Origin of the sequence: Thermosynechococcus sp. B1, from assembly GCF_030322985.1 — a bacterium.
In the GTDB taxonomy this organism is placed as follows: domain Bacteria; phylum Cyanobacteriota; class Cyanobacteriia; order Thermosynechococcales; family Thermosynechococcaceae; genus Thermosynechococcus.
In genome coordinates this window covers 1,819,839-2,048,907 of the sequence record NZ_CP096573.1, presented here as the reverse complement: position 1 = coordinate 2,048,907, position 229,069 = coordinate 1,819,839, and the positions used below count along the sequence as shown (strand labels likewise).

Below are 229,069 nucleotides of genomic sequence, written 5' to 3'. Positions count from 1 at the left end.
GCTGAAACTGAAACTGCCCCTGTTGGGCTTGGCCAAAGAGATACCAGTAGAGTGCCGCGCTCCCACAAAACGGCTCAGCATAACAGCGACATTGATGGGGTAAATAGGGAGCCATTTGGCTCAACAATTGCGACTTGCCCCCCGCCCACTTGAGAAATGGTTTCGGGCTGAGGATTGTTGCTGTCCCCACTAGGCCGGTGGAAACAGGATGAACAACAGTCCCTGCTGCCCCACGAGCAATTCCCGTAGGAGCGTGACAATACCCACCCAGATAATGGGACTAATATCCACTCCCCCAAGGGGCGGCACGACGCGGCGAGTTGGTGCCAGCACAGGCTCTGAAAGCCAGTAAATCACTTTCAATGGCCCTTGGGTGAGGTTGATCTGGGGGTACCATGTGAGGACAATCCGCACCAGAAAGATCAGGGTAAAAAGGGCGAGGATGATTCCCAGTACCCAATTGATGACAACGACAGGCATTGGCATTGCTTACACTATCCCAAATCATTATCCCAAAAAATGATCAAGGGCAGCTTTAAGTTCTGCCAGTTCCTGATCAATGCGTCCCTCTTGAGCGGCACGAGTCACACATTCATTCAAATGCTCATCGAGAATCAGCCGTGCCACCCGATCCAACGCTCCCCGCACTGCGGCAATTTGAATCAGTACCTCTGGGCAAGGGCGACTATCCTGGACCATCGTTTTGATACCACGCACGTGCCCTTCAATGCGCGAGAGCCGATTGACGATCGCCCGCAGCGATTCCTCACTGTGATGATGGGGATGGGAATGTAGGGAAGGGGAAGAATGGGAATGAGATTCAGTGCCCACGGCAAACAGTCCTAAACAATAACAATCAGTACAACAATCAACCTATTGAACAGAATATTCAACAGATTAGGAACTAGGTGTTGTGTTGCTCCCTGTTGAAAATAATTTCTTAAATTCACTAAGCGTTGGCGATTCATAGCTGCCAGTTGTTGGCGCTGAGCAGGGCTGAGAACTTCTTGGACTTCTAAAGCAGCCGCAAAACGTGTTCGTTGCAGCATCTCCCGTAAGCTCATCACCAATGCCGCCGCTCAAACGCTTGATCTAGCCGCTTCAAGTCTTGCTGCAATGCTTGGGCGTTAACCGACGCTAAATCAGGGTTGGTCTGCTTTGCTTCAGTCAATCGTTGGCACTGCACGTTGAAGCTGGGGTAAGGGGCATCCGCTGGGATGATGTACTCGCTAACCAAAGAGCAGGCATTGACTGGACATTTGCGCGAAGCAATCCAGTTTTTGCGCTCCCTCAGCGCGTGATTCCAAACCCTGCGGCACACCTCTAGATCGTGGTCGATCTGCTTGGCCTGCTGCTGGGTTAGTTTTAGTTTGTACTCGTACGTCAGGGTGAGCATGAGTGGATTATAGCTATTAGTCGCGCCCGATGTTCGGTGCTAGCTCAATATATCCAGCAACAAGCTGAGATTGAGTGACTACTCCCTGCGGTCGCCCGCTGCCTCACCACCACCTAACCGCTTTGCGGTATAGACGGAGCACTGCGGCGAATTTTGGTAGCAAACTTGCTAGCTGCGCTTGGTTTTGGCCATGAATGTTACGGCTCTTTCCTAAATTTTCGAATGGGCGTTTGCCTTGGGCGTCACTCCCGTAACTGTTGTCCCTAGGGAAGTCGTGATAGTATCGGGACACATCCCCCGCAGGATTCAGTGGACGAACCAACGTGACAGAACCAATTTTTTGGTTGGCGGTGTCACTGGTATTAGTGGCCGTATGCTTGGCAGCCGTTCTGGTTGCTGCGATTCCGGCATTTATGGAATTGGCACGGGCGGCGCGCAGTGCCGAAAAGCTCTTTGATACCTTGGGGCGTGAACTGCCGCCTACCCTAGAAGCAATTCGCTTGACGGGTCTGGAGATTAGCGATCTCACCGATGACATTAGCCAAGGGGTAGAAAGTGCGGGCAATGTCGTCAAGCAGGTGGATCAAGGAATTGCAGCGGCAAAACGCCAAGTTCAAGAGGCGAAAGTGACCACCCGTAGTGTTTTTGCCGGGGTAAAAGCCGCATGGCAAACGTGGAATCGTCCCAGTCGCAAACCTTCGCGGTTGCCGCCGAGTCAATTCTCACCGCCGCCAGAGCGATCGCCCCAAGAACGCCGTGAGCAGGCCAAGGAAAGCTGAATCATCCCTTGGCGTAGAGTCGCCACTGGCTCAGCCCCTAGCTTGAGTTGATACTCCGTGGTTAAGAGAATCTGCAAACAGGCTTGAAGGGCCGGCAAAGCAACAGCGTTCACTTCTTTTTGCAGGAAATAGACCCGTTTCGGATTTCCCACTTCGGCGAGCTTGGCAATGCGTTGATTGTCGCGCTCATGGCTGAGCAACTTGACCCACAACCACGTGCGAAATTGTTTCGTCAGGGTGGCCAAAAGGCGCAAGGGGGGTTCATTTTGGAGTAGCAAGTCCTCCAGTTGGCTCAGGGCAGTGGCTGTGTCTCCCCGCAGCAGGGTACTGGCAAGGGTGAGGCTACTTTGTTGGGTGGCATGAACAAGGGTGGTGATGTCTTCAGCGGTAAGGGGGCGATCGCCCGCAAACAAGGCCAATTTTTCTAATTCATTGTGGAGTTGGCGACTGTCATTGCCCACGGCTTCGGCAAGCAGTTGTATTCCTTCTGGGGGCAGGCGGACTGGATAGCGTTGAGCCGCCTCACGGATCTGCTGTTCAATCTCAGGGGTTTTCCAAGCGGCAATCGGACTAAATTCCTGAATCGTGCCATGCTGTTGCAGCAGCTTGACGGCTTTACTGCGGCTGTCGGGTTTTTGGCTACTGGTGAGCAGTAAATGACAGTTCGGAGGAACTTGCGGCAAGGTGAGTTCTAAATCTGCGAGTAGTTCCGCACTACAGCGTTGACCCAAGGTCGTATTCACCAGCCACACCAAGCGATCGCCTTCTCCAAAGGGCGGCGTCATCACCTGCGCCAACGCGGCTTGAACGGCCTCAGCATCCTCCCCAGCAAATTTTTCGAAGTTAAAACTCTCCCACAGGGGATCAACCACCCGCTGCCGTAGGTCTTTGACGGCCTGCTCGAGTCGAAATTGATCTTCTCCCCAGTAGAAGTAAACGGGCATGATGCGGAAATTTTCCCTTATCCACTAGGATAAAGACATTGTGGCGGAGACTTTAAGGAAATGTTGCAATCTTGTTCCCGATGGCCATCCCGCCTTTTGGCGCTGGGTACACTGGGGGTAGGGTTAGCAATCGCTCCCCTCCTCTGGCAGCCCGCAGACTCCCAAGAAACGCCTTCCCAAGCCCTCACCATCTTGGCGGATGTGCAGCAGGCAAATGCCGTCACAGGCGTGATCACGGCACGGGGCAATGTGCAACTGCGCTATCCCGCCCGCCAAATTCAGGCCACGGCGGCACAAGCACAATACTTTAGCCGGGAGGGGCGCATTGTCCTCAGTGGGAATGTGTATGTTTTGCAACAGGGGAACAGTCTCCGCGCTGACACCATCACATATCTTATTGAGGAAGCAAAATTTGTCGCTCTGCCCGCCCCCAGCCGCCAAGTCGAATCTATTTTAATGATCCCCGATGACCCTAACCAACAAATTCTTACACCTGTGCAGCCCTAATGGGCGGTTTGCGCTACCGACCACGCTTCGCCTAGAGGGGGTATGTAAACGGTATGGCAGTCGTTGGGTGGTGGATCACGTCAGTCTCTCGGTGGCACGGGGAGAAGTGGTGGGTCTGCTGGGGCCCAATGGTGCAGGGAAAACGACGACCTTTTACATGGCCACGGGGATTGAACGACCGGATGATGGCCGAGTATGGCTGGATGATGAGGATATTACCCAAGCTCCCTTGCATCAGCGGGCACGGCGGGGCATTGGCTATCTGCCCCAAGAACCGAGTATCTTTCGCCAGTTGACGGTTGCTGAAAATATTCTCTTGGTTTTAGAGGAGACGGGAGTGCCGCGGCGACAGTGGCGCGATCGCTTGGATCAACTGCTGACGGAATTTCGCTTGACCCACATTGCCCACACCCTCGGTCGGCGAGTCTCAGGGGGAGAACGGCGGCGCACCGAATTAGCCCGTGCCTTAGCAGCAGGAACCCAAGGACCCAGTTTTTTACTGCTCGATGAACCCTTTGCGGGTGTGGATCCCATTGCTGTGCATGACCTCCAGGACATGATTGCCAAGCTGCGCGATCGCCAAATGGGCATTCTCATTACCGATCACAATGTGCGGGAAACGCTGGAAATTATTGACCGCGCCTACATTTTACGGGAAGGGCAGATTTTAGCCGCAGGGAATAGCTGGGAATTGGCACAGGATGCCAAAGTGCGGCAATACTACCTCGGTGAGGATTTTCGCTTCTAGACATGATCAGAGCACTGCGGCGGATCTGGCTGCCGACCCTCCCCAAGTTAGATCAGTATCTTCTCTCGCTACTGCTGCCGGGGTTTGTTTTTGGCGTTACAATCTTTACCACTTTGGCGCTGACCGTCGGCACGATTTTTGATCTGGTGCGACAAATTGCCGATGCTCAACTGCCCCTAACGATTTTGCTGCAATTGATTGGCTATCAACTGCCTACCGTCTTGGTCTTGGTGTTTCCGATGGCCGTGTTGCTCGCGGTTGTGGGGGCGATGAGTCGGCTCTCAGAGGAGGGGGAGTGGGTTGCGCTGCGCAGTGTGGGGATTTGTCTGCGCCGTGTCCTCGTCCCTGTGGTGGTTTTTGCATTGTTTGTGAGTGGGTTGACCCTTGCGCTCAATGAAATCGCCGTACCCATCGCCAAGTATGAATCGCAAAAACTCATGCGGGAGTTACTGCAACAGCAGCGTACCCTCGGCTCAGGCACCGATATTTTCTACCCTGAGTACGATCGCCAAGGAGATGTGCGGCGACTGTATTATGGGCATCGCTTTGATGGCAGCCGCATTCAGGGAATCACGGTTTTGGACTTTTCGCAACCGCAGGTGACTCAGGTCATTAGCGCTGAATCCGCGGAGTGGAATGTGCGTGAGAGTCGCTGGTTACTCTCTCAGGGGATAGCCTATTTGATTAGCCACACGGGGGTCAGCCGCAATCTGTTGCAATTTGACCAACAGGAGATCCGCTTGCCGCGGCCTGCCCAATCTCAACAACTGCGGCCAACGGATGTGGATGAACTCTCGATCACCCAAGCACGCCGTGCGCTGCAACGTCTCGATCCCAATCAAGAGCCAGAACTGGTGCGTGCCCTCAAGGTTCACTTGGCTCAGGCCTATGCCCAACCCTTTTTGGCGGTGGTCTTTGCCCTTTTAGGGGTGGGGTTTGGCCTCAGTCCCTCCCAACGGCGGGGGCGGCAGGGATTTGGCATTAGTGTGGCGGTGGTGTTTGGTCAGTACGTGCTCACGTTTTTTCTCGGTGCACTGGGGACAATTGGCACCCTCTCCCCCCTTGCAGCAGCGTGGTTGCCCCACGGCATTGGCTTGGTGGTGGCGATCGCCCTACTGTGGCGTGCGGATCGCAGCTAGAGAGGTATGATGAAAAAAGTGCTGATTGCTGATCCATGCCGCAAACGTTTGATCTTCACGTTGTTGAGACGCGACCCTTGTTGACGCCTGCTACCCTGCTGGCGGATTTGCCGCTGACCGAATCCCAAGCCACCCTTGTGGCCACAACCCGCGATCGCATTCGTGATATTTTCAAGGGGCGCGATCGCCGACTGCTGGTCATTGTGGGGCCTTGTTCAATTCACGATGTCAAGGCGGCCTTGGAATATGGGGAAAAGTTGGCGCGGCTGCGCGATCGCCTGCGGGATAGTCTTGAAATCGTCATGCGGGTTTATTTTGAAAAACCACGCACTTCTGTAGGCTGGAAAGGGCTGATCAACGATCCGCACCTCGATGGCAGCTATGATATCAACACTGGGTTACGCCTCGCACGCAAGCTGCTGCTGGATTTGGCCAACTTGGGGATGCCCGCCGCTACAGAATTGCTCGATCCAATCATTCCCCAGTACATTGCTGACGTTGTGAGTTGGACCGCCATTGGTGCTCGTACGACGGAAAGCCAAACCCACCGTCAAATGGCGTCGGGTCTCTCGATGCCCGTAGGCTTCAAAAATGGCACTGATGGTCACTTAGATTCGGCAATTAATGCCATGATCGCGGCACAGCAGTCGCACCATTTTCTGGGAATTAATGCTGAAGGCCGTGCCAGTATTGTTGCCACCACTGGGAATCCCGATACTCACCTTGTACTGCGCGGCGGCAAAGAGGGCCCTAACTATTCTGCCGCTCACATCGAAATGGCGGCTGCCCTCCTAGAGCGTAAGGGACTCACCCCCCGCCTGATGGTGGATTGTAGCCATGCCAACGCTGCCAAAGATGCCCAACGCCAAGTGCTAGTGTGTGAAAATCTTGCCCAGCAGGTACAGCAAGGTTCCCGTTATTTGGCGGGTGTGATGATCGAGAGCCATCTCAAGGCGGGTAATCAACCGATTCCCAAGGATCTTTCGCAGTTGGTCTATGGTCAAAGTATTACCGATCCCTGCGTGGACTTTGCGACAACAGTAACGATGCTCGAAGAATTGGCTAGTGCGGTGGGGTCACAACTGGTTGCCAGATAACTGAATCGCCTATTGTAGCAGGGGAAGCTAGTTACTTGCCCCTTGGGAAGGTAGATTCAATGAAAAGAATTCTTCCTCATTTTTGAGGATGTGAAAGACCTTATCCATGCTCGTGAGTTCAAAGAGCATCATCATCTGCTTGGGAATATTGCATAGGTAAAGCTGTCCCCCACCTGCCCGGACCGTTTTTAGGGCAACAACAAGAGCGCCTAAGCCAGAACTATCAATGAAGGTGACCTCACCACAATCCAGCAATAGGGCTTGAGTCCCCCCTTGAACCAGCTCACTAATGGTTTGACGAAATTCCTGAGCTTGGGGGCCACCAAAGACCCCAGACAGCTTAATCACTTCGACAGTATTGGCCATAACAGGATGATGGAAAGGAGTTCCCCGCTAGTATACAGCCTTTTTTTACCGAGATTCGTCACGCGACCAACCCATAACCGCCCTTTGCTGGGTTCCAGAGATGGGGTGCTCTGTGAAATTTTGTGGAGCGAGCGTAACAAGCCGTAGTAGTCATAGTAGGCTTAACTCTAGCCGTTGAGAAATTTTTAGGACGATAACTCATGGTGCAACGTGGTTCTAAAGTCAAGATTCTCCGCCCTGAATCCTACTGGTACAACGAAGTGGGTACCGTCGCCTCTGTGGATCAAACCCCCGGCGTCAAATATCCTGTGATTGTGCGCTTCGACAAAGTCAATTACACCGGCTACAGCGGCAGTGCCAGCGGTGTGAATACCAATAACTTTGCGCTGCACGAAGTGCAAGAAGTGGCTCCGCCCAAAAAAGGGAAATAGTTTCTGAGACCGTGCCGGAATTACCGGAAGTTGAAACCGTACGTCGTGGGCTAGAGGTGGTCACCCTTGGGCAACCCATTGTGGGGGTCGAGGTGCTTCTAGCCCGTTCTATTGCGCTTCCGGAAGAGCCGCAAGCGTTTATTGATCACCTGTGCGATCGCTCTATTCAACAGTGGCATCGGCGGGGCAAGTACCTTTTGGCCGCCCTCAATGACGGCAGTCGCCTCGTGATTCATCTGCGCATGAGCGGCCAGTTGTTGTGGCTGACGACTCCCCAGCCTCCCTGCCCCCATACCCGTGTACGCTGGTTTTTCGCAACGGGGGCGGAACTCCGCTTTGTGGATCAACGGACGTTTGGTCGCTGTTGGTGGATTCCTGCACACTGCCGCCCCGAAACGGCGATTCCCACACTGGCCAGCTTGGCACCAGAACCCCTGAGTGAGGCCTTTACAGTTTGGTTCTTGGCGGAGCGGTTGGTGCATTATCGTCGCGCGCTAAAAACGGCGCTCTTAGATCAAACCGTTGTTGCGGGCATGGGGAATATCTATGCCGATGAAAGTCTTTTCTTGAGTGGTCTGCACCCCGCCCTACCCACCTACACCCTAACGATTGAGCAGATCGTTCACCTCCATCAGGTGATTCGCCAAGTGCTGAGGGAAGCGATTGCAGCGGGCGGTACGACAATTCGTAGCTTTGTCACTCCGACGGGGGTGAATGGTCGCTATGGGGGGCAGGCATGGGTTTATGGTCGCAAGGGGGAAGCCTGCCGCGTCTGTGGCACAACGATTGAACGGCTGCGCTTGGCAGGACGCTCCAGTCACTATTGTCCTCGCTGTCAGCCACTCTCTTCCGCAATGGGCAAATAAAGGGTGAGAATTTCGCCCGCTTGGCGATCGCGCCGTTGAATGACCTTAGCGCCGACCGCTTCTATTAAGAGTTTTGCCGCCTGAAAGTTGAGACTCAGTTGCCCGGTTGCGGGATGCCACAGGAGCAGGTGCCCCAAGGCGGCCAGATCGCTGCGGTGTTTGTACTGGGGCGATCGCAATTCTAGCTTCACGTGCTGCCCTGCCCGCTGCACCACCAATTGCAGTTCACTCTCTGGGGCAAGGGTTTGGCTATAGTATTCCACTAACCCGGTCAAGACCTGATCTAAAGACGTTGGATCACTGAGAACAAGGGGTAAATTGGGCGGATAATCAAGAACCAATTTGACCTGACGACGCGCCGCCTGCTTTTGCCAGCGAGCCAAGTTGGTTGTGAAGAGTTCCGTCAAGTGGGTCCGCCCAAACGCAAGGGGGGGTTTGGGGCTAGGACTGGTGAAGATTTCGGCGGCATCACTCAGGAGATTAAAGCGGGTGATTTGATCTTGAATCTCTTGACCAATCTTTTGCAGATACTGGTACGTGCGCTGCGGTAGATTCTCTTGCCGTTGTAGCAATTGGATAAAGGTATTGATGGTGGTGAGGGGAGTGCGCACCTCGTGGGAAAGGGCTTGCAGCAGGCTAATGTCCGCAGCCATGGGGGTAGAAGTCACAGTCAGGGGCGTGGCCGCCGGTTGACTATAGTCCAGCAGCCATTGACCAAACTGACTCACCAAACGATAGCTGGGGGGCACCATCTCCACACTGGCCAGCCACTGATCAATGGGGTCGAGATCGGCTAAGGGAAGTTGCTGCCGCAACTGCTGCCAAAAAGCATGAATTTCCTCAGGAGCAAAGGAAAAGTGCAGTCCGCGCTCCCCTTGATAGATCAGTAAAAGATTAACCTCTGGACTCAGTAGTAGGCAAAAGGGATTCATGCCTTCTCGCGCTGCGGGCAAAAGGGTCATTGCCGGCAAAGCAGGATGGGTGTCTGTGGGGGGCAGGTAGGGCAGCGATCGCCCCTGGGGCATGAGGACATAGGTTTTTAGGGGACAATCTTGAAGAATGAGGCTGGGGAAGGAGACTAAAAAGCCCTCAATGGGATGCGTAACTGCCAATAATCTTTCTAAGGCAGCAACCCCCGCTTGCCACTGCCAAAAGCGATCGCCAGCACGGGTATCATACCGATCAATGGTGGAATGCGAGCGTCCCATAGCAGCCGATGCAACGTCCCCAACTGCCTCGACCATAGCCCCAATGATTCCAATCTGCCTAGGAGTAAAACCGAACTTAGGTGGGGATGATGCCGTACAGATCGTAAATATCAGCAGCGGTGATTTCTACGGGGACAATTGTGCCCAAGGTGGCAGCTCCCTTGACATAAACCACGCCATCCACATCCGGGGCAAAGCGGGGCGATCGTCCAATCAGTTCCCCAGTTTGCGGGTTTTCCTGCTCAATGAGGACAGGCATGGTTTTGCCCACTTCAGCGGCATTTTTGCGCTGGGCAATGGGTTGTTGCAGTTGCATCAGGCGATCGCGCCGCGCCATTTTGATTTCCTCTGGAACCTGATCCGGCAGATCATAGGCGGCAGTCCCTTCCTCGGCGGAGTAGGTAAAGACCCCCACATGGTCAAATTCATGGCGCTGCACAAACTGGCAAAGATGCTCAAAGTGGTGCTCAGTCTCACCGGGGAAGCCAACAATAAACGTCGTCCGCATCACTGCTTCGGGTAAGTCCTGCCGTAACCGTTCAATCAGGCGATCGTTCACCCCCGCTTGCCACGGCCGATTCATAGCGCGCAGCACCTCTGGGTGGGAATGTTGCAACGGCAAATCAAGATAGGGCAAGATGTTAGGAGTTTCCCGCATCGCTGCAATCACCTCAGGCGTTAGCCCCGTGGGATAGGCGTAGTGCAAGCGAATCCAAGGCACATCCACTTTGCCAAGGGCACGAATCAGCGCCGCGAGTTGGGGTTGACCATAGAGATCAATGCCATAGTTGGTGGTAATTTGGGAAACAATAATGATTTCTTGGACGCCCTCGCTGGCGAGTTGATGGGCTTCACTGACAATGGACTCAATGGGGCGCGATCGCTGGTTGCCCCGCAGATGGGGAATGATACAAAAGGCACAGCGATAGTCACAGCCCTCAGCAATCCGCAGATAGGCCACCGGTTCCGGCGTGGTGCGGTAGCGAGGAACGGTTTCATCGGCAATGTAGGTGGGCACAGCACTAATTTGTTGCACCCGCTCACCCGTTTCTACCCGCTCAATCACCTCAACAATGTGCTGGTAATCGCCACTGCCAACGACGGCCACCGCCTCAGGAAGCTCCGCCAAGAGTTCCCCTTGAAAATGCTGCGCTAAGCAGCCTGTGATCACAATCTTCTTATTGGCTTCTGCCAGTTCTACCAGTGTGCGCACCGACTCTTCGCGGGCGGCTTGGATAAAGCTACAGGTATTGACAATAACGTAGTCGGCTTCGGTTTCATCGGTACCCACCCCATAGCCCGCTGCCGCAAGGAGACCAATCATGTGCTCCGTATCCACGCGGTTCTTATCACAGCCAAGGTGGGCAAAGGCAATTTTCGGTTTAGTTGGGTTTGGCATCTAAACGGGTCAGCAGCATCTAACAGTAGGGGGTAATATCTTCACCACACTCGTCGGCCAAATAGCTGAGCGAGCGGAAGCGCAACCCCACTAATTGATCATAAAGGGGATTGAGTTTACAGAGGGGGGGAATATGGACAATCTTGCGACCAAAAAGGGTAATGTCGCGCTCAAAGGGGCATTGGGGGGGAATCAGGCGGCAGAGAAAGCGAGCCACCTTGGCATCTTTGACCTCTAAACCATCCAGCCAGTGGCGCACGGGATCCAATAGGCGCAGGGTTTGTTCATTGCTCTCGTGCTGACCATCAAGGGTGTGCTTCAGGGACTCAAGGGCAGTAATTTCCAGTCCCAAGGCGTTGCAGAAGCGTTGCAGTTCGGCATCCTCCGATTGGGAGTAAATGCCATTGGCAAGCGCCACCATTACGGCTGTGCGCACGAAATTTTCCGCAAGGGCGCGATCGCCGCCAAAGGTGGCCACCAGCTCTTCATCGGTGACTGGAGCAAAATGTTCAAGATCAATTTCTGGGGCAATTTCCTCGCGAATCAGGCTCGCAATCAGTTGCTTCTCTTCGGGATCAAAGTGACCATCGGCGCCGGCAATGCTCAAGAGACCCTTAATCCAAATGGCCGTTTGTTCCGGTGTCAGTTCAAGGGTAGATGCTGCGGTGGTTGCCATAGAGATTGCCCCAAGATTGCTGCTCACTACGACTGTACTCTAGGTCTGGGTCTTTCGTGCCATCCTGAAGGACGGATAAAATCCTTGCTACAATTGACGAAGTTTTGTTAAGCACTGTGTCACATCCTTGACTGTTTCGCTGTTGCCCTCCACTTGCTCAACCCCTTGGTATGCCCTTGATCCCATTTGGCAGGGGGACGCGGCGGCGATCGCCCAAGGATTGCCCCATGATCTTTTAGCGCCGGCGTGGCAAATCCTGATTCTCGGGGATGGCTCCCCCACCCGCCACTTGCAACTGCTGACGGGTGAAACCACGGAAGTGGACGTGATAGATATGTCGGCCATTGGCCATGCCAGCGATCGCGCCCCGGCGCAACTGCAACTCATTCCCGGCCCGCGGCTGCGGCGTCAAGTGTGGCTACGCACCGCTTCAGGTCAACGTTTGGCCTACGCCACCTCTTGGTGGGAAGCTGCCCATGTGGATGAGTATTTGCAAAACCGTGCCATGCCCATTTGGACGAACCTCGCCCAACGCAAGGTGGAGCTTTACCGCGACATTCAGGCGGTGTATCTCGGGCACTCTGGAACCTTGGCGGCAGCCTTTGGCGAAGCGGGGCCTTTTTGGGGGCGGCATTATCTCTTTTGGCACGATCGCCGTCCCATTACGCTGATTTATGAAGTCTTTTCGCCCTACCTCTGCCGGTACCTTGGTCCGATGGGAAGTACAGCCTATTTGGCAAATTCAGCCCCAACATTAGGCTAAAGCGGGTGTCTCCGTAACGTTTTGTAAATATAATATGAACAGCTTTTTGTTCCCCTAGGGGGTTGCGTTCATCTTCGTCAGTTAGGGTAGCGTCATTCATGCGAGTTGCAATTGCCGGTGGTGGCTTAGCGGGCTTAGCTTGCGCCAAGTATCTAGTGGATGCAGGACATACCCCCATGGTGTTTGAGCGTGCCAATGTCCTTGGTGGCTTGGTGGCGGCATGGCAGGATACCGATGGGGATTGGGTGGAAACGGGCTTGCACGCCTTTTTTGGTGCCTACCCCAATATGCTGCAACTCCTAGCGGAATTGGGGATTAGCGATCGCCTGCAATGGAAACGCCATGCCCTGATTTTTAACCAACCCGAAAAGCCGGGGGTGCTCTCGTGGTTTGATGTTCCCGATATTCCTTCGCCTTTTAATGTACTGCTCTCCATTTTGCGCAACAACGATATGCTGACGTGGGAGCAGAAATTCCGCTTTGCCTTGGGGCTGTGGCCAGCGATCGTGCGCGGCCAAAAATACGTCGAGGCAATGGACAAGTACACCCTCCTCGAATGGCTGCAACGCCAAGGGATTGATGAGCGGGTAAACTCCGACATTTTTATTGCGGCCTCAAAGGCACTGACCTTCCTGAACCCCGATGAGGTCTCGGCCACGATTCCCCTGACGGCGATGAACCGCTTTCTGCGGGAACGCTATGGCTCAAAAATTGCCTTCTTGGATGGGGCACCCCCCGAACGGTTGTGTCAGCCCATTGTGGATTATGTGACCGCACGGGGCGGTGAAGTGCACACCAATGTGGCTCTGCGGGAGATTGTCCTCAATGAAGATCTCTCGGTGCAGTCCTTTGTCATGGCCGATCGCGAGGGGCAACAGCGCTTTGAAGTCACAGCGGATGCCTATGTCTCAGCGATGTCGGTGGATGCCATTAAACTGCTGCTGCCGCAGCCGTGGCAAGACCTACCCTTTTTCCAGAAACTCAATGGCCTCGAAGGCGTCCCTGTGATTAATGTCCAAATCTGGTTTGATCGCAAATTGCCGACGGTAGATCACCTGCTCTTCTCGCGATCGCCCCTGTTGAGTGTTTATGCCGATATGAGCGAAACCTGCAAGGGCTATGCCGATCCCGACAAGTCAATGTTAGAGCTGGTATTGGCGCCTGCTGCGGAGTGGATTGGCCGCAGTGATGAGGAGATTGTTGAGGCGACCCTTGCGGAACTGGCCAAACTCTTCCCCAATCACCTACCGGAACCTGCTAAAGTGCTGAAAACGGCGGTGGTGAAAACCCCCCGCTCAGTCTATAAAGCCACCCCCGGTCGCCAAGCCTTTCGTCCGGATCAGGCCACGCCCATTCCCAACTTCTTCCTTGCGGGGAGCTACACGATGCAGCCCTACCTAGGGAGTATGGAAGGGGCGGTACTTTCTGGTAAGCTGACAGCGCAGGCGATCGCGAAGCGGCTCGCAGAGAGCAACGCCCCACAGCCCCCCAAACCCTCTACTCAGACTGTCGCCAATGCTGCAACTGCCTAGAGCCGAGTACGTCCCTCCCCTGATTTCCCTCGACGAAGCCTACGAGCTGTGTCGTCAGGTCACTGCCGCCTATGCCAAGACGTTTTACCTCGGCACGCTGTTGATGCCCCCCGCCAAGCGCCGTGCCATTTGGGCGATTTACGTCTGGTGTCGGCGCACCGATGAACTGGTGGATGGCCCCCAAGCCGCAACGACAACAATGGCCACCCTCGACGAGTGGGAAGCCCGCCTTGAGGATATTTTTGCTGGACATCCCCACGATGGTATGGACTTGGCATTGACGGCGACGCTGGAACAGTACCCCCTCGACATCCAGCCCTTTCGGGACATGATTGCTGGCCAGCGGATGGACTTGCATCGCAGTCGCTATGAAACTTTTGCTGAACTAGAACTCTATTGCTATCGCGTGGCCGGTACCGTCGGCCTCATGTCCCTTGAGGTGATGGGGGGAAACCCCTACAGCGATCGCCTGTGTTCCCCCTGGGTGGATCCCTATCAGGCCAAAGGCACCCTCAAGGATCAAGCGATCGCCCTTGGCATTGCCAATCAACTCACCAATATCCTGCGGGATGTGGGCGAAGATATGCGGCGGGGGCGTATCTATCTGCCCCTAGAGGACTTGGCTGCCTTTAACTACACCGAAGAAGACTTGCAGCGGGGGGTGATTGACGATCGCTGGCGGGCACTGATGCGCTTTCAAATTCAGCGGGCACGGCAATTTTATCGGGAAGCCGAAGTGGGGGTGGCTTACCTAGAGCGGGATGCCCGTTGGCCCGTGTGGTCGGCGTTGATGCTCTATCGCCAGATTCTTGATGTCATCGAAGCCAACGATTACGATGTCTTTAATCGGCGCGCCTTTGTCTCTGACTGGCGCAAGCTGCTGTTTATCCCCATTTCTTGGTTCAAGGCCAGCTTTTAGGCACCATGGCAGATCTCTACGTGGATTGGGACGAGTACCATCGCACCATTGAACAGTTGGCGATCGCTATCTATGAATCGGGATGGCAGTTCAATCAAATCCTCTGCTTGGCCAAGGGGGGGCTGCGGGTAGGGGACATTCTCAGCCGCTTGTTTAATCAACCCCTCGCGATTCTGGCGGTGTCCTCCTATGGCGGTGTCAATAACCAAGAGCGGGGTCGCATCACCTTTGCGCGGGACTTGACCATGACGACTGCTACCCTTGGCAGTCATGTCCTCTTAGTGGATGATTTGGTGGATTCCGGCCTTTCTTTGCAGAAAACCCTGCGCTGGCTAGAGGTCAAATATGGCTTTGCGGTGGAGGAAGTGCGCACTGCCGTTCTCTGGTATAAAGCGGCCTCTTGTATTCGTCCGGACTACTATGTTCATTACCTGCCTGAAAATCCTTGGATCCATCAACCCTTTGAACGCTACGAACAACTGACAGCGGCTGATCTTGCTCAAACCCTAACCCCCTGTCCATGACGCCTACCCTCACTCCCCCCCTCCAATGGCAGCGTCGCCACGTCCTCTCCCTGCAAGACTTTACGGTGGCGGAGCTAGATATTGTGCTGCAAACAGCGCTCAGTTTTCAGGAAGTCCTGAATCGTCGCACTAAGAAAGTCCCCACCCTGCAAGCGCGGGTGGTTGCTAATCTTTTCTTTGAAAGCTCGACGCGCACCCGCAATAGCTTTGAACTGGCGGCCAAACGTCTTTCTGCGGATATTCTCAACTTTTCCCCCGGTACCTCGGCCCTGAGTAAAGGGGAAACGATCCTCGATACGGCTAAGACCCTGTGGGCGATGGGGGCAGAATTCATGGTGATTCGCCATCAGCAGTCGGGGGTGCCCCATACAATTGCGGCGGAAATGGATCGCCTTGGCGGTCAGGTGGCGGTTCTCAATGCCGGTGATGGCCTGCACGAGCATCCCTCCCAAGCGCTGCTGGATCTGTTTACCCTTTGTCAACTCTACGATTCACGTCAACCCCGCTGTGCCCTATTGCAGGGAAAGAAAGTGGCCATTATTGGCGATATTCGCCATTCCCGTGTGGCGCGATCGAACCTCTATAGCCTGAAAACGGCCGGTGCTGACGTGCATTTGGCTGGCCCCCCCACCCTGTTACCCGCCGAATTTGCAGAGTACGGCGCAACGCTCCACTGGACACTGGAACCTGCCCTTGCTGATGCCGATATTGTGATGACGCTGCGCCTGCAACGGGAACGCATGGATCAGCACCTGATTCCCAGTTTGCGGGAGTACCATCAGCAGTTTGGTATCACCCATGAACGGCTGCACCTGTGCCGACCGGAGGTGCGGGTTTTGCATCCAGGACCGGTGAATCGCGGTGTGGAATTGAGTTCGGCATTGCTGGATGATCCGCAGTTCAGTTTAGTGAATCAGCAGGTGACCAGTGGTGTGGCGGTACGGATGGCGTTACTGTATTTGATGGGAACGTACCATGAGGTCAAGGCATGATTAGGGTGACGTTTCTGCCGGATCAGGTCTGCGTCGAGGCCGAAGTGGGTGAAAGTTGGTTGAGCGTCGCTGAGCGTGCCGGGATTGAAATTCCCACCGGCTGTCGTATGGGGACGTGTGGCGCCTGCACTCTGGAACTCGAGGACGGTGAAGAAATTCGCGCTTGTATCTCTACGATCGCGGGCGATGGCGAGGATGGCACCCAGATTACTGCCTATGTCTTTCGAGATCCCACGTGGTGATCACAGGAATCAAACCCTTAGCGCCAAATGAGAAAGCGCACAGTTAGAAAGAGTGCTGAAACCCCCAACTGCAACGCCGTAATCGGCACCCCATAGCGCAGAAAGGTTTTGAAGCTAATGCGGCGGCCATGGAGTTCCGCAATTCCGGCACCAACAATGTTGGCAGAGGCGCCGACCAGCGTGGCATTGCCGCCCAACGTTGCCCCTAGCATCATGGCATAGAACAGGGGCAGCACCTGGGGGGGCAAATCACCCCCATAACCAGGGTGGAGAATTTCTGAACCTGCTAGACCCACATCGACAAGGTATTTTTTCAGCAGTGGCACCATCGCCACCACAAGGGGGATATTGGGAATGACGCTAGAGAGAATGCCAATCGCAAATAAGAGCAGCAGGGAGCCAAAAAAGATATTTTGGCCAATGAGAATGGCGAGGAGGTGGGAGAGTTGACCAATGATGCCGGTTTTTTCTAGGCCACCGATCAAGACAAAAATGCTCATAAAAAAGATCAGGGTGGCCCAGTCCACATCCCGCAGAATGTGGGTGACCGTATCGATTTTGCTTTGATGGGATAAAAGGAGTGCAAGGGCAGCCCCCATTAAAGCGACCGCAGGGGGAGACACTTTGACGACCATGCCATCGCCAATAACAAAGAAGGTCAAGACAAAGACGATGATCACACAACCCACCGCTAGGGTGCGGGGATGATTAATTTTGGGGTGGGGCAAGTGATCAAGGGAGTTGAGTTCTTTGCGCCAAATGCGGCGAAAGAGAACCGGCAGACAAAAAACAATGACAGCGATTGCCAGTACCCCCCCTAAGCTGAGACGCAGGAGATAATCGGCAAAGCTGAGATTAATGGCATCCCCGACAATATAAGTCGCTGGATCCCCGACAAGGGTCAGCAAGCCAGCGCTATTGGAGACAATCACCATCAAGATAATCAGGGGGACAAAGTCCACCCCCACTTCAGCCGCCATGGGGGGCAACAGGGGGGCAAGGAGCATCACTGTTGTGGCATTGGGCAGTACGGCACAGATGGGGGTTGTCAGAGCCACGATCCCCAGCAGCAGGCGTTTTCCCTGACCTCGGGCAAGGATCACCATTTGGGTGGCCAGATACTCAAATACCTTGGTCGGTTCAAAGGCGCGGACCAGAACCATGACACCGAAAAAGAGAGCGAGAGTACCGTGACTGCGGCCAATGTAGCTAATGGCCTCCCCAAGGGTCATAATGTTGAGAAAGACGAGGAGAATCGCGCCCAAAAAGGCTGCAATGGTAATGTTGATCCACTCGGTCATGATCAGGAGGATCACGCCTAGGAAGATCGTGCCAGCAGCGAATGTATGCCAGTGTTCAATCAGCATTGGGCTTCCTAAAAGTTTCTAAGGTAACAAATTCGGTCAACCCCACGAAACCGAATCACTGGAACACTGAGCAGTTGTGAAAAACAGCCAGTCTCCAACTGAATGCCGACGAAGTTAGCTGACGGGCTAGGATTCAGTGGTATCCTTTCTCGGTGGAGAATGCGCCCCTGATTCGTTGGTTCCTCCGCTCCAAGCTGCCAAGGCTCAGATTAGGCATAAAAAGATAAATTGCTACTCAACGTAGCATAGGCCTCTTGGGGGATTCAAGAGAAGTTCTTCTATGACGTGAATAGAAAATCTTAATAAAAACTTTCCCAGACTGTTGCGCCGCGGTTAAATGTGTCAAAATGTTTCCTGTGTCAATTGAATAGCGGCCTACCCTTGCAAACTCCTACGGCGATCGCCCTTGGCAATTTTGACGGTGTCCATCGAGGGCACCAAGAGGTTATCCGTACGCTTGTTGAAGCAGCGCCTCCCGACTGTTACCGGTCAGTGATTACGTTTTCGCCCCACCCGCAGGCATTTTTTACGGGAGAAGAGCGCCTGCTGCTGACCCCAGAGGCGGAAAAACGTGCCCTTTTGAACCACTATGGCATTGAGCAGGTGATTGTCCTGCCCTTTACCCATGCTCTTGCCCAACTGTCGCCCTTGGAGTTTGTTGAGCAGATTTTGGTACAGCAGTTGCAGGCCAAGGTATTGAGTGTGGGTTTTAATTTTGGCTTTGGCCGTGGGCGATCGGGGACGGCGGCGGATTTGCGCACCCTCTGTGCTGCCTTTGGTATTCCAGTGCATATTGTGCCCCCCTATTGTCGGGGGAGCGATCGCGTCAGTAGCTCAGCAGTAAGGGCCGCCCTCGCCGAGGGAGATGTGGCTTTGGCACGGGAGCTTTTGGGACGCCCCTACCAATTGACCGGCACCGTGATTCAAGGGGAACAGTTGGGACGGCAGTTGGGATTTCCCACCGCCAATCTAGCCCTCCCCCCAGACAAATTATTGCCTCGCCACGGCGTTTATGCTTGCCGCGTTACGGGGGCAGCGTTTGCCACTGAGCAATTGGGGGTGGTGAATATTGGGATGCGACCGACGGTGACGGGTCGGCAAGTGACAACAGAGGTGCATCTATTCAACTGGCAGGGAAATCTTTACAATCAAGAGATCACACTTCATTTAGAGGCCTTTATTCGCCCAGAGGTACGGTTTCCCAGTTTGGCTGCCCTACAGGCGCAAATTGCTGCCGATTGCCAAGTAGCGGCTGATCTTCTTGAACGAGTGGTCTCCTATGCGTGAACCCCTACAGCGACTGGTCAATAACCTTGGACAGGTCATGGTGGGCAAAAAAGCTGCCATTGAACTCATGCTAGTGGGGTTGCTGGCGGGGGGACACGTTTTGCTGGAGGATGTACCGGGGGTGGGAAAAACCCTCTTGGCCAAGGCCTTGGCGCGATCGCTGGCGGGTACCTTTCAGCGCATCCAGGCCACACCCGATCTCCTGCCCACGGACTTATCGGGCACCAATATCTGGAATCCCAAAACAGCGGAGTTTGAGTTTCGCCCAGGTCCTGTCTTCTGCAATATCCTGCTGGCGGATGAAATTAACCGCGCCACACCCCGCACCCAATCGGCACTCCTAGAGGTCATGGAGGAGTACCAAGTCACCATTGATGGCGTCACCTACCCCCTGCCCCAGCCCTTTTTTGTCATTGCCACCCAGAACCCCGTGGAATACCAAGGCACCTTTCCGCTGCCCGAAGCCCAGTTGGATCGCTTTGCCCTGTGTTTTAGCTTGGGCTACCCCACCGAGGAAGAGGAACTACAAATGCTGCAACGGGTGCAGGGGGGCTTAGATGTCAATCAACTGGAACCGTGCCTCAGCTTGGCGGAGATCCAACAGTTGCGGCAGCAGGTGCTACAGGTGCGGGTAGATTCAGTCTTGCAAAAGTACATTCTTGCCCTTGTGCGGGCGAGCCGCGAGAGCGATCGCATTACCTTGGGGGTGAGTCCTCGCGGTACCGTGATGCTCCAGCGCACAGCTCAGGCCTTGGCCTTGCTCAATGGCCGTGACTATGTCCTCCCCGATGATGTGAAGCAATTGGCCCCCCATGTTCTAGCTCATCGTTTGATTACAGCAGCAGGGCGCTCAGGGCGAGCCTGTGTGGCAGAATTGTTGGAAATGGTAGTCGTTCCCTAGGGAGAGTTGGCGCGACTGTTCTCTATGAACATCTCTGCGATCGCCAACCTGTCATTGTAGTGTTAAGTCTTTTTAACATCGCGATCGCCCTCGCAACCGTCGAAGGATTTAGGCATTGATGACAACGATACTCATGACACACGCCCTCCAACAGCAGGGAGAAATTTGGCACAACATCCTCAGCAGCACCCACGCCGCCACCTCTGGCTACTCCACCCGCCACACCCAATACCCAATATCGGGACATTAGCACCGTTGCCGACACAGCTCCAACCCCAAAGGGAGAGGATGATGGGCAGCGCCGCCGTCGCTATCGTGGCTCAAGTTATTAAACTCCCCAGGCTGGATTCGAACCAGCGACCAATCGGTTAACAGCCGACCGCTCTACCGCTGAGCTACTGAGGAATATTGACGATTTTCTAATGTAGCGTAGTTCACTACTCTTGGCAAGTCTCAACCGCCCTGAAGTTTTGGCCAGCGCTGCCGCAGTTCATTCACTACGCGATCCAAGGCAACGGCATGGGAGGCCTTAAAGAGGAGGCGATCGCCCGCTTGCAACTCCCGCAATAGGTACTCCACCAATTCTTCATGGGAAGCAAATTGCTGACTGGGAACGCGCCCTGCCCCCCGTGCAAGGGCTGCTCCTTCATCGCCTTTATCGAGAATTAAGAGGCCATCGAGGTCTAATTGGGCAACCGTGGCTCCCACCTGCTCATGGAAGGAGAGAGAAAACGTGCCTAGTTCCCGCATGGAGCCAAGAACTGCCAGATGCCGCTGACCGGGGAGCGATCGCAACAGATGCAAGGCGGCGACCATGGATTCCAGACCCGCATTGTAGGTTTCATCGAGTAGCAGAATATCCGGCTCTAGGAGATAGCGGCCACTCCGACCACTGGGCAATTCTAACGTCAACTGTCGGGGTAGGCGATCGCTCTTTAAGTTCAAGGCTTGCAACACCCCAAGGGCAGCCAGAAAGTTCAAGGCATGGTGTGCCCCCGCAAGGGGAACGGTGTAGGTGCGTTGATCCACGTGGAGGGTTTGGGGCGGTTGATAGATTCCCCGTAGGGTGCCCCCCTCAAGGCCATAGGTAATCGTGGGCCCTGACCAGACCTGCGCCGCTGTCGGCAAAAGTAGGGGACTATCGGCATTGAGCACGGCTGTTCCCCCTTGGGGCATTTCGGCAAGCAGTTCGCATTTGGCTTGGGCAATGGCTTCGCGGGAACCGAGGCGGCCAATATGGGCAGTACCCACATTGGTAATCACGGCAACATCCGGTTGGGCAATCTGGCTCAAAAGGGCAATTTCACCGCGCGCCCGCATCCCCATTTCAATCACGGCAAATTGGTGGTGGGGTTCCAGTTGTAAAAGGGTTTTGGGCACGCCAATCTCGTTATTGAAGTTGGCTTCGGTTTTGAGGACGGCGCCATAGTGACTCAGGACAGCGGCAATCATTTCCTTGGTGGTGGTTTTGCCCACGGAGCCAGTGACGGCAATGACTTTGGCTGGACATTGCTGCCGCCACCACTGTCCCAAGCGTTGATAGGCAGCTAGGGTATTGGCTACCTGAAGTTGTGGCAGAGCAGAAGACACCGGCACCTCGACAATTAGGGCGATCGCGCCGGCGGCGGCGGCCAGATCGACAAATTGATGGCCATCAAAGGTTTCCCCCCGCAGAGCAACAAAGAGATTGCCAGTTGCGATTTGGCGGGAGTCAGTGCAAATGCCTGTGATTGGCAGATCTGGATGAGTTGTATCTAACCCCAAAGCTTGGGCGATCGCCCCGAGGGTGGTGTTCACGATGTTGCCCCGCCAATGTGGCTGCACTTCAAGTAAGGTTGCAGCACCGCCGGTACCCGCACCGTCCCATCGGGTTGTTGGTAGTTTTCAAGAATAGCTGCCATGGTTCGTCCAACGGCTAGGCCAGAGCCATTAAGGGTGTGGACAAACTGTGTCCCTTTTTGCTTGGCTTCTTTGAAGCGAATCTTGGCACGCCGCGCTTGGAAATCGCCAAAATTGGAGCAACTGGAAATTTCGCGGTAACAGCCGGCAGCGGGCAGCCACACCTCTAAGTCGTAGCACTTCATGGCGCCAAAGCCCAAATCGCCAGTACACAGTTCAATCACTCGATAGGGCAACTGCAGGGCTTGGAGAATAAACTCGGCATCGGCCACAAGGGCTTCATGTTCAGCGGCAGAGGTTTCCGGGTGAACAAACTTGACCAACTCCACTTTGTTGAATTGGTGTAGGCGAATCAGGCCGCGTGTATCTTTGCCATAACTGCCCGCTTCACGGCGAAAACAGGGGGTGTAGGCACAGTGGTAAATGGGCAATTGATCGGCAGCTAAAATTTCATCGCGGTAGAGATTCGTCACCGGCACTTCCGCTGTCGGAATCAGCCAGAGATCATCATCGGCACAGCGAAAACTTTCCTCGGCAAATTTGGGTAACTGCCCCGTTCCCGTCAGCGAGGCACTATTGACCAACAAGGGCGGCAAGACCTCCACATAGCCGCGATCGCGGTGGGTATCAAGCATAAATTGGATCAAGGCTCGCTCAAGGGCAGCCCCCATGCCCACTAGGGTAACAAAGCGACTCTGCGCTACTTTCACCGATCGCTCCACATCCCAGAGTCCCAATTGAGTGGCAATGTCCCAGTGGGGCTGACAAGGCTGGCTCGGTTTATACTCCTCACCCCAGCGGCGTACCTCAACGTTTTCGGTTTCATCGCGGCCAATGGGGGTGGTCTCACTGGGGGGGTTGGGAATCGTTAGCAGCAGGCGTTCCAATTCTTCCTTAAGTTGCCGTTCTTGGGGTTCAAGATCACTGAGTTGCTGCTTGAGATCGTTGGCCTCGGCCTTGAGGGCTTGAATTTCGGGGTCAGTGGCGGCAACGCCGGATTTGATCTTTTTGCCGACGAGGGCACCAATTTCGTTACTGCGGGCTTGGAGGCGCGATCGCTGTTGTTCCAGCTGTCGCTGCTGCGCATCCAACTCTAAAATGCGGTCGAGGTCAAAGTCACCGCCGCGCCGCCGCAGGCGATCGCCAAAGGCTTGGGGATTTTCTCGCAGTTGTTTGAGATCAATCACAGGTGGACGAAAACCAGTGCAAACCGCATTGATCCTATCACCAAGGGAGCAGATTGGCTCTAGGGGGCTGTCTTGCTGTGGTTTGCCATCGACACCGCTAAATTCCTCTATCAACCGTCGAGATTTTGATCAGGAGTGGCGTCAACAAGGGGTCGCCGTCCTCTAAAATGAGGGATGTATTAAGCGGTGTTAGCAATATGAGTGTCATTAGTCAGGTTCTTCTTAAAGCGGACGATGAATTGCGCTACCCCACCACGGGCGAACTCCAGACGATTAGTGACTTTTTCCAAACGGGTGAGCAACGCCTCCGCATTGCCACGACACTGGCCGAAAATGAGAAACGCATTGTTGAGCAAGCCAGCAAACAACTGTGGCAGAAGCGGCCTGACTTCATCTCACCGGGGGGCAATGCCTACGGCCAGAAACAGCGTGCCCTCTGTCTGCGCGACTATGGCTGGTACATGCGCCTGATTACCTATGGCATCCTCGCGGGTGACAAAGACCCCATTGAGCGCACGGGTATTATTGGGGTGCGGGAAATGTATAACTCCCTTGGTGTGCCGATGACAGGGATGGCAGAAGCCATTCGTTGCCTCAAGGACGCCTCCTTGGCACTGCTAAGCACTGAAGATGCTGAAGTGGCGGCACCCTACTTTGACTACATTATTCAAGAAATGTCCTAGGGAGACTGACGGCAGCCAATTCTGCATTCAAGGGGAACACAACCCATGACATCTCCCCTTGAAATTGTAGTTGTCAGCAATGGCCCCGGTGAACTGGCCACTTGGGTGTATCCCTTTGTAACAACGCTGCGGCAACAGGTCAGAGAGGGGCTGCGGGTTTCAGTGGTCATTGTTCCCTGTCCCCATGCCAGTGGTCAAGAAGCGGAGATTGCGCGCCGCTATGCGGAGGTGGATCGGGTGCTGCCGGCCACAGAGTTTTGGCACCTCCTGCGCACAAAGACCACCTGTAGTAATTGGGATTGGTTTGCCGAAGGGGTTGTGGTTTTCTTGGGGGGCGATCAGCTCTTTGCGGTGCTGTTGGCCAAGCGTCTGGGCTATCGCTGTGTGCTCTATTGTGAGTGGCAGGCACGCTGGCAAGGGTGGGTGGATGGCATTGGGTTGCGGCGTCCGCTCCCCGTGGGCAAAACAAGAGCCAAGGTGGCGGTGGTGGGGGATCTGATGACTGATGTGCAAGCCCTTGCCCTCGATTCTCTGCCTGATGTGCGCCAACAGTTAGGCGTTGCTTCAGATGCTTCCCTTGTGGGTCTGATGGTGGGTTCCAAGCCCAATAAGCTCAAGCTGGGGGTGCCCCTTTCGCTGGCGATCGCCGACCATTTAGCTGCTGCTCATCCCCCGATTCAGTGTGTGATTCCCGTGGCACCCACCCTGACGCTCAAGACCCTCAGTTGCTACGCCGATCCCCGCTTTAACCCTGAACTCAAGCACGTTGAGGGCACGACGGCGACACTCATCCAACCCAGTGAAGGGCTACCCTATCTGGAGACGCCGAGGGGTACGAAGGTCTATCTCTGGCAGCAGTTACCCAACTATCCCCTGCTGCGGCAGGTTGCCCTCTGTGTGACAACCGTTGGCGCCAATACCGCTGAACTGGCCGCCTTGAATGTGCCGATGATTGTTCTTTTGCCGGCCCAACAACTGCGGGTACAGCGGGCACACCCTTGGGATGGGTTAGCCGGGTTGCTGGTGGGCTTGCCAGCGATCGGGCGACAGTGGACGGTGCTGGTGTTTTGGGCACTGGTGGCCAAGGGATTGGGCTGGCGGCGGTTTTGGCAGTTGTGGCGATCGCCAGAGATAGATTGGGACTTAGTGAAACAGGGTCTCGGCTACAAGGCGTGGCCGAATATCTGGGCGGGCAGAGAAATTGTACCGGAACTGGTGGGTCCGATTGAGCCGGCGGTGGTTGCTGATCAGATTAAGTCTCTATTGAGCCATCCTCAGAAATTGCATCAGATGCGGCAGGATTTGCGGCAGCAGGTGGGGGCGGCGGGGGCAGCGGCAAAATTGGTGGATTTGACCCTGCAGGTGGCGGGCTGGGCTGCCAGCGATCGAGAATGTCCTTGAGCACAATTTCTGTAAACCAAATTTGACCCACAATCACCAGAGGCAGTGCCAGCAGTAAGCCCAGAAAGCCAAAGAAAATGGCAAAAACAATTTGTGACACCAGCGTCACAGCGGGCAGTAGAGCCACCTGTTTGGCCATGACGACAGGCACCAGCAGGTATTGCTCCAACTGTTGAATCACAATGTAGGCAATGAGAACGGCCACCGCCCGCCACGGATTGTCAATAAAAGCAATGATCATCGGCGGAATCACACTCAGGGCAGGGCCAATATTGGGAATCGCCTCCAGCAGACCGGCCAAGAAAGCATTGGCCAAGACCAACCGCACCCCCAGTAGCGCAAGAGCAATGCCACTGACCACACCAATGACCAGCATATTCAAGCCTGTGCCCGCCAGCCATGCCAAGAGCGCCTGTTCACTTTCGGTGAGAATCGTGTCAATGCGAGACCGATAAAACGCTGGAAAGAGGCGAATGAATCCCCGACGGTAGGGTTGAGGATCAATCACTAGCATCACCGTCAGCACCAAGACCAACAGCGTATTTAGTAGGACCGCCAGTGTATTGGAAAAGAGGGCAAGGAAGTTATTAAAGATTTGCTCAAGGAATGGCTCTAACTGGGTAATCAGCCGATTAATGAAAGGGGTATCATCAAAGCCGCTACTTGGTAAAAGGTAAGCCATCTCATCCAGCCATGCTTCCACCCGTCCTAACCCCTTGGGAATCAATACACCCAGTTGCTGTGCTTCCTGCAAAAAGGGGGGAATGATCATCCAAAAGAAACCAAAGATGATCAGGAAAGTCAAGCTAATACTGATGGCGATCGCCCGGCCTCGTTGTAGTCCCCAGCTCTGGAGTCGCAGTTGCAGCCAGTTGAGTGCCGTTGCCAAGACCACCGCCAAAAAGACCAAGAGTAACACTTGGCGAATTTCCCAGAGGATGTAGAGACACACCCCCAGTACCAGCAAGCCAATCCACTGACCAAACGTCACTACTTTGCGTCCAATTCGTGCCTCAACCCCCTATTAGAGCAGGTTTTGGGACTCTACCATCCCAACCAAAGGAATTGCGAGGTGCTAAATGACAAAGACCGTATTGTTGTCCCGCAGCTGGGGATACTCCGCTGGTGCTCTGTGGTTAAACTGGGCAAAGTAGGCAGCCAAGGGTTCGGGTAGGGTCGGTAGTGTGACTTGGGTATCTCCTTGGGCAATTTCTGGCCAGAGGGACGATAGGGCTTGGGCGAGGGGCTGGGCCTCAGTTTCCGATAAATTAAAGGGCGGTAAGGTGAGAAAGCGCACCATAAACCCCGCACCCCGCTGCAGCATCCATTGGCGGGAGAGATCACTCAAGGTGGGATGGGTCTTCAGGGATTCAATGCGGTAGGATTCCACATCCACTTGCCAGCCCCCTTGGGGATGTTGCTGCAAAATGAGCCGGCGATAGGGATGGGGATAGCTGACGAGGGAACCCGTCGTTAGATCAAACAGCCCCTGCTCATAGGCAATATCTTGGACATGGAGATGTCCGGTTAAGACCAAGGCCACCCCCGCTGATCGCAAGAGGTTCAATAAATCCGCTCGATTCTCCAAGAGGTAGCGCTGCCCCATCGGACTTTGGCTCTGTTGTGGCCAATGCTCAAGGACATTGTGGTGAATCATTACAAGGCGCAGTCCGGCAAAAGGTTTTGCCAATAGAGCCGCCAACCATGCCAGTTGTCCTTGATCGACAGCCCCCATCTGCTGACCCGTTGGACTAAATTGGTTGGAATTCAGGGCAATCAGTTGCAGGTTGTCTGCGAGCAGGGCTTGATAGTAATGCTTGGTGCCCTTGCCATAGCCCGCATGGGGATACCACTGGGGAAAGTCAGCCCAGCCAATACGCTTGTGATCTCCTAGCGGCAGAGGCACATCGTGATTCCCCGGAATCACATAGCAGGGAATGGGCAGGGTTTGCAGATAGGTGCTAAGCCAGCGATGGTTAAGGATTTCGCCATCCCGCGTCAGGTCACCGGGAATCAATAGGGCGTCAATGCCTAACTCTAGGAGATGGGCAACGGCAGCTTCAAAGGCAGGGATACTGACTTCGTAGAGAAAAATGGGGGGATAATCTGTCGGAATTGTCTCCGGCAGGGCGATGTGGGGATCACTGATAATGCCGAGTCGCACCGCCATCGCTATTTCCTAGTGGCGGAAGTGTCGCCGGTTGGTAAAGACCATGGCAATTCCCGCTTCATTGGCTGCTTGGATAGACTCATTATCCCGCAAACTGCCCCCCGGTTGAATAATGGCGGCAATACCAGCAAGGGCAGCGGCTTGCACGGAATCGGCAAAGGGGAAAAAGCCATCACTGGCCAGCACAGCGCCGCGGGCAGCCTCACCGGCCTCCCTGAGGGCAATGTGTACAGCACCCACCCGATTCATTTGACCGGCGCCAATGCCGCGGGTCTGGCGATCGCGACTGACCACAATGGCATTGGACTTAACGTGTTTCACCACTTTCCAAGCAAAGATCAGTTCCGCCATCAACTCTGGACGAGGGGCGGTGGCGGTGACCACTTGCCACGCCTCTGGATCAATGGGGACGGGGTGAATATCTTGGACAAGAAAGCCGCCAGCAATGGTTTGAATCGCCGTGGTGGGAGCCGTCTGCAACTCAGGTAAGGTGAGAACCCGCATCTTGGGCTTGGTTTTCAGGATCGGTAGCGCTGCTTCCTCACAGGCGGGAGCCACCACACACTCTAAAAAGGTACGGGTCAGGGCTTCAGCGGTGGCCACATCCAAGGGGCGATTGAGAGCAACAATGCCGCCAAAGGCAGAAACACTGTCGGCTGCAAAGGCACGTTCGTAGGCTTCCACAAGGGTTTTGCCCTCAGCCACGCCACAGGGATTGGTGTGTTTAATAATGACGGCAGCGGGGGCACCCTCCCCTAAAAATTCACTGATCACTGCCCGTGCCGCTTCTAGATCTAGCAGGTTGTTGTAGCTAAGTTCTTTGCCCTGAAGCAGGTCGGCGGCTGCCCAACCACTGGGGTGTGCCCCACTCATGTACCAAGCAGCCCGTTGATGGGGATTTTCGCCATAGCGCAGGACTTGTTTTTGCTGCCCCGTTAGGTGGAAGACCGGCGGCAGAATTTCTGGTTCAGTACCAGGGGACGTGATTTCTTGGAGATACTCGGCGATCGCCTGATCGTAACTGGCCGTCAGCGCAAACGCCCGCTGGGCACAGGCAAGGCGAAAAGCAGGTTGAGCTTCCCCGTGTAATCGTAATTCCTGAAGGTAAGTTTCATACTGGCTGGGATCCACCAATACTGTCACATGGGCATGGTTTTTGGCAGCAGCGCGAATCAGCGTCGGCCCACCAATATCAATTTGCTCGATCGCCTGGGCAAGAGTCACGTTGGGCTGGGCAATTGTTTCGGCAAAGGGATAGAGATTGACAACCACCAGATCAATCGGATTAATCCCTTGGGCTTGCAGATCAGCCTCGTCTTCGGGGCGATCGCGCCGTGCCAAAATACCGCCGTGAATTTTGGGATGCAGGGTCTTGACCCGCCCACCAAGGATTTCCGGTGCCCCTGTGTACTCCGAGACCGTTGTCACGGGAATCCCCGCTGCCTGTAAGGTCTTTGCGGTGCCACCACTACTCAGGAGCGTAAAGCCAAACTCCTGCACCAAGGCCGTAGCCAACGCCACCAGTCCCTGCTTATTGCTGGTGCTGAGTAAGGCAATTCGCCCCATGCCTGCAATCCTCCTAGGCGACTAAGAACACCTATTTTAGCGGTTTTAGCGGAACATACTGCTCACAGAGCTATCTTCATGGATGCGCCAAATGGTTTCGCCGAGAATACTCGCCACCGACAGCACCGTGAGTTGGGGAAAACGTTGCGTCTCCGGTACAGGAATCGTGTTGGTGACAATCACCTCTTCAAAATCGCCCCCTTGGAGTCGCTCGATCGCTGGCGGTGAAAAAACCGCATGGGTGGCACAGGCATAGACTTCCTTGGCACCTTCCCGCCGCAGTAACCGTGCTCCTTCTAAAATCGTGCCGGCTGTATCAATCATGTCATCCACGAGCACCGCTGTCTTGCCCTTAACATCCCCCACCACGTTCATCACTTCGGCCACATTGTGGGCTTGGCGTCGTTTATCAATAATGGCGAGGGGCGCATCATCAAGCTTATTGGCAAAGGCACGGGCACGAGCCACCCCACCCACGTCGGGGGACACCACCACAATATCCTCAAGATTTTTGCTGCGCAGGTAGTCAAGGAGTACGGGTGAACCATAGACATGATCCACGGGAATGTCAAAGTAGCCTTGAATTTGCGCTGAGTGCAGATCCATGGCCAAAACGCGACTCGCTCCCGCTTGCGTAATCAGGTTGGCTACTAGTTTGGCGGTAATGGACTCGCGGCCAGCGGTCTTGCGATCGGCACGGGCATAGCCATAGTAGGGAATCACCGCAGTCACTTGGCGGGCTGAAGCGCGGCGGCAGGCATCCACCATGATCAGCAGTTCCATCAGGTGGTCATTGACGGGTCGGCAACAGGGCTGGATCAGATAGACATCACAACCGCGAATGGATTCTTGAATCTGCACGTACAGCTCGCCATCAGCAAATCGCTTGCGCACCATTGGGCCGAGATCAATACCGAGGTAGCGGGCAATTTCCTGAGCAAGGGCAGTGTTGGCAGAACCCGAAAACAGCTTTAGACGACTATGATCAGAAATGTGAGAGGGGGTAGTCGTGGGCAATGGCGCAGTGTGAATCACAGCATCTCCCCAAGATGGCGTGCATTTTGACTTTGATCTTATCATTTCCAATTTTGGGAGCCACTACCCTAGGATTGAATTTATAGAAAGATGAATTTTGAGGTCATCAGCTTTGCCAATGGCGCGATCGCAATTCCCACGATTGGGGGATGTTTTTTTGTCACCGATAGGGGTCGCTTGGTTATTCCTTTTACCTGCACTTTTGTTTCTGACAATTTTTGTTTTTTTGCCGATTTTGTACCTTGTCTATCTTAGTTTTACGACGGGGAGTTTTAGTCAAGAAGGGGTGCGTTGGGTTGGCCTGCAAAATTATCAGCAATTGCTCCTGAGTCCAGACTTTTGGCAAGTGATTGGCAATACCCTCTATTTCACAGGGGCAACGGTGCTACCGACGATTGTGCTGCCCTTACTCTTGGCGGTGGGTCTCAACCAAGGGATCAGGGGACGGGATCTGCTGCGCACGGCCTACTTTTTACCAACAATGACCTCGATTGTGGCGGCGGGTTTAGGGTTTCGTTGGCTGTTTCAAACCGATGGCCCGGTGAATCAACTGGTGCAAACCTTGGGGGGACAACCGATTGCTTGGCTGAGTGATCCCACCTGGGCAATGCCAGTGCTGATTTTGCTCAGTAGCTGGAAGCAGTTGGGGTTTAATTTAGTGGTCTTTTTAGCGGGGTTGCAAACGATTCCCCGCGATCGCTATGAGGCGGCACTTCTCGATGGTGCCAATGCTTGGCAACAGTTTCGCTACATTACGCTGCCGGGGTTGCGACCCACCTTAATTTTGGTGTTTGTCACAACAACGATTTTCACATTGCGCAGTTTTGAACAGGTCTATGTGGTGACCGGTGGCGGCCCCTTAGATACAACAAACCTGCTGGTATTTTATATTTACCAACAGGCCTTCGCGTTATTTGACTTTGGCTATGCCGCTGCGGCAGCAACGGTTCTTTTGGGAGTCACCTTTGGACTGATCTGGCTACAATTGCGTACGCGCCAAGACCCCAATCTCTAGAGAGAGGAGCCAAGACCAGCGTAGGCACCGTAGAAAAACAGCCCGACAATGACAATCACTCCCATGCCGGCCACCGTGGCCACAACCCAGAGGGGAATGCGTCCGCCTTCAGACAACATGATCAATTCCTCCTAAGCAGATTCAGTTATAGAGAAGAAATTTAGTTAAAGAAGTAGCTTGAAAAGAGCAACGCAAGGACGAAGATCAGCAGCAACCCTAGGTACAGGGATGTGCGATTCAGTTCGACCGGCTGACGGTTGGGATTCGGTTCCATGGCTGCACCTTCCTAACGTTGGATAAACTGCATTGCCGCGATCGCCCCGAGGAAGAAAATCGTGGGCACAGCAAGGGTGTGAACGGCCAACCAGCGGACCGTAAAAATTGGGTAAGAAACGGGTTCTTGATTGGGGGTATTACTGGTCATGGCAATCCTACTTCACCTGTTCTAAGAAGGTTTCAACTTGTTGTTTAGCTTGAAAGCGATCGGTCACCAGAGGAATCGACCGCTGTTCCTGAGCATAGTAGCTATCGGGGCGTGGTGTGCCAAACACATCATAGGCCAAACCGGTGCTGACAAAGAGCCAGCCAGCAATGAACAACGCCGGAATGGTGATGCTATGAATCACCCAATAACGGACACTGGTAATAATGTCGGAAAATGGTCGTTCTCCTGTCGTTCCAGCCACGTTGCGATGCCTCCAAAGTGTCTAATGTTAAAAAAAGGAAACGGTACTATCTATCATACAGCCTTTTTTCACAACGATTGAGCCGCCTAAATAAGAACTGCAAGTCCCCTGTACAGCGCTAAAACTTTGGTCTATAGGCCTAAAGTCCAGCCTTGGCCAAATCGGTGAGCACATCTGCAGCACTCTGGTAGCGATCGCGAAAGTTATACTTGATCATTTTATTGATAATGGCAACAAACTGCGGCGAAAGATGCCGTCCCGGCTGCCAAATCATATCACCCGTGTTGCGATCAGAGGGCAAATCCATCGGGGCGAGTCCCGTCAGACCTTCAACAATAACCATGCCCAAAGAGTAAATATCACTGGCAATCACCGGTCGTCCTGCCATTTGCTCGCTAGGGGCATAGCCACGGGTACCAATGGAGATCGTATATTTGCCGTGCTGGAGCAAATCCTCGGGCTGGACATGGCGTACCGCCCCAAAGTCAATCAAAAACAGTTGTTGATCACTGCGGCGGCGCATGATATTAGCAGGCTTAATGTCGCGATGCACCACCCCAAACTGATGCACATACTGCAAAATTTCCAGAATACTCTTGAGAATGGTGAGGGCTTCGGCTTGGGAGAGGGTAATTTTCTTTGCAAACTCCTCCTTGAGGGATTCCCCATCCACATACTCTTGGGTGAGATAGAAATATCCCCCCTCTTCAAAGTAAGCCAGTAATCGAGGGATACGCTCGTGTTGACCCAATTGGGCTAAGGTTTCTGCTTCCCGCTGAAAGAGGCGACGGGCAATGGCCAAAAAACGTTCATCCTTGCGGGAGGGCACCAACTGCTTGACCACGCAGATCGGATGATCCGGCAGGTGTAAATCCGCAGCCAAGAACGTGCGCCCAAATCCCCCTTCGCCTAGTTGACTCAGGACACGGTAGCGTCCCCCCACAGTTTGTGGTAAGGGTTCACTGGCTTCTTCGCTGATGTCAGAAATGACGGTGGTTTTGGGTTGGGTGCCGCTCGGTGTTTGTGTCTCTGTGGTTGGGGGGGGCGGCGAGGGGACTGTCGTGGTGGGAATCACCTCTGGCCGCTGGGTGGCATCCACAGGCGCCGCGGTTAAGGGGTCAGGGTTGGATCGCTGGGTTGCTGGTAGGTCTCCCTTGGGGGTGGCTGGGATTGACAATTGGGTTTCGGGCAAATCTGCGCTGGTTGTAAATTGGGTGGGTGGAGTTGAGGTGATGTCCAGTGGTGTTTCAGGGGTCTCCCCATCGGGAGTTGAGGTGACTTCTGCTAGACTCACGGTCTCAGGTACTGATAGTTGGGTTTCAGGCAAGTCCACACTGGTTGCAAATTGGGTTGAGGGCGTCGAGGTCAGTTCTGGGGTAGTTAGTGGCTCAGGTAGGGTGAGTTGCGTTTCGGGTAAGTCAGGGCGCAGTGTCGAGGGGATCTCTGAGGGAACTGTTGGCTGCGGGGTAGGAACCACCCTCTGGGTTTCAGGAAGCTCAACATGGGTAGGTTCAGGAGCAGTTGTGGGAGTTTCTGGCAATTCGGTGGCGGCAGTGGCAGCGTCCTCAGGGTGAACCACTAAGAAGGTTTCCCTCTCAGTGATGGATTGTGGTGGTGTCTCGCGGATCTCTGTGGGGGGAATTTGATCAACGACGGAGGTGAGGAGGGTAGGTGCGGTGTGGGGTTTATCTCCAGGGGGTGGGGTGGGTTCGATGGGGGTAAAGGAAATTGCTGTTTCCGGTTGCAGCACCGTTGCATTGGCATCCGTCTCTAGGCGAGAGACTTCTGTTGGCGAGGTTTCAGGGATTTCCAGAATGGGGGCTGATTCAGGTGTGGTTGATTGACTGATGCCTTCAGTCATTAACTCCAAGGGAGTTGCTGAGCGGCCACTGGGGACAGCCGTCGGTGTAGAGGGGGTGGGGGTGGATTCTCCAGGACTGAAGGCACGATAGCCCAGCATCAAAACCGCCGCACTGCCAAAGCCAACCAGAGGTGCCACCAGCGGAAGCCAACTCCCCTGTAAAAAGAGGAGGAATGTCAGGCCACTGAGACCCAGTCCCCCAGCAACCAACAGCGGCACAATCACCCAGCGCTGTCCCTTGGCGATGATCAGGGCACCAAGGCCAGACCAAGCCAGAATCCAAAGGGCGATCGCCTCCTGTGGCCATGTACCAATTGGAAAACGGTTATCCAGAGCCGCTGCTAGCAAATCTTCAAGGATCGCTGCTTGAACCACAACACCGGGGGTGAGGCGGTTGGTTTGCCCCGGCAGGGTAATCGGAATCAAAAACTTATCGTTACTACTACTGCCAGTGAGGCCAATGAGGACGGCGCGATCGCGCACCTTAGAGGGCAGCACTTGACCTGTCAGCACTTCGCTCAGGGTGACGGTTTCATAGGGCTGGGTTGGGTGGGCGTAGTTGATGAGGATTTGAAACCCCGCGGCATCTAGGTTGTTGTAGCCCCCCCAGTTGCTGGTTAAGGCCTGAAAGCGAGCCGTTCCTAAGTCAAGGCGGTTCTCAGTCACAGCTTGGGGATGAGTCCCCAGAAAAACACGCGCCAAGGCAAGGGCAAAGGATTGAGGGGTGGAGCAGCGATCGCTGGCTTCGGGTTGAGTTGCCAAAATCGCCCGCCGCACCACGCCATCCTCATCAATGGGAATGTCCGCAAATCCCACCTGATCATTTAGCAGTCCAGCGGGAGGGGCAATTCCGGCATCCGTTTCGCCCCCCACTTTACAGACAATAACGGTGTTGGGCTGGGTCATCATCACCCGTCCGAGGGAGGGCAGCACATCGGTTGGCGGCTTGAAGCGATCGGACACCGGAAAATCGCGAAAAATGTCAATGCCAATGACCTTGGGTTGGTACTCCTGCAATTCGTTGACGGCCTGAATGAGCACTTCGTCAGGAATTGGGTACTGCTTGAGGGTTTGAATATCAGCCTCGGTAATCTCAACAATCAGCAGTCGCTGGGACGTGGCCGGTGTCGATCGCCAGCGCAGCCATTGGTCATAGACTCTTAATTCCAACGGTTCCAGCAGGCCACCCACTCGCAGCGCAAGGACACCCACGGTGGCGATCGCCGTGGCAATGGCCGCCGGTAGAGCGCGTTTAAGATAATCAGGGATGGAGACAGGGATCATGGCACAAATTGGGGCTGTTCTGCTGAGGCTGAAAGATGCTAAGAGCAGTTTCGCTTCTATCCTGACCTACACCACGGGCGATCGGCAAATTTACGAGGACAACTTTTAACATCCTGCCCACTCCAGAGGGCAACATGATCCCCCTAGGTGGCGGAAGGTGAAACGACTATAATCATTGAGGTGATTGCTGAGCACAACAAGCGCTATGACGGAAACCCCCGATTCAACGACGACTTCAACATTCCCAGAAAGTACAACGGCAGCCGCACGGCAACTGCTGGGCATGAAGGGTGCCAAAAGCGGCGAGACCAATATCTGGAAAATTCGCCTGCAACTAATGAAGCCGATTACATGGATCCCCCTCCTTTGGGGCGTGGTCTGTGGTGCAGCCTCGTCGGGGGGATTTACCTGGAGTCTGGAGGATGTGCTCAAGGCAGCGACCTGTATGCTGCTGTCGGGGCCTTTGATGGCGGGCTATACGCAAACGCTCAACGATTACTACGATCGCGAGATTGATGCGATTAACGAACCCTACCGTCCCATTCCTTCAGGGGCGATTTCCCTTAACCAAGTGCGGGCGCAGATTATCTTCCTCGTTGTCGCAGGTTTGGGTCTAGCTGTTCTACTCGATCTATGGGCTGGCCATCCCACGTTCCCTGTGACCAAAATTGCTTTGCTGGGAGGCTTTTTGGCGTATATTTATTCCGCACCGCCCCTGAAGCTGAAAAAGAATGGTTGGCTGGGGAATTATGCCCTAGGGGCCAGCTACATTGCTTTACCGTGGTGGGCAGGTCACGCCCTTTTTGGCGAATTGACACCGACGATTGTGATCTTGACGTTGATTTACAGTTTGGCGGGCTTGGGTATTGCCATTGTCAATGACTTCAAAAGCGTTGAGGGCGATCGCCAACTCGGCTTGGCTTCCTTGCCGGTGATGTTTGGCGTTACTACCGCCGCATGGATTTGTGTTCTGATGATTGACATTTTCCAGTTGGCAATAGCTGGTTACCTGATGGCGATCCATGCCAATCTTTATGCAGTGCTGCTGATTTTGCTGATTATTCCCCAAATTGTCTTTCAGGATATGTACTTCCTGCGAGATCCCTTGAAAAACGATGTGAAGTACCAAGCCAGTGCTCAGCCCTTTCTCGTCTTAGGGATGCTAGTGGTGGGTCTAGCCCTTGGACATACGCTGGGGTAGTTGAGGGGCATGGCGACATCCCTAATCTTCAAGGTAGAACAGGGGGGCGATCGCCTCGATACGTTTCTTGCACAGCAGCATCCTGAACTCTCGCGATCGCGCTGGCAGCAGCTGATCCAACAGGGACATGTGCGTATGAATGGCCAAGTGTGCGATCGCAAAAATCAGCCCCTCAGTGGTGGGGAGGTACTAGAGGTGGTGCTCCCTGAGCCAGAGCCATTGGATTTAATCCCTGAATCCCTACCCCTGAGTATTCTCTATGAGGATGATGAGTTACTAATTCTCAATAAACCCGTGGATCTAGTGGTGCATCCTGCCCCCGGTCATCGCCACGGCACCTTGGTTCATGGTCTGTTAGCCCATTGCCCTGAGTTGACAGGCATTGGCGGTGTCCAGCGACCGGGGATTGTGCATCGCCTAGACAAAGACACCTCCGGGGTGATGGTTGTTGCCAAAACGGAGTTTGCCCTACACCATCTGCAACAGCAATTGAAAGCACGGCAAATGCAGCGCCACTACCTTGGTGTTGTCTATGGTCAACCCCCTGAGGACACTGGAACCGTCATTGCGCCCATTGGTCGTCACCCGGTAGATCGCAAAAAGATGGCGGTGGTGCCCCCTGAAAAAGGCCGCACAGCAATTACCCACTGGTACGTGCAGGAGCGCTTTCGCCACTGTGCCCTTGTGGAGTTTCGCCTTGAAACCGGTCGCACCCATCAAATCCGCGTTCATGCTGCTCACCTTGGTTGGCCGCTGTTGGGGGATCCTGTCTATGGCCGCGGTGCACCGCTAAAAGTAAAACTGCCCGGCCAAGCGCTCCATGCCTATCGCTTACAGTTGCAGCATCCACGTACAGGTGAGGAGATCGTGGCGATCGCCCCTCTGCCAGAGCATTGGCAAAAACTACTGCGACTACTGCGCCAGAATAACACTTCGTGACCCGCTGCTTTCACCACTGCCTGAATCGCCCTTTTCGGATGAATTGGTGCATTATCCATCATCAACAACGATCCCTAACGCCGGCAAACAGTATTGACTCAGCCGAATACTGTGATGGCAAACGTGGTCATGGTGTCTGACCACCTTGCTGTGTGATTACGGAAAGGTTGGGTATATTCTGGAAGTCTTTCTCGTTATGAGTAACGAGCGGCACCTAATAGCACAGCGCACAAGCAGCGATCCAAGCATCGGCAAAGGAAATCGGCTTACCGATACGCTTTCGTCCTGCAACAATCTCGCCGTACCTTTTTGCGATTTCGTAGTCATAAGGAATCACCACAAAGTTACGGAGCACGCTCTCAAGCTTCTTTCGCTTCTGCTCTCCCCACCCAGCGTATTCTGCCCCTGCCCAAAGTTCGCCAACAGTGATGAAGGAAATCGCCAAGGTTGTGCCGAAGAGATGATTCTCATAAAGCCTCGCCTCTGGCGCACCTTTCATGATGTACGAGAGAATGTTAGTATCCAAGAGCAGATAGGCGGATGTCACGAGCCATGCCTCCCGATGACATTGCCTTGTCGCAATTCTTGAATGAACTCCTCAAAGCCATCGTTGCGTTCGCCGGGCCAAGTGCCATATAAAGTAGCAAGATTAGCTACAGGCTGGACGCCCTGCATTTGGGCAAGTTCTTCCAGTGTCCTTGAAGTCCAGAAATCATAAACTTCTGCTGGAGCGAGCGGAATTTCCTCTATCGCCTCCGTGAGTTCCTCTAAAGGTTCGATGTCGTGGATACGCACTCGGTTAATCTTGCCGGTCTCAGGATCGCTGAGTGCTTCACCGATTATGCGGACGCGACGCAGAAGATTCTCAAGTACCTCTTCCTTTTGCTCCTCGTCGAACACGCATACGACTGGATCACCAACAGGAGGATGAACCCGTAACCGCATACCTTCTTCTTTGAAGTCCGCCATAAGCAAGCGGTCTTCAATGGTGGTGAGGTGAGTTTTGGGTCCCTGAATCCGCTGCTGGATTACCTGGAACGCTTGGGGGGTGTACTGAACCCGTAGCGGACTTGGACGATGATTGAGTTCAAAAGTTATTGAATATACTTCTTTCTGGAAAAGCCTGCCGACATCACGCCATGCAAGTAAGACTCCCCGATCAAATCCACGAGGAAGGACATCAGCCGGCTCTTGGACTTCGCGTATGCCTGTAAGAGCAGTCTCTAAGATGTGAAGTAAAAAATCCTCTTCGGGGAACAAGCTTGGTTCAGCTCGCCTGTCGAAGCGGAGTAGGGTTGATGGGCTTCCGTGGTTAATCTCAATAAGGTCTAATTCCAGAAGCTGCTTGAGCTGTTTCGACTTGGGTCCTTTGCGAATACTATCGGTTTCGCCTAAGAGCACTTGGCCGGTGCGGTAAAAGACTTTTTGAAGGCTCGACAAAAGCTCTGAAAGCTGTGAAACAGCTATTCGACCTGAGCGGACAAACCTGCCTTCTAAAATCAGGGTCAATAGTGAAGTTTTCCCGTTCATGGTGCGCACCTCCTCATGACTAGGCTAATTTATTAAGCATTTATCATTAAGCATTTATCGAGCGTTGTGAACTGCTGACAAAATTATTTCCCGATACCATCGCCAGAAGCTGGCGCAGGTCTTCAGTATATTTCCTCCTCTAGCTCCAGCAGGCGATTGATGAGCACCTCCGGCTTTTCGTGCTCGACGGCCTCGGCTTGGTGCCGGCAGTAGCGGCGTGCGGTCAGGTTGTCGTCGACGCGCGAATCTGGTCTATCGTTGCCCACGACGCCGTTGGGCAGGCTGATGACCGCTAGGATCTCGAACTGTTCCACAAGCTTGCAGCAGATATGGCGCAGCATCTTCTTGGAGTCAAATGGAGTCAAACAGCAGCCCTTCCTTGAGTACCACAGCGGCGCGCTCAGCGGGGCGCAGGGCATTCATCATGTGCTGGATAAAGAGCGTCTCATAGAGCTTGATGTGGTATTCGAACTGCGCCAGCAAGCGCTCAATTCTGAATCAATCCCTCTAAATGCTTACTTCGGGCAGGGATGAGGGGCAGTTTCCGCGACGGAGGACGGTATCATACAAGCCGATGCCTTCCCCTTCATGCTTATTGATCCCTGTATAGGCCAAGCTCGGGTCTTCATATCTTTTGAACTTATACACCGCATCGTTCATCAGAGCACTGTTGAATACCCCCAAGCTGACGAGCAGTTCAAAGTCTTTGACCGTCAACCCTGTGACCTTCTTGAACAACCCAGGCTCCAGTTGCGTGATCACATCCCGCAGGGTTCGTTCTCGGTAATCGGTCAGGTACATGAAAATGGGGATGCGGGTGGCAAGTTTGATAAGTTTTTCCTGAATTTGCTTGCGCTTGCTCTTGAATTCCTTTTCTTCTTCCGTGAGCTGCTTTTTCTCTTGAGAGGAAAGTTTCTGGTCATTTGCCTCTTTCTTCGCCTTCTTGACCGCTTCAGATTTGTTGATGATGGTTTCGATCTCCTGATTGAGATTGCGAAACCCCTCGATGCGCATGAGAGCCTGCATCGCCTCTTTATTGTTCATCAACCGCCGCAGGGTGTCGTCGTCCACGTTCACCAGTAGCGCGCTTTCCCAGCGGCGGGCCAACAGGGTTGCCGTGGTACCGGCCATCGCCATATCGAGCACACCGGCGGCGTCAATCTGCCTCATGGAACTGCCGTCGTAGGCCAACACCGGCAAAAATTGGATAAATTCTGCCACCTTCTTTTCTGGGTCTTCCCCGTTGACGTTGAGGCGGCAACTGTAGTCGGCAATCTGGCGCAAGGCCCGATCCGGTGCAAAATCGAAGACGTAGCACTCCTCTTTGAGGATCAGCTCCTCATTGGGCGAAACACCGTCGGGATTATTGAGGGTCCAAGGGCTTTGCACGCGAAAGGCGGCCTGAAAGTAGGTCTCCGGGCTGGAGGTGTTGCGCAGCATGAAAATACCCGTCCAGGGGCGCACCGTCACGCCGGTGGTGAGCTTGCCGCAGGTGAGGGTGATGGTTTTGCTCTTCAGCGGATCGTCCATTGCCTCCAGAACTGGCCGTAACGCATTGACCCCAATACCCGCGGCTGCACCGGCAGCAACGATGACTTTGTAATCTTGGTAGAATTTATTTTGGCTCTTTGCCAGCAGATTTTGCATAGCGTAGCAAGAGGCAACGCTGGGCAAGAACCACAGGGTATGCGAGAGCACATTCAACAGCCGCACATCCGAGAAAGGCAGCGGCGGTTTCTGCGCACCCAGTTTTAAGTTGTCTCCACTCGTGGGGAGATAGGCGCCCCGAATCAGATCGAGCCACTTCTGGACTTCCTCTTCATACTTGAACCGCGCCTGCTCGCCGACGCCTTCTGCCGAGAAGAAGACATTTAGGTCGAACTCGTTAAACTCGCCCTTCATCGCCACGTCGCGGATGGCATCTGGCAGTTGATAGGTCAAAAGCACCATACGTGGCAAAGCGCGATAGGGGTTGTCTTCGGAAGACCCTTGCCATTCGGCTTTGGCTCGCTGTTCGTCGGAATAGGTCCAGTTGTAGATCTGCTCTTCGATGAATTCGCCGGTGGCAATGGCTCGGAACGGTGTGCCGGAAAGATACAGATAGTGATCCGCGGTGATGGGCAAAATGTCTTCATCAAAGTAGTCGATGGCTTCACCTTCCGCCGCTTTTCTTTCCTGTTCGTCTTCGGATTCAAAAAGGTCTTTAGCTTTCTCCCGCCAAGCGCCGAAGTGATATTCATCGAACATCACGCAGTCCCAGTGTGTGGTATGCACCCATTCATTCTTGGTTTTAATCCCGCCGGTGCTCGGATTGCGACCCAGATAATCCTGAAAGGAACCGAAGCAGACGATGGGTCTGTTCTTGTCCGCCTGTTCGTAGGTGAGGCCGCCGGGTTTGATGAATTGCCAGCCCTGAAAATCCACGTGACAGCGCAAGTCTTCTTCCCAAGCGCTTTGCACTGCCGGCTTGAAGGTGAGCACCAGCATCTTTTTCCAGCCCATGCGCTTGGCCAGTTGGTAGGCGGCAAAGGTCTTGCCAAAGCGCATCTTGCAGTTCCAGAGGAAATGGGGCGGCTTGTCGCTTTCCCGGCGGCAGGTCTGGAAATAGGCGACGGTTTTTTGAATCGCGGCTTCCTGCTCGGGACGCAAGCCGAAACTCAGCGATCGCTGCTCCTCAAAGAGTTGCCCATGCCGTACGGCGTTGATGGCCGCTTTGACCTGCTCCACGGTGCAGCGGAACCACTCGCCGCCGGCCTGCTGAACGCCATTGATGCGCAACATGCGGTGCACATCGTGGTCGGTGAACCCCGTGCCGTCGTTGCGAATGGCCGGCTCCTCCAGCACGATGCGATAGGGCTTCTCGCCAGGACGGAGCGTGGGATACTGCTGCGCCACCCGCTCCTGCACGCTCTTCGTGGTGTAGCCGATCTTGAGCAGACCCGCATACTGCGGGTTGGTGTCCTCGTAGGCGTAGATTTTCGGCTCGATTTTGGGTCGGGGCGGGAAAAAATCTTTTGTCATGGTTTCATCTTAGCAATTCTCATTCCAAGCACAGCGTACGTCATTTCGACCGAAGCGAGAAATCCTCACACTCTAGGCAAGATTTCTCAGTCGCTGCGCTCCTTCGAAATGACAAGGTCGCCTCGCTCCTTCGAAATGACATGGTCGCTGCGCTCCTGCGCAATGACAAGGGTGTGTTGCGCCATTCGGGCCGTGCGTGCGTCATTTCGAGCGAAGCGAGAAATCGTCATGCCATGATGGGTAGGATTTCTCAGTCGCTGCGCTCCTTCGAAATGACAAGGTTGCTGTGCTCTTTCGAAATGACAAGGTTGCTGTGCTCCTGCGCAATGACAAGGGTGTGTTGCGCCATTCGAGCCGTGCGTGCGTCATTTCGAGCGAAGCGAGAAATCGTCATGCCATGATGGGTAGGATTTCTCAGTCGCTGCGCTCCTTCGAAATGACAAGGTCGCTGCGCTCTTTCGGAATGACATGGTTGCTATTGCTCTTTCGAAATAGCGGTGTTGCCTTGCTCCTTCGGTGTTGCTTCCCATTCCAAACTCAAGTCCTTCCACTCGGGGTTCGTGGTCATAACCAATTGGTTCTTTTTTTCTCGCCGCCATTTTTTGATTTGTTTTTCTCTGGCGATCGCGGCGTAGACGTCAGTTGTGTGCTCGTAATACACAAGTTTGCTCACGTTGTATTTTTTGGTAAAGCCATCCACCAGTTTGTTTTTGTGTTCGTATATTCGGCGTTCAAGGTTGTTTGTCATACCAACATACATGACTTTGTTATTCCAGTTAGTAAGGATGTAGACGTAGAAGTGATAGTCTCTTTTCATGAGCGCTCCTTACTTTGTGATTTCAAGAGAGGTTCATCCTTGTGGGTTCGATCGCAGTGTGCGCATTCGCGCGCCGCAAGTGTCACTTCGAGCGAAGCGAGAAATCGTCATGCCATAATGGGTAGGATTTCTCAGTCGCTGCGCTCCTTCGAAATGACAAGGTCGCCTCGCTCCTTCGAAATGACATAGTCGCTGTGCTCCTGCGCAATGATAAGGGTGTGTTGCGCCATTCGAGCCGTGCGTGCGTCATTTCGAGCGAAGCGAGAAATCGTCATGCCATGATGGGTAGGATTTCTCAGTCGCTTCGCTCCTTCGAAATGACAGCGTCGCTGCGCTCCTGCGAAACGGCGATGTTCCATTCGAGCCGTGCGTGCGTCATTTCGAGCGTAGCAAGTGTCATTTCGAGCGAAGCGAGAAATCCTCATCCCACAATGGGGAGAAGGATTTCTCAGTCGCTCCGCTCCTTCGAAATGACAAGGTCGCTGCGCTCCTGCGAAATGACATGTTCTATTCCTTCCGGCGCAACGGGAAGCAGCTGTCAGGCATCACCAGCCTCCATCGGGCGAATTTTCGACTCGATAAAGGCAATTTCTTCTTCCGTAAGCCCGTATCGCTCGTAGAGCTTTTCGTCGGTCCACTCGGTGTCCATGTCTAGGATGGGGACGAAGGCGTAGGCATCCTTTGTAATGTGATGCGAATACATGAACTGGGATACCAAGAAACGAAAGAGCCGGGTCTTCATATAAGCCACCAAATTTTCAGCCTGCTTTTGAGAATCATAAGCCCCAATCACCAAATACGTTTCTGTGCAGATGGTTCTCGGAGGTAGTATGTCTATTTTGGAGAAAACCCTTCTCCTTCCGTCTGTTCCGGGATTTCCGGCGTGGTCATAGCCCACGTAAGATGTAATAACTTTCCATTTGTCGATCATTTCCACGCCAACGGTTATATCCTCCCTTTTGTACGGTCCTTCGCCATTTTGCCAGCGTAGGGTGATATCGCCAGCTTTTTGTGGTCGAGCATTGGTAGGTAATCCGAAAGGTTTCCTGCTGGACACCTGTTCGCTCATCCTTCTTTCTTTCTTAGCGAGTACTTTTCTCACAATGGACACGGCCTGACTATGGCGGATGAAGGTGGGGAATTCACCGAGTTTCCGTATCGAAACGACCTTCTCCCCTTTATGCACATTGGTCACTTCGCAAGGCCCACGCGCGTCCCGCTCCCAGAGGAAATAACACACACCACCGGCAATATCTACGCCGGGGAAGACCTCTGACGCATCCTCGAAATCCACAAGTTTTCGAATGCAATCATCGCCAAGCATCTCAGCTCGGAAGGAATCCAAGCCCTTGCCGCCTGCAAACCACCTTGAAGGGATAATCATCACAAGGAAACGCGGATTGAGTTTTTTCGCCTGTTTAACAAAGTGGTGATAAATAGGTGAAGCGCTTCTGCCAAATCCTCCATCACTCAACTGATACGGCGGATTGCCGATGATGACATCGAATTTCATGTTAAAAATCTCCTCTGGGTTTTCGGTGTGAATGAATTCATAGGCGTGGGTTTCCAGTTCCTCGCTGCGGGCGTAATTTTCTTCATTGGCGCCGCAAAAGATGCAGCGGCCGTTTCGCCATGTGTGTTCCGTGCGTTGGAAGCGGATGTTGCCTTCTTCGGTGTTAAAGGCGGTGCAAATGGAGTATTTGCCGTTGGCGGTCTTGGAGCAGTAGAGCGTGCGGCGCGCGATGAGCGCCGTCAATTCGGTGATGGCAATCCCATAAAGCTGGCGGGTCATGATGTGGTTGATGCGCTCTTGGCGATCGGGAATCTGTGATTCCAAGCCTTTATCCAGCCGTTTGGCAATTTCGCGCAAGAACACCCCAGACTTGCAGGCCGGGTCGAGAAAACGGGCGTCGGGGTTGCTCCAGAGATCAGCCGGCAGCAAATCCAGCATCTGGTTGGCCAGCGCCGGCGGGGTGAAGACCTCGTCGCTGGAGAGGTTGGCTAGGCACAAGAGCACGTCTGGGTTGTGGCTAGTCATCGTAGGCATAAGCGACCTCCAGAAAATGCACCGGCGGGTAGTCTTTGACCGGTTCAGGGATGAACACCTCCTCGCCGGCATCCGAAAAGAGCGGTAACTCCCGCATCGCTCCCTGGTTCACCAGTTCATGGAAGGCAAAGTCCCGCCGCTTGAGCAGGCTGCCACTCACCAGTGACCACTCTGGGAAAATAATCGGCTGGGGGTTGGCCCCTGCGGTTTTCAAGGTCAGCGCGTCGCCGTGGACGATGTTTTTGCTGAGGATATAGCGCACCGTTTCCCGGCAGGACGCTTTGATCTTGTCTTTGAAAAGCCGCGTGTAGGCTTCGTCAAACACGGCAAACAGGCGTTGCCGGCATTCCGCAGCGTTGTCTTCCAGAATGTCAATCCCGTAGAGCGACGACACGGCCAGGACAGCATAACGCTCGTATTCTAATTGACCCTTGGCGTAGCGCGCTTCGACAACACGAAGTTTCCGGTGCAAAATCTCGATGAGAAAGTTCCCCGTGCCGCAGGCTGGCTCCAGGAAACGCGAGTCAATGCGCTCGGTCTCCTGCTTGACCAGATCGAGCATGGCGTTGACGATGGGCGGCGGTGTCAGAACCTCACCGTAATCCACCACCCGCTGTCTGGATTTTGTCATTGTTCTCATCGCTCGCCAACATGGAAGTCAAACCTCAATTTCGCCCCATGGACAACTGGTCGGCCGGTGGGTCGGTCTGGAAGGGAGGATTAAACGCTCCTTGTTTCGGAAGGATGCGATCGCCCGTTCGGTTTCCTTTGCGAGTGCCATGGTTCATTGCGGTGCTGATTTGGAGTGACAGCCTATACTGACTGCACCCCTCGGTCTAACAAAAAGCATGGTTTGCGTTTCCACTGGAGCTAAGCGGACTCGAACCGCTGACCCCTTCAATGCCATTGAAGTGCTCTACCAACTGAGCTATAGCCCCAAATCAGCAGAATTTTATCATTGCGCAAAATGCTGCCCTTTGTCAACTCCTGCCCCCAAAGTAAGGCTCTGCCTAGGATGGACAGCCATGGTTTCCCCTCGCATCGCCCCTTTGCGCAAAGGCGGTCTCAAGTCCTCAGTGTATAGTGGGTGTGAGTGCTAAGTGGCTAGGACTTTGGGAGTCTCATCGTCCCCCTTGCAGTTGATACGGGTACCAATGAATCGCGATCGCTCCCCCCTCCATCCAACGCTGAAGTATGCGGGCGTACTGCGGCAAGTTTCCCCTGAAGTGGGGCAGTTTTGGCTGTCGCAGGAGGATGTGACCATTATTGGCCGTGATCCCGATACTTGCCATATTGTCCTTGACGCTCACATTTATACGTCTGTTTCCCGCCACCATGCCCAACTCACCTGTCAAAAGCGTGGCAGTATTCCCGTGTGGGCGATCGCTGACCTCGGCAGTGTCAATGGCACCTATGTCAATCAACAGCGAGTGGAAACATCAACTGTGCTCAAGGCGGGCGATCGCATTCAATTGGGGCGCCAAGGGCCTGAATTTGTCCTAGAATATCTTCCCCTCACTGAAGTCGTAAGCACCCAGCCCGATCAACCCCTCACCCTCACCCAACTCCTACCCATTTTTGCCATTCATCCCGACTGGGTACGCAAAGCCTATCTGGTACCGGGGATTGTCACGGTTGTTGCGGTTATCCTCCTTTTTGCCACTGCTGGCTCCCCCGATGCCTTCAAAGTCATCTTGGCGCTCTATTTGGGCAGTGCTGCCTATTACTTCATCTATCAACTCTGTGGCAAACGCAAACCTGCATGGGTTCTACTGGGCACGTTGACGCTGGAAATTTTGATTCTGCAAAGCCCAATTTTGCCAGCGATGATCTATGTCTTTCGCACCGTTTTACCCGGCCAACTGCATCCGCCCCATCCCTCATTTTGGGTGTTATTCAGCCGCAACTTCATTGGTGCCGGGTTAATGGAAGAGCTACTCAAGGCGTTACCCATTATCGTAGCCTATGGCTTAGGGCGATGGCTGCCGAGTCCGTGGAAACAAAAGGTGGGCGTATGGGAACCCCTCGATGGTATTCTCTTGGGAGCGGCTGCCGGCCTCGGTTTTACGTGGACAGAAACCCTTGGGCAGTATGTCCCTAGTATTGCCGGTCAATTTGGTAATTTAGCTGGTCTGCAAGTGCTGATTCCCCGGGTCTTGGGATCCCTAACGGGGCACATGGCCTACACGGGCTACTTGGGCTATTGTGTGGGATTGAGTGTATTGCGCCCCCATCGAGCGCCCTTGATTTTAATGGTTGGCCTAGGTCTAGCGGCCTTTCTGCATGCCCTTTGGAATACGGCTGCCGCCCGTTTTGGTCCGATGGGTTTGGCAGTGGTGGGGATTTTGGCCTATGTATTTCTCACCGCCGCGATTTTGAAAGCGCGTCAACTGTCCCCGACGCGATCGCAAAACTTTGCCACCCGGTTCTATGGTTATCGCTAGGCAGGTGTATAAAATATACTCATTTTGATTCCTTCATCCACTGGCGCGATCGCAACAGCGCAGCGCAACTGTCTCGCCCTTAACTTCGATGATCTAAATGGTTGGCTATCTCATTTCCCTTGGTATCTTTACTGCCACCTTTGCCCTTTTTAGCTTGGGGCTGAATTTGCACTGGGGCTATACGGGGCTAATTAACTTTGGCCATGTTGGCTTTTTGGCCATTGGTTCCTACACCACGATTTTGTTGGGGATTGCTGGCGTCCCCATGTTCTTTGCTGTCCTTGCTGGCGTGGTGCTGGCGATGGGACTGGGCTTTTTAATGGGGATTGCGACGCTGCGGCTGCGGGAAGATTACCTCGCGATTGTGACGATCGGCATGGCGGAAATTGTCCGCTTGATTGCCCTCAATGAGGATTGGCTAACCCGAGGCGGTCGGGGGGTGTATGGGTTTCCGCTGCCCCTTGCTCAGTTCAATCCCAATCTGCTGACCAAACTGGGGATGATTGCTCTTTTTTGGGCTGTGGTGGGGGCGGCTGCATGGCAGTGGTGGCAATGGCTACAGCGGCAGTATGGGCGATCGCATCCCCGCTGGTTACTCCCTAGCTATGCGGCCCTGCTGATAACCGGTACCCTCAACCTTTGGGCAACGTTGCTCCCCTTGAGCTTAGGCCGGGGAATTGCCCTTTTTCCTCTTGGGTTGACACTGGTGACGCTGGGTGGGGCGATCGCCCTTGTGAGCTATTATTGCCATCCAGAAAAACGAGCCGTGGTTCCCATTGTCCTGAATACCTTGGCCGCTGCTTTGGTGGGTCTGGTGGTCAAAGCTCTAACCCTTGGTCTGTGGGCCTTTAGCTACCGCGCTGGGTTGTTGTGGCTGCTGGTATTGGTGCTTGCTTTGGTGGTGTGGCAGTTGGAGCGTTTGATCCGTTCTCCTTGGGGACGGGTGCTCAAAGCCATCCGTGAGGATGAAGAAGTGGCCAAGGCCTTGGGTAAAAATGTCTTTGCCTACAAAATGCAATCCTTCCTTCTGGGGGGGGCGATCGCGGCAGTGGCCGGGTCGTTTTATGCGTGGCAGCTGACCTTTATTAACCCCGACGGCTTTGTATCCCTGATTACATTTCAGGCGTGGACCATTGTGGTTTTGGGGGGCGCAGGCAATAACATGGGTACCCTCCTCGGCGCTGCCCTCTTTTGGGCCTACACTGCCCTGACCCGCTTTATTCCCCTTGATGGCGGTCGCCTAGAGGCCTTGCGGATGATGCTCATTGGCCTTGTCCTCATTATCTTGATGATGTGGCGACCCCAAGGTATTTTGGGCAAAAAGGAGGAACTCAGCCTTGGTCGATGAATCTTCTCTTGCGCCCGTCTCTAGTGGTGTCAGTCAAGTCTTGCCTTCGGATCTCCTAGTGGCCACGGGGCTGTGCAAAAGTTTTGGTGGTATTCGCGCTGTCGATCATGTGGAAATTCGGGTTGCCCGCGGCAGCATCACCGGTCTCATTGGCCCCAATGGTGCGGGCAAAACCACCCTATTCAACCTGTTGTGCAATTTCCTCACCCCCGACCAAGGCCGCGTGATTTTTGATGGTGCCCCCATTAGCCATCTGCCCACCCACCAAGTTGCTCTCCAAGGACTCCTGCGCACCTTCCAAGTGCCCCGTGTGCTCTCGCGCCTCTCGGTTCTCGAAAATATGCTCTTGGCGGCGCCGCTGCAAACAGGGGAGAAATTCTGGAATAGTTGGCTACAACCGCTGCGCATTCGTCAAGAGGAACAAAAGCTGCGGCAACGGGCGTGGGAGATTTTGGAGTCTGTGGGGTTAACCGCTAAGGCCAATGACTACGCTGGCGCCTTGTCGGGAGGGCAACGCAAACTTTTAGAAATGGCACGGGTGATGATGCACCATCCCCGCATGGTGCTCCTCGATGAGCCAGCAGCAGGTGTTAACCCCACCTTGATCCATCAAATTTGTGAGCACATTGTGCGGTGGAACCAACAGGGCGTGACATTTTTGATTATTGAACACAATATGGACGTAGTCATGTCCCTGTGTCAGCACATCTGGGTCTTAGCAGAGGGGAAAAATCTGGCGGATGGTTCCCCCAGTGAGATTCAAACCAATCCTGAGGTTCTGACCGCTTACCTCGGACAGTAGTTCCTACTCCCATTAAGGGCTAAAGCTTTGGGGATTGTTGGCATGGCTCTCCACAGCTTTGAATCCTCCCCCTGCGACGCGCATTGGGCCAAAACCGCTAAAAAAGCTAAGGTCGAGGCAAATGGGCAGGCAATAGCGCCGCAAGGATCAGGCTGAGAAATAAAAATGCTGAGCCTGTTTCCAGCAAGGCAACGTTTTTTATGGCTGTGTTTCTGTACCAGTTGGCTTGCCAAACAATGAGACCAAACTTGAGCAGTGCAATGGCAAAGGCCGCCGCTGCCAAGGGGGGCAACCACCTTAGCCACCACAAAAGACCAATGAGGAGAGCGGCAACGCTGTGATAAACCACACCAGGAAGCCAAAAGGCGGTTTTGTGCTTACGCAGCTTCACAGCAAAAATCGCACTGCCAAAGAAAAGGGTATTCAACAGCCATAATCCAACAGACAGGAAAGAGGCCTCTTCAGTGGTGGCCATCTCCGTTAGGGGAGCCACCAAGCAGACCCCTGCAAAGGTGAGTAACTCGTTCCAGATGGCTTTACGCTGACGATAAAACACAGCAATACTATCAATCACAAAAATGGCGATCGCCCCTAGGTAAATCCAAAGTAACCGTGGCACCGCAAGGTAAAGATAAAAAGCAAGGCCAAGGGCAAGGGCACTGTAGACACCTCCCCACACCAGGCAACGGGGTTTCCAACTTCGCCGCTGCTTGATTTGTAGTGTTAAGGGATGCTCCGCCTGAAAGGCACTAAAGGCAGTCACCAGAGCCAGCGTAGTTCTCCAACTCCAGTGCTGCGCTGCTGCTGCCCCCGTGAGAAACGCCACAATCAACATCACATAAACCCCATGTTCTGGGGAGAAGGTGGGCACGTACCAAGGTGTTCCCCTCCTTGCTGCTGATGCAGTTTCCGCAACCGCTGATGACTCTGAGATGGTCATGATTGCATCCTCCACTAAACCAATCCCCCTAGACGAATACCAACACCAAAAATAGTCAACAGAACAGCCAAAACGGTGACCCCCATAATGTGAAACCCCAGCCGGGGCAGTGTTTCTGCTGTCAGCTTGGGCAAAATGAACCAGCGGGCCTGTACAGCGAGGGCAAGGGTTGCCAGCAACAGTCCCAACTTCACGAGAACATATTGGGAGACCACAGACTGCGGTGGCCAAAATCCCACCCCGCCGGGAAAATAAATGAGGGTTAGGGCAATACCCGTCAGCACCTGCAGCAATAATGCCCCCAGACCCAACCTTTCAAAAGGCTGCTCAAACTGCTGGATGGGCGTTGCATCCTGCTGCCTGAGGGCCTTGGGTAGAACGGTTAGGGCAAGAACAAGGTGCCCGCCCACCCATACAGTTGCGCCGAGGGTATGGAGAATCACCAGGAGTTTGAATAACATCACGACGCACAGGCTAGACGCTTGGCTTCAAGGAGGGCGATCGCCTTGGGAAACAGGAGATTGTTTTCCTTGTGGATATGCTGGTGCAAGTCTTTCTCAAGGCTCAACAACCCTGCCAAAAGCACGCGGTACGTATTGCAGGCCCACTCAGGCGGCGTAAAACCATCGCTAAGGCGACGCAACTGGCTGAGGGCTACGCCCGTCTCTTCATGCTCCCGTTGCATACAATCAATCGCAGCTGGGATCAAGACATCGACTGCCCGATCATAGCTTTTCTCCAGCTGCCGCAGCCTGGGGAACAGAACTTGCTCCTCTTTTTGGAGGTGGGGTTTTAGCTCTGCGGCCAAGGCCACGACGGTTGCGTGCAGTTGCTGGAGACGGGCATCCCGCGAGCCGTGAACGGCTGCCACCTTCTCCGCCTGCGCCTCGAGGCGGGGGAGTTCCCGCTGCAAGTAGGCATGGTGCACTGTTTCAATGTGGTCAACGAGGGCGGTCAGTGAAAGGTCAGCGATCGCCGGCTCAGGAGCAGTTTCTATGGCAGCTTCTAGCTCCTTAAGGAAGGTTTGGGCATCGATGCCCCGCTGGGCACAGGCTTCAGCAAGGGTTTGCCGACCGCCACAACAGTAATCAATCTCTGCCGTCTCAAACAAGGCCGCTAAGGAAGGGTAATCCCGCACAAGGGCACCCACCGTATCCGTCAGTTGTAAAGATGTCATGGTCAGGCCTCCAAATGCAAGGTGGAGAGAGAATCTAGGAGCTAAGGTCGAGGGAGACCGCAACAGTGGGCTGCCGCCAAATCCCCCAGAGGGCGCGTCCTACGCCATAGATGAGCAGTCCGGCACCAACGGCAAAGATGACATCCCCAGGAATCCGCAGCCAGACGGTCCATTCCATCCAGGGGGAGTGAATGACGGCTCCACTGCGGGCATACCAAGTACCGTGGTTAATGGATTGCACCAGCTGATAGAAGCCATTGGGAATCAGACCGAGCACCAGCATGCCCACCAAGCCACCGTTGAGCCACCAAAATGCCCAGTTGAAGGTCTTTTCATCCCAAGCAGTTTCCGGGGTGATTTCCCGCAGCACAAAGAGCATTAAGGCGATCGCCAGCGAGCCGTATACGCCGTAGAGGGCGGCATGGGCATGAATTGGCGTCGTATTCAGTCCTTGGGAATAGTAGAGAACTATCGGTGGATTGATTAGAAAACCAAAAACCCCTGCCCCCAGCAAATTCCAAAAGCAGGTAGCAATGAAAAATCGCAGGGGTAGCCGATAGAACCCTTGGGCTTCTTGGGAAAGCTGCAGCGACTTCAGAACCTCAAACCCAATCAGGGTCAAGGGAACCACTTCCAACGCTGAGGCCACAGCGCCCAAAGCAGTGATCAGAACCGGTGTACCCGCAAAATAGAGGTGATGGAGTGTGCCAATGACACCACTGCCGAGGTAGAGAATGGTGGTCAAGTAAGTGGCCCGCAGAGCTGCGGAGCGCCTTAGGAATCCCAGTTCACTGCACAAGTAGGCGATCGCCACCGTGGCAAAGACCTCAAAGAAGCCCTCTACCCACAGATGAACCACCCACCAGCGCCAATACTCAGCCACACTGAGAGGGGTATGGTTGGTGTACATCAGCCCTGCCCCATAAAAGAGGGGAATGGTAATGGCGCTGTAAAGGAAAAAGTGGTTGAGGCCTGTCTTGCTCCCTTCTGCCTGAAGGGCAGGTCGCAGCGCCCGAAACATCAACCATAACCAAAATACCATGCCACCAATCAGCAAGAGTTGCCAAAGTCGCCCTAGCTCCACATACTCATAGCCCTGATGGCCCAACCAAAAACTCCGGGCACCCAGATAGCCCTGAACGGCTGCCCAAGCTCCCCCAAGGGAACCAAGAACCACTACGGTGAGGGCAATCAGAAGCCCCATGTTTCCCCAAGCCTGAAACTTCGGTTCATGGCGCGCAAAGCGAGGACCAAAGTATAGACCGGCCGCCAGCCAGCAGGTGGCAATCCAAAAGACCGCCAGTTGCACGTGCCATGTCCGTGAGGCAGCGTAGGGGAGATACTGCTGAATTGGCACACCATAAAATCCATCTCCTTCCACGGCATAGTGGGCAGTGACCATGCCCATGAGGATCTGCAGGAGAAACAGACCCATGGCCACCCCAAAGAAAAGGGTAGTCACTTTTTGGCTGGGGGTGGCAAGGCGGATGGCGGGGCGCTCTGTTACCGCTTGAACCGCATCCTCCCCTTGGAGCAGATAGACAACGAGAAAGCCGGCGATCGCAGCAATTAACACGACGACTGAGACAATCGACCAAATGACAAACTGCCCTGGGGGTTGGTTGCCCACCAGTGGATCATGGGGAAAATTCGCCGTGTAGGAAAAGGGCGCCAAAGGACGAGTGGCGACTGCTGCCCAAGCGGTCCAGGCAAAAAAAGCAGTCACATCGCGGATTTGCGCGGGATCAGTAAACCAGTTGCGCGGAATAGAGTGCGCCGCAGCACCTTGGGATAGCAGTGTTTTGTACTGCTCAAAGACGTGGCGCAGTCCTTGGGTTTGAGCACGGGTGAGCGTCAGCACTCCTGTTTCAGGATTGTAACGGTTGGGCTTAAATTGCTCTTGCACTTGCACCTGTAGTTGAGCCCGCTCAGAGGCAGAGAGTGCCTCCCAATCTGCTTGGCTAAAGCTCGCATCGCCGCGGTAGAGAATTCCAGCCGTGGCTAGACCCCAGCGGTGCAGCACATCCGCTGTCCAGTCTGGAGCCAGATAACTGCCATGACCCCAGATGCTGCCAATGTGCTGGCCGCCCCGTGCCAAATACAGTTCTTGACCTCGCTGTATGTTCTCACGGCTAAAAAGCACCTCCTGTTGGGGCGAGACAATCGTTGTCGGTATCGGCGGGGCATGCCGGTAAATAACGGCGCCTGCTGTCAGCAGCACACTAAAGGTAATGACACAGACCAGCACTAACCAAGCGGGCAGCCGCAAGTGCCACCCTCGCTCTAGGTGAGCTGCTTGAGTAATATTGAAGGGGACGTTTGCCATAGACACTTCCTCTCGGCAGCTATTGAGACTTAAGGTAGCTGCGGCTTGGGGGGTAGCGCCTTGACTTAGGTCAAAAGGAACCTTGAGAAATATTTAACTTTTACGGTGGGTCATGAAAGCGGGTATTGAGGAATGTCTGCGCCAGTCACCAATGTTTAGTGAACTTTCGCCACCCCAGCTAGGGCGGTTGGTTGCAATTGCACAGTTACAGATTTGGCAACGGCAGCAAATCATTTTTAGAAAAGGCGATGCCGCTGCGGGGTTTTTTGTTGTGAAAACCGGGCGGGTCAAGGTCTTTAATCTTTCAGCGGCAGGGAAGGAGCAAATCCTAAATATCTTTGAACCGGGCGACAGCTTTGCGGAGGTGGTGGCCTTCGATAACCAGCCCTATCCTGCCTCGGCAGAAGCAATTGAATACGTTGAACTGATCTTTTTGCCGCGGTTCGCCTTTTTGAATTTACTCCACCAAGATGCGGATCTAACTGTTCGTTTGCTAGCTAGCTTTGCTAAGCATCTGCGTCATTTGGTGAGTCTTATAGAAGACCTTTCCTTTAGACAGGTGCCCCAACGCCTAGCAGCCTATTTGTTGCAACGATTGGCCACTAGCGATCGCCCAGATAGCATTACCCTAGATTTGAAAAAAACAGAGCTGGCCGCTTTGCTAGGCACTATTCCTGCAACGCTGTCGCGGGCGTTTTACGACCTGAATACCCAAGGCATTCTGAGGGTAGAGGGCAATGAGATTACCATCTGCGATCGCCAGCGGCTACAAAGATTGAGTGAAGAATAGTCCAGCTTTTTCCCCAAGGCTCAACAGGCTCAAAACTTTCAGAAACAATTTTGGGGAGCGATGAAGGGGCTCAGTATTGAACAGCACCAGAACTAGACCTAGGTATAGCTGCGAATTGCGGCCAACGGCGGACAGCGCTGCTGATCCAATTGCTGCAGGTATTGGCGATGCTGGTAGTAGTCACGGCGCAGTTGGGCAAGCACTTGCAGTCGCTCTGGCGCCACACCGGGGATGTCGTCAATCGCAGGTTCGTTGTCGGTGAGCAGGCGATCCAAATACTGGCGCAGGGCTTCGCTGGCAAGGGATTCACTTAAAATCAGCGCGACAGTTTCCTGCCAAGCCCGGAGAATATAGCGACATCGCTTTTCAACAGCAATGCGCTCAAGGGCTGCTGCCGCTGCTTGGATCACGAGTTCAGGACGATCCAGACTCACGGCAGTCGTTTCATCCAAATGGAGTAGTGGAGTAATGAGGGCGGCCTCCTCTGCCTCATCGAGGCGATCAAAAAGGTGCGTGACCAAATCTAAATCCGTGAGTTGGGTTCCTGTTTCCGTGGGCGAATGAAGGAGCCACTCAGTGGTATAGGGATCATCGGGCGCTGGCAGACCGGCACAGTACGCTTCTTCAATGGCCAAGATCTGCCGCCACAGCCAACGATGGTGGGAGAGGCTAAATTCAATGTCCCGCGCTTGCAGGGCTTGGCGAATCAGGGGACGATAGTCGCCGCAGTGGAGGTAGAGGCGTAGCAGTTGTTCTTCCGCCGCTTGACGGAGGTTATAGTCCGCCGGACGTTGCCATTTTTGCGATCGCCCCTGCCAACGTTGACCCCGCACCTGTTGCCGCAGGGATTCTTCTAAACGGAGAACGAAGCGACTATCATGGCCTCCCAATAGCTCAGCACAGTGGTGAATGTAGTGGCTGCGCAGTGTGGCATTGGGCAGTTTTCCCAACAGTTGGCTCAGGGCTTGGCTGGCTTGCTGAAATTGATCACTTTGCTTGAGATCGTACTGCTGCACAATGGTTTGAATTTGCCAATCCAGCCACAGGGGCGCTTGATCTAGGAGGGCTTGGTAGTGTTCACGCTGTGCTTCACCCGCACTGAAAAAGTCAGCGGCATCTTTGCCCGCTGGTAATGTGAGAATTCGCAGTCGCAGATCACCCCGATAGGCCAAATCGGCAGCCTTACCAATGGCGCGATCGGCCGCCCGTTCTCCCGCTGGGTCGGCATCAAAGTTGAGAATAATTTGCTTCGACTCGGTGTAGCGCAGCAGTAATTTAATTTGAGCTTGGCTGAGGGCCGTTCCTAGACTGGCCACCGCCTGGGAAAACCCCGCTTGGTGCAGCGCCATCACGTCAAAGTAACCCTCGACAACAATTGCTTGATCTTTACGGGCGATCGCTTGCCGCGCCTTATCCAGCCCAAAGAGCAACTGACCCTTGTTAAAAATCGGAGTTTCTGGGGAGTTGAGATACTTTGGCTCTTCGTTGCTGAGGGTACGACCGCCAAACCCCACCACCCGTCCTTGGGCATCCATAATCGGGATCATCAGGCGATCGCGAAAGCGGTCGTAATAGCCATCCCCCGTCCGCTGCGGCATAATCAAACCGGCCTGTTCTACCAGCTGAGGGGGATACCCTTTTTGCTCCACAAGGTAGGTGTAGAGCACTTGCCAACCCGCAGGGGCATAGCCCAAGCGAAATTGCTGAATCGTGTCCTCTTTGAGATGGCGTTGTCGCTGCAAATAGTCTTGGGCGGCTTGGCCAATGGGTTGCCGCAGGGCATGTTCATAGAAACTGGTGGCGATCGCCAGAATCTCGTAGAGTTGCTCTTGAAGGGAGAGCCGCGCTTGTAGGGCCTGTTTTTGCTCACTATCGAGGGTGCGCACTGGAATCTGATGGCGTTGGGCAAGGTCGAGTACCACCTCGGCAAAGGAGCGTTTTTGCAGTTCCATCAGGAACTTAATGGCATTGCCCCCGGCACCGCAGCCAAAACAGTAATAAAAGCCCTTCAGGGGACTCACCGTAAAACTGGGGGTTTTCTCCTCATGAAAAGGACAACAACCCACGTATTCTTGCCCACGCTTGCGTAGGACAACGTGCTCGGCCACCACATCGACAATGTTGACCGCTTGGCGCACTGCCTCAATCGTATCGGGGTGTAGGCGAGGAATTTCCATAGATCACTAGTCTAAGCGATCCCCCTAATCAGATATTCCCCGCTGCAAAATTCAACGATTCCTAAGGATGTTGCAAGCTCTTAACTCAAGCAGTCAAGGGCGATTGACCTTCGCTAGGATGTTGACGGTGCCGTTGTTAGGCGCAGAGGCAGGCTTTGAGGCCATAACCGTTCACATAGGAAGCAAGGATTCATGAGTACCAGCCGCAAACGACTTGGTGTGTTCACCAGTGGCGGAGATTGTCCGGGTCTAAATACGGCCATCCGTGCCATTGTTGCCCATGCTACTCTAAGTTACGGTTGGGAGGTGCTTGGCATTCTCCACGCCACTCAGGGGTTAATTGAGCGGAAGGCGATCCCCCTCAATGCCGAGGGTCTCGGGGGAATGGATGTATTGCTCAACATGGGGGGAACCATTCTCGGAGCAATTAATAAGGGCGATACCCTTGGTCATGCCGATGAAGTCATTGCTGGGTACTATGAATTGGGCTTGGATGCGCTTATTGCCATTTGTGGCGATGGCAGCCTGAAAATTTTGCATCAACTGGCGCAAAAGGGAAACTGGAATTTCCTTGCCGTGCCGAAAACCATTGATAACGATGTCGCCTTGACCGATCGCGCCCTTGGCTTTGATACCGCCGTCAACATTGTGGTGGAAGCCCTGAGTCGGATTACCTCCACCGCCGCTAGCCATGATCGCGTCTTTGTGGTGGAAGTGATGGGGCGCACTGCCGGTCACTTGGCTCTGTATTCGGGGATTGCTGGGGGTGCCGATATGATCCTCATCCCAGAAATTCCTTACTCCATTGAAGGCATTTGCCAGCATCTGCAAAAGTTGCGCGATCGCTGGGGACGTAAGTTTGCCCTCATCGTCGTTGCCGAGGGTGTCAAAGAACTGGAGCAGGACGCCCACCAGCGCCGCCATTGCAGTATTGGTCAGTACATTGCCGATAAAATTGCCCAGCACAGTCCCATCCCCATTGAGCTGCGGGTTTCAGTCCTAGGTCACATTCAACGGGGCGGTGCCCCCATGGCCATGGATCGGCTGCTGGCAGCGGGCATGGGCAATACCGCTGTGGATTTGGCCGCTCAAGGAACCTTTGGCCGCATGGTAGCCTGGCAGGCAGGACAGGTGGTCACTGTTCCCATTGCCGATGTGGTGGCTCAATGCCCACGCCATGTGGATCCCAATAGCTTCTTGATTCGCACGGCTCAAGGCTTGGGAATTTACGTTGGCGATAAGCCGATGCTGCCCTACGTGGATCCCACCCTCTGCCGCGATGAAGTGATTTGTGCGATCTAGCCCCCCTAAATCAGCCAACCAAGGAATGAGCTGTCAGAGGCATGCCACTGAGGCTAAAGGCTCGCGCCTCGGTAATGCGGACCCGCACCAGTTGTCCCCGTAGGGTCTCAATCTCACCGGGTAAGTAGGTCAGGCGGTTGCCATCGGTGCGGCCATAGACTTGTTGCGGATCCTTGGGATTGACCCCCTCCACCAGCACCACCTCTTCCCGGCCAAGATAGCGTTGGGAGCGATCGCCAGCGATCGTGGCCACTAAATGATTCAGCCGTTGCAGACGGTCTTCTTTAATTTCTTCCGGTACTTGATTGTCCCAAGTGGCCGCTGGCGTATTCGGGCGCGGCGAATAGGCTGCTGTATTCAGTTGGTCAAAGCCCACCTCCGCCACCAGATCTAGGGTGCGTTGGAATTGGGCTTCTGTTTCGCCCGGAAAACCAACAATGGCATCGGCACTAATGGCAGCATCCGGCATATAGCGGCGAATCGTTTCAATGATTTGTAGGTAACGCTCGCGAGTATAGCCCCGTGCCATCGCCTTGAGAACTTCATTATCCCCCGACTGAAAGGGAATGTGAAAATGCTTACACACCTTGGGAAGTTCAGCACAGGCGCGAATTAAGCGTTCTGTAAAATAACGGGGATGGCTGGTGGCAAAGCGAATCCGCTCAATCCCAGCAACATCATGAATGTAGTAAAGCAAATCAGTAAACGTGTGCTGTCGCCGCCCCTCTGGGGTAATTCCCGGCAAATCACGACCGTAGGCATCAATGTTTTGCCCAAGGAGCGTCACTTCCTTGTAGCCTTGAGCCGCCAGTTCCTCAATTTCAGCGCGGATTGCCTCGGGGCGGCGGGATTGCTCTTGCCCCCGTACCCCCGGCACCACACAGTAGGTACAGCGTTCATTACAGCCATAGATCACATTGACCCAAGCAGTGACCCTACTATCGCGGCGGGGTTTGGTAATGTCCTCAACAATGTGCAGTGGCTCCGTTGCCACCACTTGGCTGCCATTCCACACCTGCTCCAGCAGCTCACCAAGGCGATTGGCATACTGCGGCCCCATCACCAGATCCACTTCAGGAACTCGCCGCAGCAATTGTTCCCCCTCCTGTTGAGCCACACAACCGGCCACAATCAGCGTTAGGTTGGGTTCTTGATGCTTGCGCTTGGCTTGCCGCCCTAGGTAAGAATAGAGTTTCTGCTCGGCGTTGTCGCGAATCGTGCAGGTGTTATAGAGCAAGACATCGGCCTCATCCGGCTCGGCCACCGGTTCTAAGCCCATTGCTTCTAGAACCCCGGCCATGCGCTCGGAGTCGGCCTTGTTCATTTGGCAGCCAAAGGTGGTGATGTAGTAGCGGCGTGGCATTCCCTTGAAGTGCCCCTATACGTCCGTCACATCATTGGTGGGATTCGTGTCACTGGCACTACCCTCTTCAGGAGGAGCGGCCACTTTGACCATGGCATGGCGCAACACGCGATCGCCCAGCATATACCCCCGCTTGAGTTCTTCAATCACCGTGCCTTCAGGGTGCTCATTCGTTGCTTCCCGCAGCACAGCCTCATGGAGATTGGGATCAAAGGGCTTGCCTTTGGCCTGCATCGCCGAAACACCAATGCGCTTGAGGCACTCCACCAGTTGCTTGTAAACCCCCTGATAGCTGCGGTGAATTTTTTCTTCCGCCTCTGTTTCGGTTTGAATGTGGGTGCGGGCTAGCTCAAAGCTATCCACCACCGGCAGTAAATCAGCAATGACGCTGCACTTAATCTGTAGCTCTAGTTCCTCTTTTTCTCGCTGGGTGCGTTTGCGGAAGTTTTCAAAGTCAGCGGCAAGGCGCATATATTGGCTATTGCGCTCCTCCACCACCTGCGAAAGACTAGCCTTGGCAGCTTCAAGGGCAGCAATTTTCTCTAGCAAGTCCGCTGCATCCGCAGGAGTATCCGTAGAGGTCGCCTCAGATGCTTGACCCTCTTCGCTCGTGGTGGCCTCTGCATGATTCTCAACGACATCGGGGGTAATTTCGCCTTCTTGGGCTTCAGCAGCGGGGTTGGTTACGGTTTCATCACTCATAGGTTGACTCAGGTTTATGCCCTCTAGACTGTGGATTGCGCACCGCAGTGCGTTTAACTCATGCAATCGTTTTAGCCTATCACTTTACCCATTGTATCAATAGGGGCGAGGCATCCGTCTATTACGGACTTCTCTACTACGGCTCTTTTCCCAAGGCTGGCACGCAGCCAAAAACCTGAGGGGCACTATTGAAGAGAATTGCCTCCCCTTTATGGATCCCCTATTTTAGGACAAGGTTCATATTGGGTTTGGAACTGAAAGATTCAGTTGCTCGTCACTTAAGGGGTACATGACTGCCAAAGCAAAGTTTAGGAGTGGGAGTTTGCGTTGATGTCCTTTCGCCCTATGGCATTCAGCCTGATTCTAACGTGCGCGTTGACAGGTATCAGTCCAGTGCTGGCACAGACAGAGCCACCACCACGGGAAAACTTTAATCCCTTTGGGGTAGATAATCCAGTCCTCCAGCGGGCACGGAATTGGGCACGACAGGCAGCAGAGCGGGCGAATGGCGGGTTGAGTCGTTACCGCGCTGAAGCATCCATGTTTGGGCCTGCGAGTCAATCTCCCTACGTGGACAATGGTGATGGTACGTTTACCTTTCGCTTTCTAGGGGGGGCACCTGCGGAACCACCAACTATTGAAAGTATTGTCACGGTCAACCCCGACCCCAGCAATCCGATGATTCGCATTGACTACAATGGCCCTATTCAGTCAGTCGCTCCTCCCCCTCAGCCGTTGCCAGAAGTGCCACCCCCAAGCAATATGGGCAGTTTCTAGTGCTATCGGTGCATAGAGATTCGCCTATTCAGGAACTCGAAAATCTCTGGCACGTTGCCCCTCGTCAGGGGATCGCTGCTGCGCTATGATAACGGAAGCCCTGCTACCTCATAACTTCCAATAAATTTGTGTTTAGGAGAGTTCGCAATGACAACGGCTACCGCTACCCCTGAGTTGGACTACCATAGCGATCGCTACAAGGATGCCTACAGCCGCATCAACGCCATTGTCATTGAAGGTGAACAGGAAGCTCACGACAATTACATTGACCTAGCCAAGCTGCTGCCTGAGCACCAAGAAGAACTCACCCGCCTGGCCAAGATGGAAGCCCGCCACAGAAAGGGGTTTGAGGCCTGTGGTCGCAACCTGAGCGTGACCCCAGATATGGAATTTGCCAAGGCCTTCTTTGAAAAACTGCACGGTAACTTTCAAGCGGCACTGGCAGAGGGGAAAATTGCGACTTGCTTGCTGATTCAAGCTTTAATCATCGAGTGCTTCGCGATCGCGGCCTACAACATCTACATCCCGATGGCAGATCCCTTTGCCCGCAAAATTACTGAGGGTGTGGTCAAAGATGAGTACAGCCACCTCAACTTTGGCGAAATCTGGTTAAAGGAAAACTTTGAGAGCGTCAAAGCGGAAGTTGAAGAAGCCAATCGCGCCAACCTGCCCTTGGTCTGGAAAATGCTCAACCAAGTGGAAGCAGACGCCAAAGTGCTTGGCATGGAAAAAGACGCCCTTGTGGAAGACTTCATGATTCAGTACAGTGGTGCCCTAGAAAATATCGGCTTTACCACCCGCGAAATTATGAAGATGTCGGTTTATGGCCTAACTGCGGCATAAGGGTGGCTTAACATATCGTTACATTTTAGTCACCGCACGCTTGTATGTTTGGATTAATTGGTCATCTGACGAATCTGGAGCACGCCCAAGCCGTTGCCCACCAGTTAGGGTATCCCGAATACGCCGATCAAGGCTTGGAATTTTGGTGTATGGCACCGCCGCAGATCGTCGATGAGATTACGGTGACAAGCGTCACGGGCAAAACTATCTATGGCAAATACGTCGAGTCCTGCTTCTTACCGGAAATGCTGGCCAACCAGCGGGTGAAGGCGGCCACTCGCAAAATCATTAACGCCATGGCCCACGCCCAAAAGCATGATATTGACATTACGGCGCTGGGGGGCTTCTCCTCGATCATTTTTGAGAATTTTGATCTGGAGAAAATGTCCCACGTTCGCAATATCGAGCTAGACTTTCGCCGCTTTACCACGGGGAATACCCACACCGCCTATATCATCTGCCAACAAATTGAGCAGGCGGCGCCCCAAGTGGGGATTGATTTGCGTCAGGCAACTGTGGCTGTCTGTGGGGCTACTGGGGATATTGGCAGTGCCGTCTGCCGTTGGTTGAATACCTGCTTGGATGTGCAGGATCTCTTACTGGTGGCACGGAATCGCGATCGCCTGCTAGACCTACAGGCGGAATTGGGACGGGGGAAAATTCTAGACCTAATGGATGCCCTACCCCTTGCCGATATTGTGGTTTGGGTGGCCAGTATGCCCAAGGGAGTCGAGCTGAGCGTTGAGCAGTTGAAGCGCCCCTCGCTGATGATTGATGGCGGCTACCCCAAAAATATGGGCACCAAAATTCAGCACCCCGAGATTCATGTTCTCAATGGTGGCATTGTCGAGCACGCCCTCGATATTGACTGGAAAATTATGGAAATTGTGAATATGGATGTGCCCTCACGGCAGATGTTTGCTTGTTTTGCGGAAGCCATGCTTTTAGAGTTTGAGGGCTGGCACACCAATTTCTCTTGGGGTCGCAATCAAATCACGGTGGAAAAGATGCAGCAAATTGGTGAAGTCTCCCGTAAACACGGATTTCAGCCCCTACTGTTGAACACCCAGTAACACCAAAAGGAACCCAATCGCCTATGGCAAACGAACGTCGCACGCTTCTGTTGGAGTTTGAAAAGCCCCTCGTGGAGCTAGAAGCCCAAATTCAGCAGGTGCGGGATAAGTCCTCGGAGTTTGGCGTTGATGTCTCGGAGCAAATCCGTGAATTGGAAGAGCGCGCCAAGCAACTGCGCTATGAAATTTTCAGTAAGCTGACGCCGGGGCAAACCCTGCAGGTGGCTCGTCATCCGCGCCGTCCCAGCACGCTGGATTACATCCAAGCCATTAGCGAAGAGTGGATTGAACTCCATGGCGATCGCCGAGGCAGCGATGATCCAGCGATTGTCGGTGGTATTGGTCGCCTCAATGGTCAACCCGTCGTGATGCTGGGGCAGCAAAAGGGTCGCGATACCAAGGATAATGTGGCTCGCAATTTTGGTATGGCCTCACCAGGGGGCTATCGCAAAGCCCTGCGTCTGATGGAGCACGCGAACCGTTTTCAGATGCCCATCCTCACCTTTATTGATACACCAGCGGCTTGGGCTGGGGTAGAGGCGGAGAAGTTTGGCCAAGGGGAAGCGATTGCCTACAATCTGCGGGAGATGTTTCGCTTTGAGGTGCCGATCATCTGCACCGTGATTGGTGAAGGTGGCTCAGGGGGAGCCTTGGCCATTGGTGTCGGCGATCGCCTGCTGATGTTTGAGCATGCCGTCTATAGTGTGGCGCCCCCAGAAGCCTGTGCCGCGATTCTCTGGCGCGATGCCCAAAAGGCGCCCCAAGCGGCGGAAGCCCTGAAAATTACGGCTCGCGACCTGCTGAAGCTGGGAATTATTGATGAAATTGTGCCCGAGCCTGTCGGCGCTGCCCATAGCAACCCCGTAGAAGCGGCGGAAAATCTCAAGGGGGCTCTCCTGCGAAATTTGGCGGAAGTGCAAGCCCTCAGCAGTAGTGAACGGCGGGAGTTGCGCTATCAAAAGTTCCGGCGCATGGGCGTCTTTAGTGAAGCAGTATGACCCAACAAGTCTTAATCACGGGCGCCAGTAGTGGCATTGGGGCCGCCACGGCCATTGCCTTTGCCCAAGCGGGGTTTAATGTCGTGCTGTTGGGGCGATCGCCCGCTAAACTTGCTGCCGTTCATGCCCAAGTGGTGGCCTGTGGGGTTGAAGCCCATACCTTTAGCGTGGACTTTAGCGATCCTGAACCCCTGCGATCGCGCCTTGATGAGATTCTCGCTCGTGTTGGCGATGTCCATGTACTGGTGAATAATGCCGGTATGGCAAGAACCGTGCCCCTGATTGATCAACCCTTGGCGGACTGGCAGCAAATTCTTAACGTCAACCTCACCAGTGCCCTCATTTGCTCGCAAGCGGTACTGCCGCAACTGCGATCCCGCCAGTGCGGTACGATAGTAAATGTTGTTTCAATTGCTGGACGCCAAGTTTTTCCCGACTGGGGCGCCTACTGTGTCTCGAAGTTTGCCCTCATGGCCTTGACCAAAACGATGGCGGCTGAAGAACGCGCCCACGGTATCCGCGTGATTGCCATCTGTCCCGGCGCCGTTGATACCCCCATTTGGGAAGACGTAGCAGGAGACTTTGACCGCACGGGGATGTTAACCCCTGAACACGTTGCTAACACGATTTTGTACACGACTCAATTGCCGCAAACGGCTTTTGTGGAAGAGCTAGTGGTGATGCCCCTTGGCGGAACCCTCTAGGCTCCCTTTGTCCTTCACTTGTCACTCTTTCTATGACAACGTTCAATATGCCCGATTCGATCATTAACGGTAAAGCGACCACTCCGGCAATTCTGCCCGATCGCAACACCCACCAAGGCAAAGAAGCGATTCCCCACCCACCCCCCCCAGATGTTGCCAAAGAAGAAATGATGGCCGCAGTGCGCACCATTCTGCTGAATGTGGGTGAGGATCCCGATCGCGAGGGGTTACTGAAAACCCCCAAGCGGGTTGCTGAAGCGATGCAATTTCTCACCAGTGGCTATAGTCAATCCCTTGAAACCCTTGTCAACGGCGCGATTTTCGATGAAGGCCACGATGAAATGGTCTTAGTGCGCGACATTAACTTCTTTAGCCTCTGTGAGCATCACATGTTGCCTTTCATTGGCAAAGCCCATGTGGCCTATATCCCCAACCAGCGGGTGATCGGCCTCAGCAAACTGGCACGGGTTGTCGAAATGTATGCGCGGCGGCTGCAAGTGCAGGAGCGCCTGACCCGTCAAGTGGCCGAAGCCATTGAAACCGTTCTCGATCCGCAGGGGGTGGCTGTGGTCATGGAAGCCAGCCATATGTGCATGGTGATGCGCGGTGTCCAAAAACCCGGCTCGTGGACGGTGACCAGTTCAATGTTGGGGGTCTTCCGTGAAGATCAAAAGACCCGTGAGGAGTTTCTGAATCTGATTCGTCATCAGCCGAATTTCTAGGACGTATTCTTGGGGGGCGATCGCTAGCCCCCGCAGTGGTTCTCAGAAACTTAGGTTAGGATGAGAAGTAGCGGAATCCTCCTGAGATCATGGTGCAAACATTCCACTTTTCCACTCATCGCCAGCGCTGGCAAACGCAGCCAAAATTCCTCAGGGTGGGGGTTGCCTATCTGCTGTGGTGCTTGAGCTTTGTGGGTTTCTGTGGCCTGCAACGCTTCTATGTCGGCCAGCCGATGATTGGCTTTTTATACCTGATCACCTTTGGCTTTTGTGGCATTGGTCAATTCATTGATCTCTTTCTAATTCCGGGGATGGTGGATCACCGCAATACCTACCTGCGGGGGCGCTATCTGACCGCATGGGAACAAGCCGACCTCAACCCCGCGACGCCCATGCACCGCTTACTGCAAGTGGCTAAGGAACACGGTGGCGTCCTTTCTGCCGCCCAAGCCGCACTTTATACCCATTTTGATGCCCAAACCGTTGAGGAACTGCTCTTTGAAGCCCAACGCCTCGGCTACGCCACAGTATTTAACGATCCAGAAACGGGCGCAGTGCGCTATCGCTTTGATGTCTAGTTCATGCCACGGTTAGACCAGTTTCAACCCATTGGGGCGATCGCCACCACTGCCCAAGGGCTGGCTCAACTGCAACGCCTTGTGGACACGGGGATTCCCCTGAGCATCTGGGTACCCAGCCATTTAGCATCCACTCACCCTAGGGTACAAAGCTACGATCGCCCCCTTGCCGCGCATCTCGAAAACCACTGGTGCCACTATCAGGCTTGGATTTTTGCCCTAGCCTGCGGTGCTGTGGTGCGGTTAATCGCGCCCCTGTTGACCCACAAAAGACAGGATCCGGCGGTCTGCGTTCTGTCTGAGGATGGTCAATGGATCGTGAGTTTGCTAGGTAGTCATGGGGCTGGGGGCGATCGCCTGTGTCAAGCGCTCAGCGCCGCCATTGGGGCGACACCCATTCTCACGGGAGCAAGTCATGCCCAAGGCTACTTTGCTGTGGATACCTGGGGAACGGCCTTGGGGTGGCAACGGGGGGCAGGAGACTGGAATGCGATCGCTAGCCAACAGGCTCAAGGAAAACCGCTGCAAGTGTATCAAACCTGCGGTAGCTCTTTGTGGCGCACGGCTCTTAGTTCAGATCACCCCCTTGAGTTTGTCAGCACCCCACCCCTAGAAAATGCGGTTTGGATTACCGAAAAAGCGTTGCCCTCCTCTTTGACCTCAGGTGTGGCTTGGCATCCACGGGTACTGTGGCTCGGCATTGGCTGTGAACGGGGAACATCGGCAGCCCTGATCCAGCAGGCCATTGATCATACCCTTGCCCAAGCCGGGTTAAGCCCGCTGGCGATCGCCGGCCTTGCTAGTATTGATCGCAAAGCCGATGAAGGGGGGTTATGTCAGGTGGCTGAGGCGCACGATTGGCCAAGCCGCTGGTTTTCCGCTCAAGAATTGGCGCCTGTTAGCGTACCCACCCCCTCAACCATTGTCGCCGCAGAAATGGGAACGCCCAGTGTGGCTGAAGCCGCAGCAGTGTTAGCCAGTGAGGGGGGGCGTTTAATTGTTCCTAAGCAGATTTACCGTCAAGGGGGTGAACCCGGTGCGGTGACGATCGCCATTGCCCAGTCTGAACGGGAATTCATTCCCCGCCAAGGTGCCTTGAGCCTGATTGGCACTGGTCCGGGAGCCTTGGATCAACTCACCCTCGCAGCCCGTTCTGCCCTTTTGGCCGCCGATATTCTCGTGGGCTATGGGCTTTACTTAGAATTGCTGGCTCCCCTGCGGCGACCGGGACAGATGGTTGCTGCCTATACCATTACCCAAGAGCGACAACGTGCCCAAGCAGCGATTGATCTGGCTCAGTGGGGACTCAATGTCGCTGTGGTCTCTTCGGGCGACTGTGGCATCTATGGCATGGCGGGTCTGGTGCTGGAGCTATTGGCAGAAGCGGGTATCAGTGATTTACCCGTAGAGGTGTTGCCGGGGGTGAGTGCTGTTAATGCGGCGGCAGCTCGTTTGGGAGCACCCCTGATGCACGATTTTTGTACGATTAGCCTCAGCGATCGCCTGACCCCTTGGCCAGTGATTGAGAAGCGCTTACGGGCAGCGGCAGAAGCGGATTTTGTAACTGCCCTTTACAATCCCCGTTCGCGCGATCGCCAGCAGCAATTGGTGGATGCCAAAGCCATTTTCTTAAAATATCGTTCACCACAAACACCCGTAGCGATCGTCCGTGCCGCCTATCGCCCTGAGGAGCAGATCACCCTCACCACCCTTGGCGCCTTGAAACCGGAAACGGTGGATATGTTCAGCTTGGTGCTGATCGGCAATGCCAGTACCCACCGCTTCCATGATTGGCTGATTACCCCTCGTGGCTATCTAGGAAAGGCATCCTAGAGCAAGCCGGCCTGACCCAGCAGACTAAAGCAAGCCCAGTTGACAATACTGAGGGCGATCGAGCCAAAAAAGGCGCTCCAAAAGCCATTGCGTAGTCTAAAGCCATCCACAAGGGCTGCTGCAAGGGCAAAAATAGCGGCATTGATAATCAGCGCAACCAAGCCAAACGTCAGAAAAATAAAGGGGAAGGCAAAGAATTTCAGGATAGCCCCCAACGTGGCATTCAAAAAGCCGAAGACAATCGCCGACCACAGCGCGGTTGTGAATTTATCAATTTCCACGCCCAAAAATGAGAGGCGCGACACAATAAACAAACTAATACTGGTCACAATCCAAGTAATGAGTAAACCCCACATACGCAGCTCCTCACAAGTTAAACAACAATCAAAAAGAAGGGCAGTACGGGTATCCCAAAAGTCACGCTAAGCCAGTAGCTGATCAGACTGAGGAGAAGGCTCAGGAGCAGTGAGAGACACAATGACCACAGCAAATGGGAGCCAAACTCCTGCAACCCTTGCCAAAAGGAATCAAAGGGCACGTCTAGGACATGGCCATTGGCAGAGACCAGTACAGGGGCTTGAGACATCGCACCATCCTCTAGCAGCGTTGCCTTTATTTTAGGCCAGAGATGGGAAGGTCACGTTTTGAGACGCAAATTTTTGTAAATCATGTGTATTCAGAATCTGGGGCGATAATGGAGATAGAGCGCGATGCACTGAGGTGGGCATGGGACAAGGTTGGCAAGTGGGGCGTGTCTTTGGCATTCCCCTCTACATTGATCGGTCGTGGTTTCTGGTGATTCTGCTGTTTACCTTTCTCAATGGCAGTGACTGGCAGACCACGTACCCGCAGTGGGGAGCACTGGCATGGGGAATGGGATTTGTCGTTTCCCTGCTGTTGTTTGCCTCAGTCTTGCTCCATGAATTGGGGCACAGCTTGGTGGCTCGTTCCCAAGGGATTACGGTGCGCTCGATTACCCTCTTTCTCTTTGGTGGTATGGCGGCTATTGAACGGGAATCCAATACCCCCGGTCAAGCTTTTCAGGTGGCGATCGCGGGGCCTTTGGTGAGTTTTGCCCTTTTTGCCCTGTTGCAAGGGGCAGCCGTGGTACTGCCGGCGGATCATCCCCTCCATGAACTGTTGCTCTATCTGGCCAATATCAACTTTGTCTTGGGGGTTTTTAACCTTCTGCCGGGACTTCCCCTCGATGGGGGTCAAGTGCTCAAGGCAGCCGTTTGGAAATTGACAGGCAATCGCTTTCAGGGGATGCGCTGGGCGGCGCGATCGGGGCAGATGTTGGGATGGTTAGCTATTAGTTTTGGGCTATTGCTGACCCTCCTTGGCAGTGGTAACGGTCTGTGGTTGGGACTGTTGGGTTGGTTTGCCCTGCAAAATGCGATACTCTACCACCGTCTCAGCCAGCTCCAAGAAACGCTGCTCACTCTAACGGCTGCCGAGGCCATGACACGGGATTTTCGCGTCATTGAGGGGACGCTCTCTCTGCGGGAGTTTGCCGATCGCTATCTCCTCCTAGCTGATCGCCAGCCCACAGCCTACTTTGTCGCCACCGCTGGTCGCTACCGCGGCTATTTGGATCCCCAAGCCTTGAACCATATGGAGCGCAGCCGCTGGGAAGTGACGCCAGTCGAAGAGTTAGCCGTCCCCCTGCGGGCGATCGCCACCGTCAAAGAATCAGACTCTCTCGCCAAGACGGTTTGCACCCTAGAGGAGCAGCAACAACGCTTTGTTACGGTTTTAACCCCTGCCGATGCTGTGGCGGGCGTCATTGATCGCAGCGATGTCCTACTGGCTCTAGCCAAACGGTTGCACTGGCAACTGGGGAAACAGGACATTCAACGCCTCAAGCAAGAAAGGCACTATCCCCCTGAACTGCAATTATTGGAACTGGCAAAAACAGCGCTACAATTTCAGGGGAGCGATCGCGGCACACCCCTCGTCTCTGAAGTTCGCTAGGTATCGTTTTTAATGGGTAATAATGGCTACTGCAACCCGATCGCTCGAGCAATCATCACCTTTCGGGATTTAGAGACCAAACTAGGTCTCGTTAAATCCACCAACCCTAACTTTTTCCCTGAGTGGCAATCCGCAACATCACAGCTCAGCGATAGGGAAATAGAGGCATTAAACCGCTTATCCCAACGGTATTTACTCTACTTAGAAGAAAGTGAAGTGAGCGAGGGAACGCTAAACATTATCTTGCTATCCCCCTTACTAGACGCATTAGGCTTGTGTGACCCCCCCTATCGCATTCGCGGCGAAACATGGGTAGAAATCCAAACAACAGTTGATAGTGAAGAGGGCAGAATCAGCCTAGAGGGACGGATAGATGCGCTGACCATTCGGGACAACTTCTGGCTAGTCGTGATTGAAGGTAAACGGAGTGGCTTTAGTGTCTTACGCGCTGTGCCCCAAGCCCTTGCCTATATGTCTGCCCGTCCCGACCGCAATATCCCCATTTTTGGCTTGGTGACCAATGGCTATGACTATCTTTTTGTGAAACTGCTCGGTAATGAATTTGCGCTATCCCACAACTTTAGTTTGCTTGGCGATAGCGATCGCAATCTCATCCGCGTCGCCCAGATACTCAAGCATTTAGTCCAGTACATCCCTGTTGCAAAGGACTTTAAGACGCCAAAACCTTCAGATCAGACTAACTAACGCGCCCTGGAGGACTCGAACCCCCGACATCCGGTTTTGGAGACCGACGTTCTACCAACTGAACTAAGGACGCAAGGCTGTTTACAGAGGGCGATCGAACCGTGCTTTGATGCGCGAGGCTTTACCCACGAGGTTGCGCAGGTAGTAGAGTTTGGCACGGCGGACCTTACCCCGCTGGATTACTTTTATACTATCAATTCGTGGCGAATGTAGCAAAAAGACGCGCTCAACGCCCACTCCTTGGAAGACACGGCGCACGGTAATGGTGCGGTTAATGCCCGTGTTGCGCATGGCAATCACATCCCCTTCGTAGGGTTGGACGCGCTCTTTACCGCCTTCTTGAATTTTGACTCCGACCCGAACGCGATCGCCCACATGAATCACGGGCAAGTCAGTCTTCATTTGCTCCGCTTCAATCGAGCGAATAATCTCTTGGGCGTTCATGACAGTTCCTTAACTCGCAATCTCTTAGCATACCCTAAGCATTTAGACTTGTCTAGGCTAGTTTTTCATTTCTTGCCTTGCACATCGCCAAGGGTGTATCCCAAGCTCAGCAGCATCCGCCGCAGTAGGGGCAAGCTCAAGCCAATGACATTACTAGGAGTCCCGACAATTTTCTCGACAAAGGCACCACCTTGGCCATCGAGGGCAAAACAACCAGCACAGGCAAGGGGTTCACCAGAAGCGACATAGGCAGCGATTTCGGCATCGCTAATATCGGCAAAAATAACTTGGGTGGACTCCACCTCAACACAGGTGCGCCCCTGTGCCAAGTCAATCAAGGCATGGCCTGTCAGCAATTCTCCCGTTTGACTGCGCATTTGTTGCCAGCGGGCGATCGCCACCTCCGGTGAGGCTGGTTTACCATAAATTTCTCCCCCTAGAACCAGCACAGAATCACAGCCCAAAATGAGGGCGGGGGGTGGGTAGGTTTGAGCCACTGTTTCTGCCTTACACCGTGCCAGTAATCGCACCAGTTCCGTGGGAGTAGTTGCCTGAATCACGGATTCATCAAAGTGACTGGGTTGAATAATGGGATCAATGCCAACCTGTCGCAGCAGTTGGCGGCGCGCCGGCGAAGCAGAGGCAAGAACAAAGGGCACCATAGGACTGCTTGCTAAGTAACCGATTCTTATGATCTCACATTGAAATTGTTAAACCTGCATGAGGTGTCCCATTGAGGGTTTATTATCTAGGTGTTGCGTCTGGAGCCAAACCAATGACCAGTGCGGCCTACACCTACACTCCCCCCGGCGGCCTACCCCAAGATGCCTCGTTACCCGATCACTTTTTGGCCTACAAAACCCTCCAGTCGCTGCCGGAAATTTGGCCTCTCCTAGCGCAACGCCATGGGGAGGTGGTGGCTGTTGATGCGCCCTACGAAGAGCCGGCCACTCGCATTACCTACAGTGAACTCTATCAACGCATTCAACGCTTTGCGGCTGGCCTACAAGCGCTGGGTGTCGCTGCCGGCGATCGCGTGGCCTTATTTGCTGACAATAGTCCCCGCTGGCTGATTGCCGATCAAGGCAGTATGATGGCCGGTGCCATTAATGTGGTGCGCAGTGGTACCGCAGAGGCCCAAGAACTTCTCTACATTTTGCGTGACAGTGGTTCAACCCTGCTGCTGATTGAAAACTTGGCCACCTTGCGCAAACTTCAAGAGGGTTTAGCAGAGACAGGGGTGGAAACTGTTGTGCTCTTAAGTGCAGAATCCCCAAAACTTGAGCATTTTCCCCTGCGGCTTTTGAATTTTGGTCAAGTCTTTACGGAAGGACAATATGGCACAGTGCGGGCAGTCGCCATTACCCCCGATGACTTGGCAACGCTGATGTACACCTCCGGTACCACAGGTCAACCCAAGGGCGTGATGGTCACCCATGGGGGGCTACTGAGTCAAATTGTCAATCTCTGGGCAATTGTGCAACCGCAGGTGGGCGATCGCATTCTCAGTATCTTGCCCATTTGGCATGCCTACGAACGGGTGGCCGAGTACTTTCTCTTTGCCTGTGGCTGTAGCCAAACCTATACTAACCTCCGTCACTTCAAGAATGACTTAAAACGGTGTAAGCCCCACTACATGATTGCCGTACCTCGTATCTGGGAAGGCTTTTATGAAGGGGTGCAAAAGCAACTGCGCGATGCCCCGGCCACAAAGCGGCGTCTTGCCCAGTTTTTCCTCAGTGTGGGCCAGCAATATGTCCTGCAACGGCGACTGCTCACCGGCCTCAGCCTGACCAACCCCCATCCCAGCGGTTGGCAAAAATTGGTTGCCCGTCTGCAAACCTTTTTCCTCAAGCCTCTCTACGAACTGGGGGAGAAGCGTGTCTATAGCAAAATTCGTGAAGCCACAGGCGGTGAAATTAAACAGGTGATTAGTGGTGGCGGTGCCCTTGCCCCCCATTTGGACACATTCTATGAAGTCATCAACCTAGAAGTGCTAGTGGGCTATGGCCTCACAGAAACGGCTGTGGTACTGACCGCTCGCCGCTCTTGGGCAAATCTACGCGGCTCCACCGGCCGTCCCATTCCCGATACCGCCATTAAGATTGTGGATCCCGAAACTAAAGCCCCCGTCGAGTTTGGCCAAAAAGGACTGGTGATGGCCAAAGGGCCACAGGTGATGCGCGGCTACTACAACAAACCGGAGGCCACTGCCAAGGTGCTGGATGCTGAGGGCTGGTTTGACACGGGCGACTTGGGCTACCTCACCCCCAATGGCGATTTGGTGCTGACGGGGCGGCAGAAGGACACGATTGTTCTCAGCAACGGCGAAAATATTGAACCGCAGCCCATTGAGGATGCCTGTATCCGCAGCGCCTACATTGACCAGATTATGCTGGTGGGTCAAGATCAAAAAGCCTTGGGTGCCTTGATTGTGCCTAATTTGGAAGCGCTGGAGCAGTGGGTGGCTGCCAAGGGGTACCGGCTAGAGTTGCCGAACCGACCGGCACCAGCGGGCACGGGTGAACTGGTGACGCTGGAGAGCAAAGTGATTATTGATCTCTACCGCCAAGAACTGCTGCGGGAAGTGCAAAATCGCCCCGGCTATCGCCCAGATGATCGCATTGCCACATTTCGCTTTGTCCTCGAACCCTTTACGATAGAGAATGGTCTTTTGACCCAAACCCTAAAAATTCGTCGTCATGTCGTGAGCGATCGCTACCGCGATATGATTAACGCCATGTTTGAGTAATCTCCATGACAGACCCTATGGATACTAAACTGCTCCTGCGGCGCCAGATTATGGTGAAAGCAATCGTCACTCCCGAGTGGAAAGACGATGCCCAAAGGCAGCTTCAGGCACAACTAAATCAAGTGGATGGCCAAATTCAGCAGTTGGATTTTCAATTGCAGCAAGTGATTGACGAACTGCGCAAAAGTAATGAAGCAGCGGATGTGGTCAATGCCCGTATTCAAGAGGTTCAAGGACAAGCCAACAACCAAAAGGCGCAACTGTTGCAGCAAAAAAATCTGATTCTGCAGCAACTCGATCAGGTACAGCGCCTCCAAATGGGTCAGGAAGTCGATCAAGGTCAAGTGGATAACTTCTTCTATGTCACTAAAGGAGACAACTTGATCCAAAAAATGCAGGTGGAGATTCTCCTGCGCAATGGCGTCATCGAAGAAATTCGCGGCACGCTCTAGGTTTTTTCATTTTTAGTGAATCTGACTCCCTCTCGATTGCCAACCAAGGATAGCAGCCTCTATGATTCGTGAACTGTTCATGCCCGCCCTCAGCTCCACCATGACCGAAGGGAAAATTGTCTCTTGGGTGAAATCTCCCGGGGATAAGGTGGCCAAGGGGGAAACCGTGCTGATTGTGGAATCCGACAAGGCCGATATGGATGTGGAGTCCTTCTACGACGGCTATTTGGCGGTGATTACCGTGCCTGCTGGCGAAGTGGCACCCGTCGGTTCCACCATTGGCCTCGTGGCAGAAACAGAAGCAGAAATTGCGGAAGCAGAGGCAAAGGCGAAGTCCCTTGGGGCGGCGACCAGTTCTACGACGAGTTCTGCGGCAACGGCTTCGACTCCCGCTGTGGCCGCTACGAATGGCTCAAGAACAACACCCGTAGCCGTGGCTGCTCCCACCAGTGCTGTCGCTGCAACTACTGGGCGAGTGGTTGCTTCCCCCCGTGCCCGCAAATTGGCCAAGGAACACAAAATTGATTTGCAGACGCTCAAGGGAACGGGTCCCAATGGTCGGATTACCGCCGCTGATGTGGAAGCCTTGATTGGTGCGCCTGCAACTCCCGTTACACCAGTAGCGACACCCCCTGTCCCCACAGCCCCCCCTGCGACTGCCCCGGTCGTCGTCAAAGAGGATCTGGTGCCCCTGACAACGCTACAAAATGCCGTGGTGCGGAATATGGTGGCCAGCCTTGGCATTCCCGATTTCCACGTGGCCTACACGATTACAACGGATGCGTTGGATCGGCTGTACCAGCAAATCAAGTCAAAAGGGGTGACAATGACGGCGCTCCTTGCCAAGGCGATCGCCCTGACGCTGCAAAAACACCCGATCATGAATGCCTATTACACGGAGCAAGGGATTCAATACCGTCGCGACATTAACATTGCTGTGGCTGTAGCGATGCCGGGGGGTGGCCTGATTACACCGGTGCTGAAGAACGCCGACCAAGTTGACATCTACAGCCTCTCGCGCACTTGGAAAGAATTGGTGGAGCGGGCGCGCGCCAAGCAACTGCAACCTGAGGAGTACAGCACGGGTACCTTTAGTCTCTCCAATTTAGGAATGTTCGGGGTTGACTTCTTCGACGCCATTCTCACCCCCGGTCAAGGAGCCATTATGGCGGTGGGGGCGTCGCGTCCGACGGTGGTTGCCACCGAGGATGGCCTGCTGGGGGTGAAACGGCAGATGAAGGTGAATATCACCTGTGATCACCGTGTGATCTATGGTGCCGATGCTGCCGCTTTCCTTCAGGATTTGGCGAAACTGATTGAAACCAATCCCCAAGCCTTGACGCTCTAAGACGCTCTAAACTGTGACTGCCCTGCTGGAAATCAGGGATCTCCATTTTGGCTATGGGGCAACCCCCTCACTACTCCAAGGGATTGATCTCACGGTGCAGGGGAGCGATCGCCTAGGCATCATGGGGGACAATGGTTCTGGCAAAACCACACTTCTGCTGCTCTGTGCTGCTGTTCTCAAGCCACAGCGGGGAACGATCACCTGCTTGGGACAGTCGGTGGTGGCTGGACAGTTTCAACCGGCGGTGGGGGTCGTGCTGCAACATCCAGCGGATCAGTTAATTGGGGCTACCGTGGCCGAGGATGTCGCCTTTGGCCCAGAAAACTTGGGCTGTCCGACCGCAGAAGTGCAGCAGCGAGTTGACCAAGCCTTGGCCAAGACAGGAACCAGTCACTTGGCCGATCGCATGCCCCATCAACTGTCGGGAGGCGAACAACGCATGGTGGCGATCGCGGGCATTTTAGCCATGCAGCCCCAGTTGATTCTCTATGATGAACCCACGGCCTTTTTGGATCAGCGAAGTTGTGGCACGTTGATCGAGTTTTTGCAGGCGGATACCACCCCCGGTCTCATCGTCAGTCATGACCCTGCATTTTTACGCAGAGTCTGTACTCAGATTTTTCTCCTAGAGTCAGGACATCTCCGTCCACTGGCGCTGTAACCTATGCTGCATCGTCGCGTTTGGCTGTTGTTCGTGCTCTTCTGTTGGAGTTTGTGTTGGACGATTTGGCCAGTACAGGCACAAAACTCAACGCTGATTCGCGGCGTCTGGCTGACAACCAATGATTTACCGATCCTGCGCGATCGCCCTCGGTTGGAGGCAACCCTCAATGATTTACAGCGGTTGAACTTCAACACTCTCTATCCCGTTGTTTGGAACTCTGGCTATGTCAGTTTCCCCAGTGCCACGGCCAGGAATCTGGGCATCCAACCCTTTGTCCTGCGGGGAATCCAAGACTACGACATTCTCGGAGAACTCACCCAGCAGGCGCACTGCCGTAATCTCCTAGTCATTCCTTGGTTTGAATTTGGCTTCATGGTGCCAGAAACCTCAGAACTCGCCCTTGGCCATCCAGACTGGCTCACCCAAGGGGTCAATGGTCAAACCACTCGCTTAACGGCGGCTGGTGAAGTAGCTTGGATGAATCCCTTTCATCCTGAGGTGCAGGCTTTCTTGACCAACATTGTCCTAGAGGTGCTGCGGCAGTATCCCGTGGATGGGGTGCAGTTTGATGACCACCTCAGCCTGCCCGTGGAGTTTGGCTACGATGACTACACCCGTGCCCTCTATCAGCAGGAAACCCAAAAGCCCGTTCCCGACAATCCCCGTGATCCAGACTGGATGCGCTGGCGTGCCGACAAACTCACCGCCTTTGTGCAAACGTTGCGGCAGCGGGTCAAGCAAGAATTTCCCAATGCCATTTTTTCCGTCTCACCGACCACATTGCCCACCGCCTACCAGACATTTCTCCAAGATTGGCCGCAGTGGGTCGCCCTCGGCCTCCTCGATGAAGTGATTGTGCAAGTCTATCGCTACAATCTCCCCAGCTTTGTGCAGCAGTTAACTCAGCCAGAGATGCTCCACGCCCAAGCGAAAATTCCCACTGCCGTTGGTGTCCTCACGGGGCTACGCACCAACCCTGTGCCCATTGAACTGGTGGATGCCAAGGTAGAAGCCGCGCTGCGATCAGGGTTAGGGGTGTCCTTTTTCTCCTTTGAAACGTTATGGGGGCGTGGTCCCGAACCGCGCGATCGCCGCCAAAATACGATCCTCTTTCATTTTCGCCAGCCCCTGCCAAGGCGGTTGTTTGCTCAAGCCTGTCCAACTCCCTAGAGCTTACTGCCGCACTCTGGACAAAAGCGATGGGTCGAAATTGTCTTTGCCCCACAGTTGGCGCAGTAGATTAATTCGGCAGCCTTTTCCAGCACCTTGCGTTCCGGCAGCCCTAGCATTTGGGAGTTGGCTTTGCCGGGAGCCACCATCGGATAGCAATTTTCCTCACGAGTGACATGGGCATCTAGGAGCACGGGGCCATCGTAAGCTAAGACCTCTTGGACAATGGCATCCAAATCGTGGCGATCGCTCACCCGCAACCCCTTAACCCCGTAGGCCTCCGCCAATTTCACAAAATCGGGCATCCCCTTGGCCATATTGGAATGGGAATAACGCTCCTCGTAAAAGGCTTGCTGCCACTGGCGCACCATTCCCTGCCAAAAATTGTTAATAATCACCGTCTTGACAGCAATACCGTACTGCGCCAATGTGGCCAACTCTTGGGAATTCATTTGAAAACTGGCATCGCCACTAATACAGATCACCTGTTGATCGGGTAGTGCCACCTTCACCCCCATTGCTGCGGGCATGCCAAAGCCCATCGTGCCCAAGCCAGCACTGGAGATCCAACGCCGCGGGCCATTTTTCAGGAATTGCGCTGCCCACATCTGGTGCTGACCCACATCAGTCGTGTAGTAGGCATCAGGCGCATGGCGGCCAAAGGCAACAATCACCTCTTGGGGCGAGAGTTCACCACTGGGTTGCGGCACGACAAGGGGATAGTCCTCTTTCCAGACCTTGATGCGCTCGAGCCACGCCTGGGTGGCGGGTTCAACGGCTTCACCACTGTCTTCAATGTGCTTGAGAAGTTGCTGGAGCACGGGTTTAACGCTGCCAACAATCGGCACATCCGGCACGCGGTTTTTGCCCACCTCAGCAGGATCAATGTCAATGTGAATCACTTTAGCGCGGGAGGCAAATTCATCCAGCTTACCGGTCACGCGATCGTCAAACCGCGCCCCCACGGCAATCAATAGATCACACTCACTGACGGCAAAGTTGGCATAGGCAGTGCCATGCATCCCCAACATACCCACGGAGAGGGGATGGGACTCAGGAAACGCCCCCTTACCCATGAGCGTTGTTGTCACCGGAATCTGGAATAGCTCGGCTAACCTGAGCACCTCCTCGTGAGCACCCGCTGTAATTGCGCCGCCTCCCACATAGAGCAAGGGTCGCTTGGCCTCACGAATCAGTTGAACCGCTTGGGCAATTTGACGGGCATTGCCGCGAATCGTGGGACGATAGCCCCTTAGCTTGACTTGCCCCGGCTCGATCGGTTCATACTCACAGACTTCTAGGCCGACATCCTTGGGAATATCCACAAGCACAGGCCCTGGCCGACCGGTGGTGGCAATGTAAATGGCTTCAGCAACAATCCGTGCCATGTCCTTGGCTTCGCGCACGACGTAGGAGTGCTTGACAATCGGCAGCGTAATGCCAAAGATATCCGTTTCCTGAAAGGCATCGGTGCCAATGGCGGAGCGAGGCACCTGACCGGTGATCACCAGCAGGGGAATGGAATCCATGTGGGCTGTGGCAATGCCTGTCACTAAGTTCGTCGCCCCTGGCCCTGAAGTACCAAAACACACCCCCACTTGACCTGTGGCACGAGCGTAGCCGTCAGCGGCATGGGCTGCCCCCTGTTCGTGGCGTACCAGAATGTGCTGAATGATTCCCTTTGACTCAGCACGGTACAGTTCATCATAAATCGGTAAAATTGCGCCACCAGGATAGCCAAAAATATGCTTAACGCCGTGACGGCATAGGGTATCAATAAGAATGTATGCTCCAGTTGCTTGCACAGGCCAACCTCGTCAGGCAGTGGTGGTAGATGTTTCTAAATTCTAATTTTTCAATTAGGGTCTCGGCAAGAGCGCAAAGGCTTGAAAGCATTGAATTCTTGGCCTTAAACCCCTCAATGCTTAACATATCTTTGCAATTAGTACCTGCCTCTCCTTGCTGAAAGAAGGCTGTTGATTTAGTTAGGTAAAATGCGCATTAAGGTTTGGCCATACTCAATTGGTTCAGCATTTTGCACCAAAATTTCCACCACCTGGCCATTAACTTCGGCTTCAATTTCATTCATCAGCTTCATGGCTTCAATGATGCAAACCACTTGGCCTTTTTTCACTGTGTCCCCCACTTCGACAAAGGGGGGTTCATCGGGAGCGGGGGCACGATAAAAGGTTCCTACCATTGGCGCCACAATATCCACGGTTTTACGGTTGGCGGGAGGTGGCGTTGGTTCTGGATCGGGGGTAACGGCTGGAGGGGGCACAGGGGTGGGCGTGACGGTTGATGCAGGAGCTGGAGCCACAACCACAGGGGCGCTGCCACTGAGCTGCTCACGCTTGCGGAGTTGAAGTTCCAGTTCGCCACTCTTAAGGTTGAGTTCGGTGACGCTGGTTTGGTCGAACATTAGTAGCAGTTCGCGTACTTGGTTGAGGTCAAGCTCCACACCCATTACTCCTATTCGCGGCCAAGATATGTATCTGAGCGAGTATCAATGCGAATCCGCTCGCCTACGGAGATAAATAACGGTACCATGACTTGGGCACCGGTTTCGACAATGGCGGGTTTCGATCCACCAGTGGCAGTATCCCCTTTAACCCCCGGATCGGTTTGCACCACTTCTAAAACAACGGAGTTGGGTAGCTCCACCTCAAGGACTTGCTCACCCCATTTGACAATATTGACTTCCATTCCTTCTTTGAGATACTTGGCGCGATCGCCCATTTGTGCGGGCGTGAGGCGAGCCTCTTCATAGCTTTCCATGTCCATAAAGACATAGTCTTCGCCATCTTTGTAGGTATGCTGCATGGTGCGTTTTTCAAGGGTGGCTTGGGGAACGGTCTCGCCGGCGCGGAAGGTGCGCTCGATCACGTTGCCCGTTTGCACATTCTTTAGCTTTGTTCGCACAAAAGCTGAGCCTTTACCGGGTTTGACGTGCAAAAATTCGACGACTCGCCAGACGGCACCATCCAGCTCAATACTTACACCGGGGCGAAAATCATTACTGGAAATCATGTCCTACCGTGCAGTTCACCAAGCTATTATTGTATCCTTGAGCGTTGCCCTTCCTAAACATTGTTCAGCAGATTTCCCTAGAGCCAGATCCATTGCCATCCCTTGCAATTCCCAAAGGGCGATCGCCCCTGCAAATGCTAGACTAAGGAAATGTGAACAATACGCCAAGGACAGTAACCATGGCTGCAACCCTTGAACTAAGTCAAGAAAACGTCGAAAAAGTCCTTGATGAACTCCGCCCCTATTTGATGGCTGATGGCGGTAATGTCGAACTTGTGGAAATTGAAGGACCTGTGGTACGACTGCGCTTACAGGGTGCCTGTGGCTCTTGTCCTAGTTCGACGATGACGCTGCGCATGGGGATTGAGCGCAAGTTGAAGGAAGCCATTCCAGAGATTGCTGAAGTCCAGCAGGTTCCCTAGGTTGCTGGCTGCTAGGGAGAGATAGAGCGTGGCGATCGCGATCCAGTTAACGCCAGATCAAATTGATCGTCTTGATGTATCTCCCCTGCAACAAGTCCTTGCTCCCCTGATTGCAGAGCAGCGACTTTTGGATCATCACCAAGCACTGCGTTTTGTCATTGACTACCCGCGGCCAGCTGATGAGCCTGATCTAGAGCTTTCGGAATTGCCAGCTGTGCGCCTTTGGTTCATTCGTGCTGATGTCTGCTACCCATGGTTGCCCTATTTACTGGATTGGTCAGCGGGTGAACTGGTGCGGTATGGGGCAATGCTGGTGCCCCACGAATTTCATCCGCAGCAGGGTATTATCTTCAACCCCCAAGCCCTTGATATTTTTGTGATGGCCAAGGTCTTTACCCTTTGGCAATGGCTTCAGGGACAGGGCTATCCTGCTGCTGAAAAAATTAAAGGCATGGCAGCGATGTTTGGCTATGAGCTAGATACGGCTCTTTTTGACCTCCTTGAGTTTTGAAGGCTCCCTAGCGCTATGGCGGTCATCGCACTGGGGATTGATTTTGGTACCTCGGGGGCGCGGGCGATCGCCATCGATCCTGAAGGCAAGATTCTCGCCACTGCCCGTCGTCCGTTGCACCAGCCCGATCGCCCCCAAGAATGGGCGGCAACCCTGCGGGCGTTGATTTTAGATATTCCAAGCGCTATCCGTCAGCAAATTCAGCGGATTGCCATTGATGCCACCTCTAGCACCGTTTTCCTCTGTGATGCTCAGGGGCAGCCCTGCTCACCCGTTCTCCTCTACAACGACGATCGCGCCCAGAATCACGTTCAAACCCTGCGGCAGATTTTAACCACGGATCACCTTGTCCTGAGTGCCACCAGTAGTCTCGTTAAGCTGTTGTGGCTCCAGACCCACTACCCCACGGTCAACGCTGTTTTGGTACACCAAGCGGATTGGCTGGCCTTTTTGCTCCATGGTCAACTGGGCATTTCCGACTGGCACAATGCCCTGAAGTTGGGCTATGACCCGGCACAGGAAGCTTACCCCGACTGGTTCAGCCACCCCACGCTTGCGTCCTTGCAGCCCCTGCTCCCTAAGGTCATTCCCCCCGGTACAGTTCTGGGAAAGGTCACAGCCACCGATTTAGGCTTGTCTCCAAAGTGTGAGGTGTGTGCCGGTACCACCGATAGCATTGCCGCCTTCTTGGCTAGTGGTGCCTCGGAGGTGGGTGAAGCGGTAACATCCTTGGGGTCAACTCTTGTACTGAAGCTTTTGAGTACCTCTAGGGTAGAGGATGTGACAGCAGGCATCTATAGTCATCGCTTGGGCGATCGCAGCTCGCGCGCCGTAGGCGATCGCTGGCTGGTGGGGGGTGCCTCCAACTGTGGCGCCGCAATTTTAGCCCAGTTTTTTACCCCAGAGGAACTAGAGCGCCTCAGCGCCCAAATCGATGTCAATCAACCCACGGGGTTGGACTACTATCCTCTGCTCAAGCGGGGTGAGCGCTTTCCCATCAACGATCCGCATCTTGAACCGCGCCTAGAACCCCGACCCGACGACCCTCGCCTCTTTTTGCAGGGACTTCTCGAAAGTCTCAGCCGCATTGAAGCCCAAGGCTATCAACAATTACAACGTCTGGGTGCCTCGCCCTTGAAACGGGTCTGGACGGCGGGGGGCGGTGCCCGTAATCCCGCATGGTTAGCCCTCCGCCAGCAATACCTAGGGGTTCCCGTGACCGTTTCACCTCAAACAGAGGCCGCCTATGGCGCCGCCCGTCTGGCTCAAGCAGGCCTGAATTTTAACTAGGGTAGAGTTGGGCTTGAATTTCTGACTTCAGCCGATTGAGAATATGGCGCTGATCCAGTTGACTGAGGATTTGTTGCACTACGGTTTTCGGCCCAGCAGTTCCCCAGCCTGCGCCGTTGGCAAAGTAGGTTTTGGCTACTTGTCCCATCGTATAGGAGGCAAAGCCAGCAATCCCCGCTTGGGTCATGGCGACTGAGAGGTAAGGGCCAAGGGCAATGCCGCCACTCATGGGCGTAGCTAATCCCAACAGTCCCTTGAGGGAACTGAGTCCCAAATTGACGGCAAATTCCCCTAAGCTAATGCTGCCCATGGCAAGGGCAATGGTTTGCAGCAGTTCCTTGGCGCCTGCTTCTGTGAGTTCAATGCTGTAGAGGCGCGAGAGCAGTTGAATTGTGGTCAAGTCAATGACGGCACTGCTGACCATATCGAGCACGGTGACGGGGTTGAGGGCGATCGCCAGCGCCTTGGCGACAGCTCCTTTCCAAATCAGTTGGTTGGCCTCCTGATCCCGCAGTTCCAGCTTATAGCGGGCTAATTCTTCACTGACTTTATTGGCAAAAAGCATTGAGTTCAGGGCAATCAGGGCCTTCCCTTCGCGATTGAGCACCTCCAAGATCTTTTGCTTCAGGGGTTCCACTTGGGGGGCACCGACGGTCATTTTCACCTGTACTCGGCCTTGGCGATCGCGATTCACTTGGGGGACAAGGGGCGCTGCTGCTACCATGACAATCTCTTCGGGGGAGAGGAGTTCTTTGACGCGCTCATCGCGGATTTTGTTATAGATGGCCTCGCGATCCGCCTCTGGATACTGATCCACTTTGTTAAAGACCAGAATCATTGGCTTGCCCGCCTGCCGCAACTCACTGAGGGCTTGGTATTCCAGACGGGTCAAGTCGCCAGCAATGACAAAGAGAATCAAATCCGCTTGAGCCGCTACCTCTCGTGCTAGTTGCTCCCGTGCGGCGCCATTGACTTCGTCTAACCCCGGTGTATCAATGAGGCGGATGGGATTACCCCGCTGGGCTTCCGAAATTTGCCACAGGGCACTGGCTTCTTCTTGAGTGACGCCATGAATCGGCCCAGTCGCAAAGTAGGGTTCCCCTAGCAGCGCATTTAGTAGGGAGGACTTTCCCCGCCCCACCATACCAAAGACGGCAATTTGCACGACACCATAGTGGAGCTTGGCGAGCATTGCTTCGAGGTCAGCGATCGCGCGGGCGAGGGAGGCTTTTTCGCTGCCAGTGGCTTTGCACTCGAACAGTAATTTTTCAAGGGCACTCTTGGCCGCTTCGTAGCTACGGGCGCTTTGGTAGTCCTCAAGGTCATCAATCGTGCCTTGAAGTTCCTTTAGGAGGGAATTCGCTGGCGATCGCTCTATCACAGATGCAACACTGACGTTACAAAGATTTGCTTTTTATTCTAAGGGCAAGAACGGGACTGGTGCGATTTGAACGCACGGCCTAGCGCTTAGGAGGCGCTCGCTCTATCCGACTGAGCTACAGCCCCAAAGAGATACCTTCTATCCTAGCGAGTTTTGATCGCCCCTAAGCTGCTGTTGCCACTGTTGCCCTCAGGGCGTCAATTTCCTGAAACAAGCGCTCTAGGGGAGCATTGGGTTCTAAAAACGAGAAGAGATGCTTGTAGCGCAGCTTGCCTTCCTGATCAATGAGAAACTGCGCCGGTAGCGGTGCCCCCAAGGCTTGACCCGTGCGGTATTTGCGAAAGACTTGGCAACTGGGGTCATAGAGCAGGGGCATCTTTAGAGCCATATCCGCCTTGACCTTTTCACTTTGCTGGGCATCGGTACTAGTGACCACAAGAACGGCCACTCCCTTGCCTTGAAATGCTTCATAGTTTGCATTCAAGGCCTTGAGATAGGGGTAGCACAGCGGACAGTACTGATGCTCCGTAAAGATACGGGTAAACACCAGTAGGAGCGGCTGCTCTTTCCACACCGTTGAAAGGCGCACGGGCACGGTTAGTCCTACGCCGGGTAGTTCCACATCAGGCACTAGTTCACCCCGCTGCAGTTGATTTTGGGGCGGTAGTGGCCACGCATTCTGCCAAAACCGCTCATTAAAGAGGCCACTGAAGTTGGTGGAGGTAAAAAACGGTAATTGAACAGCCATGGCTCCCTCGCTGGTGGCTCAACACTTTCCTAGCGATCGACGGACCCCATAATCACATCGATACTGCCAAGGATAGCAACAATATCCGCCACTTTCATCCCCTTCAGCAACTGGGGCAGCACTTGCAGATTATTGAAATCCGGTGGCCGAATCTTCCAGCGCCAAGGGAAGACATTATCATCCCCAATCAGGTAAATCCCTAGCTCCCCTTTCCCCGATTCAACCCGCACATAGTGTTCGCCTTTGGGAATTTTGAAGGTGGGAGCCAGCTTCTTGCCAATGTACTGATAGTCAAAGCCATTCCATTCCGACTTGGCACCCTCCAACATCCGCTTGGCTTCGAGGTTTTCATAAGGACCACCGGGCAAACCATCCAAGGCTTGGCGAATGATCTTCACCGACTCGCGCATTTCTTGAATACGGACAATGTAGCGGGCAAGGCAATCACCTTCGGTGGCCACGGGTACATCCCAGTCAAAGTCGTCATAGCACTCGTAGTGATCCACCTTGCGCAGATCCCACTTCACCCCAGAGGCACGGAGCATCGGCCCCGATAGCCCCCAGTTGATGGCATCCTCACGGCTAATTTTGCCCACCCCCTGTAAGCGGCGCACAAAGATGGGGTTGTTGGTGATCAGGCGCTCGTACTCATCCACTTTGGGCAGGAAGTAATCGCAAAAGTCGCGGCACTTGGTTACCCAGCCATAGGTGAGGTCGGCGGCCACTCCCCCCATGCGGAAGTAGTTGTTGTTGATGAAGCGCATGCCTGTGGCGGCTTCAAAGAGATCGTAGATGTATTCCCGCTCACGGAAGATGTAGAAAAAGGGCGTCTGGGCACCGACATCCGCCAAGAAGGGGCCTAACCACAGCAGGTGATTGGCAATGCGGTTCAACTCCAACATGATCACGCGGATATAGCTGGCGCGTTTGGGCACAGGAATACCAGCCAACTTTTCGGGAGCGTTGACGGTGACCGCTTCGTTAAACATCCCGGCGGCGTAGTCCCAACGACTCACGTAGGGGATGAACATAATGTTGGTGCGGTTTTCAGCAATTTTCTCCATGCCGCGATGGAGGTAGCCAATCACCGGCTCACAGTCAATGACATCTTCGCCATCAAGGGTCACCATTAACCGCAAAACCCCGTGCATTGAGGGATGGTGCGGCCCCATGTTGATGACCATGGGTTCTGTGCGAGTCTCTATCGTGGGCATAGATGGCAGTTCCGCTAGAGGGTTGGACGCTTACTGTTGATATGCTACACAGGTTTTCCGCGCTTGCCAATTCAAATTTGCTTATGGCTTAGATAACCATACCATCGGGAATCGCGGCATTTTTGATAATCACCACCACCCCGCTGCGGATATAAAATCCTTGATCCTCACGGTTGGATTCTTCAACATGGTCTTTGTTGATGATTTTGACATCGCGGCCAATGCAGGCATTTTTATCGACAATTGCCCCGCGAATGACACTGTTGGCACCAATGCCGATGGGAATTTTATGTTGCAACAGGAGCTGGCTGCGCTGCGCCGAGTCTTGGTAGTAGTCGGCGCCCATCAGCAGGGAATGATCAATGACACAACCGGATTCTACGCGCGATCGCACCCCCAAGACGGAATGGTGGACTTGACATTCCTTGAGGATACAGCCCTCACTAATAATGGACTCGGTGATGGTGCAACTGAGAATCTTGCTGGGGGGCAAGTAGCGGGGACGGGTGTAGATAGGGGCGTTTTCGTCGTAGAAGCTAAAGGGCGGTTGGGGTTGTTGGGTAAGCGCAAGGTTGGCTTCGTAGAAGGAGCCGATTGTGCCAATATCTTCCCAGTAGCCATTAAAGACGTAGGTTTGGACAAGATGAGAACGGGCCGCGGCGGGAATGATTTCCTTGCCAAAGTCCGTGGCATCGGCCATCTGTTGCAGCAGATCAATCAGCACTTGCCGCTTAAAGACATAAATCCCCATTGAGGCAATGTAGGGTTTGCGATGGGCTTCCTCGGCACTAAGGCCATAGCGGGTTGTGTCCACGCGCATATCCCGTAGGGCATCACCGCTGGGTTTTTCGCGGAATTCAATGACTCGCCCTGTGCCATCTACCTTAATCAAGCCAAAGCCAGAGGCGGCTTTTTCATCGACGGGCAAGACGGAGAGGGTAATATCGGCGCCCGTTTCGCGATGGCGCTGCACAAACAGGCGATAGTCCATGCGGTAGAGGTGATCTCCTGAAAGAATCAGGTATTCATCCACGTCCCAATCGGCCAACAGCCACAGGTATTGACGCACCGCATCAGCAGTGCCTTGAAACCAGTTGGGATTTTCTGGGGTTTGTTGGGCTGCTAGGACTTCGACAAAGCCGCCCGTCAAGCCGGGGAAGGTATAGGTACGAGCAATATGACGGTTGAGGGAGGCCGAGTTGAATTGGGTAAGGACGTAAATGTTATTAATTTCGGAGTTGATGCAATTGCTCACAGGAATATCAATGAGGCGATATTTTCCAGCAAGGGGAACCGCAGGCTTGGCTCGACGCTTGGTCAAGGGATAGAGACGTGTGCCGGCACCGCCCCCAAGGATAATCGCCAAGACTCGTTTCATTGCAAACTCCATCTGAACGGCCACATCAACAGTGTACGCTGTGGCGGCACTTCTCTTTGCGAAGGGGACGCTTTTTGGTAAAGAAGCCGCACAATGGCATGATAATGATACTTGGTCGTTGATCCCAAGCGGAGAGTAGCAGCATGGGATTTGTGGATATGGCGATCGCTGATTTGGCAGCGGACTACGGCGTCTCGGTCGAAACCGTCTGTGGGTTGTGCGATCGCTTGGGTATTCGCTATACCAGTCCGCAAACGCGCCTGCCCCTTGAAGATGCCAAAGCAATCATTTTGGCTTTGACGGACTCTGCTACACCGACCGATCAACGGGACACGTCACCGCACTCGTAAGACCTGCTTATTGGGAGAACTATGTTAAAAAAATGCATTTGGCTTGCGGTCGCCCTTTGCCTCTGCCTCTGGCAACTGACCCTAGGTACAGCACTGGCCGCTGAACTGACCCCTGACGTCCTGACCGTTCCCCTCAACAGTGAAGGAAAAACCATTACCCTGACGGAAAAGCAATACTTTGAGGGTAAGCGTCTCTTCCAGTATGCTTGCGCCTCCTGCCATGTGGGGGGGATCACCAAAACCAACCCCAATTTGGATTTGCGCACTGAAACCCTGGCTTTGGCCACACCGCCACGGGATAACATCGAAGGCTTGGTGGACTATATGAAAAACCCCACCACCTACGATGGCGAGCAGGAAATTGCTGAGGTGCACCCCAGTTTGCGCAGTGCCGACATTTTCCCGAAAATGCGCAATCTGACGGAGAAAGATTTGGTGGCGATTGCCGGTCACATCCTCGTCGAACCCAAGATTCTTGGGGATAAATGGGGAGGCGGTAAAATTTACTACTAGTCACAACTCAAGAAGGATCTTCCCAACTCATGCACCAACCTCACTCTCGGCTTCGGCCTGTTGTCTGGCTCTGCAGTGGCCTACTGTTCTTGCTGCTGGGCTGGGCGATCGCCCCGGCAACGGCGCTGGCGGCCTCTGGGGTCGATAACTATGTGATCCAATACCTGAAGGTCACAGATACGGTGGAACTGCCCCTCAATGACCGCGGTGAGACCAAAACCTTCACAGCAGCGGATCTGACCCGTGGCAAGCGGCTCTTTGAGGAAAACTGCAAAAACTGTCATGTCGGTGGCAGCACGTTACCCAATCCTTTGGTGTCCCTCTCTCTGAAGGATCTCAAGGGGGCAACGCCGCCACGGGATACGATCGCCAGCCTCGTTGCTTTCCAGCGATCGCCGATGTCCTACGATGGCAGCGAAGAGAGTTATTCCTGCCGCCGCGTGAGTGAGGACTGGTTGACCACAGAACAGCTGGAGACCTTAGCTGCCTTTATTTTGCGAGCGGCAGCCGTGGCCCCCGGTTGGGGCGTAGAAAGCTTTCCGGACAGTGCCCCCTAGGTTGGGAACTTTGCTACACTGACCTTTGGTGAATCTTGCACCCCTTGATTTTTGGGGCTTTATCCATACCCTGACGCATTCCATGAAAGGAGAACTCCGTTGAAAAAGCTATTCATTTGTGTTTGCGCGATCGCGATCCCTCTGTTTGTCAGCCTCACCCCTGCGGCCTTTGCGGCAGATTTAGCCAATGGTGCCAAAGTCTTTAGCGGCAACTGTGCAGCCTGTCACATGGGGGGTGGCAATGTGGTGATGGCCAACAAAACCCTGAAAAAAGAAGCCCTTGAGCAATTTGGTATGTACTCCGAGGATGCCATTATCTACCAAGTGCAGCACGGCAAAAATGCCATGCCCGCTTTTGCTGGTCGTCTCACCGATGAACAAATTCAGGATGTAGCCGCCTACGTGCTCGATCAAGCTGCCAAGGGTTGGGCAGGCTAAAATTGCCACCGTCTGAAAATAAGGATTGATGAAGGGTGTAGGCGTAGGTGCTACATCCTTTTTTTATTCTGTGACTGCCCTCCAAGTCCTGCAAAGATAGATGTTGTGTTCTGCATCCCCTAGGGAATCCTCTCTAGAACCAGTGCAATTCATATAATGATGAAAGACTTGCTCCTACAAAAAGGCGGTACACTTGGGCTATGCCTGCTGCCCCATTGCCAGCAAATGAACCGGAACGGCAACGTGCCCTTGAGCAGTATCGAGTCTTAGATACGCCTCCGGAACCGATCTTTGATGAAATTACCCACTTAGCGGCGGCAATTTGCGAAGCGCCCATTGCCCTCATTAGTCTTGTTGATCGTCAACGGCAGTGGTTTAAAGCCAAAGTAGGCATTGATGCCTGTGAAACCCCTAGGGATGTTGCCTTTTGTGCTCACGTTATCCTGCAACCAGAACTCGTCATTGTACCGGATGCTCGGCTGGATCCCCGCTTTGCCGATAATCCCGTTGTTACAGGGCCGCCCTATATCCGCTTCTATGCGGGAATGCCCTTGATGACGCCCGATGGCTATGGCATTGGTACCCTCTGTGTGGTGGACTATAAGCCGCGTGAGCTAAACCCCGTTCAACAGCAAACCCTGCGCACCCTTGCTCGCCAAGTCATTAGTGAACTGGAAATCCGCCATCACTTAGAGGTCACCCAGCAACAACTGGCCTACATTCAGCAGATGAGCAGCCTCCAAGAGGCGGTCTTCAATAGTAGTAATCACGCCATCATTGCCACCCGTACCGATGGCATTATCACGCTGCTGAATCGAGCCGCTGAGGAATGGCTAGGATATCCTGCCTCAGAACTGGTGGGTAAAGCAACGCCAGAACGTTTCCTTGATCCTCAAGAGGTGGAGCGCTATGCCCAGATCCTCAGTGCACAATTGGGAGAACCCATTCCTGCGGGGTTTGAGACTCTCGTGGCTCGGGCGCGGCGGGGCTTGGCCGATGAGCAGGAGTGGACATTTGTACGGCGGGATGGCTCTCGCTTTCCTGTGTCCCTGTCAGTCACCCCGATTCATGATAGCCAAGAGCAACTGATTGGCTTTTTGGAGTTAGCCATTGATATTACCGACAAGAAAAAAATTGAGGCGGAGCTGCGACTGCGGGAGCGAGCCATTATTGCTAGCACCAATGGCATTGTGATTACCGACTACCGCCAACCCGATAATCCAATTATCTATGTGAACCCCGCCTTTGAGCGGATGACAGGATACCGAGCAACGGAGGTGATTGGCAAAAATTGCCGCTTTTTGCAGGGGCGCGATCGCCATCAACCGGGGGCTGAAGCCATTCGTAATGCAATTAAAAAAGGCCAATCCTGCCGGGTGGTGCTGCGCAACTACCGCAAAAACGGCCAACCCTTCTGGAATGAACTTGCCATCTCCCCGATTTATAACGAATTTGGTGAAATTACCCACTACATTGGCATTCAAAGTGATGTCACCGAACGGCAGCGGGCACAACTGTTTTTACAGCAGCAGGTGAAGCGCACGCTCCTGCTCAATCGCATTACCGAGGAAATTCGCCAGCAAATTGAACGGGAGCACATTTGTCGCACGGCAGTTCAGCAGGTGGGGACAACCCTCAATGTCAGTCGTTGTCTCTTGTTTGTCTATCAAGAGCATGCGCCGATGGCACTGGTGGCTGAGTACTGTGCACCGGGGGTGTCTTCCGTCAAGGAATGCCCTCTCGATTTGAGCCAGATGCGGGGAGCGTTTTTGGAATCGGTTTTTGCCTCCGATGAGGTGTTTAGCTGCGAGGATGTGGCAACAGACAGTCGTCTAACCTCACTTCATGAGTACTGCGAAGTCCTGAATGTGAAATCTGCGGTGATTGTGCGCACGGCCTATCGCAATCAAGCGAATGGTTTGCTCATTTTGCACCAGTGCGATCGCCAGCGGCGGTGGACGGAGGCGATTAAAAGTTTACTCAAGAGTGTGGCGGCGCAAGTGGGAATTGGCCTTGCCCAAGTGCAACTTTTGGAACAGGAAACCCGCCAACGTCAGCAACTGCAACAGCAAATGCAGCGGGCGTTGCTTCTGAATCAAATTACCGAACAGATTCGCCAGAGCCTCGATACGGAAACGGTGTTTGAAACAACCGTCACCCAAATTGGTCAGGCCTTTGGGGTCAGTCGCTGTTTAATTCATCGCTACGAGCCGGGGCCACCGCCGCGTATTCCCGATGTGGCTGAATACCTGCAACCGGGCTACCCCTCAATGCGGGGGGTCAGTGTGCCCGTGGAAAACAACCCCCACGCCTTGGAGGTGCTCAGGAGTGATGCCGCCGTTGTTTCCCACGATGTGACTCAAGAGCCCCTACTGGGCAGTGCCATTGAGCTGTGTCATCAATTTCAAATCCAGTCAATGCTGGCTATTCGCACCTCCTATAAAGGCGTACCCAATGGCATTATTGGCCTGCATCAGTGCGATCGCCAGCGGCAGTGGACTCCCGATGAGATTGAACTTCTGGAAGCAGTGGCCGCTCAAGTGGGGATTGCGATCGCCCAAGCAGAACTGCTGCGCCATGAACAGCAGCAGCGACAGCTGTTAGCTCAGCAAAACCACGAACTGGAACAGGCGCGGCTGCAAGCGGAACTGGCCAACCGGGCCAAGAGTGAGTTTTTGGCCACCATGAGCCATGAGATCCGCACCCCGATGAATGCGGTTTTGGGCTTTACCAATTTGCTGTTGGATACGCCCCTCAATGAGCAGCAGCGGGACTTTTTGCAAACTCTGCACCAGGCCGGCGAGGCACTCCTGACAATTATTAACGATATTCTTGACTTCTCGAAAATTGAATCGGGCAAACTGGTGCTAGAGCAGCAGTTCTTTGATGTGCGCGAGTGTGTGGAGGATGTCCTAAGCCTATTGGCCAGCAAAGCCGAGGAGAAGGAGTTAGAGTTACTTTACACCTGTACCCCCAAAACCCCTGCCCAAGTTAAAGGGGACGTGACCCGGCTACGGCAGATCCTCGTTAACCTAGTGGGCAATGGCATTAAGTTTACCCACGAAGGCCAAGTCGTCGTCCATGTGAGCGCGGTCAAGCACGAGGGCAAGGATTTTCTCCAATTTCAAGTTCAGGATACGGGCATTGGCATTCCCAGCGATCGCTTGGATCGACTCTTCAAGCCCTTCAGTCAAGTGGATGCCTCCACGACGCGCGAGTATGGCGGCACAGGCCTAGGGCTAGTCATTAGCAAACGCCTCTGTGAGCTAATGGGCGGCGATATGTCCGTTGAGAGTACTGAAGGTCAAGGTACAACCTTTACCTTTACGATCCTCGCTGAGGGGCAAAAACCCTATGTACCGCCAACGCTTCATCCGGCTTTGGAGGGCAAGCGTGTCCTCGTTGTTGATGACAATGCCGCTAGCCGTGAGAATCTCTGCACATTACTGCAAAACTGGGGGATGGTGCCTATCGGGTATGGCAATCCCCAACTGGTGCTAGAGGCCGCTCCCCAGTGGGATTTGGCAGTAATTGATTTGAATATGCCCGAGATGACTGGGCTTCAGTTAGCAGAGCGGTTGCAATCAGAGCCGCACTTCAATCAACAGCCGATTATTCTGCTCACACCCCTGAGTTGGCTGGAAACCGCTAGTCGCAAGGAGTTGATCACAGCCCACGTCCCCAAACCCATTCGCCCTCTCACCCTACGGCAAACCCTAATTAAGACCCTTAGCAGTGAATCTACAACTCAGCCTGCCCTGACAAAAACAGGCATTGATCCCAACTTGGGCAGTCGCTTTCCGCTGCGTATCCTCCTTGCTGAGGATAATGCTGTTAATCAGAAGGTGGCACTGCATATTCTCAAGCGGATGGGCTACCGTGCCGATGTGGCGGCCAATGGCCTCGAGGTGCTTGAAGCACTGCAACAGCGCCCCTACGATGTGGTGCTGATGGATGTGCAAATGCCAAAGATGGATGGCCTCGAGACCACCGAACGCATCTGTGCCCAATGGCCCCCCAGCCAGCGTCCTTGGATTATTGCCATGACGGCAAATGCCCTAGCTGGCGATCGCGAACGCTGCTTTGCGGCGGGGATGGATGACTACATCAGTAAACCGATTAAAATTGAAGCCCTTGCCGCCGCCCTCAACCGCTGTCGCTGCCTCAGTCCCAAGACGACCTATCCGCAACTGTGTGAGCAGATCAGTTTTGAGGGTGATCAGAATACAGCAGAGTCTATGACCTAGAGATACTTAGCCAAGAGCAGATGCAGTTTCTCCTTGGTGGCTGCGGGTACCTTGTCAAGGGGAGTGAGAATGGCATTCTTTAAGGCACGGTGGGCTTTAGAGGCTGGTGGATTGGCATGGAGGCGTTTGACGGTTTCACAGATAATCGCTTGGGCATTTTTGACATTGCGCTGCAAGTTGCCAATAATCATCTCCACTGTGACTGAGTCATGCTCGGGGTGCCAGCAGTCGTAATCGGTAACGAGCGCCAGCGTTGCATAGGCAATCTCCGCTTCACGAGCCAGTTTGGCCTCCGGTAGATTCGTCATGCCAATTACGGTGCCGCCCCACGAGCGGTACAGGTTGGACTCTGCCAGCGTCGAGAAAGCAGGGCCTTCCATACACACATAGGTACCTTGGCGGTGGAGGGTGACATCGGGCAGGTTGAGATCGGCGATCGCATCCGCGAGAACACCAGCAAGAGCAGGACACACCGGATCGGCAAAGCCAATGTGCGCCACAATGCCATCCCCAAAGAATGTGGAAATGCGGTTGCGGGTACGGTCAATAAACTGATCGGGCACCACCATATCAAGGGGTTTCACCTGTTCCTGTAGGGAACCCACCGCAGACGCGGAAAGCAGGTACTCGACCCCAAGGGATTTGAAGCCATAGATGTTGGCACGAAAGGGAATCTCCGTCGGCAGTAGATGGTGATCGCGGCCATGGCGTGCCAAAAAGACGACTGGAACCCCAGCAATCTTGCCGCAAATAAAGGCATCGGAAGGATCACCAAAGGGCGTAGTCAGATGTACCTCTTCGACATCGGTGAGAGCCTCCATCTTGTAGAGACCACTACCGCCAATAATGCCAATTTTTGCAGTCATGGAGATTCCTAAAACACCAATCGGCAATAGCTTAGCATTAGTTGACCGGCTTTAGATGCTACCGAGGGGGTTGAACTGGTAGTTGGAGCCTTTAGGGCCATTGGGTCCCGGTGCTGCTTGCACCAGAGGAACTCGATCAAAGGTACCACTGGCGGTTTGCCCCTGAATTTGTACCCCTTGGCGGAGCAGTTGTTGGGTGCTGGCGCGATCGCCCCCTTTGGCCATGGCTTGAGCCAGCGCCTGCGTAGCATCGTAGGCGGTTGTGGTGCGCCAACTAATTTGCCCCCGCCACGCTTGGGCTGCCTGCTGCGCAAAGGGATCACTGGGGTTAGTACTCCAAGGCACTGCTAGAATCATGCCATTGATGGCGCTATCCCCCTTGATCAGTAAATCAGGGCTGTAGAGTTGATCACTACCAAACAACTGCACGGGGATAGTTTGGGTTTGATTGGCAATAGCAAGGGCAACGGCATCATTCACCCGGGCGCGACTCATGGCCAAAATGACCACATTGGCTCCCGCTTGCTGTGCTGTGGTCATTGCTGTATTGGCATTAAAGCCGGAGGCGGCCACATCCATCTGTTGCACCACTTGAGCACCAAACCGAGGCAGAGCAGCGACTAACTTAGTTTTCAGTTCATCACTGTAGGGACTATCGCTGTTGTAGAGAACAGCCACTTTGGCATTAGGGACTTTTTTCGCAGCGGCTTGGGCGAGGGTATTGGCGGCATTGTCAAGGTAGGTATTGAGAAGTTGTTGCCCCTTTTCATTCAGGGATAGCGTCTGTACCTGTACTGTGCCGTTGCCTTGGGGGGTGACATTCGTGGTCAGGGGAGAAAGGGCAGCAATCCCTGCTTGCTCATAAACCTGTAGAGCGGCACGACTATTGGCGTCGGTGCCATGACCCAGTACCCCTTGGATTGAACTGTTGATCAAATCTTCGGCCAAACTGGTCACACCATTGGGGCTGTTTTCATTGACAATGGCGACTTCAAGGGCACGACTGGGGCCACTGGCATTAAAGCGCTCTTGGTACTGAGCGACCCCCCGCAGAATTTCCTTGGCAGTATCGGGGCTAGTACCAATGGGAACAACGGTGGCCATCGTCATCGGGTTGCCGGCTTGGCGAGCACGGGCATTGTTAAGATAAATGCGCGCCTCTGGATCATTGGGATCGAGGGTGACGAGTTCTTGATACTTGGCGATCGCCTGTGCCCAATCTCCCTGATCAAAGGCAAGGGCGGCTTCTTGCTTCAGGGCTGCTCGCTGCGGATTGGGTTCACTGATCAGGATGCGCTCCCCTTGGCTAATATAGGCTGTGTTGCGGGCAGTGGTTTTGCTCACCAAGTGGTTGCCGCTGGTTGTCCCTCCTATCGGCAGTGGCGTAGTGCCGTTGCGGTTAGCAATAAAGATTCGATAGCCAAGGAAACCAATACCACCCGCGAGTAATAGAACCACCCCAAGGGCAGCAGCAACTAGCGGTAGTTTCGATTTTCCCGCCCCGGCACCGCCATTACCACTGGCAGGATTCATGGCCTCACGGGGTAGTCCACAGATGTTACAGTCGGGGCCAAAGTTTTCATAGGGGGGGTGGGGACCACTGGCATTGGGGTAGGATTTACCGTTTTTAGGTACGCCATCGCACTTCCAAGAACCGGGAGATGGTGCCATGATGCCCCCCTTTCAAGTGAATTTGGATCAGTGTACTGTCCTAAGCACGGGCAAGAACAGGATTTTCGTCTTCGGCGTCTTCGGTGTCGGCCTCTTCTTCAAGGACAATCGTCATGAAGCGGAGGATGTTTTCATTGAGGCGCATGGCGCGTTCTAGGGGGGCGATCGCCGTCCCAGCAGCGGTATAGGTCATCAGAATGTAGTAGCCCTCCCGCAGTTTCTTGATCGGGTAGGCAAACCGACGCTTACCGCGATTTTGCACCTTAAGCTTTGTCGCACCCTGTTCTTCTAAAAAAGTGCGAAATTGGCTAATGGTTTGTTCCAGTTGTTCTTCGCCCACATCAGGACGAATAATATAGAGCGTTTCGTAGTTCCGTGTAATCATTGAGGTCAACTCCCTTTGGACAAATGGCCTTTTGACGGATGCAAAAAGCAAGGCTTTATAATTCTAGCACTGCAGTTTGCCATTCTTGGCAAGGAAAAGAGGGGACTAATTCACTATGGTGGAACGGTTTGTGCGGGTACAGACCACGGGGGGACAGATTCATTACGGCACACTGCAACTCAACCGCGAAGTGATGATTTGGGATGCGGCACCGTGGCTCCATGGCCAACCCACGAACCAAGTCCTCAGTCCCGATAGCTATCAACTGCTGGCTCCCTGCTCCCCCTCAAAAATTGTTGCTGTCGGACGCAACTATGTGAAGCACGCTGCCGAAATGGGCGATAGTGTGCCCCCTGAGCCATTGATTTTTCTAAAGCCGCCGACAACGGTTCAAGCCCCCGGCTGTCCCATTTGGTATCCGCCCCAAGTAAAGCGGGTGGACTATGAGGGGGAATTGGCGGTGGTCATTGGTCGTCGTACCCGTGCCTGCCCTGAAAATGAAGCTCTTGAGCATATTTGGGGTTACACGATCGCCAACGATGTCACGGCTCGGGATCTGCAGCAGCGGGAGCAACAATGGACACGGGCTAAGGGGTTTGACACCTTTTGCCCCCTAGGGCCTTGGATTGTGCGAGAGGTTCCTAGCGATGCGCGGTTGCAAACCTTTATTAATGAGGCCGCGCAACCCGTCCAATCAGCAACGATTGATCAAATGGTTTTCTCACCCGCCAAGTTGGTGAGTTTCATTAGCTATGTGATGACACTGCTGCCGGGGGATGTGGTATTGACGGGGACACCCGCAGGAATTGGTGCATTACAGGTGGGCGATCGCGTGCGCGTCGAAATTGAAGGCATTGGCAGCCTCCTGTCGGTAGTCACAACACCGGAGACCCCTTGGACACCCCCCTTAGGTCGCGTCTATTAGGAATATCCCTCTTTAATGACTTTAGGCGGATGAAAAGACACATTGTCGGCTCCATTGATGCACCAGTGGACAGATAAAGGCATTCATCTGACGGCTGAGTTGGGCAAAGCCAAACTGTAACGATGGAACGGGAAAAACCTCTAATCAGGGGAAGGATATTAAGTTTTTCAATGCCTTATTCTTGGTAAATTTGACACAATGCTAGCATTGTAGTAGCGATTTAGAAACCTTTTCAAAGAGATAGAAACTAATTATCAGTAACCAACATTTTAGAAAAGGACTTTAGAAGCAATTATTTTTTGATTTTTTGTAGTTAATTATTATTTCAATTTCAGTCACTTTGGGGCTGTTTTCAATTAGCTATTCACTATTGAGGAATTATTTAGGGAGGCAGGGCAATGTTAAATATCCACTTTAAGTCAGCGCTGACGCTGTTGCTAGGCATGGGTCTTGTTGTTGTTCCCCAAGGACTCGCCAACCCCGTCAATTTTCGCTTAGAGGTTAACTGGCCAGCGATCGCTGGCTGGCAAAACTGTAGTCAGCCCAAGGAAGGATGGTTCAAAGTTCAAGGCCCCGCCTACCTGAAGCAGGTCACCGATAAAACGCCTTACCTTGCCCTCAACTATGTAGTTCGTCACCCAGTGCGCATGGCACGCTATACCGCTACTGGTTAATTGCTGAACCACAGCCCAGATATTAAAACGATCTCTAGTACCGTGTACCAAGGGGGACGAGAAGTGAGGAACTATCAAGAGGGTGTACCAATGCATCGTGTCAATATCTGGCACTTAACCTCAAGGGAAATGTACTATTTCCAAGTTTTGATTGATTCTCCTTGCGTGCGCCAAGCAGGCGGTGGGCAAGCAGCCCAACGGGTCGTTACCTCCTTTACAGTGGAACCTGATTCTACGGTGACTCGGCCACCGGCACCAACCCCCACCTATAGTCACCCACCCCAAATGACACCAAGAATTGTCTTCTCCAACAACAATCCCCATGCCGTTGCCAGCCGTCCTCCTGAAGCACGGATTCTAGTACTCGATCGCCCCTATCACTTTAGTAAAATTACTACCTATCACTGGAACGGTGGTCGGGGTGCCCCTGCTGGACAAGTGATGCTCTGAAATGTGGAAACGCGGCAAGTGGTGGGCACATGGCCTGCACGGCTGGAAGATCGCTACTATTGGGTCGTGCAACCCGAAATTGTGGTAGCGCCGGGGCGGTATGCAGTGTTGACCTCCAGCCCGCAAACGTGGTCTTATAATGCGACTTCCAAAAATGCTGGCATGACTTGGATTGAAGGGTACCCAATGCCTCGCTAGTGTCAAAGTTGGAGAAATTGTTGGAAGGGGGGCGATCGCGAGTCGCAGGGCGGGGCTTTAGACCCAATTCTTTGGTAAGCTAAAGAATGCTTTCTAAAACCGTGCTAACACCTCCTATGTCTGCATCCGTATCCTTTGACCTCGACGCCCTCAACCAACGCTTTGAGGGAGCACATCCCCGCGAAATTCTAGCGTGGGCAGTGGCTGAAATTCCCCAAGGGCTGGTGCAGACCAGTGCCTTTAATGTCGATGACATGATGATTACGGATTTGCTCTACCGTGATCTACGCCCCAATCCGCCGGTGCCTGTTCTCTTTTTGGATACGCTGCATCACTTTCCAGAAACCCTTGAATTTGTGCAGCAGGCCAAGGAAAAATATGGTCTGGATTTGCGCACCTATAAAACCCCCGATGTGGACAGTCGTGAGGCCTTTGCTGCTCGCTATGGCGACAAGCTTTGGGAAACCAATGTTGAGCAGTTTCACCATCTTACTAAAATTGAACCACTGCAACGGGGCTTAGCAGAACTGAATACGGTGGCTTGGATTACGGGACGGCGTCGCGATCAAGCGGTCACCCGTGCCAATATGCCCTACGTGGAACTGGACAAGCAGGGTCGTCTGAAAATTAATCCCCTCGCTGCTTGGACACGCAAACAAACATGGACCTACGTGATGGAGCACGGAGTAATTTACAATCCCCTCCACGATCGCGGCTATGCCAGCATTGGCGATGAACCCCTCACTACCCCTGTAGCTGAAGGGGAAGACGAACGGGCGGGTCGCTGGCGTGGCATGGGCAAAACCGAGTGCGGCATCCACATCTAAGCCCATGTACTTTCAGGACGTTATTGCCACACTGCACCAATTTTGGGCGGCTCAGGGATGCCTGATTGCCCAGCCCTACGATGTGGAAAAGGGCGCCGGTACCAAAAGCCCCCATACCTTTTTGCGTGCCCTCGGCCCTGAGCCTTGGGCAGTGGCCTATGTCGAACCCTGTCGCCGACCGGGGGATGGCCGCTATGGCGAGAATCCTAACCGCTATCAGTACTACTACCAGTACCAAGTGCTGATTAAGCCCTCTCCTGACAATATCCAAGAAATCTATTTGGAGTCGCTGCGTGCCCTTGGCATTCGCCCCCAGGAGCATGACATTCGCTTTGTTGAAGACAACTGGGAGGATGCGGCCGTTGGCGCATGGGGGGTGGGCTGGGAGGTCTGGCTCGATGGCATGGAGGTAACGCAGTTTACCTATTTCCAGCAGTGTGGTGGCTTAGATTGTCGGCCGGTCTCCATTGAAATTACCTATGGTTTGGAACGGTTGACCATGTACCTCCAAGAGGTGGATGCGATCGCCAGCATTCGTTGGAACCCCACGCTCACCTATGGCGATGTCCATCTCCAAGGGGAAATCGAGCAATCCACGTACAACTTTGAAGCCTCTGACCCGGAACGATTGTTCACCCTTTTTAGTCTCTACCAGCAGGAGGCGGAGCAGCTTCTGGAAAAGCAGTTGGTACTACCCAGCTTGGATTATGTGCTCAAGTGTTCCCACACCTTTAACCTGCTGGATGCCCGTGGTGTGATTTCGGTGGCAGAGCGCACGCGCTACATTGGTCGCATTCGGGGACTGGCACGGCGCGTCGCCCAAGCCTATGTCCAACAACGGGAAGCCCTAGGATTTCCACTGCTGAAGGAGCCAACGCCGATCGCCCCCTAAGTCACCATCGCTCAAGGAGTATCCATGGGACGGCAGTGGCACCTGTCGGTGGTCTTGGCCTTGTTTGCAGCATCGGCAACGCTAGCAGCGGATGTGCCACGCTTTCTCAGTCCTAGCAAATTTTGGGGGCAGTTGGTCTATCAAGTCAAACCCTTGAAGCCCGAAAAAGTGGTGGCGCTGACCTTTGATGATGGCCCTTGGGGAACCTCAACCCGCCAAGTGCTGCAAATTCTCAAGGAGGAGGAGGTCAAGGCCACATTTTTTGTTCTTGGCAAGCACGCCCTCATGTACCCCAATATCATTGCTGACATTGTCAAAGCCGGTCATGCCGTTGGCAACCATAGTTGGAGTCATCCCTATCAGCCCGTTGATCCTGAAGTCGCCAAGCAAGAAATTGAAAACACCTCTGCGCTCATTGCCAAGCAAAGCCAAGCGCAAACGCGCCTGTTTCGGCCACCGGGGGGCAATCTGACCACGGGGCTAGTGGATTATGCCAAGTCGAAAAACTACGCCATCATCCTGTGGTCGGTGGATACCCACGACACCCGCCCCAACACCACAGCAGCGGACATTGTTGAGCGCACCCTTAAGGAAGTGAAGCCGGGTAGTATTATTTTGCTCCACGATGGCGGCGGCGATCGCGCCACTACCCGCAAAGCTCTCCCCACGCTGATTCGTCGCCTACGGCAAAAAGGTTATCGCTTTGTCACTGTGCCGGAACTGCTGCAACTGGCAGTTAAAGCCTCCACGCCGAAGCCTCAACCTACAATCACTCCGACACCCACACCAACACCCACCGCGGAACCCAGTCCAACCCCAGTTCCCACTCCAGAAAGCCTGCCCAGTCCTGAGCCGCTACCGATACCCCCCAGTAGCATCCCCGGTGGACCGCAATTGGAGCCACCCCGCATGCCCCCTAACTAAGGCTCTAGGGGAAATTCGCTAATCTGTGGCGTCGAGGTACCATTGAGGGTTTCCCCCAGTTGATGGAGGGGTTCATAGACCGGTTCTAAACTGGCTTGGGTGTGGGCGATCGCCCGCAGGAGTTCAGCCGTGAGATATTCCAAGGGATGGGGAGGGGGCGGTTGGCGGCGCCGATACTTGGGGGTGGGCACAAACTCACTGGCCACGGCCTGAAGCTGGTAGGCCAATGCTTTCACCTTGGCAAGATAGGTCAGGGTTTCCTCAAGGTGCTGGGTAATTTGCTGGTGTTGGGCTTGCAGTTGTTGCCACTGTTCGGGGGCGATCGCACCCGCTGCTGGTTTGAGATCGAGGGGAGTCAAATCTTGAAACAGTGCTTCTAAGTCTGGGGTTTCACTACTCACGAGTCCCTCCAACAAGGCCGCATCAAATAACTCCCCGAGCACTTCGGGAGAGACGGCTGCCCACTCACTGGGGGAAGAAAATGCAGGGTCAGGCGCTGTCATGGGCATTTACCAAGTCGCGTTGGGCGGGATTGCAGTGCATCAAAAGGGGGTGGTTGCCCTAACTTTGTTAACCTTATAACGGTTTTGTTTGGTGATCGCGGTTGTGACCTCCTCTTCTTTGCCAATTGTTTTGGGTGTAACGGGTGCGTCTGGTCTGATTTACGCAGTGCGTGCCATTAAATTTCTATTACAGGCGGACTATCCTATTCAATTAGTGGCATCAAAGGCCGTGCATCAGGTGTGGCAAGCAGAATATGGCCTCACCCTGCCGATTCAGCCCGATAAGCAGGAACTGTTTTGGCGCGAACAGGCGCAAGTCTGGGAAGGTTCCCTCACCTGTCATCGGCCAACGGATGTGGCAGCGGCGATCGCCAGCGGTTCCTTTCGCACCTTGGGCATGGTGATTCTCCCCTGTAGTATGAGTACGGTCGCTAAGTTGGCGGCAGGCCTGAGTTCCGATCTCCTAGAGCGGGTGGCGGATGTCCACCTCAAGGAACACCGTCCATTAGTGCTGGTGCCCCGCGAAACGCCTTTTAGTCTGATTCACTTGCAAAACCTCACCCAATTGGCAATGGCCGGGGCGCGAATTGTACCCGCCATCCCTGCGTGGTATCACCGGCCGCAGACCATTGAGGATCTGGTGGATTTTGTCATCGCCCGTGCCCTTGATCAGTTAGGGTTAGATTGTGTGCCGCTGCAACGTTGGCAAGGACCCCTTTCCTAATGCGCGCTTGGATTTATCTGGGGGCGATCGCCCTGCTCAGTACACTGGTCGTCCAAAATTGGCAACCGCTGGTCTCCCTGCGCTTTTTGGGACAGCAAACTCCGGCGCTCCCCCTTGCTGCTTGGCTTGTGGTGGCAGCCCTCTCAGGAATCGTGGCGGGGCAGTGTTTACTCTGGCTAACCGCAGAAGCGCCAGCGCCAGTAGCACGGCCAACCCCGCGATCGCAACCCCCTGAACCAGAACTGGATGCCTCGATGCGTCCGCCGGAGGATGAACCAGAGATCGATACCAGCGATGTGGAGGATTGGTTTAGCGAGCCTGAGCCAGCACCCCGCGAACCAGAGATTCAAGATCGCCCCCGCACGACCTACTCGTACCAATATCGCCCTTCCCGCAAAGCCACCGCCAAAGCCCCACCGCCCCCCGATCAGGTGGTGGATGCCGAATACCGCATTCTGACGCCGCCACCCCCCAAGGACGCTCCCCCAGAGGATGAAGAAGACTGGGATATTCCCCTATGATCAAAGGCGTTGCCATCGGAGGGACGTGCTGTGAAGGTTGCAGTGGTTGGTGCCACAGGTCGCACAGGTCATCGCATTGTGAATGCCCTACAAGCGTCTGAGCATCAGGCGATCGCGGTTGTGCGCAATCCCGCCAAAGCCCAAGGGCGCTGGCCAACGGTAGAGATTCGCACCGCTGATGTGACCCAGCCGCAGACGCTGCCCCCAGCGCTCAAAGAGTGTGAAGCAGTCATCTGTGCCACGGGAGCCAGCCCCAGCCTCAACCCCTTGGAACCCCTAAGTGTGGATTATCTGGGCACCAAGAATCTGGTGGATGCCGCCAAAGCTGCCCATGTGCAGCAGTTTATTCTCGTCTCGTCGCTGTGTGTCTCGCAATTTTTCCATCCTCTGAATCTTTTTTGGCTGATTTTGTATTGGAAGCAGCAGGCAGAACGTTATCTCCAAGAAAGCGGTCTAACTTACACGATTGTGCGGCCGGGGGGGCTAAAGGAAACCGATGACGGTGGCTTTCCGACCATTGCCCCAGCAGATACCCTCTTTGAGGGGAGTATCGCGCGATCGCAGGTGGCGGAGATCTGTGTCGCCGCCTTGGGCGAGCCGAGTGCCTACAACAAAATTTTTGAGGTGGTCAGCCGTCCTGATCAAACCCCAGCCGCCTATCCAGAGTTATTCCGCTCAATTGCGGCAGTGTGAGGATCAGTTGGTGCGGTTTTCCCGTTGGTTGCTGGCGATCGCTCTTCTAGTGGGCATGGGCTATTTCTTTTTTGGGTCGCGTTCAAGTGCCCTCTGGTGGTACTGGTACCGCTGGCAGCCGGGTCAAATTGCCCCCTTAGTCATGCAGGGGGGTGATCCCTATGTACGGGCACTGATGCGCACCATTTCTGCCAGTGAGGCCAACGACGCCAATCCCTACACCCTGCTCTATGGTGGCGAGCACATCCAAGACCTCAGCCAGCATCCCGATCGCTGTATTCCCATTCGCCGCGGTCCCAATCAGCACCTATGTACCACCGCCGCAGGCCGCTATCAATTTCTCACCACCACTTGGGCAGAAAAAGCCGCCCGCTATCATCCCCAACCGCCGAGCTGGTTTTGGCAGGGCTATAGCTTTGCCCCAGAGTATCAAGATCAGGTGGTCTATCGCTGGCTGACAGATCCGGCTGCTTGGAATGCCGATATTCCCCAACTGTTGCGGGAGGGGCGTGTACAGGAAGTTTTTGCCCTACTGTCGGATACGTGGACTAGTCTGGGCTACGGCCTTGAAAGCAACCTGATCACACCCCACCTCGAAGAGATTTACCAGCAACTGTTGGCTCAAGAATTAGCCGCCTCCCAGACTGCACACTCTCCGGGGAGGGATGCGTTACGCTAGTCAATTTTCTCTGCCGACGATTCAAAGGATGGACTAGGGTGCCATTTCCCCAATTCAGACGAACGCCCCCAACTCGTCCGTTTGCATATTTGTCTTAAGGCTATGCCGCTGACGACGACGATTTTTTAACAGCCATGGGTCGGCATTGGTTTTGGCAGAAAGTTAAGCTTTATTACAGGATTCAATGATTTTAGTGAATCCTGCTAACATGAAAATTAATTAGAAAGACTTCTTCAAGGAGGTAACCAATGTTTGGATTCTTTGTGTTCATTGAGACGATCTTCAAGGCTGTTACATACGCGATGAAGGCTGTCAAGTATGCTACGATGGCAGTAGGACTTTTTGTCTAACATAGCAAGAACAGAGAAATACTGTCATCAAAAACAGGCTGAGTACTCAGTTTTTTGAAGGGGGGTGTTGAATTCTATTTTTTCTGCACCCCTAATTTTTTTGTCCCAAGAAGTGTCAAGGCCGAGCTGTCAGTTTCATCCGTGAGCAAAGGGCTGTACCGCTCCCGGAGAGATTAAAATCAGAAGAACCCTCTGGTGCAAATCGGCTGGCCTTGGTGGATGTCTATGTCGTTTCTTGAGTATCTCCATGCAGAACCGCGGCGTGTCATTGTCTTTGATGGCGCAATGGGCACGAATCTTCAGGCGCAAAACCTGACGGCAGAGGACTTTGGTGGCAAGGCGTACGAAGGCTGCAATGAATATCTGGTGATCAGCAAGCCAGAGGCGGTGGCCAAGGTGCATCGCGATTTTTTGGCAGCGGGGGCGGATGTCATTGAAACGGATACCTTTGGCTCATCCTCGATTGTTCTTAGTGAATACAATTTGGGCGATCGCGCCTACGAAATTAGCAAGAAAGCCGCCGAACTGGCCAAGTCCGTGGCCGCCGAATTTAGCACCCCCGAAAAACCCCGCTTTGTTGCTGGCTCGATGGGTCCCGGCACCAAACTCCCCACCCTTGGCCACATTGACTACGACACCCTCTACACTGCCTTTCGCGAGCAAGCGGCGGGCCTCTTTGACGGTGGGGTTGACCTATTTATTATTGAAACCTGCCAAGACGTGCTGCAAATCAAAGCCGCCCTCAATGGGGTGATAGCCGTCTTTCGGGAGCGGGGAGAACGCCGACCGCTGATGGTTTCCGTGACGATGGAGCAGCAGGGCACGATGCTGGTTGGCTCGGAAATTGGTGCTGCCCTGACGATTCTGGAACCCTATCCCATTGATATTTTGGGACTCAACTGCGCCACGGGGCCTGACCTGATGACGGAGCATATCCGCTACCTCTCGCAGCACTCCCCCTTTGTGATTTCCTGCATTCCCAACGCCGGCTTGCCTGAGAACATTGGTGGTTGTGCCTACTACAAATTAACGCCGATGGAATTGCGGCTGGCTCTGACCCGCTTTGTCGAGGACTTTGGGGTGCAAGTGATTGGCGGCTGTTGTGGCACTCGACCGGATCACATTGCTGCTCTGGCGGAGATTGCAGCGACCTTGACCCCCAAGGCGAGATCGCCCCAACGGATTCCCGCGGCTGCTTCGATTTACAGCCCGCAGCCCTACGACCAAGAGAATTCCTTCCTGATTATTGGTGAGCGGCTCAATGCCAGTGGCTCGAAAAAATGCCGCGATCTCCTCAATGCCGAAGATTGGGATGGCCTCGTTGCCCTTGCCCGTGCCCAAGTGCGTGAAGGTGCCCACATCCTTGATGTCAATGTGGACTATGTGGGGCGCGATGGCGTGCGGGATATGCACGAGTTGGTGTCGCGGTTGGTTACCAATGTCACCCTGCCCCTGATGCTTGACTCTACGGAGTGGCAAAAGATGGAAGCGGGACTCAAAGTGGCGGGGGGCAAATGCCTGCTCAACTCCACCAACTTCGAGGATGGTGAACCCCGCTTTTACAAAGTTTTGGAACTGGCAAAAACCTACGGCGCTGGCGTTGTGGTCGGCACGATTGATGAAGAGGGGATGGCACGAACGGCTGAGAAAAAGTTTGCCATTGCTGAACGGGCTTATAAAGCCGCCCTTGACTACGGCATTCCCCCCTACGAGATTTTCTTTGACCCTTTGGCACTGCCGATTTCCACAGGGATTGAGGAGGATCGGGTCAACGGTCGGGAAACCATTGCCGCCATTCGCCGTATCCGCGCTGAACTCCCCGGCTGTCATATTTTGCTGGGGGTCTCGAATATCTCCTTTGGGTTAAATCCAGCGGCGCGGCAAGTCCTGAACTCGATGTTTCTCCATGAGGCGATGCAGGCGGGCATGGATGCTGCCATTGTCAGTGCTGCCAAGATTCTGCCCTTGGCCAAAATTGAGCCAGAGCACCAAGAAGTGTGCCGTGATCTGATCTATGATCGGCGGCGCTTTGAGGGGGACGTGTGTGTCTACGACCCCCTTGCGGAGCTGACCCGCCTCTTTGAGGGCAAAACCACCCAACCGGATCGCTCGCAGGTGGAGAACCTGCCCATTGAGGAGCGGCTAAAGCGCCACATTATTGATGGCGATCGCTTGGGGCTGGAGGACACCCTCGCCAAAGCCCTTGAAACCTATACTCCCCTTGAAATTATCAATACCTTCTTGCTCGATGGCATGAAGGTGGTGGGCGAACGCTTTGGCGCTGGGCAGATGCAACTGCCCTTTGTCTTGCAGTCCGCAGAAACGATGAAGGCCGCCGTTGCCTACCTCGAACCCTTTATGGAGAAATCGGCCACGGGGGACACCGCCAAGGGCACGGTTGTGATTGCCACGGTGAAGGGGGATGTCCATGATATTGGCAAAAACTTGGTGGATATTATCCTCACCAACAATGGCTATCGGGTGATTAACTTGGGGATTAAGCAACCCGTTGAAAATATCATCCAAGCCTACAAAGAACATCAGGCAGACTGCATTGCCATGAGCGGCCTTTTAGTGAAATCCACCGCCTTTATGAAGGAGAATCTGGAGGTCTTTAATGAGCGAGGCATTACCGTTCCCGTGATTCTGGGGGGGGCGGCCCTCACACCCAAGTTTGTCTACGAGGATTGCCGCGCCACCTACCACGGTCAAGTGATCTACGGCAAGGATGCCTTTGCCGATTTGCACTTTATGGATCGGCTGATGAGTGCCAAGGCCGCAGGGCAGTGGGACGATCGCCAAGGATTTTTGGATGGCACAACGGTCTCTCCCCCAGAGGCAGAGGCCACACCGGCCCCCCCCTCGGTGACTGAACCCGAAACGCCAGAAGTAGTAGATACACGCCGTTCTGACGCTGTTGCGCTGGAGATTCCCCGCCCCACACCCCCCTTCTGGGGCATTCGTCACCTCAAGGCGGATCAGATTCCCCTTTCTGAGGTCTTTGCCTATCTGGATCTCCAAGCCCTGATTGCGGGTCAGTGGCAGTTTCGCAAACCCAAGGATCAAGACCGTGCCACCTATGATGCCTTCCTTGCCGAGAAGGTCTATCCCATCCTTGAGGAGTGGAAACAGCGCATCCTTGCGGAAAACCTACTCCATCCTGAACTGATTTATGGCTACTTCCCCTGCCAAAGTGAGGGTAACACGGTCTATATCTACGATCTGCAGCGGGTTGGTGACAAAAGTGCCTGCGTCCCTGAGCGGGCGATCGCCCAGTTTACCTTCCCTCGCCAAAAGAGGGGGCGTCGCCTCTGTATTGCCGACTTTTTTGCCCCTGTGGCATCGGGCATCATTGATGTCTTTCCCATGCAGGCGGTAACCGTTGGTGAAATTGCTACCCAAGTGGCGCAGGAGCTATTTGCGGCCAATCAATACAGTGACTACCTCTACTTCCACGGCATGGCGGTGCAAACGGCGGAAGCCCTCGCAGAGTGGTGTCATGCCCGCATTCGCCGTGAATTGGGCTGCACTCCCGATCCAGAGTCGATTCGCGATATTCTTGCCCAGCGCTACCAAGGCTCCCGCTATAGCTTTGGCTATCCTGCCTGCCCGAATATGCAGGATCAATATACGCTGCTGCGACTCCTCCAGAGTGATCGCATGGGGATGTACATGGACGAGAGTGAACAACTCTACCCTGAGCAATCCACCACGGCGATCATCTGCTACCATCCCACCGCCAAGTATTTCAGCGTCTAAGTCTGCGCCCTTTGTACCCAAAACCCGGCTTACTCAGGAGGGCTTTGGCAAGCCAATAGGAGACTGCAATGGTTCTTCCTTCAGGAGAGCGATCGCCCCAATGATAAACTGCAAACGAAAGAGTGTCGGAGATGCCCGCGGTGACGCGCCCAAAAATTATTGTCCTAGATGATGACCCCACCGGTTCGCAAACGGTGCACAGTTGCCTGCTGTTGACCCGCTGGGATGTGGATACCCTCTGTCGTGGCCTCACCGATCCTGTGCCCATTTTCTTTATCCTCACCAATACCCGTGCTTTGCCTCCAGAAATCGCAGCGGAGGTCACGCGCACCGTCTGCTGTCATTTGAAGGCGGCGATCGCCCAAACCGGCACCACCGATTACATGGTTGTCAGCCGTTCCGACTCCACCCTCCGCGGCCACTACCCCCTTGAAACCGACGTGATTGCCGCTGAACTGGGACCCTTTGATGCCCACTTTCTGGTGCCTGCCTTTCTAGAGGGAGGGCGCATTACCCGTGATAGCCAGCACTATCTGCTGGTTGCAGGTCAGCCGGTGCCCGTCCATGAAACGGAGTTTGCCCGCGATTCCGTCTTTGGCTATCACCACAGCTACTTACCCGACTATGTGGCCGAAAAGACCCAAGGGCGCATCCCCGCCGCAGCCGTAGAGCGTTTTGTCCTTGCCGATGTGCGCAATCCAGAGACCCTGCGCAGCCGCTTGACCCAGTTACAAGGCAATGTCTGTGGCGTAGTGGATGCCGAGAGCCAAGAGGATTTAGACCAGTTTGCAGCAGCAGTGCTTGAGCTTGCCAGTCAAGGAAAACGCTTTTTGTTCCGCAGTGCTGCCAGTTTGCTCACGGCCTTAGCGCAGCTGCCGCCCCAGCCCACCCCCCCAGAGGCAATGGCCACCTATTGCCGCCCTGGCCGCTATGGTGCGATTTTGGTGGGTTCCCACGTGCGCAAAACCACTGAACAACTGACCGCTTTGCTGGAGGAACCCGATGTGTTTCCCATTGAAGTGCCTGTGGCACGATTGCGCGACAGTGGGGCGGCTGAACCTGACATCATCAACGAAGTCTTGGCGGCAGTGGATCAGGCGATCGCCAGTGAGAAAACCCCCGTCATCTTTACCAGTCGTGAGGAACTCACCTTCGCAGATGCAGTGACACGGTTAGCCTTTGGGCAGCGAGTCTCGGAAGTGCTGATGGCGATCGTCCAGCAGTTGCCCGCCGATTTGCGCTATCTGATCAGCAAGGGGGGCATCACCTCCAACGATGTGCTGAGTAAGGGCTTAAACTTAGCCGCGGTTCGCCTCTTGGGGCAAGTGATTCCGGGCTGCTCCGTGGTGCGCACGGGTGCTGATCATCCCCGTTTTCCCGCATTACCAGTGGTGCTGTTCCCCGGTAATGTCGGCGATCGCGAGGCATTGCGCACGGTCTATCATCGCTTTCAGGGCAATGGCACCGCAGTTTAGGAATTTTTACTTAGTGGCTTGAATCTGGCTGAGTGCAGGGTTTAGAATGCAGTTGTAACAATAATAAACAATTTTTAATCTTTCCCGATAAGTGAATGAGTTTAGTCAACACGGTTGGGGTTCGATCAACGGTATGGCGCTGGCTGCTGCCTGTCTTGGTCGTGCTGGTGGTGGGTGGCGGTTGGGGGGTTTCTCTGCTGTTGCCCCTGCGGGATCCCTATATTCAATCCGTACGGGCGGCGGTAGGCGATCCCAATCGCGGCGAGCAAATTTTTATTCTCAATTGTGCGGGTTGTCATGGCATTGATGGCAAGGGCGAAGTGGGCCCTAGCCTTGTGCAGATTAGCCACCGCCGATCGCAAACAAAACTCATCCAGCAAATTATCAGTGGCAATACCCCTCCCATGCCCAAGTTTCAAGCCCAACCCCAAGACATGGCCGACCTATTAAGCTACTTGAAGACACTCTAAAACTTTTGACAAAAGCGCTACAGGTCGAGGCGGTATATTAGATTGTGTTATCAGTATTACCAATTTCAAGCATCCTTTGGTGGGAATGGAAGAAGCCTTTGCGGTGGGCGATCGCGTTCGCCTTGTGGAACTGCCCCCCTATGTGAAAACAGCGGAGCCAATGCCAATGTTGCGTCCCGCCAGTATCCTCACCCTCGGTGAAGAAGGGGTGATCCTCAGCCAGCAACCGGGGAACTATTGGGTCGTGCGCCTAGGGCGGGGTGCCTTTTTGCTGGAAGCCAAGTATCTCAAACGGCTGTAGTGCCTTCGCTGCTATGGCTCCGCTGCTGTCTCTGTGCATGATTGTCAAAAACGAAGCCCATCAATTACGGCGCTGCTTGCAGTCGGTGCGGCCTTGGGTGGATGAAATCATTATTGTGGACACGGGTTCCACCGATGAGACGATCGCCATTGCCCACGAATTTACTCCCCATGTCCATGCCATTGTCTGGCAAGCGGATTTTGCCGCCGCCCGCAATGCCTCCCTAGCCCACGCAAGCGGGGAGTGGGTCTTTTACATTGATGCCGATGAAGAATTGGTGGTTACGGATCCCCAATGGCGAGACCAATTGACCGCTGCAAGTGCACATATTATCAATCAGTGGAGTCTGCTGCGTCGTGAACAGGCGAGGGATCTCAACTGGAGTGAGTTTTGGAATGTCCGCTTTGGCCGCCGTTTTCCTGATCTTCACTTTGCCGGGGCACTCCATGAGCAACTGTACTATCGGGAGCGGCAGACAGTGGTGGGTCAGTTGCAGGGGGTCTATCTCATTCACCACAACCAACAGACGCCAGATCAGTTTCTGGCAAAGCTTCGCGATCGCAATATCCCCATCCTCGAAAAAATGGTGCAGCAGGGCGATCGCCGACTGCAAAACTTGGTGTGTCTTGGGGATCACTATGCCGCCTGTGGCGATGGCGATCGCGCCCAAACATGGTATGAACAAGCCCTTGAGCAAATTGCCCCTGCCGTCGAACAGGGAGTTTTGCCGAAGGACACCACATGGCTGCGTCATCTCCTTTTTTGGGTGAGCTACCGCGCCTTTGAGGCCAAGGACTACGAAACGGCTCAGTATTACCTCAGCTATGGCCTACGCTTCTTTGATCGCTATCCGCCCCTGCTCTATGTGGCGGGGTTACTCATCTTTGAATTGGGTCTACATCGCGGAGCACTGCCCTACTTTCACCGCTGTTTAGATCTCTTTGAGCAGGGAACCTACGATCGCGCTGAACCCTTCGATCGCCAGTGGATGACCACCCAACCTGCCTATAGTCTAGGTTTTACCTACATGACCCTTCAGGAGCGCGATCGCGCCATCGCCTATTTTCAAAAGACCCTTGAATTTAACCCTGACTATTCCCCTGCACAGATGTACCTGCAACAACTGTTGACGGCATCGGCAAATCAAGGGTGATGCGAGTTCCCGCCCCTGCTGCCGAGCGAATCCAGTGCTCAACGCCAGAGGTAGAGGCACAGGTTATTGGGGTGGATAATCGCTTGGTGGACGTGCTCAACGCCTTACGGCATCAAAGGTAGAGGCACTGACAGCTGGCAAATAGACAAGGCTGCCGGTCTGTGCTCAACGCCTTACGGCATCAAAGGTAGAGGCACCTTAATTTTTCCGTCTCTACTGGTTTTTTCCACGCCAGGTGCTCAACGCCTTACGGCATCAAAGGTAGAGGCACTTTATCTTCGCCATTTCTCAACTTTGGCGATCAATGTGCTCAACGCCTTACGGCATCAAAGGTAGAGGCACAACTCCCTTATATTCAAACGTTAGTTTTAGGGAATGTGCTCAACGCCTTACGGCATCAAAGGTAGAGGCACAAGCTAGTTTTGGAACCAAATTGTGTGGTTCCAAAGTGCTCAACGCCTTACGGCATCAAAGGTAGAGGCACTAGGCTTTACCATACTATACAAAATGCTTTATAGTGCTCAACGCCTTACGGCATCAAAGGTAGAGGCACTCGGGCAGGTAATAGAGATCCTGCCACTGCAAGTCGTGCTCAACGCCTTACGGCATCAAAGGTAGAGGCACCTCGTTCGCAAATAGCAGGAGCAAACCCTCCTGGTGCTCAACGCCTTACGGCATCAAAGGTAGAGGCACTGTCGCCGCCCATTGAAAAATCAAAAGAAAGAACAGTGCTCAACGCCTTACGGCATCAAAGGTAGAGGCACACAGATCGCATAGATTTACGAAAAACTTCTCAGAATGTGCTCAACGCCTTACGGCATCAAAGGTAGAGGCACGGTCAGATAGGTTTGAAGAAAACTGTGTAGAAGAGTGCTCAACGCCTTACGGCATCAAAGGTAGAGGCACCACTAGAACTGATCTAACTATTCCAGAATTAAAAGTGCTCAACGCCTTACGGCATCAAAGGTAGAGGCACTTTCAATTGTTCAAAAGGAGGATGGCCATCCAGATTGTGCTCAACGCCTTACGGCATCAAAGGTAGAGGCACCTTAACTATCCTCCGCTGCTAAATCCAGTACTGTGTGCTCAACGCCTTACGGCATCAAAGGTAGAGGCACATTGAATGTATGTACTTGAATTTTTCTGGATCAAACAGTGCTCAACGCCTTACGGCATCAAAGGTAGAGGCACTGCAGCTACCCACGCTGTTTTGGTACGTGTGTACAAAGTGCTCAACGCCTTACGGCATCAAAGGTAGAGGCACAGTTCACGCTCTTTAGGAGTAGGTTGGGCATTAAGTGCTCAACGCCTTACGGCATCAAAGGTAGAGGCACGTGTAAAGATACCTGAAAGACATTTCACCCGCCTTGTGCTCAACGCCTTACGGCATCAAAGGTAGAGGCACGTAAAATCGTATTCAGGTAAAATATCCCTTTGGTGCTCAACGCCTTACGGCATCAAAGGTAGAGGCACCGCTCTTGTTGGGCTGCCTTCAGCTTCACGATAAGTGCTCAACGCCTTACGGCATCAAAGGTAGAGGCACGTTGAACGTTTGTTGACCTCTTCTGGTCTGTATCGTGCTCAACGCCTTACGGCATCAAAGGTAGAGGCACAATTTTTAAGTTCTAACCTTTAAGTTCTAACCTAGGGTGCTCAACGCCTTACGGCATCAAAGGTAGAGGCACTGTTGAAATCTTTTTCAATTGATACCCCCGTGTTGTGCTCAACGCCTTACGGCATCAAAGGTAGAGGCACAGCTAATCAGTCTGGAAGTAGACTTGCAGTGGACTGTGCTCAACGCCTTACGGCATCAAAGGTAGAGGCACAAGTACAACTCACAGGTAAACGACTATTAGGATTATGTGCTCAACGCCTTACGGCATCAAAGGTAGAGGCACGTTCCACTGCAAATCTGTTTCCAGACTGAGCAGCTGTGCTCAACGCCTTACGGCATCAAAGGTAGAGGCACTCAGTTAGATCTAATAAATAATAACTTTTAGAGTCAGTGCTCAACGCCTTACGGCATCAAAGGTAGAGGCACTAGATAACAAACCATCAGCTAAACTTGATGCTGCTAGTTAGTGCTCAACGCCTTACGGCATCAAAGGTAGAGGCACCCACAGAAGGATGGTCAGGCCCAAAGCCAAAGGAAAGTGCTCAACGCCTTACGGCATCAAAGGTAGAGGCACTTCTCTACAATCATTCATTATGAATTTGACCTGGTGCTCAACGCCTTACGGCATCAAAGGTAGAGGCACTTTGGAGGTTAATCCATGAAATACGTGTTTACGACACGTGCTCAACGCCTTACGGCATCAAAGGTAGAGGCACAAAACAACTGCCCCAATCCCAAATATTTGACTATCAAGTGCTCAACGCCTTACGGCATCAAAGGTAGAGGCACTGGGTTGTTCGGTCACGTTGTATTTGCGGCAAAGAGTGCTCAACGCCTTACGGCATCAAAGGTAGAGGCACTTCAAACTTCAACAGTTTGAATTTTTCTGGTAAATAGTAGTGCTCAACGCCTTACGGCATCAAAGGTAGAGGCACCATAAAGTCCCATAAAAAGGGTCTCCTAATAATGTGCTCAACGCCTTACGGCATCAAAGGTAGAGGCACGTCAGGCCAAAAGCCAACAGAAGGAGGGTCAGGCGTGCTCAACGCCTTACGGCATCAAAGGTAGAGGCACGGAAAAAACCGCGAAAAGGCCCCCGTCCCTCCAAAAGCGTGCTCAACGCCTTACGGCATCAAAGGTAGAGGCACCCAAAAGAAGCAATACTATATCGTGCTCAACGCCTGTGCTCAACGCCTTACGGCATCAAAGGTAGAGGCACCACTAACCTACCACGACCAAAAGAAGCAATACTAGTGCTCAACGCCTTACGGCATCAAAGGTAGAGGCACTATTTCTGTTTTCGAGTTATTTTTTATTTGTGCGACGTGCTCAACGCCTTACGGCATCAAAGGTAGAGGCACAACTATCTACCGCAGCAAGTCAAAAGCCCAACCCTGTGCTCAACGCCTTACGGCATCAAAGGTAGAGGCACCCCTTGAACGCGAATTCGAGGGTGGACTAGAGTTGGTGCTCAACGCCTTACGGCATCAAAGGTAGAGGCACCCAATAATAGCATTAGGGATAAATCTCTCAGAAGAAAGTGCTCAACGCCTTACGGCATCAAAGGTAGAGGCACACAATGCACCAGGGCGTTGTACTTCTTGGAATATTGTGCTCAACGCCTTACGGCATCAAAGGTAGAGGCACCATATTGGGAGTGTAATATTGATCCAACTGAATGCGTGCTCAACGCCTTACGGCATCAAAGGTAGAGGCACTTGGCCCTAAACCGAAAGATGATCTTCCCCTTCTTGTGCTCAACGCCTTACGGCATCAAAGGTAGAGGCACAAACCACTAACTAATTAGTTTTCTAATAACCTAGGGTGCTCAACGCCTTACGGCATCAAAGGTAGAGGCACAGCGGCGCCCTAGAAATGCCTCTAGGACTAGCTTAGCACAGTCACTTTTCAAGCACCTCTGGCACTTGGTTTTTTTGTGACTGTAAAATTTTTAGCCTCGGCCAGTATTCAGTTGTCAATCCCGCTCTGGGGAATAGGTTCAGAGATTTTCAAGCACCTCTAAATCTAACAAAAACTCTCAAACCTAGTCAAGGGGCTGTATTTGAATATCGGTGCGTTCGGAGAATATTTGAGTCCAGAGGTGCTTGCATGCGCCACAATCTTGGACAAAACTCAGCTGGCATTCTCTGGGGTCTCGCAAATTTTAGTGCTGCTGACCCGTCAGCAAGAGAAAGATTAACTGCTCTTAGCAAAACTGCAAAGCAATTGTCCCAGCGCCTCAGCGTTCTTTCTTGTGCCCCTATTCCAGAAAAGAGCAGGTTGGCAGTTTGTTAGGATCAAGGGGAAGTGAAGCGGTTGAACACTATGGCGCTGCTGGGACAGTCCGCAGTAGAGTTGAAAGCATGGGTCGAAGCCCAAGGGCAGCCCGGCTATCGGGCGCAACAACTCCATCAGTGGCTCTATCAAAAGGGGGCGCGATCGCTCCAAGAGATTACGGTTTTTCCCAAGCAGTGGCGTGACGCTCTCGCTGAGGTAGAAATTGGCCGCTCTCAAGTTCGCTATCGCCATGATGCCCAAGATGGCACTGTCAAGCTTCTGTTGACCTTAGCCGATGGCGAAACCATTGAAACGGTGGGCATTCCCAGTGGCGATCGCCTGACGGTGTGTGTATCTTCCCAAGTGGGTTGTCCAATGGCCTGTGATTTTTGTGCCACGGGCAAAGGGGGCTATCGCCGCAATCTGGCGAGCCATGAAATCATCGATCAGGTACTCACCATCCAAAGTGAAATGGAGCGCCGCGTCAGCCATGTGGTGTTTATGGGTATGGGGGAACCCCTGCTGAACCTAAAGGCTGTCCTGCAGGCCGTCACCTGTCTCAACCGCGACATTGGTATTGGTCAGCGGCACATTACCCTCTCAACGGTTGGTATTCCCCAACAAATTCAGCGACTGGCACAATATCAATTGCAAATCACCCTTGCCGTCAGCCTCCATGCCCCCAACCAAGGCCTACGGGAGCAGCTCATTCCCAGCGCCAAGCACTATCCCCTCAGCCAACTGATTGCCGATTGTCGTGCCTATGTGCAGCAAACGGGGCGCCGCATCACCTTTGAATATACGGTTCTGGCGGGAGTCAACGATCGCCCCCAGCACGCCGAGGAGCTAGCACAGCTATTGCGGGGCTTTCAGAGCCATGTCAATCTGATTCCCTACAATCCCATTACTGAGGCAGCCTATCAACGTCCCACCGAGCAGCGTTTGCGGCAATTTCTCAGCCAACTGCAAGCCCTAGGGGTTACTGCCAGTATTCGGCGATCGCGGGGTCTGGATCGGCAAGCCGCCTGTGGCCAACTGCGCCAAGCCCAACTCAGTGTCTAAACATTTTTTGCTATCATATTTTCCTAATTCGTGTAATTCCTATCACATTTTGAATGAAGCCAGAGCTTTGGTTCATTGCTCCTGTTAGCGCGATCGCCCTCGGTGGTATTGCCACACTGATTCAACCCCAACAACCCTTAGCAACCCTTTTAGGGAGTGGCATCGGTGCCCTTGCGGGTGCGCCCCTTATTGAAAAGAACCAACGCCGTAGCGATCGCCTGCTTCGAGACATTCACACCTTCCTCTGCTCCTCCCCAGAGACCACCGCACTCAAAGCACTTCTGCTGCGAGAACTCGAACAACAACGCCGACAACTCACTGACCTTGAACAGCAACTGCACCAAGCACTTCCTGAAGCCCTGAACCCGATTCACAACGAGATCATGCAGAGGCTGGAAACCCTCAAGGACAATCAAAGGGACGCTGCTGTTAACACGGCGACGGCGCAGCAACTTGAGCCACTCATTGAAGCCATTCACGCCCAGAGTGCCGCTCTGCAAACCATTCAAACCCTTCTGCAAAGACCCCAACCCCCAGCAACTGCCCTAAAAACCGCTGTCCTCTACGATATTGAAAACTTAGTCTTTAACCAAGGGCAGCGACTAGACCCCGCCAAAGTGAATGAGCTTGTTTCCCTAGACAACGTTCTGGAGGCAATTAAAAGCACTATTGATCTCGGGGAAATCGCCATCCAGCGTGCCTATGGAAACTGGCAAAATCAAATTCTCCAAGCCCTCAATGCTCAACTGGAGCGATCGCAAATCGAGCGGGTTGGCGTCTATGGTCGCAATCACAATCAGCGGAATGCAGCGGACATTCAACTTGCCCTTGATGCCATTGATCTAGCCTACCAACATCCCGACATCAATACTTTTGTACTCATCTCCGGGGATGGTGGCTTTGGCTCCATTGCCCTGCGCCTGCGGGATTACGGTAAAACCGTGATTGGCTGTGCCTACCGTAACGCCGCCAGTGATAGCTTTCAGCGGGTGTGCCACCAATTTATTTTCCTTGAGAATCCCTTCATTCATTCTGCCCCCGCCACCAATGGCAGAAACGGCACGCCTCCCCCGCGTCAACCCAATCCAGAAAATCGCACCGCGCCATCCTCACCTCGGCGTCTTCCCATTGAGCCGTTGAACTATGAACAAATTCCGCCATTGGCGATTCAACAACGGGAAACTGAAAAACTTTTGGAGCTATTCTCCTACTACACCACTGATGCAACAAGACGGCGAGAATTGGCTAGGGGTATGGTCTTTAATACCGTATTTTTAGAAATGAGATCCGTTGCCCCCCAATTGGATCCGCTGCGATTTGGCTTTTGCAAGCCCTCTGAATTAGTGGCCTACTTAACCACACACCATCAGTTACAAATTGGCGTTGCGGTGAATGGTCAATTGGGTAGAACGATTCTCTGCTGGCGCAATAACCTACCTGAGCGCTACACCCTGCGCACCTCCAGTCCCCAAACCATTCACACCGTCTCGATCTATCGTGGTATCTTTGCCGATGAAGTGGCGGCAGATTTTTTACTGACTCAGGTGGGACAGTGGTTAATTGCCTATCGTCCCCGCAATGCCCCTTTTGAGAGAATGATAAATATTATTCTTGAGCAAGCTCGTCGGCGGCAGCAGCGCATTGGTCAGCAGGGGATTAAGCGGGCGATCGCCAACTATGTCAAAGCGGGTATTCTAACACGAACAGGGAACACCCTCACCCTCAACCCTGCCATCACGGACTTTTCTAGTTTGGCGATCGAGCTACAAACTCGCTTTCGCCAAGCCGTGGCAGAACGCCTCAGCAAGATTGGTGAAACCATCAATGAGCAGGTCTTTGCCCAAGCGGTTCCCCTCAAGCCTCTACAACTACCGACTGCGAACAACCCAACCTAGGATGCAGATGGTGGCTCAATCTGACTGGGCAGTTCTAGACAGTAGCCAGCCCCATAGACGGTTTTGATATAGCGCGGATTCCGCGGATCCGGTTCTAGTTTTGTCCGCAGGTGGCGGATATGGACACGGATGGTTTCAATGTCATCGTCGGGATCGTAGCCCCAGACTTCCTTGAGAATTTCACTGGGGGAAACGGTTTGGCCGTGGCGTTGCAGCAGGCAGTGCAGCAGTTCAAATTCAAGGCGCGTCAGCTTAATAATTTTGCCAAACCAAGAGACCTCAAACCGTTCAGGCACTAGTGTCAATGGCCCATAGCTGAGGATTTCACGATGGCCTGCGGTTGCCGGAATGCGATCGGCTCGTCGCAAAAGAGCACGTACCCGGGCCAGCATTTCCTCCAATTCAAAGGGCTTGGTGAGGTAGTCATCGGCACCCGCGTTAAGCCCCTCCACTTTGTTATGGGTTTGGCTCAGAGCCGTCAGCATCAAAATCGGAACATCTTGGGTACGCGGATCACGCCGCAGGCGTTGGCAAATGGTGAAGCCATCCACTTGGGGCAACATCAGGTCAAGGAGAATTAGATCGGGCGAAAGTTGCACGGCGAGGGCTTGCCCTTGCATCCCATCTAAGGATTTAGTGACCTCGTAGCCCGCCATTTGCAGGTTTATTGCCAAGACGTCGGCGATCGCAGGATCATCATCAATGATTAAGATGCGGGGCTTCATAAAATGAACAGCACTCAATCCTCACAGGCGGCCAGCTACCGCTTCTGAGAGAATTATAAACATCGCTGCAAAAACCTTAAGAGTTTGTTGAGTTTCTTTAGATTTTCTCAATATTTGACGCCAATCTAGGGATACAGAGCTTACTCTAAAATAAGGAATACCACCAGCAGATCAGAGGCTATCCTGCATCAACTTGTACAGTGTTGAGCGTGTTCAATCTATAGGACACTGAACGATCGAGAATTGGCCTAGACCACTTTCTAATCAGCACTTGGCGCAGTCTGAAACCCAGTTCTAGGCTGGTATTACGCGCAGCAAGCTAAACCAGAATTACGTTCATGCCGCGAGCTTTATGCGGTCTTCAGCGGATTTTCTACAAACCTAGGCTATACTTTGGGAATGCAACTTTTGGGCAGAAACGATGATCCTGTCCTCACTTTTGCGAACTGCTCACTCATGTAATGCTGTGGTTTGGATCGAATATGCTTGCTCCCATTCTTGTGGCACAAGCCGCTCTAGCAACTCCACCCCAACATTCATCCACCGTTGTACAGGAATATTCGCCTCGCTCGAATGTTGTTGTTCAGGCCAATGCGGTACCCGTCAACGTTCCACCCCCTGAAGTCCCTTCCCCACCCGCTGCAACGGCCTACGTCACACCCACCAATTTTGCCTATTTTCCCCAAGACATTCGTCCACTTCCCGGCCAATTAGACGATGTGCCCGTCTTTAACAGCAACAGTCCAGAGATGGTGCGCTCTGAGGGAATTCTCCTCTCCACCTTTCCACCCCACGGGAAATGGCAACCGGCGGCTCACCTCAACTATCCCTTAGAGGGGCGCTTTGATGTCTTTGCCCACCACATTACCCAATCCAATCGGGCGGTGAGTACGCCAACCCTCTATTTGGGGCTGTTGGCCTATAACCCAACGGATCGCTATGTCACGGTGAGATTTCATCAAGCCGCTAGTTTTTTAAGTACGCCAGATGCTCCCTTCCGCAATTTGCCCGCCATGCTCGATAACCCCACGGGCTTTGTTTTTTCAGGGCCTGGGAGTCGAGTCACCAACCAAGTGCTGCGGGGGGTACGGCAGACGTTCTTTCCCTCACAGATAACCATTCCCCCTCGCGAAGCGCGGATGTTGGCGAATTTGCCGCTGCCGTTGCCCACTCAATTTCCCAATGCGGTACTCAATCGGGTTCGGGCAGAGTTTATGCTCAATGCCGATGGCAGCGTCGGCCCCAAGTTACCCCTAATCCCGGATACAAATCCCTTTGGTGAAGTCTCCTCCTCCAATGGCCGCTCCACCCTGATGTATTTAGAAAGTAGTGGCCCGATTTACTTAGCGCAAATGTCAATGTTTGCCCGCATGAACGAGCAGGGCACCGAACGGGCACCCACCCTAGAGGAATGGTGGGCAATGCTCCATCGCGGTCAACTGGTTACCCCCCGCGACATTCCACCCACGCCCCCCAATAGTAGTCAGTTTGGTCGCTTCTTCTATGGCCGTGTGGCCGGTGTCAGTCAGGGCTCTCGCTGGCAAGCTACCCTCACCGATGGCCAAACCCATGGACAGGCTTTAACGATTCCGGCACCGGGGCGAGCCATCTCCTATGGCATTAGTACGCTCCACCGAGGTACCCTTGGCACGGGTCAAATTCAAAGTGCCCCCATGTTAGTACGCTATCCAGACACCGCCTACTACGCCCATGGCAATTATGGTGTTCACTATAGTTTGACCTTGCCCTTGGTCAACAATACCCGTCAGTTCCAGTCGGTGGTGCTAACGCTGCAAACCCCTCTCAAACAAGATCACCGCAGTGTCGTCCTCCAATTTTTGGAACCCCCGGCTCCCCAAGTGTTTTTCCGGGGAACGGTGCGTGTTCGCTTTACAGATGATTTAGGACAGGCTCAAGAGCGCTATGTCCATTTGGTACAGCGGCGGGGTCAGCGGGGAGAACCATTAGTGACATTAAATATGCGTCCAGGTGAAAAACGGGATGTTATTGTGGATCTACTCTACCCACCCGATGCCACCCCACCCCAAGTGCTGACAGTGGCAACATTACTTGGCCCTAGCTATGAGAACACCACTCAAGCGCCAGCGGCTGCCAATTCTCTGTCCCTTACACCAGTGACAGTGCCATAGGAGTGACCACAGTGGGCGATCGCGCAGCGTGTCGAAAGGACAATCGCCTTGTTCTGATTGGGGATGTCCACGGTCACTATGAAGGCCTGTGCCGTTTACTAGATCTCGTTTCACCTCGCGTGGGCGATCGCCTGTACTTTCTTGGCGACCTTGTGGATCGAGGGCCGAGTAGTGCCTCCGTTGTAGAATTCGTGCGCCAGTGTGGCTATAGTGTTGTGCGGGGCAACCACGAAGACATGATGCTCCTCACCTTCGAGGGCAAACAAATCAATGCCGCGCAGCTCTTTGTCTGGTCGAATAGTGGTGGGGATGAGACCCTTGCCAGCTACACCTCCACAGAGTTGCTTTGGCAGCACCTCGACTGGCTGCACACAGTTCCCTTCTATGAAGATTTAGGGGATGTGTTTGTTGTCCATGCAGGTCTTGATCCCTATCTTTCCCTAGAACAGCAAGGCAGTCAACAATGCTGCTGGATCCGCGAACAGTTTTTAGGCCACCCCAAGCCCTACTTTGCGGATAAAACAATTGTGGTGGGTCACACGATTACCTTTACGTTTCCCAATGTCGAAGCAGGACAAATCGTGCGGGGTGCTGGCTGGATAGACATTGAAACCGGTGCCTACCATCGCCGCAGTGGTTGGTTAACAGCCCTCGACTGGACGAATCAATGGGTCTATCAAGTGAATGTGCTCTACGGTGGTACCCGCCAAGGAGAATTGGCTCAATTTTTAACTGATTTAAGAGATGTCTCCTACAGTATCAGCTAGCGCTGGCGCCACGCCGACCACAAAAGACAGGCAATGCCGATATTGATGGCAATGTCCGCCACATTAAAGACGGGAAATTGAATCAAGCGAAAATCCAAGAAGTCAACCACCTCGCCCGTGAGAAAGCGATCAATGCCATTGCCTAAGGCGCCACCCAGTAAACAGCCATAGCCCACTTGCTGCCAGCGATCTAATCTCGGACCGAGCACCGCCCAAGTGATCAGACCCAAGCTCACGATGAGAGACAGCCAGCGCAACCAGACACTGCCATTGGCAAAGAGGCTAAAGGCCGCCCCAGTATTTGTAACGTAGGTAATGTGAAAGACACCGGGGATAATGGGCGTTGTTTGCGGCGGCACTGTTAGGGCATAGGTGGCCACAATCCATGCTTTCGTCAGGCGATCGCTAATTAAGGCGAGGCCAGCCGCCCACCAAAAAAGGGGATTCTTGATCTTGAGCCGCTGACTGCTCATCCCACAGGACTAAGGGCAGCCACTGAGACCCGTGCCGCCACCTGTTGGGCGATCGCCCGTAGGGCTTGCGCCGAAGCAGACTGCGGATCCGCAATGAGAATCGGTTGACCCAAATCTCCCCCTTCCCGCACGGGCAATTCCAAAGGCACCTGTCCTAAAAGGGGTACACCCATTTCCGCCGCCAAGGCTTCACCGCCCCCACTGCCAAAAATGTCATAGCGACGATTGGGCAAATCAGGGGGAATAAAGTAGCTCATATTTTCCACCAGCCCAAGGACCGTGACTCCCAACTGCTGAAACATCCGCAATCCCCGCCGCGCATCCCCAAGGGCAACAGGTTGGGGCGTTGTTACAATCACTACACCTGCCATTGGTACCGCTTGCGCCAGTGTGAGTTGGGCATCCCCAGTGCCGGGGGGCAAATCCACAATCAGATAGTCCAATACGCCCCAATCACTTTGGTAGAGAAATTGGCGAATAATGCCATTGAGCATGGGACCGCGCCAAATGACCGGCTGATCACGATCAATCAGGAAGGCCATCGACACCACTTTCAAACCATGAGCTACCGGAGGTAACAGGACATCGCCTCTGGCTTCCTTGCGCACTTCGACAATGGCATCCTCTAGCCCCAGCATCGTGGGAACATTCGGCCCATAGATATCCGCATCAATAATGCCAACGGCAGCCCCCGCTTGGGCAAGGGCAAGGGCTAAATTCACCGCAACGGTACTTTTGCCGACCCCCCCTTTACCACTGGAGACGGCAATAATGTTCTTGACTCCTGCTACATCGGTGCGATCGGGCAGGCTCTTTTGCTGCGGCGTTTCAGCGGTAACCGCCACTTGCACATCCATCACCCCCGGCAGAGTAAAGACGGCCTTCTTGCAATCCTCGACAATAAATTCCCGTAGGGGGCAAGCCGGGGTTGTCAGCACCAGTGTAAAGCGAACCGTGCCATCCTCAATGGCAACATCGCGGATCATGTTGAGTTCCACTAGCGATCGCCGTAACTCGGGATCTTCCACAGGACGCAGAACGGCCAACACAGACTCAACAGTAAGGGGGGCACTCATGCAGGTGATTCGTTACATTCGCTACTTAGATAGCGATCGTACCACTGTTAGGCAGATTCCCCCGCCAGCCACAGCAGCGATACAGCAAAGGATGCAAGCCAAGACCGCTCTCAGACGGGATTACACCCCCATTTGCCTACACCATATTTCAGAAAAGGGCGGTATTCTGGAAAGTATTAGCCATTTGGGATCAGAAGGATTGCAACGTTGACTCACTCCACCCTCCACCAACCCGCCACAGCCGCCGGTCAAGGCCTGCAACGCCAACTTATTGTCATTCTTGATTTCGGGTCGCAATACTCCGAACTCATTGCCCGCCGCATTCGTGAGACCCAAGTCTATTCCGAGGTCATTTCCTACCGCACCACTGCTGAGCAACTTGCCCAATTAGCCCCCAAGGGCATCATTCTCTCCGGTGGCCCCAACTCCGTCTATGACGAGAATGCTCCCCAATGTGATCCAGAAATTTGGAACCTCGGCATTCCCATCCTTGGCGTGTGCTATGGCATGCAACTGATGGTGCAACAGTTGGGGGGAACTGTGGAGCGAGCCACCGCTGGCGAGTATGGCAAGGCAGCGCTCTTTATTGACGACCCCACGGATCTGCTCACGAATGTTGAGCAAGAAACAATTATGTGGATGAGTCATGGTGATAGCGTCACCGAGTTGCCCTCCGGTTTTCGCGTCTTGGCGCATACCCACAATACGCCAATGGCAGCGATCGCCCATCCAGAGCGGAAACTCTATGGCGTTCAGTTCCACCCAGAGGTGGTGCACTCCGTGGGCGGTATTGCCCTGATCCGCAACTTTGTCTATCACATTTGCGATTGTGAACCCACTTGGACAACGGCTGCCTTTGTCGAAGAAGCGATCCGGGAAGTGCGCGCCAAAGTGGGGGACAAACGGGTACTCCTTGCCCTATCGGGGGGGGTGGATTCCTCGACCCTGGCCTTTTTGCTCCACCGCGCCATTGGCGATCAACTCACCTGTATGTTCATTGACCAAGGGTTCATGCGCAAAGGCGAACCGGAGCGACTCCTCAAGCTCTTTCAAGAGCAGTTTCACATCAAGGTGGAGTACGTCAATGCCCGCGATCGCTTCCTTGCCCAACTGGTGGGCGTCACAGACCCCGAAGAAAAGCGCAAACGCATTGGCCATGAATTTATCCGCGTTTTTGAGGAAGAGTCGCAGCGGCTAGGGCCTTTTGACTACCTTGCTCAGGGCACGCTGTATCCCGATGTCATTGAATCGGCGAATACCAACATTGACCCGCAAACTGGCGAGCGCGTAGCGGTGAAAATCAAGAGCCACCACAATGTGGGCGGTCTGCCGGAGAACCTGCGCTTTAAGCTGGTGGAACCCCTGCGCAAGCTCTTTAAGGATGAAGTGCGCCAAGTGGGGCGATCGCTGGGTCTGCCCGAAGAAATTGTGCGGCGGCATCCTTTTCCCGGTCCCGGTTTAGCGATTCGGATTCTGGGGGAAGTGACCCCGGAACGCCTAGAGATTCTGCGGGATGCGGATCTGATTGTGCGGCAGGAAATTAACCGCGCCGAGATGTACCACGACTTTTGGCAAGCCTTTGCGGTGCTGCTGCCGATTCGCACTGTGGGGGTAATGGGCGATCAGCGAACCTATGCCTATCCAGTGGTGCTGCGGTTTGTCACCAGTGAAGATGGAATGACCGCTGATTGGGCACGGGTGCCCTACGATCTCCTCGAGCGCATTTCCAACCGCATTGTCAACGAGGTGCCGGGGGTGAATCGGGTGGTCTATGACATTACCTCCAAGCCACCGGGAACCATTGAGTGGGAATAAATTTGCCAGAAAGGGGAGCAATCGGTTTAACTGGGAGAGATGGTGGTGTGAGTGATGTGGCATGAATGGCAAATGGACGCTGGCCCTTGGCTTTAGTGCAGGTGTATGGCTGCCCCTCGCGGCAACGGCGCAATCTAGCCCGCCCCAATGGCAAATTGAGGCTCGGCCAATAACTCACCCCACCTTTGAAGTGGCACCAACGGTGGAAGCACTGCCCCAATGGCAAGCCGTTCCCGAACCTAGGGGCGATCGCCTGTGGCAACCAGCGACGCCAGAAGAACTGGCGCAACCCATTTTGCCCCCTGTAGCTGAGCAGGCACCGACACCCGTCATTGCCGAGGAACCCCAGTATCGCATTCCTCCCTTAATGCGTCCGCCCACCCGTCTCTTTAACTTGGAGACTGCCAATATCCTGCCGGAGCAAACCCTTGAACTACGGGGGGGAATTCGCAACTATGATCCCCAAGTGGCTGGGGGCGGCGGCGGTCTGCAAATTTTCTATGGCTCCATTGACTATGCGATCAATCATCGCTTGCAAGTGAGCTTTAGTGGCAATTACTACGACGATCCCTTGGGACGCTTGGTGAAGGGGCTACAGCCCGACCTGCAGTTTGGGGCGATCGCTGCTGGTCTCAAATATCAAGTGCATCGCGGCGAGAATCTATCGGTGGCTGTGGCGGGCTCCCTAGAGGCAGTACGGGTGCGATCGGACAATTTCCTCTTTGTGCCGGGTGCCGCACGAGCCGGAACGTGGACGGTTGCCGCCTCATTGCAAGCGCCAATGACCTATTCCTTTAATCCCCAGTTGCAGTGGCACTTTACGCCCAACCTCACCTATTTTCCCGACACAGTGAACAAGGGAGGGGAATTTTACGGCACGAACTTCAACTTTGGCACAGGCATCAGTTGGCAGCCCCATCCTCGCTTTAATCTTTTTGCCGATGTCAATATGCCCGTCGGTCCGGGGGGCAATGCCGTGCGCAGTAGCGATGGCGCGATCGTCAACCTGCCCGTGTGGAGTGCCGGTGTGCGCTTTCTAGTGAACCCTGCAGTGAGTATTGATTTGGCAGCCACCAACGCCTTTGGCATTACACCTGCAAGTCGTACCTTGGCTTTTTTGCCCGGTGCGGATCAAGTGGGTGTCATGGCGGGATTAAGCTATACCCCCAATATGGGGCCTGATTTTGCGCCACCCTTTTTGCCCAGTTTTCGCAGTGGGCCTCGGCAACCCCTCACGGATCGCGATCGCCAGCTTTTACTCAATGGCCTCACCCTTACCTCCCCCAGCACCCTTGATCTGGGGATGCTGCACCTGCGGGGCAATAGCGGCACCACAGGAACCGGTTTTCAGGTGGGCTTTGGTCTTGCCTACGATGCCCAATTTGCCATTGCCATTGAACAGTGGGAGCGCGGCGAAACCCTCATCGAAAACCTCAACTACAGTGGTAACTTGCAGTTGGGGCTAGCAGCGAAGTTGCGCTTTCTGGATCAAACGCAAGGGGATCCCTTTTCTTTGGCCTTTCAAGGCTCATTTAATCGTGGCATTAAGCAGGGGGGAGGGGGTAGCCGTTCCCTAGGCGGCTTGGAACTGGCCTTTATGTATGAGCCAACCAAGAATGTGGCACTACTGCTGAATCCCAAGTTAGGGATTTTTACTCCTAATCAAAAAGTAGTGGGTGGTATCGGGGTCGGCCTCAATGTTGAGGTAGTCCGCAACCTCCAATTTATTGCGGAAGCCACTCCGGTCTTTGGTCAAACGGGGGTCTATAGTGCCGGCTTGCGTTACGTCGTGCCCCAGTGGGGACTAGGCATTGATCTCTATGGATCAACGGCAGTCGGCAGCAGTATTCCCAATGCAGGTCTTGTCGGTCAGGGGTCGCCGGGGGTGGGGGTCAACCTCCATTGGCTATTTGGCGGATCGCGGCCACAGGAGAATTAAAGTCATGCAAACTCAATAGTTGTTAGTCCCCCCTCAAGCGCAATGAAGGGGGAGAAGGGGCTAACGCCTAACTGCCGTAGATGCCTTTATCATCCCGTTGGAAGAGGCGCTTGATGTGCTCCCACGCCTTAATGAGGGCATTTTTTTCATCGTTGGACTCCTTCAGCGCCTCATTGTAGGCTTCGACAAATTTAGACTGAGCCGTCTCCGAGAGATCGGCACGCACTTCTGGGGAAATGTCCTCTGGCCCAGACAACTGACCCTCCGGTTGACGCGGAATTTGCATCTCAGTAATGGCCGCCTCTTGACCGCCAGCGGATTGTAACAGGAGAAAGATCTCCCCTGCTTTGTCCTCCGGTACTTCGACGACCAGCAAGAATTCCCCCGCTTGTACCCGCGTTTGATAAATGGCAGCTTTGTCCTGCGGCATCCCCAAGGAAATCAGTGCGGATCCTAGGCCGGCGCCCAACGCACCATAGAGGGCACCACTGGTCGCCCCCAAAAGGGCAGCCGCCAAAGGGCCAGCAGCAGCCACCACGCCAATAAAAGGAATAAAGAGAACGCCGACTCCGGTTAGCAGACTCAGCAGCGAACCAAAGATCGAGCCATAGAGTGCCCCCGTGGTGACGCCATCCAAAATAATATCTTTCTTGGTAATAAATCCACTAATGCGGGCTTCAGACTGAAAATTGCGGCCAATGATTGAGATATTTTCCTTGGGCACACCGCGATTCAAGAGTCGTTCGATCGCCTCTTTGACTTTGGCCTCTTCCTTGAAGGTGGCCGAGACACATTTTGTTGCTGGTTGAGCAAAAGTCGTACGCATTGATGGGTTTCCTCATCAGGACATGACCCCAGTATAGATAGGAGCAATTATCGTTGACACCGAACCTCCAAGGTGAGGAAACAGAATGCTCTCCCCACTCGACTAATCGCGGGCAAGGTTTTCAAAGCGAGTGTATTGGGGGTCAAAGAGGAGCTTGACGGTGCCCACTGGGCCATTGCGGTGCTTGGCAATCAGGAGTTCACAAATGCCGCGATCGGGGGTATCAGGGTTGTAATATTCATCGCGGTACAACAGGATCACCAAGTCGGCATCCTGTTCAATGGAGCCGGATTCGCGCAAATCAGACATCAGGGGGCGTTTATTTTGCCGTGATTCGACACTGCGGCTGAGTTGGGAGAGGGCAATGACAGGGACATTGAGTTCCCGCGCCAGTCCCTTGAGGGAGCGGGTAATTTTGGAGAGTTCCTGCACCCGACCTTCTGTGGTTTCTTCGCCACCCATCAGTTGCAGATAGTCAATCAAAATGAGGCCGAGACCGTTGGGATGCTCGGCATGGAGGCGACGGGCAGTGGAGCGAATCTCCCCAAGGGTGGGATTGGGAGTGTCGTCAATGTAGATGGGCAGTTGCGAGAGAATCCCGATCGCCCGACTTAGGGGTTCCCACTGGTGTTGGCTAATGCGCCCCGCCCGTAAATAGTTGCTGTCAATGCGGGCTTCGCTGGCAAGGAGACGTTGCACCAGTTGCTCCTTGGACATCTCAAGGCTGTAGATCGCCACCCCCAGATTGTGAATTTCGGCAATGCGACGAGCAATTTGCAGGGCGATCGCCGTCTTGCCCATTGAAGGACGACCGGCAATGATAATCAAGTCCGATCGCTGGAAGCCTTGGGTCATGTTGTCCAGATCATAGAAATTGCAGGATAGACCCGGCTGAATATTACCGATCGCCCGCTGCTCCAATTCCGTAAACGTGCGGGTAAGAATTTCATCGGTGCGGGTCAATCCCTGCTGAATCCGATCCTGCGTCACACTAAAGATCTGCTGCTCGGCCTGATCCAAGATCACATTCAATGAGAGGCTGCTATCGTAACCCAGCTTCACCACATGGGTACCGGCTTCAATAAGCTTACGGCGCAGGTATTTTTCCTTGACCAAGAGGGCGTAGCGATCGATATTGATCGCGCTCACTGTGCGCTCCACCAGTTCTGCCAGCTTGGTGTGCCCCCCAACTCGCTCCAATAGCCCCTGATCCTGTAGCCAAGCGGTAACGCACAGCAGATCCGTGGGGCTGCCGCGACTGTGGAGAGAAACTGCTGCCCGATAGATCTCGCGGTGGGCACTGAGGTAAAAGGCCTCAACCGGCAAAATATCCACCACCCGGTTGATGGCTTCCGGGTCTAAGAGAATACCCCCCAAGATCCACTCTTCCGCTTCGAGGTTCTGGGGGGGAATCAGTTGGCTATCGGGCTGAAAACTTGGCTCCTGAACCATCAAGGAGGCTAGCCCTAATCGGCAACGACTTGGATATTGAGTTTGACACTCACTTCGGGGTGGAGCTTGATTTCAGCCGTGTAGGTGCCCAATTTGCGAATCTCAGGCAGAATCATTTCACGGCGATCAATGGTTTCGCCGGTAATGGCTTGGATGGCATCGGCCACATCTTGCGGTGTAACGCTGCCAAAGAGCATATCTTTTTCGCCCACGGGCATTGAGATGGTAATGGTGGCCAGTTTTTCGAGGGTGGCTTTTTGTTTTTCAGCAACGCCTTTGAGTTCGGCAAGCCGCTGCCGTTCTTTTTCTTGGAGCCGCTCTACGCGCCGCAGGGCACTGGGGGTTGCTGGCTCGGCAATCCCTCTTGGAAATAGGTAATTACGGGCATAGCCGGGGGCGACTTCGACGACTTGACCCATTCGCCCGAGTTTATTGACGGTTTCATTCAAGACAACTTGCACCCGCTTTGCCATGGGGATCCTCTTTCATTAACTGGATGGGTTAACAGCAAGCGTCAGCGCTGGTGGCTACGGCTGCTATTTTAGGACAAATAACTATTCTATAGCCTCTCGGCAGCAATTGCGACAAAAAAAGGGCAGAACGCTGTTCCACCCTTGTACCGAGTTTGTTCCAAAGTTAAGGGTTCACTTAAAGGGGATGGAAGAGCAAGTCGGGATAGAAACGATTAAACTCAATCAAAATCCCAGCGGTAATCGTCATCCAAATGGCGGCCAGCACGGGCGCGGTGGAAAGATAGGTCAAAAAGTGTTTCATGGTACGTCGTCCTTATGACAGTCAACAAACAGTGAAGCTAGCGAGGGGAAACGGTGATTTCGTTGTCTTTGGCGGTGAGTTCACCCGCTGCCAGCTCCTTGAGGGCAGCCAATGGCCAAGCAAACCCCGTGAGCATGCATTTGATGGCAAGGGGCACATCAATAATGATTTCTTTTTCATTGGCTTCACCGCTATCGCGCACGGCAATCAAGTAGGCGCGACCCACCCAGCCAATCCAGCCGGCAATGTACAGGAAGAGCACACTGGGAATGAGAAAATCACCGGCACGGCTGAGGCGACCATCCACAACGAGGTGGGGCAAACCATCTTGGCCGCACAGGGCTTGACTATAGCGCTCAAACCGTTTTTGACCGGAGGCGGGATCAGCGGTGGTATTCACAGCAGCGGCAGCGCGTTTTTGAAAGGCAGGAGAATCTTTGCAGGGGACGAGTCCTGCCACATCAGCGGCGGCTAGAGGGGTAAAACCTAGCCACAGGGTCAAGACAAGGAGTAGGGCTAACAATCGACGCATGGAGTGTTGTCCTCAAATGCAGACAGGTCAAAGTGCATTCACGGAGAGAGCAATCCCTCCCAAAGCTGCCATCATTTTAGCGGATGGGCTTCAACCCAACCCTAGGGGAAAGGTTAATAATTTTTACGAGGGCAAATGCTGACTAATGCTTCCTCTGGCGATCGCTCTATGGTTGATTGGTGCTACCGCACAGACTGCATCTATTGAGCCAGACAAAGCTCCTTTGCTAGACTGGATCTATTGCTGGATTTGACTTTGAAACATCTACACATCGGTGGCGCTGGGGGGAGAGCTGACCCACGGTGATTTCGCAACTATGAAAAGTGTTTCTCCTATTTTGCCCCCCATGGATGCTGACCTGACGTTTAACTTGCCCGACCAAAAGATCCTCGAGACCTTACCTGCCCAACAGTTAGTGGCGATTATTTTGCGCCAGCAGCAAATTATTAATCAACTCCGCCATACCCTCTCGCAGATTCCCGGCGCCCCTGAGGTCGTTCACCCTGAGACCCCACCCCCCTCAGAACCCCATCTGGCACTGGTGAGTGAGGACACGGTTTGTTATTTTCCCTTGACAGGGGGGAACTGCTGGACCATTGGCCGCAGTGAAGACAATTCCATTGTGCTCAGCGATCGCTGGATGTCACGGAACCATGCCATGATTCAGCGCATGGGACAGGGGGAGTTTTATCTCATTGATCTCGGCAGTCGCAATGGCACGTTCGTCAATGGTCGCCGCGTCAGTATTCCCGTTGCCCTGCACAATGGCGATCGCATTACCTTTGGCCAAACGGAACTGGACTTTTTTAACGAACCCTTTGCCCCCCTATTTGCCGAAAATGCCACTCTGTCTTTGCCTCAATCCGAAGGCTCCTCCACAGCACTGCTCCATGTCCGCCGCCTGTTGACGGTCTTGGTTGTGGATATTCGTGACTTTACCAAGCTGACGCGGCAACTCGAAGAGGAGCTACTGTCGGAGCTAATTGGCACGTGGTTTCATCGGGCGGGTGAGATTATTCGTCAATACGGCAGTTGGGTCGACAAGTACATTGGCGATGCGGTCATGGCGGTTTGGATCCACGAAAGCGAGGAGATTGGCTATCAAGAAATTTGCCACACCCTCTCTGCCTTAGAGGATTTACGGCTGATGACGGGAGAACTGCACCAGCACTATCCCTTGCCGTGGCCACTGCGCATTGGTTCTGGTTTGAATACAGGCTATGCAATGGTGGGGAATACGGGGAGTGGCGATCGCCCCGACTATACTGCTCTGGGAGATACCGTTAACGCTGCCTTTCGCCTTGAGAGTGCCACCAAAACCATTGCCGCTGATCTGGCTATGGGGGCAACCACCTACCACTACCTTGTACAGTCTTGTCCAACCGTTGTCCCCTTTCGACCCCAAGTGCTGAACCTCAAGGGCTATGATGCCCCTGTACCCGCCTACGTGGGCAGCTTTGATGACCTCCATCGGTTCCTTGCCCAAGCCATCAAAGGGAGGGACACCCTGCACTAAACACCTGAAAAAAGGGATTAAGGGACGGCCTCCCTCTGATATTATTGAATCACCTGTAGGGGGCAGTCTAGACATCAGTCTATTGTGGGCGTAATGCCTCAGTTTCCTCTGTCACCCTGCTGGCGATCGGCTACCGCCGCCTGCGCTCGCTGTGCGATGTGGTCAGTTCTTTGCTTTGACTCTTAATGAACCGCTGTTTTTTGTAATGATCTGTGAGATTTGGGAGGTAAAGGAATTATGCAACGTTTGGGCCGCTGGCTAGCACTGGCTTACTTCGTGGGCGTTAGCCTGTTGGGCTGGATCAACTGGAGTGCCCCAACCTTGGCGGCAACTGCATCCACCGAGGAAGAACTGGTCAATGTGGTAGATGAGAAACTCGGCACTGCCTATGGTGAAAAAATTGACCTCAACAATACCAACATTGCCGCCTTTATTCAATACCGCGGTCTGTACCCAACCCTAGCTAAATTAATCGTTAAAAATGCCCCCTACCAATCCGTTGAAGATGTCCTGAACATTCCCGGTTTGACGGAGCGGCAAAAGGAAATTCTGCGGGAAAACTTGGATCACTTTACGGTGACCGAGGTGGAAACGGCTCTCGTTGAGGGTGGCGATCGCTATAATAATGGGCTATACAAATAACTACCCTCATTAGATCAATTTTGGGTTAGCGTTGACTCCCGCAACTTCTGGATTTGATGTCTTAATCATTGGCAGTGGTGCTGCGGGTCTCAGTGCTGCCCTTGCCCTTCCCCCTAGCTATCGCATTGGCCTGATTACCAAAACTGACCTTCGACAATCTGCCAGTGGCTGGGCACAAGGCGGTATGGCTGCGGCCATTGACCCGACGGATTCTCCCCTACTCCATGCCCAAGATACCCTTGCTGCGGGGGCTGGCCTCTGTGATCCAGTGAGTGTCCAGTTTTTGGTTGAGCAGGCACCGGTACAGGTGGAGCGGCTCTTGGCGATGGGGGTAGCTTTTGATCGCGTGGGCGATCGCCCGGCTCTGACCCTCGAAGCGGCTCATTCTCGTCCTCGGGTACTTCATGCCGCTGACACCACAGGTCAAGCCCTGATTACAACACTGCTCGAACAGGTCACTGCTGCACCCCATATCACGCTTCTGCCCAATAGCTTTGTCTTTGATCTGTGGCTAGAGTCGGGGCGATGCTGTGGGGTGTGTCTGTTGTGTCAGGGACAACTTCAGTGGCTGCGCTCGGGTGCAGTTGTTCTCGCCACGGGGGGCGGCGGTCAAGTTTTTGCCCAAACCACGAATCCCCCCTTAAGCACTGGCGATGGTGTGGCAATGGCATGGCGGGCAGGAGCACACATTCGGGATGTCGAGTTTTTCCAATTTCATCCCACCGCTCTTGCCGTTGAGGGAGCACCGCGATTTCTGATCAGTGAAGCAGTGCGCGGTGAAGGGGCACATCTCATAGACCACACAGGGCATCGCTTTGTGGCGGACTACCATCCTGCTGGCGAGCTGGCACCACGAGACATTGTCAGTCGTGCCATTTACCGTCACCTTCAGCAGAGCCATGCCCCCCATGTCTGGCTGGACTTACGACCGATTCCCCGCGATCGCCTGCACTACCGTTTTCCGAAAATCATTGCTGTCTGTCGGCAGTGGGGCATTGACGTTGAACAGCAACCCATTCCCGTGTCCCCAGCAGCCCATTACTGGATGGGGGGAGTCGTCACCGATTTGCAGGCTAAGACCAGCCTTCCCGGCCTCTATGCCGTTGGTGAAGTTGCCAGTACTGGTGTCCACGGTGCCAATCGCCTTGCTAGTAACTCCCTTTTGGAATGCTTTGTCTTTTCAGCTCAACTGGCACATCTGCACCCTCAGCCCCTTCCCTTGGCGGTGTCCCCTGTTAGCCAGCAAGCCCTTGAAATTGAGCCAGTGAGTTTTCGGCAGTGGCGCCAAGATCTGCGGGAACTCCTGTGGCAAAGTGCTGGCATTTGTCGCGATGCTCCCACGCTGATGGCCGCTCTTTCCCAAGTGAAGGAATGGCGCCAAGAATTGCTGGCTCATCCGATTGCGATCGCCCTTCGTGAACTCAACCCCAATCACTGCTATACCCTCAGCAATACAGCCGCCCAGACAACTCTTTGGGAATGGGGCGAGCTACGCAATCTCTTGGACATTGCCTACTTAATTCTCAAAAGTGCCCTCTTTCGCGAGGAAAGCCGCGGCGGCCACTACCGTCAAGACTACCCCCAACCCGATCCCAATTGGCAAATGCACACCCTAATTTGGGGAGAGCACTGGCAAAAAGCGGCAATTCAAGGCGTCCAGAGTAAACTATAGTTGCTATAGATTCCAAAAATTTTTTGCGGTGATCTATCCCTATGATGCAGTCACGACGTGTGCAGGAAAGTTTGGTGGGTCTGGTGATCCTTGCGGGCTTAGCCACATTAGGGGTCGGCCTACTCTGGTTGCGGGGCAACCTTGCCGGTACCAATAGCTACACCCTTGAGGTGGAATTGGATACAGCACCCGGCTTAGCGGTGGGGACACAGGTGCGCTATCGCGGTGTCCAAGTGGGACGAGTCACGGCCATTGGGTTTGATGCCAATGGTGTCCAAGTGAGTGTGCGCGTCAACAATGTGTTAATTCCCCGTAGTGCTGTACCGGAGATTCGCCAGTCGGGTTTTATTGGTCAGGCCTTCTTGGACTTTACCCCCAAGGAGCGGGTACCGGAGATTCCCGAGGGCGTCACTGCCTTTGCCCCCAAGTGCCAACCAGACTTGATTTACTGCAACGGCGATCGCGTGACTGGGGTACGCACTGCCAGCTTAGAGGATTTGGTGCGAGCGGCCACTCGTTTTACCACTGCCCTTGAGGAATCGGGGATTATCAACAATGCCAATACCCTTATTTTGGGCGCAACCCGCACCGTCAACCGTGCCGATCAATCCCTGACGAGGGTGACCACTGCTCTCGATAGTTTCAACGCCCTCAGTAATGAAGCCCGTGCTGAACTACGGAATTTTGGCACCGCCTCGCAAGCAGTGACCCGTGCGGCCAACCAGATCAGCGAACTGGTTGAGGTCAACCGCAACACGATTAACTCCGCCTTGCGCAACATTGATGGTGCTGCCCGCGATCTGAGAACCACGCTCAAAGCACTGCGGCCCCTGACAAATCAACTGGAGCAGGGGGAATTGCTGGCCAATTTGGATGCTCTCATTAAAAATGGTGCCGAAGCAGCAGCCAATCTCAATAAAGTCTCTGGGACACTGAGCAGTCCCATCATTATGCTGTCGATCGCCCAAACCCTAGATGCGGCACGCGCAACATTTATCAATGCCCAAAAACTCACGAATGACTTGCTCAAACTCACGGGCGATGAATCCTTCCAGTCTGATTTGCGACGCCTTATTAAAATCCTCAGTCGCCTACTGGCTTCCAGTGAAGAGCTTGAGCAGCAATTCTTGGCACTCCATGCCACTTCCCTAGGAGAAACTCAGCCACCTGCCCCTAGCCCCGCCCCCAGTCCAAGTGGGGCGGCAGCGCCCCCCAAAGAGGAAGAAGCTGCCGTGACCAATGATCCTTAGGTTGGCAATTGGTTTAGCGGGCGGTTTCTGTTCTACCCGTACGGGTAAAGCGCACTTCGATACGACGCCGGGAAACATCTGGATTGCGGTTTGCTGGTGCGAGCTGACCATTGAGCAAGTAGAGCTACCCCGCAGAGTAAGCGCGAAATTTCAGGCCAGCCAGTTGGGGTTGTTTTGCTTGCACCTTGCGCAGTTCGTTGGCGATCGCCAGTGCCCGCATCAGGCCGAGATCAGCATTCGATCCGGGGGTCAAGCGGTTCAATGTATTGGTAGCTACCGCCTGCTCTAGCAAGGTATCGAGATTACTGACCCCGCCTTGATTGGGTTGGCCGTCGGTATGGCCAATGATTTCCACGGTGTCAATGCCATACTTTTTGCGGGTATCCATAACCATTGAGGCTAAATTGACCCAAATGTATTGGCGAAACGGTTCCGAGAGTTGCGCACTGCCCGCAGGGAAACGAAATTTTTCATTATCTGGAATAGAACGATTGCCGGGAACCACAGGTGGATTCATAGTCGGTGGCTTAAATTGCGAGATTTCTAGGGTTAAAGGGGTCGCCTCTGTTTATCATAGACCTAAGGAATAAATGCATAGCACCTAAGTTGCAAAGCGATCGGTTGTTACTGGGGATACGACTTACCATGGAGAATGCCTTACCTGCGGTTTATTTAAGTGTGTTGATTATTCTACTCGGCGTCTCAGCTTGGTTTGTGGTCAAACAAATCCTCAAAACCCGCCGCATTGAATCTACTTTGGCACGCCTCCAACGAAAACTCAAGCAGGAACCGGGCACGACTCAGGAATACTTTGAGCTAGGCAGCATCTACCTGACAAAGAAACTGGCCAGTCAAGCCATTCCCCTGTTTCAAAAGGCTCTGAAGGCGGCTGAAAACGAAGGCGAAACCTACCTTGCTCCCATCTACAATGCCCTTGGCTATGCCTACTTCATGCAGGAGCAGTATGACTTGGCCATTCGCCAGTACAAAGAGGCTCTAAAAAACCAGCCTGAGTACATCACGGCTGCCAACAACCTCGGTCACGCCTATGAGAAAAAGAACCTAGCCCAACCTGCCCTTGAAGCCTATCAACATACCTTGAAATACGACCCCAACAACGCGATCGCCCAACGGCGGGTGAATTCCCTGAAAAAACGGCTGAGTGGCGCGGCGGCTTGAGGATACCTCGTCAAGCAAAAACTAGTTAACAATAAAAAACTGGCTAGGACATTTCCCAACCAGTTCGCAATTCACTCTGTGTATTTAGCTGGATAAGCTACCCCTCGGTTTAGGCGTCTCCTTCGATATAGAGGAACAGCAACCCCATCACCACCGTGGGCATCAGCCAGCACACCACGGGAATAAAAATCCAAGGCAAAAAGGATGCAGCGTAAGATCCCATCATAATCAGCGGTTCTCCTTCTGGGTGATCAAAAGTAAAGTGTGACCAAAGCCCTAGTTAAAGAGGCCGGTCATGATGCCATCGACAACAGCAAAGTTTTCGAGGAGGAAGAAGGCCACAAAGGCACCACCCATAGCCCCCACAAAGAAGCCAGCCGTAAACTGACTCCAACCCTCACCGGTTTTCAGGGGATCGCTGCTGCTGCCACCCTTTTGAAAACTGACTAGACCATAGGCCGCTAAGCAGGCCGTGGCAATCAAAATCAGGGCGATACCAGAAATCAAACCGCCCAAGTTGGCCACATCGGAGTCCCGCAGGGGACCGAGCTTGACCCAAGGACCAATGAGGAAGTAGCCATGGGCCATGCCAATTTCAAGACCCCGCAGAATGGGGGAGAGGCCTTGACGATAGGCGGGGAGGTTACCAATAAAAGTCTTCACTAGGCCAGAGTCAGAAATGGGCGTTGACAAGTGCCCCACAAAGGGATCGCCATTGTATGGCTTAACCAGTTCTTCTGCCATGATTTTTATTTCCCTAGCATTCCGTCATGTCCGCGCACAGGCACGAACCTAAGTGGTTATTCTAGGCAAGGGCGGGCGATCGCGCGAGAGAGGGCGTTCATCTCTTCAAGAAAGTTCATGTATCGCAACATCCCCTTACGCAGTCCCGCCCTCAAGTGCCGCCTAGTAGGTGGGCACGCTGGGATCCACTTCGCGACTCCAAGCGTCAATGCCCCCTTTGATATTGATTCCCTCAATGCCAGCCTGTTTCAGTATGCCCAAGGCTTTGGCAGAGCGCCCCCCCATCTTGCAGTGCACCAAGAGGCGATGGCTATTCACCAGATTGCGGATTTTCTCCACACCGGGGCCATTTTCAATTTCCGAGAGGGGAATGAGCACAGCGCTAGGAATCCGAGCAATTTCGTACTCGTTGGGGTTGCGCACATCCACAAGGACGTAATCTTGGGCACCGCTGTCCATGAGGGCTTTGAGTTCTTGGACGGTCATTTCGGGAATTTCTGCCATTTGGGCGGCCTCCTGTGCTTTCGCTTGGCGAATACCACAGAATTCTTCGTAGTCAATGAGCTTGTCAATGACTGGCCGTTCGGGGTTGGGGCGCAGCTTGAGTTCACGGAATTTCATGTCGAGGGCGTTGAAGAGCAAGAGGCGGCCACTCAGGGTTGTGCCTTTGCCAAGAATAATTTTAATCGTCTCCGTGGCTTGGATGACGCCAATCATACCCGGTAGAATCCCAAGAACGCCCCCTTCCGCACAGGAGGGCACTAGGCCCGGTGGCGGCGGTTCCGGATAGAGATCACGATAGTTAGGGCCGCCCTCATAGTTAAAGACCGTGGCTTGGCCCTCAAAGCGAAAGATCGAGCCGTAGACATTGGGCTTATTCAGGAGCACACAGGCATCGTTCACCAAGTAGCGGGTGGGGAAGTTATCGGTGCCATCCACCACAATGTCGTAGTCCGCCATAATCTCAAGGGCATTGGCGGCGCTCAAGCGAGTTTCGTAGAGATCCACTTGGCAGTAGGGATTGATCTCAAGGATGCGGTGCTTGGCCGATTGAATTTTCGGCTTGCCCACCCAAGAGGTGCCGTGGATCACCTGCCGTTGCAAATTGGAGCTATCCACCACATCAAAATCTACAATGCCAAGGCGGCCAATACCGGCAGCGGCGAGATAGAGCAGCAGAGGTGATCCCAATCCACCCGTGCCAATGCAAAGCACGCTGGCAGCTTTGAGGCGTTTTTGACCCTCAACACCCACCTCTGGCAAAATCAGATGGCGGGAATAGCGTTCATAGTCGTCTTTCGTGAGTTCAATCGTAGAAAGGTCTGGATTTAGCATGGTAGCCCTTCATAAAAAATGCGGCTGATCTAACCCGATCAGCAAGGGTGAGGGGATTTTCTTATTTTACTTAGGGGCGCGACAGAGGATCTGCCAAGGTTTCAATTGTCAACACTTGGGGGGGGGTCGCATCCGGCGGATAGAGCAGGGTGAACTGTACCCAGCGGATTTCTTGGGGTTGTAGCGTGAGCCGCACGAGATCGTCCCCCTGCTGGCCCTGACGTTGGACAAGGTGAATGATTCGACTTTGGGGGGTGCCTTGATCATCGCGGAAGCGCAATCGGATACTGCCTCGGAAAAAGATGCGGGTGGGTGGTTCAGCAAAGAACCGTAAGCCCCTGGCGGGGGCGTCGAATTTGATGGGGGTTTGGAGGGCAAGGCGCACGGTCTGGGGGCGATCGCTGGTGTTTTGTAGCGGTAGCACCAGATCATATTCAATGCCATAGTTGCCATGGGCAGCATAGGCCGTATCGGGATAGCGCACCACGAGGGGAGCCGTTTGCACTTGTCCTGTGCCCAAGCGCCCTGCCACTAACGAACTAATGGGATAGGAGAAGGCGGTACCCGCGGCGGGAATCGGAATCGGTTGTTGTTGGGGATTGTGCCAGCGGGAGCCAAGGGCGACACCCGCCACTCGGCCATAGATAATGCTGCCCCCTTGATCGGGGGGGGTGGGGGCGCGATCGCGGGGGGTGACCAATTCCCCTGCCGTCAGTGTCTGCTGCCATTGCTCTAGGGTCGGCGGTTCATTGCCAAAGCGGGCTAAACTGGCGAGGTAGAGGTTGCCACTACTGCGGGCACGAATCAGCAGCGAACGGCCATTGAGGGGGGGGTCGAGTCCCTTGACCGGAATCGGTAAATTGGCGATCAGGGCATAACTGCGTGGGGGAATCATGATTTGTGCGGGCCATCCCGATTGCCGCCGTTGTCGCAAAATATCCAGCATGACGCGATCGCCCGGACCAGCAAAAACTTGGCCGAGATCATTGGCCTGCTGATTGGGCAGAGGACGAAAGGGCGCATCCGGCTGACTCAAGTAACTGGCGGCATGGATCAAATTCACCGTTACCGGTTCAGAACTGGGGTTGTAGGCGAGAATCCCTAGGTAGAGGGTCGTGAGATCCTGCGGGTCGCGGGGCTTCGCAATATGGTGGGCAAAAATATCAAAGCGATCGCGAAAAGCAAAGTTCAAGTGGGCACTAGGAGTTGCTTTGCCCTCTGGCGGAAATGTGGACAGGAGAATCCCTGATCGCTGCACCACCTCTGGGCTATTGCTATTCAACACAGGCACCTGATCAAGGGCACCCGGTAAAGGGAGCACTTTTTGCGGTTTTTCAATTGTTGCCGGCGCCTGAGCTAGCACTGGGGAAATGACAACCAAGGCCGCACCGCTCCCCAAAAACCAACGGAAATGAACAGACATTACCGAGACCTAGTAGCTCATTTGCAGCGTTACACTCGCCTCTACCTGTAATTCCCCGGACACCACAGGGGTGCTATCGGCCATGTTTGCTGCGCGAACGGCAAGGGGTCTTGGCGGGGGTGCCGCCTGATTAATTTGAATGCTCACCACTTGGCGCGGTTGGAGATTGAGGGCACTGAGTACCGCTTGGGCTTGACTTTGCGCATCTTGGGTCGCTCGCTGCAGGGCAGTGCGTTGGGCAGCGGCAATCGTCGCCTCTGGTGCCGTAAAGCTAATATTGTCAATTGTCGTTGCGCCAGCTTGGACAGCAGCATCAAGAAGGGGCCCCACGCGATCGCTAGCAATGCGAAAACTCACCGTATTGCGCCCGATATAGCCCACCAGTATCCGCTGATTGTTGGTGTATTGATAATTGGGACTGAGGCTCAGCCCCGTGGTTTGCAGTTGACTGACTTCCCGTGCCCGCAGAACCGCCAAAACGGCATTGGCTCGCCGCGCCACCTCTTGCTGTACCTCTTGAGCCGTGCGACCTTGCACCTCGACCCCTAGGCTGACTTGGGCAAGGGTTGCTGAAATGGCTTCTGTGCCTCGACCTGTAACCGTCAGGGTACGTTGGGCTTCTTGGCTCACGGCGGGTCGCTCAGCAACCACCACAGATCCCCCAACAAGAAGCGCGGCAAGACTGAGGGTATAAAAAGGCGTTAACGGATGTTTCACAGCGGTATTCACCACAGCTCAGCAAAAAACTCATGAACCTTGTTTCTCTCCAGACCGCCTCCCACTGGGATTCTGTTCCCCTTTAGGCGCTAATCGTATGAATTTTAATAAAATTCGTTCCTTGGGGAGTTTGGGCAGGAATGCCGCCCAGAATCAAAATTTTATCGCCCTCAGTGACCATCTGGCGCTCCTTGAGTTGGTTTTCAGCCACGGCAATCATCCCTTCAAACGTCATAGGCAGCGTTTCCAAAAGAATCGGCTTCACACCCCAGAGCAAATTCATCCAGTGATAAACGCGGGGGCGATCGGTAAAGGCGACAATCATGGGTTTCACCCGTTCCCCAGAGGCAATGGTTGCGGTATAGCCCGTTTCCGTAAAGCAGGCGATCGCCCGCAGATCGAGGATTTGAGTAATGGTGGTTAAGGCTTCACCTAGGGCATGGGTCTCATCATTGCGGTAGGCGGGCATATTGTCAAACTCAAGGTGCGGCTCCACATCCGCTGCAATCCGCGCCAACATCTTCACCGCCTGCACAGGAAAAGCCCCCACAGCAGATTCGCCCGACAACATCACCGCATCTGTACCATCAAGAATGGCGTTGGCGACATCACTGGCCTCTGCCCGCGTCGGTCGGGGATTGTGGATCATACTCTCTAGCATTTGGGTTGCCGTAATCACAGGAATACTGCGGTAGTTGCACTCGCGAATAATTTGCTTTTGCAGCAGCGGCACCTTCTCTACCCGCATCTCCACACCGAGATCGCCCCGCGCAACCATGATTGCATCGGCCACCCCCAAAATCGCTGAGAGATTTTCCACTGCTTGGGGTTTCTCAATTTTTGCCAGCACAGGCATATCACTGGCACCGTGGGTCGCCAAGTACTCCCGCAACTCCCAGAGATCCTCAGCTCGGCGCACAAAACTCAGGGAGATAATATCGACCCCCTGCTCAATGCCAAATTGAATATCCTGCTTGTCTTTGTCTGTGAGGGAAGGCAGCCGCAGATTGAGATCCGGCAAGTTTACCCCCTTACGACTTTTGAGCGTGCCCCCCTGCACCACCCGGCAGGTGACCCGATCTCCCGCAATGGCCTCGACCACCAATTCCAAGAGGCCATCATCCAAGAGCACCTGCATCCCCGGCTGTGCCTCTTCGGCAAGATAGGGATAATCAATGCCAATGCCTTGTGTCTCTTCCTCAGTGAGCGGCACGAGGTGGACTTGCTCCCCTTCCACTAATTCAATGCTCCCTTCAGGAAGCTGGCCAACGCGAATCTTCGGGCCTTGCAAATCTTGCAGGAGTGTCAGGGGCGTTGCTGCTTCATTGGCCACTTGTTGCAGCAGGGCAATGGTTTCGGCATGATCTTTATAGTCACCATGGGAGAAATTTAACCGTGCCACATTCATGCCGGCGGCTAGCATCTGCTGAATCACTTCCCGCGATCGACTGGCAGGGCCAATGGTGGCGACAATTTTGGTGCGACGAAACAGCATAGGAGAGGGGGATAACTTCATGCTCTCCTAAATCTTAGGCATAGGTCAGGGAATCCGGTGGTGTTCTGGCTTGCATTGGACATTAACTTTTGTGGCTACAGGGATGTGGCTATAATTTGCCTCGTGGAGACTACCGCTGGAGGCCGCGATGGCACGCCCCCTTACCCCCGATAATCAAACGCTGAATCGTGCTTGGACTTGGCAAGATGGCCTGATTATTTTGGCTTTGATTGCCCTGATCTTTTGGATTGTCAACACGGCTGCGCAGTTTACAGGACAGTATGATCCCACGATCACCATTGAGCTGAGTCCAGCGGTCTTGCCAAGTTACACCGCTCAAACGCTGCTGCGGATGCTCATTGCCTACATCATCTCCTTGGTGTTTAGCATCCTCTATTCCTATATTGCCTACTACAATCGCACTGCTGAAAAAATCCTGCTGCCGCTGCTGGATATTCTGCAATCGATTCCGGTGCTGTCGTTTTTGCCGGGGGTGGTGCTGGCACTGATTGCCCTCTTTCCGGGGAGCCGTATTGGCGTGGAATTGGCGGCCATTATCCTCATCTACACGGGAATGGCTTGGAATATGACGTTTAGCTTTTATCAGTCTTTGATTAGCGTGCCTCGGGAGCTGCGGGAGGTGGCAAAAATTTATCGGCTGGGGTGGTGGCAGCAGGTGTGGACGCTGGATTTGCCAGCGGGTGCCATTGGCCTGATCTGGAATAGTGTGATGTCAGTGGCGGGGGGCTGGTTTTTCCTGATGGCGATCGAGTCCTTTACCATTGGCGAGAAAACCTTTACGTTGCCGGGCTTAGGTTCCTATCTGGCGGAAGCAGCCAATCAACAGGACTATGCAGCATTGGCCTACGGTCTGGCGGTATTAATTGGCATCATTATCGTGATTGATATTCTGGTGTGGCGCCCTCTCATTGCTTGGGGCGAAAAATTCAAGATGGAAATGGTCGAGGCGGAGAATGTTCCTAAATCCTTCGTTCTTGATTTCCTGCGGCGATCGCCCACGTTGCGAGCCTTCCACCAAAATATCTTTGCCCCCGTCTGGGAACGACTGGATGAGCAGTTGCGCCCCAAACACCCACGTCAATCTGTTGCCCCCCAGAATGACCAAGGCAACTGGCCGATAACCCCCATCATTTTGCTGATTTTTGCCGCCTTCGTGGGTTGGGGAGCGATCGCCTTTTTGCGGCAAATGTTTGGTGTCAGTTGGCAAGATTGGCAGCAAATTGGTCTAGGGGCGGTTCTGACCACGGTGCGGGTAGTGGTGGCACTGGTTCTCTCCCTACTGTGGACAGTTCCAGTGGGGGTGGCGATCGGTCGCAATCCCCGTGCTGCTCAAGTGTTGCAACCCATTGTCCAAATTGCGGCATCGGTACCGGCTACGGCGCTGTTTCCAGTGCTGCTGTTGGCGCTGGCCAATGTGGGTGGGGGTTTGGAGATTGGCTCTGTGGCTCTCATGATGCTGGGCACGATGTGGTACATCCTCTTTAATGTCATTGCCGGTGCCCAGGCGATTCCCACGGAATTATTTGAAGCAGCGGTGGTCTATCAACTCTCTTGGTGGCAGCGGTGGCGCACCCTGATCCTGCCCGGCATTTTTCCCTATTTGATTACGGGCATCATTACGGCGGTAGGCGGCGCTTGGAACTCCAGCATTGTCAGTGAATATGTGGAATTTCAGAATCAAACGGAGCAAACCCTTGGCTTGGGGGCCACGATTTCTGAGGCTAGCGTTCGGGGGGATTTTCCCCTACTGATGGCCGCCACGGCAGTCATGTCACTATTGGTGGTTTTGACCAACCGCTTGGTTTGGCGCCCCCTCTACCGCTTGGCGGAAACGAAATATCAACTGTTGTAGGCGCAGACTATGCGTGTCATTGGCCTGATGAGCGGAACCTCGGTGGATGGGATTGATGCGGCCTTAGTTGCATTGGCGGGGGGCGATCGCGACCTTGAGGTACAGGTGCTGAATTTTTGTACGGTGCCCTATCCCACAGCCCTACGGCAGCAGATTCTCGACATTTGTGGCGCAAAACCCTTGACCCTTGCAGCGTTGGCGGAGTTGGATGAGGCGATCGCCGAGGCCTTTGCCCTTGCAGCACAAACGGTTCAACAGGGATATCCCCGCGCAGATCTCATTGGCTCCCACGGTCAAACGGTCTTTCATCGCCCCCCCACGGGCGATCGCCTCGGCTACAGCCTACAACTGGGACGGGGAGATTGGATTGCTTGGCGCACGGGGATTACCACCATTGCTAACTTTCGTGCTCAGGATATTGCCTCGGGGGGTCAAGGAGCGCCCCTCGTGCCTCGGATCGATTGGTGTCTTCTCAGTCATCCCACGGAAGTCCGCTGTGTGCAAAACATCGGTGGCATCGGCAATGTTACCTACTTGCCGCCTCAACGAGAGGATCCTGAGGGCAAAGGGGTCATGGGTTGGGATACAGGTCCTGGCAATGTGCTGCTTGATCTGGCCGTAACGGAGTTATCGGGGGGTGAATTCACCTACGATGCCGATGGGGCATGGGCGCGGCAGGGCAAAATTATCGATCCACTGGTAGAGCACTGGCTGCAAGACCCCTTCTTTCAGCAGCCGCCGCCAAAGTCCACAGGGCGAGAATACTTTGGTCTGCCCTTTTGGCAGCGATGCCGCACTGAGGCTGCTGGTCTGGCGCCTGCGGATCTGCTGGCCACACTGACGGAATTTACGGCTCGCAGTATGGTTCAGAGCTATCGCCAATTTTTGCCCCAAAAACCGCAGCGGATCTTCCTCTGTGGCGGCGGTGCCCACAATCGTTTTCTCAGGGAGCGCCTTCAGATGCATTTAGGAGACATTCCCGTGGAAACCACTGCGACGGCGGGCGTACCGGTGGATGCCAAAGAGGCGATCGCCTTCGCTATTCTCGCCTACTGGCATGAGTTGGGCTTGCCGGGGAATTTACCCCAAGTCACAGGTGCGCGCCAAGCGGTTCCCTTGGGTCAGTGTTGGATTGGACAGTCATGAAAACAACCTTTCCAGCCATTGTCACCACGGCTGAAATGCAGGCAATCGAGGGGGCGATGTTCAATGCCGGCTTTCCAGTGCCTGCCCTGATGGAAAAGGTGGGACAACGCCTCAGCGACTTTCTCCAGCATCAGTTTCCACCGTATTCCCGTGTTGGGGTTTTGGCCGGTCCGGGGCACAATGGCGGCGATGCTCTGGTGGTGGCGCGGGAACTATGGCACCGCGGCTATGGGGTGCAGGTCTGGCAGCCCTTTGAACGTTTGAAACCCCTGACGGCGGATCATGCCCGCTATGCCCGCTTTCTCGGTCTGCCCTTTGTCGAGACGGTGGACAGCTTGCAAGAGGTTGACCTGATCGTGGATGGTCTTTTTGGCTTTGGCCTAGAGCGGGAACTGACGGGTGAACTTGCCGCTGCCATTGACCAAATCAACACGTGGCGGCAACCACGGGTGAGTATTGATGTCCCCTCGGGACTCCACAGTGATACCGGGGCAGTTTTGGGTACGGCAATTCAGGCCGATCGCACCCTCTGTTTAGGACTGTGGAAGCGGGGGCTACTGGTAGAGGAAGCACAGCCTTGGGTGGGGCAGGGGGTGTTAATCCCCTTTGATATTCCTGCGGTGGTGATTGAAGCGGTGTTGGCGACTGCGCCCCGGCGATATTGCTTAGATGCTTCCTGTTGGCAAGAATTGCCCCTGTCGCGATCGCCCATTACCCACAAGTATCAGCAGGGACAACTGTTACTCATTGGCGGCTCTGCCCAGTTTGGCGGCAGTATTCTCCTCAGTGCCCTCGCCGCCCGCTGTACGGGTGTGGGAATGCTAGTGGTGGCAGTGCCCCAGTCCCTGAAGTCCCTTGTGCTCTCACGAGTCCCCGATGCCATTGTTGTTGGCTGTCCAGAAACAGCGAGGGGGGCGATCGCTCGCTTGCCGGAACCACTAGACTTGAGCAAGTTCTCAGCCATTGCCTGTGGGCCGGGGCTAACCCCTGAGGCGGTGGCCGTTGTGGAAACCGTTTTGAAGGCGGGGCGATCGCTGGTCTTGGATGCCGATGCCCTGAATATCCTAGCTACCCTCTCGCCGTGGCCACTGCTGAGTTCCGTCATCTTAACCCCCCACTATGGCGAGTTTCGGCGCCTGTTTCCAGACCTTGTCACCGGCGATCGCCTTGATCAAGTGACCGCCGCTGCGAGCCGCAGTAATGCCATTGTTCTTCTCAAGGGCGCACGGACAGCCATTGCCTCTCCGAAGGGTGACCTCTGGATCAACCCCCACAGTACCCCTGCCCTTGCCCGAGGGGGCAGTGGCGATGTCCTCACAGGGCTTATTGGCGGTCTTTTGGCGCAGCAGGAAGCCCTCAGCGCAACCTATGGTGGGGTTTGGTGGCACGCTCAAGCAGGCCTTCAGGCAGAACGAGAGGCCACTGCCCTAGGGGTCTATCCTGAACAACTGATTGCCCACCTGTTACCGACGCTGCACGCTGCTCTAACTGCTGGGGTTTAGCTTTTTGGCCAAGAGTTGATTGGTCAGCTTCGGGTCGGCTCGCCCTGCTGTTTTCTTCATGATTTGGCCAACAAAGAAGCCCTGAAGTTTTGTCTTGCCCGCGCGGTATTGTTCCAGTTCATTGGGGTGCGCTGCTAGCACTTCATCAATCATTGCCTCTAGGGTAGCGACATCAGAGATTTGACTGAGGCCTTTTTTCTCGACAAGGGCTTTGGGGGAGCCGCCTTGAGCCAGTAACTCCGGCAGCAGATCCTTGGCCATTTTGCTACTGATAGTGCCCGCCTCAATCAGTTGGATCAGTTCCGCCAATTCAGCAGGTTTCAGAGGCAGTGCCTCGATCGCCAGTTTTTGTTCCTTGAGATAGGCGGTAATATCCCCCATGATCCAGTTGGCCGCTAATTTCGGGGGTGCCCCGGCGGCAACGGTGGCCTCAAAGTACTCGGCAACGGCTCGCTCATCGGTGAGGACGCGGGCATCTTGGGGGGGCAGGCCCCACTCGGTCTCGTAGCGGTGCCGCTTTTGCGCTGGCAGTTCAGGTAGAGCCGCACGCCAAGTGGCCAGTTGCTCAGCACTGACTTCAATGGGTCCGAGATCGGGTTCAGGAAAGTAGCGGTAGTCACTGGAGCCTTCCTTGACCCGCATGGTGCGCGTTTGCTGCGTGGCCTCATCCCAGAGGCGGGTTTCTTGAACGATGGCTTCGCCCGCTTTGACGGCAGCGACTTGCCGCTCAATTTCATAGTCAATGGCGCGTTGGATGGCACTAAAGGAGTTCATATTCTTAATCTCGACCTTGGTGCCAAAGGTGGCGCTGCCCACGGGGCGCACGGAGATATTGACATCGCAGCGCAGCGACCCCTCCTGCATATTGCCGTCGCAAACCCCCAAGTAACGGAGAATGCGCCGCAGTTCTTGGGCATATTCGGCAGCTTCTTGACCCGTGCGCAGATCTGGCTCAGAGACAATTTCCACAAGGGGCACCCCTGCCCGATTCAAGTCCACTAGGGAGTAGGTGGAGCCAGACAGGCGATCGCTCCCCGCGTGAACCAGTTTGCCGGCATCTTCCTCCATGTGCAGGCGAGTAATGCCAATTTTTTTACGGTGGGCGGTGCCGTTGTCATCCACCAGTTCAATCTCAAGGTAGCCATGCTGGGCAATGGGCAGGTCGTACTGCGAGATTTGATAGTTTTTCGGCAAGTCGGGATAAAAATACTGCTTGCGATCGAATTTGCTGTAGGGGGCAATCTGACAATTGAGGGCTAAACCCGCCTTCACCGCATACTCGAGCACCTTTTCATTCAACACAGGGAGTGTCCCCGGCAAACCCAAACACACTGGGTCAATGTTGGTATTCGGGGGTGCCCCAAACTGGGTCGAGCTAGACGAGAAAATTTTGGTTTGGGTACTCAGTTGGCAGTGAATCTCTAGGCCAATCACCGCCTCGTAGGTGAGACTGGCGGGATCCACAGGGGTGGGTTCAGGCGCAATGGTTGCTGCCTGCTGCGTCGAGGTTGATGGGGTGGATTTCGCCGTTTTTGATGTTTTTGAGGTTTTCGATGCTTGCTGTTTGCTTGATTTTGCCTTTGCCATCAGAAACTCCACAAGGGTACCGCCACTATAAAGCAGCTTACAGCCCTTTTCCCAAGGATGGAACACGCTAAGGCTGTGAAAGCAAGTACAGGAGAGTATTTGATTGCCCTAGGTCTATATCCATTTTCAGAAAAGGACTGTCTTCAGGGGGGGAATTGAGGATCAAGAGCTAGGGGCGATGATTGCGCTCCTCCATGGGCACATAGGGCTGATTGTGGGCACCCGTATAGACTTGGGTGGGGCGATAGATGCGATTGGCCTCCAGTTGTTCTTTCCAGTGGGCTAGCCAACCGGCCACGCGGGCAATCGCAAACACAGGCGTAAACAGATCACTAGGAATGCCCAACCGCCGATAGACAAGCCCCGAGTAAAAGTCCACATTGGGATAAATCCCCTTGTAACTGAGGTATTCACCCACCACTTCTTCCAGTTTCAGGGCAATGTCGTAGTAGCGATCGCCGCCAAACTTATCAAACAACTGTTCCGCCAACTTCTGTAAAATCGTGGCGCGGGGATCCTTGACCTTATACACGCGGTGGCCAAAGCCGGCAATTTTGATCTTATTCTGGACGCACTTTTCCACATAGGGACGGACATTCTCCACGCTGCCGATTTCTTCGAGCATATTGATCACATCTTCATTGGCGCCCCCGTGGAGTGGCCCTGCCAGTGTACCCACCGCTGAAGCAACCACAGCGTAAGGGTCTGTCAATGTCGAGGCCGTCACCCGCGCCGAGAAGGTAGAGGCATTCATCGTGTGCTCGGCATGGAGAATCAAGCAAATATCAAATACCCGTGCCGCAAAGGGATCGGGACGCCGCTCATTGAGCATGTAGAGAAAGTTGGCCGCATAGTCCAGCTCATCACAGGGCATGACCGGATCATTCCCCTTGCGAATCAGTTGAAACGCCGCCACCATTGTTGGAATTTTGGCCAAGAGGCGGATGACTGCTGCCCGAATGTACTCCGGATCGTCGAGGGCCCGCCGCGAATAGAACAATCCCAAGGCTCCCGCCGAGGCCTGTAGGGCATCCATGGGATGGCCACTGTCGGGAAAGCATTTCATCATGTCGCGAATGCGATATTTCACGCGGCGATGGTAGGTAATATCGTGCTCAAAGGCTGCCAACTCCTCCTTGCTCGGCCAGTAACCCCAAATCAAGAGGAAGGCAGTTTCCAAAAATGTGCTTTTCTCCGCTAGTTCCTCAATCGGGACACCGCGATACTCAAGAACGCCTGCTTGGCCATCCACATAGCTAATGGCCGACTGAGCAACGGGAATACCGTCAAGACCGGGGCTAAATTCGCAAGCAACCATGCGTGGGTGTCCTTAAAAGGGGCAAACTGAATTGGAATTGCAGTATTGATCAATTTTAGGGGAGAGGGGAAAGATGTTGGTATGGTGAACGACCCCACTGCATAGGCGGATAGGGAATTCCGTGAGGTTTGTTAAGGGACATTCCCACTTCATTCAAGTTTTGTAACGTTTTGGCGGGCGAGGGAAAGAGCCTCGCTACGATCGCGATCGGACATCAAAATGCCTTTGCCCAAGGAGTTGACGCGATGAAACTTGCCTACTGGATGTATGCAGGGCCTGCCCACATTGGTACTCTGCGCATTGCCAGTTCCTTCAAAAATGTTCATGGCATTATGCACGCGCCCCTTGGGGATGATTACTTCAACGTCATGCGATCGATGCTCGAGCGAGAGCGCGACTTTACGCCTGTTACGGCCAGTATTGTCGATCGCCATGTCTTGGCACGCGGCTCCCAAGAAAAAGTGGTGGACAATATCACCCGCAAAGACACTGAAGAGCACCCTGATTTAATTGTGCTCACCCCCACCTGCACCTCTAGCATTCTTCAGGAAGACTTACAAAACTTTGTCCAACGCGCCAGCCTCAGCACCACTGCCGATGTCCTCTTGGCGGATGTCAATCACTATCGCGTCAATGAATTGCAAGCCGCCGATCGCACCCTTGAGCAAATCGTGCAGTTTTATATTGACAAAGCCCGCCGCCAAGGCACCTTAGTGACCAGCAAAACCCCCACCCCTAGCGTCAACATTATTGGCATCACCACCCTCGGCTTCCACAATCAGCATGACTGCCGCGAGCTGAAACAACTCATGGCCAACCTTGGCATTCAGGTGAATCTGGTGATTCCTGCGGCGGCCAGCGTCCACGACCTTGCCCGACTGCCCCAAGCATGGTTTAACCTTGTCCCCTATCGGGAAATTGGCGGCCTCACCGCCCAGTACCTAGAAACGGAATTTGGCCAGCCAAGCGTGAAGATGACGCCGATGGGTGTGGTGGAAACCGCCCGCTGTATCCGTGCCATTCAAGCGGTGCTCAATGCCCAAGGAGCCAATGTGGACTACGAAGCCTTTATTGAACAGCAAACACGGGAGGTGTCCCAAGCCGCTTGGTTTTCCCGCTCCATTGACTGCCAAAACCTCACCGGTAAAAAAGCAGTGGTCTTTGGGGACAATACCCATGCAGCGGCAATGACCAAAATTCTCAGTCGGGAAATGGGCATCCACGTTGTTTGGGCGGGGACGTACTGCAAATACGATGCCGATTGGTTCCGCGCAGAGGTGGCGGGCTTTTGTGACGAGGTACTGATTACCGATGACCACACGGTGGTGGGGGACGCGATCGCCCGCGTTGAACCCGCGGCCATCTTTGGCACCCAAATGGAGCGCCATGTGGGCAAACGCCTCAACATTCCCTGTGGTGTTATTGCCGCGCCCATCCACATCCAAGACTTTCCCGTCGGCTATCGACCCTTCCTTGGCTACGAAGGTACCAACCAACTAGTGGATTTAATTTACAACTCCTTCACCTTGGGCATGGAAGACCACCTGCTGGAAATTTTTGGTGGCCACGACACCAAGGAAGTGATTCACAACGGGCTTTCCGCCGACTCGGATTTGACATGGACCGCGGATGGGCTAGCGGAATTAAACAAGATTCCCGGCTTTGTGCGCGGCAAGGTGAAGCGCAACACCGAAAAATTTGCCCGCGAACAGGGGATTAGCGAGATCACCGTAGAAGTGCTCTATGCTGCCAAAGAAGCCGTGGGGGCTTAAGTTTCACCTCTGGAACCTGCATGAACCTGACCCTTGCAGCGTATAGCGATTGGCATTTAACAAGCAATTGCTATGGTATTGCTGAAACGTTTCATTGCCCTTGGTTTACTGGCAGCAGGGGTAGGGTTTGCACCGGCTGCCCTTGCGCAGCGAGTTCCGCGTTTACGCCAAGGGATGAGCTATGCCGATGCCCGCCAACGCCTCCTTGATCGCGGTTGGCAACCCGTAGTTAATTCGGCAATGGTGAATCCGACAACGACAACCCCGATTGTGGCCTATCTCCTCAGTCAAGGCTATAGCGAACTGATGGGTTGTCAACTCATGGTGGGGGTGGATATCTGCACCTTTCAGTTTCGCAATCGCAAGGGGCATCTGTTGGAAATTGGCACCGTGAATTTGCTCATTTTCCCCGGCGGCACGGTGACCAGTTGGGTACTGCGGAAGAATTCCCCTTAGGCGATTATAATGGGGAGCCGTAACCTTTTGTCAGGAACCGCAGTATGGTGTCTTCTCCGATTAAACCTGAAGCCTCTGTTCGTCACGATGTCAAAGATTTGAGCCTTGCGCCCTTAGGGCAGCAACGCATTGAATGGGCCAGTCGGGAGATGCCAGTGCTGCGCCAGATTCGCGATCGCTTTGCAAAAGAAAAGCCCCTTGCCGGTATTCGCTTGGCCGCCTGCTGCCATGTGACCACAGAAACCGCCAATCTAGCGATCGCCCTCAAAGCCGGCGGTGCTGACGCGGTTCTTATTGCCAGTAATCCCCTCTCCACCCAAGACGATGTCGCCGCTAGCCTAGTGGTGAACTACGGCATCCCGGTCTTTGCCCAAAAAGGGGAAGACACCGCCACCTATATGCGCCACGTCAATATTGCCCTTGATCACCGTCCCAACATCATCATTGATGACGGCTGTGATGTGGTTGCCACCCTCGTCAAAGAGCGCCAGCACCAACTCAGTGACATTATTGGCACCACTGAAGAAACCACCACTGGCATTGTCCGCCTCAAGGCCATGTTCCGCGATGGCGTCCTCACCTTCCCCGCCATTAATGTCAACGATGCCGACACCAAACACTTCTTTGACAACCGCTACGGCACCGGTCAATCCACCCTAGATGGCATCATTCGGGCAACGAACATTCTGCTTGCCGGTAAAACCGTTGTCGTGGCTGGCTATGGCTGGTGCGGTAAAGGGACAGCGCTGCGGGCACGGGGCATGGGTGCCAATGTGATTGTGACGGAAATTGATCCCGTGCGGGCCATTGAGGCAGTCATGGATGGCTTCCGGGTGATGCCCATGATCGAAGCCGCGCCCCTTGGGGATATTTTCATTACTGTAACTGGGAATAAGCATGTGATTCGCGCCGAGCACTTTGCCGTCATGAAAGATGGGGCAATGGTAGCCAACTCCGGTCACTTTGACATTGAAATTGACCTTGCCACCCTGAAAACCCTCGCCAAGGAAGTCCGCGTCGTGCGCAACTTCACCGAGGAATACATTCTCCCCAGTGGCAAGTCCATCATTGTTTTGGGGGAAGGGCGACTGATTAACCTTGCGGCTGCTGAAGGCCACCCCGCCAGTGTGATGGATATGAGCTTTGCCAACCAAGCCCTTGGCTGTGAGTATCTTGTCAAAAATAAAGGTCAATTGGCGGCCGGCATCCATCCCATTCCCGCAGCAGTGGATCAAGAAATTGCCCGTTTGAAACTCCAAGCCATGGGCATTGCCATTGATACCCTCACTGCGGAACAGGTGGAGTACATGAACTCTTGGACTTCTGGCACTTAGACCCCCCATCCACCTGCAAAATCATTAGAACGTTGCGTGCTGCGTCCTAGCTAGGGCTAATCTCAGGGTGCAGCTTTTTATTTATTTTTTAATTTATTGTCATCAATAGCCTTTTTCTAAAATAGCGGCTACCGCAACCGGATGTCATCTTTTTATAGAGCAATTTGGGCTGTTTTAGTTGTTTGGGTAGATTAAGTCCCCCGCCCTGAAGTTAAGGTTAGATACAGTTTTGGCATATTTTTAATACGAAAACTGTATAGCGACAAAGAAAATGTAGCAAAATTTACAAATGTTCATGATTGACCTGCCTAAATTGGGTGTTCAAGTAACCCGTTGAAGACAAGGGCAACAACCGTGAGCAACAAAATTGAAGCCATTAAAAAAGAGAAAGATGTCTTAGCGGTTAAACAAGAGCTAGAGAAATTCGCAGCCATGGGCTGGGAAAGCATTCCTGAAGCTGACCGCGATGTTCGCCTCAAGTGGCTTGGGATTTTCTTTCGCCCCGTTACCCCCGGCAGGTTCATGATGCGGCTGCGGGTACCCCATGGGATTCTCACCAGTCAACAACTGCGAACCCTTGGCGAAATTGTGGACCGCTATGGTGAGAACGGCAATGGTGACATCACCACCCGTCAAAACATTCAGATTCGCGGTCTGCCCATTGAGGATATTCCCGAAATCATAGAGCGGCTGCAAGCCTGTGGCCTGACCTCTGTGCAATCCGGCATGGACAATGTGCGCAACCTCACTGGATCGCCAGTGGCGGGCATTGATGCGGCCGAACTCGTTGATACTCGCCCCCTGATTATGAAATTGCAGGCGATGATTACCAACAACGGTCAGGGGAATCCGGAATTTAGCAATCTACCCCGCAAATTCAACATTGCGATCGAGGGGGGGCGGGATAACTCTGTCCATGCCGAAATTAACGATGTTGCCTTTGTGCCTGCCTATCGGCAAGGGCGTTTGGGCTTCAATGTTTTGGTCGGTGGTTTCTTCTCTGCTCGGCGTTGCGCTGCCGCTATCCCCCTCAATGCTTGGGTGCCTCCCGATGATGCTGTGGTGCACCTCTCACGTGCCATCCTTGAAATTTTCCGTGACCATGGCCTACGGGGCAATCGGCAAAAAGCGCGGCTCATGTGGCTGATTGATGAATGGGGTATCGAAAAATTCCGGGCAGCAGTGGCCGCTAAACTCCCCTTTGAACTCCTCAGTGCCGCTCCCAAGGATGAAATTGACTGGGACAAGCGAGATCATCTGGGGGTGCATTGCCAAAAACAGCGGGGGTTGAACTATGTGGGACTGCATGTGCCCGTAGGGCGCCTCTATGCCACCGATTTTTATGAATTGGCACGGCTAGCTCAAGTCTATGGCCAATCGGAAGTGCGGCTGACAGTGGAGCAAAATCTGATCATTCCCCATGTGCCTAGCGCTGTTTTACCAAGCCTGCTGCGCGAACCCCTCCTCACTAAGTTTCGGCCGGAACCACCGCCTTTAGAACGTGCCCTCGTTTCCTGCACGGGTGCTCAGTTTTGCAACTTTGCCCTCATTGAAACCAAAAATCGTGCCCTTGCCCTCGTCCGCTGGCTGAATCAACAACTGGTGCTCCCTCAACCGGTGCGCATTCACTGGACCGGGTGTCCTAACTCCTGTGGTCAACCCCAAGTGGCCGATATTGGCCTGATGGGTACAAAAACCCGTCGTAACGGCGAAACCGTGGATGCCGTGGATTTGTACATGGGTGGCAAGGTCGGTAAGGATGCCAAGCTGGGCACCTGTGTGAAAAAAGCGATTCCCTGTGATGAACTGCCGGAGGTACTGCGCCAACTGTTGATTGATCACTTTGGTGCTCAGCCCATCAGTTCACATACGCTGCAGGTTCCGATACACGCTGAATTAGCCTTGTCGATTGTTTAGGAATTAAAGGATTTGTAAACCAATGGTGACTTTCTCCCGGCGTCACTTTCTCGTGACCGCTGCGGTTACAACGGCCATGACATTGATCTCCCACGGTTGTGGTAATAGCCAGCAAACTAGTGATGTTGCCCAACCCACCACCCTAGCGGAAACTCCAGAAGTGATGGGAGCGAAACTGGGCTTTATTGCTCTGACGGACGCGGCTCCCCTGATTATTGCCAAGGAAAAGGGCTTGTTTGCCAAGTATGGGATGCCCGATGTGGAGGTGATTAAGCAGGCTTCCTGGGGCGTGACCCGCGACAACTTGGTCTTGGGTTCTGCCGGGGGTGGCATTGATGGTGCCCACATTCTTACACCAATGCCCTACCTGATGACCGTGGGAACCATTACCGGTGGCAAACCTGTACCCATGTATATCTTGGCGCGGTTAAACACGAATGGTCAGGGAATTGTCTTGGCCAATGCTTACAAGGATCTCAATATCAGGACTGACAGTAGCCCCCTGAAGGAGGCCTTTGCTAAAACCCGTGCTGAACGGCGTGCCCAGAATCAGCAAGAGCAGATCAAAGTGGCAGTGACATTTCCAGGGGGCACCCATGATCTGTGGATGCGCTACTGGCTGGCTGCCGGCGGCATTGATCCTGAGAAGGACGTTTCTGTGATCGTTGTGCCTCCTCCGCAAATGGTGGCCAATGTGAAAACTGGAACCATGGAAGCTTTCTGTGTGGGTGAGCCATGGCCACAACAAGCGGTGAATCAAAAGGTGGGGGTTGATGCTATTACCACGGGTGAATTTTGGCAGGATCATCCTGAGAAATCGCTGACTTTGCGGGCGGATTGGGTTGATCAGCATCCGAAGGCCACTAAAGCTCTATTGATGGCTGTGATGGAAGCACAACAGTGGTGTGACCAACCTGAAAATAAACCAGAAATGGTCAAGATAATTGCCCAGCGGCAATGGTTGAAGGTACCCGAGAAGAATATTTTGGATCGCTCCCTCGGTAAGTTTGACTTTGGCAATGGCCGTACCTTTGACAACCCCGATCTAGCGATGAAGTTCTGGCGAGACAATGCCTCTTATCCCTACCAAAGTCATGATCTGTGGTTCCTGACGGAGGACATTCGCTGGGGGTATTTGCCGCCGGATATGGACACTAAAGCTCTCATCCAAAAAGTAAACCGTGAGGATCTGTGGCGCGAAGCCGCTCAAGCGATGGGGGTGCCGGCAGCGGAAATTCCCACCACCACCTCTCGGGGCGTGGAGACCTTTTTTGATGGTGTGGCCTTTGATCCCCAAAATCCTCAGGCCTACTTGAGTGGTTTGGATTTGAAAAAAGTTTAGAGGTAAAGAGCAATGGCAAGTTCTTCTATGGGTTTCACTCAATCTCGACGGCGGCGCTGGTTAAAGCATCTCAAGAAGTCAGCGATGTTCCGCAAAGTGGTACTGGGTAGTTTGGGGGTGCTGTGTTTCTTGGTCATTTGGCAGTTTGTCTGCATGGCGGGGCTACTTCGCCTGCCAACGCCCCTCACTGTTATTACTGAAACTTGGGGGTTGATAGTTGATCCCTTTTATCAAGGGAGTGGCACGGATGTGGGGTTGGGGTGGCAAATTCTCTCCAGTCTGCGGCGGGTGGCCGTTGGCTTTTCCTTGGCAGCAGTCATTGGGGTGGGGCTGGGGATGCTGATTGGCTCTAGTCGAGTGCTCTACGATGCAGTGGATCCCATTTTGCAGGTGTTGCGTCCGGTGCCCCCCCTTGCGTGGTTGCCCATTTCCTTGGCGGCTCTGCGGGACAATGAACCGGCAGCGATTTTTGTGATCTTCATTACCGCCATTTGGCCAATTATCATCAACACGATTGTCGGTGTGCAGCAAATTCCCAAGGACTACAAGAATGTGGCACGGGTGTTGCAGCTCTCCCGCAAGGATTATTTCCTGAATATTCTCGTACCAGCAACGGTGCCCTATGTGTTTACGGGGCTGCGCATTGGCATTGGGCTGTCCTGGTTGGCGATTGTGGCAGCGGAGATGCTCATTGGCGGTGTCGGCATTGGCTTCTTTATTTGGGATGCCTGGAACAGTTCTCTGATTAGTGAAATTATTGTTGCCGTGATCTATGTCGGCATTGTTGGCTTGGTCTTGGATCGCTCGGTGGCCTTTGTGGGTTGCCTGCTCAGCCACGGTGAAGAGGTGCATTCCTAGCTCCCTCACGTAACCCATCCTCCCCTCTCTTCCCCTTACTGTCGAACATTAGGTTGTTTAACCCTATGGCCAAGTCTTTACCGTTTATTGAAATTGACCATGTGGATCAGGTTTTTGATCTGCCCGGGGGCGATCGCTACATTGCTCTCAAGAATATCCACCTCGAAATCCAAAAAGGGGAGTTTATTTCCCTTGTCGGTCACTCTGGCTGCGGCAAGTCCACGCTCTTGAATATCATTGCTGGCTTTCAGCGGCCTAGCAGTGGTGGCGTGGTGATGGCAGGACGGCAGGTGACGGAACCGGGTCCCGATCGCATGGTGGTGTTCCAAAACTATTCGCTGTTGCCTTGGAAAACGGTGTACCAGAATGTGGCCTTGGCGGTGGCGGCGGTGCTGGGGCATTTGAGCAAGGCAGAGCAACGACAGCGGGTAGAGGCGGCGCTGGAACAGGTGCACCTCAGTAAAGCCCGCGAGAAGTTCCCTGCCCAACTGTCGGGAGGAATGAAGCAACGGGTGGCGATCGCCCGTGCCTTGGCGATTCAACCGGAGGTACTCCTGCTGGATGAACCCTTTGGTGCCCTTGATGCTTTGACGCGAGGCTCTTTGCAGGATGAGTTGATGCAAGTGTGTCAGGGCAGTCAAACCACCTGCATTATGGTCACCCATGATGTGGATGAGGCACTACTGCTTTCGGATCGCGTGGTGCTGCTCACCAACGGCCCTGAAGCCCACATTGGCCAAATTCTCAAAATTCCCTTTGCCCGTCCCCGCAATCGCCATGACGTGCTCAACCATCCCAGCTACTATGGCCTGCGCAATGAGATGATTGCCTTTCTCAATCAGCAGAAACGCCGCCGTCCCTCCTTGACGGTACCGGCCATTGCGCCAACTACCCCCGTGGAACTGACCCTTGGCTTTATGCCCCTCATGGACAGTGCCCCCCTCATTGTCGCCAAGGAAATGGGCTTCTTTGCTAAGTATGGTTTGGAGTCAGTCACGCTGCATCGCGAAGAAAGCTGGCAGGACTTGGTGATGGGGGTGATCGCGGGTCGCTTGACGGGCGCTCAACTGTTGGCGGCCATGCCCTTAGCCATGACCTTGGGGTTAAACGGTCAGCCTTCACAACCGCTGATGACCTCGTTGGTACTGAGTCGCAATGGCAATGCCATCACCTTTAGTCGCCAGTTGTGGCAGCAGGGGGTGAAGACTGCTGAAGATCTGCGCGCCTATATTCAGCGCACGGGCGATCGCCCCCGGCTGGGAGTGGTTCATGCCGCATCAATGCACAACCTCCTGTTGCGGTACTGGCTGGCCGCCGCTGGCATTGACCCCGATTACGATGTCGAGTTGTTGGTGATTCCCCCCTCCCAAATGATCTATCACCTCAAGGCCGGCCATATCAGTAGCTTTTGTGTCGGTCAACCGTGGAACTCCCATGCAGTGCGCGAGGGTATTGGGGTGATTGTCGCTACGGATTTGGAGATTTGGTCGGGGCACCCGGAAAAAGTTGTGGGCATGCGTTCCGATTGGGTGCAGGCCAACCCGCAGCTACACCAAGCGTTGGTCAAGGCATTGATCGAAGCCTGTGAGTACTGCGATACGATCAAACATCGCCCCGAAATTGCCCAACTGCTTTGTCGGCCAGAGTATGTGGGGTGTACTCCTGAGGATGCCTATGCCGGCTTTGTGGAACCCCTTGATCGGGGGGATGGCATTGTTGCTGCTTTTCAACCCCGGTTTCACCAGTTCTATGTGGATCGCTCTCCCTGTCCTGGGCGGTTGGAAGGGCTGTGGATCATGACCCAATTGGCTCGCTGGCAACTTACGCCCTTCCCGAGAAACTGGCTAGAAATTGTTGAGCAGGTGCGGCGAGTCGATCTCTTTGGGGCGGCAGCGCGGGAACTGAAGGTTGTAGATAATGAGCCAGATCGTTCTGCCTTTGCTCTTTTCGATGGACTGCCCTTTGACCCCGATAATCCCCTTGGCTACATTGAGGCGGCTGCGATTCGCCGTGGCCTTGATATTCGCACTGTTGATCCCCAAGAGGTTGTTGCTGTCTAGGTATTTTTGAGAGAAGTCTATGGAAACCCTCTATCGTCTTGATCCCCATTTAACGGCCACCCAGCATCTACGCATTGATGGGGTGAGCAAAGCCTACCCTACGGCTAATGGCGACCATGTGGTACTTGAGGATATTCACCTTGAGGTGAGCAGCGGCGAATTTGTCTGTTTCATTGGCCATTCCGGCTGCGGCAAAACCACACTCTTGAATATGGTTGCGGGTTTTACAGCACCAACACGAGGGGAAATTACTCTCAATGGCGTGCCCGTGCGCCGTCCGGGGCCGGATCGCATGATGGTGTTTCAAAACTACGCGCTGCTGCCTTGGTTGACGGCCTATCAAAATATTGAGCTAGCAGTGAAGTCCGTCTATCCCCAGAAAACTCGCCAACGCCGGCGCCAAATTGTCGAGGAGCACTTGGAACTGGTGGGGCTAACAGCGGCTGCCCACAAACGCCCTGCTCAACTGTCGGGGGGAATGAAACAACGGGTGGCGATCGCCCGCGCCCTCGCCATTCGCCCTGAAGTGTTGATTTTAGATGAACCCTTTGGTGCCCTCGATGCCATCACGAAGGAGGAGTTACAGGATGAACTCTTAAAGATTTGGCGCAGGCACCGACTGACGGTACTGATGATTACCCACGACATTGATGAGGCGCTGTACCTCGCGGATCGGGTGGTGATGATGACCAATGGCCCTGCCGCCCGCATTGGCGATATTGTGAAGATTCCTTTTCCGCGGCCACGGCAGCGATCGCAACTCCTTGAGGATCCGCAGTACTACGATCTCCGCAACCAAGTGGTTGACTTTCTGTACACGCGGTTTGGGCACTAAGTAGCGTATGAGTACCCCACGGGTTGGCTCGTTAGCCGTTCAGTCCAGTCGTTACCTCTGCTACTACCGCAATACCAGCGAGAGCGTTCAGCAGATTTATTTGTCAAATCAGCCCACTTGGCAACAGGTGGTGTTTCCGAGGCAAGAGCTTTTTTTCTATGGCGATGCTACAGCGGATCTGATCATTTGCTCGGAGCAAGGGGTCAGGTGCTGTTCCTGTGAATTCCTGCGGGTTGAGGAAAAAGGGCGTGCTGTGCCTGAACCAAGTGAGCCAGTGTCCTCGCTGTGTCCCTACTGTGGGGTGGGCTGTGGCTTAGAAGCAGTCCCTCAAGGCAAGGGAGCCTATAAAATTCGGGGCGATCGCCAGCATCCCTCCTCCCAAGGTATGGTCTGTGTCAAGGGGGCAACTATTCTAGAAGCCCTTGATCGCGATCGCTTGGTCTACCCCCTGTGGCGGGAGCGTTTGGATCAGCCCTTTACGGTCATTTCGTGGGACGAGGCCATGACCCGCCTTGTGGAACGCATCCAATGGGTGCGCCGTGAGCGGGGCGCCGATGCCATTTGTATGTACGGTTCCGGTCAATTTCAAACCGAGGACTACTATGTGGCGCAAAAGCTGATCAAGGGCTGTTTGGGTACGAACAACTTTGATGCCAACTCGCGGCTATGTATGTCCTCGGCAGTGTCGGCCTACATGGCCAGCTTCGGTGCTGATGGCCCCCCCTGCTGCTACGACGATTTGGAGGCCACCGATTGTGCGTTCCTCATGGGTACTAATACTGCCGAATGCCATCCCATTGTCTTTAATCGTCTGCGCAACCACCACAAGCGCGATCGCCGCGTCAAGCTGATTGTGGTCGATCCGCGGCGCACCCCGACAGCGGAAGTGGCGGATCTGCACCTTGCCATCCGCCCCGGCACGGATATTGATCTACTCCACGGCATTGGCCATTTGCTACTGCAATGGGGACAGATCGATGCTGAATTTATAGAGGAGTGTACCCAAGGCTTTGCCGAGTATGTAAAGCTGCTGGCGGCCTACACCCCAGACTGGGTAGCGAAACGCTGTGGCATTGCTCAAAGTGATCTAGAACAGGCGGCTCGCTATTGGGGGCATGCCCAAGCGGTACTCTCCCTCTGGTCAATGGGCATTAACCAGTCTGCTGAAGGGACGGCCAAAGCTCGTTGTCTCATCAATCTCCACCTGTTGACGGGGCAAATTGGCCGCCCAGGGAGTGGTCCTTTTTCGCTGACGGGGCAACCCAACGCCATGGGGGGGCGGGAAGCCGGCGGCTTGAGCCATCTGTTGCCCGGCTATCGCCAAGTGACGAATCCACAGCATCGCCAAGAGGTAGAGGACTTTTGGGGACTGCCGCGAGGGCAAATAAGCGATCGCCCCGGTCGCACGGCATGGCAAATTGTCGAAGGTCTAGAACAGGGAGAAGTGGGTCTGCTGTGGATTGCGGCCACCAATCCTGCGGTTAGCTTTCCCCATTTAGAACGTGCTAAAGCCGCCTTTCTGCAATCCCCCTTTACGGTCTACCAAGATGCCTACTTTCCCACTGAAACAGCAGCCTATGCCCATCTGATTTTGCCGGCGGCGCAATGGAGTGAGAAAACAGGTGTGATGACCAACTCTGAACGCCGCGTCACCCTTGCCCCCGCCTTTCGATCGCCCCCCGGTCTGGCTCGCCCTGATTGGGAAATTTTTGCTGAGGTGGGGCGCCGCTTGGGATATGGGCATCTCTTCCCATTTGTCGATGCCGCTGCCGTCTATGCTGAATTTGTCCAACTCACTGCCGGTCGACCCTGCGATCAATCGGGTCTGAGCCACGAACGCCTTGCCCGTTTAGGCGCCTTGCAGTGGCCCTGTCCTGCCGGTATGGATGATGCAGAAGCCCGCAAACCCAAACGCCTCTATACTGACTGGCGATTTCACACCCCCAATCAACGGGCATATTTTTGCCTTGCTCATAGTCAAGGGGTGGCTGAACCCACCGATAACCTCTATAGCTTTACCCTGACAACGGGTCGTCTCTACGGCCACTGGCACACGCAAACCCGTACCGGTCGCATTGCCAAAATTCAAAAAATGCACCCCGATCCCTTTGTGGAAATGCACCCCGACGATGCCGCAAACTTACATCTCAAAGACGGAGATTGGGTGGAGGTGCGATCGCGCCGCGGTCAAGTGTGCCTGCCGGTCATCCTCACCAAGGCCATTCGTCCGGGCACTCTCTTTGTACCCATGCACTGGGGCTTTCTCTTTGCTGATAGCGGTGAGGCAAACCAACTGACCCATCCCATTGCCTGTCCGGTCTCAAAGCAGCCAGAACTCAAAGCCTGTGCGGTGCAGGTGCTGCCCCTGAAGTTGCGGCAGACGCCCCATACCCCCACCATGCAGGAAAGCGGCACTGCCCTCAAGCAATGATAGAATCTGATTCCCTGTGGAGGGTTATGGCTATTGATGTCCCACTTCTTTGAGTTTGAGGCCGAATTCACGGCTTCGTTACGCTGTATTCCAATGATTGTTCGCTATAAACTAGATTTATGTGGGGTCAAGCTGAAGCTGCTCCACTGGCATCAACTTTCCCAAGAACAGCGACAATGGCTCGTGGTGACTCCCTGCGACACCCCCGAAGCTCAGGCAGACTATCGTCAGCAACTGCGGGATTGGGTGACCCACACCCATGGAACCCCACCGAGTGATATAGAGATTCCCCAACCCTACCCTTGGGACATCACCACTGAACTGCCAGAGACAGTGCAGCAACAACTGATCAAGGTATCTCACCACAGCTTGACGGTGGAAAAATGGTCAGCCCTGACCCCCCTCCAACGCTTTGCCCTTGTGAAGCTCAGCCAGCCCGGCCACGAGAATCGCAATTTTTGGCCAGCATTGCAGGAATTTGGTCTGGCCTAGAGGGCTAGGAGAGTTGTAGTGGCATTTTTCTGCTGAGGTAGTACAGAGTTGTACCAACGAGGGTGCCCACTAAGAAGCCTTGGGGCACACTGAGGGCGATCGCCCCCACTAAGAGGGTAATCATCCAATTTGCGGGCATGGCGGCTTGATCTTTAATAAAGCCCATGAGTACCCACGCTTCAAACAAAAGAATGACCCCCAAAATCGAGAGGGGAAAAATTTCCAGCAGCTTATCCACACTGGAACCAAAGAAGAGACCCAAGAGAAGGTAGAGACTGCCATAGATCACCACCGCCCCACCTGTGCGGGCACCAAGGGCATAGTGTCCTGCCAAACCGCTACAGCCATGGCAGAGGGGGACGCCACCAAAGAAGGGCAGGATCAAGTTGGTGAGGCTATACGTGAGGCCAATTTGGCGAATCGAGAGGGGGCGATCGGGAAAGAGATCGTGGGCAGTTTGCTGGGTTGCAATCACTGCATTGGCGATCGATAGGGGTAACTGCGGCAGTGCCAATAGCACGAGTCCGGGAATCAAGGCCTGAGGATCTAAAGGCCGCAGGTAGGGAAGCTGCCAAGCAATGGTTAACTGCAATTCTGGCTCAGCCAGAACACGGCTAATCGCTACACCCACCCCCAGCAATACCACCAGTAACCCTGCGGGAACTCCCCGTTCCTTGGGCAAAAGGAGCAAGATCAAAAAGCCCATAACACCTAACAGATAACCAAAGAGGTCACCCGCGGGCAAGTAGGTCTTGAGGGCAACGGCGGCTAGAGACAGTCCCAGTCCCAATTGACAGCCCCGCACCACGGGTTGGGGAATCCAGCGAGCCAGCCGGGTCAGGATTCCGGTGGACGTTAACACCAACATCATTGCTCCTACCATCAGTCCCCCGGCCCAAAGGATAGATCCAGTGAGTTTTTCCGTCATCACAATTACAGCCATTGCCTTTAGGGGCTGCATGGGCATGGGAAGGCCATAGAATACCCCCGTGAGAATTTGCGCTACGCCAAACAAAGTGAAGACGTTAGCACTATCCAACTGGGCAGCAGTGATCATGCCCACCAACAGGGGCAAATCCGTACCCAAATCACCAAAACTGCCACTGAGTTCTTGCCAATTAAAGCGCAGTCGCTCCCGCAACACCTATATCTTCTCCAACATGGTTTGCAATTTCTGTAGGTGTTGAGCCACCCGACCACTACGGAGGAGTTCGCTGCTGAGTGCGAGTCCGGAATTGAGACTATCGGCTTTGCCCCCCTGCCACAGGTAAAATCCACTATTCCAGATCACAGAGGTGGTGAGGGGTTGCTCCTCTGCGGCTAAAACAGCAGCCATCATTTTTGTAGCGGTCGTTGTCTCCTCTGACCAAGGCACATTACTGCTGGCCATACCATACTCTTGGGGATGGAGACGCAGGCGTTGCCAAGGAGGGTCTTGATCACGGGCAAGGCCGATAATGGCGGTGCGATCGCGGGGCAAATCACAACTGCCTTCAAGACCTTTGACGGTAGTAAATTCATGAACACCGTGGAGATAGAGGGCATCGCGCATGATCCCTTCCGTCGGCGGATGAACAAACCCTGCTACGAGGTGACTGCGCCCTTGGTAAGGATTCCAGATTAATTCCAATGTGGCAATGGGGGGACGTTTACCAATTTGCTCCCGGTAGGGGACTAGCCCTTGGGCTGCTGGAAAATGACGCGGGAGATAGACAAAACCTAAACCCGTTTGCTCTAGGCAGTGGGCAATTTGCTCTAGGGTTAGGGTTGACCAGTCCACCCCCAAACATCGCCACAGCTCAATGAGGGGAATGCCTTCTTTGGTGGGTATGCGATCGCCCCCGTGTTGAAGTACTGGAATCCCAGCAGCCGCCAAAACCAATGCTGTTAAAGGACTCAGGGGAAACGTGCGATCGCGACCATCGTAGGGCTGACTGAGGATCATCACGGGGCAACTGGTCTCAACCGCTGGAATTTTCGGCCCTAGCTCGTTGTAGGTATCGAGCATACCCGCCATCTCTTCCGAGGTGGGTCGCTTAATCCGATGAGCAATCAAAAACGCCCCAATTTGGGCAGGGGTTGCCACCTGCTCCAGCATGAGTTGCAACGCCAAGGCTGCCTCGGCGCGGCTCAGGTCTTTGTGGGTGTGGGCACCACTGCCGACTTTTTTGAGCAGATCACGAAAGAGAAGACTCATGGGCAGCCTGCTGGCGGATCAATGTGAGCAATCGAGCAACGGGGGGTAAGGTCAGGCGATCGTGGGTGGTAATGGCCAACACCTGACGCAGGGGCAGTGGCGTGGATAAATCACGAATCCCTAGGGCAGGATCGTGGAGCGCTTCCTTGAGGGCAGAGCGCGGCAGCAAGGCAACCATCTCACTTTCGCGGATCACAGCAATAAACGCATCAGGGGTGTTGAGTTCAAGAGCGGGTTGCCAAGGTAAACCCCGACGGCTAAATTCTTCAGCCACCAAGCGGCGCATGCTATAGCCATCCTTAAATACCACATGGGGAAAGCGAGCTAGTTCTTGCCATGTCAAGGTCTCATTAACAGCGAGGGGATGTTCAGCCGCCATTAGCACTTGCACAGGCTCACTGTACAGCGGTTCAATCACCCATTCCGACTGTTTTAAGAGGTGGCGATCGCCCATGACAATCGCTAGATCTACTAAGCTATCCTGCAAGACTTTGAGGGCGCGATCGCTCCCTAGGGCAGTCACCCGCAACTGCATTTGGGGAAATGCTTGGCAAAACGTCGGTAACAGCATGGGCAAAAAGTAGCGGCAAATGGAGTGAATAGCGGCAATGCAGAGTTCCTGCTGCTGGCCATTTTGCATGGCTTTGAGTTCCGCATTGGCGGCCTGCCACTCTTGCCAGATGCGATGGGCACGGCGCAAAAACAAGTCCCCCGCCACAGTTAACTTGGCGCGATTCGAGCGGTGCACAAGTTGCATTCCCAAACTTTCTTCTAGAGCTTGAATTTGCCGACTAATTGTGGGTTGCGTCACCCCACACCGCCGCGCTGCCGCTTGAAAACTCCCCGTTTCAGCAACTGCTAAAAAAGATTGCAACTGATCAAGTCGCATAATACTTGCTGTGTTCTCCCTCTGCGTCTATTTCTATTGATGCAATTGTGGCTCTTGTGGCTCTTAATCTTATGCAACTTTCGGATAGTAAAGGGTGTTGATTGATACAGTTTCTTGAAAATGTCCTACAGCATACCCTCTTGGTTCCAGCGCTGAATTAGGTAAACTGATTGGTCATACTTGCCCTCCCATACCCATTCTGTTTCTTCTGTGCGCCTTTGAGAGGTGGGAGTTGTGGGATCCGTAGGTAGATTGCTGAGGCATAATCAAGGTAAACAGCAAACGCAAAAAGGTTAGTATTGATAATTTTAATTGTTATCTATAGACTTACTAAAGCAAAAACTATGAACTTAGGGGGCTATGGTTTCGAAGGTGATGCGGACAGGACCACTGGAAGGCGGTAAAAAGTTAAGTGTTTCAAACCCAATCACTTGCCCCTGCTGATCCTTCATCAAAATCACCTCATCTTGAGGGTTACCAAACCAAACGACCAAGGTGTTACCTGTGCGGTCATAAAATACTTTTACTTCTGCCATAGTAGTTCTCCTTCTTTAATTACACTAGTTCGATAGGCTGTGATTAGAAACCCTTCTCCATTTAAGCGCTTCGCTACAGTACAGACCCAACGCTTCGCACCATCATCACGATAAAACAAGTAAACCTGAGCATCAGCTTTGCTCAGACGAATTTCATTTGGGTCGCTTAAGGTGTTTTGGACATCGGCTAGACGGTCGCCCATGACTGGATGTTTGATTGTGACAATAAACTGCCAATACTCAGCCGTTGTGCGAACGAAAAAGCCGAGCGAGCTAGTCACTTCAAACAAAATTTCAGCATTAGCGATCGCATCATTTTCCATCAATTGCTGTTCCGATCGCCATACTCATTGAAAAATCCGTGCCCACACTCAAGGGTTGGCGATCGCCACCATAGACATCATCTTACGTCCTAAAACGGACTGTTATGGTGATGCTCACGACAGTACACCCAACTGGCTGGTTCATCTAGATAGTATTCCTTTTTCCAAATGGGTAGGCGGTGTTTAATTTCATCAATGATGTAGGCCGCACCAGCAAAGGCTTGTTGGCGATGAGGCGCCGTCACCCCTACCCACACAGCAATCTCGCCAAGAGTTAGCGTTCCATAGCGATGGCTGGCGATCGCCCCCAGCAAGTCAAATTTCCCAATGGCTTCTGCTAGGATCTGTTCTCCTTCTTTAAGAGCCAAGGCGGGATAGACCTCGTATTCTAGGGCAGTGACGATCTTGCCGTGGTTGTGATTGCGCACCCAACCCTCAAAGCTAACAAAGGCACCGGCCCGCAAGTTGGCAAGGGGCTGCCACAACTGAGCTGGCTCTAGGGGAGTATTGGTTAGGGAAAATTGCTTGATCACCATCGCTTAGTTAACCCCCGGCAACAGGGGGAATAAAGACGACCTTATCTCCTGCTCGTAGGGGTTGATCCAGTGTTACAAACGTATCATTAGCCGCCACCTTAACATGGGTGAGATCAAGGGTAAACCCGTACTGGGTCTTTAGCTCTTGGTATAGGTCGCCATAGGTTTGGGCGGTGGTCACTCGCTCCTCCTGTTCCCGTTGGCTTTGCTCCCGCAACTGGGCAAAGTAGCGTAGGTAAATTGTTTTAGGGGCGTCGGACATGGTGGAGGGCTTCAAGATAGTCTTCAGGGGTGTTGATATTGGCAGTAATGGTTGGCTGGGGTGGGGCAATCCGCTGGCAGGGCGATCGCTGGAGAATTTTCACAGGGCAGTAGATCCCTTCTGCATAGGCGGCCTCAAATACCGGCAGAGCTTGGGGGGTATAAATGGCACACAATGGCTCTGGGAAACCCTCTTGGGGATGGTGATAGCAGGTGGCCACCACATCTTCGCGGTAATGGTGCAACAGGGGCGCAAGGGTTTCTGTGGTCAAATAGGGCAAGTCACAGGCCACCACTAACCAGTTCACGTGGGGATAGGCACGTAAAGCTGTTAGGATGCCGGCAATGGGGCCAATCTGAGGCAGGGTATCGGCAAGTGTTGGCAAATCGGCAAGGGGAGTCCCCTGCCATTGATTGGGTTGCGCTGAGAGAAAGACTTGTTCGCAGGATTGAGCCAACAAATTGTAGAGGTACTGGGCATGGGGTTCGCCGTAGTAGTCTAGCAGGGCTTTGGCCTGACCCATGCGCTGACTCTGGCCGCCAGTGAGCACAAGGCCGTAGAGGGGATATTGGCCGAGGGTTTTCTTGCCACCACTTTTCGCCAGCAGGCGCACCTCGCGAATCACAATATGGGGGCTGAGGGCTTTGGCCATGTCGTAGATTGTGAGGGCTGCGATCGCCACCCCATGCAGGCTTTCCATTTCCACGCCGGTGCGATCGCGGGTTTTGACCTCACAGCGCAGGCGAATTCTAAGGCCACTCTCAAGTGACTCGATATCCGTCTCAAAGCGACAACTGGTAATCGGCAGCGAATGGCAAAAGGGAATGACTTCAGCGGTGCGTTTTACCGCCATTGTGCCAGCAATAATCGCCGTTTGCACCACAGGCCCTTTCGTGAGAAAGAGATCTCCCCCTTGCACATAGGCCTGAAAGACCGGTGGCAATTCAATCAGGGCTTCTGCCACCGCTCGGCGATCGCTCACGGCCTTCTCGCTAATATCCACCATCTGGGGTTGTTGGTTCTCATTGATGTGGGAGAGCATCCTCCTAGCCTCCAATCTGGTGCATCGCATGGTGAACTTCTGCTCCGCGCAAGCTGGGTTTCATGCCCAACACTTGCTCATAGGCGGCATACCGTTCCCTTTGACTTAAGCCCCGTAGGGACACCCCCGCCTCCTTAAACAGGCACGCTCGCAGGACACCATCCGCAGACAAGCGCCAACGGGAGCAGTGGCCACAAAAGGGTTGGGATTCTGAAGCGATAAAACCAATCTGCCCGCCACAGGCCGTCTCAAAGTTAAACGAAGTGGAATCCAAAGGACGTGGCACAGGTCGCAGATCATAATGCTGACGCAAGCGCTCAATCATCGTGGCAGCACTAACAAAGCGATCGCCCCCCAAGTGGCAAGCATAGCCAATGCGCATCAGCTCCAAAAAGCGCACCTCAATCCCCAACCCCTTGGCGTACTCCACCATTGGCACCAGTTCGTGATCATTGACACCCGCCATAACCACCATGTTCAGCTTCACCTGAAACCCTTGGTGAACCGCAGTGGCCACCGCCGCCTTCACCGTTTCCAAGTGGTGGCCATGACTAATGGCGGCAAAGGTTTCGGGGTCTAGGCTATCCAGACTGATATTCAAACGCCGTACCCCATATTGTTCCAAGAGGGGCAAAAAGGGCACCAAGCGAATCCCATTCGTGGTTAAGCTTAGCTCTGGTACCCCCACTGCCACCAAGGCTGCGACAATCTCAGCAAACTCGGCTCGCAGGAGCGGTTCACCCCCCGTTAGGCGCACCGACTCAATCCCCAGTGCCACCAGTTCAGCCACAATCGTGGCATACTCTGTGGGGCTTAAATAGGTCTGGGGGGGCATAAAGGCGGCATCCACGGGCATACAGTAAGTACAGCGCAAATTACAGCGATCGGTAACCGACAGGCGCAACTTGCGAATGTGTCGCCCTTGGTTATCCAGCAAACGTTGGCTAGGGATAGCTGTGGTGACAACCATCCGCCCTAACTCCACGGAAAATAGCGATAGCACTCCCCAGCAGCAAATATCCCTTGCGAGGCAGGTAGCTCCAAGAAGCCATCACTGTCAGCCAAGGCCAAAAAATCACCAGAGTTTTGCATCGGACGGGGGTGGGCAATCAGTTCAGCAGTTTTTGTGGTTTCTAGTTTAACGGGTAAAAAGTAGGTTAAGGGCTGCTCAAAAGAGAAGGGAGTGGCCAAGCGGGCATAGAGGCGTGGCATGTCCAAAATATAGCGGTGTAAACACACCAAACTGGAGACGGGGTTCCCCGGCAAGCCAAAGACTGCCGTTTGCTGCATGTGATCCACCCCAAACCAGAGGGGTTTTCCAGGGCGCTGAGCGACACCGTGGATATATTGCTGCACGCCATGATCGCGCCACAGTTGCGGTAAATAGTCAAACTTGCCCTTGGAAACGCCGCCGCAATAAATCAGGAGATCGTACGCTTGGCTCGCTTGGCAATAGTGGGTTGCCAGTTGCAGCGGATCATCGGGTAAATGGGTGATACTGACGTGGTTGTACCATTGGCGCTTGAGGGCAGCCATTAGGGCGTAGGCATTGGAGAGGCGCAGTTGATGGGGTTGAGGTACGTGGTCTGGCGGAATCAGTTCATTGCCGGTGGCAACAATTTGAGTGCGGGGGGTGCGCTGGACACAAACTTCGCTCTGCCCCACAGCGGCAAGAATGCCCCAAGCCGGACTGTGTAGAGGGGTACCTGCCGCCAGCACCTGTTGACCCGCCGGCGCATCACTGCCACAGCGGTGGACAAATTGATAGGGCGACCACAGTTGGGCGTGGCGGATATGGGCAATGCCGTCACGAATTTCCAGAGCCTCGTAGGGAATGACCAGATCGCAGCCCTGGGGCAACGCGGCACCAGTCATCACTTCCAAGCAGGCCTGTGGATCCGTCAACGTGGGGGGTACCTCACCAGCAGGGACAACCCCCAGAATCGGGAAGGCACGCTGACCAGATCCATAGGCGGCCCACCGCAGGGCAATACCATCCATCATGATGCGGTCAATGGGTGGGTAGGGGCGATCGCTAGTAATGGCTCCCGCTAGTCGGCTGTACTGAGGCTCAGTCAAAGAGATGGTCTCTGTGCCCCAATCGGGCAAATGCTGCTGAATCAGGTCAACGGCTGTTTCGACGGAAATCATTTTCTAGACAGGATTAACTGCGAAATAGACGGCAGTAGAGCGTTTTGTGCTGCATACTGGCGAGGGCTAAGCCCAAGGTACAGCTTTCTAAATCATTGTCAGTCACATTTAAGCTCTGCTGCACGGTTTGCTGAATCTGGGGTTGAAGTTGGCGCAGAAGCACTTGACCCGCCGTCTGACCAAGGGGAATCAGTTTCACCGCTGCATTGATCAGAGTAGTGACCCAACTATGGAAATAGGCTAGAAGTGCGGTTTCTAGGGGAATGTCGGCAAGGGCAGCGGCAATGCAAAAGGCAACACTGACATTCCAAGGGTAGGGCTGACCAGTCTGAAGTTCTGGCGGTAGGCGATCGAGGGCAGCGACGAGGTTGATCAATGCTGTTCCCATTTGCCAATTTTGGGCACGCAGTTCGGCGCTTTCGCGGGCAGCCGAGAGCCACGCATTCCACTGGTGAACGGCGTCAAAATCACCCTTGGCGATCGCCCCATAGACCCGCCCCATCACTGCTGTTGCCAAGTGAGCACTGCCAAAAGTCAGTTCAAAGGTGAGCCAGTCCTGTACGGCGGCTGCTGAGGTGATCTTGTCTTGGGCAATCAGGGTCTCCAAGCCCTCGGAGTAGTTAAAGCCGCCAATGGGCAAAGCGGGACTCACCCGCTGCAACAAGGTTAACAGCGCTGACTCAGTGAGCATGGTACGCACCGCGTTCGGGACAAAAGGGCGCGACTTCAAACGTTACTATTAAGCCCCGCTGTTCCAGCATGGTTTGCAACACGGAATCTGCCCTCAAGCGGAGATAATCGGTGTGAATTTCCAAGGGGACGTGGCGATTCCCAAGGTGGTAGGCGGCCTGTAGAAGGTCAAGGGGAGTGGTAGCCATCACCTTTAGCGTGGGTTCGGGTTTGGCGTGAACCGTGACGACTACTGTGCCGTCCTCGTCCTGAAGGCGATCGCCCGGCTGTAACGTAATCCCGCGCGGCAACTTCAGATAGAGAGATTCCCCCTCATCACTGTGGCAATGGAGACGACTGCGACAGCGTTCCTCTGCGGTCAATAAGAGGTGCAACTGACGGGCATTTTCCAATGTTGTAGGGCAAAGTTGCGTCAGCGTGAACATCAAACCAGCGTCAACTCGACAATTTTATCAAAGCGGAATGTTTTCACCAGTTGTTGAAGGCCTGCAATCAAGGCGGCTTCTTCGGGTGGGATTTCAGCAATCAGTTCGCGAATGCGCTTGGCATTGAGCTTTTTGGCCGCTTCTTGGAGTTCAGCAATCCAAGGGCGGGGCATCACCATTAGGGCGGCTGGATCCAGCACCTGAGGACGGGGAGCGCTTGCGGGGGGCAGAGCATCCTCGTAGGCATACTCTAGATTTAACTGGGCGGCGAGTCGTTCAAAAATCGTTTGCGGACGGAAGGGCTTGGCAATGTAGTCATCACAACCGAGAGTCAGCAGTTCCTGTTTGTCCTGCTCAAAGCTACTGGCGGTCACCGCAAGAATTTTCGGGGCGCAGACGGCTTCGCCGCGCCGCAGGCGATCGCCCACTTCTTTCTTGATCTGTCGCGTTGCCGTTTTACCATCCATCACGGGCATGCGAATATCCATGAGAATGGCATGGGGCTGCCATTCTCGCCAGATCTCCACCGCCTCTTGACCATTGCCAGCTTCTCGACACTGAAAGCCGACAGGTTCTAGGAGCTGGGTCAATAATTGCCGATTTTCGGGCAGATCATCCACCACCAGAATGCGCACTGCTGAGGTGGGCGATCGCAGGCCAACAACGGTTTGTGCCCTTTCCTCCTCTAGTGCTTGGGGATCGCCAAGGCCAATGTTGATCTCAAAGTAAAAGTGACTTCCCTGCCCCTTGGTGCTGCGCACCTGAATATCACCCCCCATCAATTGCACAAACTGGCGACTAATGGCCAACCCCAGCCCAGTGCCTTCACTGACTTTTTTACTGCTATCGGTTTGGACAAAGGGCTGGAAGAGCATTTTCAACTCTGCCGGGGTCATGCCAATGCCTGTATCACTAACTTCAAAGGCGAGTCGCGGGGGTTCTTGGGCTTTATAGCTGACCTTGAGGGAGACGCCCCCCTCTTTGGTGAATTTAATGCCATTGCCCAAGAGGTTGACCAGCACTTGGCGCAGCTTCATTTCATCAGTGGTTACCGCCACCGGCAGATTGGCGGGCAAATCAAAGACCAGACGCAACCCTTTAGCTTCAGCTCGCACCTTGAGCATTTCTTCGAGGGTTTGCAGCATCCGCCGCAGATCAAAGGTGGTTTCCTGAAGCGTGATACGCCCAGCTTCAATTTTGGCCATATCCAGCACATCGTTAATCAAACCCAAAAGGTGTTCACCACTGCGGTTGATCTTTTCAAGGGTTTGCCGATGCTGCGGTGCAAGGGTGCGATCGCTGAGCAAAATTTGACTAAAGCCCAAAATGGCATTGAGGGGGGTGCGCAGTTCATGGCTCATATTGGCAAGGAAAATACTCTTGGCTTTGTTAGCAGCTTCTGCAGCTTCCTTGGCCTTGAGCAACTCTCGCTCCGCTTGATGACGTTGATGGGCTGCAAGGGCGATTGTGACAATATCCGCCACATTGGAGACAAAACTGCGTTCCTCCACCAGCCAAACCCGATGCTCGCCAATACTCTCAACACAGATCACCCCCAATAATTGACCATTGAAGATGATCGGCGCATCAATCCGAGAATACACCCTTTGCATCTTGGCATACTCCCGCAGTTCATGGGTGCGCGGATCCGTGAGTAAATCATTGACCACAAGGGGTTCACCGGTGCGCAGCAGCTTCAAGTACTCTGGATAGGGGGGCTGGGTGAGGTAGGTGGATTGAGTAGGGTTGTTGGCAGCAGGGTCGTACTGGACAACACATTTTAGGCGATCGCCCTGGAGTTCCCACGCTGAAGCCCGCTGGACGCGCAGTGTTGTCGCGGTTACTTGGATAATCTCCTGCAACGCCATACGAAAGTGTCCCTGTTGCACATGGGGAGATTGGCTCAGCTGCACCAAAGCAACATTGTGGTCATGAAGTACTCGTTCTTTTTCGGTCAGTTGTTGATTGGCCGCCTCAAGGGCAGCCGTCCGGTGAGTCACTTCTTCTTCGAGGCGTTGATTAAAGCGGTGGAGTTCACTAAAACTTTCCTGTAACTGCCCTGCCATATCCACAAAGGTGCGACCGAGGTTGCCCAACTCATCCTGAGTTGCGGTGTCCACCTCAGCGGCAATGTCTAGATCACCCACTGCAATTTTGTGGGCTGCAGCATTCAGCCGCTTCAGGGGGCGGACGATGTAGCCTGTCACTCCCCAAGTCAGCAAACTAATCAAGCCAAAGGACATCCCCAAAATCCACAGACCCGCCCACGTTTCTTCATGAATAAAGTCAAGCAGTGTGTCTTCATTGATACGAATGGCCAGACTCCAGCGTGCCTCGGGAATCGGCGCATAAAAGACCCACTGGCGCTCTTGGGAAAGCCAATCAGTGACCCATTGCTGTCCCCTTTGACCCGCCACCATTGCTCTGCCTAGGGCGGCAAGATCGCCGTGGTTGTTTTCCTTGGCAATGTAAAAAATAGATTGACCAATGAACTGGACATCGTTATGAAAGATAATCCGTCCCTTGCGATCCAAGACAAAGAACTGGCCTTCTTGGAGGGCTTGAATGTTCATGGTCTGCTGCAGGCTTTCTAGAGCGACATCCACCGTGGCGACGCCCTGAATTTGACCTTGGCGGCGAAAGGGCACCGAATAGGTCACCATCCAACTATCCCCCGCCCCCCGATCAAAATAGGGATCACTCCAGCGGGGCTGACCGCTTTGAATTGGCTCTGTGTACCAGTTCCATTGGGGTTGGGTGTAGTCGTAAATTGTTCCCGTATCCTTTTGCCGCCATGTGCCCTCCTGCCGATAAATATAGGGGCAAAAGAGGCGCTTGCGGGGAGAAAAGCTATAGGGAGTAAAGGCAATCGCCGATCCATAGACCAAGGGATTGACAGTGACATTGCGGCGCAAAAATGCATACAGCTGCTGTTCATCGACCTTGGGGAAGGTTTCTAGGGCATAGGCAGTGGTGGTTGCCAGTTGCGCCACCTGCGCCAGTGAGTCGTTAAATTGATCGGCGTAGAGGGACACCAGCGTTCCCTGCCACTTTTCATAATCGGCAGTACTGCGGCCAATCAGGCGCGCCCGAATGTAGAGGAAAAGGCCGGTGTAGATGACAACAATCGGCAGGAGCGTCCCCAGCAAGAGCTTATGGCGAAAGGATAGCTTGCTGAGCATGGCGATCGCCCTCCGTAGGCCTTCCCCTCAATTTTAGGCTGCCTAAAAAGACCAATCCTCTAGGAAAGGGGACTGAGCACTTTGCTGTCGCTGTCAGTGGCCACTTCACCCACCACTTCCGGGGTATTGGCTTCCGAAGGCGGCACCACCTGCCAGAAGAGGGGTAAATAGTGCTCCCACTGCTCCAGAATCATTGCGGCCTTGGCACTCCCCGTGCGCTCGTGGTGGGCAGTAATCAGTTGTTTGAGTTGGGCGGCACCAATGGCAGAGGTGACCCGCTGGAGTTTGACAATTTCGGGGTTGACCTTGGCGGGGAAGTTGCCGGCTTCATCCAAGATGTAGGCCAAGCCACCGGTCATACCGGCACCCACATTGCGACCCGTAGTTCCCAAGACCACGACCACCCCACCGGTCATGTATTCGCAGCAGTGATCCCCTGTGCCCTCGACAACGGCAGAGGCTTTGGAGTTGCGAACAGCAAATCGCTCACCGGCACGGCCATTGGCAAAGAGGAATCCACCCGTGGCGCCATAGAGACAGGTATTGCCAATAATCACGTTGTCCGCAGCCGCGTAGGGGGCATTGGCCGGGGGCTTGATAATGATTTCACCGCCGTGCATGCCTTTGCCGACATAGTCATTGGCTTCGCCTGTCAGATTGAGGATCATCCCCGGCAGGTTGAAGGCGCCAAAGCTCTGACCCGCACTGCCGCGGAAGTGGAGGGTAATCTGACCTTCAAAACCTGTGTTGCCATACTTTTTGGCAATGGCACCGGCAATGCGTGCCCCGACAGTGCGATCGGTGTTGACAATGGGCAGCTCTAATTCAACGGTTTGCTGCTTCTCAATGGCGGCTTGCACCTCTGGGCGTGCCAAAATTTCATCATCGAGAACGGCACCGTTACTGTGCACTGTTTCGTGCTGCAACCACTGGCGATCGCTACGGGTGTCGGGCAGCTTCGTCAAACAGTCTAGATTCAGGGGTGCAGTTTTCGTCAGGGTGACATCTTGACGAGGCACCAGCAGATCAGCGCGACCAATGATCTCATTGAGGGTGCGGTAGCCCAGTTTAGCCAGAATGGAGCGCACCTCTTCGGCAATAAAGAGGAAGAAGTTCACCACATGCTCAGGGATGCCGGGGAAACGCTTACGCAGTTCCTCTTTTTGGGTGGCCACGCCCACGGGACAGTTATTGGTGTGGCAAATCCGCGCCATGATACAGCCCTCGGCAATCATTGCCACCGAGCCAAAGCCAAATTCCTCGGCACCCATCAGGGCCCCCATAACCACATCCCAGCCACACTTGAGGCCACCATCCACCCGCAGAATCACGCGATCGCGCAGTTGATTTTCCAAAAGAACGCGGTGCACCTCCGTCAGCCCCAATTCCCACGGACTGCCGGCATGCTTAATCGAACTCAGGGGCGAAGCACCGGTGCCACCATCGTGACCGGAAATTTGAATCACGTCGGCGTTGGCTTTTGCCACCCCAGCAGCAATCGTACCAATACCAATTTCGGCCACTAGTTTCACGGAGACTTGCGCTTGAGGATTGATCTGGTGCAGGTCAAAAATCAGTTGCGCCAAATCCTCAATGGAGTAAATGTCGTGGTGGGGCGGCGGCGAAATTAAGGACACGCCCGGCTTCGATCGCCGCAGCATAGCAATGTAGGGGCTGACTTTCGTGCCTGGCAGTTGACCGCCTTCCCCCGGTTTCGCGCCCTGGGCAATCTTGATTTCAATTTGCTGGGCATTGATTAAGTACTCAGGAGTAACACCAAAGCGGCCGGAGGCCACCTGTTTAATCGCTGAGCTGGCGGTGTCGCCGTTGCGCAAGCCCCGCAGATGGGGAAATTGGGGCGAGTGCCCCTCAGCATCCACATCCGTCAGTACTTGGAAGCGAATCGGATCTTCGCCCCCCTCGCCAGAGTTGGATTTGGCACCAAGGCGGTTCATGGCGATCGCCAGCACCTCATGGGCTTCCCGCGAGAGGGCACCCAAGGACATGCCACCAGTGCAGAAGCGCTTGACAATTTCACTGGCGGGTTCAACCTCTTCGAGGGGAATACTGGGACGATCGCTCTGGAAGTCCAGCAGATCCCGCAAGGCTGTGGGGACCCGCTGCCGCAATTGGCGGCGATAGACCTCGTAGTGGTCATAACTGTTGCGGCTCACCGCCCTGTGGAGAGCCTTGGCCATCTCCGGGTTATTCATGTGGTACTCGCCCCCCGGACGGAACTGGATAAAGCCAAAGTTTTCCAGTTTTTTGGTTGTGAGTTCGGGGAAGGCCTTCTGGTGAAAAGCAATGGTTTCTTGAGCCAGATCCCGTAGCGTCAGGCCGCCCACGCGGGAAGTAGTACCAATAAAGGCCTTGTTGAGTAGGTCATCGCCAATGCCAATGGCCTCAAAAATTTGGGCACCGCGATAGCTAGCAATCAGAGAAATCCCCATTTTGGAGAGGATTTTCAGGAGCCCCTCTTCTACGGCTTTGCGGTAGTTGGCCTGCACCTGTTGCAGCGTCAGTTGGGGCAGCTTGCCCTTGGCCATCAGGCTTTGGGTGCGATCGCTATGCCACCACTGGCGAATCGTTTCCCAAGTCAGGTAGGGACACACTGCCCCCGCGCCATAGCCAATCAGGCAGGCAAAGTGATGGGTACTCCAGCATTGGGCTGTTTCCACGACAAGGGAGACGCGACGGCGAATGCCTTGGGCAATCAAATGGTGGTGCACTGCCCCCACCGCCAATAGGGGTGGGATATAGGACGTGTCGGCATCCAAAAGATGGGGTTCGCCAGCAAGGTTGTGGCGATCGCTGAGCACAAGAATTTCGGCGCCTCCTTTGACGGCGGCAGCAGCCTGTTCACAGAGCCGATTCACAGCGGCCTCAAGCCCCGCAGGCCCTTGGGCGATCGCAAACTGCGTTGAAAGGCGAGTCGTACCAAAGGGTGCTCTGAGAATCTCCTCTAGTTCCGCTTCGTTGATGAGGGGGGAACTGAGTTGCAGCAGGCGGGCATCTGCTGGGCTTTCGCTGAGCAAGTTCCCCCGCTTGCCAAGGCGAGTCACCAGCGACATGACCAGTTTTTCCCGCAGGGGATCAATGGCGGGATTGGTGACTTGAGCAAAGCGCTGCTTGAAGTAGTCGTAGAGTAGGTGGGGTTGTTGCGACAGCACCGCCAAGGGAATGTCATCCCCCATGCAGAAGGTGGGTTCCTTGCCATCCTTGGCCATGGCCTCAATGATCATTTCCACATCTTCGGCGCTGAAGCCAAAGGCCATTTGCTGTTGTAGGCAGGTTTGGCTTTCGAGGGTGGGGGTTTCGCCATAGGGTTGAGGGGCAAGTTCTTGGCGATAGGTTTTCAGCCATTCGCCGTAGGGTTGCTGCTGTGCCACCCGCTGTTTGATTTCCCAGTTGGTGAGGAGTTCTTGGTGTTCCAAGTCAACGGCAATCATCTGCCCGGGGCCGAGACGGCCCTTTTCAATCACCGTTGCTTCATCAATTTGAATGCTACCCGCCTCAGAAGAGACAATCACAAGATCATCATTGGTGAGGGTGTAGCGGGCGGGGCGTAGGCCATTGCGATCGAGAGTGGCGCCAACAATTTTGCCATCGGCAAAGGCGACCAATGCAGGACCATCCCAAGCCTCTTGAAGGCCACTGTAGTATTCGTAAAAGTCCACCACCTCGGGGTGATCCGCCAAATCGGGCTGGTTTTGATAGGCCTCGGGAATCAGCATCATCATTGCCTGCAGGGGCTGCCGTCCCGATTGCACCAGCAATTCCAGCACATTGTCGAGGTTGGCGGAGTCGCTATTTTCGGCATTGACAATGGGCATGAGATCCGCAAAGGCTTCGCCCCAATAGGGATGGCTCAGTTGGGCGGCTCGTGCCCGCATCCAGTTGATATTTCCCAAGAGGGTATTGATTTCGCCGTTGTGTCCCAGCATCCGCATCGGTTGCGCCAAGGGCCACTTAGGCATGGTGTTGGTGCTAAAGCGGCGGTGATAGAGGGCAAAGGGGGTGATGTAGTTGGGGTTGCGCAGATCGTCATAAAACTGAGCCAGCACCACCGATCGCACCATGCCCTTATAGACAATCGTGCGGGTCGAGAAGGAACAAATATAAAAATCCTGTCGCCAGTCCGCTTTCGTTTGGGCGATCGCCCGCTCAATGCGCTTGCGGGTCAAATAGAGCTGCCGCTCCAGTTCATCGCCACTGGCTTTGCTCGAAGCCACAAAAAGCTGCTCAATCTGGGGCTGATTTTGTTTGGCCTGCACCCCCAACACACTGGGGTTTACGGGCACCGGTCGCCAGCCCAATAGGCGCAGTTCATTTTCACTGAGAACTTTTTCCACAATGGATTTGGCCGCTGCTGTTGCCGCCCCCTGAGGCAAAAAGATCATCGCCACCCCAATCCGCTGGCGGGGAATGCCAAACTCCGGCAACAACTCCCACGGAATCGCCGTCATGATGCCAGCCCCATCCCCAGAGTCGCGATCAGCACTACAGCCCCCCCGGTGTTCAAGGCAGGTCAATCCCTCAAGGGCTTGGGTCAAGATGCGATGACTAGCTACCCCCTTGCGATGGGCAACAAAACCCACACCACAGGCATCTCGCTCGGCCACAAGCCAAGGCTGTCCATGGTAACCAACTTGATGCACGGGAGAAGAAAAGGTGGATTGTTGCATGGGTCTGAAAGCGTTCAATCGACTGAGGGATGAAAACGTTGTCTTGGCAACAGCAACCGGCTCTAGGGACTGAAAAACGCCACGACTCGAACGGGGGAGCCAAGGCGACAGTATAGAGATTAGGGAGTGCTGGTGATGGGGCAACGTATAGGGTCTCTCGCTATTATAGGGGTTTCTCTTGGATCCAGAAACGCCAAAGCAAGAGATTGTTAAGGTTTGGCCATAGGAGCCGGCAAACCAGCGATCGCTGAGGCTGACTTGAGGGCTAGAACGCCGCAGCAGAGAGGGGTTAAGGTTGGCGTTCAGGCTGGCGTGATATCATTAAATTTTCCAACTGAACAACAAGGCTTCCCGATTAATTGCTTGGTAAAACACGCCCATGAGCTTTGCTGCTGATTCTTCTCGGATCATTCCCACTGAGTTGCGGGACGAAATTTCGCGCTCATACCTTGAATATGCCATGAGCGTCATTGTTGGGCGTGCCCTTCCCGATGCCCGCGATGGTCTCAAACCCGTACACCGCCGCATCCTTTATGCCATGCATGAGTTGGGGCTGACCAGCGATCGCCCCTTCCGCAAATGTGCTCGTGTGGTGGGGGAAGTGCTAGGGAAATATCACCCCCACGGCGATTCAGCGGTCTATGATGCCCTCGTGCGGATGGCGCAGGACTTTTCGATGCGTCACCCCCTCATTGAAGGCCACGGCAACTTTGGCTCCATTGACAATGATCCGCCGGCCGCGATGCGCTACACCGAGTGTCGGCTGCAAGCCCTAGCCACAGCAGCCCTCTTGCAGGACATCGAGCAGGAAACCGTTGACTTTGTTGATAACTTTGACGGCTCGCAGCAGGAACCCCTAGTTTTACCGGCGCGGATTCCCCAGTTGCTGCTCAATGGCACCGCCGGCATTGCCGTGGGGATGGCGACGAATATCCCGCCCCATAATTTGGGAGAACTGGTGGATGGGCTGGTGGCCTTAATTCATAACCCCCAGATTAGCGATCGCGAGCTAATGCGCTACATTCCGGGGCCTGATTTTCCCACCGGGGGGCATATCCTCGGCCAAGGGGGCATTGAAGAGGCCTACACCACCGGTCGCGGCTCGATGACGCTGCGGGCAGTGGCCACGATTGAAACCCTTGAAGCACCGGGTCGCCAACCCCGTGAGGCGATTATCGTGACGGAGTTGCCCTACCAAACCAACAAGGCAGCGCTGATGGAAAAAATTGCCGAGTTGGTCAACGAGAAAAAAATTGAGGGCATTGCCGATCTGCGGGACGAAAGCGATCGCGACGGCATTCGGGTGGTGATTGAGCTAAAGCGGGAGGCTTACCCACGGGTGGTGCTCAACAATCTCTACAAGCAAACCCCCCTACAGGTGAATTTTGGCGCCAATATGCTGGCGATCGTCAATGGCGAGCCGCAATTGCTGACCCTCAAACGCAGTTTAGAGGTGTTCCTTAGTTTCCGTGAAGAGGCGATCGCCCGCCGTACCCGCTATGCCCTGCGCAAGGCTGAAGAACGGGATCACCTGCTCCAAGGGTTGCTGGTGGCGCTGGCCAATCTCGATGCCGTGATTCAACTCATTCGCAGTGCCAGTGACACGGCTCTTGCTCGTCAGCAATTGATGCAAACCTATGCCCTCAGTGAAGCCCAAGCCGATGCCATTTTGCAGATGCAACTGCGGCGCCTCACCGCCTTAGAGGCGGAAAAAATTGAGCGGGAGCACGCAGACCTTCAGCGGCAAATAGCCGATTATCGCGATATTTTGGCCAATCGGCAGCGGGTACTGGAGATTATTGAAAAAGAAGTCACCGAACTCAAGGCCAAGTTTGCCACGCCCCGCCGATCGCTGATTGTGCAAGCGGATGGGGAGATTAGCGACACCGATTTAATTGCCAACGATAAATCTGTCATTCTCGTTACCCAGCAGGGCTACATCAAGCGCATGCCCGTGGATACCTTTGAAGCCCAAAGTCGCGATGGGCGGGGACGCAAAGGGGCAGAGATTAAAGAGGATGATGCCGTTGAGCACTTCTTTAGCTGTAATGATCACGATCGCATTCTTTTCTTTAGCGATCGCGGTTTAGTCTATGCCTTGCCCGCCTACCAAATTCCCAGTGGCTCGCGCCAAGCCCGCGGCACTCCCATTGTCCAACTGCTGCCCATTCCCCGCGAGGAAAAAATTACCTCCGTCATTGCCGTCCAAGAGTTTAGTGAAGACGAGTATCTGGTGATGCTCACCCGCAAGGGCTTCATTAAGAAAACGGCACTAGCGGCCTTTAGTAATATCCGCACCAATGGCCTGATTGCCATTTCCCTTGAAGAGGGGGATCAACTGCGGTGGGTGCGGCGTACCCGCGAAGAGGACACCATTATCATCGGCTCGCGGCAGGGCATGGCCATTCATTTTCGCGCCAGTCACGATCAACTGCGCCCCCTTGGCCGTGCCACGCGGGGGGTCAAATCCATGAGCCTGCGGCCGGGGGATGAACTAGTGGGGATGGATATTCTGCCGGCGGCGATCGCCAACCGTTTTGCTACCCCCCCGGAGGATGACAGTGCCGAGATGGAAGACGTTGAGGAGACGGTGGCGCACAGTGAAGGCCCTTGGGTACTGGTGATTACCACCAATGGCTACGGCAAGCGGGTACCCGTGCAACAGTTTCGGCTGCAAAACCGCGCCGGCATGGGCATTACCGCCACCAAATTCAAAGCCAAAAGTAACGAGGATCAACTGGCGGCTCTGCGGATTGTCAATGCCGAGGATGAATTGATGATTGTCACCAGTCGCGGCATCATTATTCGCCAAAAGGTAATGGATATTTCCTCGCAGTCGCGATCGGCCACGGGCGTCCGTCTGCAACGCCTAGATGAGGATGATGTGATTGTCACGGCAGCCGTCTTGCCCCCCGGTAGCATGGAGGCCGCGGAAGATTGAGCACCACCGCCTTTCTCACGGGTGCCAGTGGCTTTGTCGGTACCCATGTGGCACAAGTCCTTGCCGAGAGGGGGTATCGTGTCCGTGCCCTTGTGCGCCAACCGCAGCAGGCTGCCCATCTCAAGGCGTGGGGTGTGGAGTTGGTGCAAGGGGATCTCCGCACCAGTGACCTCGTTGCCCCCATGCAGGGGTGCCAAGTGCTCTTCCATGTTGCCGCCCATTACAGTCTGTGGCGGCGCGATCGCCCCCTCCTCTATGCCGTCAATGTGGAGGGCACCCGTCGCATCTTAGCTGCTGCCCGTGAGGCTGGCATTGAGCGCACCGTTTACACCAGTTCCGTGGCCGCCATTGGGGTGGATCCCAGTGGCCAACCCACCACCGAAGCCTACCAAAGCCCCCCCGAAAAGCTGATTAGCGAGTACAAGCGCTCCAAGTACTGGGCAGAGCAGGTGGCTCACGCGGCGATCCGCCAAGGGCAAGATATTGTCATTGTCAATCCCAGTACCCCCATTGGCGCTTGGGATGCGAAGCCCACCCCCACTGGTGAGATGATCCTGCGTTTTTTGCGGCGACAGATGCCCTTTTATGTCAACACGGGGTTGAACCTGATCCATGTGCGGGATGTGGCGATCGGTCATCTCTTGGCCTTGGAAAAAGGCAAAACCGGTGAACGCTACATCCTCGGTCACCAAAACCTAACGCTGGCGGACATTCTAGAACGGTTAGCTGCGATCACTGGGCTGCCGCGCCCCTTGGGTGAAATTCCCGTGGTGATTCCCCTTGTAGTGGCTTGGTTTGATGAAGTGGTGCTGGGGTCTTTGGGCAAACCACCCGCGATTCCTGTGGATGGGGTGCGAATGGCACAGCAAAAAATGTTTTACGATGCCCGCAAAGCCGTGGCCGAATTGGGCTTGCCCCAGACGCCGATTGAGGAGGCGCTCCGAGACGCCGTGACTTGGTACCGCGAACGGGGGTACTGCCCTTAGGGTTTGCGATATAGTGAGGAATGGAAATTATGAAGTTTAGTTAAGAGCTATGTTGGTCGCGCCCTTTGCCTCTCAGTTACCCTTTGTGGAAGAGACGCTGCACAGTGGTTATCAAGCCTTGCAATGGGGCAAAAACATTTTTGCGATCGCCCACAAAACCCTGAGTGCGCGTCTTTTGAATACCTTCTTTCCCACCGAAGAGCGGACGCAACCCCTTAGCCCTGAATTGCAAGCATGGCTCAAGGAACGTTATGAAGCCCTACTCCAGCAGGATTGGCAGGATGCGGCGGCTGGCTTGTATCCCCCCACACTTCTCTTTGATGCCCCTTGGGAAGAGTTTTTGCGCTTTTATCCAGTGCTGTGGCTAGATTTGCCGCAGATGTGGCAGCGGGCGCGATCGCGCCAATTTCAGGAGTTTGCCAAAAACGTGCGCCTTGAAGACTATCCGCAGTATTATCGCCAAAACTTCCACTACCAAACCGACGGCTACCTCAGTGAAACCTCCGCCAACCTCTACGATGTTCAAGTGGAACTGCTCTTTGGCGGCACGGCAGATGCGATGCGGCGGCGCGTGATTGCTCCCATTGCCCAACATTTTGCCACTCATCCTCCTACGCCACCTGTACGCATTCTCGATGTTGCCTGTGGCACCGGTCGCACCCTGAAACAACTGCGCTATGGCTTTCCAAAAGCGGCACTCTTTGGCATTGATCTGTCGCCCACCTATTTGCGCAAGGCCAACTCGCTTCTTGCTACCCAGACCGGGGATTTGCCACAACTCATTCAGGGGAATGCCGAGACCCTACCCTACGTGGACAACTACTTTAGTGCTATCACCTGTGTCTTTCTCTTCCATGAACTGCCCGCCCCAGTGCGCCAAAACGTGATTAATGAATGCGCCCGCGTTCTCCAGCCGGGGGGTGTCTTTGTCATCTGTGACTCGATTCAAGCCTTGGATTCCCCAGAGCAGCGCCCGATGATGGAAAACTTTGCCAACCTTTTCCACGAACCCTTTTACCGCAACTACATCGAAGATGATCTCAACATCCGCTTAGAAAAGGCGGGCCTAGTGGTCAAAGAGGTGCAGCACCACTTTATGAGTAAGTATTGGGTGGCCCTTAAGGCTTCTTAGCCAAAAGTACCAGTCCGCTACACTTTGTAACGGTGCCCACCTCCTGCAATGCGGGACTGCTAGGCTGAACACAGTACGTCAAAATGTCTTTTCCCTGTGGCAGTCTGGAGGGTTAATTGATGGATGGGCTGGCATGGCAAGCGGAGTTTGTCTCTGGCTTGGCGGAAATCGATCAGGAACATCAGGCACTGCTGGAGATGTTGCAGCAGTTACGCTCGGCGATCGCTGAGGGAGCAACCTTTTCGCAAGTGAAGCTGCAATTACCAGAGTGCGCTAGCGAAACGGAACGCCACTTCCAGCACGAAGAAACTCTGATGGCTGCCGCCAACCATCCCCTCTATCTCTCCCACCGTGCGGCTCACCAAAATCTGCTACGGGATTTGAGTGGGGTGCTTGAGGAGGTGCAGGGTCATCCTGAAAAGCTGACGCCAGAGACGATTGAGGCGATTGGTGCCCTCGTGGTGCGCCATATTCGCGAAGAAGATCTGCCAATGCTCTACCTGCTCACCCATCCCGAGGAGCTAGCACAGCAACAAGCGGCTGAATTAACGGCTGAAAATGCGTTTTAGCTCCCTGTGCTAACTGCTGGTTTTGCGATGTTGGATTGCCGTTAAGCCACTGCTTTGCAGCAACTCACCACTCTCGACCACGGCGTAGATGAGCCAGTGGTTGCCACAGTTCATGCGGGATTCTACCGTACATTCCAAATAGGCAAGGGCATCGAGCAAAATCGGGGCACCACTCTCAGCGCTTTTGAGGCCAAGGGTGGCTAACTGTTGCTCACCAAGGCGTTGCGCCTGCTGAAATTGGCGAACGAGGGGACTGCCTTCCTTGAGAATATTCAAGACAAAGCGATCGCCCACCAAGCAGAGGCTTTCTGCCCATTCCTGCGGCAAGGACACTGTGATACCGGGGGGATTAAACGAGGCTTGGGAGACCGACGACACCAAAATCGCTGCCGCTTGGGTAAGGTGAAAACACCCTTCCGGTAGGGTGGTCAGAACACACAGGGAACCCACGACCCGGTTCATGGCTTGTTCGGTGCGATCCACCTGTGCCTCCACGAGACTGGGGGGGCGGACGGTGCGACTCTTGCGCAGTTTCTTCAGGGCTTGGGCAAACTCGTTGGCAGCAATTTGGCATTTTTCAAGATCGCTCGCCGTGGGGGTAAACTTCACCCGCAGCGTTTCAAAGCCAAGGGTATAGCCCGCATCAAGCAACTTTTGCTCAATGTCATCAATGGCCTCGCCACTCCAACCATAGGAGCCAAAGACCCCCGCCAGCTTGGTTTGGCTGCCCTCCGCCAAGATAAACCCCAAAGCGGTTTGCACCTGTGTCGGCATGTGTCCCCCTAGGGTGGGCGAGCCAATGATAAAGCCGTCGCTACTGTGGATCAGAGCTTGCATTTCTGCTGGGGGTGTGGTTTCACAGTTAATGGCTTCCACTTGAACGCCGGCGGCGGTTAAGCCTTGGGCGATCGCGTTGGCTAGAATTGCTGTATTGCCATAGGCAGAGGCATAGAAAAGTGCCACCTTGGTGTCCTGTTCCGTTTGGGCTTGGCACCAGTCGCGATAGTCCTGAAAGAGGCGGCTACGGCTAAACTTGACCATCGGGCCGTGGGCGGGGGCATAGAGGCGCGGTGGCGGTGTCAGTTCTACCAAGCGATCCAAAATACTTTCCACTTGGCGGGTTTGCGCCGCATGCAGACATTCAAAGTAGTAGGCACGATCCGCATCGAGTTTTTTCCACTGCTCATCGTAGAGGCTATCGCCACAGACATGGGCACCAAAGAGCTTATCGGTAAACACAATTTGATTCTGAGGATCAACGGTGATCAAGCCATCGGGCCAGCGGGGCGTAGCAGCAGCAATAAACGCCAGTTGGCGATCGCCCCCTAACTCTAGGGGTGTTTCCGCACGGGGAATCCAGAGATTCAATTGCTCGCCAAGGGTGGAGCGCAAGGTTACTGCCCCTGCTTTAGAGCAGACGATAATGATCTGGGGCGCTTTTTCCAGCAAAACCTTGACGGTCGCCAGACGGTTGGAGTTGACATGACTGAGAATCAGGTACCGCAGTTGACTCAGATCAATGTGCTGCTGGAGTTCCTGCAAATAAATTTGGGTAAAGGATTCCCCTGGCGGATCCAGCAGGGCGGGTTGGGGTGCTCGGATCAGGTAGGAATTGGAGGTGGTTCCCTGCTGACGGCCATACTCCACTTCAAACTTCAGCCGATCCCAAGTGCGCGATCGCAAGACCAAAACCCCAGGCGCAATTTCTGCGACTTGAACATCACGGGGACGAGTTTCCGTGAGCATTGGACACCTCCTGAAGACCTATCTGCGGTACTGCTATCGAAAATATCGAAATAGCACTGCCACTATAACGTAGTTTAATCGCCTAGGGAATTACCAGTAAAAACTTTTATTCTTGATCATTGATGTTTTATTTGATTATTTTTCAAATAGCAAAATCATTATTTCAAATCGCAAGGTTGTTAAGTCATGGGGATTCAAAAAATGGTTAACGCTTAAAAACTTGAATAATTTCCAATCCTATCAAATTAAGAGATTCAATGTTATGGTTTTTGATCTTTGTTTTTATATTTGCTTTATAAGCAGCATCAATAAATACAACCCTTTTTTAGAATATGGGGCACGTGACGGGTATGCAATCCTCTCCCGCCCTGGCAGTTTTGAGCCTGTGTCGGGCTGTAGTTCGAGGTACTGAATGGATGCGTTTTTTTCAGCGGTGAGGACAGTTCTGCGATTGCGCCAGCAAAACAACTATGCGATCCAAACCAGCACGGAGTTGAGCCGTGGCCTCCCCCCCTTGATTGACCACAAGACTAAAGACGAGGGGGCGATCCTGCACGGGTTCTACATAGCCCGCTAGGGCAACGACACCCCGCAGTGTGCCGGTTTTCGCCCAGACGCGATCTTGAGCTGCTGTATTACGAAAGCGCTGGCGTAACGTCCCCGATCGCCCAGCAAGGGGGAGCGATCGCCGCCACAGCGAGGCATCCTTTGTTTGCGTTATATGTTGCAGCAGCGTGACTAAACCATTGGGGGTCAGCCAATTTTGCCGCGAGAGTCCCGAACCATCCACTAAAACCGCCCCTTGGACACCGATGCGCTCTAGATAGCGTTGGCGATAGCCGGGTTGGGCTGCCTCCAGAGCGGCAAGGAGCATTTCTGCATAGAAATTGTCACTCTCTTGGAGAACCGGCAAAATTAAGGCTTCTAGGGGGGGTGAGGCATGGCGCACCAACACATCCGGTAGGGGGTCTGCTGTCTCCACTAAGCGAATCTGCCGGATGTGAATGCCCGCTTGGGCAAAGGCCCGCTGCACCTGTTGTTGAAGATAGGGGGCAGGCTGAGGGAGGGGAATGCGCATTTCTGCTGGCTCACTGCCGACGTGGAGTTGACCCCGCACAATGATCTGCTGGCCGCGCACCTCACTTTCTAGAAATTCCGGCTCAGAGGGAGCCACGGTGCGGGTCTCATTCACCACCTGAAAATGAGTCTGCGGCTGCCGTAGTACCAAGGGTTGCCCCAACTGTTGGGGTATGACCTCTAGGTTCAGGGCATTTTGATTGAGACTAAAGCGCGTCACTACGGCGGCATAGCCCATCGTCAGGTCTTCGATCGCCCATGTGGGTTCGATCGTTACGGGTGTGACACCGCCGATTTCCAAGATTGGAATCTGGCGAATCCCCTGCTGAGCAAGACGGCTGGCCATTTGTTGCAGGTCTTGGCTGCTGAAACTGGGGTCAAAACTGCCCTGAAGACGCACCGTTTTTTGGTCGGGCGATCGCGTGCTGAGGGTGGTCTCAAAGAAATGATTAGCTCCCCAATAGTCTAAGGCGGCAGCCACTGTCGTTAGCTTGACATTCGAGGCCACCAGAAAGAGCTTTTTCCCTTGGTAGTCGTAGAGAAGATCCCCCGTGGTTAAATCCCGCACGACCATGCCCCACTGACCCCGTTGCCATTGGGGATTTTGAATTTCCTGTTGCAGGGCACGAGCCAAATCTTGGCGGCAGAGACCGAAGGCGGCAGGTGAAACCAGCAGGACAATCAGACTAGCAGGGGGCAGAAGCCATCGAAGCCATGCCATGAAGCACTACGTCCTTGACATAGACGCGATCGCAACGCTGCGTTTCCACACCCGTCGCCGGCTGATAGCCCGCCTTTTCGTACAAATGGACAGCTGTAGTCATGATTGAGGCCGTTTCAATCCAGATTTTGCGGTAGCCGGCCGCTGCAATGGCTGCCTCCAGATGGTGCAGGAGAAATGTCCCTAGGCCTTGGCCGCGTACGCGGGGATGGAGATACATTTTGCGAATTTCGACAGCCGCTTCGCCCCGCTGAATGGGATAGAAGGCGATCGTGCCCACAACTTCCGAGGCCTGCTCCACTACCCAAAATTGTCCGCCCCGGCAGTGGTAGTAATCTTCAACGTGAACCACATCGGCATCGGCGCCTTCGGGTTGCCAAGAAAGGCCAAACTCACTGAGGACATTAGCAATGAGGTGCATGACCGCTGCGCGATCGCGATCGCACCAATGGCGCACCCCACAATCCCCATAGTGAAGAAAAAATGCACTCAAGGACAGCTGCCTCCCATAAAATTACAGTCCTTTTCACAGAGAGAGAACACGCACAAAAGCATCGAAACCGCTGTGCCCCCAAAAGAACTGTACTGCCACTCTAACGATTCAGCGTGAGGCTCGCAAGATCATTTTGCTACTGTTTTTATCTTTGTTTCATCTTTGCTGCCGCCGCCGCTCTCTTAATCGCCAACTTAGTATAGGAAAAGATGCTGGACAAACGGACGATGCAAGACTTTGGCGTTGTGATTGTCGGTGGTGGCTTAGCAGGCTGTCGTGCTGCTTTGGAAATTTGCCGCCTTGCCCCAGAGACCCCGATTGCCCTTGTGTCCAAAACCCATCCCATTCGTTCCCATTCCGTTGCTGCCCAAGGGGGCATTGCCGCTACGCTGAAAAATGTGGACAGCGAAGACTCTTGGGAAAGCCACGCCTTTGATACCGTCAAGGGGTCAGACTTTCTTGCGGATCAGGAGGCCGTCGCCATTCTTGCCCAAGAAGCGCCCGATGTGGTGATTGACCTTGAGCACTTGGGGGTGCTCTTCTCTCGTCTGTCCGATGGCCGTATTGCCCAACGTCCCTTTGGTGGTCACACGCACCAGCGCACTTGCTATGCAGCCGACAAAACCGGTCATGCCATTCTCCACGAACTCTACTGCAATCTCCTGAAATACAACGTCACCTTTTTTAGTGAGTGGTATGTGCTGCGGCTGATTGTCGAGGATCAGCAGGCCAAGGGGGTCGTTGCCTACCACATTGAAACGGGTCAACTGGACATTCTGCGGGCACCTGCCATTCTTTTTGCCACAGGGGGCTATGGTCGCGTCTTTAATACCACCTCTAATGATTTTGCCTCCACGGGGGATGGCTTAGCGATGACGGCACGGGCAGGCTTGCCCCTTGAGGATATGGAGTTTGTCCAATTTCACCCCACGGGGTTGTATCCAGCGGGGGTTTTGATTTCTGAGGCGGTGCGCGGTGAAGGGGCTTATTTGGTCAATGCCGAGGGGGAACGCTTTATGGCACGCTATGCCCCCAGTCGCATGGAACTGGCTCCCCGTGATATTACCTCGCGGGCGATCGCCATCGAAATTCGCGAAGGGCGGGGCATCCACAGTGACGGTTCTGCAGGGGGGCCTTTTGTCTATCTCGATGTCCGCCACTTGGGTCGCGAAATAATCATGAGTCGCATTCCCTTCTGTTGGGAGGAAGCCCATCGCTTGGCGGGGGTGGATGCGGTGGTGGAGCCGATTCCTGTACGTCCGACGGTGCACTATTCAATGGGGGGGATTCCGGTCAATGTCAATGGTCAGGTGCGTGCCAATGCCACGGAACTGGTGACCGGGTTTTATGCCGCTGGTGAATGTGCCTGTGTCTCGGTGCATGGTGCCAATCGCTTGGGGAGTAATTCCCTCCTAGAATGTGTGGTCTATGGCCGCCGCACCGGTGGGGCGATCGCCAAAGATTTACCGAGCTTGCCCCAACCCCAATTTGACCCCCAGCCCTATCTACAGGCAGCGGAGCAACAGATTCAGCACCTCTTTAGTCAAGCGGGGGATTTACGCATTGCCCAACTACGGCAGCAGGTTCAAGATTGTATGACCCAATACTGTGGCGTATTTCGCACCGCGGCTCTGATGCAGAGGGGTTTGGAAGAATTGCAGCGACTGAAAGCAGCCTATTCGCGGATTCGTCTCGACGATCGCCAGCGCTATTGGAACACAGAGCTGTTAGAGGCGTTTGAGTTAGCAAATATCCTCGTGGTTGCGGAAGTGATTTTGAGCAGCGCCCTTGCTCGCCAAGAGAGTCGTGGTGCCCACTTCCGTGAAGACTATCCGCAGCGGGATGATGTCAACTTCCTACGCCACACCCTAGCCACCTACCACAGCGACGGCATGAGGATTGACTATCTGCCCGTCACCATCACCATGTTTCCCCCCCAAGAGCGCAAGTATTAAAGCCATGCGACGGTTACCTGCGACCCCTGCCCTCAACCGTTTTATTATTGGCATCACCCTCTTTGTTCTGATCATGTTGGTGGCGGTGGTGGGCTACACCCGCTTTGGCTGGAACTGGCTCGATGCCCTCTACATGTACGTGATCACCGTCTTTGGCATTGGCTACAGTGAAGTGCGACCCCTGATTACGCCGGCGCAACGCTTCTTTAACATGCTGATCATTGTGGCCGGCAGTGCAGCAACGGTTTATACCATCGGTGCGGTGGTGCAACTGTTTACCGAAGGGGAGATCAAACGCCTACTGGATCTTCAGCGGGCGAGCCGCGACATCAACAAACTCAACCGCCATGTCATTGTCTGTGGCTTTGGCCGCATTGGTCAGGTGATGGCTCAGGAATTATCGGCATTAAAAACCCCCTTTGTGATTTTGGATGTCAATGAACAGCGCATTGATCTAGCGATACAGTTGGGCTATTTGGCCTATTTGGGGAGTGCGGCGGAGGAAGAAACGCTGCGCGTGGTGGGGATCGAGCGGGCGATCGCCCTAGCGACAGTGCTGCCCAATGACACGATCAATGTCTTTATTACCCTGACAGCGCGCTCCCTAAATCCGAGCCTGCTGATTGTGGCGCGGGCGAATTTGGCAAGCACAGAAGCAAAGCTACGTATGGCAGGAGCGGATCACATCGTCTTGCCGACAAAAATTGGTGCCAGTCAAATGACTAACCTGATTCGGCGGCCACGCATTGACTTTCTTGAGCAAACGGGCGATCGCGAGACCCTGAATGAACTGTTGAGCCACATTGACGCTTGCCTAGAGGAACTGGAGATTACTGCCGATTACCCTTACGTTGGCACGCGCTTGAGTGGCCTAGAGGTGCGCGGTCAGGGGGCGTTTATTATTGTTGGCCTGCGCAAAAGTGATGGCCAGTTGTTTTCCATCCGTGCCAATCCCCTTGTGGAAGTGGGCGATACATTGATTCTATTGGGGCATGCTCAAGATACCCCCAAGCTCATTCGCAAATATACTGCCCGCCCTCGCCACTCCCAATGACAACCCCCTCACATCTCGCTGGCCTTAAGGATCATGTCATCATCTGCGGCTATGGCTCTTTGGGTCGCAGTTTAGCCATGAACTTGGCCGCCGCTGCAATCCCTTTTGTGGTGATTGACAATCAGCGGCAGCGACTACGGCTTGCCCAGCAGTCCGGCCATCTGTTTTATCGCGGCGATGATCTCATGGATGAAAATGAGCTGTTGGCGGTGGGGGTAGATCGCGCTCGCACCTTGGTGGCTGTTTTGCCCGATGATGCCAGCAATGTCTTTATCACCCTGATTGCCCGTCGTCTGAATCCCAACCTCCAGATCTTGGCCTATGGTGAGTTGCCAGCCACGGAGTCAAAATTGCGCTTTGCCGGTGCCGATCATGTGGTCTTGCCCTCGAGTATCAGTGCCCAACGCATGGTGCAGCTCATTACTCGCCCGACAGTCTTGGATTTTCTTGAGGAAAAGGATGAGCGCAGTCACTTGATTGAGCTACTCAGCCAGCTCGATCTTCAGATTGAGGAGTTTACGCTGCCCTTGGAGTCCTCGCTGGTGGGGCTAGCGATCGCCGATGTGGAAGCGAAAGGCCGAGGCCGCTTTATTATTGTTGCTGTCCGCCATCAGAACGGTGCCTTGGTGACCCACCCCCCCTTAACCTTGCCCCTAGGGCCGGGGGATACCCTGATTGCCCTTGGCCGAGCAGCGGAAATTAAAACCTTCTTTCGCCAATATGCCCACCGCCAGCCAATTCGCTATCGCGGCCTAGGAAGCTAGCCCTTCAGGCCGGCAGTGGTTTGGGAGGGAATAATATATCGTTGCAAGAAAATAAACACAATGAACACGGGCACAATTGAAATCACCGAGCCAGCGGCAATGAGTCGCCAATCCAAAGAAAACGTCCCCGCTAGGGTGACCAGGCCAATGGGCAGGGTATAAAGTTCTGGCTGATCCAAGACCAACAGGGGCCAGAGAAAATCACTCCAAGCACCAATAAACACAAAAATGCCAAGGGTAACAAGGGCAGGGCGAATGGCCGGCAGCATCACAAACCACCACAGCCCCAATTCTGAGCAGCCATCGAGGCGAGCTGCTTCCTCTAGTTCCTTGGGCACCGCCATAAAGGCCTGTCGCAACAGAAAAATACCAAAGGCAGAGGCCAAACTCGGCAGAACCATTCCCAGATAGGTATTCCGCAGCCCCAACTGCACCGCCAAAATAAACAGGGGAATCATGGTGATTTGAAAGGGAATCATGATCGTGGCCAAAATGGCCGTAAAGATCACCTCACGTCCGCGAAAGGACAGCCGTGCCAAGGGATAGGCAGCCAAAGCAGAGGTCAGGAGATTGCAGGCCACCGTTAAGACTGCCACTAGGGTACTGTTGAACAGGTACTGGCCAAAGGGAGTCGTTTGCCAAACCGTGACAAAATTCGCCCAGGTTGGTTCGGCGGGCAGCCAGCGGGGCGGAAAGGCAAAAATATCTTCATTGGCAGACTTGAAGGCGGTACTGGTGAGCCACACCAAAGGGAGCAGCATGACGATCGCGATCGCCACCAACAGCAGGTAGGTCAAGCCTCGCCGCAGGGTCATCGCCGTGTCCAAAGATTGGTAAACATCATCAACAGGCCACCAATGACAATGGCGATCGCAAGGCCGCCAGCCATCCAGTCTAGGGTTGTCGTTTCCATCGGTAATTTCCCAAGGGTACTTTTAGACACTGCGCAAGGCAACAATCGGATCCAGCCGCGCCGCCCGTTGAGCGGGAACCACCCCAAAGAAGAGGCCAATACTGCCCGAAACGCCCACAGCAAGAGCCACAGCAACGGGAGCAACCCCAGCCTCCAAGGGGGTCAGCATCGCCACTAGCATCACACCACCTACGCCCACTCCCGTGCCAATGAGGCCACCGAGAGCCGAGAGGATCATCGCCTCAATCATAAACTGTGCCAGTATATCCCGCTGTGTGGCACCAATGGCCTTGCGCAGGCCAATTTCTTGGGTGCGTTCGGTTACCGAGACCAGCATAATGTTCATAATGCCAATCCCCCCCACCAGCAGGGAAATGCCGGCGATCGCCGCCAACATCAAGGTCAAGGCATTGCTGATATTGCCAATGATTTGCAGAGCTTCCTTTTGGGTTTGAATCGTAAAATCGTCCTCATCAACAATTTGATGGCGCAGCCGCAGGAGGTTGGTAATCTGAAACTTGGCCGCATCAATGCTTTGCTCATCGCGGGCAGATACCGAGATAAAGGTTAGGGAAATCCCATAGGGGGAGCGCTGCCCCACAATCCGGGAAGACATCGTCGTAATGGGAATATAGGCGGCCTCATCCTGATTGTTGCCAAGGAAAGCACCCTTTTCGGCCATGACGCCAATCACTTCAAAGGAAAGATTCTTGATCCGCACCTGCTGGCCCACAGGATTTTCATTGATGAAGAGCTTCCTCGCCAAATCCGAGCCTAAAATGACGACGCGGCGATGCCGTTCCACATCCTCATCAGAGATAAAGCGCCCCTGCGCCACTGTAAAACTGCGCACAGAGGGAAATGTCGGGGTTGTCCCCACAATCAGGACATTGGTATTGCGCCCTCGATAGGTGACCCGTTGTTGCACTTGGATTTGGGGTGCCACTTCCTTAACGGTGGGCACTTGGGTGGCGATCGCCTTGGCATCCTCAAGGACAAGGGTTTGCGGCACATTAAACGTGCGGTTGCGGGCTTGGGGCGTCCCCGGCACAATAAAAAGCGTATTCGGACCAAGGGATTCAAACTGACTGGCGGCATAGCGCTGTGCCCCCTGACCCACACCGACCATGGCAATCACCGCTGCGTTGCCAATTATAATCCCGAGCATTGTCAGGCCACTGCGGAGCCGATTGGCCTTGAGGGTAGCGATCGCCATGCGTACACTTTCAGCAATGTCCATGATTCAGTGCCGAAAACACCTAATTTTTAATCTAACTTGGGATCTTCTTTCCCCTCAGGTTCAGGATTGCGGCAGGGGAATACTTTTGCCATTGTAGAGATTCATGGCCGCCTCAACCCCAGACTGAATACTTAACTCAATGGCCTCCACGGCAAGGTCGAGCACGGCGGGTAAAATCGCTAGTTCGGCGGCTGAAAAATGTCCCAACACAAAGGGCACGGCATTGCGCGGTCCCGTTTGTTGCTGCAGGCGATCGCCAAAGGCAATGCCCACCTTGAGGCGGGGAAACTGTTGCGAATGACAGTGTTGAATAATTGACTTAATGCCGTTGTGTCCCCCCGTTGAGCCACTCAGGCGCAAGCGCACCCGCCCTAGGGGCAAATCGGCATCATCATAGACGACAAGGGTTCGCTCAAGGGGCAGCTTATAAAAATTCAGCAGGGCATGGAGAGACTGCCCCGAACTATTCATATAGGTAGTGGGTTTGAGGAGGCGTACCTTTTGACCATGAATCAGAACCTCTCCTACCTCTCCCAAGAAGCGCCGCTGCGGGGTCAATTGCACCCTATACCGCTCGGCAAGGGCGTCAAGGACACGAAAGCCAATATTGTGGCGCGTTGTAGCATACTCTATCCCCGGATTCCCAAGGCCGACAATCACACAGGGCTGGAGTGCCATGCCACCTAAGCGGAGGGTTCCCGAGGCGATTCAGATTCTGCCTTGGCCTGCTGTTCCTGCTCGAGGGCAGCGGTCTGCCGCTTCATTTCATCTTGGAATTCGCGGGAGGCTTCCTCAAAAGCACGCTTTGTTTTGCCAAGGCTGCGGCCAATTTCCGGCAGCTTTTTCGGCCCAAAGATGAGCAGCGCCACCACCAAAATGACGATGAGTTCCGGCAGACCGATCCCAAAAACGTTCATGGATTATCCCAGTGCTTTCCAACTCACGTTAACACCATCGAGGATCAGTGTCGAGTTGTAGATTTGCAGAATGATCAGCAAAAAGACCAAAAATAGCCCCATAAAGACCGCCATCAAGGGAGTGGTACCCCAGCCGGGGGCGACTTTACCGTATTCAGAGTTCAAGGGGCGCAGAAGATCCCCGAGCCAAGTCCGTCGTGCCATAAATCCCTTTTTTGAACGAAATGAACAGCGTTTTAATGTTTCGTAATATTATAGAAGCACATCTTGCTCCCATTTAGTACGCTTCTATGGAACCTGCAACAGTTCTTAGCATTGCTCTCGCTGCCGTCTGCATTGGTGTCACTGGCTACTCCATCTATCTTTCCTTTGGCCCCCCCTCGAAGGAGCTAGCGGATCCTTTCGACGATCACGAGGACTAAAATCACAATCCCTCGACGGGAACTCCCAAAAAGCTGGCGATTGTCGCTCCCTGCGTCTCCAATTCCGCCAAGGGCAAGGGCGCACCTACGCGCGTTAGGGGAACTTCACCCCGGCCTTTAATCTTGAGGTAGAGGGCACGCTTGGGGTTGAGTCCCTCTTTAATGACAATTTTCACAGCTTGAACATCGCTGATCGGGCAGCTGACCTCAATGCGGCGGTTCTTACCGGGGAAGCCCCAACGGAAAATGCGCACAAAGCCCGTTTCTTTGTTGAACTCGTTAAAGCCACCGCCAATATCCCAGGCGATCGCCAGCCACAGATACGTTGCCAACAGCAGCGCCGCCACCCCATAAAAGCCAATGGCAATGCCTTGGGGAATAAAGACCAAATCAATTGGTTTCCCAATCGGCAGTAGGTTGCGGTGCAAATAGCTAGAAAGACCAGCCAAAAAGAAGCCCAAGCCACCAATGGAGACCGCTGTTGCCCAAAAGTAGTTACTAGGGCGACGGGAACCCAGCACCCTATAGCGTAGAATCGACTCTTGACGCGGGGATGGCTCAGTTACAGGGGAGTTCGTCATAGCTTGCGTTGCCAAAGTTAAAGCACTTTACATATTAAGAGAAATTGGGGGTATTCCTAAGGGAAGAATTTCTCTGCCCCACAATCCTCTGCATAAAAGCTAGGCTAGAACTACTCTTGGGTGGCTAATTCTACCTGTAGAGTAGGGAAGTCCGAAACAGCGTTTTTCTTGCAATCCATACAATATAAATAGTTAAAAAATGTAAAAAGGGGTCAAAGGGTTAGCTATGCAACCATCCAATCCAAATCAATTTACCGAAAAAGCATGGGCCGCGATCGCCCGCACACCAGATCTAGCCAAGCAGGCACAGCACCAGAATCTCGAAAGTGAACACCTGATGAAATCGCTGCTCGAGCAAGAGGGTCTAGCGACACAAATTTTCCAAAAAGCTGGCTGTTCGGTGCAGCGCATTCGCGATCTCACCGATGAATTCATTAACCGTCAGCCGAAAATCAGTAATCCCAGTGGCGTCTATCTAGGGCAGAGCCTCGATAAGCTGCTTGATCGCGCCGAAGAGGCACGCAAACAGTTTGGGGATGAGTTTATCTCGATTGAGCACTTGGTATTGGCCTTTGCCCAAGACGATCGCTTTGGCAAAAAACTCCTTCAGGAGGTCGGCCTGAGCGAAAAAGCCCTACGGGAAGCGATTCAGCAAATTCGCGGCTCCCAAAGAGTGACGGATCAAAATCCAGAGGGCAAATATGCGGCGCTGGAAAAATATGGCCGTGATCTGACGCTCTTGGCTCGTCAAGGGAAACTGGATCCCGTCATTGGCCGTGATGATGAAATTCGCCGTGTGATTCAGATTCTTTCCCGCCGTACCAAAAATAACCCAGTGCTCATTGGTGAACCCGGCGTTGGTAAAACCGCCATTGCCGAAGGCTTGGCACAGCGGATTGTGGCCGGGGATGTGCCGGATTCCCTGCGCGATCGCCAGTTGATTGCTCTCGACATGGGTGCCTTGATTGCCGGTGCCAAGTATCGCGGTGAATTTGAAGAGCGCCTCAAAGCAGTTCTCAAGGAGGTCACCGACTCCAACGGCCAAATCATCCTCTTTATTGATGAAATCCACACTGTCGTTGGTGCCGGGGCAACCCAAGGGGCGATGGATGCCGGCAACCTGCTCAAACCGATGCTGGCACGGGGGGAACTGCGCTGTATTGGTGCCACCACCCTTGATGAGTACCGCAAGTACATTGAAAAGGATGCAGCCTTAGAGCGGCGCTTCCAGCAGGTCTATGTGGATCAGCCCAGCGTTGAGGACACGATCTCCATCTTGCGGGGTCTCAAGGAACGCTATGAGATCCACCATGGCGTGAAAATTTCCGATACTGCCTTGGTGGCAGCAGCTACGCTCTCAACCCGCTACATTAGCGATCGCTTCTTGCCCGACAAAGCGATTGACCTCGTGGACGAAGCGGCAGCCAAATTAAAAATGGAGATTACCTCGAAACCTGAGGAACTGGATGAGATTGACCGCAAAATCCTGCAGCTGGAAATGGAGCGGCTCTCCTTGCAAAAAGAAACCTCCGCTGCTTCGCGCGATCGCCTTGAGAAACTGGAAAAAGAGCTAGCGGATCTCAAGGAGGAGCAAAGCCGCCTCAATGCCCAGTGGCAAGCAGAAAAAGAGGTCATTGACCGTCTCCAAGCCATCAAAGAGGACATCGAAAAAGTCAATATCGAGATCCAGCAAGCGGAGCGCAACTACGACCTTAACCGTGCTGCTGAACTGAAGTACGGCAAGCTCACAGAACTGCACAAACAACTGGCGGCAGCCGAAGCCAAACTGCGGGAGATTCAAGTGGGCGGGCGATCGCTCCTGCGGGATGAAGTGACCGAGGCCGACATTGCCGAAATCATCTCCAAGTGGACAGGCATCCCCGTGAGCAAACTGGTGGAGTCGGAAGCCCAAAAACTGCTCCACCTTGAAGAAGAGTTGCACAAACGGGTTGTGGGTCAAGATGAGGCGGTCACCGCAGTGGCGGAAGCCATTCAGCGCTCCCGTGCCGGGCTAGCGGATCCCAACCGTCCCATTGCCAGCTTCATCTTCCTTGGGCCAACGGGTGTCGGTAAAACGGAATTGGCCAAAGCCTTGGCGGCCTTCATGTTCGACACCGAAGAGGCGATGGTGCGGATTGATATGTCCGAGTACATGGAGAAACACGCCGTATCGCGGTTGATTGGGGCGCCCCCCGGTTATGTGGGCTATGACGAAGGCGGTCAACTCACGGAAGCCATTCGCCGCCGTCCCTATGCCGTGGTTCTCTTCGATGAGATCGAGAAAGCCCATCCTGATGTCTTCAACGTGTTCCTGCAAATTCTTGATGATGGCCGTGTCACCGACTCCCAAGGGCGGACGGTGGACTTCAAGAACACCATCATCATTATGACCAGCAACATTGGTTCCCAGTACATTCTCGATGTTGCCGGCGATGACAGCCGCTACACGGAAATGTACAACCGCGTCATGGAGGCAATGCGTGCCCACTTCCGCCCCGAGTTCCTCAACCGTGTGGATGAATTTATCATCTTCCACAGCCTGCGTAAGGATCAATTGCGGCAAATTGTTCAATTGCAGGTGCAGCGGTTGCAGCAACGCTTGAGCGATCGCCACATTAACTTGTCCCTCACAGAGAAGGCGATCGACTTCTTGGCCGAAGTGGGTTATGACCCTGTCTATGGTGCCCGCCCGCTGAAACGCGCCATCCAGAAACAACTGGAAACCCCCATTGCCAAAGCTATCCTACGGGGCGACTTCTTCGATGGCGATACGATTCTGGTGGATGTGGGCGAGAACGAACGCCTCAGCTTCCAGCGTCAAGCGGAACTGGTAACCGTTTAGGTGCAACTGAAACTGATTCAAGAGGGTTGGGTTGGGGCTTTCCCCTCAGCCCTCTTTTTTTGACCAAGCGTTTTAGTAGCCTCGGTCAAACAGGGTAATCTTGGCCAACAGTCCTGCCACCATCAAAAAGAGAGCCACTAGCAGTGCCCAGAGGCGGTTTTCCGTCGAGCCTTGACGCTTCCCTAAGTCCACTAACTGCTCACGATTGGTTTGCACCTCCAAGCGCACTGCCTCAATTTTGGCTTCTATAGTGTTGAATTTCTCGTCAATCGTGTTAAACTTTTCGTCAAATTTTGCTTCCAGCGTGTTCAGCTTCTCTTCAAACTTGGCTTCTAGTGTGTTGAACTTTTCTTCAAATCTGACTTCTATAGCATTCAATTTCTCATCTACTATCTGGAACTTTTGATCAATCGTATTGAATTTCTCACGGATTTCCGCGTGACCGACTTTCACCTCAAGGGTAAGTTCCGCCAGTTGGGACTGCATAGCCTTCATGGTCTCGAGGACTTCTGCGAATTGAGACTGGGTGACGGGTTCACTCATGCTGCTCATCCTTAGACTTGGTCAAACAGGGTAATCTTGGCCAATAGTCCCGCCACCATCAAAAAGAGTGCCACTAGCAGTGCCCAAAGGCGATTTTCCGTTGAACCTTGACGCTTCCCTAAGTCCACTAACTGCTCGCGATTGGTTTGCACTTCCAAGCGAACCGCCTCGATTTTGGCTTCTATGGTGTTGAATTTCTCGTCAATCGTGTTAAACTTCTCGTCAAATTTTGCTTCTAGCGTGTTCAGCTTCTCTTCAAACTTGGCTTCCAGCGTGTTCAGTTTCTCTTCAAACTTGGCCTCCAGAGTCTGGAATTTTTGATCAATCGTGTTAAATTTCTCACGGATTTCCGCGTGACCGACTTTCACCTCAAGGGTAAGTTCCGCCAGTTGCGACTGCATGGCTTTCATGGTCTCGAGGACTTCTGTCAGTTGCGATTGGGTGACGGGTTCACTCATGGGTGGAGTTCAAGGGGACTTAAGTTTATTCTAGAGTGACCCAGCAATTTCCGTTTTTAACGTCTCCATAAATGCCGAATAATTTTGGTGGTTGGCTGGGAAGCCGAGTTATAGCCAAGTCTGGGGTAATGTGTCTGCAATAAACTGACGTGCTTCAGTACCATCGTCAGGCTGGCGATCGCCTCCTTGGTATTTCCCAATTGCTCCTCCAGCCAAGCCAGATTGCGACGATGATTTAGTTCTGCTTCTAAAACGATAATTTCTTATTGGCAGAAAATTAAATGGTTATTAACTCTCAGATGGTAGGGTGTTATATGCTACACAGGCAAGGGTGATTTTTCGTATTTTTACTTCCTCCTATCTGGTGATTTTTGCGACCTGTACTCCTCAGAATGCCCAAAACGAACCTCAAAGGATACAGAGACAGGGCAAACGCCGGCAAGGGTCTGACGGTATATTGGATTCAGACTGCCAGCCCCAATCTTTGGTAACGGTGAGGAAACTTGTGTTCATGGTCAGTGAGCAACAGCAATGGTAAGTTCTGGTCCCAAGCCCCGTCCAGAAGGGTTTGCTGCTCTGATGCGGAACAAGAATTTCCTCAAGTTATGGGGCGGTCAAATCATCTCCCAACTGGCGGACAAAATTTTTCTCGTCCTCCTAATTACACTGGCGGTTTCCTATGACGCCAGCTATGAACTGCCCGGCTCTAAGGCCTCAGCCGTAATGATTGCCAATACGCTACCAGCGGTCTTCTTTGGTTCAACGGCGGGCACCTTTGTGGATCGCTACCCGAAGCGGGAGCTAATGAGCATTACCAATATTCTGCGCGGGCTACTGGTTTTTGCTCTGATCTTTATTCCGAAGCGGTTTACGCTGCTGCTCCTGATTGCCTTTTCTGAGTCCATTCTTACGCAATTCTTTGCCCCGGCAGAACAGGCGGCGATTCCCCTGCTAGTGAAGGAGGAAAATCTGCTCTCGGCGAATGCCCTCTTTATCACAACAATGATGGGGTCACTTGTAGTGGGGTTTGCCATCGGTGAGCCATTGCTGAGTGGTGCTGTGGCCATAGGGGGTGTCTATGCCCGTGAAGTCGTTGTCGGTGCGCTGTACGTTATGGCGGGATTGGTTTTAGCCTCGATTCGCTACCGAGAAGCAGTTCATGAGCGCGATCGCCACCTCAATGTATGGCAGGACTTGCAGGAGGGGTTTCACTACGTGCGCAAAAATCGCCTCTTGGGGAATGCCATGCTCCAGTTAACGATCCTCTATTGTGTCTTTGCCGCCTTGACGGTGTTGGCCGTCAGTTTAGCCCAAGAAATTGGCCTGCGTCCTAATCAGTTTGGCTTTCTCTTGGCCGCCGCAGGGCTGGGGTTAATTTTAGGGGCGGGGGTTTTGGGCCAATGGGGGGAAAAATTGCATCATCGACCCCTGCCTTTGATTGGCTTTTTGGTGATGGCAGCCGTCCTGCTGGTCTTTGCCTTTGTGCATCATCTGTGGGTGGGTCTGGGCTTAAGTATTTTGCTGGGAATGGGGGCATCTTTAATTGGTATTCCCATGCAGACCCTCATTCAAGTTCGGACGCCGGCGACGATGCGGGGTAAGGTCTTTGGCTTCCAAAATAACATTGTCAATATTGCCCTCAGTGTGCCCTTGGCGATCGCCGGGATTCTTTCGGACTTCCTTGGCCTCACAGTGGTCATGGTGGGGATGGGGGGCGTGGTGGCGATCGCGGGCATTTGGGCATGGCGGAATACACGAGCCGTTCTTGAGGATGCGATTTAGGAGACAGGAATGCCCCTACTACACTTGAGTACTTGGCCAGAGGTCGAAGCCTATCTCAACACTTCCAAGGGGATGATTATTCCCATTGGCTCCACGGAGCAGCACGGCCCTATGGGTCTCATTGGTACTGATGCCCTCTGTGCCGAGGCGATCGCCAAAGGGGTAGGGGAAGCAACTCATGCCCTTGTTGCCCCGACAGTTTCCGTGGGCATGGCCTTACACCATACGGCTTTCCCCGGCACCATTAGTTTGCGCCCTAGCACGTTGATTCTTGTCATTCGCGACTATTTAGTGAGCTTGGTACGCGCAGGCTTTCAACGCTTCTTTTTCATTAATGGTCATGGCGGCAATATCGCGACAGTGAAGGCGGCCTTTGCGGAAACCTATGCCGTTTTGGCAGATCTGCCCATCCCAGAGGCGGATCAGGTGCGCTGTGAGTTGGCCAACTGGTTTATGTGTAGTTCAGTGATGCAACTAGCACGGGAATTGTATGGCGATCGCGAGGGTTCCCATGCCACCCCCAGTGAAGTGGCGGTGACCCAATTTCTCTATCCAGAGGCCATTAAACGCGTTCCCCTCAATCCCGAAGTCAACACCAGTCATGCCATCTACGGTGCCGCAGATTTTCGCCGCCGCTATCCCGATGGTCGTATGGGGGCAGATTCCAGCTTGGCTACCCCTGAGCATGGACAGCAATTCTATGAGCGGGCTGTTCAGGAGTTGAGCGATCGCTACCGTCAATTTCTGCAAGCCGACTAAATGACTTTCTCTCTCCCAGCTCAAACGTGGCATTGGCACGGTTACCCGATTCTCTATCGGCATCAAGGGACTCAGGGCATCCCCCTACTCCTGATTCACGGCTTTGGTGCCTCTAGCTTGCATTGGCGCAAAAACATCCCTGCCCTTGCGGCTCACCATCAAGTCTATGCCATTGATTTACTGGGCTTTGGTGGCTCCGCCAAACCCGCTCCCTCGGTCATCCCCTATACATTTGAGACGTGGGCAACCTTGGTTCTAGACTTTTGCCGCGAGGTCATTGGTCAGCCCACGGTTTTAATCGGCAACTCCATTGGCTGCGTCGTTGCTTTACAGGCCGCTGTTTTCCAGCCTGCATGGGTCAGTCAACTGATCCTGCTGAACTGCTCTTTGCGTCAGCTCCACGATCGCAAGCGATCGCAACTCCCTTTGTACCGCCGTTGGGGAACCAGCCTACTCCAGCAACTTTTAGGCAATCGCACCCTTGGCACCTACTTTTTCCGCCAAATTGCCCAACGCCGTACTGTGCGCCGTATTCTGCACCAAGCCTATGCCAACACTGCCGCCGTCACCGATGAACTGGTAGAGATATTACTCACCCCTGCCCAAGACGTGGGGGCTGCCGAGGTCTTCTTAGCCTTTGTCCGCTATTCCCAAGGTCCCTTACCCGAAGACCTGCTACCCCAGATTCCCTGCCCCACCTATTTCCTGTGGGGTGCCGCCGACCCTTGGGAACCCATTGATGAAGGGCAGAAGCTAGCTCAATTTCCCTGTGTGCAGGAGTTTGTCGCCTTACCAGAGGTGGGCCATTGCCCTCAAGATGAAGCACCTGAGCAGGTGAATGCCCACATTCTGAAATGGTTGGGCAAAATTTCCATCACTGACTAGGATGTTCTCTGAACTCGTGTTATACTGGTAAAGCTTAACGGGGCGTAGCGCAGCTTGGTAGCGCACCACTTTGGGGTAGTGGGGGTCGTGGGTTCAAATCCCGCCGCTCCGATTTTGAGAAGCCAGCCATGTACCTACTTGACACTAGACTAAGTGTATAATTTTGATATAACTCTAAATTGGAAAGGCTTGACTTCCTGAAGGATGTAAATGCAATGAACATAACTAAGGTAAAAAATGCAATTAAAAGAGTTCCTGTAGCCAGATATCTATATCAGAGGTTATACGGCAATTTCATCAAATTTCTATATCTTCCTAAAATTGAATCTGAAAAAGATACTATCCACTTCCTAGGCATAGATACAAAGCCTACTATTCTACCAGCAGTACTTGCTTACTCGTTGTCTAATGAGAAGTTTAGTCAAAATTCATTCTATGGTGTATCTAAAGTCATAAAGCAGTATGCAAATATTCCTGTAAAGCAAAGATTGATTGCTACGATTGAACATGGTCTTTACTTGAGTAATGATTTTTTTATTGATGATCTGTGTCCAGATACACGTGGAATCATTACATTTAGCCAGTACAGGAAAGAAATACTTTTGAAGTACACAAGCAAAAAAATAGTACCTATTGGCCCCTACATACATTATGCTGATTTGATTAACAGTCAAACTTTATTAGAAATCAAGCAAAATCTAGGAAATACTCTTTTATTTTTCTTGGCGCATTCATCGGGTCACAAAAAAGAAGTTGTAAGAGCAAAGTTTGACCACTTATCAGCATTAAACTATCTCAAACGATTAAAAAATGAATTTAAATCTATTGTGGTCTGTTTCTTCTGGTTAGATTGTAAGCCAGAAATAGTTTCTCTTTACTTAAAAGCTGGTTTTTACTGCACAACAGTAGGCCATAGTCTTGACTGGAATTTTATGAATCGTCTTAAGTCAATTATTTATCTTGCAGACGTTACAGCATCCAATGCTATTGGTACCCATGTGGGTTACTGTATCTATATGGGAAAACCGCACTGGCTATTCAAGCAACAAATAGACTATGATATACCACAAAGTCTCTACATTAGGGAATCTAAAGCTGTAAGTGACTATTACTCATCAATCGAATATCAGCAACTTGCTCGGCTTTTTGAAAAACACTCACAGACAATAACGGATGAGCAATATCAAATGTGTAATTTCTTATGGGGATTTGATCAGGTTAAGAATAAGGAAGAACTACGTTCAATCTTGCACGAATTTATATAAGATTGAGTCGATTATTTCTGCAGATTGTCTTAGTAGTTCTGGTTCCCGTGAGATTCTAGCTGATGGCAAATATGGTACGCTGGTTCCTGTCGGCGATGTCAATGCCTTAGCCAAAGCCATGACTGAAGCCCTAATGAGTTCACCAGAGCCTGAATTCCTAAAGCAACGAGCGGCTGACTTCTCGGTTGAAAAGATTGCCCAGCAGTATCTTAATGTAATGTTTCCCCATGAGCAGTAATGTACTCTATATTACCTATGATGGTTTGCTAGAGCCACTTGGCCAATCCCAAGTATTGCGCTACCTTGAAAAGCTAAGCGATAGTTACACTATCTACCTCATTAGTTTTGAGAAAGCTAAAGATTGGCAGAATGTTCTTGAGCGCCAGAGAATTCAGAAGAAAGTTCACTCCCATCAAATTCATTGGATTCCCTTAAAGTACCATAAATCTCCCTCTGTTCTGGCGACAACCTATGACTTGTTTCAAGGAATTACAGTAGCTTTATTTATTGCTGTTACAAGAAGGATTAAAATTGTCCATGCTCGCAGCTATGTTCCTTCTGTAATTGCCTTAGTCCTCAAAAAGTTACTACGCACTAAATTTATTTTTGACATGCGTGGCTTTTGGGCAGATGAGCGAGTTGATGGGGGTATTTGGCCTGTAAATAGTCAACTTTATCACTTGGCAAAATGGTTTGAAAAGCAATTTTTGCTCAATGCAGATCATACTGTATCACTCACAGAAGCAGCCATTTCTGAAATCAGCAAGTTTGAATATTTGCAAAACAAAAAGCTAAATTTTTCCTGCATTAGAACCTGCACAGATTTAGATATTTTCTCACCTGAAAATGAATCAGTAAATAATCATAAGCAAACGAATAATCTAGTAATTGGCTATATTGGCTCTATAAGTAATTGGTATTTATTCTCTGACGTACTTAAATTTATCTATTTTCTATACTCTATTGATAAAGACTTGGTCTCTAAATTTATCATTGTGACACGAACTGATCATCAAATAGTTCGTGAAATTATTAATCAAAGTAAAGTAAATTTGTTATCTATTGAAATTACTAGCTCTGACTATCAGGGTATTTCAGATATAATCAGGCAAATGAACTTAGGAATTTTTTTTAGGAAGCCAGCTTACTCTAATCTTGCTTGCGCCCCTACCAGATTGGGTGAATTTCTTGCCTGTGGCATCCCATGTGTAACTAATGATGGAGTTGGGGATATGACTCAGATCATTGAGCAAGAAAAAGTTGGGGTTATCTTAAGAAGTTTTGATGAATCCGCTATGCGTAAAGCCGCCGAAGAGATTTTAGAATTACTACAAGACGAACACTTGAGCCAACGATGTCGTGCAGCAGCCATTAAGTATTTCTCTCTTGAAGAAGGCGTAAAGGACTATCAAAATATTTATCAACAACTAGTAAATGAATAAAATAATGAATGTTTTGTTTTTGACTAGATACGATCGCGATGGTGCTAGTAGCCGCTATCGTTTCTTTCAATACATTAATTACTTAAAAGAAAGAGGGTTTAATTGTGAAATACTGCCCTTACTGAATCAGCAATATCTTCACCACCTTTATACTGGAGATTATAGAAAATATATTCACGCCCTAAAAGGTATATTTAACCGCTTAATTAAGCTATTGAGACTTAATCACTACAACTTAGTTATTCTTGAAAAGGAAATATTTCCTTATATGCCTTTCTTTATCGAGAATTATTTCATTCCGAACGTCCCGATTGTTGTTGATTATGATGATGCTATTTTCCATCAATATGACCAGCACAAAAACAAAATTATCAAATCCTTACTCTCTAGTAAGATTGCCTCCATCATGAATTCAGCGACTTTAGTGACCGCTGGCAATAACTATATTGCTGAGTATGCCCGCAATACAGGTGCGAGATGGGTTGAGGTCTTACCTACTGTTGTTGATCTTTCTAAATATACCTTTGTTCAAAATAAAATTAACGCAGAGCTGTCTCGCCTCAAAATTGTCTGGATTGGTACACCCAAAACCCAAAAGTATTTACTTCATATTGCTTCAGTACTGACTCGTTTATCTCAAATTTATAAAATTCAGTTAATCGCGATCGGTACCCATAATCTTCACTTGCCAAAAACTGAAGTTATCTCTGTTCCATGGTCAGAAGAAACAGAAGCTCAAGACATTGCCCAGTGCGATATTGGCATTATGCCCCTTCCCGATGAGCCTTGGGAGCGCGGTAAGTGTGGCCTCAAATTGATTCAGTATATGGCTTGCGGGTTACCTGTTGTTGCTTCTCCTGTCGGAGCCAATCTTGATATTGTTCAGCATGGTGTCCATGGCTTTTTAGCTTCTACAAATGAAGAATGGGCAACTGCCCTTGAAACCTTAATTCAAAATGCTGACTTGCGCACTAGGATGGGTCTTGCAGGCCGTCGCCGAGTTGAGCAGCACTACGCTCTTCAAGTGACAGCACCCAAATTGGCGCATCTGCTAGAGTCTGTAGTAGCCAAAGCTCAAGGAGTCCTCTAAGGCTTATGTGTGGCCTAGTTGGTTTTCTCAACGCTGCCTTTTTAGGTGACTGGGCAGCAACTATCCGCAAGATGAATGGCACCCTTTCCCATCGCGGCCCTGATGATGAGGGAGTCTGGATAGATGAGGCGGCAGGTATCGCCCTAGGCCACCGTCGTCTAGCAATTCTTGATCTTTCCCCCGCAGGACATCAGCCGATGGTTTCTGCTTGTGGCCGTTATGTCCTCGTCTTTAATGGTGAAATTTACAACCACCTTGAACTGCGTCAGGAGTTAACAGCCCTTGGTGCAGCCCCCCCTTGGCGCGGACATTCCGATACCGAGACGCTACTGGCGGCTTTTAGCCATTGGGGCGTGACCACAGCCCTAGAAAAGCTAGTTGGCATGTTTGCCCTTGCCCTTTGGGATCGCAAGACTCGTACATTAACCCTAGCTAGGGATCGCATAGGTGAAAAGCCCCTCTACTACGGTTGGGTCAATGGAGCCTTGGTTTTTGCCTCAGAACTCAAAGCGATTCGGGCTTACCCAGCCTTTGCTAACTTGATTAATCGCGATGCCTTAGCGCTGTATTTCCGCTATAGCTGGATTCCGGCTCCCTACAGCATCTATGAACATATCTGGAAGTTACCAGCAGGTACCTATCTCCAGTGGTCTGCTGAATCTCTCAGACCCAACATTCAAGGGACACCTCAAGCTTACTGGTCACTGCAAACCGTTATTGAAAAAGGGCTGACTCACACCTTTCAGGGGACAGAAGCAGATGCCGCTACTGAATTAGAGTATCTCCTGCGGCAGAGTTTGCAAGGGCAACTGTTGGCAGATGTTCCCCTAGGGGCTTTTCTATCGGGGGGAGTAGATTCTTCAACCGTTGTAGCCTTAATGCAAAGCCTTTCTTCCCAGCCCGTTAAAACATTTAGCATTGGCTTCTATGAAGATGCCTATAACGAAGCCCAATATGCTAAAGCAGTTGCCCAACACTTGGGTACCGATCACACTGAATATTACCTTACAGGTCAAGAGGCGCGGGATGTCATTCCCAAACTTACCCACCTTTACGACGAACCCTTTGCTGATTCCTCTCAAATCCCTACCCATCTTGTGTCAATGATTGCGCGCCAAGAGGTGACAGTTGCTTTGTCCGGTGATGGAGGGGATGAACTATTTGGCGGATACGTACGGTACCTTTTGACCCCTGCAATTTGGGGAAAAATAGAACGCTTGCCGAAACCAGTGCGCCGCACCCTTGCATCTTTGCTGAAAAAACTATCCCCTAGACAATGGGATCAGCTTTTTGGGGGACTCAGTATCTTTCTGCCTCAGAATTTAAGATATACAACCATAGGGGATAAAATCGCTAAGCTGGCTAAGCTCTGTGAAATGACCTCTGACAAAGAAGTCTATCTTTCTTTTCTATCACTGATTGATTTACCTTCTCAGTTCGTCCTTAATAGTCAAGAACCATTATTAATCCAAGAAAAGCTTGACCAACTGAGCCATCAACTGCCTTTTGAATCCTATATGATGGCACTTGATTTGCTGACCTATCTCCCCGATGACATTCTTGTCAAGGTCGATCGCGCCGCCATGGGAGTGAGTCTTGAGACCCGTATTCCTTTTCTAGATCATCGAATTGTTGAGTTTGCTTGGACACTCCCCCTTGAGATGAAAATCAGACAGCGGCAGGGCAAGCAGGTACTCCGTAAACTTTTGTATCGCTATGTCCCGCCGCCTTTGATTGAACGCCCTAAAATGGGGTTTGGTATTCCCCTAGCTCAGTGGTTGCGTTCTGAACTGCGAGACTGGGGAGCAACTTTGTTGAACCCAAACCGTCTTCAGCAGGAGGGCTACCTACACCCTGACCTTGTTTGGCAATACTGGCAGGAGCATCAAACAGGAAAACGCAACTGGGCAGGACAACTATGGGAAGTATTAATGTTTCAGTCATGGTTAGAGCGCTGTTTCTGAATATCTAGCCCTAGCATATGTTTCCCTATTTCTTTGTTTTCTTACTCACGCTAACACCATCGGTTATAGAAATGCCGAAGTGGTATTGGGTATTTCTTTTTAGTATTTATGTCGCTTTTATTGGTCTGAGATTTGAAGTTGGTGGAGACTGGTTTCAGTATATAGATGTACTAGAAGCTTCTAGATATCAGCCATGGGTAGGCTTTGAAGCTCTACTTGGTGACCCTGCCTATCACTGGATTAATAAGATTGCTGCTGCTCTTAATCAGGAAATTTATTTTGTAAACTTATGTGTTGCAGTGATTTACACAAGCTGTTTATTTGCTTTTTGTCAAAAACTGAAAAATCCTTACTTGGGTTTAACAGTTGCTTTCCCATACTTAACGACTGTTGTAGCAATGGGCTATACTCGCCAAGCAGGAGCGATCGCTTTAGAGCTACTAGCGTTAATGGCATTAGAATCCAATAAAAAAATAAATTCAATTCTGTTTTTTATTTTGGCATTACTGTTTCATAAGACAGCAATATTTCTGATATTAGTGCCGATATTAATGTTTTTATTTGACGTACTAAAAACAGGAAAAATAATTAATATTCTACTTGTGTTAGCATTATTATTGATAGCTCTATCTGGTGCAATTGCAATTACTAACATCAGCGATAGATTTTTAGTTCACTATATCGGAGCAGGGATGTCATCTTCAGGTGCTTTAATTCGACTATCCATGAATCTCTTACCTGCAACTATTTTTTTAATCGAATACTATACAGGGCATAATTTCTTTAGAACTTCTTCAAAAGTTTATCTTGCTTTATCTTGGCTAGTTATTTTTTCTTTTGCACTCTTGCTGACAGGTTCTTCAACTGCTGCCGATCGCCTTGCGCTGTACCTAATACCTATTCAGATCTATGTTCTAGGAAATCTGCCCTACCTCTTTCTGACTCAAAGCCGAGAAATATTTTATCGATGGATGCTTCTAGTACTTGGTTACAGTTTTTTAGTATTATGGGTATGGCTGCAATTTGCTGATCATGCTTTCGCGTGGTTACCCTATCGCATGTATCCTTTTATTTAAGATGGCAATCAAAGATCACTATGGAATACCCAAGCTAGATGGGTTGTCATTGATATTGCTTTGCAACAATGCTCAGATGTTAATTAATTTCAGAAGAGATTTGATTTTAGAATTAATTCATAGAGGTGCTGAGGTTCATTGTTTAGCTCCAGATTATACAGAAGCAGAAATTTCAAAACTAAATGAAATAGGTGCCAGATGTCATCATTTTTACCTTGTTCGTAATGGCACAAATCCTTGGCAAGAAATTAAATCTCTCTTCTCTATTATTAAAACAATAAAAAAAATTAATGCTGATAGTCTCTTGGCTATTAGCTCGAAGCCAATTATTTGGGGATTACTAGCCTCGAGATTTGTTGGTATAAAATTCCGCTCTGCATTATTCACGGGCTTAGGTTATGCATTTACTCTTGACCATCAATTAAAATCAAGAAAATTGAAGAGTATTCTCATTTTTTTATACAGGATATGCTTACCTATTGCGGATAAAATTATCTTTCAAAATAAAGATGATTGTCATGAAATTACTCAAGCATGTGGCCTAAATCCTTGTAAAACTTTAATCATTAAAGGGACAGGCGTTAATCTTCAAGAATGGTCGTATTGCGAGCCTTTTTCTCGTCCATTAACATTTACTTTAGTTGCAAGGTTACTTATTGAAAAAGGAGTATTAGAGTTTTTAGAGGCATCTAAATACTTAAAAGCTCTGTATCCTAAAGTTCGATTTTGGTTAATTGGTGGACTAGATAGCAATCCGGGGAGCTTATCTGAAGCACAAATTAAGGAATTTACAGAGCTTGGTATAGTTGAGTGGTTTGGCTTTGTTAATATCAAAGAGTATCTACCCAGTACTAGTGTGTTTGTCTTACCTTCCTACCGTGAGGGTGTTCCCCGCAGTACGCAAGAAGCAATGGCTATGGGTCGACCAGTGATTACTACGGACGTGCCAGGCTGCCGTGAAACGGTTATTGACGGCTATAATGGTTACCTTATTCCGCCTCGGGATGTGAATGCTTTGATAACTGCAATGCGGAAATTTATTGAACAACCTAGTTTGATTCCTTCAATGGGGTATCATAGCTATCAAATGGCTTTGGACTTATTTGATGTCAAAAAGATTAATGCTCAATACCTCAAATTGCTCAGTTCATGTTAGTTTTATTAGGATATTGCAACTCTTTTCAAAAAAGTGAAAGATGCCGAAATTAGCGAAGGTGAGTGCATGATGCTTAATTTTTCTGATACTTTTAAGATTGCTGTGATTGGCTTAGGTTATGTTGGTCTTCCTTTGGCCGTTGAATTTGGCAAGAAGTACTATACTATTGGTTATGATGTTAATAGCCAACGTATCGCTGAACTTAAGCAGGGATATGACAGAACAGGAGAAGTCAGTGACACTGATTTGCAAGCGTGTTCCTTGCTAATGTACACAACCTATCTCGAAGATTTAAGAAAATGTAATATTTTTATTATTTCTGTCCCCACTCCAATAGATTATTACAAAGTTCCAGATCTTGAACCTTTAAGAAAAGCTTCCAAGAGTGTTGGTCAGATTTTATCACCTCAGTCTATAGTTATCTATGAATCTACTGTTTATCCGGGTGTAACAGAAGAAGTTTGTGTTCCCATCCTTGAGCAGGAATCCAAACTAAAATTTAATCAAGATTTTTTTGTTGGTTATAGCCCTGAACGAATAAATCCGGGGGATCATAACCATCGTTTAACCACAATTAAAAAAGTTACCTCTGGTTCAACACCTGAAGTTGCTGATTTAGTTGATCGCCTATATGCATCAATTATTCCAGCGGGAACACACAAGGCAAGCTCGATTAGAGTGGCCGAAGCGGCAAAAGTAATTGAAAATATTCAACGAGACATTAATATTGCTTTTGTGAATGAGCTATCTATTATTTTTCACCTATTGGGCATTGATACAGAAGAAGTGTTAGCTGCTGCAAGCACAAAATGGAATTTCTTGCCCTTTCGTCCGGGATTGGTCGGTGGCCACTGTATTGGCGTTGATCCCTACTATCTAACTTACAAAGCAGCAGCTTGCAATTATCACCCTGAACTGATTCTGGCTGGTCGCCGTATCAACGATAACATGGGCTTTTATGTAGCAGCGCAATTTCTGAAGTTACTCGTCAAAAAGGGAATTGACTTACCTAATGCTCGTGTACTTGTTATGGGACTAACCTTTAAGGAAAATTGCCCCGATTTACGCAACACACGTGTCGTTGACATTATCAAAGAACTGCAAAGTTATGGCCTAGAGGTTGATATTTACGATCCTTGGGTAGATCCCCAACAGGCCAAGAGAGAATATGGAATTTCCCTTATTGAAGAGTTATCTCATCAGTGGGACGGAATCATTATTGCTGTTGCCCACCAGCAGTTTCATGAAATGGGTAGTACTGGCATTCGTGCTCTCTTGAAAACACCGGGAGTTCTTTATGATGTGAAGTGGGTATTATCGAAGGAAGATGTGGACGGCCGCCTTTAGCTACTTTTTGTCATTTGAGGAATCAAGATGGATATTTTGGTGACGGGTGTTGCTGGGTTTATTGGCAATGCAGTAGCACTGGAACTACTTAAGCGGGGCGATCGCGTGATTGGTCTCGATAATCTCAACAACTACTACGATGTCAACCTCAAGAAAGCTCGCCTTGAACGCCTCAACCCCTTCACGGCAAGTGAGCAATTTGTATTTAGAAAAATCGACCTTGTAGATCGCGCAGAGTTGAACCAACTCTTTACAGACTTTGCCCCGCAACGGGTCATCCACTTAGCAGCGCAAGCGGGTGTACGCTACTCGATTGAGAATCCCTTGGCCTATATTGACAGTAATATTGTAGGTTTTATCCACATTTTGGAAGCCTGTCGCTACCATCAGGTAGAGCATCTCGTCTATGCCAGCACCTCAAGCGTCTATGGTGCCAATAAAAAACTACCCTTTTCTGTTCACGATAATGTTGATCACCCCTTGAGTCTCTATGCGGCCACCAAGAAAGCCAATGAACTGATGGCACATACCTACAGCCACCTCTATGACCTGCCCACTACTGGACTGCGCTTTTTTACCGTCTATGGCCCATGGGGGCGCCCCGACATGGCACTCTTTAAGTTTACGAAAGCCATTTTGAATAATGAACCGTTGCCTGTCTTTAATTATGGTAAGCATCGCCGCGACTTTACTTACATTGATGACATTGTCGAGGGGATTCTACGGGTGCTGGATCGACCTGCCACACCCAACCCTTCATGGAGTGGCGAAAATCCTGATCCGGCCACTAGTCTCGCACCTTGGCGTGTTTACAACATTGGTGCCCACCGCCCCGTCGAACTCCTACGGTATATTGAACTTTTAGAAACCTATCTTGGGAAGAAAGCGCAGTTAAATCTTCTGCCTCTGCAACCGGGCGATGTCCCCGATACCTACGCGGATGTGCTCGAACTTAGGGCAGACACAGGCTACGAACCCACAACTCCTGTTGAGATAGGCGTACAGCAATTTGTCCACTGGTATCGTGAGTACTATGGTATCTAACGAGTTGAGTTTGCCCTATGTCGAGTGAAAATAACCATCTGTCGTTGCCCTCTGAAGCCTCTCGGCCAAGTTTGTGGCAGCCGCAGCCAATTGATAAGGTGACCATTGATCAAGTACTTCGCGGGCTGAAGCGGCGTTCAGCAGTTGGCATCTTGGCAGGTGCGCTAGTCTCAATTGGCTTTTTGGGATACTCTTACCTCTTTTTGAGAAGCTATCGACACTCTGTGTTGGTGCAGGTTGAACCTATCCAATCCTCAGGCGCCCGGCCAGGAACATCTTTAGCGTCACTCCGTCAGCTTTCTCCAATATCCCTGCCCCTTTTGTCAGGTGAAACAAAAGGTGATGTGGCAACTTTGGTTCAGGTACTCAATAGCGATATCGTTTTGCGTCCAATTTATGAGAAATTTTTAGTAGCAAATCCTGATCTAGATCCAAAACAATATTCGTATCAATCTTTTATTAGATCCTTAAAAATCCAGCCAGCGAAAGCAACCTCAGGTAAGAGCCTACTAGATCAGTCAGGTCAAAAGATTATAGAAATCCAATTTTCTGCAAAAGAAAAAGAAAAGATAGAATCACTCCTAGGAATTCTTGTTGAAGAATTAAAAAGATTTAGTGAAGAAGAAAAGGAGAACCAAATAGCGGATAATCTGCGCTATGTTAACCAAGAAATTCAGAAGACCCTGAGTCAAATTGACGATCTAGAGGATCAACTTAACCAATTTCGCTTTCAGAATCAGGTAGTACGACCTGACTTAGTTGCTTCCCAGTTGAACTCTGTGAACTCTGGAAGCAGCAATCTTGAAACGTATCTTAGCCTTTTGGATAATTTGATCTCTGCAAGAAATGAAAATAGAGTAAAACTGGAGTCGGCTCAGGCAACGTTTAACTCCCTCGAAGCACAGTTAAGGTTGTCTCCTGCTGAGGCACTTGCTGCCGCCAATCTAGCTGCTTCTCAAAACTATCAGGAGTTGCTAACAAAATTAACAGAAGCAGAAACTAGGCTGGCTGGGGAGCAGGCCAAGCTGAATGAAAACTCACCGACGGTGCAAGCGCTACAGGAAGAAAAGCGACTACTGCTAGAGCAGGCCAGACAGCAAGCTCGACAGATTACGATTAGAAATCAGGATCAAGTTCGTCAACCCGAAACGCTGATTGGTTATCAAAGTGCCGTTTCTGAGTCTCTAATCGCGAAGTACATAGAGACCAGAATTGAGCTTGAAGCGCTGCGGAGGGCGGATGCTGAATTAAGCAACCAAATTCAGACCACTGAGGCAGAGATATCGCGAGTAATACGCCTTGCCAATCCTTACCGCAAGATGGAACAACGTTTTGCAGCAGCACAGGAAGCTCTGAGGTTATTACTGCAAACTCGACAGTCCCTCCAGCTGCAGATTGCGCAACGGGACTTCACATGGCGAGTCCTCTCAGATATTGACAACAAGGAAGAATATCAGGTAACCCCGCGTTTATTACGGGCACTGGTGATAGCCTTAATGCTGGGGGGAGTGTCTGGGCTGCTTTTGGCCCTAATCCTCGATTGGTTGGATGATCGCTTTCTGGAAGTGGAGCAAATTCGCCAACAAACCCCCTTACCGATTCTTGGCGAGATTCCTCTGACGAAGACATTTGATCAATTGGCCTTTAGTCGCCTAGAAACACCGTTGACGCTCTGGGGATTGCAGCACCGTTTGCCGAGTGCCACACCTGCTTTTAGGGAAAGTTTTTACTTCCTGTTGACGCAGCTAGAGTCGTTGGGATTGCCCCGCTCTTTGGCAATAACGGGTACAGTGGGCAAAGAAGGACAAACGACCCTTGCGATTTACCTTGCGGTTGCAGCAGCGGCGATGGGAAAACGGGTCTTACTGGTGGATGCCAATTTGCGTCAGCCCAGCATGCATCAAGGACTTGGCATTCCCAATGTCGCAGGCCTAGGGGAGTTGTTGCAAGGGGAAATGCCTTTTCCCCACTGGTTCAGTCTTTTAGCAAATCGTGCGGAAAGACTCTGGGTACTGACGGCGGGTCAGGTTCAGCAAGAGCCGATGATACTGCTGAGTTCTGCGCGGTGGTTTGATTTCTTGGAGGGCGCTAAGGATACCTTTGACTGCGTGATTCTGGATGTGCCGCCGATTTTGGCTGCTGCGGAGGCGCATCGGGTTCTGGCAGCGGTGGAGCGGGCCCTCTTGGTTGTGCGCTTAAAGAAAACGCGACGCGAAGCCTTTGCTCAGGCCCTGCAGGCTTGCGATCTGAGCTTACAGCAAAAGCTGCTTGGGATTGTCGTCAATGGTGTAGCTGTCAACCACCGAGATTTCAGAGGTTATCAGAACAGTGCTGCTGAGTCAGCGGTGGCACCCCTCTCTATCTAAGGTTTCACATCTCCCTTTCGGGGGACAAAATAGCCATTAAAACAGGCCCAAAGAGTAGGGCATGGGCAGCTAAGGTGAGGCCTGTCCAAAGCAGGGGAAACCAGCGCCAAACTCCTGCTTCTAGGGGCGGAAACAGGGCATAGGCTAGCCCGATGAGTGTCGGCGGTAAAATGATGAGCAAAATAGCTAACACAAGGGCAACAACGGTGACCTGAGAAGAGGGGCGGTGGAGCGATCGCCAGCCTGTACCTGTCCACTGCCAGCGAAAAGCGATCGCCCCATCTTCAAGGCGAGCCGTTTGGCGCTCAGGATCAAGGGTAAAAATGTGGCGGCAAAAGTTACAGGCATGGGTTTCCATGAGCACCATGGGGACAATTTGGCCATGGCGGCAAATAGGGCAGGGGTAGATGCCATGGCGCTCAAGGGGCTTAGGGAGTGGTTCCACCATGAACCTCAGCGGTCTGGGGGTGGAGGCGTTGTTGCTGGAGCCCGCGATAGAGACGATTGAGGGCATTCATATAGGCATGAGCCGAAGCAACAATAATATCCGTATTGGCGGCATGGCCCGAGTAAATGCGATCCCCGTGTTGCAGGCGAATGGTCACCTCGCCGATGGCATCAATTCCCGCAGTCACTGACTGCACGGAATACTCAATGAGGCGATTGGGAATTTGCACCACGCGGTTAATGGCACGATAGACGGCATCCACAGGGCCTGTGCCAATGGCGGCATCTGTCAGCTCCTCACCACTGGGCAGACGGATGGTTACGGTGGCGGTGGGGCGGGCGCGATCGCCACAGGAGACCTGCACAAATTCCAGCTGGTAGCCTTGAACATCAATGGCTTGGGTTTCATCTTTAACAATAGCTTCCAAATCCCAGTCGGTGATTTCTTTTTTCTTATCGGCCAGATCCTTGAAGCGCAAAAACGCCTTGTTGAGTTCCGTTTCACTGAGTTCAAAGCCCAGCTCGCGCAGGCGGGTGGCAAAGGCATTGCGACCAGAGAGTTTGCCCAAAACAATTTGATTGTCGGCTAGGCCAATGAGCTGGGCGTCCATGATTTCATAGGTTTGCTTGTGCTTGAGGACGCCATCTTGGTGAATGCCTGATTGGTGAGCAAAGGCGTTGGCACCGACGATCGCCTTATTGGGCTGAATCAGCATGCCCGTTAGATTTGAAACCAAGCGGGAGGTTTTGTAAATTTCGCGGGTGTTGATATTGGTCAGGGGTGCTTCTGATTCAGGGGGACGGCCAAGGAAGGGGTTAAAATACTGCCGCCGCACATAGAGAGCCATCACCAATTCCTCAAGGGCAGCATTGCCGGCGCGCTCCCCAATGCCGTTAACCGTACACTCCAGTTGCCGTGCCCCATTTTTCACAGCCTCAAGGAAGTTGGCAACGGCCAAGCCTAGGTCGTTGTGACCATGGACTGAAATGACGGCACGATCAATATTCGGCACGTTTTCCTTGATGCCTTTGATCAGGGCACCAAATTCGGCGGGGGTGGTGTACCCCACGGTGTCGGGAATGTTAATTGTTGTGGCACCGGCGTCAATCACCCGCTCCAAAACTTGATAGAGAAACTCAGGATCCGAACGCCCGGCATCCTCAGGGGAAAACTCAACATCATCCACAAAGGACTTGGCATAGGCCACCATTTCTGGGGCAATTTCCAGTACCTCAGCGCGGGTTTTCTTCAGTTTGTACTCTAGGTGAATGTCCGAGGTGGCAATGAAAGTGTGAATGCGGGGATAGTAGGCGGGTTTGAGGGCTTTTGCGGCGGCTTCAATATCTTGGCGGGTGGCACGAGCCAAGCCACAGATCACAGGCCCTGTTTCGGTGCCCACGGTTTCGGCAATCCGCTGTACGGCTTCAAAGTCGCCGGGACTGGCAAAGGGAAAGCCTGCTTCAATAATATCCACCCCCAGTCGCGCCAGTTGACGGGCGATCGTGAGTTTTTCATCCACATTCAGCGAGGCACCCGGCGACTGTTCACCGTCCCGCAGTGTGGTATCAAAAATCAACACCCGATCAACGGTCTGGGGAGGATATTTAATGCGCATAGACAAGCCCCATTCAAGCTTGAGAAAGAGTAGCAATTATTTCTACTCTAACATTTTCGCTGGGAAGCAATGTCTAGGGAACTTGCCAAATGCGTTGGTGATAACTGGGCAAGTGATCCAAGTCCACGGTTGATCCATGGTGATGGTGATGCCCCCCGTGATCATGGCTGTGGGAGGGGTGCTCATGATCCTGATGATGGTGGTGATGATGGCTATGGCCTGCCACCAAACGGAATTTGCAGGCTTCACAGTTCATGGCCACCTGCCCCGTATGGGTTTCAATTTCCCGCTGCCGCGTGAGATAAAATAGTTGCGGATGCAGGCCAATTTCCGGTAGGTTCACGTATTCAACACTGGGATAGGCAGCTTGGGCTTCTGCGGTAAGGGTATAGATTTTCTTGACTAATGCCCCTGTAAACATGAAGTGGGGCAAAACAATCACGCGGCGGGGCTGGTAAAGATTCGCCCGCCCAAATCCTTCGGGTAGGCGGGGATGGGTAATGCCAATAAAGCAGACCTCAACGGTTTTGTAGCCACTGCCTTCCCAGAGCATGCGGGCTAGCTTAAAGACATCGCCATTGGCATCGGGATCACTGGAGCCGCGTCCCACCACTAGGAGAACGGTTTCTTCGCGGCCAATGCCTTGGGGATTAAATTCTGGTGAGTCCAAGCGTTCAAGGCGCGATCGCCACAGGGTTAAAATTTCGGGGGCAATGCCATAGTGGCGGCCATAGTGATAGCGCAATTGCGGAAACGCCCGCCGTGCCCAATCCAACTCATTGGTGACATCAAACTTATTGTGGCGAGCAGCAAAGAGTAAAACTGGCAGCACTGACAAGTCTGTATGGCCTGCGGCAGCACACTGGCTGAGCACTTCAAAAATCGAGGGTTCCGTTAACTCCAGAAAACAGGGAAAAACAGGCCGGCAGGGATCCAGTTGATAATAGGCTTGGGCAAAGTCCAAAAATGCTTGGCGACCTTCCGGATCGCGCGTCCCATGACCGACGAGTAAAAGCGGTCGAGATTGGGGGAGAGGGGGTAAATCGAGGCTAAAACCGAGGGGATTGAGAATGGAATCGTTGAGCGTAACAACCACGTTGAAACTCCATGCCCGTGCGACGCAGGCAAACAGAGTGAACCACAGCAAGTAGGCATTCTGGCTGAGGGGGGTTCCCCATCACAGCTGCGGCACAGCACCAGACTTGCACTGGATTTTCCCTACAGGCTGCTCTTCACAGTGAACGTTGCCAATTGTAACGAGATTCTCAGACCCCTGTCTATGCGGGGGGTGGGCACATTAGGGACTTATAGCGCCGCAGCATCGAGAACGCCAATGGTTTGGTTGTAGATGGCTTGGGCTTCTTCGGGGGTGTTGCCAATGCTGACGAGACCCAGCTTACCAAATTCCGAGAGTGCCCCCATGAGGTGAAAGACAGTGCCCGTTTCGGTGCTGGAATCAAAGTGGAGATGGTAGCGGGCAATCATATCTAAGAGATCATTGGGCAGGAGGCCGCGATAGTGGGGTTGGCAGAGGTTATCGGAGGCAATGTAATACTTGGGACGGCGGTGCTTGCTGTAAAACAGTCCAGAGGCTAGCTCATAGTGGCCATCGGTGAGGAATTTTAAGGTCATGAAGGGGTGCGTGGTACCACCCTTGCGCAGGTTAATTTCAATGGCGTAAAGCTCCCACCCTGCTGTTGTCTGGGTGGCAACAACGTCCACACCAAAACAGCCGATCACCCCCTGCTGTGCTAAGTACGTCCCTACCTTTTGCCCCAATTCTTGGAGTTGTTGGCGATAATCGGCATGGGCAGGAAATTCACAGCCAATGAAAATTTGACCTGTGGGGGCATTGAGTAACTGCTCATGGGTGGAGACAATTTCAACACTGCCTTTGGGGGTAATGCAGCCTTGGACACTGGGCGATCGCTTGACAGCACCTTCCACAAAGGCTTCGACAATCCCCCCCAGATCCATAAATCGCTGCCGATAGGAGAGCCAAGTTTCATTAGGCGCCTGAAAGACCATCTCCTCTAGGCTATTTTCAATCCGTTGTAGATGATCGGGGGTGTGTGGGCTGCCAAGGGGGCGCAGTGGGCGCAGATCAAGAAGAGCATTGCCTTCTCCGGAAAAAGCCTCATTGAGTTTCACCACTACCCGTTGCAGTTCAGGAGATTTCTCTTGGAGGTGAGCGATCGCGCGCACCAGTTCCGGTACCCTCTGCAAAAAACCGCTGCCCATCGGATGGGGAATGCCTGCAGCCGCAAAAAGTTCCCGACTGCCCGCCTTGGTTCCCCAGTAGAGGAGGTCGGGATCCGTCGAGTAGAGGGGAATGCCTAAGCGTACCGCCAGTTCCCGCTCCAAAGGGGTGGAGTTAAAACACACCATGTAGGCTTGGTTGGGACGCAGGGCTTGACGAATACGCTCCAAAAGGCGAGGCCGCTCTAAAATTTTCGCAGTCAAGGGTTTATCGGAGCGATCGTAGGTGGCCAGCAGCAGCAGGCGATCGCGGGCATGGGAACTGGGTACGCCGGGGAGTAAATCCAGATAATAGTCAATAATGCTGGGGTGCAGCGGCTGGGACGTCACGTAGATCATGCGGGTACGCGGATTCCGCAACTGGATCAGCGTATAGAGTTGCCGCTCCTCGTAGTGGGTGTAGCCGGTGATCTTGGCCAGCTCCGGTTGGGGAAAGCTCAGGGAAGGCACCACCACAATATCGCGCTCAATACCGCCGGGACCCTTGGGCAGTTCAGGAATAAACGTTTCTGTCCCGTCCCAGCACTCCAAGAGTTGCGTTTGCAGTTGGCGGAATTCCTCAGCAATTGACATCAAAACGCCCCTATGCCCTTGTCCCTAGTTTAGGGAGTTTGAGTCGCACTCATCGCTTGGGGGTCATCTTGTTCAAACTTTCTTTACTGAGGAACGGTGCTTCGTTTGCTCAGCTTCAATAGCCAACAAACTAAGGTTTGCCATCAAGTTCAATGTACCTGACATGCACCTGAGCGGGGCGCAGAACAAAGGGATTTTGCCACTTGCCGGCAGGACTGGGGTACGTTTTTTCGGGATAGGAGAGCAAATCGCTGTAAACGGCGCTTAATTCAATGGGAATACCTGCTGGCACATTAGTCATCTTAAAGGTACATTGACCATCCTGAGCACCAGCGGCAGGACCAGTAGCAAATACCTTGATGGGCGGTAAATTTTGCGGTTTAGCAACAACTTGAATCGCTGAGCAGGCGGCCGGTGCAACATTGCCCATTTGATCGCCAAAAAAAATACGGCCTTGCAGCGTTGCCGTGGGTAGAGCCAAAGCTCCGCTAGTTTGAGTGAGTGTCACAGTGAGCAGTAGCAAGGTGGAAAGAGATAAGCGTTTCATGATGTGGCTCACGCTCCAGAGAAGGGGTGATGATTCAATCTTGGCGGAGCCTAGGAAGAATCCCAGTGAAGGCGATCACAAGATGGATGAGAACCGCAGCACAAAACATGAAGCTCACACCACCTGCTGACGCGCGGAGGGGAGAGTGCAGGCTAAACATGTTCAAATTTGGGCATCAGTGTCCCTTGGTGTAGAGATTGTTTCTTGGTGAACGTAGCGCGCTCCAGCAAACACCTCACGGGTGGTGCGGCTATACCAATTGCGAAATGAGGGTCGCTTGAGAATGGGGCGCGTCCAGTGACTACCGCCCTTGAGGACAAAATGCTCGCCATCAAAGTAGGGGGCAGAATACCCCCGGTAGGGATAGCTCTGGAACCCCGGATAGGGGGCAAAGGGACTTTGCGTCCACTCCCAAACGTAGCCCTGATTCAAGAGTCCCTGCTGAGCAGCAATTTCCCATTCCCGTTCACTGGGGAGACGTTTGCCTTGGAAATGGCCATAGGCTTCGGCTTCGTAGAAACTAAGTCCCCACATGGGTAAGTCTAGGTTCTCAGGAATCGGGTAAAACGGTGAGGCAATTTCCTCTGCCTCTCGCCATTCCCAACCACTGCTGGACCACCATTCCCGCCGCTGATAACCACCCGCTTCCACAAAGGTGAGAAATTCCCGCCAGGTCAGCGGTGCCGCATCAATCGTAAAAGGAAGTAGTTCGACACTCTGGACTGGCTGCTCGTTATCAAGGGCTAAGAGGTCTTCACTGCCAATGACATACCCCCCAGCGGGAATCCGTTGGTGATCCTGTGGCAGCGATAGGTTAGGGGGTAATGTGGTCACAATCCCCTGCATCGCCAGCACCATTTGCATCGTTTCACTGTGCTGGGCTTCATGCTGCAAAATCCACCACCAGAGGCGGAGTTCTCGTTGCCACTGCTCGTCGCTAAGGCTGTAGAGGCGATCGCCCGTCTTTTGGCGAATCTCTGCTAAGTAGTCAAGTAGCTGGCCACGCGGCGGTAGATGCTGTCGTTCGGCCTTGGGGCGGCCATCGGCGGCATACCAATAGCGATCGCGATCGCTCACCCCTGAGGATTCTGGCAACAGCCAAAAGGCTTCTGTGTAGCCAATGTGTCCCAAATGCCATCCCACAGGGCTATAGAGGGGATGGGGCTGCGCACAAAGGACGGCCTCGCTCAACTCAGCCACAAGTTGGCGTGTAAATTGCCGCTGGTTCTGAAAGGCTTGCCAAAAAGTTCCCCGATCCAAGGGATTAAAAGGCACTGATATCTCAGAAGGCGTAAATTTCTGGTTCACTCTGCAAACTCATCAACAGCAGTTTATTTTCGGGTAAAGGATACCACTCCGTTTGCTGATCTACCGGCTCTGAGGTGAGTTGAATTTTCTCGGCATCCTGACTCCAGTACAGGGTGGGGGGTGGTGTGCCCCGCGCACAGCGGGTGGCGAGAATATAGACGCCATCAGTCAGAATCATGGCGGCACTGACACTGGTACGCGCTGCCTGCGCTAGGGAAAAAACAATTTGCAGTGTTTGCCGCAGTACCATCAACGGTGACAGTTGCGGATTTAAGACCAATTCATTGCAGAAGAGGGCAAACAGGTGCTCAGAGTCTGTAGAGCCTTCAACAATGTTGTAACAAATATCCGACAGGCGATCGCGCATGGGGCGGTAGAGGGTTTGGCGAAAGTTCTCGATAAAGCCATTGTGCACCCCCAGCCAGCGTCCCCAGCGAAAGGGCTGCGTATTCGTCATTTGCACGGGTTGACCCGGTGTGGCACTGCGGACATTGGCCAAAAAACAGGCAGATTCAATGTAGCGGCTTAAATGCTCAGTAAAGTTAATATCATGCCACATGGGCATCGTTTGCCGATAAAGAAAGGGGGGCACATCTTGGCGGGCAGCATACCAGCCCACCCCAAAGCCATCGGCATTTAAGAGTCCCGCCGTCATTTCGCGGGGTTGATAACTTTGCACCAACAGGGAATGGGGAGCATCCACCAAGGCATGGGCAAGGGACGTTTTGCGCCCCATATAGGCATAAAGACGGCACATAAATTAACATGTAAGTTTGATAGGAATACCTTACCCCCGATTCTAACTTTCAGCAAAGGATTTTTCAGGGCGCTATATCCAGTTTGAGAGCTGGCAGTAAAGCTTGCTAGAGTGTAGAGAAAAAAGGTTATCTGCAATCAATGAACCCAACGGATTCCCTAGAGGATGATTTTCCTGACGTCGAAGCCATTGTGCCCCCTGAGCAGTCCCAAGCCTTGGGGCGATCGCAAATTCAGCGCACCCTTGTCATTACGGAAACGGCCTTCCTTGCCAGTACCGCTGCCCTGCTGTGGGTGATTAACTTTTATTTGCCCATTGGTCCAGTCTTGCGCCTGTTTTTTCCGATTCCCATCGCCCTCGTTTATTTACGCTGGAATCGCCGCGCCGCTTGGATGGCGGCCATTGTCAGTGCATTGCTCCTTTCTGTGTTGATGGGGCCACCCCGCAGTCTGCAATTTCTCTTGCCCCACGGCATGATGGGGGTCATTTTTGGCGGCTGTTGGGCCAAAAAAGAAGGCTGGGGACGTTCCATCCTCAGTGGCGCAGTGATTGGCACCGCAGGATTTTTCTTTCAGATTAGCCTTGTGTCCATTCTGCTCGGGGAAAACCTCTGGATTTACTTCAATCAGCAGGTCACGAATTTCATTGATTGGGTACTGGTCAATCTGAATTTGCTGCTGGAGCCAACGGTGACCCTGATCCAAGTTGTGGCACTGCTACTTGTCTTTTTCCAGTCCACGGTGTATGCCTTAGTGGTGCATATTTTGGCATGGACACTGTTGGAGCGATTGGGCAATCCGATTCCAGATCCGCCCCCGTGGCTGCGCACGATCCTTGAAGACCCCCGCTAGATCCTTTCGAGACAGCGGCGCTGATAGAGGGCTTGGGGGGTGGCACTGCCGGTACAAAACAGCACGGTTTTCAATTCCTCAAGGATAAAATCAATGCGTTGCGCAAGTGTCTCCTCTGATTGATGGGCGGCCTGCAAAAAGGGGCGCGCTAAACCGGCAAGACTAGCACCGAGGGCAAGGGCCTTGGCCACATCAATGCCATTTTGAAGTCCGCCAGAGGCAATTAGGGGCGTATCTGGTAGGGCAGGATGAATTTGCTCCAAGCACTGCGCCGTAGGCATGCCCCATTCGGCAAAGGCTGCTCCGAGGTACTGCTGACGCCCATCCTGAGCACGCGCCGCTTCCACCTTGGCCCAAGAGGTTCCCCCTGCCCCCGCCACGTCAATAGCGGCTACACCCACCTCCACGAGTTGCTTGGCCACGTCGGCACTGATACCATTGCCCACTTCCTTCACAATTACAGGCACCGGTAGGGCACGGCAGAGAACACCAATTTTCGTCAACAGTCCCTTGAAGTTGCGATCGCCCCCCGTTTGGACGGCCTCTTGTAGGGGATTGAGGTGCAAAATCAAGGCATTCGCCTCTAGGAGATCAATAATCTTTTGGCATTCATTGACGCCACAGCCATAGTTCAACTGCACCGCGCCAAGATTGGCTAAGAGGGGGATAGTGGGTGCCTCTTGACGAATGGCAAACGTGATCGCCACCTCTGGATGCTCCAGCAGCACTCGCTGGGAACCGACACCCATGGCAATTCCCTTTTGTTGCGCCACCCGGGCTAAGCGGCGATTGATGTCTCCCGCTTGGGGGGTGCCACCGGTCATGGAGGAAATCAGCAGGGGGGCAGCGAGTCGCCAGCCCAAAAACTCGACGCTCAGATCAATCTCGGCAAAGTCCAGTTCGGGCAGGGCACAATGGCGAAAGCGATACTTCTCGAAACCGGTGGTGATTTCTTGATGACTGACATCACCTTGAATACAAAGCTCGAGGTGCTCCGCCTTGCGCTGCTCAATGGGACTGCTCACCACTCGTGTTCCTAAAGTTAGGCTGCACCAACATTATAGAAGGCAGCTCAGGGAGCATCCCTATCGGCATTAACGGAAAACCGTCGGCACTCTCAACCCCGCTGCCAACAATTTCAGGCCATTGGCTGCTGCATCGCGGTAACGCAACTGACCGCAGAGAATTTGCCCCATCCGTTGCAGGGCGCTGGGACGTTTGATGGCCACTTCATAGGCCATGTGGGGCATCTGATAAAAAAGAGTCGCTAGACGTTTTGCCCAGACCATATCTGCTCCCCACGCCTGTTGGATTTGACCGGAATAGTCTGCGAGAGCCTCTGGAACACCATTGAGGGCGCGATCGATGGCTTGGGCAGCCAACATGCCGGTCAACAGTGAGGGACGAATGCCTTCGGCAGTAAACGGATCAACGATACAGGCGGCTTCCCCGGCAAGGAGGGCATTTTGGGTGTGCAGGCGCTGGTGCCGCTGCCAACAGTAGAGGGGGTGGCCATAGACCTTGACTTGACTGAAATCAACGCCAAAGGTTTCAGCATATGCTGCCCCGATCGCCCTCAGATTTTGCTTGCGTTTTAGGGAAAACGTGCCCACACCAATCGAGTAGCCCTCCCGTTTAGGAAAGTTCCAAATGTAGCCATTGTGAACGCGACCAAAGTCAAAGTGGGCTGCCCTCAGGGCATGATTGGGCATGGCTGCTTCAACCTCAATGGCTGCTCCTATACGCTGCTGACGATGTTGGAAGCCCAACCACTTGGCCATTGAACCTTTGGCACCATCACAGCCAATTAAATACTGCGCTGTGAAATCCCCCTTGGGCGTATGCACCTGCCAGCAATCGCCCCCCCACGTTAGACCCGTAACAGGAGTTTGAGCCGCTACCTGCGCCCCCTGTTGCTGGGCCTGCTGAATCAGAAAATTATCAAAGACATCGCGGCGCACCATCCACACCGCTTGCTCTGGGGGCAGTTCTAGCACTTGCGCTTCCCCACCCTGCCACGTACAGACCATTTGCGTCAGCTTCAGCGAGATAGCAGGAGTAAAGTCAAAGTCAAACCAAGCTTGCACTTGGGGCGACACACCTCCCCCACAGGGCTTGTAGCGGGGCAGAGCTTCCTTTTCCAGAACCAACACCCGCCGGCCTCGCCTAGCCAAGTGATAGGCAGCTGCACCGCCCGCAGGGCCTGAACCAACAACAATGCAGTCGTACACCACAGGGTCACTCCTCAGTTGCTTTGCACAGATGCTCAAAAAATAACAAAAATCACCTAAGAGAAGCTGATCTGACTGGATTCGTAGTCGGGGGGTTCGACGTGGATGACAATGCGAGCCGGTCCATAGCGGTCTTGGAGCAGAGCTTCAATTTGCTCGGTAATGTCATGGGCCGTGGGAATATCTTCCGCCTCGACAATTAAGTGCATCTCAATAAACACTTGCCGTCCCACCATTCCCCGCGAGCTAATGTCATGGCAATTAACCACACCGGGCACGGTCATCACTAGCTCATGGATGGCTTCGGGGGCGATCGCCATCTCATCCACCAGCCAAGGAATGTTGCTTTTGAGGACTTCCCACGCACTCCAAAACACAAGGGCCGCGACGGGAAATGCCAACACCA

At 53.3% G+C, this 229,069-nt stretch carries 214 protein-coding genes, 5 tRNA genes, 1 pseudogene, 1 CRISPR repeat array and 2 riboswitches (2 of these 223 only partly in view); of the genes and pseudogenes, 112 read left to right on the top strand and 108 right to left on the bottom strand.

Annotated features, from left to right (window positions below; genetic code table 11):
- The 5 genes and pseudogenes from M0644_RS10195 to M0644_RS10175 all read right to left on the bottom strand — a co-directional run.
- Positions 1–190, bottom strand: the beginning of a protein-coding gene (locus M0644_RS10195) for a DNA adenine methylase (protein ID WP_149820525.1). 680 nt of this gene lie to the left of the window's left edge; 190 of the gene's 870 nt are visible here — the first part of the coding sequence; the start codon lies at positions 188–190; its stop codon lies off the left edge, out of view.
- Positions 190–486 carry a YggT family protein gene (locus M0644_RS10190; protein ID WP_149820523.1) on the bottom strand — a complete coding sequence of 99 codons (297 nt, stop codon included), beginning with the start codon at positions 484–486 and terminating at the stop codon, positions 190–192. The genes M0644_RS10195 and M0644_RS10190 overlap by 1 nt, the downstream gene beginning before the upstream one ends.
- Before the next feature lie 21 nt (positions 487–507).
- Positions 508–831, bottom strand: coding sequence for a metal-sensing transcriptional repressor (locus M0644_RS10185; RefSeq protein WP_149820521.1), 324 nt, complete (start codon positions 829–831; stop codon positions 508–510).
- An 11-nt stretch (positions 832–842) separates the two neighbouring features.
- Positions 843–1,064 carry a hypothetical protein gene (locus tag M0644_RS10180; RefSeq protein WP_149820518.1) on the bottom strand — a complete coding sequence of 74 codons (222 nt, stop codon included), beginning with the start codon at positions 1,062–1,064 and terminating at the stop codon, positions 843–845.
- Between the two features lie 14 nt (positions 1,065–1,078).
- Positions 1,079–1,396 (bottom strand): annotated as a pseudogene (locus tag M0644_RS10175) (helix-turn-helix domain-containing protein); the annotation flags it as partial.
- Between the two features lie 323 nt (positions 1,397–1,719).
- Between M0644_RS10175 and M0644_RS10170 the strand changes: the two are divergent.
- Entirely contained in the window at positions 1,720–2,175 is a 456-nt protein-coding gene (locus M0644_RS10170; protein ID WP_286625585.1) for a hypothetical protein, read from the top strand.
- Here the strand turns inward: M0644_RS10170 and holA are convergent.
- Positions 2,112–3,119: a DNA polymerase III subunit delta gene (gene holA / locus M0644_RS10165; protein ID WP_286625584.1), complete on the bottom strand. Its 1,008-nt coding sequence runs from the start codon at positions 3,117–3,119 to the stop codon at positions 2,112–2,114. The two genes, M0644_RS10170 and holA, sit on opposite strands and share 64 nt — an antisense overlap.
- Before the next feature lie 60 nt (positions 3,120–3,179).
- Between holA and M0644_RS10160 the strand changes: the two genes are divergently transcribed.
- The 4 genes from M0644_RS10160 to M0644_RS10145 are packed head-to-tail and all read left to right on the top strand — an operon-like array spanning position 3,180 to position 6,610.
- On the top strand, positions 3,180–3,626 hold the full coding sequence (locus M0644_RS10160) for an LptA/OstA family protein (RefSeq protein ID WP_149820512.1): 447 nt from the start codon (positions 3,180–3,182) through the stop codon (positions 3,624–3,626).
- A complete protein-coding gene (gene lptB / locus M0644_RS10155) occupies positions 3,586–4,374 on the top strand; it encodes an LPS export ABC transporter ATP-binding protein (RefSeq protein WP_286625582.1) in 789 nt (262 codons plus the stop codon). The genes M0644_RS10160 and lptB overlap by 41 nt, the downstream gene beginning before the upstream one ends.
- A 2-nt stretch (positions 4,375–4,376) precedes the next feature.
- Positions 4,377–5,513: an LptF/LptG family permease gene (locus tag M0644_RS10150; RefSeq protein ID WP_149820508.1), complete on the top strand. Its 1,137-nt coding sequence runs from the start codon at positions 4,377–4,379 to the stop codon at positions 5,511–5,513.
- Positions 5,514–5,548: 35 nt separating this feature from the next.
- Positions 5,549–6,610, top strand: a complete 1,062-nt coding sequence (locus tag M0644_RS10145; protein ID WP_149820506.1) for a 3-deoxy-7-phosphoheptulonate synthase — start codon at positions 5,549–5,551, stop codon at positions 6,608–6,610.
- A 27-nt stretch (positions 6,611–6,637) separates the two neighbouring features.
- Here the strand turns inward: M0644_RS10145 and M0644_RS10140 are convergent, their stop codons facing one another.
- Positions 6,638–6,976, bottom strand: a complete 339-nt coding sequence (locus M0644_RS10140; protein ID WP_149820504.1) for an STAS domain-containing protein — start codon at positions 6,974–6,976, stop codon at positions 6,638–6,640.
- Positions 6,977–7,176: 200 nt separating this feature from the next.
- On the opposite strand from M0644_RS10140, the gene M0644_RS10135 reads away from it, so the two are divergent.
- Entirely contained in the window at positions 7,177–7,407 is a 231-nt protein-coding gene (locus M0644_RS10135; protein WP_011057407.1) for a photosystem I reaction center subunit IV, read from the top strand.
- A gap of 11 nt (positions 7,408–7,418) precedes the next feature.
- The gene (locus tag M0644_RS10130) at positions 7,419–8,273 is read left to right on the top strand and encodes a DNA-formamidopyrimidine glycosylase (protein ID WP_286625580.1); all 855 of its coding nucleotides are present in this window, start codon (positions 7,419–7,421) and stop codon (positions 8,271–8,273) included.
- Here M0644_RS10130 and M0644_RS10125 read toward each other — a convergent pair.
- The 3 genes from M0644_RS10125 to M0644_RS10115 form a co-directional block, all read right to left on the bottom strand.
- Positions 8,243–9,481, bottom strand: a complete 1,239-nt coding sequence (locus tag M0644_RS10125) for a sensor histidine kinase KdpD (protein WP_190278065.1) — start codon at positions 9,479–9,481, stop codon at positions 8,243–8,245. The two genes, M0644_RS10130 and M0644_RS10125, sit on opposite strands and share 31 nt — an antisense overlap.
- Before the next feature lie 76 nt (positions 9,482–9,557).
- Positions 9,558–10,880, bottom strand: a complete 1,323-nt coding sequence (gene rimO / locus M0644_RS10120; protein WP_286625579.1) for a 30S ribosomal protein S12 methylthiotransferase RimO — start codon at positions 10,878–10,880, stop codon at positions 9,558–9,560.
- Positions 10,881–10,899: 19 nt separating this feature from the next.
- The gene (locus M0644_RS10115) at positions 10,900–11,556 is read right to left on the bottom strand and encodes a Mo-dependent nitrogenase C-terminal domain-containing protein (protein WP_286625578.1); all 657 of its coding nucleotides are present in this window, start codon (positions 11,554–11,556) and stop codon (positions 10,900–10,902) included.
- 127 nt (positions 11,557–11,683) lie between these two features.
- Between M0644_RS10115 and M0644_RS10110 the strand changes: the two genes are divergently transcribed.
- From M0644_RS10110 to M0644_RS10085, 6 genes are all read left to right on the top strand, one after another.
- Positions 11,684–12,319: a chorismate lyase gene (locus tag M0644_RS10110; RefSeq protein ID WP_190278063.1), complete on the top strand. Its 636-nt coding sequence runs from the start codon at positions 11,684–11,686 to the stop codon at positions 12,317–12,319.
- A gap of 98 nt (positions 12,320–12,417) precedes the next feature.
- Positions 12,418–13,851 carry a 15-cis-phytoene desaturase gene (gene pds / locus M0644_RS10105; protein WP_286625576.1) on the top strand — a complete coding sequence of 478 codons (1,434 nt, stop codon included), beginning with the start codon at positions 12,418–12,420 and terminating at the stop codon, positions 13,849–13,851.
- Positions 13,835–14,770 carry a phytoene synthase gene (locus M0644_RS10100; RefSeq protein ID WP_286625575.1) on the top strand — a complete coding sequence of 312 codons (936 nt, stop codon included), beginning with the start codon at positions 13,835–13,837 and terminating at the stop codon, positions 14,768–14,770. The genes pds and M0644_RS10100 overlap by 17 nt, the downstream gene beginning before the upstream one ends.
- Positions 14,771–14,775: 5 nt before the next feature.
- Positions 14,776–15,294: a phosphoribosyltransferase gene (locus M0644_RS10095; protein ID WP_149820490.1), complete on the top strand. Its 519-nt coding sequence runs from the start codon at positions 14,776–14,778 to the stop codon at positions 15,292–15,294.
- Positions 15,291–16,286, top strand: a complete 996-nt coding sequence (locus tag M0644_RS10090; protein ID WP_149820488.1) for an aspartate carbamoyltransferase catalytic subunit — start codon at positions 15,291–15,293, stop codon at positions 16,284–16,286. Before M0644_RS10095 ends, M0644_RS10090 begins: the two co-directional genes overlap by 4 nt.
- A complete protein-coding gene (locus M0644_RS10085; RefSeq protein ID WP_149820486.1) occupies positions 16,283–16,528 on the top strand; it encodes a 2Fe-2S iron-sulfur cluster-binding protein in 246 nt (81 codons plus the stop codon). The genes M0644_RS10090 and M0644_RS10085 overlap by 4 nt, the downstream gene beginning before the upstream one ends.
- Positions 16,529–16,545: 17 nt before the next feature.
- Here M0644_RS10085 and M0644_RS10080 read toward each other — a convergent pair whose 3' ends face one another.
- Positions 16,546–17,895: an ArsB/NhaD family transporter gene (locus tag M0644_RS10080; RefSeq protein WP_286625574.1), complete on the bottom strand. Its 1,350-nt coding sequence runs from the start codon at positions 17,893–17,895 to the stop codon at positions 16,546–16,548.
- 87 nt (positions 17,896–17,982) lie between these two features.
- Positions 17,983–18,121: riboswitch (cyclic di-AMP (ydaO/yuaA leader) on the bottom strand.
- A 113-nt stretch (positions 18,122–18,234) separates the two neighbouring features.
- Between M0644_RS10080 and M0644_RS10075 the strand changes: the two genes are divergently transcribed.
- The 3 genes from M0644_RS10075 to M0644_RS10065 all read left to right on the top strand — a co-directional run bounded on the left by M0644_RS10075 (position 18,235) and on the right by M0644_RS10065 (position 20,333).
- Positions 18,235–19,182 carry a bifunctional riboflavin kinase/FAD synthetase gene (locus M0644_RS10075; protein ID WP_149820482.1) on the top strand — a complete coding sequence of 316 codons (948 nt, stop codon included), beginning with the start codon at positions 18,235–18,237 and terminating at the stop codon, positions 19,180–19,182.
- On the top strand, positions 19,175–20,083 hold the full coding sequence (locus M0644_RS10070; RefSeq protein WP_149820480.1) for a MoxR family ATPase: 909 nt from the start codon (positions 19,175–19,177) through the stop codon (positions 20,081–20,083). The genes M0644_RS10075 and M0644_RS10070 overlap by 8 nt, the downstream gene beginning before the upstream one ends.
- Positions 20,084–20,201: 118 nt before the next feature.
- Entirely contained in the window at positions 20,202–20,333 is a 132-nt protein-coding gene (locus M0644_RS10065; RefSeq protein WP_286625572.1) for a hypothetical protein, read from the top strand.
- A gap of 83 nt (positions 20,334–20,416) precedes the next feature.
- Here M0644_RS10065 and M0644_RS10060 read toward each other — a convergent pair.
- The 3 genes from M0644_RS10060 to serS all read right to left on the bottom strand — a co-directional run bounded on the left by M0644_RS10060 (position 20,417) and on the right by serS (position 23,169).
- A tRNA-Asn gene (locus M0644_RS10060) sits at positions 20,417–20,488 on the bottom strand.
- A 48-nt stretch (positions 20,489–20,536) separates the two neighbouring features.
- On the bottom strand, positions 20,537–21,883 hold the full coding sequence (gene murF / locus M0644_RS10055) for a UDP-N-acetylmuramoyl-tripeptide--D-alanyl-D-alanine ligase (RefSeq protein WP_399374384.1): 1,347 nt from the start codon (positions 21,881–21,883) through the stop codon (positions 20,537–20,539).
- Positions 21,877–23,169: a serine--tRNA ligase gene (gene serS, locus M0644_RS10050; protein WP_286625570.1), complete on the bottom strand. Its 1,293-nt coding sequence runs from the start codon at positions 23,167–23,169 to the stop codon at positions 21,877–21,879. Before serS ends, murF begins: the two co-directional genes overlap by 7 nt.
- Before the next feature lie 197 nt (positions 23,170–23,366).
- Between serS and apcD the strand changes: the two genes are divergently transcribed.
- Positions 23,367–23,852, top strand: a complete 486-nt coding sequence (gene apcD, locus M0644_RS10045) for an allophycocyanin subunit alpha-B (protein ID WP_190278062.1) — start codon at positions 23,367–23,369, stop codon at positions 23,850–23,852.
- Positions 23,853–25,104: 1,252 nt separating this feature from the next.
- Here the strand turns inward: apcD and M0644_RS10035 are convergent.
- The 4 genes from M0644_RS10035 to M0644_RS10020 form a co-directional block, all read right to left on the bottom strand.
- On the bottom strand, positions 25,105–26,244 hold the full coding sequence (locus M0644_RS10035; protein WP_399373857.1) for an AI-2E family transporter: 1,140 nt from the start codon (positions 26,242–26,244) through the stop codon (positions 25,105–25,107).
- A gap of 84 nt (positions 26,245–26,328) precedes the next feature.
- Positions 26,329–27,423 (bottom strand): metallophosphoesterase, encoded by a 1,095-nt coding sequence (locus M0644_RS10030; protein WP_286625568.1) that lies wholly within the window; start codon positions 27,421–27,423, stop codon positions 26,329–26,331.
- A 9-nt stretch (positions 27,424–27,432) separates the two neighbouring features.
- Positions 27,433–28,989 carry a bifunctional phosphoribosylaminoimidazolecarboxamide formyltransferase/IMP cyclohydrolase gene (gene purH / locus M0644_RS10025; RefSeq protein WP_286625567.1) on the bottom strand — a complete coding sequence of 519 codons (1,557 nt, stop codon included), beginning with the start codon at positions 28,987–28,989 and terminating at the stop codon, positions 27,433–27,435.
- A gap of 45 nt (positions 28,990–29,034) precedes the next feature.
- Positions 29,035–30,069, bottom strand: a complete 1,035-nt coding sequence (locus M0644_RS10020; RefSeq protein WP_149820465.1) for a ribose-phosphate pyrophosphokinase — start codon at positions 30,067–30,069, stop codon at positions 29,035–29,037.
- Between the two features lie 73 nt (positions 30,070–30,142).
- Here M0644_RS10020 and M0644_RS10015 point away from each other — a divergent pair, with 73 nt between their 5' ends.
- Positions 30,143–31,039, top strand: a complete 897-nt coding sequence (locus M0644_RS10015) for a carbohydrate ABC transporter permease (RefSeq protein WP_149820463.1) — start codon at positions 30,143–30,145, stop codon at positions 31,037–31,039.
- On the opposite strand, the gene M0644_RS10010 is transcribed toward M0644_RS10015, so the two are convergent.
- The 5 genes from M0644_RS10010 to M0644_RS09990 form a co-directional block, all read right to left on the bottom strand.
- Positions 31,036–31,155, bottom strand: coding sequence for a photosystem II reaction center protein J (locus M0644_RS10010; RefSeq protein ID WP_099798822.1), 120 nt, complete (start codon positions 31,153–31,155; stop codon positions 31,036–31,038). The two genes, M0644_RS10015 and M0644_RS10010, sit on opposite strands and share 4 nt — an antisense overlap.
- Before the next feature lie 44 nt (positions 31,156–31,199).
- A complete protein-coding gene (locus M0644_RS10005; RefSeq protein ID WP_149820459.1) occupies positions 31,200–31,313 on the bottom strand; it encodes a photosystem II reaction center protein L in 114 nt (37 codons plus the stop codon).
- Between the two features lie 12 nt (positions 31,314–31,325).
- The gene (gene psbF / locus M0644_RS10000) at positions 31,326–31,463 is read right to left on the bottom strand and encodes a cytochrome b559 subunit beta (RefSeq protein WP_099798824.1); all 138 of its coding nucleotides are present in this window, start codon (positions 31,461–31,463) and stop codon (positions 31,326–31,328) included.
- Between the two features lie 7 nt (positions 31,464–31,470).
- On the bottom strand, positions 31,471–31,725 hold the full coding sequence (psbE, locus tag M0644_RS09995; protein WP_149820457.1) for a cytochrome b559 subunit alpha: 255 nt from the start codon (positions 31,723–31,725) through the stop codon (positions 31,471–31,473).
- Positions 31,726–31,864: 139 nt separating this feature from the next.
- Positions 31,865–34,870: a CHASE2 domain-containing protein gene (locus M0644_RS09990; RefSeq protein WP_286625564.1), complete on the bottom strand. Its 3,006-nt coding sequence runs from the start codon at positions 34,868–34,870 to the stop codon at positions 31,865–31,867.
- Positions 34,871–35,075: 205 nt separating this feature from the next.
- Here M0644_RS09990 and chlG point away from each other — a divergent pair, with 205 nt between their 5' ends.
- Positions 35,076–36,071: a chlorophyll synthase ChlG gene (chlG, locus tag M0644_RS09985; RefSeq protein WP_286625563.1), complete on the top strand. Its 996-nt coding sequence runs from the start codon at positions 35,076–35,078 to the stop codon at positions 36,069–36,071.
- 9 nt (positions 36,072–36,080) lie between these two features.
- Complete coding sequence (locus tag M0644_RS09980) at positions 36,081–37,010, top strand: RluA family pseudouridine synthase (RefSeq protein ID WP_149820453.1); 930 nt, start codon at positions 36,081–36,083, stop codon at positions 37,008–37,010.
- A 214-nt stretch (positions 37,011–37,224) separates the two neighbouring features.
- Here the strand turns inward: M0644_RS09980 and M0644_RS09970 are convergent, their stop codons facing one another.
- The 9 genes from M0644_RS09970 to M0644_RS09930 form a co-directional block, all read right to left on the bottom strand.
- The gene (locus M0644_RS09970) at positions 37,225–37,557 is read right to left on the bottom strand and encodes a PIN domain-containing protein (RefSeq protein ID WP_286625562.1); all 333 of its coding nucleotides are present in this window, start codon (positions 37,555–37,557) and stop codon (positions 37,225–37,227) included.
- Positions 37,554–38,540, bottom strand: a complete 987-nt coding sequence (locus tag M0644_RS09965; RefSeq protein WP_286625561.1) for a hypothetical protein — start codon at positions 38,538–38,540, stop codon at positions 37,554–37,556. The genes M0644_RS09970 and M0644_RS09965 overlap by 4 nt, the downstream gene beginning before the upstream one ends.
- A 122-nt stretch (positions 38,541–38,662) precedes the next feature.
- The gene (locus M0644_RS09960) at positions 38,663–38,881 is read right to left on the bottom strand and encodes a hypothetical protein (RefSeq protein WP_286625560.1); all 219 of its coding nucleotides are present in this window, start codon (positions 38,879–38,881) and stop codon (positions 38,663–38,665) included.
- Between the two features lie 10 nt (positions 38,882–38,891).
- The gene (locus M0644_RS09955; RefSeq protein WP_149820449.1) at positions 38,892–39,023 is read right to left on the bottom strand and encodes an N-6 DNA methylase; all 132 of its coding nucleotides are present in this window, start codon (positions 39,021–39,023) and stop codon (positions 38,892–38,894) included.
- A 24-nt stretch (positions 39,024–39,047) separates the two neighbouring features.
- A complete protein-coding gene (locus M0644_RS09950; RefSeq protein WP_286625559.1) occupies positions 39,048–41,561 on the bottom strand; it encodes a GIY-YIG nuclease family protein in 2,514 nt (837 codons plus the stop codon).
- 475 nt (positions 41,562–42,036) lie between these two features.
- Positions 42,037–42,378, bottom strand: coding sequence for a GIY-YIG nuclease family protein (locus M0644_RS09945; protein ID WP_286625557.1), 342 nt, complete (start codon positions 42,376–42,378; stop codon positions 42,037–42,039).
- Between the two features lie 538 nt (positions 42,379–42,916).
- Positions 42,917–44,425 carry an Eco57I restriction-modification methylase domain-containing protein gene (locus M0644_RS09940; RefSeq protein WP_286625556.1) on the bottom strand — a complete coding sequence of 503 codons (1,509 nt, stop codon included), beginning with the start codon at positions 44,423–44,425 and terminating at the stop codon, positions 42,917–42,919.
- Positions 44,409–45,065 carry a DNA methyltransferase gene (locus M0644_RS09935; RefSeq protein ID WP_315862999.1) on the bottom strand — a complete coding sequence of 219 codons (657 nt, stop codon included), beginning with the start codon at positions 45,063–45,065 and terminating at the stop codon, positions 44,409–44,411. Before M0644_RS09935 ends, M0644_RS09940 begins: the two co-directional genes overlap by 17 nt.
- Positions 45,066–45,290: 225 nt before the next feature.
- Positions 45,291–45,363 (bottom strand) — tRNA-Ala (locus tag M0644_RS09930).
- Between the two features lie 174 nt (positions 45,364–45,537).
- Here M0644_RS09930 and M0644_RS09925 point away from each other — a divergent pair.
- The 3 genes from M0644_RS09925 (at position 45,538) to M0644_RS09915 (ending at position 49,019) form a co-directional block, all read left to right on the top strand.
- The gene (locus M0644_RS09925) at positions 45,538–46,869 is read left to right on the top strand and encodes a PrsW family glutamic-type intramembrane protease (protein ID WP_286625554.1); all 1,332 of its coding nucleotides are present in this window, start codon (positions 45,538–45,540) and stop codon (positions 46,867–46,869) included.
- Positions 46,870–46,966: 97 nt separating this feature from the next.
- On the top strand, positions 46,967–48,217 hold the full coding sequence (locus M0644_RS09920) for a branched-chain amino acid ABC transporter permease (protein WP_286625552.1): 1,251 nt from the start codon (positions 46,967–46,969) through the stop codon (positions 48,215–48,217).
- The gene (locus M0644_RS09915; RefSeq protein ID WP_310828575.1) at positions 48,207–49,019 is read left to right on the top strand and encodes an ABC transporter ATP-binding protein; all 813 of its coding nucleotides are present in this window, start codon (positions 48,207–48,209) and stop codon (positions 49,017–49,019) included. The genes M0644_RS09920 and M0644_RS09915 overlap by 11 nt, the downstream gene beginning before the upstream one ends.
- A 106-nt stretch (positions 49,020–49,125) precedes the next feature.
- On the opposite strand, the gene M0644_RS09910 is transcribed toward M0644_RS09915, so the two are convergent.
- From M0644_RS09910 to M0644_RS09895, 4 genes are read right to left on the bottom strand one after another with little or no spacing between them, the layout of a single operon-like run.
- A complete protein-coding gene (locus M0644_RS09910; RefSeq protein WP_149820437.1) occupies positions 49,126–49,959 on the bottom strand; it encodes a YwiC-like family protein in 834 nt (277 codons plus the stop codon).
- A gap of 14 nt (positions 49,960–49,973) precedes the next feature.
- Positions 49,974–50,420, bottom strand: coding sequence for a CopD family protein (locus tag M0644_RS09905; RefSeq protein ID WP_149820435.1), 447 nt, complete (start codon positions 50,418–50,420; stop codon positions 49,974–49,976).
- On the bottom strand, positions 50,420–51,136 hold the full coding sequence (gene ric, locus M0644_RS09900; RefSeq protein WP_149820433.1) for an iron-sulfur cluster repair di-iron protein: 717 nt from the start codon (positions 51,134–51,136) through the stop codon (positions 50,420–50,422). The genes M0644_RS09905 and ric overlap by 1 nt, the downstream gene beginning before the upstream one ends.
- Positions 51,137–51,170: 34 nt before the next feature.
- The gene (locus M0644_RS09895) at positions 51,171–53,462 is read right to left on the bottom strand and encodes a nitric-oxide reductase large subunit (RefSeq protein WP_149820431.1); all 2,292 of its coding nucleotides are present in this window, start codon (positions 53,460–53,462) and stop codon (positions 51,171–51,173) included.
- 112 nt (positions 53,463–53,574) lie between these two features.
- Here M0644_RS09895 and M0644_RS09890 point away from each other — a divergent pair, with 112 nt between their 5' ends.
- Complete coding sequence (locus tag M0644_RS09890; RefSeq protein WP_286625550.1) at positions 53,575–54,252, top strand: Crp/Fnr family transcriptional regulator; 678 nt, start codon at positions 53,575–53,577, stop codon at positions 54,250–54,252.
- 98 nt (positions 54,253–54,350) lie between these two features.
- On the opposite strand, the gene dnaG is transcribed toward M0644_RS09890, so the two are convergent.
- Positions 54,351–56,429, bottom strand: a complete 2,079-nt coding sequence (gene dnaG, locus M0644_RS09885; protein WP_149820427.1) for a DNA primase — start codon at positions 56,427–56,429, stop codon at positions 54,351–54,353.
- A gap of 192 nt (positions 56,430–56,621) precedes the next feature.
- Here dnaG and M0644_RS09880 point away from each other — a divergent pair, with 192 nt between their 5' ends.
- Positions 56,622–57,731, top strand: coding sequence for an ATP-dependent 6-phosphofructokinase (locus tag M0644_RS09880; RefSeq protein WP_149820424.1), 1,110 nt, complete (start codon positions 56,622–56,624; stop codon positions 57,729–57,731).
- A gap of 10 nt (positions 57,732–57,741) precedes the next feature.
- Here the strand turns inward: M0644_RS09880 and miaB are convergent, their stop codons facing one another.
- Positions 57,742–59,094: a tRNA (N6-isopentenyl adenosine(37)-C2)-methylthiotransferase MiaB gene (gene miaB, locus M0644_RS09875; protein WP_149820422.1), complete on the bottom strand. Its 1,353-nt coding sequence runs from the start codon at positions 59,092–59,094 to the stop codon at positions 57,742–57,744.
- A 15-nt stretch (positions 59,095–59,109) separates the two neighbouring features.
- Positions 59,110–59,796, bottom strand: coding sequence for a nucleotide exchange factor GrpE (grpE, locus tag M0644_RS09870; protein ID WP_226971942.1), 687 nt, complete (start codon positions 59,794–59,796; stop codon positions 59,110–59,112).
- A gap of 330 nt (positions 59,797–60,126) precedes the next feature.
- Between grpE and M0644_RS09865 the strand changes: the two genes are divergently transcribed.
- From M0644_RS09865 to cobJ, 8 genes are all read left to right on the top strand, one after another.
- Positions 60,127–60,573, top strand: coding sequence for a hypothetical protein (locus M0644_RS09865; RefSeq protein WP_149820420.1), 447 nt, complete (start codon positions 60,127–60,129; stop codon positions 60,571–60,573).
- Between the two features lie 147 nt (positions 60,574–60,720).
- Positions 60,721–61,416: an aldehyde oxygenase (deformylating) gene (locus M0644_RS09860; protein WP_149820418.1), complete on the top strand. Its 696-nt coding sequence runs from the start codon at positions 60,721–60,723 to the stop codon at positions 61,414–61,416.
- A 44-nt stretch (positions 61,417–61,460) separates the two neighbouring features.
- Positions 61,461–62,489 (top strand): long-chain acyl-[acyl-carrier-protein] reductase, encoded by a 1,029-nt coding sequence (locus M0644_RS09855; protein ID WP_149820416.1) that lies wholly within the window; start codon positions 61,461–61,463, stop codon positions 62,487–62,489.
- A gap of 23 nt (positions 62,490–62,512) precedes the next feature.
- The gene (locus tag M0644_RS09850) at positions 62,513–63,487 is read left to right on the top strand and encodes an acetyl-CoA carboxylase carboxyltransferase subunit alpha (protein ID WP_149820414.1); all 975 of its coding nucleotides are present in this window, start codon (positions 62,513–62,515) and stop codon (positions 63,485–63,487) included.
- Positions 63,484–64,191, top strand: a complete 708-nt coding sequence (locus M0644_RS09845; RefSeq protein WP_149820412.1) for an SDR family oxidoreductase — start codon at positions 63,484–63,486, stop codon at positions 64,189–64,191. Before M0644_RS09850 ends, M0644_RS09845 begins: the two co-directional genes overlap by 4 nt.
- Positions 64,192–64,238: 47 nt before the next feature.
- A complete protein-coding gene (folE, locus tag M0644_RS09840; protein WP_226972056.1) occupies positions 64,239–64,913 on the top strand; it encodes a GTP cyclohydrolase I FolE in 675 nt (224 codons plus the stop codon).
- A gap of 89 nt (positions 64,914–65,002) precedes the next feature.
- Positions 65,003–65,491, top strand: a complete 489-nt coding sequence (locus tag M0644_RS09835; RefSeq protein WP_286625546.1) for a TM2 domain-containing protein — start codon at positions 65,003–65,005, stop codon at positions 65,489–65,491.
- A 3-nt stretch (positions 65,492–65,494) separates the two neighbouring features.
- Positions 65,495–67,324: a precorrin-3B C(17)-methyltransferase gene (gene cobJ / locus M0644_RS09830; RefSeq protein ID WP_286625545.1), complete on the top strand. Its 1,830-nt coding sequence runs from the start codon at positions 65,495–65,497 to the stop codon at positions 67,322–67,324.
- Here cobJ and M0644_RS09825 read toward each other — a convergent pair.
- Positions 67,321–67,680, bottom strand: a complete 360-nt coding sequence (locus M0644_RS09825; RefSeq protein ID WP_206201004.1) for a phage holin family protein — start codon at positions 67,678–67,680, stop codon at positions 67,321–67,323. The two genes, cobJ and M0644_RS09825, sit on opposite strands and share 4 nt — an antisense overlap.
- 17 nt (positions 67,681–67,697) lie before the next feature.
- On the bottom strand, positions 67,698–67,910 hold the full coding sequence (locus M0644_RS09820; RefSeq protein ID WP_149820404.1) for a hypothetical protein: 213 nt from the start codon (positions 67,908–67,910) through the stop codon (positions 67,698–67,700).
- Between the two features lie 140 nt (positions 67,911–68,050).
- On the opposite strand from M0644_RS09820, the gene M0644_RS09815 reads away from it, so the two are divergent.
- Together M0644_RS09815 and M0644_RS09810 are read left to right on the top strand one after the other, a co-directional pair.
- Positions 68,051–69,298 carry a site-2 protease family protein gene (locus tag M0644_RS09815; protein WP_286625543.1) on the top strand — a complete coding sequence of 416 codons (1,248 nt, stop codon included), beginning with the start codon at positions 68,051–68,053 and terminating at the stop codon, positions 69,296–69,298.
- Between the two features lie 12 nt (positions 69,299–69,310).
- Positions 69,311–70,003, top strand: a complete 693-nt coding sequence (locus M0644_RS09810; RefSeq protein WP_286625542.1) for a type I restriction endonuclease subunit R — start codon at positions 69,311–69,313, stop codon at positions 70,001–70,003.
- On the opposite strand, the gene M0644_RS09805 is transcribed toward M0644_RS09810, so the two are convergent.
- From M0644_RS09805 to M0644_RS09795, 3 genes are all read right to left on the bottom strand, one after another.
- A tRNA-Trp gene (locus M0644_RS09805) sits at positions 70,004–70,076 on the bottom strand. It abuts the gene before it with no gap.
- A gap of 8 nt (positions 70,077–70,084) precedes the next feature.
- The gene (gene rplS / locus M0644_RS09800) at positions 70,085–70,447 is read right to left on the bottom strand and encodes a 50S ribosomal protein L19 (RefSeq protein ID WP_149820398.1); all 363 of its coding nucleotides are present in this window, start codon (positions 70,445–70,447) and stop codon (positions 70,085–70,087) included.
- Positions 70,448–70,512: 65 nt separating this feature from the next.
- Positions 70,513–71,109: a nucleoside triphosphate pyrophosphatase gene (locus tag M0644_RS09795; RefSeq protein WP_149820396.1), complete on the bottom strand. Its 597-nt coding sequence runs from the start codon at positions 71,107–71,109 to the stop codon at positions 70,513–70,515.
- A gap of 113 nt (positions 71,110–71,222) precedes the next feature.
- On the opposite strand from M0644_RS09795, the gene M0644_RS09790 reads away from it, so the two are divergent.
- From M0644_RS09790 to M0644_RS09770, 5 genes are all read left to right on the top strand, one after another.
- Positions 71,223–73,199 carry a long-chain fatty acid--CoA ligase gene (locus M0644_RS09790; RefSeq protein ID WP_286625539.1) on the top strand — a complete coding sequence of 659 codons (1,977 nt, stop codon included), beginning with the start codon at positions 71,223–71,225 and terminating at the stop codon, positions 73,197–73,199.
- A 5-nt stretch (positions 73,200–73,204) separates the two neighbouring features.
- Positions 73,205–73,651 (top strand): YlqD family protein, encoded by a 447-nt coding sequence (locus M0644_RS09785; RefSeq protein ID WP_399373845.1) that lies wholly within the window; start codon positions 73,205–73,207, stop codon positions 73,649–73,651.
- Between the two features lie 61 nt (positions 73,652–73,712).
- Positions 73,713–74,999: a dihydrolipoamide acetyltransferase family protein gene (locus M0644_RS09780; RefSeq protein ID WP_286625537.1), complete on the top strand. Its 1,287-nt coding sequence runs from the start codon at positions 73,713–73,715 to the stop codon at positions 74,997–74,999.
- A gap of 13 nt (positions 75,000–75,012) precedes the next feature.
- Positions 75,013–75,660 (top strand): energy-coupling factor ABC transporter ATP-binding protein, encoded by a 648-nt coding sequence (locus M0644_RS09775; protein WP_286625536.1) that lies wholly within the window; start codon positions 75,013–75,015, stop codon positions 75,658–75,660.
- Positions 75,661–75,663: 3 nt separating this feature from the next.
- On the top strand, positions 75,664–76,833 hold the full coding sequence (locus tag M0644_RS09770) for a glycoside hydrolase family 10 protein (RefSeq protein WP_286625535.1): 1,170 nt from the start codon (positions 75,664–75,666) through the stop codon (positions 76,831–76,833).
- Here the strand turns inward: M0644_RS09770 and ilvB are convergent.
- The 3 genes from ilvB to efp all read right to left on the bottom strand — a co-directional run bounded on the left by ilvB (position 76,830) and on the right by efp (position 79,863).
- A complete protein-coding gene (ilvB, locus tag M0644_RS09765; protein ID WP_286625533.1) occupies positions 76,830–78,638 on the bottom strand; it encodes a biosynthetic-type acetolactate synthase large subunit in 1,809 nt (602 codons plus the stop codon). The two genes, M0644_RS09770 and ilvB, sit on opposite strands and share 4 nt — an antisense overlap.
- Before the next feature lie 176 nt (positions 78,639–78,814).
- Positions 78,815–79,294, bottom strand: coding sequence for an acetyl-CoA carboxylase biotin carboxyl carrier protein (gene accB, locus M0644_RS09760; RefSeq protein WP_286627184.1), 480 nt, complete (start codon positions 79,292–79,294; stop codon positions 78,815–78,817).
- 11 nt (positions 79,295–79,305) lie between these two features.
- A complete protein-coding gene (gene efp / locus M0644_RS09755; RefSeq protein ID WP_149820380.1) occupies positions 79,306–79,863 on the bottom strand; it encodes an elongation factor P in 558 nt (185 codons plus the stop codon).
- A 179-nt stretch (positions 79,864–80,042) separates the two neighbouring features.
- Between efp and M0644_RS09750 the strand changes: the two genes are divergently transcribed.
- Genes M0644_RS09750 through M0644_RS09740 form a run of 3 tightly spaced genes read left to right on the top strand, consistent with a single transcriptional unit; the run spans position 80,043 to position 82,086 of the window.
- Entirely contained in the window at positions 80,043–80,285 is a 243-nt protein-coding gene (locus tag M0644_RS09750) for a NifU family protein (RefSeq protein ID WP_286625532.1), read from the top strand.
- A 28-nt stretch (positions 80,286–80,313) separates the two neighbouring features.
- A complete protein-coding gene (locus M0644_RS09745) occupies positions 80,314–80,796 on the top strand; it encodes a CRR6 family NdhI maturation factor (protein WP_286625530.1) in 483 nt (160 codons plus the stop codon).
- A gap of 15 nt (positions 80,797–80,811) precedes the next feature.
- Positions 80,812–82,086 carry an FGGY-family carbohydrate kinase gene (locus M0644_RS09740; protein ID WP_286625529.1) on the top strand — a complete coding sequence of 425 codons (1,275 nt, stop codon included), beginning with the start codon at positions 80,812–80,814 and terminating at the stop codon, positions 82,084–82,086.
- Here M0644_RS09740 and M0644_RS09735 read toward each other — a convergent pair.
- The 5 genes from M0644_RS09735 to M0644_RS09715 all read right to left on the bottom strand — a co-directional run bounded on the left by M0644_RS09735 (position 82,079) and on the right by M0644_RS09715 (position 86,807).
- The gene (locus M0644_RS09735; protein ID WP_286625527.1) at positions 82,079–83,467 is read right to left on the bottom strand and encodes a GTP-binding protein; all 1,389 of its coding nucleotides are present in this window, start codon (positions 83,465–83,467) and stop codon (positions 82,079–82,081) included. The two genes, M0644_RS09740 and M0644_RS09735, sit on opposite strands and share 8 nt — an antisense overlap.
- Positions 83,468–83,518: 51 nt before the next feature.
- A tRNA-Arg gene (locus M0644_RS09730) sits at positions 83,519–83,592 on the bottom strand.
- 38 nt (positions 83,593–83,630) lie between these two features.
- The gene (locus tag M0644_RS09725) at positions 83,631–84,215 is read right to left on the bottom strand and encodes a peroxiredoxin family protein (protein ID WP_149820370.1); all 585 of its coding nucleotides are present in this window, start codon (positions 84,213–84,215) and stop codon (positions 83,631–83,633) included.
- Between the two features lie 29 nt (positions 84,216–84,244).
- On the bottom strand, positions 84,245–85,429 hold the full coding sequence (locus M0644_RS09720) for an NAD(P)H-quinone oxidoreductase subunit H (protein WP_149820368.1): 1,185 nt from the start codon (positions 85,427–85,429) through the stop codon (positions 84,245–84,247).
- 88 nt (positions 85,430–85,517) lie between these two features.
- Positions 85,518–86,807, bottom strand: a complete 1,290-nt coding sequence (locus M0644_RS09715; protein WP_190278059.1) for a glucose-1-phosphate adenylyltransferase — start codon at positions 86,805–86,807, stop codon at positions 85,518–85,520.
- A gap of 143 nt (positions 86,808–86,950) precedes the next feature.
- Between M0644_RS09715 and M0644_RS09710 the strand changes: the two genes are divergently transcribed.
- The 5 genes from M0644_RS09710 (at position 86,951) to M0644_RS09690 (ending at position 92,912) form a co-directional block, all read left to right on the top strand.
- Positions 86,951–87,157, top strand: a complete 207-nt coding sequence (locus tag M0644_RS09710) for a translation initiation factor IF-2 (protein WP_149820366.1) — start codon at positions 86,951–86,953, stop codon at positions 87,155–87,157.
- A gap of 21 nt (positions 87,158–87,178) precedes the next feature.
- Positions 87,179–87,670, top strand: a complete 492-nt coding sequence (gene psbV, locus M0644_RS09705; protein ID WP_149820364.1) for a photosystem II cytochrome c-550 — start codon at positions 87,179–87,181, stop codon at positions 87,668–87,670.
- Between the two features lie 29 nt (positions 87,671–87,699).
- Positions 87,700–88,227, top strand: coding sequence for a photosystem II cytochrome PsbV2 (gene psbV2 / locus M0644_RS09700; protein ID WP_286625525.1), 528 nt, complete (start codon positions 87,700–87,702; stop codon positions 88,225–88,227).
- Positions 88,228–88,326: 99 nt separating this feature from the next.
- The gene (gene petJ, locus M0644_RS09695; protein WP_286625524.1) at positions 88,327–88,665 is read left to right on the top strand and encodes a cytochrome c6 PetJ; all 339 of its coding nucleotides are present in this window, start codon (positions 88,327–88,329) and stop codon (positions 88,663–88,665) included.
- Between the two features lie 200 nt (positions 88,666–88,865).
- The gene (locus M0644_RS09690) at positions 88,866–92,912 is read left to right on the top strand and encodes a GAF domain-containing protein (protein WP_149820355.1); all 4,047 of its coding nucleotides are present in this window, start codon (positions 88,866–88,868) and stop codon (positions 92,910–92,912) included.
- Here M0644_RS09690 and M0644_RS09685 read toward each other — a convergent pair.
- The 3 genes from M0644_RS09685 to rpsF are packed head-to-tail and all read right to left on the bottom strand — an operon-like array spanning position 92,909 to position 95,834.
- Positions 92,909–93,778 carry an S-methyl-5'-thioadenosine phosphorylase gene (locus tag M0644_RS09685; RefSeq protein WP_286625523.1) on the bottom strand — a complete coding sequence of 290 codons (870 nt, stop codon included), beginning with the start codon at positions 93,776–93,778 and terminating at the stop codon, positions 92,909–92,911. The two genes, M0644_RS09690 and M0644_RS09685, sit on opposite strands and share 4 nt — an antisense overlap.
- 51 nt (positions 93,779–93,829) lie before the next feature.
- Positions 93,830–95,449 (bottom strand): ABC transporter substrate-binding protein, encoded by a 1,620-nt coding sequence (locus M0644_RS09680; protein WP_286625521.1) that lies wholly within the window; start codon positions 95,447–95,449, stop codon positions 93,830–93,832.
- Between the two features lie 40 nt (positions 95,450–95,489).
- Positions 95,490–95,834 carry a 30S ribosomal protein S6 gene (gene rpsF, locus M0644_RS09675; protein ID WP_149820349.1) on the bottom strand — a complete coding sequence of 115 codons (345 nt, stop codon included), beginning with the start codon at positions 95,832–95,834 and terminating at the stop codon, positions 95,490–95,492.
- A 115-nt stretch (positions 95,835–95,949) separates the two neighbouring features.
- Between rpsF and M0644_RS09670 the strand changes: the two genes are divergently transcribed.
- The 7 genes from M0644_RS09670 (at position 95,950) to M0644_RS09640 (ending at position 100,724) form a co-directional block, all read left to right on the top strand.
- Positions 95,950–96,759, top strand: a complete 810-nt coding sequence (locus M0644_RS09670) for a fumarylacetoacetate hydrolase family protein (RefSeq protein ID WP_149820347.1) — start codon at positions 95,950–95,952, stop codon at positions 96,757–96,759.
- 398 nt (positions 96,760–97,157) lie between these two features.
- Positions 97,158–97,433, top strand: coding sequence for a hypothetical protein (locus M0644_RS09665; protein WP_286625519.1), 276 nt, complete (start codon positions 97,158–97,160; stop codon positions 97,431–97,433).
- A 90-nt stretch (positions 97,434–97,523) separates the two neighbouring features.
- The gene (locus tag M0644_RS09660; protein ID WP_286625518.1) at positions 97,524–97,883 is read left to right on the top strand and encodes a hypothetical protein; all 360 of its coding nucleotides are present in this window, start codon (positions 97,524–97,526) and stop codon (positions 97,881–97,883) included.
- A 3-nt stretch (positions 97,884–97,886) separates the two neighbouring features.
- Complete coding sequence (locus M0644_RS09655) at positions 97,887–98,081, top strand: hypothetical protein (RefSeq protein WP_149820342.1); 195 nt, start codon at positions 97,887–97,889, stop codon at positions 98,079–98,081.
- 116 nt (positions 98,082–98,197) lie between these two features.
- Positions 98,198–98,908 (top strand): phosphoadenosine phosphosulfate reductase, encoded by a 711-nt coding sequence (gene cysH / locus M0644_RS09650; protein ID WP_286625517.1) that lies wholly within the window; start codon positions 98,198–98,200, stop codon positions 98,906–98,908.
- Between the two features lie 4 nt (positions 98,909–98,912).
- The gene (gene glyQ / locus M0644_RS09645) at positions 98,913–99,800 is read left to right on the top strand and encodes a glycine--tRNA ligase subunit alpha (protein WP_286627183.1); all 888 of its coding nucleotides are present in this window, start codon (positions 98,913–98,915) and stop codon (positions 99,798–99,800) included.
- Between the two features lie 24 nt (positions 99,801–99,824).
- A complete protein-coding gene (locus tag M0644_RS09640; RefSeq protein ID WP_286625516.1) occupies positions 99,825–100,724 on the top strand; it encodes a polysaccharide deacetylase family protein in 900 nt (299 codons plus the stop codon).
- Here the strand turns inward: M0644_RS09640 and M0644_RS09635 are convergent.
- Positions 100,721–101,227: a hypothetical protein gene (locus M0644_RS09635; RefSeq protein ID WP_190278058.1), complete on the bottom strand. Its 507-nt coding sequence runs from the start codon at positions 101,225–101,227 to the stop codon at positions 100,721–100,723. The genes M0644_RS09640 and M0644_RS09635 overlap by 4 nt on opposite strands.
- Positions 101,228–101,330: 103 nt before the next feature.
- On the opposite strand from M0644_RS09635, the gene M0644_RS09630 reads away from it, so the two are divergent.
- From M0644_RS09630 to M0644_RS09580, 11 genes are all read left to right on the top strand, one after another.
- Positions 101,331–101,951: a flavin prenyltransferase UbiX gene (locus M0644_RS09630; RefSeq protein WP_286625515.1), complete on the top strand. Its 621-nt coding sequence runs from the start codon at positions 101,331–101,333 to the stop codon at positions 101,949–101,951.
- Complete coding sequence (locus M0644_RS09625; protein ID WP_286625514.1) at positions 101,951–102,472, top strand: hypothetical protein; 522 nt, start codon at positions 101,951–101,953, stop codon at positions 102,470–102,472. Before M0644_RS09630 ends, M0644_RS09625 begins: the two co-directional genes overlap by 1 nt.
- 30 nt (positions 102,473–102,502) lie before the next feature.
- Positions 102,503–103,165: an SDR family oxidoreductase gene (locus tag M0644_RS09620; RefSeq protein ID WP_286625513.1), complete on the top strand. Its 663-nt coding sequence runs from the start codon at positions 102,503–102,505 to the stop codon at positions 103,163–103,165.
- A 55-nt stretch (positions 103,166–103,220) separates the two neighbouring features.
- Positions 103,221–103,844, top strand: coding sequence for a lysozyme (locus tag M0644_RS09615; RefSeq protein WP_399363236.1), 624 nt, complete (start codon positions 103,221–103,223; stop codon positions 103,842–103,844).
- A 569-nt stretch (positions 103,845–104,413) separates the two neighbouring features.
- Positions 104,414–107,953 carry a methionine synthase gene (gene metH / locus M0644_RS09610; protein ID WP_286625510.1) on the top strand — a complete coding sequence of 1,180 codons (3,540 nt, stop codon included), beginning with the start codon at positions 104,414–104,416 and terminating at the stop codon, positions 107,951–107,953.
- A 131-nt stretch (positions 107,954–108,084) separates the two neighbouring features.
- Positions 108,085–109,428, top strand: a complete 1,344-nt coding sequence (locus tag M0644_RS09605) for a four-carbon acid sugar kinase family protein (RefSeq protein WP_286625509.1) — start codon at positions 108,085–108,087, stop codon at positions 109,426–109,428.
- 95 nt (positions 109,429–109,523) lie between these two features.
- Positions 109,524–109,898: a cytochrome c gene (locus M0644_RS09600; RefSeq protein WP_286625508.1), complete on the top strand. Its 375-nt coding sequence runs from the start codon at positions 109,524–109,526 to the stop codon at positions 109,896–109,898.
- 85 nt (positions 109,899–109,983) lie between these two features.
- Positions 109,984–110,199: a regulatory protein SipA gene (sipA, locus tag M0644_RS09595; RefSeq protein ID WP_190278054.1), complete on the top strand. Its 216-nt coding sequence runs from the start codon at positions 109,984–109,986 to the stop codon at positions 110,197–110,199.
- 37 nt (positions 110,200–110,236) lie between these two features.
- Positions 110,237–111,352: a glycosyltransferase family 2 protein gene (locus tag M0644_RS09590; RefSeq protein ID WP_286625505.1), complete on the top strand. Its 1,116-nt coding sequence runs from the start codon at positions 110,237–110,239 to the stop codon at positions 111,350–111,352.
- A gap of 24 nt (positions 111,353–111,376) precedes the next feature.
- Positions 111,377–114,827: a CRISPR direct-repeat array (repeat unit 36 nt; unit sequence GTGCTCAACGCCTTACGGCATCAAAGGTAGAGGCAC).
- A gap of 465 nt (positions 114,828–115,292) precedes the next feature.
- Positions 115,293–116,306 (top strand): 23S rRNA (adenine(2503)-C(2))-methyltransferase RlmN, encoded by a 1,014-nt coding sequence (rlmN, locus tag M0644_RS09585; protein WP_149821791.1) that lies wholly within the window; start codon positions 115,293–115,295, stop codon positions 116,304–116,306.
- Positions 116,307–116,359: 53 nt separating this feature from the next.
- Positions 116,360–118,201, top strand: coding sequence for an NYN domain-containing protein (locus tag M0644_RS09580; protein ID WP_286625504.1), 1,842 nt, complete (start codon positions 116,360–116,362; stop codon positions 118,199–118,201).
- Here M0644_RS09580 and M0644_RS09575 read toward each other — a convergent pair.
- Complete coding sequence (locus M0644_RS09575; protein ID WP_286625503.1) at positions 118,198–118,926, bottom strand: response regulator transcription factor; 729 nt, start codon at positions 118,924–118,926, stop codon at positions 118,198–118,200. The two genes, M0644_RS09580 and M0644_RS09575, sit on opposite strands and share 4 nt — an antisense overlap.
- Positions 118,927–119,408: 482 nt before the next feature.
- On the opposite strand from M0644_RS09575, the gene M0644_RS09570 reads away from it, so the two are divergent.
- Together M0644_RS09570 and M0644_RS09565 are read left to right on the top strand one after the other, a co-directional pair.
- Complete coding sequence (locus M0644_RS09570; RefSeq protein ID WP_286625502.1) at positions 119,409–121,076, top strand: DUF3370 domain-containing protein; 1,668 nt, start codon at positions 119,409–119,411, stop codon at positions 121,074–121,076.
- A gap of 11 nt (positions 121,077–121,087) precedes the next feature.
- A complete protein-coding gene (locus tag M0644_RS09565) occupies positions 121,088–121,843 on the top strand; it encodes a metallophosphoesterase (RefSeq protein WP_286625500.1) in 756 nt (251 codons plus the stop codon).
- On the opposite strand, the gene lspA is transcribed toward M0644_RS09565, so the two are convergent.
- Together lspA and M0644_RS09555 are read right to left on the bottom strand one after the other, a co-directional pair.
- A complete protein-coding gene (lspA, locus tag M0644_RS09560) occupies positions 121,840–122,316 on the bottom strand; it encodes a signal peptidase II (protein WP_286625498.1) in 477 nt (158 codons plus the stop codon). The two genes, M0644_RS09565 and lspA, sit on opposite strands and share 4 nt — an antisense overlap.
- Positions 122,313–123,392, bottom strand: coding sequence for an Mrp/NBP35 family ATP-binding protein (locus tag M0644_RS09555; RefSeq protein WP_286625496.1), 1,080 nt, complete (start codon positions 123,390–123,392; stop codon positions 122,313–122,315). The genes lspA and M0644_RS09555 overlap by 4 nt, the downstream gene beginning before the upstream one ends.
- Here M0644_RS09555 and M0644_RS09550 point away from each other — a divergent pair.
- The 3 genes from M0644_RS09550 to M0644_RS09540 all read left to right on the top strand — a co-directional run bounded on the left by M0644_RS09550 (position 123,391) and on the right by M0644_RS09540 (position 127,146).
- Positions 123,391–123,603: a hypothetical protein gene (locus M0644_RS09550; protein WP_149820304.1), complete on the top strand. Its 213-nt coding sequence runs from the start codon at positions 123,391–123,393 to the stop codon at positions 123,601–123,603. The genes M0644_RS09555 and M0644_RS09550 overlap by 2 nt on opposite strands.
- Positions 123,600–125,207 (top strand): glutamine-hydrolyzing GMP synthase, encoded by a 1,608-nt coding sequence (guaA, locus tag M0644_RS09545; RefSeq protein ID WP_149820302.1) that lies wholly within the window; start codon positions 123,600–123,602, stop codon positions 125,205–125,207. Before M0644_RS09550 ends, guaA begins: the two co-directional genes overlap by 4 nt.
- A 61-nt stretch (positions 125,208–125,268) precedes the next feature.
- On the top strand, positions 125,269–127,146 hold the full coding sequence (locus tag M0644_RS09540) for a hypothetical protein (RefSeq protein ID WP_286625495.1): 1,878 nt from the start codon (positions 125,269–125,271) through the stop codon (positions 127,144–127,146).
- A gap of 67 nt (positions 127,147–127,213) precedes the next feature.
- Here M0644_RS09540 and M0644_RS09535 read toward each other — a convergent pair whose 3' ends face one another.
- From M0644_RS09535 to M0644_RS09515, 5 genes are all read right to left on the bottom strand, one after another.
- On the bottom strand, positions 127,214–127,972 hold the full coding sequence (locus M0644_RS09535) for a ChaB family protein (protein ID WP_149820298.1): 759 nt from the start codon (positions 127,970–127,972) through the stop codon (positions 127,214–127,216).
- 102 nt (positions 127,973–128,074) lie between these two features.
- On the bottom strand, positions 128,075–129,424 hold the full coding sequence (gene dnaB / locus M0644_RS09530; protein WP_149820297.1) for a replicative DNA helicase: 1,350 nt from the start codon (positions 129,422–129,424) through the stop codon (positions 128,075–128,077).
- Between the two features lie 14 nt (positions 129,425–129,438).
- On the bottom strand, positions 129,439–129,897 hold the full coding sequence (gene rplI / locus M0644_RS09525; RefSeq protein WP_149820295.1) for a 50S ribosomal protein L9: 459 nt from the start codon (positions 129,895–129,897) through the stop codon (positions 129,439–129,441).
- A 175-nt stretch (positions 129,898–130,072) separates the two neighbouring features.
- Positions 130,073–130,198: a photosystem I reaction center subunit IX gene (gene psaJ, locus M0644_RS09520; RefSeq protein ID WP_011058244.1), complete on the bottom strand. Its 126-nt coding sequence runs from the start codon at positions 130,196–130,198 to the stop codon at positions 130,073–130,075.
- A gap of 37 nt (positions 130,199–130,235) precedes the next feature.
- A complete protein-coding gene (locus M0644_RS09515) occupies positions 130,236–130,730 on the bottom strand; it encodes a Photosystem I reaction center subunit III (RefSeq protein ID WP_149820294.1) in 495 nt (164 codons plus the stop codon).
- Between the two features lie 316 nt (positions 130,731–131,046).
- Here M0644_RS09515 and M0644_RS09510 point away from each other — a divergent pair, with 316 nt between their 5' ends.
- The 4 genes from M0644_RS09510 (at position 131,047) to M0644_RS09495 (ending at position 135,810) form a co-directional block, all read left to right on the top strand.
- Complete coding sequence (locus M0644_RS09510; RefSeq protein WP_286625493.1) at positions 131,047–132,246, top strand: adenylate/guanylate cyclase domain-containing protein; 1,200 nt, start codon at positions 131,047–131,049, stop codon at positions 132,244–132,246.
- Between the two features lie 237 nt (positions 132,247–132,483).
- Positions 132,484–132,888 carry a photosystem II complex extrinsic protein PsbU gene (psbU, locus tag M0644_RS09505; protein WP_206200911.1) on the top strand — a complete coding sequence of 135 codons (405 nt, stop codon included), beginning with the start codon at positions 132,484–132,486 and terminating at the stop codon, positions 132,886–132,888.
- Positions 132,889–132,919: 31 nt separating this feature from the next.
- On the top strand, positions 132,920–134,560 hold the full coding sequence (gene nadB / locus M0644_RS09500) for an L-aspartate oxidase (RefSeq protein ID WP_286625492.1): 1,641 nt from the start codon (positions 132,920–132,922) through the stop codon (positions 134,558–134,560).
- A 41-nt stretch (positions 134,561–134,601) separates the two neighbouring features.
- Positions 134,602–135,810: an MlaD family protein gene (locus M0644_RS09495; protein WP_286625491.1), complete on the top strand. Its 1,209-nt coding sequence runs from the start codon at positions 134,602–134,604 to the stop codon at positions 135,808–135,810.
- A 124-nt stretch (positions 135,811–135,934) separates the two neighbouring features.
- Here the strand turns inward: M0644_RS09495 and M0644_RS09490 are convergent, their stop codons facing one another.
- On the bottom strand, positions 135,935–136,327 hold the full coding sequence (locus M0644_RS09490) for a hypothetical protein (protein ID WP_286625489.1): 393 nt from the start codon (positions 136,325–136,327) through the stop codon (positions 135,935–135,937).
- 128 nt (positions 136,328–136,455) lie between these two features.
- Between M0644_RS09490 and M0644_RS09485 the strand changes: the two genes are divergently transcribed.
- Positions 136,456–136,989, top strand: coding sequence for a tetratricopeptide repeat protein (locus M0644_RS09485; RefSeq protein WP_149820285.1), 534 nt, complete (start codon positions 136,456–136,458; stop codon positions 136,987–136,989).
- A 109-nt stretch (positions 136,990–137,098) separates the two neighbouring features.
- Here M0644_RS09485 and M0644_RS09480 read toward each other — a convergent pair whose 3' ends face one another.
- The 6 genes from M0644_RS09480 to pyk form a co-directional block, all read right to left on the bottom strand.
- Positions 137,099–137,215 (bottom strand): photosystem I reaction center subunit VIII, encoded by a 117-nt coding sequence (locus M0644_RS09480; RefSeq protein ID WP_149820283.1) that lies wholly within the window; start codon positions 137,213–137,215, stop codon positions 137,099–137,101.
- 50 nt (positions 137,216–137,265) lie between these two features.
- The gene (locus M0644_RS09475; protein WP_149820281.1) at positions 137,266–137,733 is read right to left on the bottom strand and encodes a photosystem I reaction center protein subunit XI; all 468 of its coding nucleotides are present in this window, start codon (positions 137,731–137,733) and stop codon (positions 137,266–137,268) included.
- Between the two features lie 162 nt (positions 137,734–137,895).
- Positions 137,896–139,068, bottom strand: coding sequence for a molybdopterin-synthase adenylyltransferase MoeB (moeB, locus tag M0644_RS09470; RefSeq protein WP_286625487.1), 1,173 nt, complete (start codon positions 139,066–139,068; stop codon positions 137,896–137,898).
- Positions 139,069–139,138: 70 nt separating this feature from the next.
- Positions 139,139–140,491: a DUF3370 domain-containing protein gene (locus M0644_RS09465; protein ID WP_286625486.1), complete on the bottom strand. Its 1,353-nt coding sequence runs from the start codon at positions 140,489–140,491 to the stop codon at positions 139,139–139,141.
- Between the two features lie 9 nt (positions 140,492–140,500).
- On the bottom strand, positions 140,501–141,220 hold the full coding sequence (locus M0644_RS09460; protein ID WP_399374380.1) for an SIMPL domain-containing protein: 720 nt from the start codon (positions 141,218–141,220) through the stop codon (positions 140,501–140,503).
- 70 nt (positions 141,221–141,290) lie between these two features.
- A complete protein-coding gene (pyk, locus tag M0644_RS09455; protein ID WP_286625484.1) occupies positions 141,291–142,724 on the bottom strand; it encodes a pyruvate kinase in 1,434 nt (477 codons plus the stop codon).
- 127 nt (positions 142,725–142,851) lie between these two features.
- Between pyk and M0644_RS09450 the strand changes: the two genes are divergently transcribed.
- From M0644_RS09450 to M0644_RS09440, 3 genes are read left to right on the top strand one after another with little or no spacing between them, the layout of a single operon-like run.
- Positions 142,852–144,576, top strand: coding sequence for an ABC transporter permease subunit (locus tag M0644_RS09450; protein ID WP_149820271.1), 1,725 nt, complete (start codon positions 142,852–142,854; stop codon positions 144,574–144,576).
- Between the two features lie 9 nt (positions 144,577–144,585).
- Positions 144,586–145,722, top strand: a complete 1,137-nt coding sequence (locus tag M0644_RS09445; RefSeq protein ID WP_286625483.1) for an anhydro-N-acetylmuramic acid kinase — start codon at positions 144,586–144,588, stop codon at positions 145,720–145,722.
- Positions 145,719–147,224, top strand: a complete 1,506-nt coding sequence (locus M0644_RS09440; protein WP_286625482.1) for an NAD(P)H-hydrate dehydratase — start codon at positions 145,719–145,721, stop codon at positions 147,222–147,224. The genes M0644_RS09445 and M0644_RS09440 overlap by 4 nt, the downstream gene beginning before the upstream one ends.
- Here M0644_RS09440 and gatB read toward each other — a convergent pair.
- Together gatB and M0644_RS09430 are read right to left on the bottom strand one after the other, a co-directional pair.
- Positions 147,207–148,709, bottom strand: coding sequence for an Asp-tRNA(Asn)/Glu-tRNA(Gln) amidotransferase subunit GatB (gatB, locus tag M0644_RS09435; protein ID WP_286627182.1), 1,503 nt, complete (start codon positions 148,707–148,709; stop codon positions 147,207–147,209). The two genes, M0644_RS09440 and gatB, sit on opposite strands and share 18 nt — an antisense overlap.
- A gap of 271 nt (positions 148,710–148,980) precedes the next feature.
- Positions 148,981–150,129, bottom strand: coding sequence for a citrate synthase (locus tag M0644_RS09430; protein ID WP_149820265.1), 1,149 nt, complete (start codon positions 150,127–150,129; stop codon positions 148,981–148,983).
- Positions 150,130–150,374: 245 nt separating this feature from the next.
- On the opposite strand from M0644_RS09430, the gene bchB reads away from it, so the two are divergent.
- From bchB to M0644_RS09380, 10 genes are all read left to right on the top strand, one after another.
- On the top strand, positions 150,375–151,901 hold the full coding sequence (gene bchB, locus M0644_RS09425; protein WP_286625481.1) for a ferredoxin:protochlorophyllide reductase (ATP-dependent) subunit B: 1,527 nt from the start codon (positions 150,375–150,377) through the stop codon (positions 151,899–151,901).
- A 72-nt stretch (positions 151,902–151,973) separates the two neighbouring features.
- Positions 151,974–152,357, top strand: coding sequence for a hypothetical protein (locus M0644_RS09420; RefSeq protein WP_149820263.1), 384 nt, complete (start codon positions 151,974–151,976; stop codon positions 152,355–152,357).
- Positions 152,358–152,401: 44 nt separating this feature from the next.
- Positions 152,402–153,691, top strand: a complete 1,290-nt coding sequence (ahcY, locus tag M0644_RS09415) for an adenosylhomocysteinase (protein WP_149820261.1) — start codon at positions 152,402–152,404, stop codon at positions 153,689–153,691.
- Positions 153,692–154,045: 354 nt separating this feature from the next.
- Positions 154,046–155,608: a ferredoxin--nitrite reductase gene (locus M0644_RS09410; RefSeq protein WP_286625478.1), complete on the top strand. Its 1,563-nt coding sequence runs from the start codon at positions 154,046–154,048 to the stop codon at positions 155,606–155,608.
- A gap of 22 nt (positions 155,609–155,630) precedes the next feature.
- Positions 155,631–156,950 (top strand): CmpA/NrtA family ABC transporter substrate-binding protein, encoded by a 1,320-nt coding sequence (locus M0644_RS09405; protein WP_286625477.1) that lies wholly within the window; start codon positions 155,631–155,633, stop codon positions 156,948–156,950.
- Positions 156,951–156,962: 12 nt separating this feature from the next.
- A complete protein-coding gene (gene ntrB, locus M0644_RS09400; RefSeq protein ID WP_149820255.1) occupies positions 156,963–157,808 on the top strand; it encodes a nitrate ABC transporter permease in 846 nt (281 codons plus the stop codon).
- Between the two features lie 65 nt (positions 157,809–157,873).
- The gene (locus M0644_RS09395; RefSeq protein WP_286625476.1) at positions 157,874–159,868 is read left to right on the top strand and encodes a nitrate ABC transporter ATP-binding protein; all 1,995 of its coding nucleotides are present in this window, start codon (positions 157,874–157,876) and stop codon (positions 159,866–159,868) included.
- Between the two features lie 19 nt (positions 159,869–159,887).
- On the top strand, positions 159,888–160,703 hold the full coding sequence (locus M0644_RS09390; RefSeq protein ID WP_149820251.1) for an ABC transporter ATP-binding protein: 816 nt from the start codon (positions 159,888–159,890) through the stop codon (positions 160,701–160,703).
- A 7-nt stretch (positions 160,704–160,710) separates the two neighbouring features.
- Positions 160,711–163,134, top strand: a complete 2,424-nt coding sequence (locus M0644_RS09385) for a molybdopterin oxidoreductase family protein (RefSeq protein ID WP_286625474.1) — start codon at positions 160,711–160,713, stop codon at positions 163,132–163,134.
- Between the two features lie 36 nt (positions 163,135–163,170).
- On the top strand, positions 163,171–163,626 hold the full coding sequence (locus tag M0644_RS09380) for a nitrate reductase associated protein (protein WP_149820247.1): 456 nt from the start codon (positions 163,171–163,173) through the stop codon (positions 163,624–163,626).
- Between the two features lie 4 nt (positions 163,627–163,630).
- Here the strand turns inward: M0644_RS09380 and M0644_RS09375 are convergent, their stop codons facing one another.
- From M0644_RS09375 to M0644_RS09310, 14 genes are all read right to left on the bottom strand, one after another.
- Positions 163,631–164,770 carry a putative sulfate/molybdate transporter gene (locus M0644_RS09375; RefSeq protein ID WP_149820245.1) on the bottom strand — a complete coding sequence of 380 codons (1,140 nt, stop codon included), beginning with the start codon at positions 164,768–164,770 and terminating at the stop codon, positions 163,631–163,633.
- Complete coding sequence (locus tag M0644_RS09370) at positions 164,771–165,823, bottom strand: anthranilate phosphoribosyltransferase family protein (RefSeq protein ID WP_149820243.1); 1,053 nt, start codon at positions 165,821–165,823, stop codon at positions 164,771–164,773.
- Positions 165,804–166,712 (bottom strand): LysR family transcriptional regulator, encoded by a 909-nt coding sequence (locus M0644_RS09365; protein WP_149820241.1) that lies wholly within the window; start codon positions 166,710–166,712, stop codon positions 165,804–165,806. Before M0644_RS09365 ends, M0644_RS09370 begins: the two co-directional genes overlap by 20 nt.
- Positions 166,713–167,062: 350 nt before the next feature.
- Positions 167,063–167,248, bottom strand: a complete 186-nt coding sequence (locus M0644_RS09360) for a DUF2283 domain-containing protein (RefSeq protein ID WP_149820239.1) — start codon at positions 167,246–167,248, stop codon at positions 167,063–167,065.
- Positions 167,236–167,571 carry a DUF4258 domain-containing protein gene (locus M0644_RS09355; protein WP_226971938.1) on the bottom strand — a complete coding sequence of 112 codons (336 nt, stop codon included), beginning with the start codon at positions 167,569–167,571 and terminating at the stop codon, positions 167,236–167,238. The genes M0644_RS09360 and M0644_RS09355 overlap by 13 nt, the downstream gene beginning before the upstream one ends.
- A gap of 89 nt (positions 167,572–167,660) precedes the next feature.
- A complete protein-coding gene (locus tag M0644_RS09350) occupies positions 167,661–168,107 on the bottom strand; it encodes a molybdenum cofactor biosynthesis protein MoaE (RefSeq protein WP_286625473.1) in 447 nt (148 codons plus the stop codon).
- A gap of 7 nt (positions 168,108–168,114) precedes the next feature.
- Complete coding sequence (locus tag M0644_RS09345) at positions 168,115–168,369, bottom strand: MoaD/ThiS family protein (protein WP_149820235.1); 255 nt, start codon at positions 168,367–168,369, stop codon at positions 168,115–168,117.
- A complete protein-coding gene (gene moaC, locus M0644_RS09340) occupies positions 168,353–169,411 on the bottom strand; it encodes a cyclic pyranopterin monophosphate synthase MoaC (RefSeq protein ID WP_286625471.1) in 1,059 nt (352 codons plus the stop codon). The genes M0644_RS09345 and moaC overlap by 17 nt, the downstream gene beginning before the upstream one ends.
- Positions 169,412–169,415: 4 nt before the next feature.
- Positions 169,416–170,381, bottom strand: a complete 966-nt coding sequence (gene moaA, locus M0644_RS09335; protein ID WP_190278050.1) for a GTP 3',8-cyclase MoaA — start codon at positions 170,379–170,381, stop codon at positions 169,416–169,418.
- A gap of 5 nt (positions 170,382–170,386) precedes the next feature.
- Complete coding sequence (locus M0644_RS09330; protein WP_286625468.1) at positions 170,387–171,562, bottom strand: molybdopterin molybdotransferase MoeA; 1,176 nt, start codon at positions 171,560–171,562, stop codon at positions 170,387–170,389.
- A gap of 13 nt (positions 171,563–171,575) precedes the next feature.
- Positions 171,576–172,253: an urease accessory protein UreF gene (locus tag M0644_RS09325; RefSeq protein WP_149820227.1), complete on the bottom strand. Its 678-nt coding sequence runs from the start codon at positions 172,251–172,253 to the stop codon at positions 171,576–171,578.
- Positions 172,243–172,677, bottom strand: a complete 435-nt coding sequence (gene ureE, locus M0644_RS09320) for an urease accessory protein UreE (RefSeq protein ID WP_149820225.1) — start codon at positions 172,675–172,677, stop codon at positions 172,243–172,245. The genes M0644_RS09325 and ureE overlap by 11 nt, the downstream gene beginning before the upstream one ends.
- A complete protein-coding gene (locus M0644_RS09315) occupies positions 172,677–175,859 on the bottom strand; it encodes an ATP-binding protein (RefSeq protein ID WP_286625466.1) in 3,183 nt (1,060 codons plus the stop codon). Before M0644_RS09315 ends, ureE begins: the two co-directional genes overlap by 1 nt.
- A 59-nt stretch (positions 175,860–175,918) precedes the next feature.
- Positions 175,919–180,544 carry a glutamate synthase-related protein gene (locus M0644_RS09310; RefSeq protein ID WP_286625465.1) on the bottom strand — a complete coding sequence of 1,542 codons (4,626 nt, stop codon included), beginning with the start codon at positions 180,542–180,544 and terminating at the stop codon, positions 175,919–175,921.
- A gap of 379 nt (positions 180,545–180,923) precedes the next feature.
- Between M0644_RS09310 and gyrA the strand changes: the two genes are divergently transcribed.
- The 4 genes from gyrA to M0644_RS09290 all read left to right on the top strand — a co-directional run bounded on the left by gyrA (position 180,924) and on the right by M0644_RS09290 (position 186,172).
- The gene (gene gyrA, locus M0644_RS09305) at positions 180,924–183,485 is read left to right on the top strand and encodes a DNA gyrase subunit A (protein ID WP_286625464.1); all 2,562 of its coding nucleotides are present in this window, start codon (positions 180,924–180,926) and stop codon (positions 183,483–183,485) included.
- Positions 183,482–184,471 carry a hopanoid-associated sugar epimerase gene (gene hpnA, locus M0644_RS09300; protein ID WP_286625462.1) on the top strand — a complete coding sequence of 330 codons (990 nt, stop codon included), beginning with the start codon at positions 183,482–183,484 and terminating at the stop codon, positions 184,469–184,471. Before gyrA ends, hpnA begins: the two co-directional genes overlap by 4 nt.
- Before the next feature lie 49 nt (positions 184,472–184,520).
- Complete coding sequence (locus M0644_RS09295; protein WP_286625460.1) at positions 184,521–185,603, top strand: class I SAM-dependent methyltransferase; 1,083 nt, start codon at positions 184,521–184,523, stop codon at positions 185,601–185,603.
- Positions 185,604–185,722: 119 nt separating this feature from the next.
- The gene (locus tag M0644_RS09290; RefSeq protein ID WP_286625458.1) at positions 185,723–186,172 is read left to right on the top strand and encodes a hemerythrin family protein; all 450 of its coding nucleotides are present in this window, start codon (positions 185,723–185,725) and stop codon (positions 186,170–186,172) included.
- A 9-nt stretch (positions 186,173–186,181) separates the two neighbouring features.
- On the opposite strand, the gene M0644_RS09285 is transcribed toward M0644_RS09290, so the two are convergent.
- The 3 genes from M0644_RS09285 to M0644_RS09275 form a co-directional block, all read right to left on the bottom strand.
- Positions 186,182–187,918 carry a diflavin flavoprotein gene (locus M0644_RS09285; protein WP_286625457.1) on the bottom strand — a complete coding sequence of 579 codons (1,737 nt, stop codon included), beginning with the start codon at positions 187,916–187,918 and terminating at the stop codon, positions 186,182–186,184.
- Between the two features lie 427 nt (positions 187,919–188,345).
- Complete coding sequence (dacB, locus tag M0644_RS09280) at positions 188,346–189,716, bottom strand: D-alanyl-D-alanine carboxypeptidase/D-alanyl-D-alanine-endopeptidase (RefSeq protein WP_286625456.1); 1,371 nt, start codon at positions 189,714–189,716, stop codon at positions 188,346–188,348.
- Complete coding sequence (locus M0644_RS09275; protein WP_255451649.1) at positions 189,682–190,209, bottom strand: GNAT family N-acetyltransferase; 528 nt, start codon at positions 190,207–190,209, stop codon at positions 189,682–189,684. Before M0644_RS09275 ends, dacB begins: the two co-directional genes overlap by 35 nt.
- Before the next feature lie 227 nt (positions 190,210–190,436).
- Between M0644_RS09275 and M0644_RS09270 the strand changes: the two genes are divergently transcribed.
- The 3 genes from M0644_RS09270 to M0644_RS09260 are packed head-to-tail and all read left to right on the top strand — an operon-like array spanning position 190,437 to position 193,982.
- Complete coding sequence (locus M0644_RS09270) at positions 190,437–192,164, top strand: succinate dehydrogenase/fumarate reductase flavoprotein subunit (RefSeq protein ID WP_190278336.1); 1,728 nt, start codon at positions 190,437–190,439, stop codon at positions 192,162–192,164.
- A 4-nt stretch (positions 192,165–192,168) separates the two neighbouring features.
- On the top strand, positions 192,169–193,218 hold the full coding sequence (locus M0644_RS09265; RefSeq protein WP_149820205.1) for a TrkA family potassium uptake protein: 1,050 nt from the start codon (positions 192,169–192,171) through the stop codon (positions 193,216–193,218).
- Positions 193,215–193,982, top strand: a complete 768-nt coding sequence (locus M0644_RS09260) for a TrkA family potassium uptake protein (protein ID WP_149820203.1) — start codon at positions 193,215–193,217, stop codon at positions 193,980–193,982. Before M0644_RS09265 ends, M0644_RS09260 begins: the two co-directional genes overlap by 4 nt.
- On the opposite strand, the gene M0644_RS09255 is transcribed toward M0644_RS09260, so the two are convergent.
- From M0644_RS09255 to psbH, 5 genes are all read right to left on the bottom strand, one after another.
- A complete protein-coding gene (locus tag M0644_RS09255; protein ID WP_149820201.1) occupies positions 193,979–194,797 on the bottom strand; it encodes a carbohydrate ABC transporter permease in 819 nt (272 codons plus the stop codon). The genes M0644_RS09260 and M0644_RS09255 overlap by 4 nt on opposite strands.
- Before the next feature lie 120 nt (positions 194,798–194,917).
- Positions 194,918–196,135, bottom strand: a complete 1,218-nt coding sequence (locus M0644_RS09250; RefSeq protein ID WP_149820199.1) for an ABC transporter permease — start codon at positions 196,133–196,135, stop codon at positions 194,918–194,920.
- A 60-nt stretch (positions 196,136–196,195) separates the two neighbouring features.
- On the bottom strand, positions 196,196–196,813 hold the full coding sequence (pth, locus tag M0644_RS09245) for an aminoacyl-tRNA hydrolase (RefSeq protein WP_286625453.1): 618 nt from the start codon (positions 196,811–196,813) through the stop codon (positions 196,196–196,198).
- Between the two features lie 5 nt (positions 196,814–196,818).
- The gene (locus M0644_RS09240) at positions 196,819–197,052 is read right to left on the bottom strand and encodes a TatA/E family twin arginine-targeting protein translocase (protein WP_149820194.1); all 234 of its coding nucleotides are present in this window, start codon (positions 197,050–197,052) and stop codon (positions 196,819–196,821) included.
- Between the two features lie 3 nt (positions 197,053–197,055).
- Positions 197,056–197,256, bottom strand: coding sequence for a photosystem II reaction center phosphoprotein PsbH (gene psbH, locus M0644_RS09235; RefSeq protein WP_149820192.1), 201 nt, complete (start codon positions 197,254–197,256; stop codon positions 197,056–197,058).
- 86 nt (positions 197,257–197,342) lie between these two features.
- On the opposite strand from psbH, the gene psbN reads away from it, so the two are divergent.
- Positions 197,343–197,474, top strand: coding sequence for a photosystem II reaction center protein PsbN (gene psbN / locus M0644_RS09230; RefSeq protein WP_011057227.1), 132 nt, complete (start codon positions 197,343–197,345; stop codon positions 197,472–197,474).
- Positions 197,475–197,476: 2 nt separating this feature from the next.
- Here psbN and M0644_RS09225 read toward each other — a convergent pair whose 3' ends face one another.
- Positions 197,477–198,055, bottom strand: coding sequence for a photosystem I assembly protein Ycf4 (locus M0644_RS09225; RefSeq protein ID WP_149820191.1), 579 nt, complete (start codon positions 198,053–198,055; stop codon positions 197,477–197,479).
- Positions 198,056–198,281: 226 nt separating this feature from the next.
- On the opposite strand from M0644_RS09225, the gene clpB reads away from it, so the two are divergent.
- A complete protein-coding gene (clpB, locus tag M0644_RS09220) occupies positions 198,282–200,897 on the top strand; it encodes an ATP-dependent chaperone ClpB (protein WP_149820189.1) in 2,616 nt (871 codons plus the stop codon).
- Positions 200,898–200,969: 72 nt separating this feature from the next.
- Here the strand turns inward: clpB and M0644_RS09215 are convergent, their stop codons facing one another.
- Both M0644_RS09215 and M0644_RS09210 read right to left on the bottom strand, forming a co-directional pair.
- The gene (locus M0644_RS09215) at positions 200,970–201,440 is read right to left on the bottom strand and encodes a hypothetical protein (protein ID WP_206201141.1); all 471 of its coding nucleotides are present in this window, start codon (positions 201,438–201,440) and stop codon (positions 200,970–200,972) included.
- Positions 201,441–201,451: 11 nt separating this feature from the next.
- Entirely contained in the window at positions 201,452–201,898 is a 447-nt protein-coding gene (locus tag M0644_RS09210; RefSeq protein ID WP_149820185.1) for a hypothetical protein, read from the bottom strand.
- A gap of 531 nt (positions 201,899–202,429) precedes the next feature.
- Here M0644_RS09210 and M0644_RS09205 point away from each other — a divergent pair.
- The 13 genes from M0644_RS09205 (at position 202,430) to M0644_RS09145 (ending at position 218,074) form a co-directional block, all read left to right on the top strand.
- Positions 202,430–203,680 carry an MFS transporter gene (locus M0644_RS09205; protein ID WP_149820181.1) on the top strand — a complete coding sequence of 417 codons (1,251 nt, stop codon included), beginning with the start codon at positions 202,430–202,432 and terminating at the stop codon, positions 203,678–203,680.
- 9 nt (positions 203,681–203,689) lie between these two features.
- The gene (locus M0644_RS09200) at positions 203,690–204,439 is read left to right on the top strand and encodes a creatininase family protein (RefSeq protein ID WP_286625450.1); all 750 of its coding nucleotides are present in this window, start codon (positions 203,690–203,692) and stop codon (positions 204,437–204,439) included.
- Positions 204,440–205,324 (top strand): alpha/beta fold hydrolase, encoded by an 885-nt coding sequence (locus M0644_RS09195; RefSeq protein ID WP_286625449.1) that lies wholly within the window; start codon positions 204,440–204,442, stop codon positions 205,322–205,324. It abuts the gene before it with no gap.
- A 38-nt stretch (positions 205,325–205,362) separates the two neighbouring features.
- Positions 205,363–205,436 (top strand) — tRNA-Pro (locus tag M0644_RS09190).
- A 103-nt stretch (positions 205,437–205,539) separates the two neighbouring features.
- The gene (locus tag M0644_RS09185) at positions 205,540–206,589 is read left to right on the top strand and encodes a hypothetical protein (RefSeq protein WP_286625448.1); all 1,050 of its coding nucleotides are present in this window, start codon (positions 205,540–205,542) and stop codon (positions 206,587–206,589) included.
- Between the two features lie 227 nt (positions 206,590–206,816).
- Positions 206,817–208,031 carry a glycosyltransferase gene (locus M0644_RS09180; RefSeq protein ID WP_286625447.1) on the top strand — a complete coding sequence of 405 codons (1,215 nt, stop codon included), beginning with the start codon at positions 206,817–206,819 and terminating at the stop codon, positions 208,029–208,031.
- A 4-nt stretch (positions 208,032–208,035) separates the two neighbouring features.
- The gene (locus M0644_RS09175; RefSeq protein ID WP_149820152.1) at positions 208,036–209,121 is read left to right on the top strand and encodes a glycosyltransferase family 4 protein; all 1,086 of its coding nucleotides are present in this window, start codon (positions 208,036–208,038) and stop codon (positions 209,119–209,121) included.
- A gap of 5 nt (positions 209,122–209,126) precedes the next feature.
- Positions 209,127–211,085, top strand: a complete 1,959-nt coding sequence (gene asnB / locus M0644_RS09170) for an asparagine synthase (glutamine-hydrolyzing) (protein ID WP_286625446.1) — start codon at positions 209,127–209,129, stop codon at positions 211,083–211,085.
- 71 nt (positions 211,086–211,156) lie between these two features.
- Positions 211,157–212,161: an EpsG family protein gene (locus M0644_RS09165; RefSeq protein WP_190278049.1), complete on the top strand. Its 1,005-nt coding sequence runs from the start codon at positions 211,157–211,159 to the stop codon at positions 212,159–212,161.
- 1 nt (position 212,162) lies between these two features.
- Positions 212,163–213,317, top strand: a complete 1,155-nt coding sequence (locus tag M0644_RS09160) for a glycosyltransferase family 4 protein (RefSeq protein ID WP_286625445.1) — start codon at positions 212,163–212,165, stop codon at positions 213,315–213,317.
- Between the two features lie 69 nt (positions 213,318–213,386).
- Entirely contained in the window at positions 213,387–214,664 is a 1,278-nt protein-coding gene (tviB, locus tag M0644_RS09155) for a Vi polysaccharide biosynthesis UDP-N-acetylglucosamine C-6 dehydrogenase TviB (protein ID WP_190278335.1), read from the top strand.
- Positions 214,665–214,691: 27 nt separating this feature from the next.
- Positions 214,692–215,708, top strand: a complete 1,017-nt coding sequence (locus tag M0644_RS09150) for an NAD-dependent epimerase (RefSeq protein ID WP_149820144.1) — start codon at positions 214,692–214,694, stop codon at positions 215,706–215,708.
- A 17-nt stretch (positions 215,709–215,725) separates the two neighbouring features.
- Positions 215,726–218,074 carry a polysaccharide biosynthesis tyrosine autokinase gene (locus tag M0644_RS09145; RefSeq protein WP_286625442.1) on the top strand — a complete coding sequence of 783 codons (2,349 nt, stop codon included), beginning with the start codon at positions 215,726–215,728 and terminating at the stop codon, positions 218,072–218,074.
- Between the two features lie 4 nt (positions 218,075–218,078).
- On the opposite strand, the gene M0644_RS09140 is transcribed toward M0644_RS09145, so the two are convergent.
- The 7 genes from M0644_RS09140 to egtC all read right to left on the bottom strand — a co-directional run bounded on the left by M0644_RS09140 (position 218,079) and on the right by egtC (position 225,581).
- The gene (locus tag M0644_RS09140) at positions 218,079–218,522 is read right to left on the bottom strand and encodes a hypothetical protein (protein WP_286625441.1); all 444 of its coding nucleotides are present in this window, start codon (positions 218,520–218,522) and stop codon (positions 218,079–218,081) included.
- Positions 218,503–220,137, bottom strand: coding sequence for a 2-isopropylmalate synthase (locus M0644_RS09135; protein WP_149820138.1), 1,635 nt, complete (start codon positions 220,135–220,137; stop codon positions 218,503–218,505). Before M0644_RS09135 ends, M0644_RS09140 begins: the two co-directional genes overlap by 20 nt.
- Positions 220,138–220,210: 73 nt before the next feature.
- Complete coding sequence (locus M0644_RS09130) at positions 220,211–221,233, bottom strand: sirohydrochlorin chelatase (protein ID WP_286625439.1); 1,023 nt, start codon at positions 221,231–221,233, stop codon at positions 220,211–220,213.
- A gap of 32 nt (positions 221,234–221,265) precedes the next feature.
- Positions 221,266–221,407: riboswitch (cobalamin riboswitch) on the bottom strand.
- Positions 221,408–221,442: 35 nt separating this feature from the next.
- Positions 221,443–222,969 (bottom strand): peptide ligase PGM1-related protein, encoded by a 1,527-nt coding sequence (locus M0644_RS09125; RefSeq protein ID WP_286625438.1) that lies wholly within the window; start codon positions 222,967–222,969, stop codon positions 221,443–221,445.
- Positions 222,970–223,099: 130 nt separating this feature from the next.
- Positions 223,100–223,516: a hypothetical protein gene (locus tag M0644_RS09120; protein ID WP_286625437.1), complete on the bottom strand. Its 417-nt coding sequence runs from the start codon at positions 223,514–223,516 to the stop codon at positions 223,100–223,102.
- Positions 223,517–223,678: 162 nt separating this feature from the next.
- Entirely contained in the window at positions 223,679–224,791 is a 1,113-nt protein-coding gene (locus M0644_RS09115) for an SUMF1/EgtB/PvdO family nonheme iron enzyme (RefSeq protein WP_286625436.1), read from the bottom strand.
- Positions 224,792–224,798: 7 nt separating this feature from the next.
- Complete coding sequence (gene egtC, locus M0644_RS09110; protein WP_286625435.1) at positions 224,799–225,581, bottom strand: ergothioneine biosynthesis protein EgtC; 783 nt, start codon at positions 225,579–225,581, stop codon at positions 224,799–224,801.
- A gap of 140 nt (positions 225,582–225,721) precedes the next feature.
- On the opposite strand from egtC, the gene M0644_RS09105 reads away from it, so the two are divergent.
- Positions 225,722–226,432: a DUF2232 domain-containing protein gene (locus M0644_RS09105; protein ID WP_149820125.1), complete on the top strand. Its 711-nt coding sequence runs from the start codon at positions 225,722–225,724 to the stop codon at positions 226,430–226,432.
- Here M0644_RS09105 and fni read toward each other — a convergent pair.
- The 3 genes from fni to M0644_RS09090 form a co-directional block, all read right to left on the bottom strand.
- Positions 226,429–227,457, bottom strand: a complete 1,029-nt coding sequence (fni, locus tag M0644_RS09100; RefSeq protein ID WP_286625433.1) for a type 2 isopentenyl-diphosphate Delta-isomerase — start codon at positions 227,455–227,457, stop codon at positions 226,429–226,431. The genes M0644_RS09105 and fni overlap by 4 nt on opposite strands.
- 69 nt (positions 227,458–227,526) lie before the next feature.
- Positions 227,527–228,663: a geranylgeranyl reductase family protein gene (locus M0644_RS09095; protein ID WP_286627181.1), complete on the bottom strand. Its 1,137-nt coding sequence runs from the start codon at positions 228,661–228,663 to the stop codon at positions 227,527–227,529.
- A gap of 56 nt (positions 228,664–228,719) precedes the next feature.
- Positions 228,720–229,069, bottom strand: partial view of a cation diffusion facilitator family transporter gene (locus M0644_RS09090; protein WP_286625428.1) — the 3' end only. 541 nt of this gene lie beyond the right edge of the window; the window shows 350 of its 891 coding nt (coding positions 542–891); its start codon lies off the right edge, out of view — the gene reads right to left on this strand; it ends in the stop codon at positions 228,720–228,722.

Excerpts from the sequence above, each read along its gene's own strand:
- M0644_RS09285 (WP_286625457.1), bottom strand. The coding sequence starts at position 187,918 with ATGCTCACGGAAACTCGTCCCCGTGATGTTCAAGTCGCAGAAATTGCG.
- M0644_RS09105 (WP_149820125.1), top strand. The coding sequence starts at position 225,722 with ATGAACCCAACGGATTCCCTAGAGGATGATTTTCCTGACGTCGAAGCC.
- M0644_RS09665 (WP_286625519.1), top strand. The coding sequence starts at position 97,158 with ATGTTAAATATCCACTTTAAGTCAGCGCTGACGCTGTTGCTAGGCATG.
- M0644_RS09370 (WP_149820243.1), bottom strand. The coding sequence starts at position 165,823 with ATGAGTCTTCTCTTTCGTGATCTGCTCAAAAAAGTCGGCAGTGGTGCC.
- M0644_RS09860 (WP_149820418.1), top strand. The coding sequence starts at position 60,721 with ATGACAACGGCTACCGCTACCCCTGAGTTGGACTACCATAGCGATCGC.
- M0644_RS09330 (WP_286625468.1), bottom strand. The coding sequence starts at position 171,562 with ATGATTTCCGTCGAAACAGCCGTTGACCTGATTCAGCAGCATTTGCCC.
- M0644_RS09825 (WP_206201004.1), bottom strand. The coding sequence starts at position 67,680 with ATGTGGGGTTTACTCATTACTTGGATTGTGACCAGTATTAGTTTGTTT.
- M0644_RS09835 (WP_286625546.1), top strand. The coding sequence starts at position 65,003 with ATGGTGCAAACATTCCACTTTTCCACTCATCGCCAGCGCTGGCAAACG.
- M0644_RS09510 (WP_286625493.1), top strand. The coding sequence starts at position 131,047 with ATGAAAAGTGTTTCTCCTATTTTGCCCCCCATGGATGCTGACCTGACG.
- ntrB (WP_149820255.1), top strand. The coding sequence starts at position 156,963 with ATGGCAAGTTCTTCTATGGGTTTCACTCAATCTCGACGGCGGCGCTGG.
- M0644_RS09160 (WP_286625445.1), top strand. The coding sequence starts at position 212,163 with ATGGCAATCAAAGATCACTATGGAATACCCAAGCTAGATGGGTTGTCA.
- rpsF (WP_149820349.1), bottom strand. The coding sequence starts at position 95,834 with ATGATTACACGGAACTACGAAACGCTCTATATTATTCGTCCTGATGTG.
- M0644_RS10190 (WP_149820523.1), bottom strand. The coding sequence starts at position 486 with ATGCCAATGCCTGTCGTTGTCATCAATTGGGTACTGGGAATCATCCTC.
- M0644_RS10150 (WP_149820508.1), top strand. The coding sequence starts at position 4,377 with ATGATCAGAGCACTGCGGCGGATCTGGCTGCCGACCCTCCCCAAGTTA.
- asnB (WP_286625446.1), top strand. The coding sequence starts at position 209,127 with ATGTGTGGCCTAGTTGGTTTTCTCAACGCTGCCTTTTTAGGTGACTGG.
- M0644_RS09640 (WP_286625516.1), top strand. The coding sequence starts at position 99,825 with ATGGGACGGCAGTGGCACCTGTCGGTGGTCTTGGCCTTGTTTGCAGCA.
- M0644_RS09325 (WP_149820227.1), bottom strand. The coding sequence starts at position 172,253 with ATGCTCACTGAGTCAGCGCTGTTAACCTTGTTGCAGCGGGTGAGTCCC.
- psbU (WP_206200911.1), top strand. The coding sequence starts at position 132,484 with ATGCAACGTTTGGGCCGCTGGCTAGCACTGGCTTACTTCGTGGGCGTT.
- M0644_RS09260 (WP_149820203.1), top strand. The coding sequence starts at position 193,215 with ATGACAACCCCCTCACATCTCGCTGGCCTTAAGGATCATGTCATCATC.
- M0644_RS09175 (WP_149820152.1), top strand. The coding sequence starts at position 208,036 with ATGAATGTTTTGTTTTTGACTAGATACGATCGCGATGGTGCTAGTAGC.
- M0644_RS09845 (WP_149820412.1), top strand. The coding sequence starts at position 63,484 with ATGACCCAACAAGTCTTAATCACGGGCGCCAGTAGTGGCATTGGGGCC.
- M0644_RS09980 (WP_149820453.1), top strand. The coding sequence starts at position 36,081 with ATGGCGACATCCCTAATCTTCAAGGTAGAACAGGGGGGCGATCGCCTC.
- M0644_RS09790 (WP_286625539.1), top strand. The coding sequence starts at position 71,223 with ATGACCAGTGCGGCCTACACCTACACTCCCCCCGGCGGCCTACCCCAA.
- M0644_RS09390 (WP_149820251.1), top strand. The coding sequence starts at position 159,888 with ATGGAAACCCTCTATCGTCTTGATCCCCATTTAACGGCCACCCAGCAT.
- M0644_RS09135 (WP_149820138.1), bottom strand. The coding sequence starts at position 220,137 with ATGCGCATTAAATATCCTCCCCAGACCGTTGATCGGGTGTTGATTTTT.
- efp (WP_149820380.1), bottom strand. The coding sequence starts at position 79,863 with ATGATTTCCAGTAATGATTTTCGCCCCGGTGTAAGTATTGAGCTGGAT.
- M0644_RS10070 (WP_149820480.1), top strand. The coding sequence starts at position 19,175 with ATGCGTGAACCCCTACAGCGACTGGTCAATAACCTTGGACAGGTCATG.
- M0644_RS09690 (WP_149820355.1), top strand. The coding sequence starts at position 88,866 with ATGCCTGCTGCCCCATTGCCAGCAAATGAACCGGAACGGCAACGTGCC.
- M0644_RS10115 (WP_286625578.1), bottom strand. The coding sequence starts at position 11,556 with ATGGCAACCACCGCAGCATCTACCCTTGAACTGACACCGGAACAAACG.
- M0644_RS10160 (WP_149820512.1), top strand. The coding sequence starts at position 3,180 with ATGTTGCAATCTTGTTCCCGATGGCCATCCCGCCTTTTGGCGCTGGGT.
- M0644_RS09535 (WP_149820298.1), bottom strand. The coding sequence starts at position 127,972 with ATGCGTACGACTTTTGCTCAACCAGCAACAAAATGTGTCTCGGCCACC.
- M0644_RS10180 (WP_149820518.1), bottom strand. The coding sequence starts at position 1,064 with ATGAGCTTACGGGAGATGCTGCAACGAACACGTTTTGCGGCTGCTTTA.
- M0644_RS09550 (WP_149820304.1), top strand. The coding sequence starts at position 123,391 with ATGCAGGTGATTCGTTACATTCGCTACTTAGATAGCGATCGTACCACT.
- gyrA (WP_286625464.1), top strand. The coding sequence starts at position 180,924 with ATGAGCTTTGCTGCTGATTCTTCTCGGATCATTCCCACTGAGTTGCGG.
- M0644_RS10100 (WP_286625575.1), top strand. The coding sequence starts at position 13,835 with ATGCTGCAACTGCCTAGAGCCGAGTACGTCCCTCCCCTGATTTCCCTC.
- M0644_RS09270 (WP_190278336.1), top strand. The coding sequence starts at position 190,437 with ATGCAAGACTTTGGCGTTGTGATTGTCGGTGGTGGCTTAGCAGGCTGT.
- M0644_RS09440 (WP_286625482.1), top strand. The coding sequence starts at position 145,719 with ATGAAAACAACCTTTCCAGCCATTGTCACCACGGCTGAAATGCAGGCA.
- M0644_RS09570 (WP_286625502.1), top strand. The coding sequence starts at position 119,409 with ATGCTTGCTCCCATTCTTGTGGCACAAGCCGCTCTAGCAACTCCACCC.
- M0644_RS10085 (WP_149820486.1), top strand. The coding sequence starts at position 16,283 with ATGATTAGGGTGACGTTTCTGCCGGATCAGGTCTGCGTCGAGGCCGAA.
- M0644_RS09990 (WP_286625564.1), bottom strand. The coding sequence starts at position 34,870 with ATGATCCCTGTCTCCATCCCTGATTATCTTAAACGCGCTCTACCGGCG.
- M0644_RS09950 (WP_286625559.1), bottom strand. The coding sequence starts at position 41,561 with ATGACAAAAGATTTTTTCCCGCCCCGACCCAAAATCGAGCCGAAAATC.
- psbV2 (WP_286625525.1), top strand. The coding sequence starts at position 87,700 with ATGCACCAACCTCACTCTCGGCTTCGGCCTGTTGTCTGGCTCTGCAGT.
- M0644_RS09200 (WP_286625450.1), top strand. The coding sequence starts at position 203,690 with ATGCCCCTACTACACTTGAGTACTTGGCCAGAGGTCGAAGCCTATCTC.
- M0644_RS09490 (WP_286625489.1), bottom strand. The coding sequence starts at position 136,327 with ATGAATCCACCTGTGGTTCCCGGCAATCGTTCTATTCCAGATAATGAA.
- M0644_RS09905 (WP_149820435.1), bottom strand. The coding sequence starts at position 50,420 with ATGTTATTCAAACTCCTGGTGATTCTCCATACCCTCGGCGCAACTGTA.
- M0644_RS09895 (WP_149820431.1), bottom strand. The coding sequence starts at position 53,462 with ATGGCAAACGTCCCCTTCAATATTACTCAAGCAGCTCACCTAGAGCGA.
- pth (WP_286625453.1), bottom strand. The coding sequence starts at position 196,813 with ATGGCACTCCAGCCCTGTGTGATTGTCGGCCTTGGGAATCCGGGGATA.
- M0644_RS09265 (WP_149820205.1), top strand. The coding sequence starts at position 192,169 with ATGCGACGGTTACCTGCGACCCCTGCCCTCAACCGTTTTATTATTGGC.
- rplI (WP_149820295.1), bottom strand. The coding sequence starts at position 129,897 with ATGGCAAAGCGGGTGCAAGTTGTCTTGAATGAAACCGTCAATAAACTC.
- M0644_RS09355 (WP_226971938.1), bottom strand. The coding sequence starts at position 167,571 with ATGGAAAATGATGCGATCGCTAATGCTGAAATTTTGTTTGAAGTGACT.
- M0644_RS09255 (WP_149820201.1), bottom strand. The coding sequence starts at position 194,797 with ATGACCCTGCGGCGAGGCTTGACCTACCTGCTGTTGGTGGCGATCGCG.
- M0644_RS09770 (WP_286625535.1), top strand. The coding sequence starts at position 75,664 with ATGCTGCATCGTCGCGTTTGGCTGTTGTTCGTGCTCTTCTGTTGGAGT.
- M0644_RS09140 (WP_286625441.1), bottom strand. The coding sequence starts at position 218,522 with ATGGTGGAACCACTCCCTAAGCCCCTTGAGCGCCATGGCATCTACCCC.
- M0644_RS09910 (WP_149820437.1), bottom strand. The coding sequence starts at position 49,959 with ATGACCATCTCAGAGTCATCAGCGGTTGCGGAAACTGCATCAGCAGCA.
- ureE (WP_149820225.1), bottom strand. The coding sequence starts at position 172,677 with ATGTTCACGCTGACGCAACTTTGCCCTACAACATTGGAAAATGCCCGT.
- apcD (WP_190278062.1), top strand. The coding sequence starts at position 23,367 with ATGAGTGTCATTAGTCAGGTTCTTCTTAAAGCGGACGATGAATTGCGC.
- M0644_RS09850 (WP_149820414.1), top strand. The coding sequence starts at position 62,513 with ATGGCAAACGAACGTCGCACGCTTCTGTTGGAGTTTGAAAAGCCCCTC.
- M0644_RS09810 (WP_286625542.1), top strand. The coding sequence starts at position 69,311 with ATGGGTAATAATGGCTACTGCAACCCGATCGCTCGAGCAATCATCACC.
- glyQ (WP_286627183.1), top strand. The coding sequence starts at position 98,913 with ATGTACTTTCAGGACGTTATTGCCACACTGCACCAATTTTGGGCGGCT.
- M0644_RS09365 (WP_149820241.1), bottom strand. The coding sequence starts at position 166,712 with ATGCGACTTGATCAGTTGCAATCTTTTTTAGCAGTTGCTGAAACGGGG.
- M0644_RS09720 (WP_149820368.1), bottom strand. The coding sequence starts at position 85,429 with ATGCCCACGATAGAGACTCGCACAGAACCCATGGTCATCAACATGGGG.
- M0644_RS09815 (WP_286625543.1), top strand. The coding sequence starts at position 68,051 with ATGGGACAAGGTTGGCAAGTGGGGCGTGTCTTTGGCATTCCCCTCTAC.
- M0644_RS09740 (WP_286625529.1), top strand. The coding sequence starts at position 80,812 with ATGGCGGTCATCGCACTGGGGATTGATTTTGGTACCTCGGGGGCGCGG.
- M0644_RS09315 (WP_286625466.1), bottom strand. The coding sequence starts at position 175,859 with ATGCTCAGCAAGCTATCCTTTCGCCATAAGCTCTTGCTGGGGACGCTC.
- M0644_RS09485 (WP_149820285.1), top strand. The coding sequence starts at position 136,456 with ATGGAGAATGCCTTACCTGCGGTTTATTTAAGTGTGTTGATTATTCTA.
- lspA (WP_286625498.1), bottom strand. The coding sequence starts at position 122,316 with ATGAGCAGTCAGCGGCTCAAGATCAAGAATCCCCTTTTTTGGTGGGCG.
- dnaB (WP_149820297.1), bottom strand. The coding sequence starts at position 129,424 with ATGGTTCAGGAGCCAAGTTTTCAGCCCGATAGCCAACTGATTCCCCCC.
- tviB (WP_190278335.1), top strand. The coding sequence starts at position 213,387 with ATGCTTAATTTTTCTGATACTTTTAAGATTGCTGTGATTGGCTTAGGT.
- M0644_RS10005 (WP_149820459.1), bottom strand. The coding sequence starts at position 31,313 with ATGGAACCGAATCCCAACCGTCAGCCGGTCGAACTGAATCGCACATCC.
- M0644_RS09965 (WP_286625561.1), bottom strand. The coding sequence starts at position 38,540 with ATGAACGGGAAAACTTCACTATTGACCCTGATTTTAGAAGGCAGGTTT.
- M0644_RS09185 (WP_286625448.1), top strand. The coding sequence starts at position 205,540 with ATGAACATAACTAAGGTAAAAAATGCAATTAAAAGAGTTCCTGTAGCC.
- M0644_RS09395 (WP_286625476.1), top strand. The coding sequence starts at position 157,874 with ATGGCCAAGTCTTTACCGTTTATTGAAATTGACCATGTGGATCAGGTT.
- M0644_RS09495 (WP_286625491.1), top strand. The coding sequence starts at position 134,602 with ATGATGCAGTCACGACGTGTGCAGGAAAGTTTGGTGGGTCTGGTGATC.
- pyk (WP_286625484.1), bottom strand. The coding sequence starts at position 142,724 with ATGAAGTTATCCCCCTCTCCTATGCTGTTTCGTCGCACCAAAATTGTC.
- lptB (WP_286625582.1), top strand. The coding sequence starts at position 3,586 with ATGACCCTAACCAACAAATTCTTACACCTGTGCAGCCCTAATGGGCGG.
- M0644_RS09215 (WP_206201141.1), bottom strand. The coding sequence starts at position 201,440 with ATGAGTGAACCCGTCACCCAGTCTCAATTCGCAGAAGTCCTCGAGACC.
- dnaG (WP_149820427.1), bottom strand. The coding sequence starts at position 56,429 with ATGGAAATTCCTCGCCTACACCCCGATACGATTGAGGCAGTGCGCCAA.
- moaC (WP_286625471.1), bottom strand. The coding sequence starts at position 169,411 with ATGCTCTCCCACATCAATGAGAACCAACAACCCCAGATGGTGGATATT.
- ric (WP_149820433.1), bottom strand. The coding sequence starts at position 51,136 with ATGACATCTTTACAACTGACGGATACGGTGGGTGCCCTTGTGCGGGAT.
- M0644_RS09150 (WP_149820144.1), top strand. The coding sequence starts at position 214,692 with ATGGATATTTTGGTGACGGGTGTTGCTGGGTTTATTGGCAATGCAGTA.
- M0644_RS09345 (WP_149820235.1), bottom strand. The coding sequence starts at position 168,369 with ATGTCCGACGCCCCTAAAACAATTTACCTACGCTACTTTGCCCAGTTG.
- M0644_RS09680 (WP_286625521.1), bottom strand. The coding sequence starts at position 95,449 with ATGGCACCATCTCCCGGTTCTTGGAAGTGCGATGGCGTACCTAAAAAC.
- egtC (WP_286625435.1), bottom strand. The coding sequence starts at position 225,581 with ATGTGCCGTCTTTATGCCTATATGGGGCGCAAAACGTCCCTTGCCCAT.
- M0644_RS09920 (WP_286625552.1), top strand. The coding sequence starts at position 46,967 with ATGGTTGGCTATCTCATTTCCCTTGGTATCTTTACTGCCACCTTTGCC.
- M0644_RS09785 (WP_399373845.1), top strand. The coding sequence starts at position 73,205 with ATGACAGACCCTATGGATACTAAACTGCTCCTGCGGCGCCAGATTATG.
- rimO (WP_286625579.1), bottom strand. The coding sequence starts at position 10,880 with ATGCCAAACCCAACTAAACCGAAAATTGCCTTTGCCCACCTTGGCTGT.
- M0644_RS09360 (WP_149820239.1), bottom strand. The coding sequence starts at position 167,248 with ATGGCAGAAGTAAAAGTATTTTATGACCGCACAGGTAACACCTTGGTC.
- M0644_RS09250 (WP_149820199.1), bottom strand. The coding sequence starts at position 196,135 with ATGGACATTGCTGAAAGTGTACGCATGGCGATCGCTACCCTCAAGGCC.
- M0644_RS09180 (WP_286625447.1), top strand. The coding sequence starts at position 206,817 with ATGAGCAGTAATGTACTCTATATTACCTATGATGGTTTGCTAGAGCCA.
- M0644_RS09820 (WP_149820404.1), bottom strand. The coding sequence starts at position 67,910 with ATGTCTCAAGCCCCTGTACTGGTCTCTGCCAATGGCCATGTCCTAGAC.
- M0644_RS09465 (WP_286625486.1), bottom strand. The coding sequence starts at position 140,491 with ATGTCTGTTCATTTCCGTTGGTTTTTGGGGAGCGGTGCGGCCTTGGTT.
- M0644_RS09385 (WP_286625474.1), top strand. The coding sequence starts at position 160,711 with ATGAGTACCCCACGGGTTGGCTCGTTAGCCGTTCAGTCCAGTCGTTAC.
- psbN (WP_011057227.1), top strand. The coding sequence starts at position 197,343 with ATGGAACCTGCAACAGTTCTTAGCATTGCTCTCGCTGCCGTCTGCATT.
- M0644_RS09615 (WP_399363236.1), top strand. The coding sequence starts at position 103,221 with ATGGGCTATTTCTTTTTTGGGTCGCGTTCAAGTGCCCTCTGGTGGTAC.
- M0644_RS09880 (WP_149820424.1), top strand. The coding sequence starts at position 56,622 with ATGAGTACCAGCCGCAAACGACTTGGTGTGTTCACCAGTGGCGGAGAT.
- M0644_RS09210 (WP_149820185.1), bottom strand. The coding sequence starts at position 201,898 with ATGAGTGAACCCGTCACCCAATCGCAACTGACAGAAGTCCTCGAGACC.
- M0644_RS09515 (WP_149820294.1), bottom strand. The coding sequence starts at position 130,730 with ATGCGTCGATTGTTAGCCCTACTCCTTGTCTTGACCCTGTGGCTAGGT.
- M0644_RS09670 (WP_149820347.1), top strand. The coding sequence starts at position 95,950 with ATGGTGGAACGGTTTGTGCGGGTACAGACCACGGGGGGACAGATTCAT.
- purH (WP_286625567.1), bottom strand. The coding sequence starts at position 28,989 with ATGGGGCGAATTGCCTTACTCAGCACCAGCAATAAGCAGGGACTGGTG.
- M0644_RS09405 (WP_286625477.1), top strand. The coding sequence starts at position 155,631 with ATGGTGACTTTCTCCCGGCGTCACTTTCTCGTGACCGCTGCGGTTACA.
- M0644_RS09145 (WP_286625442.1), top strand. The coding sequence starts at position 215,726 with ATGTCGAGTGAAAATAACCATCTGTCGTTGCCCTCTGAAGCCTCTCGG.
- dacB (WP_286625456.1), bottom strand. The coding sequence starts at position 189,716 with ATGGCATGGCTTCGATGGCTTCTGCCCCCTGCTAGTCTGATTGTCCTG.
- psaJ (WP_011058244.1), bottom strand. The coding sequence starts at position 130,198 with ATGAAACACTTTTTGACCTATCTTTCCACCGCGCCCGTGCTGGCCGCC.
- M0644_RS09935 (WP_315862999.1), bottom strand. The coding sequence starts at position 45,065 with ATGAGAACAATGACAAAATCCAGACAGCGGGTGGTGGATTACGGTGAG.
- cobJ (WP_286625545.1), top strand. The coding sequence starts at position 65,495 with ATGCCACGGTTAGACCAGTTTCAACCCATTGGGGCGATCGCCACCACT.
- M0644_RS09580 (WP_286625504.1), top strand. The coding sequence starts at position 116,360 with ATGAAGCCAGAGCTTTGGTTCATTGCTCCTGTTAGCGCGATCGCCCTC.
- miaB (WP_149820422.1), bottom strand. The coding sequence starts at position 59,094 with ATGCCACGCCGCTACTACATCACCACCTTTGGCTGCCAAATGAACAAG.
- M0644_RS10125 (WP_190278065.1), bottom strand. The coding sequence starts at position 9,481 with ATGGGACGCTCGCATTCCACCATTGATCGGTATGATACCCGTGCTGGC.
- M0644_RS09165 (WP_190278049.1), top strand. The coding sequence starts at position 211,157 with ATGCCGAAGTGGTATTGGGTATTTCTTTTTAGTATTTATGTCGCTTTT.
- M0644_RS09750 (WP_286625532.1), top strand. The coding sequence starts at position 80,043 with ATGGCTGCAACCCTTGAACTAAGTCAAGAAAACGTCGAAAAAGTCCTT.
- M0644_RS09295 (WP_286625460.1), top strand. The coding sequence starts at position 184,521 with ATGTTGGTCGCGCCCTTTGCCTCTCAGTTACCCTTTGTGGAAGAGACG.
- ahcY (WP_149820261.1), top strand. The coding sequence starts at position 152,402 with ATGGTGTCTTCTCCGATTAAACCTGAAGCCTCTGTTCGTCACGATGTC.
- M0644_RS10065 (WP_286625572.1), top strand. The coding sequence starts at position 20,202 with ATGACAACGATACTCATGACACACGCCCTCCAACAGCAGGGAGAAATT.
- M0644_RS09205 (WP_149820181.1), top strand. The coding sequence starts at position 202,430 with ATGGTAAGTTCTGGTCCCAAGCCCCGTCCAGAAGGGTTTGCTGCTCTG.
- M0644_RS10135 (WP_011057407.1), top strand. The coding sequence starts at position 7,177 with ATGGTGCAACGTGGTTCTAAAGTCAAGATTCTCCGCCCTGAATCCTAC.
- M0644_RS09380 (WP_149820247.1), top strand. The coding sequence starts at position 163,171 with ATGTCCCACTTCTTTGAGTTTGAGGCCGAATTCACGGCTTCGTTACGC.
- sipA (WP_190278054.1), top strand. The coding sequence starts at position 109,984 with ATGGAAGAAGCCTTTGCGGTGGGCGATCGCGTTCGCCTTGTGGAACTG.
- M0644_RS10030 (WP_286625568.1), bottom strand. The coding sequence starts at position 27,423 with ATGGCGGTGCGACTCGGCATTATCAGTGATCCCCACATCGCCCTGCCG.
- M0644_RS09940 (WP_286625556.1), bottom strand. The coding sequence starts at position 44,425 with ATGCCTACGATGACTAGCCACAACCCAGACGTGCTCTTGTGCCTAGCC.
- M0644_RS09450 (WP_149820271.1), top strand. The coding sequence starts at position 142,852 with ATGGCACGCCCCCTTACCCCCGATAATCAAACGCTGAATCGTGCTTGG.
- M0644_RS09195 (WP_286625449.1), top strand. The coding sequence starts at position 204,440 with ATGACTTTCTCTCTCCCAGCTCAAACGTGGCATTGGCACGGTTACCCG.
- M0644_RS09225 (WP_149820191.1), bottom strand. The coding sequence starts at position 198,055 with ATGACGAACTCCCCTGTAACTGAGCCATCCCCGCGTCAAGAGTCGATT.
- M0644_RS09240 (WP_149820194.1), bottom strand. The coding sequence starts at position 197,052 with ATGAACGTTTTTGGGATCGGTCTGCCGGAACTCATCGTCATTTTGGTG.
- M0644_RS09725 (WP_149820370.1), bottom strand. The coding sequence starts at position 84,215 with ATGGCTGTTCAATTACCGTTTTTTACCTCCACCAACTTCAGTGGCCTC.
- M0644_RS09960 (WP_286625560.1), bottom strand. The coding sequence starts at position 38,881 with ATGCTGCGCCATATCTGCTGCAAGCTTGTGGAACAGTTCGAGATCCTA.
- metH (WP_286625510.1), top strand. The coding sequence starts at position 104,414 with ATGTCTATGTCGTTTCTTGAGTATCTCCATGCAGAACCGCGGCGTGTC.
- folE (WP_226972056.1), top strand. The coding sequence starts at position 64,239 with ATGCCCGATTCGATCATTAACGGTAAAGCGACCACTCCGGCAATTCTG.
- M0644_RS09120 (WP_286625437.1), bottom strand. The coding sequence starts at position 223,516 with ATGAAACGCTTATCTCTTTCCACCTTGCTACTGCTCACTGTGACACTC.
- M0644_RS09715 (WP_190278059.1), bottom strand. The coding sequence starts at position 86,807 with ATGAAACGAGTCTTGGCGATTATCCTTGGGGGCGGTGCCGGCACACGT.
- M0644_RS09445 (WP_286625483.1), top strand. The coding sequence starts at position 144,586 with ATGCGTGTCATTGGCCTGATGAGCGGAACCTCGGTGGATGGGATTGAT.
- M0644_RS10020 (WP_149820465.1), bottom strand. The coding sequence starts at position 30,069 with ATGATAAGATCAAAGTCAAAATGCACGCCATCTTGGGGAGATGCTGTG.
- holA (WP_286625584.1), bottom strand. The coding sequence starts at position 3,119 with ATGCCCGTTTACTTCTACTGGGGAGAAGATCAATTTCGACTCGAGCAG.
- M0644_RS09575 (WP_286625503.1), bottom strand. The coding sequence starts at position 118,926 with ATGAAGCCCCGCATCTTAATCATTGATGATGATCCTGCGATCGCCGAC.
- M0644_RS09125 (WP_286625438.1), bottom strand. The coding sequence starts at position 222,969 with ATGTCAATTGCTGAGGAATTCCGCCAACTGCAAACGCAACTCTTGGAG.
- M0644_RS09475 (WP_149820281.1), bottom strand. The coding sequence starts at position 137,733 with ATGGCAGAAGAACTGGTTAAGCCATACAATGGCGATCCCTTTGTGGGG.
- M0644_RS09795 (WP_149820396.1), bottom strand. The coding sequence starts at position 71,109 with ATGGTGCCCTTTGTTCTTGCCTCTGCTTCGCCGGCGCGCCGCCAACTG.
- rlmN (WP_149821791.1), top strand. The coding sequence starts at position 115,293 with ATGGCGCTGCTGGGACAGTCCGCAGTAGAGTTGAAAGCATGGGTCGAA.
- M0644_RS09855 (WP_149820416.1), top strand. The coding sequence starts at position 61,461 with ATGTTTGGATTAATTGGTCATCTGACGAATCTGGAGCACGCCCAAGCC.
- M0644_RS09590 (WP_286625505.1), top strand. The coding sequence starts at position 110,237 with ATGATTGTCAAAAACGAAGCCCATCAATTACGGCGCTGCTTGCAGTCG.
- M0644_RS09350 (WP_286625473.1), bottom strand. The coding sequence starts at position 168,107 with ATGGTGATCAAGCAATTTTCCCTAACCAATACTCCCCTAGAGCCAGCT.
- M0644_RS09945 (WP_286625557.1), bottom strand. The coding sequence starts at position 42,378 with ATGAAAAGAGACTATCACTTCTACGTCTACATCCTTACTAACTGGAAT.
- M0644_RS10080 (WP_286625574.1), bottom strand. The coding sequence starts at position 17,895 with ATGCTGATTGAACACTGGCATACATTCGCTGCTGGCACGATCTTCCTA.
- M0644_RS10095 (WP_149820490.1), top strand. The coding sequence starts at position 14,776 with ATGGCAGATCTCTACGTGGATTGGGACGAGTACCATCGCACCATTGAA.
- M0644_RS09540 (WP_286625495.1), top strand. The coding sequence starts at position 125,269 with ATGAATGGCAAATGGACGCTGGCCCTTGGCTTTAGTGCAGGTGTATGG.
- M0644_RS09865 (WP_149820420.1), top strand. The coding sequence starts at position 60,127 with ATGTCCTTTCGCCCTATGGCATTCAGCCTGATTCTAACGTGCGCGTTG.
- M0644_RS09555 (WP_286625496.1), bottom strand. The coding sequence starts at position 123,392 with ATGAGTGCCCCCCTTACTGTTGAGTCTGTGTTGGCCGTTCTGCGTCCT.
- M0644_RS09480 (WP_149820283.1), bottom strand. The coding sequence starts at position 137,215 with ATGATGGGATCTTACGCTGCATCCTTTTTGCCTTGGATTTTTATTCCC.
- M0644_RS09660 (WP_286625518.1), top strand. The coding sequence starts at position 97,524 with ATGCATCGTGTCAATATCTGGCACTTAACCTCAAGGGAAATGTACTAT.
- M0644_RS09600 (WP_286625508.1), top strand. The coding sequence starts at position 109,524 with ATGAGTTTAGTCAACACGGTTGGGGTTCGATCAACGGTATGGCGCTGG.
- moaA (WP_190278050.1), bottom strand. The coding sequence starts at position 170,381 with ATGGTTGTCACCACAGCTATCCCTAGCCAACGTTTGCTGGATAACCAA.
- moeB (WP_286625487.1), bottom strand. The coding sequence starts at position 139,068 with ATGCTAAATCCAGACCTTTCTACGATTGAACTCACGAAAGACGACTAT.
- M0644_RS10140 (WP_149820504.1), bottom strand. The coding sequence starts at position 6,976 with ATGGCCAATACTGTCGAAGTGATTAAGCTGTCTGGGGTCTTTGGTGGC.
- psbV (WP_149820364.1), top strand. The coding sequence starts at position 87,179 with ATGTTAAAAAAATGCATTTGGCTTGCGGTCGCCCTTTGCCTCTGCCTC.
- chlG (WP_286625563.1), top strand. The coding sequence starts at position 35,076 with ATGACGGAAACCCCCGATTCAACGACGACTTCAACATTCCCAGAAAGT.
- psbF (WP_099798824.1), bottom strand. The coding sequence starts at position 31,463 with ATGACCAGTAATACCCCCAATCAAGAACCCGTTTCTTACCCAATTTTT.
- M0644_RS09430 (WP_149820265.1), bottom strand. The coding sequence starts at position 150,129 with ATGGTTGCTTGCGAATTTAGCCCCGGTCTTGACGGTATTCCCGTTGCT.
- M0644_RS10145 (WP_149820506.1), top strand. The coding sequence starts at position 5,549 with ATGCCGCAAACGTTTGATCTTCACGTTGTTGAGACGCGACCCTTGTTG.
- psbH (WP_149820192.1), bottom strand. The coding sequence starts at position 197,256 with ATGGCACGACGGACTTGGCTCGGGGATCTTCTGCGCCCCTTGAACTCT.
- M0644_RS10090 (WP_149820488.1), top strand. The coding sequence starts at position 15,291 with ATGACGCCTACCCTCACTCCCCCCCTCCAATGGCAGCGTCGCCACGTC.
- M0644_RS10015 (WP_149820463.1), top strand. The coding sequence starts at position 30,143 with ATGGCGCGATCGCAATTCCCACGATTGGGGGATGTTTTTTTGTCACCG.
- M0644_RS09420 (WP_149820263.1), top strand. The coding sequence starts at position 151,974 with ATGGTATTGCTGAAACGTTTCATTGCCCTTGGTTTACTGGCAGCAGGG.
- clpB (WP_149820189.1), top strand. The coding sequence starts at position 198,282 with ATGCAACCATCCAATCCAAATCAATTTACCGAAAAAGCATGGGCCGCG.
- M0644_RS09625 (WP_286625514.1), top strand. The coding sequence starts at position 101,951 with ATGCGCGCTTGGATTTATCTGGGGGCGATCGCCCTGCTCAGTACACTG.
- M0644_RS09710 (WP_149820366.1), top strand. The coding sequence starts at position 86,951 with ATGGGATTTGTGGATATGGCGATCGCTGATTTGGCAGCGGACTACGGC.
- M0644_RS09290 (WP_286625458.1), top strand. The coding sequence starts at position 185,723 with ATGGATGGGCTGGCATGGCAAGCGGAGTTTGTCTCTGGCTTGGCGGAA.
- rplS (WP_149820398.1), bottom strand. The coding sequence starts at position 70,447 with ATGAACGCCCAAGAGATTATTCGCTCGATTGAAGCGGAGCAAATGAAG.
- M0644_RS09780 (WP_286625537.1), top strand. The coding sequence starts at position 73,713 with ATGATTCGTGAACTGTTCATGCCCGCCCTCAGCTCCACCATGACCGAA.
- pds (WP_286625576.1), top strand. The coding sequence starts at position 12,418 with ATGCGAGTTGCAATTGCCGGTGGTGGCTTAGCGGGCTTAGCTTGCGCC.
- bchB (WP_286625481.1), top strand. The coding sequence starts at position 150,375 with ATGAAACTTGCCTACTGGATGTATGCAGGGCCTGCCCACATTGGTACT.
- cysH (WP_286625517.1), top strand. The coding sequence starts at position 98,198 with ATGTCTGCATCCGTATCCTTTGACCTCGACGCCCTCAACCAACGCTTT.
- M0644_RS09605 (WP_286625509.1), top strand. The coding sequence starts at position 108,085 with ATGCCCGCGGTGACGCGCCCAAAAATTATTGTCCTAGATGATGACCCC.
- M0644_RS09635 (WP_190278058.1), bottom strand. The coding sequence starts at position 101,227 with ATGACAGCGCCTGACCCTGCATTTTCTTCCCCCAGTGAGTGGGCAGCC.
- M0644_RS09310 (WP_286625465.1), bottom strand. The coding sequence starts at position 180,544 with ATGCAACAATCCACCTTTTCTTCTCCCGTGCATCAAGTTGGTTACCAT.
- grpE (WP_226971942.1), bottom strand. The coding sequence starts at position 59,796 with ATGAGTGATGAAACCGTAACCAACCCCGCTGCTGAAGCCCAAGAAGGC.
- M0644_RS09890 (WP_286625550.1), top strand. The coding sequence starts at position 53,575 with ATGAAAGCGGGTATTGAGGAATGTCTGCGCCAGTCACCAATGTTTAGT.
- M0644_RS09685 (WP_286625523.1), bottom strand. The coding sequence starts at position 93,778 with ATGACTGCAAAAATTGGCATTATTGGCGGTAGTGGTCTCTACAAGATG.